Source organism: Roseateles albus (genome assembly GCF_028595345.1).
In the GTDB taxonomy this organism is placed as follows: Bacteria; Pseudomonadota; Gammaproteobacteria; order Burkholderiales; family Burkholderiaceae_C; genus Paucibacter_A; species Paucibacter_A albus.
This window is the reverse complement of the sequence record NZ_JAQQXT010000010.1, coordinates 1-225,984: the sequence shown is the minus strand read 5'-3', so window position 1 is coordinate 225,984 and position 225,984 is coordinate 1. Positions and strand designations below refer to the sequence as shown.

The following is a 225,984-nucleotide window of genomic DNA, read 5'->3' as shown; positions in this document are numbered from 1 at the left end:
TGAACCAGTTCGCGATCCTCTACGAAGATCGGTTCACGAAATCGAGCCCGTAAGATACTCAGCCAGCTTCACGAAATCAGTGAAGGTTCATTGAGCCTCACACACAGAAATTCGGACAGGCCCGCTTCAACTGAACTGATCTTTCACAACGCCAGATCACTACAGGGCCTGCGGGTCCGTTGAACCTGAGCTTTAGCGTCCACTACTGATCGTCCCTGCCCATCTTGGCTGTCCATGGCTCCGCAGTTATGGGACTAACCCCATGCTTTTTCGCGCTTGGCCTCAAAAAGCAGCTGCCACACTCCTTCCCTACAAACCGTCCCATTGCTGCCCAAGCTGCAGCGCAGGGCAGCTGCAGGAGAAGCTTTGAGAACACTGTGCATCGAAGGCTGGCGCGGAATAAATCACTCCATCGCCATGGTGAACCAGAACCAGATTTTGGAAATGGTCAAGCATTCGGGGTGGCGCATCTGCCACCGCGACGTTTCCTATTTCCTTCCTCACTGGAATAGCAACAAGCTCGATTCCGGTTTCTCGGCCGAGGAGAGCGCCATCATCGCCGGCCTGCCCGCACCTGGCGGCGAGCCCATCGACGTCTGTCTGCGCATTGCCTCCCCGGTTCGCTTAGGCGAGGCGGGCTCGGCGCGCCGCAACGTCACCTTCGTGGTCACCGAGTTCGGCCTCACGGGCAAGAGCTTCGAACCTGCCGAGCTGAGCCCAAATCGCCTCACGGTTGGCGACGATATCGTCATCACCCCCAGCCAATGGTCGTGTGCACGCCTGCTGGACTACGGCTTTGCGCCGGACAAGGTCAAGGTAGTGCCGCATGGCTTCAAGGCCGATACGTTTCATCCAATGACGTCCGAAGAGCGCGAGCAAGCCCGCCTCGCCTTGGGCGTCAAGCCGCATGAGACAGTGTTTTGCAATGTCGGCGTGGCGACCTGGAACAAGGGGCTGGATCTGCTGATCTTGGCCTTTGCCCAGTTGCGTCTGCTGGGCTTACCAGTGCGCCTGATCCTCAAGGACCACAAGGGACTTTACGGCCTGGGCGTGGAAAGCATCTTCGCCGAGCTGACCAGCCGCATGCCCCAGCTCAACAGCGCCCAAGTGCGCGACGGCATCTCAATCCTGTCGACCAGCCTCAATCTGAGCCAGATTCGTTCGCTTTACTGTCTGTCGGACGCCTATGTCTCGCCTTACCGCGCCGAGGGATTCAATCTGCCGGTGTTGGAGGCTATGGGCTGCGGCACGCATGTGATCGTCAGCGGCGGGGGCGCCACAGACGACTTCGTGTCGCCGGCGCTAAGCTACCAGCTAAGTACCCGCCCCGGCACCACGGCCGATCAACCTCAGGTGCACGGTCAGTTCGTGATGCCCGAGTTGGAAGACCTGATCCATGCAATGCGTCTTGTGGTCGATCGACAACTGCCCAACCCAGCGCTGCGCAAGCAGGCGCGAGAGCAACTCGCGCAGGAGTACTCCTGGGCCACCGTGACACACCAATTGATGGCCCTGCTTTGATCAAGACCCACAAACCTACTCTGGCGATTGCAATCGCCGACACTGATATGCATGTGCTGGCCCATCAGGCACTTCGACTCTGCTTGAGTGCCATGCATTTCGATCAGGTGTTGATCTATTCCGACCAGCCTGAGGCTTGGCCGGGTTTGGCCTTGATCGAGATACCACCGTTGCGTTCGATGGCTGAGTACAACAAACTGATCGTCAAGGACTTGGCTGTGCGCTTGGAATGTGACTTTGTGTTGGTCGTTCAGTACGATGGGTTCATCCTCAATGCCGACCAGTTCTCGCCGCATTTTTATCATTACGACTACATCGGCGCACCTTGGCCCAATTTCGAACAATACGAGGTGGGAAACGGCGGATTCTCATGGCGTTCCAAACGCCTAGTGCAGGCTGCAGCGGGATTGGACTATGCAGACGAGACAGAAGCAGAAGATCTATTCATTTGCCGCACGAAGCGCGACGAGCTCGAAAATCTAGGCTGCCGCTTCGCGCCCAAAGCAATTGCTGCGCACTTCTCGGTGGAATACCCAGCTGTGCCCTTCCCGACCTTTGGTTTTCATGGCATTTTTCACCTGCCCTCGGTCTACCGGAAAGTGCCGGACTTCCTGGTCGAGCACTTGTCGGATCGTGTTGTCAAGGCTCGCAGCAACTTCCTCCTCCCCGCCCTGCAGCAACTTGCACCGGCTTCGGCCTTGCGTCTCCAAGAACGTTTAGCTGGCTTGAGTTGAGCCCTACTAGGATACATTCGCGATGAAACAGATCATCATCCTGATTCCCCACGGTGTTCAGACCGGAGGCCCCGAAGCACTGCATCAGTTGTCCGACTCGCTTCTCCGACAGGGGCATGACGCGCGTGTTTGGTACGTCCTGCCCAGTGATCTGCCGGAGCTCGACGGACTTTTGCGCAACAATGGTCTGGGCGAGGGAATAGCACTTGGCATCCAGCCCAGACCTAATACTGTCGCTGACTACGCCAAGTACCGCACCCGATTGGCCGACCAGATTGTCATGGGACCCGACACCTGCGTCGTGCTGGCCGAGACCTATGTGCACTGGTTACGCTATTTCCATACCTGTAAACCGATGGTGTGGTGGCTCAGCGTAGACAACGCCTTCGAGTTTTTGTCGGTTCAGAAAGTCAACCTCAACAGCTTGCGTAGCGAGCGTGTGTTGCACGGCTACCAGTCCGGCTATGCACATCAGGTGATACAGGCCCTGGGCTTCAAACGCACGGTGCCTCTGTCCGACTACACACCAGGCACGGCGGAGCCTTTGCCAATGCCTAAGACCGGTATTGCGTTGAACGCCAATCACAAGGTTTTGTATGACGTCGGCTCCATCGCGGCGCAATTGGAGGCTCGCTGTCAGACGAAAGTGCACTTGATACGCGCCATGTCACGCGCTCAAGTCTATGAAGCTTTGAACAGCAGCAAGCTGTTCATTGATCTGGGTACGTTCCCTGGCAAGGATCGACTGGCACGCGAGGCGTTACTGCGCAACTGCTGCGTGTTTGCACTGGATGTAGGTGCAGCTCGCGACTACAAATTGCCTGAAGAGTGCTACTTCAAACCAGATCAAGTGGACCCGGTGCTCGCGGGAGCGCAGCAGCTGATGCAGCAATACGAACTGTATCTGGATCTGTCTCTACCTGCTCGCCAGGCAGTTCTGCGGGAGCGGATGATTTTCGAACGTGAGGTTGCAGGTCTGGCACATGCTTTTGAGGTAGTAGCCTGAGGCATTACCCGTCAGGCTTGATGCGTTACATTATTTGCCCATCGCAGCTGCGATGGTCTAGCTGCTTAAGCCGGCCAAGAAGTCACGGGCCGAATTCATAGCCTCGCGTATCGTCAAATCCATGTCCATGTAACGGTAGGTGCCCAGTCGACCGACGAAGGTCACTTTGGCAAGACCTTGCGCACGCGCCTTGTAGGACTGCACGAGATCATCCCCGTCGGTCAGGTGTACCGGGTAATAGGGAGTGTCCAGGTGACCGCAACTGCGACTGAACTCCCGGTAACACACCGATTGCTCATGTTCCTCCCACGGCGAGAAGTGCTTGTGCTCCGTAATTCGAGTGTAAGGCACACTTTCTTCGGTGTAGTTCATTACCGCGCAGCCCTGCAGGTCACCTCGCCCTTCGAATCGCTGAAAGTCAAGCGTCCGATAGGGCAGGCGCCCAAGGTCGTAACCAAAGAATCCGTCCATTGGTCCCGACCAGAACACGTGGTCGTATGCGTCGATATCATCAGCGTGCAACTCGGCATTGAGCGTCACCGTAATATTGGGATGGTCAAGGATGCGCTCGACCATTTTGGTGTAACCCTCTTCCGGCATGCCCTGGTGCTTGTGGAAGAAGTAGTTGTCGTTGTAATTGAAGCGCACAGGCAAGCGCTTCAGGATGGCAGCCGGCAGGCGGGTTGGATCCACCTCCCACTGCTTAAGCGTGTAGCCGCGAAAGAACGCTTCGTAGAGCGGCCGGCCGATGAAACGAAGCGCCTGTTCTTCAAAGCTTTGCGGCTCGATAATCGAGGTGTCAGCTTGTTCCTCGATGAATGCCTTGGCCTCCGCTGGATTCAGGGTCTTGCCAAAGAACTGGTTGATCGTGTGCAGATTGATCGGCAGCGAGTAGACCTGCCCACCGGTCGTCGCTTTGACACGATTCACGTAAGGCATGAACCGCATGTACTTATTGACAAAAGTCCATACCTCGTCATCGTCGGTATGGAATATGTGTGGCCCATAGACATGAACCATGACACCTGTGCCAACATCTCTCTCAGTATGACAATTGCCAGCCACATGAGCGCGACGATCAAACAGATTCAGTTGGTGCCCTTGCTCTGCCAGCTCTCGGGCGATCACCGCACACGATAAACCGGCGCCGGCCATGCCAATATTGAGATTCTTCTTGCTCATGTTTTTGCCTCGATTACGGGTTTCTTATTCATTCAACGCAGTGGTGTCAGCACCCCCCGCCCCATCGACCACATCAACGCGACTAGTTGCTGCGCATCGAATAGCGCATTCACATGGGCGACTCGCATCGAATAGTAGTCACCCTCGGCAGCCATCACGTCGAACAGAGAGCGGCGGCCCAGTTGCTGCCATTGCTGCAGCGTGGAGGCCCGCACCCTGTCGCTATTGCGCAGAATTTCCACGACTCGCCGCGCCCTGTCCAAGGCAGAGGTGGCGGTTTCGTAAGTCTCCAACAAGCGATATTGTTTGACCTCCACGGTTTCATCACGCTGCAAGCTGGCTGCATGATAGCGGCTCTTGGCGGCCTGCAAGCTCGCGTCTGCACCGGGTTGAATGAGTGGAATATTAACCGTCACGCCGCCAATCCAGTCGCTTGAGCGACCGACACCAGCCAGCGTCGTGCCGTTCATCAATAAACTGACGCTGGGGCGTTGACCAGCCAAGACAGATTCGGCATAACTGCGTTGTGCGCTTGCTTGCGCGGCAGCCTGCGCTACATCAGGGGCTTGCAAGATATCCGCTTGCAGTTCGGCCAAATCGGGCAGTTGCGCCAGCACTGTGCTCAGGCTTGCACTGACAGGGAGCTGGTCACCCACAAAGCGGCGCATTTTGATCTCGGTCTGACGCATCGCTGAAAGGGTTTGCTCATACTGCAAATCGGCCTGTTGCAGACTTTTTTGCGCCTGTACCAACTCGCTGGCGCGGCCCTTATCGGCTTTGGTGATGACCTCGAGCGATTCCACCAAACAGGCCATTTTTCGTACATATTGGGTGTAGACCTGAGCTTGCAAGCTGTAACGGCTACGGTCCAAAGCCAAGCTAACGGTCTGCAAGGCCACCTGCTCTTCGGCACTGCTTTGACCATATTTGGCCGCGTTGGCCAATTGAACCCGCCACTCGGTCAGTTTGGTGATTCGTCCAGCGTCATACAGCGGTGCTGTGACGCTGATGGTAGCACTGCCTTGCGACCCCGTGAGCGTGTTTGCCCCCGGTACCGCATGGCCCATGTAGCCGGCTCTGCCGAGCAAGTTCACCTGGGGTATGCGCGAGGCCTTGACTTCGGCCACGTCGGCCTCGGCGGCTTGGCTTAGCAATTTCAAGGCGCCAATCGAGCGGCTACGTTGCAAGGCTAATCCGACAAGTTCCTGCAACTGGATGCGCGGGTCCGTGACATTGGTTTCGACCATGGTGGCGTCGCGCCCTGCCCGCGATGGGCCTGCTTCGTCCTCGGCGCAACGACTCTGACTTTTGGCCTGCGCCTGCGCTGGCCCAGGCGTGACCGCAGCCCATAAGCCCAGACCCATTAGCAACGACAGCACAAGTGTTTTGGACATGATGGAAAAGTCACGGCAAAGAGGTTGTTCCCCGATACCGCTACTACATCACGTTTGGTGTCACACCGAAGTCTCGATTAGGGGCGGTTGCCGCCCCTTTATGAGGGAGTGACGAACTTTCCTATCGCTCGCGCAACGCTTCTTGGGATTTCATCATTGGGCGCACCAGGTAGCTCAGTACGCTGCGCTCACCTGTCTTGATCTCGACAGTTGCGGTCATGCCGGGAATCACAGGAAGGGTTTTACCTTTGAAGCGCAAGTTATTGCGCTCGGCGGCCACGGTGGCCCGGTAATAGCCGCCCTCTGCGCCCTTGTCCGTTTCACCCATGGCGTCAGGGCTGATGTACTGAATGCGGCCAGTCAGGCCACCATAGACGTTGTAGTCATAGCCCGAAAGTTTGACTTCGGCAAGCTGCCCGACCCGCACAAAGCCAATATCGCGTGGCTTGACGCGCGCTTCGATCAGCACCCGTGGCCCTATCGGCGAAATCTCCATGATGGGCGCACCGGCAGTGACCACCCCGCCTACGGTGCTGACGCGAATATTCTTGACCACGCCGTGCACCGGAGATTTGAAGACCGTTCTTGTCATGGCATCCTCGCGCACCACCATCTGCTCATCGAGTTGGGCTAACTCGTTTTGAATCCGCACCAATTCACCGCTGGCCTCTTGCCTGAAGCGACTGATGCGTTCGGCACGTTGCTGCTGTAGCTCATTGACTTGCCGGCTTAAGCGCATCACCTCCACGTCGGACATCAGCCCTTTGGCCGCCATGTCTTGCGCCATCTTTTGTTCGCGTGCCAGCAAGCCACTGCTGCGCGCAATGCTGCTGACTGCCTCGTCCATCAAGCGTCGGCGCGCCTCATAGGCCTCCATTTCGGCCTCGGCGATGCGTGGCACCGCCAGCACCTCGCGCGGGAAGACGAGTGGCTTGGCACTTGCCTCAGCAGTCAGCCGGGCTGCTTGCGCCTTCAGCGCGATGCGTTTGGCCTGACCTTCGTTTTGCTGCGCTTCGACGCGTGTCGGGTCAAGTCGTGCCAACTCCTCACCCTCCTCGACTTCCTCGCCCTCGCGCACATAGAGTTCGCGCAAGATGCCACTTTCCAGACTGGCGATGACTTGCTCACGGCCGTCGGGCACAATACGGCCATCACTGCGCGTAACTTCGTCCACGGTCGCCAGTGCCGACCATGTGATCGCGACGGTGACGGCGATCAACATCAGGTAGATCGCCCACATCGCATGAGGCAAGGGCTCCTCGATCTGGGCGTGGTTCAAGCCCGAGACAAACATGCCCTCTTCTCGGCTCAGGGCCATTCCGCCCGCCTTGTTTTTGATACTCATCGCTTATACCGATGCTGAGCGTTGCACCGGCTGGGCCGATGGGTGCATATGCAAATTGGCACCGGCTCCGTTGGAGCTTGCAGCTTCAGCAGTTGCGGCACTAGGTCGCACCCCCGACAAAGCGGCAAGGACTTGATCACGCGGTCCATCCAACACCACCCGCCCGTTGTCCACCACGACGATGCGGGCGACCAACTCCAGGACCGCCGGACGGTGGGTAACAACCACCAAGGTGCAAGTACCGGCGGCGTCGCGAAGTTGACGCAAAAAGGCCATCTCGGACTGGGCATCCATGGAACTGGTGGGTTCATCCATCAGCAATATTTGTGGCTTGGTGACCAGGCTGCGAGCCAGCGCCACCAGTTGACGCTGACCGCCTGAAAGAAGACCGCCCATTTCACCCACGGGCAAGTCCCAGCCCTTGGGATGACCGGCCACCACGCGGTCCAAGCCCGTCAGTCGGGCTACCTCGACCAGGCGCCCCGCGTCCAAGTGGGCGCGGCCCATCAAGACGTTATCGCGCAGCGTGCCGTGGAAGAGCCGCGGCTCTTGTGACACAAAGCCTACACGGGCACGGAACTCGGCCGGGTCGACCTGGCGCAAATCAATGCCGTCTACATCCACCATCCCCTCGGTGGGCTGATACAAGCCGGCCAGAAGGCGCAGGATGGTTGACTTGCCACTGCCGATACGGCCAAGCACAGCGACGCGTTCGCCGGCCTGCAAGCGTAGATTGACGGCCTTCAAAATCTTTGGAGCTTCGCCTTGGCCCACCATTGGGTAAGAGAAACCCACATCATGGAGCCCAAGCTTGCCACTGACCTGGGTCAGCGGCACATAGTTGCGGCTGCCGTCGCGCTCGGTCGGGGAGTTCATCATGCGGTCCAGCGATAGCATCGCAGCGCGAGCGCCTTGATAGCGCGTCGCCAAACTCACGAGACTACCCAGCGGCATGATGGCGCGTCCGGCAAACATCACCGCGCCGATCAAGGCGCCGGCAGTGATCAAGCCATCTTGGATCAGGTACACGCCCCAGACCAGCATGACCAAGTTGATGGACTGCTGCAGCGTCATCGTGATGTTGCTGCTCCAACTCGACATGTTTCTCGCCTGCAGCGAGGATTCGGCGGCAATGGAGGTGCTGGTTTCATAGCGGCGCAGGAACCGGCCCTCGGCGCCCGATGTCTTGACATCCTCAAGGCCCTCAATGGCTTCGACCAGCGTCCCTTGCAATTCGGCGGTTTCGGCCATATTGGTGCGCATGGCCTTGCGCAAATAGCCCTGAATTCCATAGGTCAAGGCCAGAATCAAGGGAATCGTGAGCACCAGCACCCAACCCAGAGGGCCACCGATCACAAAAGTCATGGCAACGAACAGAATAATGAAGGGCAAATCAGTCAAGGCCGACATCGTCGCCGAGGTGAAGAACTCGCGCACCACCTCAATCTGAGCCAGGTAATGCGCGTAGGAGCCGGCCGACTCGGGCTTGTGCTCCATGCGCACGCCCAGCGTCTGTCTGAACAGCTTGGCGCCGATGATCATGTCGGCTTTGCGGCCGGCCAAGTCAATCAAATGGCTGCGCAACTGGCGCGCAAACATATCGAATATCAAGGCTACGCCTGCCCCTACCGCGAGGGTCCAAAGCGTCACCAGCGCTTGATTGGGAATCACCTTGTCGTAGATCACCGAAGTGACCAGGCCCGACACAAGCATCAAAACATTGCTCAGCAGCGCTGCCAACATGGCCGAGCGGTAATAGGGGACGAAGCGCTTCAAAGTGCCCCACAGCCAGTGTTCACCGGCTACCCGCAGCAGCGGCTCGTCCCGGGTGTTGCGCGTGTGCGCTTGCGACTGTTCCTGCGGCGACGAAACCAGCACAAAGCCGCTGTACTCGGGCTCCAGTTCCGAAGTGAGTGCCGTGCAGCTGGCGGCTTCTGGCCCGGGGAACACTACTTCATAACGGCCGCCTGTAGGCTCTGTGCCGTCGTCCAATCGCTTGACCAGCACGCACGCATCACCCTCGTTGAGCAGCAGCACTGCCGGCATCAACAAGGGGTTGATATCGTCGATTGATTTGCGCAGCAGGCCGGCGTTGTATCCGGCCTCACGCATGACTCGCAGTGCTTGATCGGGCGCCAATGGCCCTTCAACCGGAGCGCCGGCCCGCAGTGACTCGGCCGAGCGAGGCCGGCCATGATGGCGCGTTACCCAAGCGAGTGCGGTCAGCAGTGGGTCGCCCATGGGCTGCTCAGCCAGACCTTGCAGCGGATCGGGAACCGAAGGCTCGCTGGCAACGGAGCTATCGGCGGCCAGCCTCAAGCCTTTGCCTGCTGCAGCAGCATTGCCGTCAAAAAAGGGATCGTGACGCTGCGACACGTTAATCCTTGCTGTAATTGGGGTACGCGTAAACAGAACTGCGCGAATTCATCATCCTCATGCGTGCAGTGTTTCACCCCGTCGCTGAGACAAAGCCATGCGTTCAAACTCATGCTCAAGATCGCGCACAACGGTGGGAATGTCAAACAATGCCGAGCTGCGGCCATGGTCACGCAAATAGCGCTTGTAGGATTCAATCCGGGCCGGGTTTTGACCCAGCTGAACCGCCCTGGACTCGTATTCGGCCAGGCTAAACGTAATCAAGTCAGGCAAACCAACGGCATTCAGCAAGCTGCCCGCCATACGCGAGATATAGCTGCGTCCTGAGCGGGTCAGGATGGGTGTTCCCATCCACAAACAGTCGCTCGCTGTAGTGCCGGCGTTATAGGGGAAGGTATCCAAGAATAGATCCGCCAAGGCAAACCGCGCCAAGTAGTCCGGCGGTGCCGCCCGAGGCGCAAAAATCAGTCGTTCTTCAAGCACATTGTGCTCGGCCGCCACACGCAACATATTGGCCTTGGCCCATTCGTTATCGGCCAATAGCCACATCACGCTGCCCGGAACTTGCTCCAGGATGCGCATCCAACTGCAGAACACTTCTTCGTTGAATTTGTGGTTGTTGTTGAATGAGCAGTAGACGAAAGCGCTCTCGGGCAGCCCGTATTGCGCACGGCTAGGGGCCGGCCCGACTTCGCGTTGCCGGTCACTGACTTGGTAGCAATTGGGCAGATAGATCGGGCGCTCGGTGCAATAGGGCAGGTACTCGGGCGGCATTGCGAAGCGGTCGGCAATGATCCAGTCCACGCCGGGCAAGGCCGATGTACCGGGCAAGCCCAAATAGCTAACCTGAATCGGGGCCGGACGGTAGGCCAGGATGTTAGGTCGAGCGCCGTTGGTCAGGCCTTGCAGGTCGACCAGGATGTCAATACCAGCTTCGGCGATCAAACGCGCGGCGGTCAGGTCATCGACACCGGCTAGACGCACATGGTGGTCCATCGCCTTCAAGATGCGCGCCCGCTGCTCTGAGCCGTCCTCACGACTCCAGCAAAAGGCATACACCTCGAAGCGTTCGCGGTCATGCAACTCGAACAATTCGGGCGTCAACAGGCCGACCGCATGCATGCACAAGTCGCCGGACAAGTAGCCGATCTTGATACGTCCATTTCGAGGCTGGCGTGCCGTCGCAAGCTCATGCAGCGGCCGATCTTTGTAAGGTAGCACCTTCTCGTGCACAAATCGCTGCGCCGCCATTAACTGAAGGGCAGGATCATCACTGGCGCTCAACATAGCCAAAAGCGATGTGCCCACCAGCAATTGATTGTGTGTCACAGCACCGATGGGCTGATAGACGGGCCAATCACATTGTTTCTGGCGGATGTGGACATAGTGCTGGATCACATCAGCTTGACCAGCCTTCAGCAAAAGGCTTTGTCGCATCAAGACTTGTGATTCCGCCAAGCGGCGCTGTGTCTCCAGCAGCCTTGCCGAATTGTTCAAAGCGTGCAGTATGAGTTCCAGCACGGCGGGATTGGCTCTGTCCAGTGCCTTGTCCTCGAACACCTTTCTCCACTCACCGAGCGCCTCTTCGATACGCCCCAGATGTTCCAACTGATGGCCCATGTTCAGGCGAGCCTGCGTGAATGTCGGACTCAGCGCAAGAGCGGTCGCGTAGACTTTTTCGGCTTCGGCATGTCGGTTCCTTGACCCCAGCAAGGTGCCCAAGTTGTAGCAAGCCACATGCAATAAGACAGATTTGGTATGGGTCGTCCAGTTTTGATAGAGCAAGATCGCAGCATCGATCAAGCCCTCCCGCTGCAACTTATCGGCCTTTTCCATCAACACACTGAGTTCCATCGCACCGGAGCGTGCCAGATCAAGCAATTGCTCAAGCTCCGGGCTGCTGGCGAGCGTGTTTTTTGTAGCGGGAGTGGTTTTGTCCATGGCGATAGGTCCGCAAAACGCGGCTCGTGAAGGCTTAAGCGATGTTAGAGCCCTGCCCCAAAACGGGCGGCTTGATTAGGCCGGGGAATTGGCGGCAATTCCTGGCTCCGCGGCAGCGAACTCTGCGGGCATACCCTTGACACAGGCGAAAAAGGCTGTCGGTACCGGCTATTTTTGTGCTTCAGTTCTAGCCCCGGCTGACGAAAATTCATGCAAGCCCTCTGGAGGGGGAGACGGCCGATACCGGTCGCTATAAGTAGAGCTAAAAATGCTGAATGCAATTCTGACTCGTTGGGCCAGGACACGCGTAGCGTCCTCGTCAGCAAACGCGCTCGGGGCCTCGCGCTTTTCGATTTCGGGGCGCAGCACCGAATGCCCGCCAAGCCGCCCAAGCGCTCAGGGCGCGGACTCCATTTGGCAGTCCCTCCTGCGTTTGATGCCGGGTGAGGCTGACCCTTTAGGCACTGCCCTGCCCTGCCAAAGCGTGCTCTTGCACAACGTGCCGAACGCACGCGCGGCCTTCGAGGCTTGCCTGAGTGGATTGCACAGCGGCGATATCGAAGAGTTGCAGCGCAGCATTCAACGCAGCCGAAGTCTGCGAGATCTGTGGCATCTGCGCACCTGGCTGTACACGGAGGTCGCCCGAGCCTTCTCGCAGGCCGAGGCCGAAGTGCGTCTGAGCCGACTCAATGCCCATTTCCAGTTTGGCGCCAGCTTTGGTTTCGGCAGCCAGAATCTCGGTGCATCGGGTCCAACACGAGTGGCCAAGCATTGATGAGCCTGCATCTGACCTTGCGCGACATTCCGCACTTTCCTCCGCCCTGGTCCTATGCCTGCGTAGGCCGGTCCAACGAGCGCCGGGGGCGCATCGCAACGCGTCGCGCTTTCGTTGAGCTCAAACTCGCATTCCTGCGCGTCGCGGCGGAAGTGCCGGGCGAGATGGGTCGCCACTTACAAACGCTGGTGCGTCACGCCAGCGAACCGATTGAGCTGTGGCTGTTGCATGCCAGCTTGCTCGCCGCTGTCCCCAAGGATCTGGAACCGGAACTTGGTCGAGCCCAGCAGCACCGCCTCAGCTTGATGGCGGCCTTGGCTCAAAACTATCCTGACAGAGCGCCCGGAGAATCCCGCTGAGCCTGCGGAAAGACGTCATCGCTAGCGCCAATTTATGACACTTGCTGCGAGCAAGGCAGAATGCGGCTCAAGTATGAACATCATCATCCTCGACGACTACCAAGACGCGGTGCGCAAATTGCGCTGTGCGGCCAAGCTAGAGCATCTCAATGCCAAGGTCTTCACCAATACGGTCAAGGGCATAGGCCAGTTATCGGTGCGTCTGCGCGACGCCGAAGTGCTGGTATTGATCCGCGAGCGCACCCAGTTCAGCCGGCAACTACTGGAAAAGCTGCCCAAGCTCAAGCTGATCGCTCAGACCGGCCGAGTCGGTGCCCATATCGACGTTGAGGCCTGCACCAAACTCGGTATCGCGGTTTGCGAAGGAGTCGGCGCGCCAACCGCGCCGGCCGAGCTGACTTGGGCCTTGATCATGGCCGCGATGCGCCGCTTGCCCCATTACATCAGCAATCTGAAGCATGGCGTGTGGCAGCAGTCGGGTTTGAAGGCGGCCTCAATGCCGCCAAATTTTGGGCTCGGCATGGTCTTGCGGGGCAAGACGCTCGGGATTTGGGGCTACGGCAAGATCGGCCAAATTGTCGCCGGCTATGGGCGAGCTTTCGGCATGCAGGTGCAGGTCTGGGGCAGCGAGGCCTCTCGTTTGCGCGCTGAAGCGGACGGGTACGTCGCTGTAACAAGCAGAGAGGCGCTGTTCGAGACCAGCGATGTGCTCACGGTCCATCTGCGCTTATGCGAGCAGACGCGGGGCTTGATCGGCCCCGAAGATTTGGCTCGCATGCGGCCCACCGCCCTCTTCGTCAACACTTCCAGAGCCGAACTGCTGACCGAGGGCGCTTTGGTCTCGGCATTGAATCGCGGCCGCCCCGGCATGGCCGCTATTGATGTGTTCGAGAGCGAACCCATCTTGCAGGGTCACCCCTTGCTGCGCCTGGAGAATGCGGTGTGCACGCCGCATATTGGCTATGTCGAACAAGATAGCTATGAGCTCTATCTCAATGCCGCTTTTGACAATGTGCTGAACTTCATCAAGTCCGAGCCGACGAATATCGTCAACCCGGAGGCCTTGCGGGTCATGCGGTGATGGCGAATGCCGGCCCTGCCTCGCTCTCCGAGCTGTTTTGGGCTTTCAATCGGCTGGCCTTGCAAGGCTTCGGCGGAGTGCTGGCAGTAGCGCAGCGCGAACTGGTTGAACGCCTGGGCTGGCTCAGCCGGGAAGAATTTTTGGACACCTTTGCGATTGCACAGGTGCTGCCCGGGCCGAATATCGTCAACATCTCATTGATGCTGGGCGACCGTTTCTTCGGCGCCAGGGGCGCTTTTGTAGCCTTGGCCGGGATGCTGGCGTTTCCTTCTCTGATCGTCATTGGCATGGCGGCGTTGTACGGCGAATTTGCCCATCTACCCTTGATCAGCAATGCCTTGCGCGGCATGGGGGCGGTCTCGGCCGGCTTGATCATGGCCACCGGCTGCAAGCTGTTGCCTAGCCTGAAAAAGAGCCCGCTAGGAAGACTGGCTGCACTGCTGCTGGCCTTGGCGACGATTGTGGCCGTGGTGGTGTTGCGCCTGCCCTTGCCGCAACTGCTGCTAAGTCTTGGGGGGCTGGGCATGGCGGTGGCTTGGTGGCGCCTGAGGCAAGCAGACAAGGCTGCAGCATGACGGCAGCTCAGCCCGATCTCTGGGCCTTGTTCTTGCACTTCTTGACGCTGTCGCTGCTGTCAATTGGTGGAGCCATCACCACTGCTCCAGAAATGCATCGTTACTTGGTCGGTGAGCAACATTGGCTCAGCGACACGCAGTTCACCGCCTCGATCGCCCTGGCGCAGGCTGCACCAGGCCCCAACGTTTTGTTCGTCGCGGTACTGGGCTGGAATGTCGCTGGGCTAGCGGGGGCTTTTGCCGCGATGGCCGGCATCATGCTGCCCTCCACCACCTTGGTGCTGGCCGCTACCCGCTGGGCGCGCAATAACCGGGACAGCATCGGTGTACGCGCCTTCACGGCCGGTATGGCTCCTATCACCTTGGGCCTGTTGCTGGCAACAGGCTGGCTATTGGCCCAGCCCTTCCTGACGACGCCTGAGCATCTCTGGAGCACCTTGGCGCTGATGGCTGCTACCTTGGCGCTGACCCTCAGGACAAAGATCAGCTTGGTCTGGATGGTATTGGGCGGTGGCGTGCTGGGGGCGCTGGGCTGGGTGTAAGCATCACCGATCAAAAGTTGGCTTACAAGATCGAAAGAGGGCTACTAGCCCTCTTTCGTCCCGAAGATCTTGTCGCCGGCGTCGCCTAGTCCCGGGATGATGTAACCCTGCTCATTCAAATGGCTGTCGATTGCGGCAGTCCAGCAGCGCACATCCGGATGCGCGGCGGTCAGCGCGGCCACGCCCTCGGGCGCGGCCACCAGCACCAAGGCCCGGATGTCTTTGCAACCGCGTTTCTTCAGCAAATCGATGGTGGCAATCATCGAGCCGCCAGTCGCCAGCATCGGGTCGACGATCAGTGCCGTGCGCTCATCCAACTGGCCGACGAAGCGCTCAAAATAGTGCACCGGCTGCAAGGTTTCGTGGTCGCGGGCCAAACCGACCACGCTGATCTTGGCGTTAGGGATCATGTCCAAGACGCCGTCCATCATCCCTAAGCCAGCCCGCAGAATTGGCACCACCGTGACCTTGCGGCCGGCGATCTGGTCCACCTCGGTTGGGCCGCTCCAGCAGTCAATGGTGGTTTTCTCGAGCGGGAAGTCGGCGGTCGCCTCATAGGCCAGCAAGCGCCCGACTTCGCCGGTCAACTCACGAAATTTCTTGGTCGAGATATCGGCCTCGCGCATCAAGCCGATTTTGTGTTTAACGAGCGGGTGTTGAACTTCGATGACGCTCATGGTTTTGGCTCTTTGTTTGAAGAAGAAGCTGTGCGCTGACGCAGCGCTTCGAACAAGCACACGCCCGCCGCCACGGACACATTCAGACTCTCCACCGAACCCTGCATCGGAATACGCACCAGCTCATCGCAAGTCTTGGCGGTCAGCTGACGCAGGCCATCCCCTTCCGCGCCCAGCACAAAGGCGATCGGGCGATTCAAGTCCAGGTCATAGATGGACTTCTCGGCCTGATCCGAGGTGCCTACGACCCAAATGTCATAGTCCTTCAGCTCCTTGAGTGAACGGGCTAGATTGGTCACCATCAGATAGGGCACGGTCTCGGCTGCGCCGCTGGCGACCTTGGCTACCGTCGCGTTAAGACCCACCGCATGGTCTTTGGGGGCCAGCACCGCATGCGCGCCGGCACCATCGGCCACGCGCAGGCAAGCGCCCAGGTTGTGCGGGTCGGTGACGCCATCCAGCACCAAGACCAGGGGCATGCCCTCAATGGTCTCGATCACATCGTCCAGGAACTGCGGCATTGCCAGCGCCTGCACCTTGGCTACCACGCCTTGGTGGCGGGTGGTGCCGGCGATCTTGGCCAAGCGTTCATCATCGCTTTCGATCAGCTTGGCGCCGCCGTCGCGGGCGCGGTCGACAAAGGCGCGCATGCGCTGGTCGCGCCGCGTGGTGTCGTAGTGGATTTCACTGATCGAGGTGGGGTGCGTCTTCAGGCGCACGGTGACGGCGTGAAAGCCGAAAAGAATTTTGTTGGAGCTCATCCTCGCATCGTAGCGGCAAGCTTGAGCAATCCGATCAAAACGGGCTGGTGAAGCATGTAGAAAGTCAGCGACCAGCGCCCCAACAAAGCCAGCGGCGCGAGCTTTGGCGAAATATCAGCCCGGCACCAAGACGCGCGGTGGATCAACAGCCATCTTCCCAGTGCAAACCCAAAAAACAGCACACCCAGCCAGGGCAGGATCGGGACATAGTCTTCAGCGATGGGCTTGTGGGTCACCAGCCCCAGCCAGTTGGTCCAGCGCGAGTCGAAGAATGGATGACTCAAGAGCTGCGGCGCCATCAAGGCGAATGCGCCCAAGGCGCAACAAGCCCATATTGGCAGGCGAGGCCCGGCAAAGCGCAGCAGCAAGAGCATCAAAGCCATGCCGTGCAGCACTCCGAAGCTGATGAAGCTGCGCGGATACATCATGTAGGAGCCGATAGACACGGCCACCGCACAAGCTACTATTTGTGCCCAGCGGCGCCAAAACCTGGGCCAACTCAAGCCTTGCTGCAGGGCCAGCGCCTGCCCCATGCCGGCACACAGCAAAAACAGGCTGACGATCAAGGTGCGCTGACCGGTCCAGAAAGCATCCCGGTAGAAGTCCTGGCTGATCCAGCCAAAATGATTCAAATCAAAGGCGAAATGAAAGGCTGCCATCCAGACGATGGCCGCACCGCGCAAGGCATCCAGCCTGGGATATCGAGCCGTCGGCCTGAACGAAGAAGTTGAAGAAGACGAGTGCACGAGCAGCGAAGTTTTAAATGAGCAGCGAGTGCGCAGTCTAAGCGGCGCGGGCAGTTCAACTCACAGCAGCGACGGTTCATTTCACTTCGACTTATGCGTGCAAGCCCTGTGTTACCGTCAGCGCTGCATGAACTCTGATTGGGCAGACAGGCGCAAAGCATGAGCCAAAGCCAACTTCCACCGCCAGCCGACAGGCCAGAAAGCTCCAGAATCGCCCTGATTCGTCGCGGCTTGGCCTATTGGCCAGCCTTGTTGGCTGCACTTGGTGGGCTTGGCTTGTCATTTGTGCTGCTGTGGGCGCGTCAGACCCAACAATTGGCCAACGAGCAGGCACAGCTCAATAGCGAATTGAGTGCCATCCGAACCCGTTTGGAGGCTGTGGCCCAAGCGACCTTCAGCCCCACTGTTGGCCTTGAGGCCATGATTCAGTTGGACGGCGGCATCTCCAACGCCCGGTTCGAGGCTCTCAACCGACGTGTCGTCAAGCTGCTGCCTCAGGTGCGCAGCATCGTCGCTGCGCCTGATGATGTCGCCCATTATGTCTACCCGCTGCAAGGTAACGAGGCGGTATTGAATCTGCGCTATCGCGAGGTTCCGCTGCAATACGCCCAGATACAACAGGCCCGGGCCCTGGGCCAGCCCTTGCTGGTCGGGCCCGTCAAACTGGTTCAAGGCGGCCAAGGCATCATCCAGCGCACGCCGGTGTTTCTGCCTGCGACCGGCTCATCGGCAGACGCAGGCACAGGTTCAGACCAAAGTGCCGGTCGCTATTGGGGGGTGATCTCGGTGGTGGCGGATTTGGACCTGTTCATGCGTGCGGCGGGATTGAACGACCACGCGAGCCTGCGCCTGGCGGTCTTTCAGCTGCAGGCGGATCGCCTCACGATTCGTGCCCCGATCTGGGGCGATCCGGCATTGGCGACAATGCCAACAGCCGTGCATCAATCGGTCCAATTGCCCGGCGCCACTTGGTCGATCTCAGCGGCTCCCGGCGCCACACAGGACTGGCGCGCCAAGGCCTATGGTCTGGAGTTTTTCGCCAGCCTGCTCGGCAGTGCGGCATTGAGTGGCGTGGCTGCGTTGGCGGTGTACAGGCGCCGTATGTTGCTGCAACAAAACCGCATGCTGGCGCAGCAGATCGAACAAAGCCTGCGTACCCAGACCGATTTGGAGGCCGCGCAGTCACGCTTTAAGAGCCTGACCGAGTTGTCCGCTGATTGGGTATGGGAGCAGGACGAGAACTTTCTATTCACCTTCACTTCACGCTCCACCGAAGAAGCCACCCAGGTTGGCAGCCCCCAGTTGCTCGGACTCAAACGCTGGGAGTCGCCGGCCTTAGCACCGGGCACCGATTGGTCCGGGCATATCGCATCGGTTGAGCGCCATCAGCCATTTCGAAATTTCGAATATGCCCAATATGCGGAGGACGGCACCCTGCGCTACGTCAGTATTTCTGGCCGTGCTTTTTTTGATGCACAGGGGCGCTTCAAAGGCTACCGCGGGACAGGTCGCAACATCACCGAAAGCAAGCTCGCGGAACGCGAATTGCGCGAATCAAAGGCGGCCTTGACCTTGGCGCTGGATCGTCTGCAGGCCGTGCTGAACGCCGCGCAGGAGTTTTCCATCATCGCCACCGATTTGGAGGGGCGAGTCAGCTTATTCAACCGCGGTGCCGAACACATGCTCGGCTACACGCAGGCGGAGATGGTGGGCCTGTCCCCTGCCCGCTTGCATCTTGCCAGCGAGGTCATGGCGCGCGGAGCCGAGTTGAGCGCAAGCTTGGGGCGCCCCATCCAGGGCTTTGATGTCTTTGTCGAAGTGGCGCGCAGCAGCGGCAGCGAGACGCGTGTATGGACCTATGTTCGCCAGGACGGCAGCCATTTGGAAGTGTCCTTGACCGTCAGCCTGGTGCGCTCCCAAACCGGTGAGCCCAGCGGTTTCTTGGGCATTGCCCGCGACATCACCGCGCAAAGACAGGCCCAGCGGCAGCTGGCGGATCTGAATGCGGAATTGGAGTCCAGGGTGGAAAGCCGGACAGCCGAGCTCAAACAGGCCCAGGCGGTGCTTAGCCAAGCGAAGGAAGAGCTGCTGCGATCGGAAAAGATGGCGGCTTTAGGTTCCTTGGTGGCCGGCATTGCGCATGAGCTGAATACGCCGCTAGGCAACTGCCTGACCACGGCCTCCACATTGGAGGAGTTGACCGCTCAAATCCGACGCAGCTTCGAGCATGGGCAGATGCGCCGCTCGGTACTGGAAGCCTATTTGAACGATGCCCAAACAGCCAGCAGCATCATGCTGCGCAGCATGGCCACCGCCAATGAGTTGGTCGCGCATTTCAAACAGATCTCGGTCGATCAGACTTCGGCGCAGCGGCGCCGCTTCAGCTTGCAATCGGTCGTCGAAGACGTGCTCAGTCTCTTGCGCACCCAGCTGCGTAAGGCTGGCGTTGAGGTCAAGGTCGAACTGAGCCTAACGCAAGAACTGGACAGCTTTCCAGGCCCGCTAGGTCAGGTCTTGACCAATCTGATTCTCAACGCCAATCTGCACGCTTTTGAAGCGAGACCGAGCGGGGCTTGCATCCACATTCGAGCGGTCGCGGTGGACGAGCGGAGCTTCACCCTGACGGTCGAAGACAACGGTTGCGGCATGCGGGCAGAGGTGCAGCGCCGCGCCTTTGATCCCTTCTTCACCACCAAGATGGGCTCGGGCGGCACCGGCCTGGGCCTAAACATCGTCTACAACATCGTCACCGGCATTCTGGGTGGCCAGATCGAGTTGCACAGCGAGCCAGGAATGGGCAGCCGCTTTGTGTTGCGGCTGCCTTTTGTGGCGCCTTTTGTGGCGCCCTGACCCTCTAGCCTTTAGGCGACCCAGCGGCGCGCATTGCGGAACATGCGCATCCAGGGGCTCAGTTCATTGACGTCGCCCGAAGTCCAGCTCATCTGCACATTGCGGAACACGCGCTCGGGGTGCGGCATCAAGACAGTGAAACGGCCGTCGGCGGTGGTCACAGATGTCAAACCGTCCGGGCTGCCATTGGGGTTGAGCGGATAGGTCTCGGTGGGCTGGCCGTGGTGGTCCACATAGCGCATGGCGCGTGCCACCTTGCTTGCATCACCGCGCTGCGAGAAGTCGGCAAAACCTTCGCCATGCGCCACGGCGATCGGCAGGCGCGAGCCTTCCATGCCCTTGAAGAACAAGCTCGGGCTGTCCAGCACTTCGACCATCGCCAACCTAGCTTCGAACTGCTCGCTCTTGTTGCGCGTGAACTTGGGCCAGTCTTGCGCGCCGGGAATGATGGGCGACAAGGCCGCCATCATCTGGCAGCCATTGCAAACGCCCAGCGCAAAGCTGTCCTGGCGGGCAAAGAAGGCCTTGAACTGCTCGGCTAAAACCGGGTTGAACATCACCGAGCGGGCCCAGCCTTCGCCGGCTCCCAAGGTGTCGCCGTAGCTGAAGCCGCCGCAGGCGACAAAGCCCTTGAACTGTTCCAAGGTCACGGCGCCGGACTGCAGATCGCTCATATGAACGTCGTAGGTGTCGAAGCCGGCCTTGGCCATCGCATAGCTCATCTCGACATGCGAATTGACGCCCTGCTCGCGAAGGATCGCCATTTTGGGTTTGGCGCCAACATTGATGAAGGGGGCGGCTACATCGTCTTGCGGGTCAAAGCTCAGATGCACATGGCGACCAGGGTCCCCAGCCAGGCCTGCTTGCGCATGTTCGCTGTCGGCGCAGGCCGGGTTGTCACGCAGCTGATTGATGCGCCAAGACACCTGATCCCAGGCCTGATGTAGCGTCGACAAGGGCGCACTGAACACCTTCTTGGCATCGCGCCAGACTTCCATACAGGCATTACCATTGGCCTTGCCGATCACGTGGCTGAGCTTGGACAGGCCATGTGTGCGCAAGACCTGTAGCGCCGCGTCGCGGTCTGCTGTGCGCACCTGCAAGACGACCCCCAACTCTTCGTTAAATAGGGCTTTGAGCGTCATCTCCTCGCGGCGGGCACCGACCTGCCCCGCCCAGTTCTTGGCGTCGCCGGTATCGGCGCGGCTGTCGCTGACGCCATCACCTTCGGTGATCAACATGTCCACATTCAGGCTGACGCCGACATGGCCGGCAAAAGCCATCTCGCACGCGGTCGCCCACAAGCCACCATCACCACGGTCGTGATAAGCCAACAACTTGCCGGCGGCGCGCAGCTCATTGACGGCGTTAACCAAACTCTTCAATTGCGCGGCGTCGTCCAGATCGGGCACGGCGCCGCCGAACTGATTCAGCGCCTGCGCCAGGATCGAGCCACCCATGCGGTGTTGGCCACCACCCAGGTCGACCAGGATCAGGCTGGTGTCGCCTGCATCGGTACGTAACTGCGGTGTCAGCGTGCCGCGCACATCAGCGATGGTCGCGAACGATGAAATGATCAAGGACACCGGCGCGGTGACCTGCTGAACGGCACCGTTAGCACCCGTCCAGCGCGTGCGCATCGACAGCGAATCCTTGCCGACCGGGATCGAGATGCCCAGCTCGGGGCACAAGTCCATGCCGACCGCTTTGACGGTGTCGAACAGCGCAGCGTCTTCGCCGGGTTCACCGCAAGCGGCCATCCAGTTGGCCGACAGCTTGACGCGCGGCAACTCGATCGGCGCAGCGAGCAAATTGGTGATGCTTTCGGCCACCGCCATACGGCCCGAGGCGGCGGCGTTAACGGCCGCCAGCGGCGTGCGCTCGCCCATAGCAAAGGCTTCGCCGGCAAAGCCCTTGAAGTCAGCCAGCGTGACCGCGCAATCAGCCACCGGCACCTGCCAAGGGCCAACCATCTGGTCGCGGGAATTCAGGCCACCGACCGTGCGGTCACCGATGGTGATCAAAAAGCGTTTCGATGCAACGGTCGGGTGGCGTAGCACATCCAGGGCCACCGTCGCCAGATCAACGCCGGTCAGCGCCAACACGCCGCCGTCGCGCTCGACGCGCGTGACATCGCGGTGCACCTTGGGCGGCTTGCCCAAGAGCACTTCCATCGGCATATCGATGGCGCGCTCGCCACCCTCACCGTCTTCCAGAATCAGCTCGCGCGCTTCGGTCGTCACGCCGACCACGCCGAACGGGCAGCGCTCGCGCTCGCACATGCTGCGGAACAGATCCAGGCTCTCGGGTGCGATCGCCAGCACATAGCGTTCCTGGCTCTCGTTGCACCAGATTTCCTTGGGCGCCAGGCCGGACTCTTCCAGCGGCACCTTGCTCAAGTCGAAGCGCGCGCCACGATGGGCGTCATTGACCAATTCCGGGAAAGCGTTCGAGATGCCGCCGGCGCCGACATCGTGAATCGCCAGAATCGGGTTCTTCTCGGCCAGACCCCAGCAATGGTTGATGACCTCTTGCACACGCCGCTCGATTTCGGGGTTACCGCGCTGGACCGAATCGAAGTCCAGGTCGGCCGTGTTGGTGCCGGCCGCCATCGAGCTGGCCGCGCTGCCGCCCATGCCGATGCGCATGCCGGGGCCGCCAAGCTGGATCAACAGCGAGCCGGCCGGGAATTCGATCTTGTGGGTCTGGTCGCTGCGAATCGCGCCCAGGCCGCCGGCAATCATGATGGGCTTGTGATAGCCGCGCTGCACGCCGTCGACTTCCTGCTCATAGACGCGGAAGTAACCAGCCAGAGCCGGGCGGCCGAACTCGTTATTGAAGGCGGCGCCACCGAGCGGCCCTTCGATCATGATTTGCAAGGCGCTGGCGATATGCGCCGGCTTGCCGACATTGGCCTGCTCCCAGGGCTCATTCAAGCCCGGCAAGCGCAGATTCGAGACCGAGAAACCGGTCAGCCCGGCCTTGGGCTTGGCGCCGCGCCCGGTCGCACCTTCGTCACGGATCTCACCACCGGCGCCGGTCGAGGCACCCGGAAACGGGGAAATTGCGGTCGGATGGTTGTGCGTCTCGACCTTCATCAAGACATGGGCGGTTTCCTCGCGTGCTTGGTACTGCGGCGCGCGCGCATCACCGGCCGGCATCCAGCGCTCGATCTGGTGGCCTTCCATGATGGACGAGTTGTCGGAGTAGGCAACGACGGTGTGCTGCGGGCTCAGCTTCTCGGTATTGCGGATCATGCCGAACAGGCTGAGCGGCTGATCGACGCCGTCAACGGTGAACTTGGCGTTGAAAATCTTGTGGCGGCAATGCTCGGAATTGGCCTGCGCAAACATCATCAGCTCGACATCGCTGGGGTTGCGCCCCAAAGTCTTGAAGGCCGCTTCGAGATAGTCGATCTCGTCCACCGACAGTGCCAGACCAAAGGTCGTGTTGGCCGACTCCAGCGCCGCCCTGCCCTGCCCCAGCACGTCTACATGTTCGAGCGGCTGTGCTTCCCGTTCGTCAAACAGATGGGCGGCGTCTTCGCGGGCCAAAAGCACGCTCTCGGTCATGCGGTCATGCAGCAGATCGGCACAGGCTTGAAGCTCAGCCGCGGTCAGCGTCTTCACGCCGCCCAGCAAGCCCGACTTCAGCGTGATGCGGAACTCGGTTACGCGCTCGACCCGGTGCAGCTCCAGCCCGCAGTTGTGGGCGATATCGGTGGCCTTGGACGCCCAAGGACTGACGGTACCCAGGCGCGGCGCGACCAAGACCAACTGACCCTCATTGCCACCCAAATAGGCATCACCATAGTTCAACAGCGCGGCCAGCTTGGCTTGCTCTTGGTCGTTGAGCTCGGCATCGCTCCAGACCCAGTGCACATGACGTGCCTGTATCCCGTTGATACGCTCATTGACGGATTGCAGCTGCGGCAGCAAGGCCTGGGCACGGAATGCGGAGAGTGCGTTGCCGCCTTCAAAAGAGAGCAGTTGCTTGGAGGTGGCCATGGAGTCCCGTAGCGTCGGCGCGCTGCAAGCGGCATTGGCCGAGTTTGCAGCGCTGGATTTGCGAATTGCTGGCGCGAACCGACAAGGTCCGGCCAAGAAAGTGCGCATTTTACCGATCTGCTGCGTCTGACCGGCGATAGACGCAAAACAACCGTTCAGGCATTCGCTCGCCCGTTCGTGACAAAGCGCACGGCTTGGTCAAGCCCACCGCAACATCTTGAAACAGTTGGCCGACACAGCCGCATGGGATCTCCCTAAAGTCGCCCCCATGGCTAAGGCCATACCCCACACAAGGTCCCCCCCGACCTACCCGCAGTAAACGCAGTAAAAGGTCCAAACCATGAACAAGCACTCGATCACTGGCTGGCAAAAAAGCCTAGGTTTAGGGATTTGCATCATCAGCGCCGCGGCGCTGATCGCCTGTGGCGGCGGCGGTGGCGCCGCTAGCCCCACGCCGGAGGTCACTCCGGCCGCGCCGCCCCCCACGACTACCAACGCGTCCACGCTGACGCTGATCGAAGGCACGATCACCGGCTTCGGCAGCGTCGTCATTGACGGCGTACGCTACTCGGATGCCGGCACCAAGGTCGAACTCGGCGACAACCCCGAGCTGAAGAAGCTGGCCACCCTCGGGGACTTGCGCACCGGCATGCGGGTGCAAGGCGAGATCAACAAGGACGGCGTGCTGCAAAACCTGTTGATCAACTTCGCCTTGGTCGGCACCGTGTCGGCGATCGACAATGCAGCCGGCAGCATCAGCGTCTTCGGCCAAACCATCAAAATCACCAGCGGTGGTCAATTGCCGACCGTATTTGACGGTTTCAACAGCCTGAGCCAATTGCAGATCGGCGACTTGCTCAAGGTGGCTGGCTCGGTCGCGGCCGATGGCGGCATCACCGCCACGCGGATCGAGCGCCGGCTCAAGGAAGGCGGCGAGCTCTATCGCCTGAGCGGCCCAGTGCAAACGCTGGATGCGAGCGCCAAGCGCTTTGCACTCGGCGGCAATAGCAGCGTGACAGTTGACTACTCAAAGGCCAAGGTCCTGCCTGAAGGTGCGGTGATCGAAAACGGCAAGCTAGTAAGCGTGGTCGCCACCGCCGCACCCGTTCAAAGCGGTGGCCAGACGGTGCTGACGGCCAGCGCGGTCGAGGTCAAGTCGCGTCAAACGCCCGATGCCAAGGAACTCAGCATTGGCGGGCAGATCAATGACTTCAAGAGCCTGGCTTCGCTGCGCATCGGCGATGTGCAGGTGGATGCCAGCAGTGCGGAACTGAAGGAAGGCACCGTCCTCGCCGATCTCGTCAACGGCGCACAGGCCTACGCCAAAGGCAGCTTGACGGCCGGTGTTTTGAAGGCCGCGAGCCTGAAGGTTTTCAAGCCCGAAACCGCCTTGAAGGCCATGCTGATCGGCCAGGTGACCGACTTTGTGTCGATCGCCAACTTCAAGCTGCGCGGCACCGATGTGGACGCCTCACAGGCCAGCTTCAGCAAAGGCAAGGCGGCCGATTTGGCCACCGGCGCCTGGGTCAGCATCAGCGGCCAGTTGACGGCCAGCGGCGTCTTGGCCAAGACGGTCGAGATCCTGCCACCACCGGCCGACAAGCCAGCAAGGCTAGAAGGCGCCATCAGCGGCGTTGATTTGGCAACAAAACGTTTCAGTCTGCTCGGCACCACCGTGCAATGGAGCGACACGACCAAGCTGAACCCGATCAATATGTCGCTCGCCAACTTGGCCAATGGCGTGGTCTTGGTGCTTGAGGGCAGTTACTCGGAGGCCAGCGGCCTGTTCACTGCGAGCAGTGTCAAGGTCATCGCCACCACCGGTGTGCTCAAGACCGTGGGCTTCTCGGGCATCGCCTTTGATGTAACGGACACCGGCTTCAAGGTCGGCAGCAACAGCGTCGTGTTGGGCCAAAGCATCAAGTTCGAGCCGTCCGGCACCAGCTTGGCCGACCTGAAGAACGGCGCAAAGATCAGCGTGCAAGCGACACTGAGCAACGTGGAGGGCAAGGCCACGCTGACCGCGACCAAGATCGAGGTGCAAAAGCCCGAGAAGGACGGCGAGGGTGTCGAGTATGTTTACCTGAGCGGTTTGATCGCGGACTTCGTCAGCAACGCCGACTTCAAGATCGGCAGCCAGAAGGTCAATGCCAGCGGCAGCGGCGTGGAGTTCATTGACGGCGATGCCGCCAAGTTGGCCAGCGGCTTGAAAGTCGAGATCAAGGGCAGCGTCGGCAAGGACGGCACTTTGATCGCCAAGCGCGTGCATTTCATGCCGGGCTGAGCGGCTCTAGGCACTGACTAAACGAAAGGGCCATGCCTCGCGGCATGGCCCTTTTCTATTTCAAGGCGGACAGTTTTACAGGCCGGCCTTCATCTGGCCGACGATGTGCTCGATGCGGTCCAGCACGCCGACCTGATCGACCGTGGTCAAGACCCGACCCTTGAGCACTTGGCGGCCACCGACCCAGACGTCGGAGACATGCTCGCGCCCGGCCACATAAACCAGTTGCGCCTCGGGGTTGTAGACCGGCCGGCATTCCAGCGCGTCCAGCGAAACTGCCACGACGTCGGCCAATTTACCCACTTCGAGCGAGCCCAGATCGCTAGCGCGGCCCATCGCCTTGGCAGCGCGGATGGTGGCCATCTCCAGCGCCGTGCGGGCCGACACCGTGGTCGAGTTGCAGGTCGAACCCTTGGCCAGCAAGGCCGCGGCACGGATCTCGCCGAACATGTCCTGGCGGTTGTTCGATGCCGCACCGTCGGTGCCCAGAATCACATTGACGCCGGCCGCCTCCAGCGCGGTGACCGGGCAGACGCCCGAGGCCAGCTTCATATTCGAGTTGGGGTTGTGCACCAGATGCACTTTTTGCGCCGCCAGCATCGCGATCTCGGCCTCGGTCAAATGCACCATGTGCACGGCCATCATCTTCTCGTTCAAGACCCCCAACTTGTTCAGGCGCTCAAGCGGACGCATGCCGTGCTGCTGCACGCTGGAGTCGACCTCGAACTGGGTCTCATGAATATGGCAATGCATCTGCATCTCATATTTTTCGGAAAGCTCCCGCAAGGCGACAAAGGTCTCGTCCGACACCGTGTAGGGTGCATGCGGGGCCGAGGTCCAGTCCAGCGAGGCCTCGCCTTTGAACTGCTCGTAGGCAGCCAGGCCGTTGGCGATGTATTCGGCCGCATTGGCCGCATAGCCGGTCGGGAAGTCGATCACATTGATGGACACACCGGCGCGGATGCCGCTGTCCAGCGCCGCCCGCGCCATCGCGGCGGGGAAGAAATACATATCGTTCAAGTAGGTGACGCCGCCGCGCAGTGCTTCGCAGGCCGACAGCATCGAACCCTGGTAGGTCCAGTCATCGCTGACCCACTTCTTCTCCAGCGGCCAGATATGGTTTTGCAGCCAATCCATCAAGGGCACATCGTCGGCGACGCCACGCAGCAAGGACATTGCCGAATGGGTGTGGCCGTTGATCAGGCCCGGGATCAAGACATGTTCGCCCAGTTCAACGCGCTCGGCGTCCGGGTACTGGGCCTCGGCCTCAGCCCAGGGCAGAACAGCAGCGATGCGCTCGCCGCTGATCACCAGGGCGTGATCGTTCAACACGCCGCTTCCGGGCGCCATGCTCAGCAGCCAGCGAGCTTTCAGAATGGTGGTTTTCATCTTTACTCCATGAGTTTTGGCGCGATGGCCATGACTGTAGCCTTTTGAGGCTTAAGCGACTTAGGCTGCGTCGAAAGCCTGATCGAAAATAGCCAGCACACGCTCGGCCTGCACCGCAATGCAAACCTGCTGCGCGGGGCAGCCGCTCCAAGGCGTTTGCGCGCCGCTGGGCTTGCGGAAGTCTTGGATGGTTTGGCCGCGCGCAATGCCCTCGGTCACCACACGCACCGGCCCAGCACGCAGCGTGAAGGCCTCCGGCTCGATGGCATAAACGATAGCGCTGGCGTCATGTGCGTAGACGCCCTTGATGCCGTCCACTGCATTGTAGAAATCCTGATAGTGGCGCGTGGCTTGCCAGAGGAAGTCGCCCACCTTCCCTCCACGCCCTTGGAGGCTGGACAAATAGGCCTCACTCATCACCGTTTCATGAGTAACGTCCAGACCGACAATGACGACCGGCCAATCGGCGCTGAAGACCAGATCTGCCGCTTCCGGGTCATTGATGATATTGGCCTCGGCAACCGGAGTCACATTGCCGCAGCGCGCTTGAGTACCAAAGGCGCCGCCCATCACGATCACGCGGTGTACCTTGCTCGCAATGCTGGGGTCATGCCGCAAAGCCAGTGCCAGATTGGTCAAGGGGCCGACGGCGATCAAGGTGATCGCACCGGGTTCGGCATTGACCATATCGCAAATCAGCTGGAAAGCGGGCCGTGCATCCAGGGGGCTAACTTCGACATTGATCATGCTAGCCACGCCGCCCAGACCATCGTCGCCATGCACATGGACGGAGAACTCACGCTCTGCATCCACATGCAAGGGCCCGGCGGCACCTTTGGCGACCGGCACCGCTTGCTCGAAAAACGCCGCCAGCAGTTGCCCGTTCCGGCTCGTCACCTCGACAGAGGCGTTACCAAAAACCGTCGTGATGGCTCGCAAATCCAGCGCCGGATGGCGCGCCAGCAGGTAAAGCGCCATCGCATCGTCGATACCAGGGTCGGTATCGAAAATCACCGGCATGGGGTGTATTTTTTTCATTGCAATATCTCGCAAAAATTGAATCTCGCAAATGAGATTCAGGCCAACTCGGCACGACGTGGCATCGCCGCCTGCACTCCACTGCGGCTGACCGCAATCGAAGCGGCCGCCTGGCCCAGGCGTACCGCGTCGGCAGCCGTCATGCCCTCGGCCAAGCCGGTGACCAGGCCGCCGACAAAAGTGTCGCCTGCCCCCACTGTGTCGATGGCTCGAACGGGCAACACCGGAAAATGCTGCATCGCTTCATTCGTGCACAGCAAGGCACCGTCGGCGCCCAGCGTGATCAGCACCTGCTTGACGCCGCTTTGCAACAACTGTGCCGCTGCCAGTCGGGCTTGCGCCAGCACATCGACCGGCTCGGCCAAGTCGGCCGTTTCAACATGAGGCCGCCCAGCGAGCTGATGGGCTTCGGTTTCATTCAACACCAACCAATCGGTCAGGCTCAACAATCCTGCCGGCAAGGCAAGCGCTGGAGCGGCGTTCAACACCGTGACAGCGCCACTCTTGCGAGCAAGCTCGAAAGCGGCTTGGATCGCCTCCAGCGGCACCTCGAGTTGCGCCACCACCACCGCCGCTGCCCGCACAGTCGCCGCTGCGGCCTGCACATCAGCAGCGCTCAGGTCCGCATTGCTGCCGGGCACATAGACGATGGAATTCTCGCCGTCGCTGCTGCCTACCATGATGACGGCAATGCCGGGCAAGGCCGCAGCGTCGCGCACCACCGCGTCGCAAGCGACGCCCTCGGCCGCCAAGGCTTGCAGCAGCTCGCCCCCATATTGGCGCATGCCGACGCGGGCCACAAAATCCACCTCAGCCTTCAGGCGGGCCGCCGCCACCGCTTGGTTGCCGCCCTTGCCGCCCGGCGCCATCACAAAAGCATCGCCGGTCAAGGTTTCACCGGGTGCCGGCAAGCGCGGGGCATGTGCCACCATATCCATATTGATACTACCGACCACGAGTACGCGGCCTGCTTTGTTCTTTGTCATTAGTTCAGTCATCCCTGCAAGCCCAGCTGCGGTGGCGCGGTGCTCTCGCGCAGCACCAATCGCGGCGTCAGCAGCACGTCTTTTATGGCGGCCGCTGGATTCTCGATGCGCGCAATGAGCACCCGCCCGGCCTCGGCACCCAGGCGCTTGACGCCGCAGCCGACGGTGGTCAAGGCCGGAAACACATAACGGCTCAATTCAATATCATCAAAACCGACGATGGACAGCTGCTGCGGCAGCTTCAGGCCCAACTCGGTCGCGGCTCTGAGTGCGCCGATTGCCATCATGTCGTTGCTTGCAAAAATGGCGGTGACTGGGTTTGAACTTGCCCCATCGGCTTGAGCGCGCAAGATGCGCCGAGCGGCTTCATAACCGCCGGGGCTGCTGAAGTCGCTCGCCGTGACCAAAGCTTCGTCGACCTCGATGCCGGCCTCACGCAGCGCATGGCGCCAGCCCTCCACGCGTTCACGGGCGACCTCGAATTCGGCGGGGCCGCTGATGCAGGCAATGCGACGGTGACCAAGGTCTATCAAATGCTTGACGGCGTTGCTGGCACCTTGGCTGTTGTCCACACTGACCCTGTCGGCGCGTGCACCGGCAACCAGTCGGTCCACCGTCACCGAGGGCACGCTGACCAGCTTGAAAATCCGCGCCAGCGCTTCGTCGTCACCGGCCGAAGACAGCAACAGCCCGTCGACGCGCTTTTCCAGCAAGGTGCGCATGTATTGCTGCTGGCGCTTGGGGTCGTTGTCAGAGTTGCACAGAAACACAGAGTAGCCGGCAAGGCGGCAACATTCTTCGACGCCGCAAACCAGCTCCGCAAAGAACGGGTTTTGCACATTCGGTACCAAGACGCCAATGATCTTGGTCTCGCTCTTGCGCAAGGAGCGCGCTACCGCGCTGGGCAAATAGCCGATTTCATCGACCGCCGCCAGCACGCGACGGCGTGCATCGGCGCTGACCGGCCGGGTGTCGTTCAAGACATGGGACACCGTGGTGAAGGACACGCCAGCCAAAGCAGCGACGTCTTTGATAGTGCTCAAGATTGAAAGCTCGGAATGATTGCGCTTTGAGTTGAGGCAAACGTTTGCCAATTTGCGCAAGCATAGCCCAAGCCGGGAGCTCTTTGCAGCGCTCGACGAAGATATTCGCAGATCGCACGCGCTTGGCGGAACTTTCGCTTGATCGCCAAGTCCTGCAACGAGCTTGGGGTGCGAAAAAAAACCTCGCGCCCCAAAAGGGCTGCGAGGTTTGCTTTCGCTGCTGTAGCCGAGCGCCCTTGCCGAGCGCAGTGCCGCTACTGCGCTCAGCGCTTGTTGATCGCCAGCACGTCGCGTGCGGTGGCACCGACGAACAACTGGCGTGGGCGGCCAATCTTGTACTCTGGATCGCCGATCATTTCATTCAACTGGGCGATCCAGCCGACCGTGCGAGCCAAGGCGAAGATCGCCGTGAACAAGCTGACGGGGATGCCAATGGCGCGCTGCACGATGCCGGAGTAGAAGTCGACATTCGGGTACAGCTTGCGCGACACGAAGTAGTCGTCTTCCAGCGCGATTTTCTCCAAAGCCATGGCGAGCTTGAACAGTGGATCGTCATGCAGACCCAGGGCCGTCAAGACCTCGTGGCAGGTTTCACGCATCAGCTTGGCGCGCGGGTCATAGTTCTTGTAGACCCGGTGACCGAAGCCCATCAGCTTGACGCCGGAGTTCTTGTCCTTGACCTGCTTGATGAACTCGCCGATCTTCTCGACGCCGCCATTGCGCTGGATTTCTTCCAGCATGGTCAGTGCCGCTTCGTTGGCGCCGCCGTGAGCCGGGCCCCACAAGCAAGCCACGCCGGCGGCGATGGCCGCAAACGGGTTGGTGCCGCTTGAGCCGCACAGGCGCACGGTCGAAGTCGACGCATTTTGCTCATGGTCGGCGTGCAAGATGAAGATGCGCTCCATGGCACGCACCAGCACTTCGTTCGGCTCGTACTTCTCGCAAGGTGTCGCGAACATCATGTGCATGAAATTGGCTGTGTAGCCCAGATCATTGCGCGGATAGATGAAGGGCTGGCCGATCGAGTACTTGTAAGCCATCGCGACCAGGGTCGGCATCTTGGCAATCAGGCGGATCGCGGCGATTTCGCGGTGCTCCGGATTGTTGATGTCGGTGCTGTCGTGATAGAAGGCCGACATGGCGCCGACCAGGCCGGTCATCACCGCCATCGGGTGCGCGTCACGGCGGAAGCCACGCAGGAAGAACTGCATCTGCTCGTTGACCATGGTGTGGTGTGTCACACGGTGATCAAAGTCGGCTTTTTGAGCCGCGTTTGGCAGCTCACCGTACAGCAGCAAGTGGCAGGTTTCCAGGAAATCGCAGTTGGTGGCCAACTGCTCGATCGGATAGCCGCGGTACAGCAACTCGCCCTTGTCACCGTCGATATAGGTGATGGTCGAATTGCACGAAGCAGTCGACAAGAAGCCGGGGTCGTAAGTGAACTTGCCCGTTTGCGCGTAGAGCTTGCGGATATCGATCACATCCGGGCCGACCGAGCCTTTGTAGATCGGCAGATCCATAGGAGGGCTGCCGTCCGAGAACGACAGGGTGGCTTTGACGTCTGACGGGGTCATGAGCTTGTCCTTTTGACTTCTGAAAACACTTAAATAGAAACTTTTAAGCAGTGGTGGTTCTGAGCATGCTCAGAACCTCTTGAACATCGGGTCTATCCAACTCGTCCGTCGCTTCCTTGCGGCGCAGCAGCAGGTCCAGCAAATCGTTATCGGCCAGATCCATCAATACACGCAGCCCCTCGGCCTGAGTTTCGGTCAAGCTGTCCGAATAGCTGTTGAAGAACCGCTCGATGAAGAGATCATTCTCCAGCAGGCCGCGCCGGCAACGCCAGCGCAGTTTGGAAAGCGCCCGCTCGTCGATCAATGCACCAGTGGGTGCGGCTTCGGGCTTCATTTCAACAGCAGGCTTCATCAATGGGCTTCAAGGGTTAGCAGACGAGGCGCATCAGACCGCGCGGCGAACCATCATTTCCTTGATCTTGCCGATCGCCTTTGTCGGGTTCAGGCCCTTGGGGCAAACGTCGACGCAATTCATGATGGTGTGGCAACGGAACAAGCGGTACGGGTCTTCCAGGTTATCCAGACGCTCGGCGGTCGCTTCATCGCGGCTATCGGCAATGAAGCGATAGGCTTGCAACAGACCGGCCGGGCCGACGAACTTGTCCGGGTTCCACCAGAAGCTTGGGCAAGAGGTCGAGCAACTGGCACACAAGATGCACTCATACAGGCCGTTGAGCTCGTCGCGCTCTTCGGGGTATTGCAGGCGCTCCTTGTCTGGCAGCGGCGTGTCGTTGATCAAATAAGGTTTGATCGAGTTGTACTGCTTGAAGAACTGCGTCATGTCGACGATCAAGTCGCGCACCACGGGCAGGCCAGGCAGCGGCTTCAAGACGATCACGCCCGGCAAGGTGCGCATATTGGTCAGGCAGGCCAGACCGTTCTTGCCGTTGATATTCATCGCGTCTGAACCGCACACGCCTTCGCGGCAGCTGCGGCGGAAGCTCAGAGTCGGGTCCAGCGCCTTCAACTTGCCCAGCGCGTCGAGCAACATGCGCTCGGTGCCGTCCAGCTCGACCTCCAAGGTCTGCATATAGGGCTTGGCATCCTTGTCCGGGTCGTAGCGATAAATCTGAAAGGTACGCTTGGTCATTGTGTTTTCCTTGACTTCTTGTCTGTGGCAATCGCGCGTTAGAACGTGCGGACCTTGGGCGGAATAGATTCCACCGTCAGCGGTTTCAGGTTCACTGGTTTGTAGTCCAGGCGATTGCCTTCCGAATACCACAGCGTGTGTTTCATCCACTCGGCGTCGTTACGGCCATTCGGATGCTCAGGGGTGTCAGCATAGTCGTCCACCGTGTGCGCACCACGGCTTTCGCGGCGAGCCGCTGCCGAGATCATGGTGGCCTTGGCCGCTTCCATAAGGTTCTCGACCTCCAGCGCTTCGATGCGGGCGGTGTTAAAGACTTTGGACTTGTCCTTCAGCGTGATGGACTTGGCGCGCTCGGCGATGGCGAGAATCTTGCCCACGCCTTCGTCCAGCGTCGCTTGGGTGCGGAACACACCGGCGTACTGTTGCATGGCGTTGCGCAAATCATTGGCCACGTCCTGCGCGTATTCGCCGGCGGCGCTTTCATCCAAACGCGCCACACGAGCGGCCGACTCGGCCCCCGCATCTTGCGGCAGCGGCTTGTGAATCTTGCTCTTCAGGCCCGACTCAACGATATGGTTGCCGGCTGCACGACCGAACACCAACAAGTCCAGCAGCGAGTTGGTGCCCAGACGGTTGGCGCCGTGCACGCTCACGCATGCGCATTCACCCACCGCATAGAGGCCGTTCACGACCGCATTCGGGTTGCCATCTTTGGGGACCACGACCTGACCGTAGATATTGGTCGGGATGCCGCCCATCTGGTAATGGATGGTCGGCACGACAGGAATCGATTCCTTGGTGATGTCGACGTTGGCAAAGTTGTGGCCAATCTCGAACACCGAAGGCAGACGCTTCATGATGGTGTCGCCGCCCAAGTGGGTCATATCGAGCTCGATATAGTCCTTGTTCGGACCGCAGCCACGACCTTCCTTGATCTCCTGGTCCATGCAGCGTGAGACGAAGTCACGTGGCGCCAAGTCCTTCAAGGTTGGCGCGTAGCGCTCCATGAAGCGCTCGCCATTGCAGTTGCGCAAAATCGCGCCTTCGCCACGGCAGCCTTCGGTCAGCAGCACGCCGGCCCCGGCCACGCCGGTCGGGTGGAACTGCCAGAACTCCATGTCTTCCAGCGGGATGCCGGCGCGCGCCGCCATGCCCAGGCCGTCACCGGTGTTGATGAAGGCATTGGTGGACGCCGCGAAGATGCGCCCTGCTCCGCCTGTGGCCAACAGCACGGTCTTGGCTTCCATGATGTGCAGCTCGCCGGTTTCCATTTCCAGCGCGGTCACACCGACCACGTCGCCGGCCTCGTCCTTGATCAGGTCCAAAGCCATCCACTCGACGAAGAACTGGGTTTTGGCCTTGACGTTTTGCTGATACAGCGTGTGCAGCATCGCGTGACCGGTACGGTCGGCTGCAGCGCAAGCGCGTTGCACCGGCTTTTCACCGTAGTTGGCGGTGTGGCCGCCGAAGGGGCGCTGGTAAATCGTGCCGTCGGCATTGCGGTCGAAAGGCATGCCGAAGTGCTCAAGCTCGTAAACGACCTTGGGCGCTTCGCGGCACATGAACTCGATGGCGTCTTGGTCACCCAGCCAGTCCGAACCCTTGACGGTATCGAAGAAGTGATAGTGCCAGTTATCCTCGGACATATTGCCCAATGAAGCGCTGACGCCGCCCTGAGCGGCCACTGTGTGCGAGCGCGTCGGGAAGACCTTGGACAGCACTGCCACATTCAGGCCCGCCAGGGACAGTTGCAAGGAGGCGCGCATGCCCGAGCCACCGGCTCCGACGATGACAACATCAAACTTACGCTTTGGAATCGACTTATTTGCCACCGTCATCACAGTCTCCACAACACTTGAATCGCCCAGCCGGCGCATCCCACCAACCACACCAAGGAGGCCACCTGCAAGAACAGGCGCACACCGACCGGCTTCACATAGTCCATCCAGATATCACGCACCCCAACCCAGGCGTGGAACGCCAGCGACAAGATCGTCACAAAGGTCAGAATCTTCATCCATTGCTGGGAAAAAATCGCCGCCCAATGGTCATAACCCAATTCACCGGGCATCAAAAACTGCACCAGCAAAGCGACCGTGAACAGGGCCATCAAAACCGCCGTGATGCGCTGAGCCAGCCAATCACGCAGTCCGTAATGCGCACCGACGACGATGCGCTTGGAACCAAAAGTACTCATGCTTGTGTTCTCCGAGTTCTATTCAATACAAGCCAAACAACTTGGCGCCGAGCAACACGGTCAAGACCACGCTGCTGACCAAGGTGAACACGGCCGAGTTATGCCCCTGTTCCTTGCTGACGCTGTGTGTCGCATCCATCCACAGATGGCGCACGCCGGCGATGAAATGGTGCAGATATGCCCACAGCAGACCCAAGACCACCAGTTTGACGAACCAGGCCGGCACGAAGCCGATGCCCGCTACGAAGGCATTGGTGAAGCTTTCATAGGAGATCTCCGAGGTCAGGCTGTTGTCAAACAGCCAGATCACGAAGGGCAGGAGCAAGAACATCATCACGCCGCTGACCCGGTGCAGGATCGACACGATGCCGGCCGGCGGCAAGCGATACGAAACGATCTGCGTGATATGAATATTGGTAAAAACCGGCCGTTTGGGCCTTGATCCGTTGGTGGTGTTCGTCATACCCAGCCTTTTGTTGTAATCAAATGAAACTCGCGCAGTTTATTGCAATGCAGCACGACCCATTGGCCGGACGTACCCGCCGCGCAACGCGAAAGGATTAGTTAAGCTCATTGCGATAGAAGTGCGAGGTGGTGCTATACAAGCCGCGGCGCAACTCTACCGCCTTGTCGCCATAGGTGAAGGACAGTCGCTCAACGCTGAGCAGCGGTGCGCCAACCGGCACCTGCAAGAGTTGCGCAGAGGCCTCATCGGCCGCAACGGCCCGAATTTTCTCTTCAGCCCGAATCATCTGCACGCCGAACTCACGCTCAAACAAACCGTAAAACGGCCCGCGGTGAAGATTCAGGCGCTCGGTGGTCAAGCCCTTGAATAAATCGCCCGGCAACCAGATATCGTCCAGCACCACCGGTACGCCTTTGCTACTCAGCAGGCGGCGCACTTCCACCATGGCGTCCCCGGTGCGCATTTGCAAGGCGCGGGCAATTGCTGTTGTAGCGCGCTGGCGCCGGCAGTCCAGCAGTTGCCGCTCTAGCGACTCCGAACCTTCGTCGGGCATCAGGCGCAAAAAACGGTATTGCACTTTTTGCTCGGCGTGGGTAGCCACAAAAGTGCCGCGCCCTTGCCGGCGCACCAGTAAATTTTCGGCCGCCATCTCGTCGATGGCCTTGCGCACCGTGCCCTGGCTGACGCCAAAACGCTTGGCCAAATCCAGCTCACTGGGGATCAAGTCGCCCGCCTTCCATTCCCCTGACTGCAATTTGGCAGTGATCAGAGCCTTGATTTGGGCATACAAGGGGCTGAATGAGGGCGAATCCGTCGCATCCGAGCGAGCAGGGACTTCAGCAATTGATCGAGGAGAGCTCGGCATGGTCGCCATTGCAGCACAAGCCGGCGAAGCTTGTCCATTGAATCATCACAAGAAAACCATTGACGTCTTATATAAGACATAAGACAGTTGGTTTTGCGCAAAAATGGCGATAATCGCGAAAGCAGCAGCGTCGCAGCGATGTCGGAACTAGGGGATAGCCCTGAGTCTGGCCTACACTTGCGGCGCACCCTTGGGCGAGGCTCAAGGGCAGACCGAATTTGTCCCCTTTTTCAACACTCTCGGAGCCATCACACATGAGCAAGAAACCCGTTCGCGTTGCCGTCACCGGCGCTGCAGGCCAAATCGGCTACGCCCTGCTGTTCCGCATTGCCTCCGGCGAAATGCTGGGCAAGGACCAGCCCGTCATCCTGCAGCTGCTGGAAGTTCCTGTCGAAGGCCCGCAAAAAGCGCTCAAGGGCGTGATGATGGAATTGGAAGACTGCGCATTCCCGCTGCTGGTCGGCATGGAAGCGCACAGCGACCCGATGACCGCCTTCAAGGACACCGACTACGCCTTGCTGGTGGGCTCGATGCCCCGCAAGGCCGGTATGGAGCGCGCCGAGTTGCTGGCCATCAACGGCCAAATCTTCACCGCGCAAGGCAAGGCTCTGAATGCTGTGGCTTCGCGCAACGTCAAGGTGCTGGTCGTCGGCAACCCCGCCAACACCAATGCCTATATCGCCATGAAGTCGGCACCGGATCTGCCGGCCAAGAACTTCACCGCCATGCTGCGCCTGGACCACAACCGCGCTGCATCGCAAATTGCTGCCAAGACCGGCAAACCGGTCGCTTCGATCGAGAAGCTGGCCGTGTGGGGCAACCACTCGCCAACCATGTACGCCGACTACCGCTTCGCCACGATTGACGGCGCTTCGGTGGCCGCCATGATCAACGACCAGGTCTGGAACAAAGACACCTTTTTGCCGACTGTAGGCAAGCGTGGCGCTGCCATCATCGAAGCGCGCGGCCTGTCCTCGGCCGCATCGGCCGCCAACGCCGCCATCGACCATATGCGCGACTGGGCGCTGGGCACCAATGGCAAGTGGGTGACGATGGGTATCCCGTCGAATGGCGAATACGGCATCCCCAAGGAAATCATGTTCGGCTTCCCGGTCACTTGCGAAGGTGGCGAGTACAAGATCGTCGCTGGTCTGGAGATCGATGCCTTCTCGCAAGAGTGCATCAACAAGACCCTGGCAGAGTTGCAAGGCGAGCAGGACGGCGTCAAGCATCTGCTGTGATGCCCTGGCCTCAACCCCAAGTTGAGGCGCGCAAAAGAGCTCAGTAAGCTAAGGGTTGGCGTGAAGACATGCCAACCCTTTTTTTCTGAATGATCCGCTCAGCCACGCTTTTGTCACCCTTTTGTCACTCTTTTGTCAGCCACGTCGTGAATCAAGTTGTGAGTCAAGCCCTGCATCCTAAATTGGCGCTGTTCGAGGACGGCGAAGTCGCCACCGCGCTGCCGGTGGTCGATCACTATTGCGGCATTGAGGTCCGCATGCGCAAAAGCCTTGAACTGCAGGCACAAATGGGGCCGGTGTTCGACATCACGCTGGATTGCGAGGACGGCGCGCCAATCGGCGGCGAAGCCGAACATATCGCCCTGGTGGCGGAGATGCTCAACAGTGCCAACAACGCCCATGGCCGCGTCGGCGCACGTGTGCACCCCTTGGGCAGTGCTAGCTTCGAGGCTGATGTCGATGGCCTGATCGCCCAGGCGGGTGAGCGCTTGGCCTATCTGATGGTGCCCAAGCCGCGCAGCGCTGCCGAGGTGGAAGCAGCTTGCCAGTTCATCGACGCCAGCCTGCAGCGCCATGGCATTGCCAAGCCTTTGCCGGTTCATGTCTTGATCGAAACCCATGGCGCTCTGCGCGATGTGCAGAAAATTGCCGCCCATCCCCGTATCGAGTCGCTGTCTTTTGGTTTGATGGACTTTGTTTCTGCGCATCGCGGGGCGATACCGCGTCACGCATTGAGCTCCGAAGGCCAGTTCAGCCATCCCCTGGTGACGCGCGCCAAGCTTGAAATTGCGGCGGCCGCTCATGCTTTCGCCAAGACGCCCTCGCATTGCGTGGTGACCGAGTTCAAACATGCCGCCGCCATCGAAGCCGCAGCGGCAAGGGCGGCGCGCGAATTCGGTTACACCCGCATGTGGAGCATTCACCCCAGCCAGATTCAGCCCATCATCGACGCCTTCGCGCCAAGCGTGGCCGAGATCGACGAGGCCATAGACATCATCCATGCGGCGATGGCTGCCGCGTGGGCCCCGATACAGCACCACGACGTGCTGCATGATCGCGCCAGCTACCGCTATTTTTGGCATGTGCTGGAGCGCGCGCATCGCACCGGCCAAGCATTGCCCATTGAAGTGGCACTGGAGTTTTTCGGCTCAGCCTGAACTCACAGGCCCGCTTGTTGCACCAAGAGACAAATTGCTGACTCAAGGCCAATCAAACGGGCACCTTCTGCACCGACAATCAAACCATTGCGACCTCGGAAATATCTTTTCATGCAAACGATCCGCCCATTATTCAAGTCTTCCGTCCTTGCCTGCGCCTTGGCGCTGGCGTCAGCACCTGCCTGGTCCGCCGTTGCAGACAGCAGCAAAGCCAAGAGCCGCCCAGCAGCCAAAGCAACGCCGGCTCCAAAAGCGCCCATCGCCGAGCCGGTAGACAACACGCCCTTGAACGAAGAGCAAATCGCCGTCGCACCACAGGTGCATGCCGGTGATGCCAACTGCGAGTTCAAGAACAAAGTGACGGTGACGCCGGATCCCGAAAATCCCGGTCGCTTCCGCCTTCAGTTCGGCAAGCTGGTCTACAACATGGTTCCGGAACCGACTACGACAGGCGCGGTGCGCCTGGAAGACAAAAAAGCCGGCGTGGTGTGGTTGCAGATTCCGACGAAGTCGATGTTGATGAACACCAAGGTAGGCCAGCGCATGGTGGACTACTGCATGCATTCCGCACAGGTTTCCGAGGCGCAATCGGCCGCGTTGTCCAGTGCGCAAGAAGAAAGCAACCCCAAGCCCAGCGGCGGCAGCAGCGCCTTGTCGAGCGGGGCTGCAGACAAGCGCTGAGTCAAAGCAAAACCCGCAGCAAGTGTTTTCACCGGGCCCACCCAGCTTCGGCGTAAAAACTTGCTGCGGTACGCTGAATTAAGTACGTATAATGAATGCATACTTTCTTCCTCAGGAGGTTCAGCATGGAAGCTACCGTTGCCGAACGCGGCCAAATCACCCTGCCCAAGGCCGTGCGTGACGCATTGGGCTTGAGCAAGGGCTCGACACTCAAGGTCGAGCTTGACGGTGCACGCATCATCTTGCGCAAGAATGTCGATGACGCCATCTCTCGGGCGCGTGGACGCTTCAAGCTGCCTGAGGGCACCAGCTCCGATGATGTGATGCGCGATCTGCGCGGCCGGGCTCCCGGCGACCCGATCTCGGAATGACGCGCACAAAGCTCCGCCATGATCGCCGTTGACACCTCCGTTTTGATCGATCTGCTGGGCGATGACGCCCGCGCCGACGCGGCCGAAGCTTGCCTTCGGCTGGCACTGAGCTCCGGTCCGGTGGTGGTGTGTGACGTGGTGGTGAGCGAAGTCACCGCGGGCCTCGGACATGGCTCCGAAGTGATGGATGTGCTGGAGGAAATGGGCCTACGCTTTTTGGCTCTGGACCAACGCGCCGCCATCCGCGCCGGCGAGATGCAACGCAAGTACAAGCAGCGGGCGCTCGCGGGGCCAAGCTCTGCCGCGTCTCAGCGTACGATTCCTGATTTCTTGGTGGGCGCACATGCCATGCTGCAGTGCGACGCCCTGCTCACCCGCGACGAAGGTTTTTTTCGCGACTATTTCAAGGGGCTGAAGGTCATCACGCCGACCCTGCCCTGATTTTTCCTGTCCCTTATCCAACCTCATAGCAAGCTCTGGAGAGAACGACCATGCTGCAAGCCTACCGCCAACATGTTGCCGAACGCGCCGCCCTCGGCATCCCGCCGCTGGCCCTCGACGCCAAGCAGACCGCCGAACTGATCGAGTTGATCAAGACCCCGCCCGCTGGCGAGGGCGAGTTCCTGATGGATCTGCTGACGCACCGCATTCCGCCCGGTGTCGATGATGCCGCCAAGGTCAAGGCCAGCTTCCTGGCTGCCGTGGCGCACGGTGACTTCGCCGTTAGCTTGATCTCCAAGACTCGCGCGACCGAATTGCTCGGCACCATGGTCGGCGGCTACAACGTCAAGCCGTTGATCGATCTGCTGGACGACGCGGAAGTCGCCGCCACGGCCGCAGCCGCGCTGAAGAAGACGCTGCTGATGTTCGACTTCTTCCATGACGTCGCTGAAAAAGCCAAGGCCGGCAATGTGCAGGCCAAGGACGTGATGCAGAGCTGGGCCCATGCCGAGTGGTTCACCACCCGCCCTGAAGTGGCGAAGAAAATCACCGTGACCGTCTTCAAGGTCACCGGCGAGACCAATACCGACGATCTGTCCCCTGCGCCCGATGCCTGGAGTCGCCCGGACATTCCGCTGCACTATCTGGCGATGCTGAAGAACGCCCGCCCCGGCATCACGCCCGAAGAAGACGGCAAGCGCGGCCCGATGAAATTCATCGAGGACCTCAAGTCCAAGGGCAACCTGGTCGCCTATGTCGGCGATGTGGTCGGCACCGGCTCAAGCCGCAAGTCGGCCACCAACAGCGTCATCTGGGCCACCGGCGAAGACATTCCCTTTGTGCCCAACAAGCGCTTTGGCGGCGTGACGCTGGGCGGCAAGATCGCACCTATCTTCTTCAACACCCAAGAAGATTCGGGCGCGCTGCCGATCGAGGTCGACGTTAGCGCCTTCAATATGGGCGATGTGATTGACATCTACCCCTACGAGGGCAAGATCGAGAAGGACGGAAAAATTGCAGCCTCCTTCAAGCTCAAGAGCGATGTCTTGTTCGACGAAGTGCGCGCCGGTGGCCGCATCAACTTGATCATTGGTCGCTCGCTGACCGCCAAGGCACGTGACTTCCTGGGCCTGCCTGCCGCCACCACTTTCCGTCTGCCGACCGCCCCGATCGCGACCAAGGCCGGCTTCACGCTGGCGCAGAAGATGGTCGGCCGCGCTGTTGGCCTGCCCGAGGGCCAAGGTGTTCGTCCAGGCACTTATTGCGAGCCACGCATGACGACGGTCGGCAGCCAGGACACCACCGGCCCTATGACCCGTGACGAGTTGAAGGACCTGGCCTGCCTGGGCTTCAGCGCCGATCTGGTGATGCAGTCCTTCTGCCATACGGCCGCCTATCCCAAGCCGGTCGACGTCAAGACCCACCGCGAACTGCCTGCCTTCATCAGCAGCCGGGGCGGCGTGGCGCTGCGTCCTGGCGACGGCGTGATCCACAGCTGGCTGAACCGTCTGCTGCTGCCCGACACCGTAGGCACCGGCGGCGACAGCCACACCCGTTTCCCGATCGGCATTTCCTTCCCCGCCGGCTCCGGTCTGGTGGCTTTCGGCGCCGCCACTGGTGTGATGCCGCTGGACATGCCCGAATCGGTCTTGGTGCGATTCAAGGGCCAGATGCAGCCCGGCATCACGCTGCGCGACCTGGTTCACGCCATCCCGCTGTACGCGATCAAGGCCGGTTTGCTGACCGTCGCCAAGGCCGGCAAGATCAATGAGTTCTCGGGCCGCATCCTAGAGATCGAAGGCCTGCCGGACCTGAAGGTTGAGCAAGCATTCGAGCTGAGCGATGCCTCCGCCGAGCGTTCCGCTGCAGGCTGCACCGTGCACCTGAACCCCGCGCCGATCAAGGAATATCTGACCAGCAATATCGTGCTGATGAAGAACATGATCGCCGACGGCTATCAGGACAAGCGCACGCTGGAGCGCCGCATCGCCGCCGTCGAAGCCTGGCTGGCCAACCCACAGCTGATGGCTGCCGACAAGGACGCCGAGTACGCCCATGTGATCGAGATCGATCTGGCCGACATCAAGGAACCTATCCTGTGCTGCCCGAACGACCCGGACGATGCTAAGTTCTTGAGCGAAGTGGCGGGCACCAAGATCGACGAAGTCTTCATCGGTTCTTGCATGACCAATATTGGTCACTTCCGTGCCGCTTCCAAGCTGCTCGAAGGCCGCCGCGATATCCCCGTCAAGCTGTGGGTCGCACCTCCGACCAAGATGGATGCGTCCGAGTTGACCAAAGAAGGTCATTACGGCACCTTCGGTGCGGCCGGCGCGCGCATGGAAATGCCGGGCTGCAGCCTGTGCATGGGCAACCAGGCGCAAGTGCGTGAAGGTGCGACGGTGGTGTCCACCAGCACACGCAACTTCCCGAACCGCTTGGGCAAGAACAGCAATGTCTACTTGGCCTCGGCCGAGTTGTCGGCGATCGCGTCCAAACTGGGCCGCATCCCAACTGTTGCTGAATACCACGCCGATATGGGTGTCATCAACAAGGACAGCAGCCAGATTTACAAGTACCTGAACTTCGATCAAATCGAGGAGTACTCGGACACCGCCAAGGGCGTGCAAGGCTGATAACGGGGTAGCTAAGCTGACATCGCGTCGGCTTGGCTCAGTTTGATGACAAAGAGGGCCCGCGGTTCAAATCGCGGGCCTTTTTCTATTAAGCGGACAAACCAGCTGATGCTCAGCGCCAGACGCCCTCGCGGTTTTCGTTTTGCGTGGCGTAGTAGGTGTAGAGGATCTCGTCCGTGACGTTCTCGGTTTTCAGCAGTCCCTTGCTCGCCATTTTGTGTGACCAAGTCCGATCTGCCCCGTAATGGCCGACCCAAGGTACTTGCAAGACCAGATCCCGTCGTATCGGGGTCAGGTGTTGCGGATTGCGGTAATAGCCTTCCGGCGCGTCGACCCAGACCTTGTTCTTGATGCTATAGAAAACCGACTTGAAAGGTCCGCCTTCGACACTGACCCGAGCCGAGAAACCGACACAGTCAACCCCAGTAAGCAGCGGGTAGATGGTGTCAACATAATGCTCAGAAATGACGTCATCATCGTCCACGAAATTGACATACTCGCCCTGGGCAATGTCAATCATGGCCTGTAGCTTGGGGCCATACTGGCGGCTGCGGTTGTCCTCCAGCACCAGCAACTCCACATCGGGATAGCGAGCGACTTGAGGCTCCAAGATATCCAGCAGCCGCTTGCGCAGCTCTCGCCTTGCCGGCAAGGTGGGCACAAGAATCGACCATTTGAACTTGCGGGCCTCGCCTGCCCCTGACGCTGCACCAGCCTGTAGTTTGATCAAGCGATGGGCGGCATCGACATCATCGCTGGGCAGACGGAGATCGGTCTGCTTGGTGCGCGCCGTTGTGCGTTCACGCAGCGAAGTCTCGACCTTGCGCAACAGCAGGCGAGAATAACGCGCCTGCTCGGGCTCGCAGTGCCTACCGTCAAGATCAAGCGGCTCGGCGCCCAGCAGCTCGAAGCGATGTTCGAACCAGTCCAAGGACCAAAAGAAGTCGCTGCAGGCCCGGCCTATGCATTCATGCAGCGCTTGCAGGGCGACGGACGCCGAACCGGTCTCGATCCCAAATGCGCCCGGTAACTCCAAATGCAATTCACCGCCCACTTGCAATAGGCGCAAAGCGTTGCTCAGCAAGGCTTGCAGCTTGCACTCGTCAAGGTCCAGCCGCCCGGCCTGTATGACATCTGCGCTAGTTTCGGCTAACTCCACCTGCCCCTGGTGCACTGTCTTGCTGCTGAGCGGGAAGTTGTGCGGCGCGCACAGGTCAAGCATCCAGTCGGGCTCGCTGGAGGCTTGCGCGTCGAGGTTGAGCCAGCCGGCCCGATACGCCGCCCCCGCCCCCAGACTGATGCAGTTGGGTGACCAGGCGCCTGCAGGGCGAGCTTGATGATGAGCTTGAGTCATTGCGCAAGCCGAGACCAGCACATCGGCATAGGCTTTGGCAGGGTCGCTCGCCTCGAAGCGCTGCAAAGCAAGTCGCGCTCGCTCGAAGAAAGTGGCGCTGCCAAACTGCTGCAGAAAAAAGGACTCAAGCTCCTCGTCCCTCAGCCAGAACACTGTCTCCTCGAACGGAGGAAGGACGTCGGTATGCGCCGCACGCTCCGAGATCACGGGCGTACCCAGCGACATGCAATGCGCCACGCGAGCTTGCTCGAACCGGCTGCTTTCGTAGAAATGCATATTGATCACGGCCTTGGCCTGCTTGATGAACTCGTCGCGCTCAGGGCCGTACAGCGGTCCGTCAAACACCGCCACGCTCAGACCCAGGGCTTCGATGCGCTCCAACCAGCCGCGCCGGCGCTCATTGATGCTGCCGAAAAACAGCAAGTCAATGGGCCTGTCTTCCAGGGGAATGGCGGACGCTGGCTTCAGGTAGGGCGCAAACCACAAGGGCAGCACCGGGATATCGTTTGGGATTGCCGCGTAGGCGCTGCGATTGCCGGCATGGTAGTCCACGACGCTATTGCTGGCCAGCAGTTGCAGGTACTCCGGCGAGACCGTGGCTCCACCCTCCCCTAACTGTTCCAAGTTGACGAATACGCAGGCGTGGCTTTGGGTCTGGCTGCCCTCAAAGCCCAGATGCGCGCCGAAGACGAAATTGATCGCGTCGTAGCGCAAGCGATTCTTGGACATGCTGACGCTGGCGCCCAGGCGGCGGAACTGGTATCGAAAATACCGGGCCTGATCCAAGAAACCCAGCGAATGCACATAGTTAGCGGGCTGCTGAATGCACAAATGGATATCGGGCGTCGAGCTCATGGAGGCTTCTTTCCGGGCTGAAATTCGGGCGAGTTTTGCCGTGGTGCCTTGGCGCATTTGGGCATTCAAGCCCAGATTCCACAAGGATATTGAGAACAAGCTGTGAACAAAGCACCGTGGAGCCAGGCAAATCGCGGGCAATTTGCACGAGGGATGGTTTTGGCACCTTCGTCTGACCAAAGCTTCGCGTTGAGCTTGCAATCCATGGCTACAATGCGCCCCGTCAGGAGAGAGTTCCCTCGCGGGAGCCGCCGAAGGCGCAGTGGCACTGGTGATCCCACGCTGCGAACGCTCAGGCAAAAGGACTGATAAAACGCCCGTTCACAAAACGTCGGGCGTCCTCACTGGAGAGAGACGGGTCTTTGAGCCCGTCCACTGAAGGGGCAAGCTGCGGGCAATACGCCGGCGGCCAATCTCTCAAGTAAAGCGGACAGCGAGGGCATCCCCCCTACTCCTTGGTTGGAGTAGGTCAGTTGACTGCCCTCGAAGGATTTCCGCCATGTCTAGCTCCGACAACTCCACCCCCTTGCTAAAGACCCCGCTGCACGCCTTGCACATTGAGCTAGGCGCCAAGATGGTGCCTTTCGGCGGTTACGACATGCCGGTTCAATACCCGATGGGCGTGATGGCCGAGCACAAACACACCCGCGCCGCGGCCGGCTTGTTTGACGTCTCGCACATGGGCCAGGTGCTGCTCAAGGGCGACGGCGCCAGCGCCGCTCTGGAAACCATCGTGCCGGTGGACGTGATCGACCTGGGCCTGTTCAAGCAGCGCTACGCGCTGTTCACCAATGAAACCGGCGGCATCTTGGATGACTTGATGATCGCGCGCCGCCCGGACGACCTGTTCGTCGTCGTCAACGCCGGCTGCAAGGTGCAAGACATCGCCCACATGCAGGCCAAGATTGGTGACAAGTGCCAGGTCTTACCCCTGCCCGAACAAGCGCTGTTGGCACTGCAAGGCCCGCAGGCGGTGATCGCCTTGTCGCGCCTGAATCCGGATGTGGCCAAGCTGACCTTCATGACCGGCGGTTTCTTCAATATAGACGGCATTGAGACCTTCCTGACCCGCTCCGGCTATACCGGCGAAGACGGTTTCGAGATCTCGGTCGCCGGCGATCAAGCCGAACTGCTGGCGCGCAAGCTGCTGGCCCAGCCCGAGGTCAAGCCGATCGGCTTGGGCGCGCGCGACTCGCTGCGCCTGGAAGCCGGCCTGTGCCTGTACGGCCATGACATCAACACCGAATCCACCCCGGTTGAAGCTTCGCTGACCTGGGCAATTCAGAAGGTTCGCCGCGCCGGTGGCGCGCGTGCCGGCGGTTACCCCGGTGCGGCCGTGGTGGACGCCCAACTCGCCAATGGCGCGGCGCGCAAACGTGTCGGTCTGGTCAGCTCGGAGCGCATGCCGGTGCGTGAAGGGGCGAAGTTGGTCAACGCAGACGGCCTTGAAGTCGGCGTTGTCACCAGCGGCACGCTGGGCCCCACGGTTGGTAAACCGGTCGCCTTGGCCTACCTGAGCAAAGAATTTTCGGCCATTGGCACCGAGGTCTTCGCCATCGTGCGCGACAAGCGCACGCCGATGACGGTCAGCAGCACGCCTTTCACACCTAACGGTTATTTCCGCGGTTAATTTCCTTTCGTCCCTTTCCAATCGCTACACGGAGCACAGCATGAGCAACATCAAGTACACGCACGACCACGAATGGGTCCAGATCGAAGCCGACGGCGTTGTCACCGTGGGCATCACCGTACACGCGCAAGACGCGCTGGGCGATGTGGTGTTTGTGGATCTGCCTTCGGTCGGCACCAGCTTTGCAGCCAAGGAAGTGGCCGGCGTGGTCGAGTCCGTCAAGGCCGCGGCCGATGTGTACATGCCTGTGGGCGGTGAGATCACCGAGGTCAATGAAGCACTGCGCGACGATCCGTCCTTGGCCAATACCGACCCGCTGAAGGCCGGCTGGTTCTTCAAGGTCAAGCTCAGCAATGCCGCCGAACTCGACGGTTTGATGGACAGCGCCGCCTACGACGAGTTGGTCAAGAACAGCTGATCGCTGCCTTGCCCGCGCCGGCCGGCATCCTGCTGACCGGTGCTTGAAGAGAATAAAGAAATGGGCTTGGCGGCACCACAAGTGCGGCCTGCCCCTCAAGGATTTGCCATGTTGATGTCTGCTAACAAGCCCCTGGTCGCGCTCGAGAACGCCGCCGAATTCCACGCTCGCCACATCGGCCCCGATGCCGCTGACGAGGCCGGCATGCTGTCGGTCATCGGCGCCGCCTCGCGCCGTGCGCTGATCGATGCAGTGGTGCCCGCCAACATCAAACGCAGCAATGCGATGAACTTGCCGGCGGTCGCCTCGGAAGCGCAGGCGCTGGCCGAGTTGAAGGCTATGGCCGCGCAGAACAAGGTCTTGAAAAGCTATATCGGCCAGGGCTATTACGACACCCTGACCCCCGGCGTCATCCTGCGCAACATCCTTGAGAACCCCGCCTGGTACACCGCTTACACGCCCTACCAGGCCGAAATTTCGCAAGGTCGCATGGAGGCCTTGGTCAACTTTCAGACCATGGTCACCGACCTGACCGGCATGGCCATCGCCAACGGCTCGATGCTGGATGAAGCCACGGCCGCCGCCGAGGCGATGACGCTCGCCTTGCGCGTGGGCAAGAGCAAGTCGCAAGTCTTCTTTGTCGCCGATGACGTGCTGCCGCAGACGCTGGAAGTGGTGCAGACCCGCGCCAAGCCGCTGGGCCTGACGGTGCAAGTGGGCCCCGCCGCAGACGCGGGCAAGAGCGAATGCTTCGCCGCCCTGCTGCAATACCCTGGCGTGCAAGGCGATGTGCGCAGCCTGCAGGCCGCCGCCGATGCGGTTCACGGCCAAGGCGCTTTGCTGATTGCCGCCGCCGATTTGCTGGCGCTGACCTTGATCAAGGCCCCGGCCGAGTTGGGCGCCGACATTGCCGTCGGCAATACCCAGCGCTTCGGCATGCCCATGGGCAATGGCGGCCCACACGCCGCCTATATGGCTTGCAAGGACGAATACAAGCGCAGCCTGCCCGGCCGCTTGGTGGGCGTCAGCATCGACGCGCATGGCGCGCCGGCTTACCGCCTCGCGCTGCAGACGCGCGAGCAGCATATCCGCCGCGAGAAGGCCACGTCCAACATCTGTACCGCACAGGTGTTGCCGGCCGTCGTCGCCAGCATGTACGCGGTTTATCACGGCCCTGTGGGCCTGAAGCGCATCGCTCAGCGCGTCGCCAGCTTCACGGCGGTGCTGGCGCAAAGCTTGCAGGGCCTGGGCTGGACGCTGGCCAACACCAGCGCCTTTGACACGCTGACCGTCAACACCGGCGGCAAGACCGATGGCATCCTGGCGGCGGCAGTCGCTGCCGGCATGAATCTGCGTCGCTCCGCAATCGACACCGTCAGCATCTCGTTGGACGAAACCACCACACGCGCCGATTTGCAGGCCTTGCTGGCGGTGTTCTCTGCCGGTAAAGCCGTCGCCGACTTCAGCGCGTTTGAAAAAGGTGTAGCCAGCCTGATCCCGGCCGAGCTGCAGCGCACGAGCGCCTATCTGACCCATCCGGTCTTCAACCGCTACCACTCCGAAACCGAAATGCTGCGTTACCTGCGCGGCTTGTCGGACAAAGACTTGGCGCTGGACCGCTCGATGATCCCGCTGGGTTCGTGCACGATGAAGTTGAACGCCACCAGCGAGATGATCCCGATCACCTGGCCGGAGTTCGCCAATATTCACCCGTTTGCACCACACGATCAACTCAAGGGTTATGCGCTGCTGAACGAGCAGCTGACCGCTTGGTTGTGCCAAGCGACCGGCTATGCTGGCATCTCCTTGCAGCCTAACGCCGGCTCGCAGGGCGAGTACGCTGGCCTGTTGGCGATCAAGGCTTTCCACGAGGCGCGCCAGGAAGGCCATCGCAAGATCTGCCTGATTCCTGAGTCGGCGCACGGCACCAACCCGGCTTCGGCGCAGATGGTGGGCATGACCGTCGTCGTCACCAAGTGCGACAAGGAAGGCAATATTGATCTGGTCGACCTGAAGGCCAAGTGCGAACAGCACAGCGCCAACCTGGCCGCCATCATGATCACCTACCCTTCCACTTATGGTGTGTTCGACACCCATGTGAAGGAGATCTGCGCGCTGGTGAAGAGCCATGGCGGACGCGTCTATGTGGACGGCGCAAACATGAACGCCTTGGTCGGTGTGGCCGCACCCGGCGAATTTGGCGGCGACGTGTCGCACCTAAATCTGCACAAGACCTTCTGCATCCCGCATGGTGGCGGCGGTCCAGGCGTTGGCCCGGTTTGCGTGGTGGCCGATCTGGTGCCTTATCTGCCGACACACCGCTCCGGCGGTTATGCCAGCGAGACTGCCATCGGTGCTGTTTCGGCTGCCCCGCTGGGCAATGCGGCCGTCTTGCCGATCAGCTGGATGTACTGCCGCATGATGGGCGCCGACGGCCTGCAAGCGGCCACCGAAGTCGCGATTCTGTCGGCCAACTATGTAGCGGCTCGCTTGGCAGACGCGTTTGACATTCACTTCAGCAGCAATGTGACCAGCCTCAAGGGCGGCGGCGTTGCGCATGAGTGCATCTTGGACATCCGTCCGCTGAAAGATGCGACCGGTGTTGGCGCCGAAGATGTGGCCAAGCGTTTGATCGACTACGGCTTCCATGCGCCGACGCTGTCCTTCCCGGTGGCCGGCACCTTGATGGTGGAGCCGACCGAGAGTGAGTCCAAGTTCGAGCTGGACCGTTTCTGCGACGCCATGCTCGCCATCCGAGCCGAGATCACCAAGGTGGCGGACGGCACTTGGAGCCGCGAAGACAACCCGTTGGTCAACGCGCCGCACACGGCCGAGGCCTTGCTGAAGGCTGAATGGAGCCATGGCTACAGCCGCGAAGAGGCGGCCTACCCAGTCGCCACGCTGCGCCGCCAGAAGTACTGGGTGCCAGTCGGCCGCGTCGACAACGTCTGGGGCGACCGCAACCTGTCTTGCTCCTGCCCTCCGATGAGCGACTACGAGGCTTGATCAGCCGCTAGCCACTCGAACCGACTGCGCGCACCACTGCCGCGCCGTCGGTTTTTTTTCGCAGACATTTTTTGATGGAGGCCCGCTATGGCCGTCTCAGTTTTCGACTTGTTCAAGATCGGTATCGGGCCATCGAGCTCGCACACGGTCGGCCCGATGCGCGCCGCGCGCTTGTTCGCGCTGCGCCTGCGCCACGAAGGACTGCTGGACAAAACCACCCGCGTGGTCTCGCAGATGTATGGCTCGCTGGGTGCTACCGGCAAGGGCCACGGCACCGACAAAGCGGTACTCTTGGGTCTGGCCGGCCATGAGCCGGACAGCGTCGATGTCGAGCAAGTATCGCTTTACCTAGACGGCATACGCGGCGGCAATTTGAGCCTACTGGGCGAACACCCGATCGCCTTCAACGAGGCCAAGGATCTGGTCTTCTTCCGCCGCCAAAGCCTGCCTTTCCATGCCAACGGCATGCGCTTTGTGGCCTATGACGCGAACGAGGTAGAGATTCAGGAGCGCACCTATTACTCCGTCGGCGGCGGCTTTATCGTCAGCGACGAGGTGGCGGCCGACGGCAGCAAGCAAAAGGTCATCGCGCCCGACTCGCAGGTGCTGCCCTACCCTTTCCACAGCGGCGACGATTTGCTGAAGATTTGCAAAGAACACGACATCAGCATCGCCGAGATCATGCGCCGCAACGAGTGCCACTGGCGCAGCGACGAAGAGACCCGCGCCGGCCTGCTGAAGATCTGGCAGACGATGCAGGACTGCGTGGTGCGCGGCTGCAAGACCGAAGGCGTGCTGCCGGGCGGCTTCAAGGTCAAACGTCGCGCAGCGCAACTGCACCGTGACCTGACAGCCAACCCCGAAGCTGCTTTGCGCGACCCGCTGCAGGTGATGGACTGGGTCAATCTCTACGCCTTGGCCGTCAACGAAGAAAACGCTGCCGGCGGCCGCGTGGTCACGGCGCCCACCAATGGCGCGGCCGGCATTGTGCCTGCGGTGCTGCATTACTACACACGCTTTTATCACGGTGCGAATGAAGACGGCGTGATCAACTTCTTGCTAACGGCCGCTGCCATCGGCATTCTGTACAAGGAAAACGCCTCGATCTCGGGCGCCGAGGTCGGCTGCCAGGGCGAGGTCGGCGTGGCCTGCTCGATGGCAGCCGGTGCGCTCTGCCAGGTGATGGGCGGCACGCCTGAGCAGGTCGAGAACGCGGCCGAGATCGGCATGGAACACCATCTGGGCCTGACTTGTGACCCAGTCGGCGGTCTGGTGCAGATCCCCTGCATCGAGCGCAATGCGATTGCATCCGTCAAGGCGATCAATGCAGCGCGCATGGCCTTGCGCGGCGACGGCACCCACTTCGTCAGCCTGGACAAGGTCATCAAGACCATGCGCGACACCGGCGCCGACATGATGACCAAGTACAAGGAAACCGCGCGCGGCGGGCTGGCGGTGAATATCGTCGAGTGCTGACGGCCGCCCTCAAACGCTCAAAGTTTGATGCCGATCGGTGGGTTGTCCTTGGGCAACCAGCGCCGATAGATTTTGAGAAAGCTGCCGTCACGCTTCATCTCGCGCAAATGCGCGACCCACGTGTTGACCGTCGCATCAGGGGTGTCAAGCGAAAAAGCGATATAGCCTTCCGAACTCGCGTAGCTGTAGACAATCTCCAGCGAGTCCTCCGCAATGCCGGCCTTGGCCAGAATGTCAGGCATCGACAGCCGTTCGGTCGCAAAGAAAGGTGCCCGCTTGGCCAACAGCATCTTGATCGCGGTGACCGGCTCACTCACGCTGACCAGGTTTTGAAAACCCAAGGTTTTCAATTCTTCGGCGGTAAACCAGTCGCGCACAACCAGCACCGCCGATGCTCGCTTGGCATCTTCCATGCTGCGTAGCCGCATGCCGTTTTGGGCCGGTGCATAGATCGAACTGTAGAAGGTCACGATCGGACCTACCCACTTGAACTGCTTTTCCCGCTCTGGTGTGCGAGCCATCGAAAACAGCCCGACCTCGCCCGCGCCCTTCGCCTCTCGAAAGCCCCTCGCCCAGGGCATGAATTCAATCGCCAAATCTGACCCTTGGCGGCGTTGAATCTCCTGCACGATCTCCACAGCCAAGCCACGCGGCAGGCCTTGTTCGGTGAAGTTGATCGGCGGAAATTCCTCACTCAAGAGCCGCAAGCTTGCGGCACAGGACGATACCAAGCATAAAGCGAAACCAAGCGTTGCAAGGCCTCGTTGAACAAGTTGACAGAGAGACAGCTGCTTGGTCATGAGAGCCCAAGGATAGCAGCGGGAGCTTGGCCGCCAAAAGGAAAGGGGCACCGAAGCGCCCCTTTTCCACAAGCAGCGCTTGCTCAATCAGTCATCGCCCCCCGGCGCCAGCGTCAAGCCGCCAAGCGATGCCTTCTCGGCCGCGCCAGACTTGAGCTTGGGCTTGCGCTCCCGCACCAGGTAGGAGTACAGCACCGGCACCACGATCAAGGTCAACAGCGTCGAAGTGATGACGCCGCCGATGATGGCGCGGCCCATCGGTGCTTGCACCTCGCCGCCCTGGTTGAAAGCCAGCGCCATCGGCAGCATGCCGAACACCATCGCCGCCGTCGTCATGATGATGGGCCGCATGCGCACCAGGCCGGCTTGCAGCAAGGCCTCTGGAATGGTCGCCCCGCCCTTGCGCGCTTGGTTGGCAAAGTCGATCAGCAAAATCGCGTTCTTGCTGACCAGACCCATCAGCATCACCAGGCCGATCATCGAGAACACATTCAGCGTCGAGCCGGTCAAGAGCAAGGCCAGCATCACGCCGATCAAGGCCAAGGGCAGCGAGGCCATGATGGCAATCGGCTGCACAAAGCTGCCGAATTGACTGGCCAGCACGATGTAGATGAAGATCACGGCCAGACCCATCGCCGCAAGCAGCCCCTTGAAGGCCTCGGCCTGCTGCTTGCCGGCGCCGTCCACATTGAAGCTCACACCGGGCGGCAATTGCATGGACTTGATCATCTTCTGCACGTCGGCATTGACGTCACCGGAGGCACGCCCCTCGGTGCCGGCAAACACGGCCTCGCGCCGCTGCAGGTTCTGACGACGGATCACCTCAGGGTTGAAGACCGACTCGATCGTGGCGACCTGATCCAGCGAGATCGGCGAGCCATCTTTGGCGAACGCGACCGGCAGCTTGAGCATTTGATCAACCCGCTGACGTTGCTCGACCGGCAGGCGCAAGAGCACCTCGACCTGGTTGCCATCCGGCGTGGTCCAGTAGGTGGCCACGTCGCCATTGACATAGGCGCGCAGCGAGGCGGCGAGTTGCGGCGCGGTCAGGCCCAGCTCACGCACGGCCGAGTCCTTCAGCTTGACGGCATAGGCCGGCAAACCTTGCTTGACGGTGGTTTCCACGTCCACCGCACCGGGTACCTTCTTGATCCTGGCGACCAGATCATTGGCCACCTCGGTCAAGACGGTCGGGTCGGAGCCCAGGATGGTGATCCAGATCGAGCGGTCGCCGCCGACGCTGGCGTCCACGCCGGGCAACTTGGCGATGTCGGCGCGGAAGGCGTCTTCCAACTGCTTCTGGCTGCGCTTGCGGTCTTTCTTGTCCACCAGGGCAATGCTCAAGGTAGCCTGATTGCGGCCGGTACTCATGCCCTCGCCGGTGCCGCCGACGCTGGTCGAGATGGTCTTGATTTCCTTGTATTGCGACAAGATCTCTTCGATCTGCGCGACCTTGGTATTGCTGCGCTCCAGGCTGGAGGCCGTCGGCATACGCAGATTGACCTGGATGAAGCTGTCATCGGTCTTGGGCGCGAACTCGCTGCCGACGAAGGCGCTCAACCCCAAGGCCACGACAAAGCTGGCCACGCCTATGGCCATCACCAAGCCGCGCGGCGTGATGGTGGCAAAACGCAGACGGCGTGGCTGGCTGCGATCACGCAGGCCCTCGGCGTCAAACGGGCGACCAAAGGCCGGAAGCGGCGGCACAAACACGCGGTAGCGCCGGCCCGAAAAGGCCCAGCGAATCGTGCGCTCATAGGCGATGTGCAAAAGGTCCATGCCCCGGTCGGTGGCGCGGATCAGGTGGCCGATCACCGGTACGCGTTTCAGATAGGTGCTCGGTGGGTCTTTCCAAATCGAGCTGAGCATGGGGTCCAGCGTAAAGCTGACGAACAAGCTCACCAGCACCGCCACCGCCACCGTGATACCGAAGGGGTAGAAGAACTTGCCGATGATGCCGCCCATGAAAGCGATGGGCACAAACACCGCGCAGATGGCAAACGTGGTGGCCATGACGGCCAAGCCAATTTCGTTGGTGCCGTCAAACGCGGCGGTGCGGTGGTCTTTGCCCATGCCGACATGGCGCACGATGTTCTCGCGCACCACGATGGCGTCATCGATCAGCAAGCCGATGCACAGGCTCAAGGCCATCATGGTCATGAAGTTCAGCGTGAAGCCAAGCGCATGCACGGCGATGAAGCTCGAGATCACCGCGATTGGCAGCGTCAGGCCGGTGATGATGGTCGAGCGCCAGCTGTGCAGGAACAAGAACACGATCGCCACCGTCAGCAAAGCGCCTTCGACCAGCGTGTGCTTGAGGCCTTCTAACGAGTTCTTGACGTTGTCGCTGGACGCATAGATCAGATTCAGCTCGACGTCCTTGGGCAGGTTCTTGCGCAGCTCTTCCATCGCCTCCTTGACGCCTTCGCCGGTGGTCACGATATTGGAGTCTTGCTGCTTGAAGACGCTGAAGGTCACTGCTTGCGCGCCATTGATGCGGGCCAGGCTGTCGGGCTCGCGCTCGCGCTCGACCAGGGTTCCCAAATCACCCAGAGTCAGCACCAGATTGCCGCGCCTGGCGACGACGATATTGGCGAACTGCTTGGGGTCTTTGACCCGGCCTTCAACGCGCAGGATTGCGTCGGCGGTCTTGTCGGAGATCAGCCCGACCGGTTGATCGGTATTGGCTTCGCGCAAGGCGGTCGAAATCTCCGCCGGCGTCACGCCATATGCACGCAGACGCAGCGGGTCCAGATCGATGCGCACCTCGCGCAGAACCATGCCGCTGACATCAACCCGCGCCACGCCGTCGACCCGGCCCAGACGCTTGGCAATGATCAGCTCGCTCATCATCGACAGCTCGCGCGCCGGCCGCGTCTTGCTCATCAAGGCCGCCAGCACGATGGGCTGGTTGTCCTCGATCTGCGCGCGCGCCACGGTTGGCGTCTTCACATCTTTAGGAAAGGCGGCCTGAGCGGCGGCGACGCGGTCGCGCACCTCCTGCATGGCGCGGCCCATATCGGTGTTGAGGCCAAACTCGACCTGCGCTTGCACACGGCCCTCGAAACTGCGCGACATCACCTTCTCGACGCCGGCAATGGTGTTCAGCGCCTCTTCCAGTGGCTTGGCCACTTCGCGCTCGACCGCCTCAGGCGAAGCGCCGGGGTAGCGCACATCCACCGAGGCGACGGGGATCGAGATATCGGGCATGTTTTCCACGCCCAGCTTGCTGTACGAAAAAATACCCAGCACGCACAGCGCCACCATCACCATGGTCGCGAAGACCGGGTTCTGGATCGAAACTTTGGTCATCCACATGATCTGGGCCTCAGTTCGACGCGGCGGCGGTGGACTTTGTGGCTTCGGCAACCTTGGTCTTGCTCACCACCACCGAGGCCTTGGCGCCTTCACGCAAATTGTCAAAGCGGGCCGCCAGCACCTGCGAGCCGGGGCTGAGACCTTGCAGCACCTCGACCCGGCCTTCGCGTGCATCACTGCGGCCGGTCGTGACGATGCGGCGCAGCAAAGCGCCGTTCTCGATCAGCCAAACGCCGTCTTGGCCGGCATTGCTGGTGACAGCAGCCACCGGCACGGTCAGGCGCTGCGCGTCATCCGGCAGCTCCACCTTGGCGACCGCATATTGGCCGGCGCGGAACTCTTCTTTGGGGTTGGCCAATTCCAGCGTCACGCCGATCGAGCGCGTGCCCGGCTCGGCCGCCGGGGCGATACGGCTGATGCGCGCCTCGACATTGCGGTCCGAGCCCTCAACGCGGATTTGCACCGGCATGCCGGGCTTCAAACGGCTGACTTCGTGCGTGCCAACCAGGCCGGCCAGCTCCAGGCGGCTCAAGTCAACAATGCTCAGAATCTGCTGCTCGGGCGACAACTTCTCACCCGGCAGCGCATGGCGTTTAGATACGACCCCGCTGATCGGAGCGACCAAGGCGGCTTGGCGCAGCGTCACTTGCATGGTGTCGAGCTGCGCCTTGGCCGTGGCCACTTGGGCGCGCGCGGTCTCCAAGCTGGCCCGCGAGGTATCTAGCGCGGTAGAGGCGATGAATTTCTGCTCGGCCAGGCCTTGGTTGGCCTTGAACTGGCGCTCGGCCTGATCCAGCTGTGCGTGGGCCGACTCGACGCTGGCGCTGCGCTCGGCGACCCGGTAGCGCAGCTCTTCCAGATCCAGCTGGCCCAAGGCTTGGCCAGCCTTGACGCGGCTGCCTTCGCTGACGCTCAGGTTCAGCAGCGTGCCGGTCGACTTGGCACGCACGATAACAGTGCCGGGTGCTACCAGGGGGCCGGAAAACTCGATCAAGGCCGGCATGCTGGTCAGGGTCGGCTTGATGACCTCGGCCGGCACAAACTCCAACGCCACGGCAGCCTTGTCTTCACCCGGCTTGGTCGGCTTGGCAGCCGGATCACCCTTGCTGGCAAATACCGCGACTGCCCCACCGACCAGCACTGCGGCGGTAATACCGCCGAAAAGCCATTGTTTGCGCATGGAGTCCCCTTATTCATCTATTGCCAAAGTGGCCGCAGTGTAGGGACTGGGCCAGGGCCCTGCGATGGTCATCGTGACGAGTTGCAGAATTCAGGGCACGATCTGCACTCGGCAGCGATCATCTGATGAATGCGTTCTGCCGTCTATCCCAGACCAAGCTGCGCCAACAGGAAACAGCGCTCGCCAAGGCCGCCACCGCCGCCACGCCGAACACCGCTGCATAGCCGGTGTAGGACACCAGCCAAGCGCCGGCCAAGCTGCCCAAAACGCCCGAGCAACCATAGCCCAGGACGGTGTACAAGGCTTGGCCGCGGCCGCGCAATTGGCCGGGGAAATAGCGCGTTACCAGGGCGATGCAGGCGGTGTGCTGGGCGGCGAAGGTGATCGCATGCAGACATTGGGCCAGGAACAAGACCCACAAGCTGCCGGCAAAAGCACCGGTCACGCCAAAGCGCAAGGCCGTCGCCAGCGCTGCCGCGATCAGCCAATGATGCAGGCTGCCACGTTCCATCACCCTGCCCTGCAAGGCAAACCAGGCAATCTCTACCACCACCGATGCGGCCCACAAGAGCCCAACGATCTGCTTGCCGTAGCCCAGCGAATCCAGGTAGAGGCTGAAGAAGGTGTAGAGCGCGGTGTGTGCCAGCACGGTCAAGAACACGCCGGCAAAGAACCAGCGCACCTCCGGGCGGCGCATCACCTCTGCAATAGGCGGACTGGGCGCATGCGCCGAATGAGGCTGCTCCGGCTGCTCGGGCAAGCGCCATGCCATCACCACCACCAGTCCCAGCAAGACCAAGGTGGTGATGGCGAAAGCCTGCATTCCGAAATGCTCAAACCACCAGCCGGCCAGCAAGACGGTGGCCAAGAAACCGACCGAACCCCAGACCCGTACCTGGCCATAACGGCGCGCATCCATGCCGCCCTCGGCCGTCATCAACTGCGCCGCGACCAAGGTTTCCATCAGCGGCACGATCGCCGCGTTGAAGGTGAACATCAGAAACGTGGCAGCGGCCAGCGTTGTCACCGAGGCCCAAGGCGCTGGCACAAGAAAACCCAAGCCCGCACAAAAGCTGGCCAAGGCGGCCCAACGGATGATCTTGGTACGCTGCCCATGCCGGTCGGCCAAAGCGCCCCAGGCATAGGGCGCAAACAGCCGCGTCCAACTCGCCAAGGACACCAACAAGCCGATCGCTACGACCGGCAGGCCCAGCTCCTTGTACCAGAGCGGTGCGTAGGGGTTGAAGCCGCCGATGGCCGCAAAGTAGGCGCAGGACAGCGCACTGCAGGCCGCCAGCGTGCGCTTGGACGCTGCGGCTTCAGGCATGGAGATGAGGGAGCATCAAGCTTGCGCGTTAGAAGCCGCGATGGCTTCGATCGGCAAGACCACATCGCCGCATTGCGCGCGGTGGCGCAGCACATGGTCCATCAAGACCAAAGCCAGCATCGCTTCGGCGATTGGCGTGGCGCGGATACCCACGCAAGGGTCGTGGCGGCCAAAGGTCTCGACCGATGCCACCTCACCGGCCCGGTTGATCGACGCTTTGGGCGTGCGAATCGAGCTAGTCGGCTTGATGGCGATGCTTGCTACGATGTCCTGGCCGGTCGAGATGCCGCCCAGCATGCCGCCGGAGTTGTTCGATGCAAAACCCAGCGGCGTCAGCTCATCGCCATGCTCGCTGCCGCGCTGTGCCACGACGCCAAAGCCGGCACCGATCTCGACGCCCTTGACCGCGTTAATGCCCATCAGCGCATAGGCGATGTCGGCATCAAGCTTGTCGAACAGCGGCTCGCCCAAGCCCACGGGCACGCCGGAGGCTTCGACCCGGATGCGCGCGCCGACCGAATCGCCGGACTTGCGCAGCGCGTCCATATAGGCTTCCAACTCTTCAATTTTGCTCGCATTGGCGGCAAAGAAGGGGTTGTTGCCCACATGCTGCCAGCCTTCGAACGGAATCTCCAGCTCACCCAGTTGAGTCATGCAGCCGCGGAACTCGCAGCCGTATTTTTCTTTCAGCCATTTACGTGCCACCGCACCGGCGCCGACCATGGGGGCGGTGAGTCGGGCCGAACTGCGGCCGCCGCCGCGCGGGTCACGCAGGCCATACTTGCGCCAGTAGCTGTAGTCGGCATGGCCGGGGCGGAAGGTGTCGAGGATATTGCCGTAGTCCTTGCTGCGCTGATCCTGGTTCTTGATCAAAAGGCAGATCGGCGTGCCGGTGGTCAGGCCTTCATAGACGCCGGACAAGATTTCGACCGCGTCGGGTTCATTGCGCTGGGTCACGTGGCGCGAGGTGCCTGGGCGGCGGCGATCCAGCTCGGGCTGGATATCGGCCTCGCTCAGAGGCAAGCCCGGTGGGCAACCGTCGATCACGCAGCCAATCGCGGGGCCATGGCTTTCGCCGAAATTGGTGACACGGAACAACTCGCCGAAAGTACTGCCTGACATGGGGAACCTGTTTAGCTGGGGGCGGATGGATTCTATCGGCCGCCAAACAAAAAGCGGCCCGAAGGCCGCTTCTTCAAGAATCTCAACGAATCACAACTTGGATTCGCCCGCGCTCTCGGGGTTGTCTTCGAGCGGCCAATCGCGGATATAGGCCTTGAGCATGCGGTTCTCGAAATCCTGGCCATCGACCACCGCTTTGGCGACGTCGTAAAACGAGATCACGCCTTGCAAGGTCTTGCCGTTCAAGACCGGCATATAGCGGGCATGGCGCCCCAGCATCATGCGGCGCACTTCGTCGATTTCGGTCTCGGGCGTGCAGGTCAAGGGATGGTCGTCCATCACCCCGCGCACCCGCAAGGTGCCGACCGAACCGCCGTTCTTGACGACTGCCGCGATGACCTCGCGGAAGGTCAGCATGCCGACCAGATCGCCATGCTCCATCACCACCAAGGAGCCCATATCGCGCTCGGCCATGGTGGTCACCGCCTGCGACAGAGCTTCCTCTGGCGTCACAGTGAACAGCGTGCCACCTTTGACCCGCAAAATATCGACGACTTTCATGCGCTGACTCCTGAATGAGTGGGTCGCCGATATGGCTCAAACCCAAATTTTTTACTGGCTAGAAACATAGCACACAATGCGCCCAACTAACACCTGGGAGACACCATGTCAGGCTATGCAGACCCTGCTTTTGACACCTTGGCGCTACACGCCGGGGCCGCACCCGACCCAAGCACCGGCGCACGCGTCACGCCGCTGCATCTAAGCACCTCGTTTGTGTTCGAGAACGCCGAGCATGCCGCCTCGCTGTTCAATATGGAGAGGGCCGGCCATGTCTATTCGCGTCTGTCGAACCCGACCACCGCCGTGTTCGAGGAACGCGTCGCCGCACTCGAGGGCGGCGTGGGCGCGATCGCCACGGCCAGCGGCCAAGCAGCGCTGCATCTGGCTATCGCCACGCTGGCGGGGGCTGGATCACACATCGTCTCGTCGGGCGCGCTCTACGGCGGCTCGCACAATCTGCTGCACTACACGCTGCGCCGCTTCGGCATCGAGACCACGTTTGTGCGGCCCGGTGATATTGCGGGCTGGCGCGCCGCGATCCGGCCCAATACCAAGCTGCTGTTCGGCGAGACGCTGGGCAACCCCGGCCTGGATGTGCTGGACATTCCGACCATCGCGTCAATTGCCCACGATGCCGGCCTGCCTTTGTTGGTCGACTCGACGCTGACCACGCCCTACCTGATGCGGCCTTTCGAGCATGGCGCCGATCTGGTTTATCACTCGGCGACCAAGTTTTTGTCGGGCCACGGCACTGTGGTGGGCGGCGTGCTGGTCGACAGCGGCGCCTTCGACTGGCAGGCCGCGCATGACAAGCATGGCCTGTTCCCCGAGTTGTGCGAACCCTACGCGGGCTTTCACGACATGGTGTTTGCCGAGGAAAGCACCGTCGGCGCATTTTTGCTGCGCGCGCGCCGCGAGGGTCTGCGCGACTTTGGCGCTTGCATGAGCCCGCACACGGCCTGGTTGATTCTGCAAGGCATCGAAACCCTGTCTCTTCGCATGCAGCGCCATGTGCAGAACGCACAGAAAATTGCCGAGTTCCTGAATGCTAACGAGATGGTCGAGCGGGTCGCCTATCCGGGTTTGCCTAGCCACGCCAGCCACGCCTTGGCGCAGCGTCTGCTGCCGCGCGGTTGCGGCTCGGTGTTCAGCTTTGATCTGAGGGGCACGCGTGCCCAGGGCCGCGCCTTCATCGAGGCGCTGCAGATCTTCTCCCACCTGGCCAATGTCGGCGATTGCCGCTCGCTGGTGATTCACCCGGCGTCCACCACGCACAGCCGCATGGATGACGCAGCCTTGGCGCTGGCCGGCATTGCGCCGGGCAGCATTCGCCTCTCGATTGGCTTGGAAGATGCTGACGATTTGATCGCCGACTTGAAGCGCGCGCTGAAAATCGCAGCCAAGGCCTAGGAGCAAGACAGCATGAAATTGATCGTCAATGGCTTTGAAGCCTATGCCCACACCGGCGGCAAGCCGCTGGACCCCGCCCTGCCCGCCATCGTCTTTATCCACGGTGCGCTCAATGACCACAGCGTCTGGACCTTGCTGGCACGCTGGTTCGCCCACCATGGGCATGCGGTGTTAGCGGTCGATCTGCCCGGCCATGGGCGCAGCGCCGGGCCGCCTCTGAACAGCATTGCCGACTTGGCCGATTGGGTCTGGGCCTTGCTTGACGCCGCTGGCGTTCAGCAACAGGCGGGACTGGTGGGCCACAGCATGGGCTCGCTGATTGCGCTGGAGGCGGCGGCCCGCCAGCCTGCGCGAGCCAGCCATCTGGCGCTGCTGGCCACGGCCTATCCGATGAAGGTCTCGGAAGCATTGCTGAACACGGCGGCAGCGCAGCCCGACAAGGCGATCGCCATGGTCAATCAATTCTCCTTCTCGAGCTGGGCTAGCAAGCCGTCTTACCCGGGGCCGGGCGCTTGGCTGCAAGGTGGCGAAATGGCACTCAAGCGCCGCATCCAGGGCCGGCAAACTGAGGTCAATCTGTTCGAGCAAGACTTCAGGCTTTGCGATGCCTACATCGGCGGCTTGGAAGCGGCAGCCAAAGTGAACGCACCCAGCACCTTGATCCTGGGCGCTCGCGACCAGATGACGGCGCCCAAGCAGAGCAAGACGCTGGCCGAGGCGCTACAGGGCGCCAAGACCGTCATGCTGCCCGCCGGCCACTCCTTGATGAGCGAAGTGCCGGATGCCCTGCTGGCGGCGCTGCGCGTCGCGCTGAGGGTTTAGTTAGGCCAGGCCCAGTATGGGGCGCAGCTCTTTGAGCATGTCGGTCGTCATCGCGCGCAGGTCGTACTTGAGCTGCCAGCCCCAGTCGCGAACGGCCTCACTGTCGTCGATGCGTTGCGGCCAGCTGGCGGCAATCGCTTGGCGGAAGTCCGGCGCATAGCTGATCTCGAAACCCGGAATTTGCAAGGCAATTTCGGCCGCAATCTCGGCCGGCGTGAAGCTGACGCCGGCCAGGTTGTAGCTGCCGCGCTGCTTGATCGACTCGGCCGGCGCTTCCATCAACTCGATCGTCGCCCGCAAGGCGTCGGCCATATACATCATCGGCAAGCCCTGACCCTGCTCAAGGAAACAGCTGTACTTGCCGGTCTTGAGCGCCGAGTGAAAGATCTCGATCGCGTAATCGGTGGTGCCGCCGCCGGGTGGGGTCTTGTAGCTGATCAGGCCGGGGTAGCGCAGGCTGCGCACATCGACGCCGTGATTCTTGTGATACCAGGCGCACCAGCGCTCACCTGCCAGCTTGGAGATGCCGTAGATGGTGGTCGGGTCCATCACCGTCGTCTGCGGTGTATCCAGCGTCGGGGTCGATGGGCCGAAGGCGGCGATCGAACTGGGCCAGAAGATGCGGTCGAGCTTTTGCGTGCGCGCCAGCTCCAACACATTCAAGAGGCCCTTCATGTTCAGGTCCCAGGCCCACATCGGGTGCTTCTCACCGGTGGCGGACAAAGCAGCGGCCAGGTGATAGATCTGCGTGATGCTGTGGCGCTTGACGACGGTGGCCAGCGCCGCCGCGTCGGTCACGTCCAACATCTCATGCGTCAACTGCGGCACGCGGCCCTCAGGCGCCAGATCGCTGGTGATGATGTTGGCATCGCCGTGGCGCAAGGCCAGCTCTTGGGCCAACTCGGAGCCGATTTGGCCGTTGGCGCCGATGATCAGAATCTTGGTGGTGCTCATTGAAATTGCTTATTCAGGCGGTTTTGATCAGACCCAGCTCAAGGCCGGCTTGCGTGAAGGCGGCAACCGCTTGCTCCAGCTGCTCGCGCGAATGCCCGGCCGACACCTGCACGCGGATGCGCGCCTGACCCTTGGGCACGACGGGGAAGAAGAAACCGACCGCGTAAATGCCTAACTCCAAGATCCGTGCACTGAGCTTTTGCGCCAGCACCGCGTCGTGAACCATGATGGGCACGATCGGATGGGTGCCCGGCTTGATCTCGAAACCGGCGGCCTGGATGGCCTCGCGGAAATAGGCGGTGTTGGCTTCGAGCTTGTCACGCAGCGCGGTCGAGCCTTCCAGCAGATCGAGCACGGCAATCGATGCGCCGACGATGCTGGGCGCCACCGTGTTGGAGAACAAGTAGGGGCGCGAACGCTGGCGCAACAACTCGATCACCTCGCGCCGGCCGGTGGTGAAGCCGCCCGAGGCGCCGCCCAAAGCCTTGCCCAGCGTGCCCGTGATGATGTCGATCTTGCCGAACACATCGCGGTACTCATGCGTACCGCGACCGGTCTTGCCGATGAAGCCGCTGGCATGGCATTCGTCGATGCCCAAGAGCGCACCGTAGCGGTCGGTTATTTCGCGGATCTTGTCGAGCTGGGCGATCGTGCCATCCATCGAGAACACGCCGTCGGTGAAGACCAGGGTGAAACGTGCCCCGGCTTCTTTGGCTTCGATCAGGCAGCGCTCGAGGTCGGCCATATCGTTGTGCTTGTAGCGAAAGCGTTTTGCCTTGCACAGGCGGATGCCGTCGATGATGGAGGCGTGGTTCAGCTCATCGCTGATGATGGCGTCTTGCTCGCCCAGCAGCGGCTCGAACAGGCCACCATTGGCGTCAAATGCGGCCGCGTAAAGGATGGTGTCCTCGGTGCCCAGGAAGCGCGCCAGGCGCTGCTCCAGGGTCTTATGGAGGTCTTGCGTGCCGCAGATGAAGCGCACCGACGAGAGGCCGTAGCCATGGGTGCGCAAGGCTTCGTGAGCGGCCTCAATCACCTGCGGATGAGAAGACAAGCCCAGATAGTTGTTGGCGCAGAGATTGATCACCTCGCGGCCATCTGCGGTGTGCACCAGCGAGCCCTGAGGGCCGGTGATGACGCGCTCGCTTTTGTACAGACCCGCCTCGCGAATGCCCTGCAACTCGGTGTTCAAGTGGGCGTAGAAGTCAGCGGCGTTGGTCATTGAGGGCTCCTGATGCACAATTCATTAAATTGGACGCTGTTCGATATATCGAACCGGCGTGCAGTATCCAAGATTAGCGATGCGAGGTCAAGCATGTCGGTGCCCAGTTTAGACAGTCTTGAACCCCCCAAGGTGGGGGCCACCTTGCAGGCCTTGCGGCAAACGCAAGGCCTGTCCTTGGACGAGTTGTCGCGACGCGCCGGGGTCAGCAAATCCATGCTGTCGCAGATTGAACGCAACCAGGCCAACCCGACAGTCGCCGTGGTCTGGCGACTGGCGAACGCCTTGCGCGTCGAGATGTCTGAGCTTTTGGGCGGCGAGCGACCGGCAGCTCCGGCGATTGAGCGGGTCGCCGCGCATTCGATTCCGAGCATGAGCAGCCCGGACGGGCTGTGCCAGCTTCGCATCCTGGGGCCAATCGATCTGGCGGGTCAGTTCGAGTGGTATCAGCTGACGATAGAGCCCGGCGGCGCCTTGGAATCGGCCGCCCATGAGCCGGGTTCGCGTGAACACTTAAGCATACTCAGCGGCAGCCTGGAGATCAGCGCCGGCGGCAGCAGCCAGAACTTGCTTTGCGGGGAAACTGCCCGTTATGCGGTGGACGGGCCACACTCGATTCGTAACAAATCAGCCAGCGAGGCGGCGGAGGCTTTGTTGGTGGTGCTACACCCCTAACAAGTGAGCCAGGCTGATCTTTTCCCAGTCGCTGCGCTGCCATAGCGGCGCCAAGGCGGTGGAACGCTGGGCCAGGCAGACATTCAACAAGGGTGCGGCCGGCGTTTGCTCCGGCACCACCAGCAAAACCAGGCGCTGCGTGCCACTTTCGTCGAGCCGTCCGATCAGGTCAAGATCGCCCAATTGGTCCAGCACCGGCTCCAGCTGAAGCGGGTCAATACGCAGCCTTTGCGCCAGCAACAAACTGCTGGCGCCGCCCTCTCCAAGCTGCTGACTCAAGCGCAATTCACGCAAGACACCCAAGCTCAGTTCAAGCGCCAAGCCCGGCACATCCGGACGGCGCAGCATGCCGCTGCTCAGGCTGGGCGCATTGGCCGCCAGCAAAGCACCGAGCAAGACGATCACCCAGCCCGCATAGAGCCAGACCAGAAAAATTGGCACGGTGGCAAAAGCGCCATAAAGGGTTGAAAAGGTGGGCACCGATTTGAAATACCAGGCCAGTACGCTCTTGGCGGCGTTGAAGCCCAGAGCCACAAACACGCCGCCGGCCAAGGCGTGGCGCCAACGTACCACCGTGTTGGGCACGTAGTGGAACAGCGCGGCCACGCCGCAGGCCATCACCAACAGCTCAATGGCATTGAACATCACACCCACACTGAAAGGCAGCGTGGTGAAGTAGTCATGCCCCGTAGTCACGGCATAACTGGTGAGTGCCAAGCTCCCGCCCAGCAGCAATGGCCCCAAGGTCAGGCTGGCCCAATAGACCAAAACGCGCTGCGCCATGGGCCGAGGCCGCTGCACGCGCCAGATCGAGTTCAAGGTGCGGTCTATGGTCAGCATCAAGGCCAAGGCTGAGAAGCCCAAGAAGACCAGGCCGACGGCACCGAGCCGGTTGGCCTTGGAGGCGAATTGAGTCAAGGCGCCGAGCACCGGTTTGGCAATATTGGCCGGAATCAAGCTCTTGACGAAATACTGCTCCAGCGCGGTTTGGAAGGAGGAAAAGATCGGGAAGGCGGTGAACAAGGCCAGCATCACCGTCAACAGCGGCACCAAGGAAATCAAGGTGGTGAAGGTCAAGCTGCCGGCGGTGAGGCCCAGATGTCCCTCCCGAAAACGCAGGCGCAGGCTTTGCACGGTCTGGCGCCAGGGCCAGCGATTGAGGGTCGAAATCAGCAGTCGAAGCCAGCTCTTCAGGTCGAGCTTTTCAGTGGAGAGATTGCGCATGCTGGCTATGATGCCAGCATGTCTGCCTCTCACTCCCAGAATCCGCCCTCCCCGGCTGAGCCGCTGCGCACCCAAGCCAGCTCGCGCGAAGCGTTTTCCCGCAACCTAGCACTCGCGGCCCTGATTGCCCTTTTTCTCTTGAGCCTGGCCTGGGAGCTTTGGTTGGCACCGACCGGCCGCGGCACCCTGGCCATCAAGGCCCTGCCTTTGCTGGTGCCCATGGCGGGTTTGTGGCGCTATAGGCTCTACACCTTCCGCTGGCTTAGCCTGATGATCTGGCTCTACTTTGCCGAGGGTGCGGTGCGCGCCGCCAGTGAAAGCGGCATTGGCATGTGGCTGGCCATTGCCGAGGTGTTCTTGAGCATATTGATCTTTGTCGCTTGCGCGATGCAGGTCAGGCTGCGCCTGGCTGCAGCCAAAGCCCACACCGCAGCGGCCGATGCTCAGCCAAGCTGAATTTCTGCAAGCGCTACGCGGCGTCCTTGGCGAGGCCGGTTTGCTGTGCGAGGGCGACCTCAGCAGTTTCGAGCAAGACTGGCGCCGCCGCTATGAAGGTCGCGCCCTGGCGATTGCCAGACCGGCCGACACGGCCCAAGTCGCCGCCGTCGTCAAGCTCTGCGCGGCCTACGGGGTCGGCCTGGTGCCGCAAGGCGGCAACACCGGCCTGGTCGGCGGCTCGACCCCCGATGCAACCGGCGAGCAACTGCTGCTCAGTTTGTGCCGCATGAAGCAGGTGCGGGCGATTGATGCGGCCAATCTGACCATGACGGTTGATGCCGGCTGCGTGTTGCAAGCGGTGCAGGACGCAGCCGCAGAACAAGGCCTGCTCTTCCCCTTGAGTCTGGCATCGGAGGGCTCCTGCACGATAGGCGGCAACCTCGCCAGCAACGCCGGGGGCACGCAGGTATTGCGTTACGGCAACGCACGTGATTTGTGCTTAGGGCTTGAAATGGTGACAGCCGACGGGGAAATCTGGAACGGTTTGTCGGGTCTGCGCAAAGACAATACCGGCTACGACCTGCGCCACCTTTTTGTCGGCAGCGAAGGCACGTTGGGCGTGATCACCGCCGCCACCCTGAAGCTCTACCCCAGCCCCAAGGCGCAAACGACGGCGCTGGCAGCTTGCGACTCATTGGACGCTGCCGTGAACTTGCTGGTCCTGGCGCAAAGCCGTGCCGGCGCAAGCCTGAGTGGCTTTGAAGTGATGAACGCGGTGTCGCTGGGCTTGGTGAAAAAACATTTTCCGCAATTGCAGCAAGCCTTGGCCCTCAGTCCCTGGACGGTCTTGCTGGAACTGTCAGACACCGAAAGTGAAGCCCATGCCAGCGCCATGTTTGAAAGCTTGCTGGAGGCCGCCTTGGAGGCCGGCGTGATCAGCGACGCGGCGGTGGCTGCCAGCCAGGCGCAATCGCAGGCGATGTGGCATTTGCGCGAGTCGATACCGCTCGCTCAGGCGCAAGAAGGGCTGAATGTCAAGCACGACATCGCGCTGCCCGTCTCGGCAATCCCGAGTTTTGTGACCGGCACCGACACGACCTTGAAGGCGGTTTTTGCCGGGGTTCGTCTGGTTAACTTTGGCCATCTCGGCGACGGCAATCTGCACTACAACGTGCAAGCGCCAGAGGGCGTGCCGGCCAAGGAATTTTTGAGCCAGCATGAAACGGCCATCAACCAAATCGTCTATGACGCAGTAGCCGCACATGGCGGCTCATTTTCGGCCGAACATGGCATCGGCCAATTGAAACGCGCAGAACTGGCCGCACGCAAAGACCCGGTCGCCTTGCACATGATGCGCGCCATCAAAAATGCCCTCGATCCTAAGGGCTTGATGAATCCGGGCCGTATGCTTTGAGCTAAGGCGATGCTCAGGGAGGCATGCCGATGTGTTGCTGCAAAAATCGCTCGACCCGGCCCCAGAAGTCCTTGTTTGTTTCCATCGCGCGCCAGCCATGGCGTTCCTCTGGATAGAGCACCCATTCGACGCTTTTGTGTCCGGCGGCCGCCAAAGCGTCGCGCATGCGCAGGCCATGCTCCATCGGCACACGGCGGTCCAAAGCACCATATGCCATCAGCAGCGGACGTTTGAGGCGGGCGGCTTGCTTCAGCGGCGAGGTGGCATCCAAGCGCTCGCTGTCCGCGTCCGGGTGTCCGATCAAATTGACCAAGTCATAACTGCGGCCGAGTTCGCTGGCATCGCTATTGAGCGAGCTGAATAGCAGCTTCAAATCCGACACGCCGACCCAGTTAATGCCGCAGCGGAACAACTCGGGCTGTTTGATCAAGCCCATCATGGCCGCATAACCGCCATAGCTGGCGCCGGCAATGCAAATGCGATTGGGATCAGCCGATCCGCTCTTGATCGCCCACTGCACCGCATCGGCCAAGTCATCCTGCATGGCCAGGCCCCATTGCTTCCATCCGGCCCGACTATGGGCAGTCCCATAGCCGCTGCTGCCGCGGAAATCGGGCTCTATCACCAAGTAGCCACGCGAGGCCAGGAACTGCGCCTCGGCACTCCATTCCCAATGATTGCCTCGCACATAGGGGCCGCCATGCACGAGCAGCACGGTCGGCAGCATCGCCTTGCTATTGGTGCCGGTAGGCATGCTCTTCGGGCGAGTCACAACCAGGGGCAGACTCAAACCATCGCGTGCGCTGATGCGCATAGGCTCACGCCTGGCCATCTCCTGCGGCTTGATCCAAGGGCGGGCGGACAGCAAGGGCTTGAGGGTCAAGCTGTCGGGCTGGAAGCTGCTGAAGATAGTCGGCTGACGGTCGGAGCTGGACTTGACCAAGACCAGCTTGGCGTTCAGGCAGTCGCGGCAGTCGATTTGGTTGACGGTGGCGGGCAGCGCCTTGTCGACTGCGGCCTGCAGCGCCTTCATCTGCTCATCAAACCAGACGCTGTCCCTAGACTCCCCTTCATAGTGAATCCCCAGCAGGCGGCCGGTCTTTTCATCAAACACCAGCTCACCGCTGAAGTCATAGCCCTTGATGTTCATCACATCCTGCAGCGCCGCCTCGGGCTTGGCCGTATCCATGCGCAGCAAGGCTTGGGTGCCTGTGGGCTGGCTAGGGTTGCCGACCAGGTAGAGCTGGCCGCGTGGGCCGGCCTCGTACCAGCTGGGCAGACTGCTGTTGAACCGTTCGTCCTCTCGCCACAGAGTCCAGCTGCGAGCATCGGCCGAGGGCAGGTACATCGCGTAGCGATCCTTGTCAATCGCCGTGGCTGCCACCGGGCGGCCGGTCTTGTCGACCAGCCATGTGTAGACATGGGGCGGCGCGTTATCCAACACCGAACTCTTGCGGCCGTTGCGTGTATCCAGCCGTGCCAACACGGCCGAGGTGAATTCGCCCAGCCCGTTGTAGCGACTCTCTTCAATGATGACATCATCACTGCCATCCTCCAGCACTCGGTGCAGATGCCAAGTCCAAGGCAGCAACTCCTCGCGGCGCTCCTTGAACAGCGAGTTCTTCAGCGCCGCGATACCGTCCGCATTGACGCTGGGGCGGCTGCTCTCGGCGTTGACCAGTTGCTTGAGGTTTTCGCCGTCCACATCGATGGCCCACAGACCTTGGGCGACCGGCTTTTCGCTCGCCTCCTGCAACTGCGCAACGTCAAACACCAGGCGCTTGTTATTGACCCAGAAGACACGGTTGATGTCGGTATCCCCGAGGCCGATCACGGCCTTGGAGGCCGAGAAATCCTGCAAATTGACAACAGCCAGTTGGGTGCGGCGCCCCTCGGGCGAGGTGACGATGGCCATCAAACGGCCGTCCGGCGAGAGCACCCCGCCGCGGTACATGGGTAGACGAAAGAAATCCTCTATGGCCGGCAAGCCCTGGCTCGGATTGGCTCCGGCCAGGCCACAGGCCACCCATAGCGAAGCCATCGCCAGCACGCGCTGGCCGATTCTGAAAAGGCTCATTCTTATCGTCCTCCCGAGCTGTGATCGCTCAATGTGGGGCGGACTGTAAGCGGATCAGAACCGGCATCACCCTGGGGCAAGCCCTAGGACAAAGCCCTTGGCGGCTTGGCTACTTGTTGCCCAAGCGAAGCTTTCGCCGCCGCTTTGACGGGCTTGCGGCGAATCAGCGCCACCAGCTTGCCCAGCATGCGCCAAACAAAGCGCACAAACATCAGCGTCAGGATGGCCTCGACAAAAGTCATCACAAACGCGACCAAGCCATTCCAGCGCGCCGATCTGCGCTGGAATTTCGCAAACATGCGGTCGCGTGCGATTTCGATGCTGTCGTAGAAGGTCGGGATCACCAGCAAGGTGAGCAAGGTCGAGGTGATGGTGCCGCCAATGATGGCTACTGCCATAGGCCGGTAGAACTCGCTGCCCTCGCCCAGGCCAATCGCGACCGGCAACATGCCGGCAATCAGGGCAAAGGTGGTCATCAGAATCGGCCGCAGGCGCTTGCGGCCTGCGGTCATCAAGGCATCTTCGCGGTCCATGCCCTCGGACTCCAACTGACGCGCGGCGTCCAGCAGCAAAATCGCATTCTTGGCCACCAAGCCCATCAGCATGATGACGCCGATGAAACTCATCAAATTCAAGGTGCTCTTGCTCAGCAGCAAGGCCAAGACCACACCGATCAGCGACAGCGGCAGCGACAACATCACCGCCAGAGGCGCGGTGAAACTTCCGAACTGCATCACCAGCACCAGATACATCAGGCCAATGCCCGACACCAAAGCAATGCCCATCTCGGTGAACACCACTTCTTGCTGGCGCGAGTCGCCTTCCAGTTCCAGGCCGTAGCCGGGCGGGAAGTTGATCGCCTTGGCAATTTTGACGGCATCTGCCGTCACTTCGCCGGGTGAGCGGCCCTGCACATTGGCGGCCACCGCGATCGTGCGCTTGCCGTCGGCATGCTGGATCTTGCTCGGGCCCTTGCCCATGGTGACCTTGGCGATTTGTTCGAGGGGCACCATCACATTGCTGCCGCTGACGGCAATCGGCAAGCGCTCGATATTGCTAGCGTCAACTCGGTCGTCCGGGTGCAGACGCACCGCCACATCGCGGGTCTCCCCGGCCGGGTCAACCCAGTCACCCACCTCAACGCCGGCAAAGGAGACTCGCAATGCCTGCGCCGCATCGGTTACCGAGATACCCAGCGTGTTGGCCAAACCACGGTTCAACTCGATCTGCAATTCGTCTTGCGGGTCCTGCTCAGACAGCCCCACATCGACCGCGCCCTTGATGCCACGCATCTGTTCCATGAAAGCATTGGTGATGTCCAGCAGTTTGCGCGAGTCGGTGCCGGTAAAACGGATCTGCACCGGCTTACGTCCGCCACCATTCAGGTCATCGGACACGGCATACTCCGCGCCAACCAGGCTCTTGACCTTTTCGCGCAGCTCGTTGGCCACCTCGGTGGCTGAACGCTTGCGCTGGTTGCTCTTGCCGATGTCCACATAGATGCGGCCACCGCCGACGTTGACATTGGAGTTGGTCGCGACCGTCTCGGGCATAGCCCGCGCCAATTGGGCCGCAGCCTCCAGCTTCAGACGCGAATACTCCAGGCTGGCGCTCGCGGGCGTGCGCACCTCAACCGCCACCATACCGGAGTCGGTGACGGGCAAGAAACTGGAACCACCGAATTTGACTTGCAGCGCCAAGGCTCCGACCAAGCTCAGCACCGCAAACACGGCCATCCAGATGCGGTGATGCAAAGCCCAGGCAATCACATGGCCATAACGCTCGGTTTGATGATCAAACCAGTCATTGAAGCGAGCCAGTAAGCGGCCAAGCGCGTTCTTAGGCGCCAAATGATGGTTCGGTGGGTCACCCCAGTAGGCCGACATCATCGGGTCGAGCGTGAATGAGATGAACAAGCTGACCATCACCGACGCGACTACGGTCAAGGCAAAGGGCCGGAACCATTCGCCCGACACGCCCGGCATAAAGGCCACGGGGATGAACACCGCAACGATGGCGAAGGTGGTCGACGCGACGGCCAAGCCAATCTCGGCTGTGCCCTCAAGTGCAGCGGTGCGCCGGTCCGAGCCGCGCTCCATATGGCGCACGATGTTCTCGCGCACCACGATGGCATCATCAATCAAGACCCCGATGGCCAGCGACAAGCCCAGCAAACTCATGAAGTTCAGGGTGAAGCCGGCCAGCCAAACCGCGATGAAGGCAGCGATCACCGAGGTCGGCAGCGCCAAGGCGGTGATCAGCGTCGAGCGCCACGAATTCAAGAAAACATAGACGACGAAAATCGTCAGGCCCGCCCCCAAGACCAGAGACTCGATCACGTTGTTGAGGCTGTTCTGCGCGTCCTTGCCGCCGTCCTGCGTGACCTCGAGCTTGGCGCCTTCGGGCAGGGTTTTGTTGATCTCCTCAACCAGCTTGCGAACCTTGTTGGCCACCGTGACCGTGGAGGCATCTTTCGAGCGGGTCACCGCGATGCCGACATTGGGGTTGCCATTGCGCAGACTGACGCGGCTGATTTCGGCAAAGCCGTCCTCGATGCTGGCGACCTGCGACAGGCGCACCAACTCATTGCCGCGGCGCTTGACCACGATTTGCTTGAAGTCGGCCGGCGACTCGAGGCGGCCCAGCAAACGAATACTCTGGTCCTCTAGCGTGCCACGCACCTTGCCGACAGGGGCGGTGCTGTTTTGGCTGCGCAGCGCGGCCACCACATCGGTCACGGAGACATTGTTCTCGCGCAGCTTCTCGGCGTGCAGCAGTACGCTGAGCTCACGCTTGAGGCCGCCGTTGACAGTCACGACGGCCACACCGGGAATGCCGCGGAACTTGTCGGCCAACTGGTCTTCGGCGATGCGTGAAATTTCCGCGTGACTTTGCTTGCTGCTGGACAAAGCCAGCTGCATGATGGGCTCAGCCGCCGGGTCATTGCGCTCCACCACCGGTTCGCGGATTTCGGTCGGCAGCTTGTAGCGCACGGTATCGATCGCGTTACGCACCTCGTCTGAGGCTTCGATCAAGTTCTTGTTGAAGTTAAAGATCAGGACGATCTGGGCATAACCTTCAGACGCTGTAGAGCGCACGCGATCAACACCCGAGATGCTCTGCATTGATTTCTCAATGCGGTTGATCACCTCACGCTCGACCGTCTCGGGCGAGGCACCTGGATAGGCGATGCCGACAACCAGCACCGGCTCTTGCACGTCCGGGATCTGGTTGACCTTCAGCTTCTTGAGTGCCAGCAGTCCCAGGCACATCAGCGAGATGATGATGACGATCGTGGCGATCGGCTTCTTGATGCTGAAATCGGAAAGAAACATGGCTTACTTCCCTGCTGAGGCGGCGCGCGCGGCACTTGCGGCACCGGCTGGAATGCTGGCCTGGGGCGAAGCCACCTGTTTGATCATCTGCCCGTCTTGTAAATTGGAGCCGGGCTTGCGCAAGATGCGCTCACCTGCCTTCAAGCCACTCAGAACAACAAACTCGCCGCGCCTGGCATCGCGCTCGCCGAGCTTGATAGGCGTCTTCTTCAACACCTCGCCATTGATCACCCAAACGAAGGCCTCGTCACCCGCGCGCAACAACGCGCTATCGGGCAACATCAGGCTGCTGACGCTGCCTGTTTCGACGCGGCCTTCTGCATACAAGCCGGCCACTTTGGGCGCACTGCCGGGCGCGAAATCCACCAGCACTTCCAACTGCCGAGTGGTTGCATTGGCGGCCGCCTCGATGCGGCGGATCTTGCCGCTGAAGTTCTTTTCGTCCAGTCCGTTGACGCTGAAACTGACCGTTTGACCTGGCTTCAAATCGCTCATGCGGTCGGCCGATACCAGCCCTTCAAAACGCATACTGCGCGGGTCTATGACCTTGAATAACTCCTTGCCCACCAGGGCCGTGTCACCGGCCGAAACCTTGCGCTCACTGAGAATGCCGTCAAACGGCGCGCGCACTTCGGTGCGCTGCAATTGCTGGCGCGCCTGCGCCGCCCTGGCTTTGGCCGCGACCTGATCACCCTGAGCGTTATTGCGCCGCTGCTCTGCATCTTCTGTGGCTTGGAGTGAACTCATGCCCTGGGCTTGCAAGGTCTTCAAGCGCTGATACTGGCGCTCGGCCTGCTCGAAGGACTGTGCGGCCACCCGGGCGGATTCATCGGCCGAGGTGAGTTGCTCGCGAATAGAGCTGTCGTCCAGGCGCGCGAGAAGATCTCCTCGCTTGACCAATTCACCATTTTCCTTGAGCACCTGCAGCACCACGGCCGAAACCTCGGCGCGCAGATCGGCACGCTTCTCGGGCTGAATGGAACCGGTGATCACCGGGCCGGAAGAAAAATCTGCCAAGCTCATGGTGATCTGATCTTCCGGGGCCAGCAGCAAGGCAATGCTTGACTTGCCGGCGTCTGCGGAGCTGTCCTTCTTGCCGCTGTCTTTACCGCAAGCGCTGAGGCCCAGTGCAAGGACAAGGGTGAGCAAGGCAGGCAAGGCACGCAAGGCGTTCTGGAATGGACGCGTCATCTGACGGACTCCGAAAAGATATGTTGATTGAAATCAAGGAAAGCAGCGCGCCAGCATAAACGACAACTTGGACGCATCCGTTCGTCATGGACAGAAAGCCCGCCCTACAGCCTAGCGGCTGATTACTGAATCGGGCCTTTCAAGGCCGCCGGTAGCAACAGGGGCATGACAGCGATGCCCTCCTCGACCAATTCGGCCACCTCAGTGGCGCTGGCTTGCCCACGGATGCCATGGGCTTCGGTCTCGCCGTAATGGATACGGCGCGCTTCTTCAACGAAGCGATCTCCAACATCTTCGGTGTTGGCGAGCACTGCGGCGACGGCTGAGAGTAGATGGTCGTGCATGCGCGCGTTCACATGGCCAGGCAACTCGGGCTTGGCCACGCCGGCCGGTGCAGCCGAAGCTTGTGCCGTGCTGGGCTCGGCCGGTCCGCCCCGCAAGTGCGAGACATTGAGATGTGGTGCGCTGGGCATGCGCGAAATATGGATGTCAGCGCAAATCGGGCAACTGATCAAGCCGCGCTGCAGTTGTGACTCAAAGTCCGAAGCCGAGGCGAACCAACCTTCGAAGCCATGATGATGGCCACATCTGAGGTTCAGAACCAACATTGCGAACTAAACACCCGCTTGCGCAGGCCGCCAATCAAGCGCCCACTGACCGCTCTGCCAGCGCGTTAGCCACAGCAGGCCAATCAGGGTTTTGGCGTCAGTCATAGAGCCAGACGCGGCGAAGGCGTCGAGCTCTGCCGTGCTGTGCGTGACGATGTCCAAGAACTCGCCAACATCCAGCGAACGCTGGCCGGCCGTCAGGCCTTTTGCAAAGAAAATCTCAATGCCCTCGTCCGAGTAAGCGATCGCGTTGTGCAAGACCCCGGCGTGTGCCCATTCGCGAGCGCTATAGCCGGTCTCTTCCAATAGCTCACGCTGCGCGCAATGCAGCGCAGCTTCCCCCGCGTCCAGCTTGCCGGCGGGGAACTCCAGCATGACGCGGCCCATCGGGTAGCGGTACTGGCGTTCAAGCAGCAAGCGACCATCATCCAGAATCGGCACGATCATCACCGCGCCAGGGTGGACGATGTATTCTCGACTTGCCTCTGCACCGTCGGGCAGGCGCACGATATCGCGCTTGACCTTGAGGAAACTGCCCTCGTAGACCGCAGCAGATTGCAGGCAATGTTCGCGCAGATGTGCGTCTGCGCTACTGCCGCTCTCAGGCTTCATGCCGACCTCGGCGCAGATAGCACCAGACAAAGCCGGGAAAGCCCAGCGTGATAAAAAGGCAGATTGCGGCGCCGTAAAACTCCCAACCCTGCGGGTGGCGCTGACCAATCCTGGCCTCCAGGGCAAAGCCCAGCGCCAAGGTCAGACAAGCCAAAATCGCCAACTCGGCCAGCCGCCAGCCGACGGCCTTGGGCCGTCGCACAGGCCCCACCAACAACAGTCGGTGGCTGAAATAGGGCAAATTGGCCGCGACGGCGGCGGTGAGCAAGACCAGCCAGACGGCTGCTTCTGAATCCATTGTGCGTCTGCGTCGCGAACTCAGGTCGCCAAGGTTTTGACGATTGCGGTGGCACAAAGCGCCATCAAGCCGCCCGGCAAAATACCAAAAACCAGCACGGCGGCACCGTTCAAAGACATCACCATGCGTACATCGCTTGGGGCAGTCAGGGGTGCGCTATCGGTGGGCTCATCGAAGAACATCACCTTGATCACTCGCAGATAATAGTAAGCACCGATCAAGGAGACGGCGACCGCAACCACGGCCAAGGCCGTGTAGCCCATCACATTGGTGCCGACCAAGGCCTGCAGTACCGCAAATTTGGCATAGAACCCTGCGGTAGGCGGCACACCGGCGAGCGACAGCATGAAGATCGTCATCACGGTGGCGTACCAAGGGCTGCGCTTGGCCAGACCGGCCAAATCGCTGATCTCCTCGGCTTCATGGCCTTGCCGCGAGAGCAGCAAGATCATGCCGAAAGTGCCCAGCGTGGTCATTGCATAAACGATGACGTAATACATGGCCGAGCTGTAGGCATTGGCTGCCGACAAGGTGTTGTCGTTGACGACCCCGGACGCGAGGCCCAGCAACATAAAGCCCATTTGAGCGATGGTCGAATAAGCCAGCATGCGCTTGAGGTTGGTCTGCGCAATGGCAACGAAGTTACCGACGAAGAGTGAGGTCAGGGCCAGGACGATCAACATTTGCTGCCAATCAACAGCCAGGCCCATCATGCCTTCCACCAGTAGACGGATGGTGATGGCGAATGCCGCCAGCTTGGGCGCCGCAGCGATGAGCAGCGTGACCGCCGTGGGTGAGCCTTGATAGACGTCGGGGACCCACATATGGAACGGTGCGGCGCCAAGTTTGAAGGCCAGACCGGCGACAACAAATACGGTGCCGAAGATCAAGACTGACTTGTTAGGCACACCGGTGCTGATCACATCGAAGACCTGCGGGATAGACAGCGAGCCGGTCGCGCCATACATCATCGACAAACCGTAGAGCAAGAAGCCGCTGGCCAAGGCGCCCAGCACGAAGTACTTCATCGCAGCTTCTGTCGAGAGCAAATGGTCGCGACGCAGAGCCACCAGCGCGTAAAGCGACAGACTCATCAGCTCCAGGCCCAAATAGATGACCAGGAAATTATTGGCCGACAGCATCACGCAGATGCCCAGCAGCGAGAACAAGCTCAGGCTGAACAACTCGCCCTTGAGCAACTCCCGGGAGGCCGCATAGGGCCGGGCATAGACCAGCGTCACGATGGTCGCAATGCAGGCGAAGAAGGCCAGCAAATGCCCCATCGGATCGGACACCACCATGCCTTGCATGGCGTAGACGGTTTGACCGTCCTGGAAGTAGACCCAATGCACACCGGCCACAACAGCCAGGGTCAGCTGCGTCAACCAGTAGGTCGGACGGCGGGCAGGATCCTTCACAAACAAGTCCAGCATGGCGATGGCACAAGCCATCAGCAGCAGTGCAATTTCGGGATAAACCGCGAGCCAGTTCATATTAGTCATTTGTCAGTGGCCCTAAGAATCAACCGGGGATCAGCTTGGAAGTTGCCACATGCTTGAGCAACTCGGTCACTGATACCTGCATCACATCGGTAAATGGTTTTGGATAGAGACCCATCCACAGCACGGCAATGGCCAGCACCGCCATCATCAGGAACTCACGTGCATTGAGGTCTTGCAGGTTCTTGACGTTGTCGTTGGTGACAGGGCCGAAATACACGCGCTTGTACATCCACAGCGAGTAGGCTGCGCCAAAAATCAAGGCAGTGGCGGCGATGGCGCCAATCCAGAAGCTGTATTGCACCGCGCCCAGAATCACCATCCATTCGCCGACGAAACCGGCCGTGGCAGGCAAGCCGCAGTTGGCCATGGCGAAGAACAACGCAAAAGCGGCGAACTTGGGCATGGTGTTCACGACACCGCCATAACTGGAGATTTCGCGGGAATGAACACGGTCGTAAAGCACGCCGATCGACAAGAACATGGCGCCCGATACGAAACCGTGCGAGATCATCTGCACCAAGCCACCGGCCACGCCAAGTTGGTTAAAGATGAAGAAGCCCAGGGTCACAAAGCCCATGTGCGCGATCGAGGAATAGGCGACCAGCTTTTTCATGTCTTGCTGCACCAGCGCGACCAAGCCGATATAGACGACGCCGATCAGCGACATCGCGATAATCAACCACGACCATTGGTGAGCCGCATCCGGAGCGATAGGCATAGACAGACGCAAGAAGCCGTAGGCACCGAGCTTGAGCATGATGGCGGCCAGCACCACCGAGCCGCCGGTGGGCGCCTCGACGTGGGCGTCGGGCAACCAGGTGTGCACCGGCCACATCGGCACTTTGACCGAGAAGGCGGCCAAGAAGGCAAAGAACAACAGCGTTTGCGCGCCGCCGGTCAGCGGCAACTTGTGCCAGGTCAGGATGTCGAACGAGCCGCCCGACTGGAAGTACAAATACAGCAGCGCGATCAGCATCAGCAAGGAGCCGGCCAGCGTGTACAAGAAGAACTTGAAGGCCGCGTAAACGCGCTTCGGGCCGCCCCAGACGCCGATGATGATGTACATCGGGATCAGCGTTGCTTCAAAGAACACATAGAACAGCAGGCCGTCCAATGCAGCGAACACGCCAATCATCAGGCCCGACAGAATCAGGAAGGAGCCCATGTATTGATTGACGCGTGACTCGATGACTTCCCAAGCCGCAATCACCACGATGACGGTGATGAAAGCCGTGAGTGGCACAAACCACATCGAGATACCGTCCACGCCCAGGTGGTAGCGCACATTGAAGCGCTCGATCCAGGGCTGGTTTTCGACAAACTGCATCGCAGCGGTCGTATTGTCAAAGCCGCTGATCAAAGGCAGCGTGACGGCAAAGCAAGCCAGGGCGGCGAGCAAGGCGAACCAACGCACCATCTTGACTTGGTCGTCGCGACCCAGGGCGAGCAATAGCAGGCCGCTGGCGATGGGTAGAAAAATGGCAAGACTAAGCAACATAAGATCTCCGCCCTTGATCAAAGACCAGCCAGGGTCTTGAATTGGGGCCATATAAACGGCCACAGCTGCCACGTCATCAAGCCGAGCACGCCCAGAATCATCACCAAGGCATACCAGTACAAATGACCGGTCTGCACCAAACGAACCACAGCTGCGAGCCGACCCACCGTGCGGGCCGAGCCGTTGATCAACACACCATCAATCAACGCGCCATCGCCGCCCTTCCAGAAGGCCAAGCCCAAACCGCGCGCGGCCTTGGCCAGCACGTTCTCATTGAACCAGTCGAGGTAGTACTTGTTCTCCAGCACATTGACGGCCGGTGACAAAACGCGGCCAATCGTCTTCGGTATGCCGGGTGCAACCATATAGAACACATAGGCTGTGACGACACCGCCCAGAGCCAGCCAGAACGGCAAGGTACTCAGGCCATGCATGGCCATCGCTGCCGCACCATGGAATTCGTGAGCCAGCTCTTCCATCGCGTGATGAATCTCGTGGTTGACGAAGATCGCATCCTTGAAGAAATCACCGAACAACATGGGCTGTATCGCCAAATAGCCGATCACCACCGAAGGGATCGCCAGCAAGACTAACGGCGCAGTCACCACCCATGGCGACTCGTGTGGGACATGCGGTTCATGGTGACCGTGGTCATCATGGTGATCATGCTCGCCTGGGAAAGGCTTGTGGCGGAAGTTTTCCTTGCCGTGGAAGACCAGGAAGTACATGCGGAATGAGTAGAAGGCGGTTACGAACACCCCGATGATGACGGCCGCATAGGCGTAAGGTGCGGCTGGCAGATGGCTGGCGTGCACCGCCTCGATGATGCTGTCCTTGGAGTAGAAACCGGCGAACAGCGGCGTGCCGATCAGCGCCAAGGAGCCCAGCAAGGACGTGATCCAGGTGATAGGCATGTACTTGCGCAGCCCACCCATATTGCGGATGTCCTGGTCGTGGTGCATACCGATGATCACTGAGCCGGCGCCGAGAAATAGCAGCGCCTTGAAGAAGGCATGGGTCATCAAGTGGAAGACCGCCACCGAATAGGCCGAGGCACCCAAAGCCACCGTCATATAGCCCAGCTGCGACAACGTCGAGTAAGCGACCACGCGCTTGATGTCATTCTGAATGATGCCCAGGAAGCCCATGAACAAGGCCGTGATGGCGCCGATGATCAGCACGAAATTCAAAGCAGTGTCGGACAACTCGAACAGCGGGCTCATGCGCGCCACCATAAAGATACCGGCCGTCACCATCGTGGCGGCATGGATCAGCGCGGAAATTGGCGTCGGGCCTTCCATCGAATCAGGCAGCCAGACATGCAGCGGGAACTGCGCGCTCTTGCCCATCGCGCCGATGAACAAGCAGATGCAGGCGACCGACAACATCATCCAGTCGCTGCCCCACAAAGGCGCGTTGAAGCCGATTTTGGCCAAATCATCCGCCTTGGCGAACACTTCACCGTAGTTCAAGGAACCGCTGTGCGCGACCAGCAAGCCAATGCCCAGAATGAAGCCGAAGTCACCGACTCGGTTGACCAAAAAGGCCTTCATATTGGCAAAGATCGCTGTCGGCTTGGTGTACCAGAAGCCGATCAACAAGTAACTGACCAGACCCACGGCCTCCCAGCCGAAGAAAAGCTGCAGCATGTTGTTGCTCATCACCAGCATCAACATGCTGAAGGTGAACAAGGAGATGTAGCTGAAGAAGCGCTGATAGCCCGGGTCTTCCGACATATAGCCGATGGTGTAGATGTGCACCATCAGCGACACAAAGGTCACCACGCACATCATCATCGCGGTCAGGCCGTCAACCAGGAAGCCGACCTCCATCTTCAGCCCGCCTATCACCATCCACTCGTATATGGTCTGGTTAAAGCGCGCGCCTTCGTTGACCACCGCATTCAGGGTCATCACCGAAAGGATGAAGGCGATCAAGACGCCCAGAATGGTGACGGTGTGAGCGCCGGCTCGGCCGACCTGTTTGCCGAAAAGGCCCGCGACCACGGCACCGGCCAGGGGCGCCAGTGGCACCGCCAGCAGCATGTTCTGTGAGAGTTGTGCAGACATATGGCGGTCAGCCCTTCAGCGCGTCGAGCTCTTCGACATTGATGGTGGCGCGATTGCGGAACAGCACGACGAGAATGGCCAAACCAATGGCCGACTCGGCTGCCGCCACGGTCAGAATGAAGAACACAAAGACCTGACCCGCGATATCACCGAGGTAGTGAGAAAAGGCCACAAAGTTCATATTCACCGCCAAGAGCATCAGCTCGATCGCCATCAGGAGCACGATCAGGTTCTTGCGGTTCATGAAGATGCCCACGACGGCGATGGCGAACAACATCGCCCCCAGCGTCAGAAAATGGCCCAGCGTCAATGTCATCATGATTTGGCTCCTTGCTCGGCCGCCGCTTCGACGGGTGCCGCCACCACGTCAACCGTGGGGGCAACCTTGATGATGCGCAGTCGGTCCGCCTTCTTGACCTTGACTTGTTCTGACGGAATCTGCGTGCGTGCGTCCTTACGGCTGCGCAATGTCAGGGCGATGGCCGCAATGATGGCAACCAACAGCAGCACGGCCGCGATTTCAAGCGGGTACAGATACTGCGAGTAGATCGCGATGCCGAGCACCTTGGTGTTGCCCATCTGCAATTCAGCCGCGCTCAACTCTGGCGCGCTGCTCAAACGGAAGCCCCCCATCAGGATCGCAGCCATCTCCAGCGCGATCACCGCGCCGACAAAGCCGCCCAGTGGCAAATGCTTCCAAAAGCCGTTGCGCACACCGTCCGAATTGATGTCCAACATCATCACAACGAACAAGAACAGCACCATGACCGCGCCGATATAGACCAGCACCAGCGCAATGGCGAGGAACTCGGCTTTCAGCAGCATCCAAATACAAGAAGCAGTGAAAAAGGCCAAGATCAAAAACAAGGCAGCGTGCACGGTGCTGCGCGCCGTGATCACACGGAACGAAGCGCCGAGCAAGACGGCCGAGAAGAGATAAAACAATACGGTTGTGATGTCCATGCGTATTCCTGCAAGCAGGCTTCGCGAGTCAGGCTAGACCGGTCCGGTCAAGCCCGCTTCGTTCAGCGGTACTTGGCATCGGCCTCCTTTTGGGCAGCGATCTCGGGCTCGAAACGATCGCCGACGGCCAAGAGCATGTCCTTGGTGAAGTACAGATCGCCACGTTTTTCGCCGTGGTATTCAAAAATGCTGGTTTCGACAATCGAGTCGACCGGGCAACTCTCTTCGCAGAAGCCGCAGAAGATGCACTTGGTCAGGTCAATGTCGTAACGGCTGGTACGGCGCGAGCCGTCGTCCCTAACTTCCGACTCGATCGTGATCGCCATGGCCGGGCAGACCGCTTCGCAGAGCTTGCAAGCGATGCAGCGCTCTTCGCCATTCTCATAGCGGCGCAGCGCGTGCAAGCCACGGAAGCGAGGCGACAGCGGCGTCTTTTCCTCCGGGAACTGAACCGTGATATTGCGTGATAGGAAATGCCGGCCGGTCAGGGCCAGGCCCTTGAACAGCTCGATGAGCATAAAGCTCTTGATGAAGCTAACTGCAGACATGGGGCGGCCTCATCACTTCCAAATGTTGTAAGGCGACTGAATCCAGAAGCCGACAACGAGCAGCCAGACCAGAGTCACGGGAATAAAGATCTTCCAGCCCAAGCGCATGATCTGGTCATAGCGATAGCGCGGGAAGCTGGCACGAATCCACAAGAACATGGTGACGACCGCAAAAGTCTTGGCGCCCAGCCAGATCCAGCCTGGAATGAAGTCAAGCGCAGCAATCGGCGACAGCCAACCGCCCAGGAACAGTGTGACGGTCAGGATAGACACCAGCCACATATTGGCGTACTCGGCCAAGAAGAACATCGCGAACGACATGCCCGAGTACTCGACCATATGGCCGGCAACGATTTCGGATTCGCCCTCAACCACGTCAAACGGGTGGCGATTGGTTTCGGCCAGACCGGAGATGAAGTACACCAAGAAGATCGGCAGCAAGGGCAGCCAGTTCCAGGACAGGAATGACAGGCCCATTTCGGCAAACTGACCCTTGCCCTGCCCCATCACGATATCGCTCATATTCAGGCTGCCACTGACCATCAACACGACGACCAAGGCAAAGCCCATCGGGATTTCATAGCTGACCATCTGTGCCGATGCACGCAGCGCGCCGAGGAAGGCGTACTTCGAGTTCGAGGCCCAACCGGCGATGATGACACCGTAGACTTCCAGTGAAGTAATGGCCATCAGGAACAGCAAGCCGGCATTGATGTTAGCCAGCGCCACATCAGGGCCGAAGGGAATCACCACCCAGGCGGCCAGCGCCGGCATGATGGTCATGATGGGGCCCAAGAAGAACAAGCCCTTGTTAGCCGCCGTCGGAACGATGATTTCCTTGAAAATCAATTTGACCGCGTCGGCAATCGGAGTCAGCAAGCCGTAGGGGCCGACCCGGTTCGGACCAGGGCGGATCTGGGTCCAGCCGATCGCCTTACGCTCCCACAGCGTCAGATAGGCGACGCAAATCATCAACGGCGCTACCACCGCGATGATCTTGATCAGATTCCACAGCACCGGCCAGATCAGCGGGGAAATACCGCCGAACAGCTGCGCGCCGCTTTGGTAGAAGGTTTCAATCATTGCTGTTCTCGCCTCAAACCTTGCTGACGTTCAAGCCGCCAAAGATAGAACCCAAGGCCGCTGTTTCAGGCAAGCCGCTAGGTACACGCAGCACATTGGCCGGCAATTTCGCATCCAACTTGGCCGGCAATTGCACCGCGCCTGCGCCCTCCTGGCTGATGCGCACCGTATCCCCGTCATTCAGGCCCAATTGCGTCCAAACAGCGGACGGCAAATGGGCCACCGCGGCTTGCCGCGCGTCATTGCTCAGCTGCAGCGAGCTGGCAAAACGAACCAAGGCATCTGCCGCATAGATCGGCAGCTCGGCCAGTCGCTCTATTGCAGCTGGCGTTGCGCTCTGCAACCCGGCCGAACCAGCATTGCTCAAACGCGCACCAAGGTTCACATCGACGCCCAGCGCCTCGGTGCGGACTTGCTCAGAGCTGTCCTGGCTGAAGCCGTCCAGTGCCAGCAAATTGCCCAGCACGCGAAGAATCTTCCAGCCCGGCCGCGTGTCACCCTGCGGTTTGACGACACCGACAAAGCTTTGCGCCAGGCCTTCGGCATTGACGAATGTGCCCGAGGTCTCGGTGAACGGCGCAGTTGGCAGCAACACATCGGCGTAGTCGAGGCCGGTTTTGAACGGGCTCATCACGACGACCATTTCGGCTGAGGCCAAGGCCTTGGCTGCAGCGGCCGCGTTGGATGAATCCAGCACCGGGTCGGTATTCAAAAGCAGCAAGGCCTTCAGACCTGCATCGCCCAGCATCTGGCCGGCGTTCAAGCCGCCCTGCTGAGGTAAGGCGTTAACCAGCTGTGCGCCGACCGTGTTGGCGGCAGCTGTCAGATAGCCAACGCTGGCACCGGTTTGCTCGGCAATCCAGTTGGCCAGGCTCAACAGGCTAGCGGCTTGCGGATGTTCTGCCGCGGCATTGCCGAGCAGCACGGCCTTGTGCTGACCCGACAGCAAGGCATTGGCAATCGCCTGAGCGGCCTCCGTTGCCGTACCGGCCGCAGGGGCAGTGACGCCATTGGCTGCGGCAACCGCAGTCGCCACATCGGCCAAGGCCTGAACCCAACTGCTTGGCGCCACCGTGATGCGGGCAGCGACCGGCATCAGCCAGTCATCTTCGCTGGCATGGATGCTCATGATCTGCGCGCCATGGCGTGCCGCATGACGCAAACGCAAGGCGAACAGCGGATGGTCCTTGCGCAAGAAGGAACCCACCACCAGCGCACGGTCAAGCTGGCTCAGCCCGGCAATCGGCATACCCAGCCAATGCGCTTGGCCGGCAACGGCGCTATTGCCAAAGTCGCTGTGACGCAGGCGATAGTCGACGTTTTGACTGCCCAAGCCGCGCACCAGTTTGGCCAGCAAATGCAATTCTTCGACGGTGCTGTGAGCCGAACCCAAAGCGCCGATGGCCGCCGGGCCGTGTTCGGCGCGAATCAGCTTGAGGCCGTTCGCCACATACTCGAGCGCGGTACTCCAGTCGACCGTCTTCCAGGCGCCGCCCTGCTTGATCATCGGCTGCGTCAGGCGCTGATCGCTGTTCAAGGCTTCATAGGAGAAGCGGTCACGGTCGGCGATCCAGCATTCATTGACGGCGTCGTTCTCCAGCGGAACGACGCGCATGACCTGATTGCCCTTGACCTGCACGACCAAATTGGCGCCGGTGCTGTCATGCGGGCTGATGCTCTTGCGGCGCGACAACTCCCAGGTGCGGGCGCTGTAGCGGAAAGGCTTGCTAGTGAGCGCGCCGACCGGGCAGATGTCGATCATATTGCCCGACAACTCGGAGTCGATCGTACGGCCGACAAAGGTCTGGATCTCGGCATGCTCGCCGCGATGCGCCATGCCCAGTTCCATCACGCCGGCAATTTCTTGGCCGAAGCGAACGCAGCGCGTGCAGTGGATGCAGCGGCTCATCTCCTGCATCGAAATCAGCGGGCCGACGTTCTTCTGGAACACGACGCGCTTTTCTTCGGTGTAGCGCGACTTGCCGGCGCCATAACCGACGGCCAGGTCTTGCAACTGGCACTCGCCGCCCTGGTCGCAGATCGGGCAATCCAGCGGATGGTTGATCAGCAAGAACTCCATCACGCCTTGCTGGGCCTTCAGCGCCTTGTCGCTCTTGGTGCGGACAATCATGCCCTGCGTGACCGGCGTGGCGCAAGCCGGCATCGGCTTGGGTGCCTTCTCCACATCGACCAAGCACATGCGGCAATTGGCGGCGATGGAGAGCTTCTTGTGATAGCAAAAATGCGGGATGTAGGTGCCGGCTTGCTCGGCAGCATGCATCACCATGCTGCCGGCCGGGACCGTTAGCTTTTGACCGTCGAGTTCGATTTCAATCATGTCGTGTCCTGTCCTGCCTCAGCTTGAGGCCGGCACCAGAGCCGTTTTGTGTTCGATCAGATGAACGAACTCGTTTCTGAAATTCTTGATCATCGCGCGCACTGGCATCGCCGCCGCGTCACCCAAGGCGCAAATCGTGCGGCCCTGGATGTTGTCGGCGACCGAGTTCAGCAAATCAATGTCTTCCGGTTTGCCATGTCCATTGGCAATACGCTCGACCACGCGATGCATCCAGCCCGTGCCTTCGCGGCAAGGCGTGCACTGGCCGCAAGACTCATGCGCGTAGAAGTAAGACAGACGCAGCAGGCTCTTGACCATGCAGCGCGAATCATCCAAGACGATGACGGCGCCCGAGCCCAGCATCGAACCGGCCTTGGCGATGGAGTCATAGTCCATCGTGCATTCCATCATCACGTCTGCGGTCAACACCGGTGACGAGGAGCCGCCAGGAATCACGGCCTTGAGCTTGCGCCCCTTGCGCACGCCACCGGCCAACTCCAAGAGTTTGGCGAACGAGGTGCCGAGCGGGATCTCGTAATTTCCGGGCTTTTCCACATCGCCGGAGACCGAGAAAATCTTGGTGCCGCCGTTGTTAGGCTTGCCAATCTCGAGGTAAGGCTGGCCACCATTGCGGATGATCCATGGCACCGCGGCGAAGGTCTCGGTGTTGTTGATCGTGGTCGGCCGGCCGTACAAACCAAAGCTGGCTGGGAACGGCGGCTTGAAGCGGGGCTGGCCCTTCTTGCCTTCGAGCGACTCGAGCAAGGCGGTTTCTTCACCGCAGATATAAGCGCCAAAACCATGGAAGGCATGGAGCTGAAAACTGAAGTCCGAACCCAGGATGTTGTCACCCAGGAAGCCGGCCGCGCGCGCCTCTTCCAGTGCGGCTTCGAAGCGCTCATAGACCTCGAAGATTTCGCCGTGGATGTAGTTGTAGCCGGTCTTGATGCCCATCGCGAAGGCGGCAATCGCCATACCTTCGATGACGATGTGCGGGTTGAACATCAAGATGTCGCGGTCTTTGCAGGTGCCGGGCTCGCCCTCGTCGGAATTGCAGACCAGATACTTGGCGCCCGGAAACTGGCGCGGCATGAAGCTCCACTTCAGACCGGTCGGGAAGCCCGCACCGCCGCGGCCACGCAGGCCCGAAGCCTTGACCTCGGCGATCACCTGATCTTGCGTCAGCGGCGTGCCCTCGGGAGCGCCCTCGCCTTTGAGGATCTTGCGCAAGGCGGCATAACCACCACGAGCGACGTAGTCCTGCAGGCCCCAATTCTTGCCATTCAGGCCGTCATAGATTTGCGCGCCGAGGTGGCGATCATGGAAACAGGTTTCAGTACCCTGACTTTGAAACTTGGAGAGGTCCAGCATGCTTCTTTCCTCTTCCTCAGTTCTTTACAGCCGACTGTGCAGCGGCATGCGCCTTGAGCACATCGACAAGTTCGTCAAGCCGCGCGTTGCTCATGAAGCTGCACATCTGGCGGTCATTCACCAGCATCACCGGCGAGTCGGCGCAAGCGCCCAGGCATTCGCTTTTCTGCACGGTGAAGAGGCCGTCGGCGGTGGTGCCACCCTCTTCCACGCCGAGCTTTTCGCACAGGTGGTTCAGGGCTTTTTGGCCGTCGCGCAACTGGCAAGGCAGGTTGGTGCAGACGTTCAACTTGAACTGACCCAACTTGCGCTGGTTGTACATGTTGTAGAAGGTCGTCACTTCGTACACGGCGATCGGCGGCATGGCCAGGTAGGCGGCAATGGCATCCTCGCTGGCGCGCGAGACAAAGCCGATTTCGTCTTGCACGATGGACAAGCAGGCCATCACGGCCGAAACCTTTTGGTCCGCAGGGTACTTGGCCACTTCGCGCGCAAAACGGGCCGCCGTGGCTTCACTCAGAATGTATTCTTCAGTGCTCATCATCGAATTACTCACCGGTCGATCTCACCAAACACGATGTCCATCGTGCCGATGATGGCCACCGCGTCGGCCAGCATATGGCCCCGCGCCATTTCATCCAGCGCAGCCAGATGCGCGAATCCAGGCGCCCGAATCTTCAGACGATAAGGCTTGTTGGCGCCATCGCTGACGATGTAGATGCCAAACTCGCCCTTGGGGTGCTCCACCGCCGCATAGGCCTCACCCTCGGGCACTTGAAAGCCTTCGGTGAAGAGTTTGAAGTGATGGATCAACTCTTCCATATTCGACTTCATGTCGACGCGGGAAGGCGGTGCAATTTTGTGGTTGTCTGTAATCACCGGGCCGGGGTTGGCGCGCAGCCAAGCCACGCATTGCTGGATGATGCGATTGCTCTGGCGCATTTCTTCGACACGCACCACATAGCGGTCGTAGGTATCACCTTCGGTGCCGACCGGCACGTCAAAGTCCAGCTTCGCATAGGCGTCGTAAGGCTGGCTCTTGCGCAGATCCCAGGGGATGCCACAGCCGCGCAACATCGGGCCGGTGAAGCCCATATTCAAAGCGCGCTCGGGCGTCACCACGCCGATGCCAACGGTGCGCTGCTTCCAGATCCGGTTGTCGGTCAACAGCGTTTCGTAGTCGTCGACATTGCCGGGGAAGCGATTGCAGAAGTCCTCGATGAAGTCCAGCAACGTGCCGCTGCGGTTCTCGTTCATCTTGGCCAAGGTTTTGGCATTCTTGATCTTGGAAACGCGGTACTGCGGCATCGTGTCTGGCAGATCACGATAAACACCGCCAGGACGGAAATAGGCTGCATGCATGCGCGCGCCAGACACCGCTTCGTACATATCGAACAGATCTTCACGCTCACGGAAAGCGTAAATCAGCACATTCATTGCGCCGCAGTCGAGGCCGTGGGCGCCCAACCACATCAGGTGATTCAGCAAGCGCGTGATTTCGGCGAACATCACGCGGATGTATTGCGCGCGCTCGGGCACGGCCACGCCCAACATCTTCTCGATCGCCAGGCAGTAGGCCTGCTCATTGGCCATCATCGACACATAGTCGAGTCGGTCCATATAGGGCAAGGACTGGATATAAGTCTTGCTCTCGGCCAACTTCTCGGTGGCACGGTGCAGCAGGCCGATATGCGGATCGGCGCGCTGGATGACTTCGCCGTCCAATTCCAGAACCAAGCGCAGCACGCCGTGGGCGGCCGGGTGCTGGGGCCCGAAGTTCAGGGTGTAATTTTTGATGTCGGCCATCTTCAGATTCCGCCGTAATTGTTTTCGCGGATGATGCGCGGCGTGATTTCACGCGGCTCAATCGTCACCGGCTGGTAGACGACGCGCTTTTGCTCGGCGTCATAGCGCATTTCGACATTGCCCATGGTGGGGAAGTCTTTGCGCATTGGATGGCCAATGAAGCCATAGTCGGTCAGTATGCGGCGCAGGTCGTCATGACCTTCAAAGATGATGCCGAACAGATCGAAGGCTTCGCGTTCAAACCAGTTGGCGGAATTCCAGATCGGCGTCAAAGCGTCGACGCGCGGGAAGTCATCCTCGGCGCAAAAAACTTTCAGACGCAATCGCCAGTTGTTCTTGACCGACAACAGGTGCGTCGACACAGCGAAACGCTTGCCGCTGTAGTCTCCGTTGTTGTAGCCGCTGTAGTCCAGACCACACAGATCAATCAGTTGCTCGAAGGCCAGCTCCGGATGGTCACGCAAGGCAGTCGCCACTACCAAGTAATCAGCAGGTGCTACTTGGATGGTGATTTCACCGAACTGGCTTTTGAGGTGCTGAATTTTTTCGCCAAAGACGGATACAAGGACCGTCTGCAGAGTGTCAAGTTTGCTCATCTGTGCTCAATCTTTCAGCGCGCGATCGTGTTTTCGCGGCGAATCTTGGCCTGCAATTGAAGGATGCCGTAGAGCAGCGCTTCGGCTGTGGGCGGGCAACCGGGGACATAGACATCAACAGGCACAATCCGGTCGCAACCCCGCACGACCGAATAGCTGTAGTGGTAGTAGCCACCGCCATTGGCGCAGGAACCCATCGACAAGACCCAACGCGGCTCGGCCATCTGGTCGTAAACCTTGCGCAGAGCAGGCGCCATCTTGTTGCACAGCGTGCCGGCCACAATCATCAAATCAGACTGCCGTGGGCTGGGCCGAAACAACATGCCGAAACGATCAATGTCATAACGGGCAGCACCCGCGTGCATCATTTCCACCGCGCAGCAGGCGAGCCCAAAGGTCATCGGCCACAAGGAACCGGTCTTGGACCAGTTGATCAGCTTGTCCACCGAGGTGGTGACAAAGCCTTCTTTCAAAACGCCTTCGATACCCATTGCAAGCTTTCTAACGTCATAGCCATCAAGGCCGAGCGTCGGGTCGCATTCATTCCGACCCGCCTGTCAGCCGCTAGGCTGGCATCCCCAAGGGGATCATCCAAGGCAAGCCTTGAACGAGGGGCTTTATATCACTCCCAGTCCAAAGCACCCTTGATCCACTCGTAGGCGAAGCCCACAACCAGAATGCTCAAGAAACTAATCATCGCCCAGAAACCAGTCGGCCCAATTTCCCGCAGCGCAACCGCCCAAGGGAAAAGAAACGCAATTTCCAGGTCAAACAAAATAAACAAAATCGCCACGAGGTAATAGCGCACATCGAATTTCATGCGCGCGTCTTCAAAGGCCTCGAAGCCGCATTCATAGGGGGAATTTTTGGCCGCATCGGGCCGATTCGGGCCCAGCAGATAGCCGAGCACTTGAGGCGCCACGCCGACGCCGGCGCCGACCAGGATGAAGAGGATGACGGGTAAGTACTGATCCAAGTTCATGGGTGACGCTCTTTAAAAACCGCCGTACGCCTCCAGGCCCCGGCCATGTTTCAGAAGTAATTCAGAAGAAAAAACTACGGGCGCGACGCCGGCGATTTCTCGCCTACGAACTACGCCCGTTTTGCACGACCAACTCGCTTTACCCAATCACTTTGGGATTCGGCTTGCGATGATGCTCAAGGGCAAATATCTCACGGCTCCAACCCCAAGATACTAACCGATGATTTGGTGCCGTCGGCGAGACTCGAACTCGCACAGCTTTCGCCACTACCCCCTCAAGATAGCGTGTCTACCAATTTCACCACGACGGCTATAACTAATTTCTTTGACTATTTTTTGACAGCAGGAGGAGTTGCTATCTAGTCAGCCTCGAATTCTATACTGAAAATTTATCGCTCCAGCCAAGCTGGTGAGAAATTATCAATCTTTAATCGAGGCCAGCACCATCACTTTGGCGCAACTTCCGATGCGGCGCCCGCAACCGGCGCGACCGGAGCGCCTGGAATAGCAGCTGCACCCGAGGCTGCAATGGCGACCGGCGTTGCTTTGTCGAGAATGGTGTCCTTGCTACCGGCGCCCGAGCGGTGGTTGGCCAGATAGGCCATTGCCAAGGTGCTCACGAAGAACACCGTCGCGCAAACCGCCGTGCTGCGCGACAAAAAGTTAGAGCTGCCGGTAGCACCGAACAAGCTGCCCGAGGCACCGCTGCCAAAAGAGGCCCCCATATCGGCTCCCTTGCCATGCTGAACCAAGACCAAGCCGATCATCACCAAGGCACTCAGCAACTGCAACACCAATACCAAATTCATCCAAAACTGCATTTCAAACACTCCAAAGGTTCTTCAACATGCCAGGCCTAAGCGGCCGGGCTGTGGGGAAAAAATTACATTGCAGCCCGACAAATGACCGCAAAGTCGGCTGCCTTCAAGGCTGCGCCGCCAATCAAGCCGCCATCAATATCGGGCTGAGCGAACAACTGCGCAGCGTTGTCTGGCTTGACGCTGCCGCCATAGAGAATGCGCATGCTGGCGGACTTTTGCGTCGCCGCATGCAACTGCATACGCAGCACCGCATGCACCGCCTGCGCCTGCTCAGGGCTGGCCGTCAGGCCTGTGCCGATCGCCCAGACCGGCTCATAGGCCAAGACGATTTCACCGATGCAATGCGTCAAGGTGTGAATCACCGCCGCGAGTTGGCGCTTGACCACCAACTCGGTCTGGCCCGCCTCGCGTTCGGCCAAGGTCTCGCCGACGCAAACAATCGGCGTCACGCCATGCGCCAAGGCAGCCTTGGCCTTGTCTGCCACCAATTGATCACTCTCATGATGAAAGGCCCGGCGCTCGGAATGACCGACGATCACATAGCGGCAACCCAGATCAGACAGCATCAGGGAGGACACTTCGCCCGTAAAGGCGCCCTGCTCATGCGCCGAGCAATCCTGAGCACCCAACAAGATTGCCTGACCGGTCAAAGCCAAAGCGGTTTCCGCCAAATAGGGAAATGGCACGCAGACCGCCACATCGGCGCTCCATGGGCCCGCCTCTTTAAGCGCACTCAACAAGGCCGCATTGGCAGCGCGGCTGCCATGCATCTTCCAGTTGCCGACGACTAGTTTTTTGCGCATTGCCAACTCTCCTGTCTCACCAACTCAAAACGATTTTGCCGACATGCTGGCCGGACTCCATCAAGGCATGCGCCATGGCGATTTGATCGGCCGCAAAGCTGCGATAAATCACCGGCTTGATGACCGTGCGAGCAGCAAGTAATGGCCAGACGCGTTCGCGCAAGGCCGCCGCGATCCCGGACTTGAAAGCCAAGGAACGCGGCCGCAGGGTCGAGCCGCTGATCGTCAGCCGACGACGCAACACGGCCCCCGCATCGATATGAGCGTCGGTGCCACCCTGCACCGCAATGATCACCAGACGACCGTCATTGGCGAGGCATTGAACACCACGCTCGATATAGCCACCCGCCACCATATCCAGAATCACATTGACGCCGGCGCCGCCGGTCGCGGCCTTCACCTCAGCGACGAAATCTTGCTCTTTGTAATCGATGGCCAGATCAGCGCCCAGCGCCAGGCAAGCCTTGGCCTTGGATGCACTGCCAACCGTGACAAAGACGCGCGCGCCCATCGCCTTGGCGATCTGAATCGCAGCCACACCGATGCCGCTGCTGCCGCCATGCACCAACAGGCTTTCGCCCGGCCGCAAGGCTGCCCGCTCAAACACATTCGACCAAACGGTGAAGAAGGTCTCGGGCAGACTGGCTGCCTCGAGCATGCTCCAACCAGCCGGAACCGGCAGGCAATGCCCGATCGGCGCAACGCAGACTTGCGCGTATCCGCCACCCGGCGTCAAGGCGCAGACTGCGTCACCCAACTTGAAGCCGGCCGCCGCCAATTCCTGCGCGTCGCCGCCAACAATTCGCCCAGCCACTTCAAGCCCAGGCAACTCACTCGCTCCGGGCGGAGGCGGGTACGCCCCTTTGCGCTGCAAGACGTCGGGACGGTTGACGCCAAAGGCCTCAACCGCGATCAACAGCTCCCCTGCCCCGGCTTGCGGGTCGGGGGAGTCGATCAATTGCAGCATTTCCGGGCCGCCCGCTTGGGCGATGCGAATTGCTTTCATGTCAGTGGCTAGGCTAGCTGCGCCGCTCTTTACTGAGCTTCGCCCACGACCGGCGCAGGCGCCGCATCACGGTCGACCAAGACTTTCATCGACAGCTTGATACGGCCCTTCTCGTCGGTTTCCATGACCTTGACCTTGACGATCTGGCCTTCCTTGAGGAAGTCGGTCACCTTCTCGACGCGCTGGTGAGCGATCTGGCTGATGTGCAGCAGACCATCCTTGCCAGGCAGCAGGTTGACGAGCGCGCCGAAGTCCAGGATCTTGGTGATCGGGCCTTCGTAGATCTTGCCGATTTCAACTTCGGCGGTGATCTCTTCAATGCGCTTCTTGGCGTATGCGGCCTTTTCGGCATCGGTCGACGCGATGGTGATCGTGCCGTCTTCGGTGATGTCGATGGTGGTGCCGGTTTCTTCGGTCAGCGCACGGATGGTCGCACCACCCTTGCCGATCACGTCACGGATTTTTTCCGGATTGATCTTCATCGTGTACAGACGCGGCGCAAACTGCGACACCTCGGTATTGGCAACACCCATGGCCTCAACCATCTTGCCCAGGATGTGCAGACGAGCTTCCTTGGCTTGTGCCAAAGCGACCTGCATGATTTCCTTGGTGATGCCCTGGATCTTGATGTCCATCTGCAGCGCGGTGATGCCGCCTGTCGTGCCGGCAACCTTGAAGTCCATATCGCCCAGATGATCTTCATCACCCAGAATGTCGGTCAGCACAGCGAAACGGTTGCCGTCCTTGATCAAGCCCATGGCGATGCCGGCCACGTGCGCCTTCATCGGCACACCGGCGTCCATCAAAGCCAGGCAGCCGCCGCAGACCGAAGCCATCGACGAGGAGCCGTTCGACTCGGTGATTTCAGACACCACGCGCATCGAGTACGGGAAATCTTCCTTGCTTGGCAGAGCGGCGATCAGCGCGCGCTTGGCGAGACGGCCGTGGCCGATTTCACGACGCTTCGGGCTACCGACGCGACCGGTTTCGCCGGTGGCGAACGGAGGCATGTTGTAGTGCATCATGAACGTGTCTTCGAACTCGCCGGCCAGCGCGTCGATGCGCTGAGCGTCACGGTTAGTACCCAAAGTCGCCACCACCAGCGCCTGCGTTTCACCGCGGGTGAACAGGGCCGAGCCGTGGGTGCGCGGCAGGATGGAATTGCGGATCTCGATCGGGCGCACGGTGCGCGTGTCGCGGCCGTCAATGCGGGGCTCGCCGGCCAAGATCTGGCCGCGCACGATGCGGGCTTCGATTTCGAACAGCAGGCTTTCGACTTCGACCTTATCGAACTCGATGCCGTCAGCCTTCAGGCCGGCCATCACATTGGCAGTGACGGTGCGGCAAGCTTGCGTACGCGCTTGCTTGTTGCGGATTTGATAGGCAGCAGCCAGGCCTTCTTCGGCCAATGCGCCAACCTTGGCGATCAGCGGCTCATTCTTAGCTGGGGCAACCCAGTTCCAGCTTGGCTTGCCGGCATCGCGCACCAACTCGTCGATCGCGGCGATCGCGATATTGCCTTGCTGGTGACCGAACACCACGGCGCCCAACATGATTTCTTCGCTCAGGCCATCGGCCTCGGACTCAACCATCAAGACCGCAGCCTGCGTACCCGCAACCACCAGGTCCATCTTGCTATTGGCCAGCTGGGTCTTGCCCGGGTTCAGCACATACTCGCCGTTGACATAACCCACGCGCGCTGCGCCGATCGGGCCATTGAACGGAATGCCGGAGATTGCCAGCGCTGCGCTCGAAGCGATCAGTGCGGCGATGTCGGCCTGCACTTCAGGGTTCAAGGACAGCACGTGCACAACCACTTGCACTTCGTTGTAGAAGCCTTCGGGGAACAGCGGGCGGATCGGACGATCGATCAAACGGCTGGTCAAGGTCTCCAGCTCGCTGGGGCGGCCTTCGCGCTTGAAGAAGCTGCCGGGGATCTTGCCGGCGGCATAGGTTTTCTCAAGATAGTCAACGGTCAGCGGGAAGAAATCTTGGCCGGCCTTGGCATCGGTCTTCGCGACGACAGTGGCCAAAACCACGGTGTCGTCGATATTGACGATCACGGCACCGCTGGACTGGCGAGCTACTTCGCCGGTTTCCATCGTGACGGTGTGCTGACCCCATTGGAAGGTCTTGGTGACTTTATTGAACAAACTCATTGTGTCTCTCCTTTATGCCGCAAGAGCAGGCACTACAGGCCCGCTATTTGGCTGGTTTGAAGCGGCTTGCGGCGCCGCAACTGGACCGAGAGTGAGTCTGGGTTTGGCGGGATGCCATTCCAAAACATCGCCAGCAAAGACTTCAAAAGAAGCTCGGTGCAAGGTATTGGAATGACACAGCAGCGCCACGTCAGCTCAACTCAAAACGATTTTCTAAAAGACAAAGAGCCTGTGCTGGACATAGACCCAGACAGGCTCCTTGATCTCGCTCTCAAATTACTTGCGCAGACCCAACTTCTGGATCAGAGCAAGGTAACGCGAAGCGTCCTTGGTCTTCAGGTAAGACAACAAGCTCTTGCGCGAGTTGACCATCTTCAGCAAACCGCGACGACCGTGGTGGTCCTTCTTGTTGGCCTTGAAGTGGGGGGTCAGCGCATTGATGCGTGCTGTCAGCAGAGCGACTTGGACTTCAGGCGAACCTGTGTCATTTGCGCTGCGTGCGTTCGCTTGAACGACTTCTGCCTTGTTGAAACTTTCGACTGCCATGATGCGTTCCTAGATGCCGGAAGCCGCTGGCAAGCCAGGTAATTTGCCCTGGCGCACAGACGGTTTCCATTGTTTCACTTGCGGTCACGGGTGAAACCGACCCGAGCCGTGCCTTTGTCAGCTGCCTTTCATCAAGCCGCTTGAAATTCAAGCTTCCCGAGTTCCAGGCAACAAAACTCTCTGATTATAGACCAGGATTGCCAACTCAGCCGCAAGAGCCGCAGTGCATGACTGCCTGGTGGTTCGCTGGCCATGTGCCGACCTTGTGCGGCAGCAGCAAAAAAACAACCGCAAGCATCACCCCCGAACCACCGATTCCGAGCGACCAAGCGCGGCGAGATGGAGCCAAAGCCGCGCTTTCCAAGAGCCCGAAAACTGTATTTTCCGCAGCTCTTGAATCAACAGATTTCGCGCCAAACTTCGATGCCATGGGGGCTGCGGCGCTTTGACATCTCAAGGCGTTGGATGCAACTCTCTCCAGGAGCTAACCATGTTTGTGATTCCCGTGAGCCGTCATTCCGCTGAATTTACCCGCCAGATCGAGCGTCTTTTGGCCAAGCCAGAGCGCGACGCCGTGGCGCTGCGCACCCCGCCGCTGGATGTCAGCGAGACCGACCAAGCCTTTATCTTGCAGCTTGACCTGCCCGGCATCGCCAAGGAAGCCGTCAAGATCACCATCGAGGGCCGTCGCATCAGCATTGACGCTGTGCAGGCAACCGCGGCTGCGCCGCAAGATGCCAGCGCCCCGGCAGAGCGCCCGCTGCACCGCGAACGCTCGTTGACACGTTTCTCGCGCAGTGTCGTGTTGCCCACCGAAGTCAGTCAATCGGACTCCAAGGCCACACTGGAAAGCGGCGTGTTGACGCTGACCCTGGTCAAGCGCCAGCCCGTCGGCGCCAGTCATCTGACCGTCAACTGAGCAGGCTCAGGCGCTGCCCAGGGTCCAGCGCGGCCTGACGGCAAAGCCGCCATCGTTTTGCAAGTCGGCCATGCCGCGCTGCAAACGCATGGCGGCAGCCATCGCGATCATCGCGCCGTTGTCGGTGCACAGACTGAGTTCGGGGTAATGCACGCGAATGCCGCGTTTGCCGCAGGCCGCATTCAATTGCTCGCGCAGCATGGTGTTCGCCCCAACGCCACCGGCGACGACCAGGCGCTTGAGCCCAGTCTCCTTCAGCGCGAGCAGTGACTTGCGCACCAGCACCTCGACAATCGCCGCCTGCGTAGCCGCCGCCAAATCAGCGCGCTGCTGCTCGGTCGGGGTCTCACCCAGGCGTTTGACTTGCGTCAGCACCGCCGTCTTCAAGCCAGCAAAACTGAAGTCCGGCTTGCCGCTGCGCAGCATCGGGCGCGGCAGATCAAAAGCCTTGGCATTGCCACTCAACGCCAAGCGAGCCAGATGCGGCCCACCGGGATAGGGCAAGCCCAAGAGCTTGGCGCTCTTGTCGAACGCTTCGCCGGCGGCGTCATCGATGGTTTCGCCCAGCATTTCATAGCTGCCGACATCATTGACCCGCATCAGCTGCGTGTGGCCGCCCGACACCAGCAAGGCCACGAACGGAAATTCTGGCGCATCGGTCGATAAAAACGGCGACAGCAGATGACCTTCCAGGTGATGAATGCCCAGCGTCGGCTTACCCAAAGCTGCGGCCATCGCGACCGCCACGCCGGCCCCCACCAACAAAGCGCCAGCCAGGCCCGGCCCTTGCGTATAGGCAATCACATCGACCTGCGCCAAGGGCACGGCAGCTTCGGCCAGCACCTCGCGCGTCAGCGGCAGCACCCGGCGAATATGGTCGCGCGAGGCCAACTCGGGCACCACGCCGCCGTAAGCCTGGTGCATGCTGATCTGGCTGAACAAGGCCTGCGCGAGCAAGCGCGGCGCGCCTTGCGAGCGATCGCTCGGCACCTCGATCAAGGCGACGCCGGTTTCGTCACAAGACGACTCAAATCCCAGTACCAACATAGCCGTGATCAGTGATTTTCTTTGGCGTGATTGATCGAGTATTTGGGAATCTCTATCGTCACATCCTTCTGACCCAGGATGGCCTGACAGCTCAGGCGTGAATCGGGCTCCAAGCCCCAGGCGCGGTCCAGCATATCTTCCTCGCCCTCCTCCATTTCGGACAGCGTACGCATGCCTTCGCGCACGATCACATGGCAGGTGGTGCAGGCGCAGACCATGTCGCAGGCATGTTCGATGGCGACGCCGTTCTCAAGCAAGGCCTCGCAGATCGAGGTCCCGGCGGGCGCGCTTACCGACTTGCCCTCGGGGCAATACTCGGCATGGGGAAGAATTTTGATGACTGGCATGACGATCCTTGGGCGAATTGCTTAGAGCTGTTCGATATTGCGGCCGGTCAAGGCGCGCTGAATGCCGCGATTCATGCGCGCGGCGGCAAAGGCTTCGGTGCCCTTGGCCAGAGCCTCGACGGCAGCATCGATGGCATTGCCGTCCTCACCCTGGGCCGACAGCTGCAAGGCTTGCAGCAAGGCGGCAATCTCATCGCGCTCGACTTGCTCGAGCAAGTCGGCATCGGCCGCCAGCGCCGAATGCGTCGCCAGCGTCATGCGCTCGGCCTCGACCCGCGCTTCGCGCAGTTTGCGTGCGGCCATATCGGCTTCGGCGCTGGCAAAACCGTCTTTGAGCATGCCGGCAATCTGCTCATCACTCAGGCCATAACTCGGCTTGACGACGATGGCCGTCTCCACGCCCGAGCCCAACTCCTTGGCCGAGACGCTCAGCAAGCCGTCGGCATCAACTTGGAAGGTGACGCGGATGCGCGCTGCGCCCGCCACCATCGGCGGAATACCGCGCAGCTCGAAACGCGCCAGAGAGCGGCATTCACTGACCAGCTCGCGCTCGCCCTGCAGCACATGCAGCGCCATTGCGGTCTGGCCGTCCTTGAAGGTGGTGAAGTCTTGCGCTTGCGCTACCGGAATGGTCGCGTTGCGCTCGATGATGCGCTCGACCAAGCCGCCCATGGTCTCCAGACCCAGCGACAGCGGGATCACGTCGAGCAACAAAATATCGCCGTCGGCCGCATTGCCGGCGAGTTGATTGGCTTGAATGGCCGCGCCCAGCGCCACCACTTCGTCGGGATTCAGATTGGTCAACACCTCGCGGCCGAACAAGTCGCCCACGACTCTGCGCACGCAAGGCATGCGAGTGGAGCCGCCGACCATCACGACACCGGCGACTTCGTCCGCCTTGACCTTGGCGTCGCGCAGCACACGCCGCACCGATGCCAGGGTTCGATCAAGCAAGGCTTGGCTCAATGATTCGAATTGCGCGCGCGTCACCAAGGCGTTCAAATCACCGCCATCCAGCTTGGCCTGCAAGACCACGCTATCGGCGCCGGACAGCGCTTCTTTGGCCTCCCGCGCCGCCACCAAGATCGCGCGTTTGTCGTGGGCGGTGTCGGCGCTGAGCCCGGCTTGCGCCAAGGCCCAATCGGCCAGCAAACGATCAAAATCATCGCCGCCCAGCGCGGCATCGCCGCCGGTGGCGACCACCTCGAACACACCCCGGCTCAGACGCAACAAGGAAATATCAAAAGTGCCACCGCCCAGGTCGTAGACGGCGTAAAGACCTTCACTGCCGTTGTCCAGGCCATAGGCAATCGCCGCGGCCGTGGGCTCATTGATCAGGCGCAGCACATTGAGGCCGGCGAGTTGGGCCGCGTCCTTTGTTGCCTGGCGCTGGGCGTCGTCAAAATAAGCCGGCACGGTGATCACCGCGCCAAACACATCATCGGCAAAACTGTCTTCGGCCCGGAAGCGCAGCGTCGCCAAAATTTCTGCTGAGACCTCGACCGGCGATTTACTGCCTTCGCGCGTGCGCAGCGACACCATGCCGGGCGTGTCCTCGAATTGATAAGGCAGCTGTTCCCGATTGCCGATATCGGCCAGCGCGCGGCCCATCAATCGCTTGACGGACACGATGGTGTTGACCGGATCTTCGGCCTGCGCCGCCAGCGCCAGGGCGCCGATCTGACGCCGCCCATCTTCGAGGTAACGCACGGCCGACGGCAAGATCACTTGGCCGGCTTCATCCGGCAGGCATTCGGCCACGCCGCTGCGCACGGCCGCCACCAGGGAATGCGTGGTGCCCAGATCGATGCCTACCGCGATGCGGCGCTGATGCGGGTTGGGCGACTGCCCGGGTTCGGAGATTTGCAGCAATGCCATTGTTATTGTCCTAAGGCGTCCAAGCGCCGGTCGATATCGGAGCGAAATTTGGCGATGAACATCAAGGCCCTGACCTGCTCGGCGGCGGCCTCGGTGCGCTGCTGTTCATCCAACAAAAGCTGCACATCCGCCAGCACTTCGTCTTCGCGCTGCGCCAACTCGGCATCCAGCTTTTGCACATCGGCAGCGCCGGCCGCTTCATCCAAGGCCTCACGCCAGGCCATTTGCTCCATCAGGAAGGCCGTGGGCATGCGGGTGTTCTCGTTCAAGCGCAGCGGCGCGCCGCGCAACTCGCACAAATAGGCGGCGCGCTTGAGCGGGTCGCGCAGCCGTTGATGGGCCTCGTTGACCCGCACCGCCCATTGCATCGCAATGCGCTGCGCTGCCGCGCCCTCGGTCGCAAACTTGTCCGGGTGGACCTTTGCCTGCAATTCCTTCCAGCGCGCATCAATCTCGGCGCGCATTTGCGCCTGCCGTGGCGGCAAACCAAACAGACTGAAATCGTCGTCGTCGAGTTTCATCAGCAATACATTTCAGCGCTCAAGCGCTTCACCAGGGTCCGGCGCCAAGAAAAAAGGCGCGGCAAGCGGCCGCGCCCTAAAGATTGGGCGTGCACTTTACACGCGGAAGGACTCGCCGCAACCGCAGCGGTCTTTCTCACGCGGATTGCGGAACTTGAAGCCCTCGTTCAGGCCTTCGCGCACGAAGTCCAGCTCGGTCCCTTCTAGATAGGGCAGGCTCTTGGGGTCGATCAAAATCTTGATGCCATGGCCCTCAAAGACGATGTCCTCGGGCGCCACTTCGTCGGCATATTCGAGCTTGTAGGCCAAGCCCGAGCAGCCGGTCGTCTTGACGCCCAAGCGCACGCCCACGCCCCGGCCACGCTTGGTGATGTAGCGCGTCACATGGCGCGCGGCGGCTTCTGTCATCGTCACGGACATGCGGGCAACCCTCGCTTACTGTGCTGCCGGCGCTGCATGCTTGGCGCGGTAGTCATCCACCGCTGCCTTGATCGCATCTTCGGCCAGGATCGAGCAATGGATCTTCACCGGCGGCAGCGCCAGCTCTTCGGCGATATGGGTGTTCTTGATGTCGAGTGCCTGGTCGAGCGACTTGCCCTTGACCCACTCGGTCACCAGCGAGCTCGACGCGATCGCCGAGCCGCAGCCATAGGTCTTGAACTTGGCGTCTTCGATCAAGCCGGTGGCCGGGTTGACCTTGATTTGCAACTTCATCACGTCGCCGCAGGCCGGTGCGCCGACCATGCCGGTGCCGACCGAGTCATCGCCCTTTTCAAAGGCGCCGACATTGCGGGGATTTTCGTAGTGATCAACGACCTTATCGCTATATGCCATGGTGTTCTCCTGTCTGTTTGTCGGTCCTATCTCGTCCGAGATAGGTTGGGGCTCAATGTGCTGCCCACTGAATCGTGCTGATGTCGATGCCGTCTTTGTACATATCCCAAAGCGGCGACAACTCGCGCAACTTGGCGACCCGGTGCCTCAGCGTCGTGATCGCATAATCAATTTCCTCGACGGTGGTGAAGCGGCCAATCGTCATGCGCAGCGAGGAATGCGCCAGCTCATCGCTGCGGCCCAAGGCGCGCAAGACATAGCTGGGCTCCAGGCTGGCCGAGGTGCAGGCCGAACCCGACGACACCGCCAAGCCCTTGACGCCCATGATCAGCGACTCGCCTTCCACATAGTTGAAGGAGATGTTCAGGTTGTGCGGCACGCGGCGCTCCAGATCGCCGTTGACGAAGACCTGTTCGATATCGCTCAGGCCGTCCAGCAAACGCTTGTGCAGCATGCGGATGCGCTCGCCTTCGACGGCCATCTCTTCGCCCGCCAAACGGAATGCTGTGCCCATGCCGACGATCTGGTGCGTGGCCAGCGTGCCCGAGCGCATGCCGCGCTCTTGCCCGCCGCCATGCATCTGCGCTTCCAGCCGAATGCGCGGCTTGCGGCGCACATACAAGGCGCCGATACCCTTGGGGCCATAAGTCTTGTGCGACGCCAGGCTCATCAGGTCCACCGGCAATTCGGCCAGATTGATGGCGATCTTGCCGGTCGCTTGCGCGGCATCGACGTGAAAGATGATGCCGTGCTCACGGCACAAAGCGCCGATCGCCGGGATGTCTTGAATCACGCCGATCTCGTTACTGACGTAGAGGACCGAGGCCAGGATGGTGTCGGGGCGGATCGCCGCCTTGAATCGTTCCAGATCGAGCAGGCCGTTGGCTTCGACCTCGAGGTAAGTCACCTCAAAGCCTTGGCGCTCCAACTCACGGCAGGTGTCGAGCACCGCCTTGTGCTCGGTCTTGAGCGTGATGATGTGCTTGCCGCGGGTCTTGTAGAAATGCGCCGCACCCTTGATCGCCAAGTTAATCGACTCGGTGGCACCCGAGGTCCAGACGATTTCGCGCGGGTCGGCGCCAATCAGCCCGGCCACTTCTTCGCGTGACTTCTCGACGATCGCTTCTGCTTCCCAACCCCAGGCATGGCTGCGGGATGCGGGGTTGCCGAAATGCTCGCTCAGCCAAGGCACCATGGCGGCCACGACACGGGGGTCCACAGGCGTGGTGGCGCCGTAATCCATATAGATCGGGAAATGCGGGGTCATGTCCATGTTCAGGTTTGCTTGTTCAGTGATGCTTATTTGGTGAAGGAATTGCCGAGGGCAAAGACCGAATTCGGTGCGGTGATGCGGATGGGTTTGAGCACCGGCTGCGAGGAAATCGCCCGCTTCAGCGGCGACTCTTCAATCGTCACACCCTTGGCCAATTGATCCTCAACCAGCTTGCGCAGCGAGACCGAGCTGAGGTATTCGATCATCTTGGCGTTCAAGCTGGTCCACAACTCATGCGTGATGCAGCGGCCGGTATTCTCGCCCATGCAGTTCTCATGCCCACCGCAGCCGGTCGCGTCGAGCGGTTCATCCACGGCGACGATAATGTCGGCCACGGTGATATCGCTGGACTTACGTCCGAGCGAGTAGCCGCCGCCGGGGCCGCGCGTGCTTTCAACCAATTCATGCCGGCGCAGCTTGCCGAACAGCTGCTCCAGATAGGACAAAGAAATCTGCTGCCGCTGGCTGATGGCGGCCAGCGCTACCGGCCCGCCGTTTTCACGCAGGGCCAAATCAATCATCGCGGTAACGGCAAAACGACCTTTGGTGGTAAGACGCATAAACCCTCCTTTTGGTCCACATGAACACAAGTCGGCAGCAGCTGAGCCGCCCGATCCCGAGTAAACCTGCAAAACGGGTTTACCCTTGATCAATTCCGACTATTTTACTCAATTATTACCAAACTTGCTGGAGTGGTAAAAAAACCAGGTCCTTGAAGGGCTATAGATGGTCGTGCACGACCGCGCCGAACGCCTGCTCGCGCAGTTGGGCCAGTTGATCGCGCACCCGCGCCGCCTTCTCGAACTCGAGGTTGCGCGCATGCTCCAGCATCTGCTTCTCCAGCAAGCCCATGCGTTTACTCAGATCTTTCTCGCTCATTTGCTCGACAGCCGCTACCTGCAGCAGCTTTTGATCATCGCGGCCGCTCTTCTCGGAGTAGACGCCGTCAATCATGTCCTTGATGCGCTTGTTGATGCTGCGCGGCGTAATGCCGTTGGCCTCATTGAAGGCCAATTGCTTGGTGCGCCTGCGCTCGGTTTCGCCCATCGCCTTTTTCATTGACTCGGTGATGCTGTCGGCATACAGAATTGCCTTGCCGCGCAGATTGCGCGCCGCCCGACCAATGGTCTGAATCAAGCTGCGCTCGGAACGCAAAAAGCCTTCCTTGTCGGCGTCCAGAATCGCCACCAGCGAGACCTCAGGAATGTCCAGACCTTCGCGCAGCAAGTTGATGCCGACCAGCACGTCAAACACGCCCAGGCGCAGGTCGCGAAGAATTTCCACCCGCTCGACCGTGTCAACGTCCGAGTGCAAGTAGCGCACCTTGCAGCCGTTGTCGCTCAAGTAATCGGTCAGTTGTTCGGCCATCCGTTTGGTCAAGGTCGTGATCAAGACCCGCTCATTCACCTCGACCCGCTCACGGATTTCTTGCAGCACATCATCAACCTGATGGGTGGCGGGACGCACCTCCACCAGCGGGTCGACCAGGCCGGTGGGGCGCACTACCTGCTCCACCACCTGACCGGAGTTCTCCTGCTCATAAGCGGCCGGCGTGGCCGACACAAACACCGCTTGGCGCATCTTGCGTTCGAACTCGGCGAACTTGAGCGGCCGATTGTCCAGCGCCGAGGGCAGGCGAAAGCCATATTCGACCAAGGTCGACTTGCGCGCGCGGTCGCCGTTGTACATGCCGCCGAACTGACCGATCAGCACATGGCTTTCATCCAGGAACATCAAGGCATCTTTGGCCAAATAGTCGACCAAGGTCGGCGGCGCTTCGCCGGGCTGAGCGCCGGAGATATGGCGGGTGTAGTTCTCGATGCCCTTGCAGTGGCCGACCTCATTGAGCATTTCCAAGTCAAAGCGAGTGCGCTGCTCCAGGCGCTGCGCCTCGACCAATTTGCCGTCCTTGATGAACTCCCCCAGGCGCTGACGCAACTCCTCCTTGATGCCGTCCATCGCGGCCAGCACGCGCTCGCGCGGCGTCACGTAATGGCTGCTCGGGTAGACCGTGAAGCGCGGGATCTTCTGGCGGATCTTGCCGGTCAGCGGATCAAAGAGTTGCAAGGTTTCGACTTCATCGTCAAACAGCTCGATGCGCAGCGCCAACTCCGAATGCTCGGCCGGGAACACATCAATGGTGTCGCCGCGCACCCGGAACGCACCGCGGCTGAACTCGACCTCGTTGCGGGTGTACTGCATGCGGATCAACTGGGCGATCACGTCCCGCTGGCCCATCTTGTCGCCGGTACGTAGCGTCATCACCATCTGGTGATAGTCAACCGGGTTGCCGATACCGTAGATCGCCGACACCGAGGCCACGATCACCACATCACGCCGCTCCATCAAGCTCTTGGTCGCGGAAAGGCGCAGCTGCTCGATATGCTCGTTGATCGCACTGTCCTTTTCGATGAACAGGTCGCGCTGCGGCACATAGGCTTCGGGCTGGTAGTAGTCGTAATAGCTGACGAAATACTCGACCGCGTTGTTCGGAAAGAAATCGCGAAACTCGCCGTACAACTGCGCCGCCAAGGTCTTGTTGGGCGCAAAGATGATGGCCGGGCGGCCCAAGCGCGCGATCACATTGGCCATCGTGAAGGTCTTGCCCGAGCCGGTCACGCCCAAAAGCGTCTGAAAACTCAGCCCGTCATTGATGCCTTCGACCAGCTTGTCGATCGCTGCAGGCTGATCGCCGGCGGGCGGAAAAGGCTGAAACAACTGGAATGGCGAGCCCTCGAAAGACACGAACTCCCCTTTCGGAGCGTCGTCCGGCGCATCCGCTTGCGCAGCGTTTTTGTCTATGAGGCGATCTGAATCTTGCATCGGGTATTCCCTGGAATTTGGCGCCCACCCGCCTTGAGGAGGCAGCATGCGCAACCCGACAGATTAGCGCAGACGCGGCCAGCGCGTCACCCACGAGGGCTCTTGATGCTGCCACCGTATTGTCAGCAGCCGAGTCTTTACAGGGTTATTCGACCGAAAGCGCGGGCGGCACACCGCCATAATTCCGGCACCGCTCTCGAACCGCTTCCTACGCGTTTACGCCGGTTTCGGTATTTCTCCCTGCTGCTGAGTCGAGCAATTGCAAGCGCAGCGCAAGCGAATTGATCATAAAATGCTGCAGCGCACAAAATGTGGCAATATCAGGCACACGACGCTTGCGACGGCCAGCCGCCAACACCTCACTTGAACCCAAGGGCAAAACATGCTGTATCAGCTTTTTGAAACTCAACGCGCTTTGATGAGCCCGTTTGCGGAGTTCTCCAGCGCCTCAGCCAAGCTCTATAACCACCCTCTGTCGCCGTTCTCGCATTCGCCGATTTCGCAACGGGTGTCGGCAGGTCTGGATCTGATGCATCGCTTGGCTAAGGACTACGAAAAGCCGGAATTTGGGATCCGCGGCGTCAACGTGGACGGCGTGGAAGTGGCAGTTCAGGAACTGGTGCCGCTGACCAAGCCGTTTTGCCGCCTGCTGCGCTTCAAGCGCTACACCGACGATTTGGCCGTTCTGTCCAAGATGAAGGATCAGCCCACTGTGTTGGTGGTGGCGCCGCTGTCCGGCCACCACAGCACGCTCTTGCGTGACACCGTACGCCAATTGCTGAAGGACCACAAGGTCTTCATCACCGACTGGACCGATGCACGCATGGTGCCCAAGGAAGTCGGCCCATTTCACCTGGACGACTACATCGCCTACGTGCAGGAATTCATCCGACTGGTGGGCCCGGACTGCCATGTGATTTCGGTCTGCCAGCCCACCGTGCCGGTACTGGCTGCCATTTCTCTGATGGCCTCCAGCGGCGAACAAACACCGCGCAGCATGACCATGATGGGTGGCCCGATCGATGCGCGCAAGAGCCCCACCGCCGTCAACAATCTAGCCATGAACAAGCCCTACAGCTGGTTCGAAAACAATGTGATTTACCGCGTACCGACCAACTTCCCGGGCTCGGGCCGGGCGGTTTACCCAGGCTTTTTGCAGCACACCGGTTTCGTCGCGATGAACCCGAACGTGCATATGAGCTCGCATTACGATTACTTCCTCGACCTGATGCGCGGCGATGACGAAAGCGCCGATTCGCACCGCCAGTTCTATGACGAGTACAACGCCGTTCTCGACATGCCGGCCGAGTACTACCTTGACACCATCAAGACCGTGTTCCAGGACTTTGCCCTGGTCAACGGCACCTGGATGGTCAAGGGTCAGTTGGTGCGCCCGCAGGACATCACCACCACCGCCTTGCTGACAGTGGAAGGCGAACGCGATGACATCTCCGGTGCCGGCCAGACCCGCGCCGCGCATGAGCTGTGCTCTGGGGTTTCAAGCGTTCACCAATACCATTACGACGCCGTGGGCGCTGGCCATTACGGCATCTTCTCGGGCCGACGCTGGCGCGAGAATGTCTACCCCGAGGTGCAAGCCTTCATCAGCAAGTATGACCGTCCGGACGCCGTGCTTGCTGGCCACAGGCCTGCAGCTAGCCCGGTCCAAACGCCTGCGGCCAGCCCGGCACCGACCTCCGAGCCGGCCCGTAAGACCAAAAGCAAATCAAGCACTTGACGAGAGTAGCTTCAACTGCAGTCGAACTGCAGCGTTTGGTCGGGGAGATTGACGCGGCATTGCCGCAGACCCAATGCACACGCTGCGGCTTTCCGGACTGTCACGCCTATGCGGTGGCGGTGGCGAACGGTGAGGCGGGCATCAACCAATGCCCGCCCGGTGGCGCCGAGGGCATCGAGCGCTTGGCCGCGATTACCGGGCGCGCTGCCCTGCCTTTGAGCGCGGCGCATGGCCAAGAAGGCCCGTTGAAACTGGCTGTTATTGATGAGGCTTGGTGCATAGGCTGCACCATGTGCATCAAGGCCTGCCCAGTAGACTGCATCGTCGGCGCGCCCAAACAAATGCATGTGGTCGTCAACGATCAATGCACAGGCTGCGAGTTATGCGTGCCGGCCTGCCCGGTCGACTGCATCTCGTTGCTGAGTCTCAAACCCGAGCTCAGCGGCTGGGACGCCTGGGGCGAGAGTCAAGCGGATGCCGCCCGCGAGCGTTATCGCTTTCATCAACTCAAATTGGTCCGTGGCGAGCAAGAAAACAGCGCTCGCCTGGTCGCCAAGGCCGAGGCCAAGCTGGTCGATCTGGCGGCGGCTTCCAAACTCACCGAAGCCACGGCACTGGACGCAAAACGTGCCGTCATCGAAGCGGCACTGGCGCGCGCTCGCGCCAAGCGCCTGGGCTAAGCGACAGCCCGTCCAGCATCAAGGCCTGTCGATAGGCTCGTCACATCACGAGCTCTGCCAACTCCAGCTCATCAGGCGTCTCATCGATCAGGCGGTCAAAGTCGGCCGCAGCAAACTGACCCTTGGGAATCAGCGGCTTGTCCAGCGGACGGTAAACCCGGCTGTGCAGACGGTTGAGTAACTCGGAATGCTCCATCGCCGACACCACCTCCTCCGGGTTGAGCAGCATGGCGAAAGGGCTGTACAAGGCGCTTGCAAATTGGGTGCTCAACATGGTGATGCTCCGTTAGGTTCGACTTACGTTTCAAGATGTAAGTAACTTTAGGGAGCGGGAGCAGTTCGGCATAGTCGGGGCCGCGCCAATATGCGTGTCAGGCAAACTCCTAGGAGGCTGTCGGGCCAAGGCCGGTGCGGCCCCGGCACGGCACTTGCAATCAGTTGCCCGACTTGGCCATCAGCTTGAGCAGCTTGGCCTTCAATTCATCCCTGCCGGCAGTACCGGCAAAGTCAGCCGCTGTGAGGCCTTGATCATTGCGAATATGGACATCGGCACCGGCCTTCAGCAGTGCTGCCGGCAGATCTATCGCGCCATAGCGCGCCGCCATCATCAGAGGCGTGCTGCCATTGGGCGAGCGGGCATTGATGTCGGCGCCCTGACTCAGCAACCAGACGGCCACACCGTTGTCCGGCCCGCTGCAGGCGTAATGCAGCGGTGTCCAGCCGGCGGTGTTGACGGGCGCGCCTTTTTTGACGATCTTCTGCACCCAGTCCAGCTTGCCCTTGATGGCCGCCAGCATCAGCGCAGATTCGCCGTTCGCATTGACGGCCAGAATGTCCAGCTGCGGGTGGGCCAGCAAACTGTCCAAGGCCTTGTCCGAATCCTCACGCAGCGCAATATTCATTGCATAACGGCCACGTGCATCGGGCTTATTGGGATCCGTGCCGCGCTGCAAAATCTTTGACACGGTGTAGCCATCATTCAATTCGGCCGCCAAAACCAAATCATCAATCGGCGCCGCCAAGCTAGCGCCGGTGATGGCCATACCGAGCGCCAACAACACCCCTATGCTGCGAGTCTTCATCGCTTGCCCTTTTTTTCTTCAATTCAAGCCAAACAAGCGCCGGCAGTTGGCCGAGGTTTGCGCCGCCAACTCTGCAATCGACACACCTTTCACCGCCGCCAGCGCCGCACCGACATGCGGCACATAAGCCGGGCTGTTGGTGCGACCCCGATAAGGCACGGGCGCAAGGTAGGGGCTGTCGGTTTCGATCAGCAATCGCTCCAGCGGCAGCGCCGCAGCCACATCACGCAAGTCTTGTGCGCTCTTGAAGCTCAGGATGCCGGAGAAGGACACGTAATAGCCGCGCTCGACGGCCGCCAGGGCCACGTCGACGCTTTCGGCAAAGCAATGGAATACCCCGCCCGCCTGCTCGCCGCCCTCCTCGTCCAACAAGCGCAAGGTGTCTGCGGCGCTGCTGCGGGTGTGGATGACCAGGGGTTTGGCGGCCTGCTTCGCAGCGCGGATATGGGTGCGAAAGCGCTCGCGCTGCCACGCCATATCGACCTCGATGCTGCGGCCGTTGAGGCGGTAATAGTCGAGGCCAGTTTCGCCTATCGCCACCACCTTAGGGTCGGCCGCACCCGCCACCAACTCCTCGACGCTGGGCTCATGCACATCCTCGTTGTCCGGGTGCACACCCACGGTCGCCCAGAGCTGAGGGTACTGATGCGCCAAACTGCGCACGAGCGGGAATTCTTCCATCGTGGTGCAGATACAGACCGCCTGCTCGACTTGTGCGACGGCCATTTCGGCCAGAATTTCCGGCAAGCGTGCGTGCAGTTCGGGAAAGCTCAGATGGCAGTGGGAATCAATGAACATAGAGGCCAAAAGATGGGGGAACATTGCCAAGCGTGCCAGGACGCAAGGCTAAAAGCGGCAGGACTCAAATTGTCTGAGTCGGCTTGGACGAAGAAATTTGCGTGCCCAAAATCTCCTCGATCTTGAGCTTGACCAAACGGCTCTTTTCATCGGAAGGAAAGCGCACGCCGATACCCTGCGTGCGTCCGCCGGAAGCATTGGCCGGCGTCAGCCAGGCAATCTTGCCCGCCACCGGATAACGCTGATTGTCATCGGGCAAGGCCAGCAGCAGGTAGACGTCTTCACCCAGGCGATAGTCACGCGTTGTCGGCACAAACAAGCCGCCGTCGATAAAAACCGGCATATAGGCCGCGTAAAGCGCGCCCTTTTCCTTGAAGGCCAACTGAATCACGCTGGGCCGCGCACCCACTGCGGCCACAGCGCCTACAGCGGCCGCTTGACCGGCGGGAGGCGAGCCCGTAGCTGGTTTTGAAGGCGAATCACTCATGAAGCCGAGTGTAGCGAAAGCCTTGCCTTGCCATCGATCGAAAAACGCGGCTCATCAGCGGCGCGGCGACGCTTCCATCAGCGCTTGTCGACCTTGAGCAAACAGTGACTCCATTAACAAGCCGGCATTCAAAGGGTGCTCGGCATGACGGGCTGCGCGGCGCAGTGCTGCATCCCAGCCGAGCAGCGGTCCGGCGAGCTTGGGCGCGGGCAAAAACTCGGCCGCAAAATAACTCGGCGGTGCACCGTGGCAGCGCCGCAGCAGATCATGGCTGAGGCGCTGCAAGGCGTCGATCGCACGCGGCACGGGCCAGTCGGCCAAGGCGGCCGCCTCGCCGCGCGCCAGGCGCTGGGGCAACTGCTGCCAAACACTCGCCCGCAGGCCGGCCTCGAACCAGTCCTTGGCTTCTTGCGGGCGGCCGCCAGCGGCCATCAGCAAGACGTCTGCAGCACCCTCTACCCCTTGCTCGCTCAGCCATTGCAGCGCAGGCTTTTGCGCCGGCAGGCCCAGCGGCAAGGGTTGGCAGCGGCTGCGAATGGTCGGCAACAAACCCTCGGGCGAGTTGCTGGCCAAGACAAAACGCAGCATGCCGCCGGGTTCTTCCAGGGTCTTGAGCAAGGCATTGGCCGCCACATTGTTCAAGGCCTCGGCCGGGTAAACCACCACCACCTTGGCGCGGCCGCGTGCCGAGGTCACCTGCGTGAAGCCCAGCATCGCCCGCACGGCATCGATCTTGATCTCGCGGCTGGGCTTGGTTTTGGACGCCTTGGGCTCACCGTCCTTGCCGGTTTCGCTGTCCTGCGCCCAGCCCAGCGTCTCACGCAGGGCGTCGGGCAGCAGCAACTGGAAGTCCGGATGAGTATGGGACTGAAATAACAAGCAACTTGCGCAGTGCCCGCAGGCCGGGCCGTGGCTGGTCTGTTTGCCTGCCCCATGCGCTTCACACAACCAGGCCTGCGCCAAGAGCAAAGCCAAATCAAATTGACCCACGCCCGCGGGCCCTTGCACCAGCAAGGCGTGCGAGCGGGCCGTCGCCAGCGCTTGGCTCAAGGGCTGCTTCAACCAGGGCAGCACTTGCTGCTGGGTGCCGGCTACCACCCGCGCGACTCCATCACAGCGCTGATCTGCGCCGCCACCTCGGCTACCGAAACGCTCGCATCGATGCGCGCGAAACGCTGCGGCGCGCCAGCGGCTCGCGCCGCATAACCCGCACGTACGCGCTCAAAAAATTCCAAATCCTGCTGCTCAAAGCGGTCGGCCTCGCGCGCCGCCGCACGGCGCGCCGCCGCCATCTCGGCCGGTAGGTCGAACCACAGAGTCAGGTCAGGCTGGCGACCGTTTTGCACCCATTGCTCCAGCGTCGTCAACACGGCCAGGTCCATGCCCCGACCGGCGCCCTGATAGGCAAAACTAGCGTCGGTATAACGGTCACAGACCACGGTCTGGCCGGCCGCCAAGGCCGGCTCGATCACCCGCTGCAAATGATCGCGCCGACCCGCAAAGACCAGCAAGGCCTCGGTCAGGCTGTCCATGCCGCTGTGCAGGAACAGGCCACGCAGGGTCTCGGCAAGCTCGGTGCCGCCGGGCTCGCGCGTGTTGACGACCACGGCGCCGCGCGCACTCAAGCGCTCGGTCAGGGCCGCAATATGGGTCGACTTGCCGGCCCCGTCTATGCCTTCAAAGGTGATGAATCTGGCTGTCACTTGCTTCAATCTAGATTACTTGCCGCGCTGGAATTTATTGACCGCGCGATTATGCGCGGCCAGATCGTCACTGAACTCGCTGGAGCCGTCGCCGCGAGCCACAAAATACAGCGCCCGACTGCGCGCCGGGTGCAGCGCGGCCAGCAGCGAGGCATTGCCCGGCATCGCAATCGGCGTTGGCGGCAAGCCGCCTCGCGTGTAGGTGTTGAAGGGCGTGTCGGTCTGCAAATCACGCTTGCGCAGATTGCCGTCAAAGGCCGCGCCTAGGCCATAGATCACCGTCGGATCGGTTTGCAAAGGCATGCCCAGGCGCAGGCGATTGATGAAGACGGCAGCCACCATGCCCCGGTCGGCGGCAGCGCCGGTTTCCTTTTCCACGATGGAGGCGAGGATCAAGGCCTGGTCTTGGTTCTTCAAGGGCAGACCCTCGCTGCGACCCGCCCAAGCGGCGTCCAGACGCTTTTGCATCGCTTTGTGCGCGCGTTTCAGCACGGTCAAATCGCTCACCCCCCGGCTATAGGCATAGGTATCCGGGAAGAAGCGTCCTTCCGCCGCCTGCTCGGGCGCGCCCAGCAGCGCCATCAACTGCGCCTCGTTCAGTCCTGCCGTGCTTTGCTTGAGCGCTGGCGCCTTGGCCAGCGCGGCGCGCACCTGGGCAAAGGTCCAGCCTTCGATCAAGCGCAGCTGCTCCAGCACCTCGTCACCGCGCACCATCTTGGCGAGCAAATCTCGCGGTGTCACCCCTTGATGAATTTCGTAGCTGCCGGCACGTATCAAGCGCGCTTGGCCCGACCAGCGAAACCATTCATACAGCAAGCGCCCATCGGCCTGCACACCGGCATTGACCCAGGCCTGCGCCACCTCCCGGGGCGAGGCGCCGGCCTCGATCGACAACTCCACCGAAGGCGCGGCCAAACTCAGCGGCGCTTGCAACCACCACCAAATCGCCCCGCCCATGAGTGCTGCAAGCAAAAACAGGGTCGCCAGCAATTTGCTTAAAAATTTCATTCCCAATACCCTTTTGCCCACGCCCTGATTCGGGGGCTGATGATAATCGCGCCATGACTATATTCAGCACCAACATCGGCGGGGCCGCTCGCTTGACGCAATGGGGCGTGATCCGCGCCCAAGGCGAGGAAGCGGCCAAGTTTTTGCACGGCCAACTGACGCAGGACTTTGCCCTCTTGGGCCTCTATGAAGCGCGTTTGGCTGGCTTTTGCTCCGCAAAGGGGCGTTTGCTCGCAACATTGATAGGCTGGAAAACGAGCGAGAGCGAAGTGCTGCTGGCTCTGCCGGCGGAGCTGCTGCCGGCAGTCCTGAAGCGTTTGTCAATGTTTGTGATGCGTGCGAAATGCAAGCTCAGCGATGCCAGCGCCGAGATTGGACTCTGGGGCTTGAGCGGCGCCGAAGCGCAGGCTTGGCTGGGCGAGGCGGCGCCGGCGCAACGTTGGGCCTGTGCCGACATTGCTGGGGCCCGGGTGATTCGATTGCCTGGCCTGGCAAGCCAAGCTCGCTTCTTGCTGGCACAAGACGCCCAGGCAGCCGCGCCTGCCCTCCCCGTCATCAGCGAGGCCGACTGGCATTGGCTGGAGTTACTCAGCGGCCAGCCTTGGGTGCTGAGTGCCACCAGCGAACAATTCGTGCCGCAGATGTTGAACCTGGAGTTGCTGGGCGGCGTCAACTTCCAAAAAGGCTGCTACCCCGGCCAAGAGGTGGTGGCGCGGATGCAGTACCGCGGCACGCTCAAGCGTCGCACCTTCCTGTTCGAGACCGAGGCGGGTTTGGGTCTTGAAGTCTTGCCCGGCCAAGAGATTTTCCATAGCGAAGACCCCGGTCAACCGGCCGGGCTGGTGGCCAATGTTGCCACCAAGGATGGCCGGGCCTTGCTGCTGGCCGAGACCAAGATCGCCGCACTCGCCAGTGGCAGCTTGCACCTGGGCTCGATAGACGGCCACCTGCTGCGTCCGGTCGCCCTGCCCTATGAGCTGACAGAGCCGCAATGAGCGTTGAGATTTACGTCTACTACAAGGTGCTGGACGCAAATCTTGATGCGGCCCTGCGGGCCTTTGAGCAAGCCTTGCTTGGCCTAAGCGGGCCATGCCCAAGGTTGTTGCGTCGTGAAGGCAATGCGGCCGGTGAGCAAACCTGGATGGAGATTCATGGTGGCGCCAACGCTCAAGCTGACGAGCAGCGGCTGGCTGTCGCCATGAGCCCTTACCTCAGCGGCATCCGCCATACCGAGCGTTTCATGCCCTTGCGCTGAGAGTCAAATGCCCGCCAGGAGCGGGCTCGCTCAACCGTCAAGCCTCAAATGCCTGACGCAGCGCAAGGCCGCAGGCCTCAAGCGCGGTCAAGGCTTCGGGGATGGCGCGGCCCATCTTGATGAAGTCGTGCGTCACGCCCCGGAACAGCTCCAACTGAACCTGCCCCCCGTTGGCTCTCAGGAGATCGGCATAGGCAATGCCTTCATCAACCAAGGGGTCGCATTCGGCCAGCAACACACAAGCCGGGGCCAAGTCGCTATGGTCCTCGGCTTCAAGCGGCGCAAAACGCCAGTCACGCTTGTGATGGTGGGAAATGTAATGGTTGAAAAACCAATCAATGGACGCCGCGTCGAGCAAGAAGCCATTGGCAAACAGCTTGTGCGAGGCGGTGTCGGCATGCGCCGTGGTGCCGGGCGTGATCAGCAGCTGCAGGGCGAGCTTGAGACCGATATCGCGCGCGTGCAGCGCGCAGACCGCAGCCAGCGTGCCGCCGGCACTGTCGCCGCCAACAGCAAGGCGTGAGCCGTCCAGCCCCAAGCTCGGGGCCGCTTTGGCCAGCCAAGTCATGACCGCCCAGCAATCATCGACAGCCGCCGGGAAGCGGTTCTCGGGCGCCAGCCGGTAGTTGAGCGACAAGACCGCCGCTCCGCTGCGCAGTGCCAATTGCCGGCATAGGCTGTCATGGGTATCCAGGCTGCCAATCGTGAAGCCGCCGCCATGCAAATAAAGCAAGACGGGCAAACATGCGTCACTGGGGGCATAGAGCCGAGCGGCCAGCGGCCCCTCGGCCCCGGGCACCTGAAAGTTCTCGACCCGAGCCAGCGGCGCACGGGGCAAATCCAGAATCTCGGCACCCATCAGATAGCCAATCCGCGCCTGCTTCGGGCTAAGGCTGTGAAAGGCCGGCCGATTCGCGCGGTAAATGCGGCTCAAAACGCCGGCCATCTTCGGTGTCAACAAGGTGCTACTCAAACAGTACTCCAGGGCTTAGGCTAGGGGCCAATCCGCGATTTTCCCATCAGCCCAGGACTCCACATGGCCTTGATTCAATATCTGACCCAAATTCACATCGATTTCGGTGCGGTCGCCATGCTGCCGCAGGTCTGCGAGCAGGCCGGCATCCATCGCCCCTTGGTCATCACCGACATCGGCGTACGCTCTGCAGGCGTGCTTGCACAGGCGCTGGCACCTTGGGGCGCCTACCCACCGCCGGTGTTTGACCAAACGCCTGCCAATCCGACCGAGGCCGCCGTGCGCTGGGCCGTGCAGTTATGCCATCACGGCTTTTGTGACGGTCTGATTGCGATTGGCGGCGGCTCCAGCATGGACTTGGCCAAAGGCGTGGCGATCGCCGCCACACACCAAGGCGCCTTGAAAAACTACGCCACCATTGAGGGCGGCAGCCTGCAAATCACCGCTGCGGTCTTGCCCGTGATCGCCGTGCCCACCACTGCCGGCACCGGCAGCGAGGTTGCGCGCGGGGCAATTTTGATTGTGGACGATGGCCGCAAACTCGGTTTTCACAACTGGGTCTTGATGCCCAAGGTCGCCCTGTGCGACCCTGAGTTGACGCTGAGCCTGCCGCCGCGCCTGACGGCCGCCACTGGCATGGACGCAATCGCGCATTGCATGGAGACCTTTATGTCGGACGCCATCAACCCGCCGGCCGACGGCATTGCGCTGGATGGCCTGCGGCGCGGCTGGGCCCATATTGAACGGGCCACGCTGAACGGGCAAGACCGGGAGGCGCGCTGGCAAATGATGAGTTGCAGCATGCAGGGCGCCCTGGCCTTTCAAAAAGGCCTGGGCTGCGTGCATTCGCTCAGCCACGCGCTGGGCGCGGCCGACCCGCGCCTGCATCACGGCACACTCAATGCGGTGTTTCTGCCGGCGGTGATTCGCTTCAATGCCGCTGCACCCGGCATGCAGCGCGAACAGCGGCTGCAACGAATGGCGCAAGCCATGGGCTTGGCGGGCGAAGCTGCCGCTGGTGACGGCGTGGCCCTGGCCCGAGCCGTCAGCGCGATGAACGCCAGGCTGGGCTTGCCGGCTGGCTTGGCCGAGTTGGGCGTTGACCCGCAATTGTTCGTCGCGGTGATCAAAGCCGCCCTGCTCGATCATTGTCACAAAACCAACCCGCGCGAGGCCAGTGCAGCTGACTATCTGGAGATGCTGCACGCATCTCTTTGACGCGCAGCGCCGCAAGGTCGAAGCGATTTTTGGGCTTGAAGAATTGAAAAAGGCCCGGCGACTGCCGGGCCTTTTGCTACTCAAGTGAGTTCGCTTGCGTTGATCAGCTGATCAGTTGATCAACCATGCTTGGCGTCGAAGAACTGCTCATCTTCGGTCGAACCCTTCAAGGCAGCGGTGGAGGCCTCGCGTTCGATTGTCGTGGTGACGGCGTCGAAGTAGCCGGTGCCGACTTCGCGCTGATGCTTGACGGCGGTGAAGCCGCGCTCAGCCGCCGCGAATTCCTTCTCCTGCAACTCGACGAAGGCGCTCATATTGTTGCGGGCGTAGCCGTAGGCCAGCTCAAACATCGAGTGGTTCAGGCTGTGGAAGCCGGCCAGCGTGATGAACTGGAACTTGTAGCCCATCGCGCCCAACTCGCGCTGGAACTTGGCAATCGTCGCGTCGTCGAGGTTCTTCTTCCAGTTGAAGGAAGGCGAGCAGTTGTAGGCCAGCAGCTTGCCGGGGAACTTGGCATGGATGGCGTCAGCGAACTGCTTGGCGAATGCCAGGTCAGGCTTGCCGGTCTCGCACCAGATCATGTCGGCGTAAGGGGCATACGCCAAGCCACGGCTGATCGCCTGCTCGATGCCGTTGTTGGTGCGATAGAAGCCTTCGACCGTGCGCTCACCGGTGCAGAACGGCTTGTCGTTGTCATCGATGTCGCTGGTGACCAGGTCGCCGGCTTCAGCATCGGTGCGGGCCAGCAACACGGTAGGCGTGCCCATCACGTCAGCGGCCAAACGTGCGGCAACCAGCTTGGAAACGGCTTCACGAGTTGGCACCAAGACCTTGCCGCCCATATGGCCGCATTTCTTGGCAGCGGCCAATTGGTCTTCAAAGTGAACGCCGGCGGCACCGGCTTCGATCATCGCCTTCATCAGCTCGAACGCATTCAGCACGCCGCCGAAACCGGCTTCGGCATCGGCAACGATGGGTGCGAAGTAGTCGATGTCGTTCTTGCCTTCGGACCATTGGATCTGGTCGGCACGGGCGAAGGTGGCGTTGATCTTCTTGACGACCTTGGGCACCGAGTCGACCGAGTACAGCGACTGATCGGGGTACATCTCGCCATTGCTGTTGGCGTCACCGGCAACCTGCCAGCCGGACAGATAGATCGCCTTCAGGCCGGCCTTGACCTGCTGCATCGCTTGGTTGCCGGTCAGGGCGCCGAGCGAGTTGACGAAGGGCTCGGTGTTGATCAGACCCCAGAGCTTGTTGGCGCCGCGCTTGGCCAAGGTGTGCTCGACTTGCAGCGAGCCCCGCAGACGCACGACGTCGGCGGCGCTGTAGCCACGGGTGATGCCCTTCCAACGTGGGTTCTCGGCCCAGTCTTTTTCGAGGGCGGCAATTTGCTGGTCACGGGTCAAAGTCGTCATGAGTAACTCCTGCTTGGCTAAGGGAAGAAAAAAACCGTCTTGCTGGATCTAAATTTAGTCCTCTTCGGCCCGCAGTGGAAGACTTATGTCTTATATAAGACCAAATACTTAAACCTTATAAAACAACAACTTACAATCAACATTTCTGATTATGAAAAGACTTTCCCCATGATGAGAAAAAATGCGGCAGTGCAGCATGACATCAATTCACGATGCGCAAGCGGGATTTCACATCATGGGAAATAGGCCTGCGCCTAGAACCCGCTCAAGCAGTTGGGGTCGGAGCAGCCTCTGGGTACAGAGTCAGGTCCAACCCACAAATCCCTATAAACCGCCCACGAAATAGCGCTTCAACCCCGCCAGCACCATCTCAACCGCAATCGCGGTCAGTACCAGGCCCATCAGCTTTTCAATCGCCGAGATGACCGAGTCGCCGAGCAGGCGGCGGATGCGGTCGGCCATCAGCAGGGTCAGACCCGACACCCACATCGCCGCCAGCAAGGCGCCGATCCAGTCCCAAATACGGTCGGGTTGACGGGAAGACAGCAGCAGCACCGTTGCCATCGCAGACGGCCCGGCCAGCAGCGGCACGGCCAGCGGAAAGATGAAAGGCTCTTTGCCCGGCTCCAGGCCATAGGCCGATTCGCCGGCGGCGCCGAAAATCATCTTGATCGCAATGATTAACAAAATCACCCCGCCTGCCACTTCCAGCGATCGCTCGGACAGGTGCATCACCCGCAAGAACACATCGCCAAAGAACATAAAGGCAAGCAGCGCGATGGAGGCGATACCGACCTCACGGCCGGCCACCCGCGCGCGCCGCTCCTTGGGCACGGACTTCATGATGGAGACAAAAATGGGTAGGCTGCCGAGCGGGTCCAAAACCAGCAAAAGCAGAATGAAGGCGGAGAGAAAGCTATGGTCCATGGCACGATTGTCGCCGCCACCGAGCCGCTCGGGCAGCTATCCTTCGGCCGAAATCCTTCCGTTGAAGAAAATCAATGATGACCGCCATGACCACAGAAAAGCTAGACGCCATCGACCGCAAGATTATTGAAGTGCTGCAGCGCGATGGACGGGCCTCCAATGTGGAGTTGGCGGCACAAATTCATTTGTCGGCGCCACAATGCTTTCGGCGGGTCAAGTCACTGGAGGAGCGCGGCGTGCTGCGCGGCTACCGCGCCTTGGTCGCCCCGCAAACGCTGGGTCTGGGCGTAACGGCTTATGTGAGCCTGAACATCGCCGGCGAGGCCTTTGACCGCGTCCGCGAGGTCGAAACCTTGATCCGGGACTTCCCGGAAATCCTCGAATGTCATACGGTCTCGGGCGACTGCGACTATCTGCTCAAGGTGGTCGCGCAAGACCTGAAGTCACTGTCGCAGTTCTTGACCGACAGGCTGATGCAAATCAAGGGCGTCGATGATGTGCGCTCGATGATTTGCCTCGAGGAAATCAAGCCGCCCTCGCCGCTGCCGGTACGGGACTGAATTCGAGTTCAACCCCGCGGGTGATGTTGGGCGTGAATGGCTTTGAGCCGCTCACGCGCCACATGGGTGTAGATCTGTGTGGTGGATAAATCGGCATGACCCAAGAGCAATTGCACCGCGCGCAAGTCGGCACCGTGGTTGAGCAAATGGGTGGCGAATGCATGCCGCAAAGTGTGCGGTGACAAGGGGCTGGTGATGCCGGCCGCTATGGCGTATTTCTTCACCAGCGTCCAGAACATCTGCCGGGTCATGCCGGTGCCGCGCACGGTCACGAAGAGTTCATCGCAGCGCAGCCCTTTGAGCAAATTGGACCTGGCTTCTTGCAAATAGCGCATCAGCCAGCCATGCGCCTCCTCGCCGAAAGGCACCAAGCGCTCTTTCGAGCCCTTGCCTGTGATGCGCAGTGCCGCCTCTTTGAAACCGACATGCACGCTCTTGAGTGTCACCAACTCGGTCACCCGCAGGCCGCTGGCATACATCAGCTCCAGCATCGCGCGGTCGCGTAGTCCCAGCGCTGTAGCCGTATCGGGCGCGGCCAGCAGCAGCTCGACTTGCTGTTGGCTCAAAAGCTTGGGAACACGCAGCGCTTGGCGGGCATTTTGCAAGCGCAGCGTCGGGTCGGCCTGAATTCGCTGTTCGCGCAAGGCCCAGCGGAAATAGCGTTTGAACACACTCAGGCGCCGGTTTGAACTGGTGGCCCGGCTGCCCGCGTGACGGGCGCTGGCATAGGCCAGCAGGTCCGGCTCCCGGCATTGATCTAAAGACTTTGCGTCCGGCTGCGCCAACAGCCAGTCGGCCAACAGGTTCAGGTCGCGCCGGTAGGCCTCCAAGGTATTGGCGGCCAAGCCGTCCTCCAGCCACAAGGCCTCAACAAAGCCATTGATCGCTTGTTGGCTGGCGGCAGCCTTGGAAGCTGGCGTCGTCACTCCAGCTTGAGCTTTTGCTGGGCCACCACGGACTTGTAGACCTCAAACTCGGCCTTGATCTGAGCGGCAAATTGCTCGGGTGTGTTGGCCAAAATGATGGAGCCGGTGTCCTCGATACGCTTTTTCACGTCCGGCAACTCCACGGTCTTCTTGACCGCCGCATGGACCTTGTCAACCACCTCTTTGGACAGGCCCTTGGGGCCGTAGATCCCGTAATAAGCCATTCGGTTGACCGGCTCCAGGCCCACTTCCTTGAAAGTCGGCACATTGGGCAGCTGGCTCAGGCGCTGCGGCGCGGCGACGACGATGGGGATCAAGCGGCCGTCTTTGATGAAGGGCAAGGCCGAGGGCAGATTGTCAAAAATCATAGGCACTTGGCCGGCCACCGTGTCGTTGAGCGCCGGGCCGGCGCCACGGTAGGGAATATGGATGACATAAACACCGGCCAAACTCTTGTAAAGCTCCATTTGCAAATGCCCGATACCGCCGGTGCCGCTGCTGGAGAAGCTGTACTTACCAGGGTTGGCTTTCAGCTCGGCCAAGAAGCCTTTGTAATCCCGTGCCGGAAACGAGGGATGCACGGCGATCACATTGGGCGTGGCCGCCACATTGATGATGGGCGTGAAATCGGTGATGGGGTTGTAGGCGATCTTTGGATTGATGGCCGGGTTGGCGGCCGTCGTCGACACCGTGGCCATGCCCAAGGAGTAGCCATCGGGTGCGGCCTTGACGGTCTCACCGGCACCGATCGTGCCGCCACCACCGGCCTTGTTTTCCACCACCACGGTCTGACCCAAGGCCAGATGAAGTTTCTCTGCCACCACGCGGGCCACGATGTCGGTCGTTCCTCCTGGCGCAAAAGGAACGACCAAGCGCACCGGCTTGTTCGGATAGGTCTGCGCCAAGGCTGGCGGCAGGCCGGCCAGGCTCAAAACCAAGAGACTTGTACCCGACACCCAATTGCGACGATTCATGCTTGACTCCGGTTGAGGCTTACGCTGCGCTACGTTTGCGGCACCAAGCATGCCACAAGCTGCGTCAACTGTTTGCCGCCAAGGCCCAGTCAATATGTTCAATCACCAGCTCGCCGGCGCCGGCGCGAGCTTGTAGCAAGGCCGCGCGCATCTCGCCATGCTCCTGCGCACGCAAAGCATTGCCCATCGCCACGGCCAAATTGCGCTGCCAGCGCTCATAGCCGATGCGGCGGATGGCCGAGCCCTCGGTGCGGCTCAAAAACTCTGCCTCGCTCCAGGCCCAGAGCTGCAGCAGGCCGGGTGCTGCCAAGGCCTCGCGCGCATCAAAATCGGCCAGCGAAGTTTTTTGGGCGAACTTGTTCCAAGGGCAGATCAGTTGACAGTCATCGCAGCCGTAGATGCGGTTGCCGATCAAGGGCCGCAACTCCAGAGGGATCGCACCGGCATGCTCGATGGTCAGATATGAAATGCAGCGCCGCGCATCGACCCGGTAAGGCGCCACGATGGCCTGGGTCGGGCACACATCGATGCAGGCCGTGCATTGCCCACAGTGGGCCGTAACCGCCTCGCTCAGCGGCAGCGGCAAATCGACATAGATCTCGCCCAGAAAGAACATCGACCCGGCCTCGCGGTGCAGGGTCAGCGTGTGCTTGCCGCGCCAACCCAGGCCGGATCGCGAGGCCAGCTCGACCTCCAGCACCGGCGCCGAATCGGTGAACGCGCGGTGGCCAAAAGGGCCGATCAGACCGGCCAGCTGGGTCGCCAACTGTTGCAAGCGGTTGCGCAAGACCTTGTGATAGTCGCGCCCTCGGGCATAGATCGACAACTGCGCGCGCTGCGGGTCGGCCAGCCCCGCCCACTCGATAGCCTGCCAATCTGGCGGCGTGTCGCGCGGCAAATAGTCCATCCTTGCCGTCAGCACCCGCACCGTGCCCGGCACCAGCTCGGCTGGCCTGGCGCGCTTGAGCCCATGCGCCTGCATATAGTGCATCTGGCCATGAAAGCCGGCCTCCAGCCAAGCCAGCAAACCGGGCTCGGCCGAGCTCAAATCAATATCGGCCACGCCGATCTGGGAGAATCCGAGCTCAAGCGCCCAGCCGCGCAGCTGCTCCAGCAGTTCGGCCAAGGTCTTTGCATCGATCCCGTCATTCATCTTCTGTGGAGCTTGCGTCATTTGCGCATTCTAGAAACTCAGTCATTGCTTTGGCCCAATGAGGCCGCCTGCGAGGCTTTTGCGCTGTCTTTTGCAATCGCCCTAAGCGCCGGCACCGAGTCGATCAACGCCAGCATCGAGTTGCACGGCCAGCTCGGCGCTGGCAAGACCAGCCTGGTGCGGCATCTGCTGCGCGCCTTAGGTGTGGAGGGCCGCATCAAAAGCCCCAGCTACGCGGTGATGGAAAGTTACGACTTGAGCAGCACAGCACCGCGGGTCGGCGAAGTTAGCCACTTTGATTTCTATCGTTTCAACGACCCGCGCGAATGGGAAGACGCCGGCTTTCGCGACATCTTTGCCGCGCCTGGACTGAAGCTCAGTGAATGGCCCGAGAAGGCCAGTGGTGTGTTGCCCCCGGCCGATTTGCAGATCTGGCTCGATGTCGGGGCCGACGACAGCCGCAGCGTGCGCCTCATCGCCGGCAGCGCTTGGGGGCAGCAGATGCTGCAAGCTTTAAGGACAAGCCCATGAGCGCGCGACGCACCGCCCTACGGGCCATGGGCGCGCTGGCTTTGGCTCTGCGCTTGCCTGCGACAGCGACGGCAGCTGGCAGCTTCAGCAGCATCATCGCCGTGCGTGTCTGGCCCGCCAGCGACTACAGCCGGGTCACGCTGGAGTCCGACAAGCCGCTGCAGGCTAAACATTTTCTGGTCGAGAACCCCGACCGCCTGGTGATAGACATCGAGGGCCTGGAGCTGAACGCCGGCCTGCGCGAGCTGCTGGGCAAGGTGCGCGCCGACGACCCGTTTATCGGCGGCGTCAGAGTCGGCCAGAACACCCCAAGGGTGGTGCGACTGGTGCTTGATTTGAAACAGCCGGTCGCGCCGCAAATTTTTACCCTGGCGCCGGTCGCCTCCTACCAGCACCGGCTGGTGTTCGACCTCTACCCCCAACAGGCCGCCGACCCCTTGCTGGCCCTGATTCGCGAAAAGGAGCAGGCCGAGCAAGCTGCGGCGCAGTCGGTGCAAGACGCCTTGGGCGAGTTGATAGGCCGCATCGACAAACCCAGCTCTACAAGGCTGCCGCCCGTGCCGCCGCCCTTGGTCGTGCAAACGCCGGTGCCGCTGCCGCCCTTCCCTGCGGCCTCGGCGGCGAGCGCCAAAACGGATCCGCTGCCCGGCTTTAGCCAGGCCAAACTGGACCGCCTGATCGTGATTGCACTGGACCCCGGCCATGGCGGCGAGGACCCCGGCGCCATCGGACCCACAGGCTTACGCGAAAAAGATGTGGTGCTGGCAGTGGGCTTGAAGCTGCGCGACCGGCTCAACAGCAACCCGAATATTCGCGTCATGATGACCCGCGACGCCGACTTCTTTGTGCCCCTGCATGAGCGGGTCAACAAGGCGCGCCGTGTGCAGGCCGATCTGTTCGTGTCGCTGCATGCCGATGCGTTTTTCACCCCGCAAGCGCGCGGCGCCTCGGTGTTCGTGCTGAGCGACGGCGCCGCCAGCAGCCAGGCCGCCAAATGGATAGCCAACAAAGAAAATGCAGCCGACTTGGTCGGCGGCGTGAATGCCGGCGCGGTCAAGGATGCCGGTGTGTTGAAGGCCATGTTGGACATGAGCACCACCGCGCAGATCAAGGACAGCCTCAAGCTGGGCCACGAGGTGCTGGGCCAGATCGGCCGTGTCGGCAATCTGCACAAGCGCAAGGTCGAGCAGGCCGGATTTGCCGTGCTGAAGGCGCCGGATGTGCCATCCATCCTGGTTGAAACGGCCTTTATTTCCAACCCTGAAGAAGAAGCCAAGCTACGCGACCCGGCCTACCAGGGCGAATTGGTCGAGGCCCTGGCCACCGGTATTGCGCGTTACTTTGCCAAAAACCCGCCGCTGGCACGGCATAGGGCGCTGACTTAAGCGGAGCAAAGTCGCTTGCCCGCTTCAAATCTCGCCAAGCTGCCTAAGTGGGCCGAGTGGGCCAACTGGGCCATTCAGGCAATCAAGCGGCCTTGACCTTTTCTGCCTTGCGCGCCTTCCAGCCCCCGTAAATCGCGATCAGCCCCGGGATGATGATCATGGCCCAGATGATCTTGCTCAGATTCGTCTGCACCCAGGCCAGATTGCCGAACCAATAGCCTGCCAGCGTTATGCCGAGCACCCAGATCAGCGCGCCGATGACGTTATAGAGCGTAAATTTGGCCCGGTCCATCTCGGCCACACCCGCGACGAAAGGCGCGAAGGTGCGCACAAAAGGCATGAAGCGCGCAATGATGATGGTGACCGCGCCATTGCGCTCGTAAAACTCATGCGCGGCGTCGAATGCCCTGCGGTTGAAAAAGCGCGATTGCTCCCACTTGAACACCTTGGGACCGATAAAGCGCCCGATCGAGTAATTGCATTGATCACCCAGAATCGCTGCCACCAACAATATCGCCAGCACCAGGGGCAAATTAACCAAGCCAGCACCGCATAGAGCGCCGACCACGAAGAGCAAGGAGTCGCCCGGCAAAAACGGCATCACCACCAAGCCGGTTTCAACAAAAATAATCAAGAACAACAAACCATAGATCCATGCGCCATAGTGAGCTACAAAAGACGCCAGATGGCGATCAACGTGGACAATGAAGTCGATCAGGGTGCTAATAAGTTCCATGGCGCGGGATTATGCGGCAAGCTTGTGACAGTCAAGGAAGCGCCCGGGTCTATCGAAGAGCCGCACTCAGTCCTTCGGGCGGCGCAGTTTCAGCAGCAATTCGACCAGCCTATTGATATCAAAAGGCTTGCCCATATGCTCGTTCATGCCGGCGGCCAAGCAGGCCGCGCGGTCGCTGTCCAGGGCATTGGCCGTCAAGGCAATGATGGGCAAGGCCGTCAGGCCCAGATCGGCCCGAATGTGGTGGGTAGCCGTGAAGCCGTCCATCACCGGCATTTGCAGATCCATCAGCACCAGATCGAATGAATCGCGGCCTGCGGCCAATTTTTCCAGCGCTTCCTGCCCATCGTTGGCGACCTGCACGCGGGCACCCTCGTCTTCCAACAACTCCAGCGCGATCTGCTGATTGTTGAGGTTATCTTCAACCAGCAGCAAGCGCATGGCGGCCAAGCGCCGCCGCGGCGCAGCCGTGTCCACAGCGACGCTCGGCGCTATGGGGGCAGGCACCGGCGTGGCGGCCGGCGGCGCCACGACACTGCTCTTAGGCGCCGGCGCCGTCGGCTTCAATCCTTGCAACGCTGCCGACAGCGCCTCCAGCGCGGCCGCACCTGCGGCGCTTTGGGTGGCGAACTCGGCCAGCCAAGCTTCATCAGGCGCCAGGTTTTGTTTGAGCTGCGCCTCGCCGGCCGCTGCCAGCTTGGCCAGGGCGTCGCCGCCCAGCGTGGCCACCAAGCCCTTGAAGCTGTGCACCGCAATCGTGGCCGCCGCATAGTCTTCGGCCTGCAGCAGCGCGCGCAGTTGCTCGGGCAATTGCACGGCGCTGGCTGCCAGCGAAGCGGCCATGCGCTGAAACAGCCCGACCTTGCCCATCATTCGGTCCATCGCACTTTGCACATCAAAGCCCTGGGCGGCGGCCGTTGCGCGCAAATCGGCCGGCACCGCCAAGGTCGGAAACACGCGTTCAGCCGGGGCTGCCGTCGGGGCAGATGGTACGGACTGGCTGGGGGCAGGTGCCTGAGTAGGCGCGAGCGACGCAGCAGCGGCTGCCTTGGCCTGGGCCGGCGGCGCAATCACGCGGCCCGCTTGCTTGGCCAGCCTGCCTGCGTCCAGTTGCAAGAGCATGGCAAGGAGCTTGTCGACATCAAAGGGCTTGGCAATGTGCTCGTTCATGCCGGCAGCCAGGCAATCGCGCCGGTCGGAAGCCAGGGCATTGGCCGTCATCGCCACAATCGGCAAATCGGTAAGGCCCAAATCATTGCGAATGATCAGGCAGGCCGTCACACCGTCCATCACCGGCATCAACATGTCCATCAGCACGACCCGGTAGGCCTGCGGGTCGGCGCGCAGCATATCGACCGCCTGTTGACCATCACCAGCCACATCGACCCGTGCGCCCGCATCTTCAAGCAACTCCTTGGCCAGTTGCTGGTTGTTCAAATTGTCATCGACCACCAGCAGGCGCATGCCCCCCAAGGCTTGCGGATCGGTCGCAAGTCGCGCTTTGTCCAACTGCGGCGCGGCACCTGGCGTCAGGTGCGCCAGACTATGCTCATGCGCCAGTAAAGCGCGACGCAAGGTGGCGGCGGTCAGCGGCTTGAGCAGCACCAAATCAATGCCGGCCTGCTCTTGCGCGCTGTGCTTGGACATCAATTCCTGATCCAGCGCCGTCACCAGGGCGGCAATCGGCAAGGCTTGCTGTTGATGTGAGCTGATCTCCCGCAAGCGCTGCAGCGCGCTCCAGCCGGCTTGCTCGCTGGCTGCCGCGCCGCTGCGCCAATCCAGCAAGACGGCGCGGCATTTGCGCGCCCCCGCCTGCAGTTCGCCCAAGACCGTCAGGCCCTGCTCCAAATTGGCCGCCACAATGTGCGCCCACTGCATTCCGGTCAACATGCGGGCCAGCACCGCGCGAGCGCCGGCGTTCTCTTCGATGATCAAGATGGGCTGGCTTGATGGGGTTTGCAGGTCAAGCAGTGCCGCCTCAGCCCCTGGCCCAGGCTCCACCAAATTTGACGCAGCGTCGGGCAAGGCCGCCGCAGGATTTGGCAGGGCGTCGGGCAAGGCCGCCGCAGAGCTTTGTACAGCGTCGGGCAAGGCCGCCGCCAAAGGCAGCGTCAAGCTGAATGAAAAACAGCTGCCCTGCCCCAAGCTGCTTTGCAGCCTCAGCTCACCACCCATCAGCGCGACCAGGCGCTGGCTGATGGCCACCCCCAAGCCGGTGCCACCAAAGCGGCGTGAGGTCGAAGCCTCGGCCTGCGAGAAGCCGCTGAAGATGCGCGCATGGTTTTCCGGCGCGATGCCAATGCCGGAGTCCCTGACCGCAATATCCAGCGTCACCGAATTGGCGTCTCTTGAGAGCAGCGTCGCCGCCAGCACCACCTCGCCGGCCGCCGTGAACTTGATGGCATTGCCGCACAGATTGATCAGCACCTGCTGCAAGCGCATCGCGTCGCCGAGCAATTGATCCGGCAACTCGCTGTCGATATCGAACAACAGCTCAACCGGCTTATCGCCCAAATTGGCAGACAAAATGACCGCCAAGTCGGCCAAGAGCTGCTCCATGCTGAACGCCTGCACGTCCAGACTCATCTTGCCGGCCTCGACCTTGGAGAAGTCCAGGATTTCATTCAGCAGGCCCAGGAGCGAACGCGCAGCCCCCTCGGTCTTGGCTGCGTAGTCGGCCTGGCGGGGCGTCAGGTCGGTGCGCCGCAACAAGGTCAGCATGCCCAGAATGGCGTTCATCGGTGTGCGGATTTCGTGGCTCATATTGGCCACGAAATTGCTCTTGTACTGCGAGGCCTCCTGGGCCGCTTCGGTCGCCGACACCAATTCGGTCACGTCCAGGCGCAGACCCACGATATGGCCGTCGGCCATGCGGCGCTCCACATTGCGTACGCTGCGCCCGTCGGCCAGGCGCTGCACCAAGCTGCTGTTGCCGGTGCGATGCAGGGCCACGCGCTCGGCCACCCATTCTTCAACCCGGCCTAGGGCGTCGGGAAACTTGCCGCTCTCTGCTCCCACCCGCATCATGGTCTCGAAGCTCACACCGGGTACGATCAGACCGGGCGCGTAGTCGAACAGCTGCACAAAACTCTGGTTGCACAGCACCATCTTGTCGTCCGGGTCGAACAAGACAAAAGAGCCGTCCAGCGCCTCGATCGAGCCACGCAGCAGCTCGGTGCTACGTATCAACTCGGCATCAATCCGGCGCCGCACGCTGATGTCTTGCAGGGTGCCGACCAGGCGAGAGGGGCCATGGTCATTGAACTCCACCTCACCCACCGCACGCACCCAGGTGGCGCGCCCCTTGAAGGTGGTGAAGGGCAGTTCGAGATCGAAGCCCGCGCCGTTTGCAATACCGGCTTTGAGGGCTTGGTCTAACAACAAACGCGAAGCCTGCGAGAACGGCCTCTGACTGTCGGCATAGCTGGGCCGGTAGCCGGGCTCCACTTCATGAATCAAGCAGGTCTGGTCCGACCACTGCACCTCTTGCGTCAGTAAGTCCAGCGCCCAGCCGCCCATGCCGCTGATTCTGGCCGTACGGTCCAAGAAGGTGCGGCTGTCATGCAGCTCGGCTTCAGCCAATTTGCGAGCGGTGATGTCAATCAGGGTGCCGGCCATCCAGCGCGGCCGGCCGTCCTCGCTGCGGCTGAAGAGCTTGCCCCTGGACTGCGCCCAGATCCAGCTGCCGTTCTTGTGCCGCATGCGACCTTCAAACTCATAAGCCGGCGTCTGGTCATCAAAATGCTTACCCAGCAACACGGCCGAGCGAGTGATGTCGTCCGGATGGTTGAAGCTGCTCCAAGTCTCTATCGTGGTGGCGCCCAATTCTTCCAGCGAGTAGCCGACGATTTCGGCCCAGCGGTGGTTGAACTTGGTCTCGCCGGTCTCGACATTCCACTCCCAGGTGCCCGCATGGGTGCCATCGATGATGTTTCTCAGCGCCAGGCGCTCGCGCCCGAGTTCGCGTGCCGCCATCGCGGCTGCCGTCACATCGGTGCGTATGGAGATGTAGCGCTGCACCTTGCCTTCAGGCCCCATGACGGGTGATATCAAGGTGTCGACCCAGTACAGCCCGCCGTTTTTGTTGCGGTTGCAGATTTCACCGCGCCAGGCCGTACCGGCGGCGATCTGGCGCCAGACCTCGGCCCAAAAGCCCGGTGGCTGATGGCCCGAATTGACGATGCGGTGGTCTTGCCCCAGCAGTTCCGCCTGGCTATAGCCACTGATGCGGCAAAACTGCTCATTGGCCATGATGATGCGACCGGACGCATCGGCAATGGACACGATCGAGTGCTGATTGAGCGCGGCGAACAGTTCGTCCCGCCCATCCGGGGCCTCATCGAACCAATGAAGCTCGGGCGTGGTCATGCCGCCAAATCCCCGGCTGCACGCGCTGACAAACCTTTGTCTCGATCCATCACTGTAAAGCTGAGGCTGCGCATAGATGATCCAAGCGGGCTGATTGATCTGCTTCGAACGTTTTTATCATGGCCTGTTTTGTTTTGCTTTGCTCTTTCAGGGCAGGCACAGCACATTGACACCCCAGGGTGCAGCAACAGTCATCTTCCTGCTATCGGCGCGGCACGCCGCAGCTTGAGTGCGAACATTGCTTGGGCGCTTTATCTGGCGCCCAAGCCAGGGCAAGCCTGACCAAGGTAAAATTCGGCATGGATTTGTCCCTTCCCGCCTCGCCTGTGCCTGCACCGCAGCATCTGGCCGCCGCGCCCACGCGGCGCAGCATCCGCGAACTCCCCGATGAACTGATCAGCCAAATCGCCGCCGGCGAGGTGGTGGAGCGGCCTGCATCGGTCGTGCGCGAGTTGGTCGACAACGCGCTGGACGCCGGCGCAACGCAAATTCAGGTCAAGCTGATGGCCGGCGGCGTGCGTGCCATCGTGATCGAAGACGACGGCCTGGGCATCCCGGTGGACGAGCTACCGCTGGCGCTCAAACGCCATGCCACCAGCAAGATCCGCTCGCTCGATGACCTCGAGTCGGTCGCCACCATGGGCTTTCGCGGTGAAGCCTTGGCCGCGATCTCCTCGGTCGCCGAGATGGCGCTCTTGAGCCGCTGCGAAGGTGCCGCCCATGCCCACCGGCTCGACGCTCGCTCGGGCGAGTTGGCCCCGGCGGCGCGTTCGCGTGGCACCAGCATCGAGGTGCGCGAGCTGTTCTTCAGCACCCCGGCGCGACGAAAATTCTTGAAGACCGACGCGACCGAGTTGGCGCATTGCATGGAGGCGGTGCGCCGCCACGCGCTGGCCCGGCCCGATGTGGGCTTCACCGTTTGGCATGAGGGCAAGCTGGTCGAGCAGTGGCGTATTGCCTCGTCGGAGCAGCGCTTGAGCGATGTCTTGGGGGCGGAGTTCCTCGCCGTCAGCCGGGCGGTGTTTTCCGAGCGCGGCCCCTTGCGCGTCTATGGCCGCGCCGGTCTGCCCGAAGCGGCGCGCAGCCGTGCCGACATGCAATATGTCTACGTCAACGGCCGCTTTGTGCGCGACAAGCTGATCGCCCACGGCATCCGCTCGGCCTATGAAGATGTGTTGCACGGCCACCGCCAGCCCAGCTATGTGCTCTTCATCGAAATTGCACCGGACCGGGTCGACGTCAATGTGCACCCGACCAAGATTGAAGTGCGCTTTCGTGACGGCCGAGAAATCCATCAGCAGGTGCGCTACGCGGTGCAGGATGCGCTGGCGCTGTCACGCTCAGCCGCTGCGGAGAACCTCGAGCCCAGCCCGGCCGAGCAAGCGCAACAGGCGATTGCCGCTGCGGCCAGCGTGCCGGGCTACCGGCCCTCGCCCGGCAATCCGCCGGCCTGGTTTGCGCAGACGCCCTCCGCACAGGCCAATGAGCCGGCAGCAGGCTATGCCAATCCGCCCTCTGCCAATAGTTGGCGCCCACCGATTGGCCAGGGCGCGCAGGCTTCGCTGGGGCTGGCCGAGGTGGCCACACTCTACGGCCAGGCCGAGTTCAATCCGCAGGCAAGACCTGACCCTGCAGTGCCTTTGCAGCAAGCCTTGCCCCAGCATGACTGGCCGCTGGGTCGCGCCATCGCGCAGATCCAGGGTGTCTATGTGCTGGCCGAGAACGCGCAGGGGCTGATCATTGTCGATATGCATGCGGCCCATGAGCGCGTGGTTTATGAGCGCCTCAAGGCCAGCTTGGGCGCTGCGGCGATCGAGTCGCAACCGCTGCTGATCCCGATCACTTTTGCCGCGACGGCGCAAGAGATTGCGGCCGCCGAGGCACATGCAGCGACGCTGGAGCGGCTCGGCATGGATGTGGCGCCGCTATCGGCCAAGGTCTTGGCGGTGCGCGCTCGACCGGCGGCGCTGGCCGGCGGCGATGTGGTGGACTTGGTGCGCAGCGTGTTGGCCGAGTTGGCGCAGTTCGATGCCAGCCACGCCATTGAGCGCGCTCAGCATGAGATTCTCGCCACCATGGCCTGCCATGGTGCGGTGCGCGCCAACCGCCAGCTGACGCTGGAAGAAATGAATGGCCTCTTGCGCGATATGGAACGCACCGAACGTGCCGATCAGTGCAATCATGGCCGGCCGACATGGCGGCAATTGACTATGCGCGAACTCGATGCCTTGTTTTTGCGCGGGCGCTGAAGTTCATGCTTGTTGCATGACGAATTCAGCGACTGCTTTTTGTGATGGAGCCCTTTATGGCCACTTTGAAATTGAATAAAAAGAATAAAACTGGCCCAAGTGGTTCCAGTCGACCTGACGGCGAACGCCGCCCTCCGGTGCGCGGCAAGGGTGTCTCACGCCCACGCCAAAGCCTGGAGCGCGCGCAAGCCGAGCGGCAGGAGCGGCAAGCGCAATATGAGCAGCGCCAAGGTGGTTTCAATGCGGAGCGGCCCGCCTTCGCCGGCTCACGCGACGAACGCGCAAGACCGCCGGCCGGCCCCCGCCACGGTGGGCCTGATCAGCGTGGTGGCTATCAAGGCGGACATCAAGGCGGCCCGCGCCGAGACGCGGGCCCACGGCGTGACGAGGGGCCTCGCTACGAGGAGCGTCGCCCGCAAGCGGGCTACGGGCGCCCACATGAATATGACTCACGCGACTCGCGTGATTCGCGCGGCCCACGCGATGAAGGCCCGCGTTATGAAGACAGGCGCCCCGGCGGCTACCAAGGTCAGCGCCCGAACGAGCGGCCGCCAATGCGGGATTCTCGCGATGCTCGCGAGCAAACGCCTCGTTTCGACGACCGGCGTCCGCAATACGACCGGCCGCGCCAGGATCAACAAGGGTTTAACGAGCAGCGCCCACGTCAGCAATTCCAGGGCGGCGGCAGTGGCGGTGGCAATGGTGGTTATGGCGCGCCGCGCGAGCAAGGTGCTTACCGGCAAGGTCCGCGCGATCAGCAGCAATACCAGCAGCAGCGTCCGCGCTATGAGGACCGTGGCCAAGGCGGCTATCGTGGGCAAGGCGATCAAGGGGGCCAAGGCGGCTTCAATCAACAGCAGCGCGAAGAGCCGGGACAAAGCAATTTCACCCGCCAGGATCAGCGTCGCGCCAGCGGCCCCAGGCCAGCTCCACGGGGCCCGGATCAGTCTTCAAAATATTCCCAAGCCGCTGCCCGCCAGCTGCCAGAGCATCTGCGCGCTGCGGCCGCTCAGCTGAGCCGTCAGCTCGGCGATGACGACGAAGATGAAGATTATGTGGACTCGCGCGATGAAGGCGTGCGCCTGTCCAAGCATATGGGCGTGCTGGGCATGGCCTCGCGCCGTGAAGCGGACGAGTGGATCGCGGCCGGCTGGGTGCGCGTCGACGGCAAGATGGCCGTGCTGGGCCAGCGCGTGCTGCCAGGCGTGAAGATCGAGGTCGATCAACTCGCCAACAAAGAGCAGGCCAAGCGCGTCACCATCCTCTTGCACAAGCCGATCGGCTGGGTCTCGGGTCAGGCCGAAGACGGCTATGAGAACGCGTCAACGCTGATCAAGTCCGACACCCATTGGACCGAAGACACCTCCGGCATCAAATACCACCTCGGCCACAGCCGCGGTTTGGCGCCGGCAGGCCGTTTGGACATCGACTCGACCGGCTTGCTGGTGCTGACCCAAGACGGCCGCATCGCCAAGCTCTTGATCGGCGAAGACTCCAAGATCGAGAAAGAGTATTTGGTGCGGGTGGAGTACCACGGCCGCGACGGCGTCAAGAGCGCCGACGGCAGCTTCCCCGCCGCCGATATGGCCTTGCTGAATCATGGCCTGGAATTGGACGGCGTTCAGCTGAAGCCGGCCAAGGTCAGCTGGGCCAATGAGGACCAGCTGCGCTTTGTCCTGCGCGAAGGCCGCAAGCGCCAGATTCGCCGCATGTGCGAGCAGGTTGGCCTGAAAGTTGTGGGCCTCAAGCGCGTGCGCATCGGGCGCATCAACCTCGGCAATCTGCCGGTCGGCCAGTGGCGGTTCCTCACACCGTGGGAGCGCTTCGATTGATGGCGCGAACAAGCCAAATGGGAGCAGGATGGGGCCAAATTAAATGAACCTGACCCCATTTAACGGGCCGGTTTGCTTGGCGGGGCCCACGGGCACGGGCAAGACGGCGTTTGCGCTGGAGATCGCGCAGGTCTTGCCGGTGGAGATCATCAGCGTCGATTCGGCCCTGGTCTACCGCGGCATGGACATTGGCACGGCCAAGCCAAGTGCTGCCGAGCAGGCTGCCGTGCCGCACCATTTGATCGACCTGATCGACCCGCTGGACGCGTTCTCGGCCGGGCAATTCGTGACGGCGGCCAAGCGCATCGCAGCCGAGGTCTTGGAGCGCGGCCGCTTGCCGCTCTTGGTCGGCGGCACCATGCTGTACTTCAACGCGCTGCACCAGGGCTTGAGCGAGATGCCGCTGGCCGACCCGGCGCTGCGCGCCGAGCTGGATGCCCGCGCGGCCGAGCTGGGTTGGCCGGCCCTGCATGCCGAGCTGGCAAGACTTGACCCCATCACGGCCGCCCGGCTGGCGCCAAACGATTCGCAGCGCATCCAACGCGCGCTCGAGGTCTGCCAGTTGGCCGGCCGACCTATGAGCGAGTTGCACGTACAACGCAACGGTGCGGTCGATTGGCCCATGATTTCGCTGGAACCGAATGACCGCGCCTGGCTGCATAGGCGCTTGGCAGAGCGCTTTGAGCTGATGCTCAAACAAGGCCTGCTCGACGAAGTGCGCGCCTTGCGCGCGCGCGGCGACCTGCATGCCGATCTGCCCTCGATGCGCTGCGTTGGCTACCGCCAAGCCTGGGCCGCGTTGGAGACCAATAACTTCAAGGACTTGGCCGAACAAGGCACGATCGCCACCCGCCAACTGGCCAAGCGCCAGCTGACTTGGCTGCGCTCCAGCCCGCAGCGCCATGTGATCGCCTGTGATGACCCTCAGGCCAAGCTGCATCTATTGGCTTGCCTGCAACGCTTGCTGAGTGCCCCTTATGCCGGTGCTTGAGGCCCGTGGTCTGGCCAAAAGCTATGGCGCCACACCCGTCTTTACCGGCATTGATTTGCGCCTGCAAGCCGGCGAATTGGTGGCGCTGCTGGGTGAGTCCGGCTCGGGCAAGTCCACACTCTTGAACTGCCTGGCCGGCCTGGATGAGCCCAGTGCCGGGACGGTGCATCTGGCCGGCGCAGAGTTGGGCAGCCTGCGCGAAAGTCAGCGCGCCTTGCTGCGCCGCCAACACCTGGGTTTTGTATTCCAGGCCTTTCATGTGCTGCCGCATCTGAGCGTGGCGGCCAATGTCGGCCTGCCCTTGCTGCTCTTGAAGCGAGCCGACCCTCAGCGCGTGCAAGAGATGTTGGAGGCCGTGGGCCTGGGCGATCTGGGGGCTCGCAGCCCGCGCCAGCTGTCCGGCGGCCAGTTGCAAAGAGTGGCGATTGCGCGCGCGCTGGTGCACCGCCCGGCGCTGGTCCTGGCGGACGAGCCGACCGGCAATCTCGATGCCCGCAATGCGTCCGCCGTGCTGGATCTGCTGCTGGAGCAAGTCCATGCGCAAGGCTCGGCCTGCTTGCTCGTCACACATTCCGAGCGTGCGGCGGCGCGTGCCGACCGTTGCCTGCGGATCAGCGAGCAGGGCATCACGACGCAGGACCTTCAAACGCAGGCGCTCGCTTGAGCTGGGCCTGGCTGACCCAGCTGTCTTGGCCCGCCCTGCGCCATCAGGCGGGCCGGCAACTCTTGGCCCTGCTGTCCATCACGCTGGGTGTGGCACTGGCCTTTGCGGTGCATCTGCTCAATAGCAGCGCCCTGAATGAGTTCTCCAAGGCCGCCGCCAGCCTGAATGGCGCACCCGATCTGGTGCTGCGCGGCACACAAGGCCCACTGAGCGAGAGCAGCTATGCGGCGGTTGCCAAGCTGCCGGGCTTGAGTCTGGTGGCCCCGGTGCTGGAGGGGCAAGCGCAGGCGGTAGGCGCCGACGGCAAACGTTTCAACTTGCGTGTGATCGGGTTGGACGTCCTGCAGTCTGGCCCGCTCGGCCCCGAGCTGATGCCCAGCGAGCTGAAATCCATCTCCTCATTGCTCGACCCGGCCACGGTTTTCCTCAATCCGGCCGCCATCGCGCGCCTGGGCGGCAAGGCCGAGCGCCTGAGCCTGCGAGCCGCACAAGGCACGGGTGCGGCCCACAGCCAAGACTTTGCCGTCGGCCCGGCGATTGCCGCGACCGGCTCAGCGCTGGCGGTGCTGGACATCTCCGGCGCTCAACTTTTGCTCGGCCGCCTGGGCGAGCTCGACCGCATCGACCTGCGCCTGGAGGCCGGGCAGAACGTTTCGACATGGCTGGCCAATAACGCTTTACCCCAGGGGCTGACGGCCGCACCGCCGCCCGACGAAGGCGCGCGCCTAAGCGCCATGACGCGCGCCTACCGCGTCAATCTGGGCGTTTTGTCTTTGATGGCCTTGTTCACCGGCAGCTTTTTGGTTTTTGCGGTGATGTCCTTGTCGGTAGCGCAACGCCAGCCCCAGCTCGCCTTGTTGGGCGTGCTGGGCATGACGGCCAAGGAGCGCGCCGCCTTGATCATGGCCGAGGGCCTGGCCCTGGGTCTGCTCGGCAGCGCCGCTGGGCTGCTGCTGGGTTATGCCTTGGCCAGCGTGGGCCAGCAAGTCTTGGGCGCCGGTCTCGGCTTTGCCGTCGGCAAAGCGGGCGGCAAAGGCTTCGGGCTGGCGCTGAGCGCCGCCCAAATCGGCGCTGCGGCCATCTTCGGCGTCATTGGCGTGCTGATCAGCCTGGCGGCCTGCGCCCTGCCCGCTTGGAGCGTGCGGCGCATGCCGGTCGCCTTGGTCTTGCGCGGCCTGGGCAATGAGTTGGAACCTGCGCCTCCCAGCTGGCTGGGGCCGGGCTTGTTGTTGGCAGGCCTGGTTTTGGCTTTTGTGCCTCCGCTGCCCGCCTGGCCGGACGTGCCGCTGGCCGCCTACGCGGCGATGTTTCTCTTGCTGCTAGGCGGCATCGCCTGCGTGCCCGCCTTGCTGCGACTGACACTCGGCCTGCTGAGTGTCTTGCCAAAGGCCATGAGCGGCTCTGCCCTGCTTGCTTTGGTGCGCGAACGCGCTCGCGACCAAGCCGGCGAAGCCAGCCGCTCTTTGGCCGGCGTCTTGGTGGCGTTGAGCCTGTCGGTGGCGATGCTGGTGATGGTGGGCAGCTTTCGTGACTCCTTGACTCAGTGGTTAGATCAAATGCTGCCGGCAGATTTTTATGTGCGCTCCAGCCTGCGCATGCAAGCCGGCCAAGGCGCTGCCTTGCCGCCTGACTATGCCCCGGCCTTGTGCGCCAGCGGCCTGGCCAAGACCGTGACCGGCCAGCGCAGCAGCAGCGTTTGGCTGGATGAGCACGCCGAAGCGATCGACTTGATGGCGCGCGAGTTCAAAGTGGATCAGCTGCCCCTTGTTAGGCCCCTTGTCGGGCCACTCGCCGGGCCGATTGTTGAGCCTCTTGCCGGGGCATCGACTGCCCTGCCCGTCTACATCAACGAGCATTTGCGCGACCAGCTGCAGCTGCGCCCGGGCCAAAGCCTCACACTGCGTTTGACGCCGGGCGGCGCGAGGCAGGAGGCCTATGTGCGCGGCGTCTGGCGCGACTACGCACGCCAGAGCGGCGCGTTGATGCTGCAGCTGAGCGACTACCAGCGCTGGAGCGGCGATATGCAGCTGACCGAGCTCTACATCTGGCTCAAACCGGGGCTGGCCTCGGCCGAAGCAGGACCTCAGCTCAAGGCCTTGCAGCCCAACAATCCGGACGATCTAGAGTTTGCTGCCGTTGGTGAGTTGAAGGCCATGTCGCTGAGCATTTTTGAGCGCAGCTTTGCGGTCACCCATTGGCTGCAGGCGGTGGCTTTGGGCATAGGGTTGTTCGGCATCGCCGCCAGCCAGTCGGCGCAGGTCTTGGCGCGGCGGCGTGAATTTGGTCTGCTGCGCCATCTGGGGCTGACGCGCGCCGATGTGCTGCGGCTCCTGGCCATCGAGGCGGCGCTGCTCAGCGGCGTTGGCGCGCTGGCCGGCCTGGGCCTGGGGCTGGCGCTGAGCGGGGTGCTGGTCTGGGTCGTCAACCCGCAGAGTTTCCACTGGAGCATGGACATGAGCCTGCCTTGGCCGCGCCTGCTGGCCTTGCTGGGCGCCGTATTTCTGGCCGGCCTGTCGGCCTCGATGCTGGCTGCTTGGCGCGCCACCGGTGATGCCGTGGTGCAGGCGGTCAAGGAGGACTGGTGATGATGATGAACATGGTCACCGCCCTGCGCCGGCGCCGACTCTTGCAGGCGTTGGGTCTCACCTCGCTGCCAGGCTTGGCGCAATCTGAAGGCAAGGTCCCAAGCCTGCAGTTCCCGCGCGACTTCGGCGCCCATCCGGCACAGAGCCTGGAATGGTGGTACCTGACCGGCGTGTTGGGCGACGTTTTCAGCGAGCGGGAGCTTGGCCCCCCTCGCTTAGGCTATCAGCTGACCTTTTTCCGTGTGCGCGGCCCGGCGCCGCCAGACCACCCGAGCCGCTTCGCCGCCCGGCAATTGCTGCTGGCGCATGCCGCCGTGACCGATCTGGCGGGCGGCAAATTGCAGCACGATCAGCGCCTGGCTCGCGCCGGATTCGGTATCGCCGAGGCCAGCGAAAGCGATTGCGATGTCCATTTACGCGACTGGTTTTTGAGAAGAAACGAGGCAGGCTACCGCGCCGGCTTCGCCAGCAAGACAGGCGGCTTCGCGCTAGAGCTGCGCTTGCAAACCACGCAGCCGCCCTTGCTGCAAGGCCAGCAAGGGCTGTCACGCAAGGGCCCCGACCCCGCTCAGTTCAGCCACTACTACAGCCAGGTGCAGTTGCAGACCGAAGCGCAGCTGCAGCTCGGCGGCAAGACTCGCCAACTCAGCGGGCGCTCCTGGCTCGACCATGAATGGAGCGACAACCTGCTCGGAGCCCAAGGCGGAGAACAAGCGGTCGGCTGGGACTGGGCCGGCATCAATTTGAGCGACGGCGGCGCGCTGACCGTCTTCAGGCTGCGCCGGGCCGACGGCACGCAGCTCTGGGCCGGCGGCAGCTGGCGCAAGCCCGGCGGCGCTAGCCAGGATTTTGCGCCTGCACAGATCAGCATGGCGCCGCTGAGGCATTGGCGCAGCCCGGCCAGTGGCGCCAACTATCCGGTCGCCTGGCGCATCACCACACCGCTGGGGCAGCTGGAGCTGCGCACGCTGCTCGACGCGCAAGAAGTCGACGCACGGGCCAGCACGGGCATGCGTTACTGGGAAGGCGCTGCGGAGTTGCTGAGCCTAGACGGCCAGCGCCTCGGTCTGGGCTACCTGGAGTTAACCGGCTATGCCGACGGCATGGCGCTGCTGCGGTCGCAAGGGCCAGGCAAAAAACTCAAGCCCTGAGCTCGGCCGCCCGGCCCGGCATCAAGCCATCGCCCACCCGCACACAGTTGCGGCCATCCGCCTTGGCCATGTGCAGGGCGTCTTCGGCTGCGTTGACGAATTGATCCAGGCTGTGGTGGTCGGCCTGCAGCGCCGCCACACCCAGGCTGACGCTGACCGGGATGACGTGGCCGTTCCAACAAAAATCAAGCCGCTCGACCCGTTCACGAATCCGCTCCGCCACATCGAGCGCACCGAGCGGGTCGGTGTGGGGTAAAAAAAGCCCGAATTCTTCGCCGCCAAAGCGAGCCAGCACATCGCCCTGACGCAAGGTCTCGCTGCTGGCCTCGGCAATCTGGCGCAGCAGCATGTCACCGCAGCGGTGGCCAAAGTTCTCGTTGATGCGCTTGAAATGGTCGAGGTCTATCATCACCATCGCACAAGTCGTTTCATAGCGCCGGGCCAAGGCCCATTCGCGCTCGATCAAGCCGAGAAAGGCACGCCGGTTGACGATGCCGGTCAACATATCGGTGCTTGAAAAGCGCTTGAGCTGCAGCGTCGACTGTTCGAGCTGCGCCAGCAGGCCCAGCAACACGCGCCCGAGCAGCGCAGCCAGCAAGAGCGCGCTGAGCCCGGCACAGAGGGCGGCGGCGACACGGTCGCCAAAACCCAGCAATGAAATCAAAAGCTGTGAAACAGCTACCGCAGCCAGCAAAGCCGCTGCCAGCAGCAGCGCCAGGGCCTTAGCCGGCCCGAGGACCTCGGTCCATTGTCTCAACAAGGCCAACCACCTGGGCGGCTCCAAATTTTTCAACATGTGCGAATAGTGAAGCGAATGTGCGAGCAGCATTTCAACACAGACCTACAGACCGCAAGAATCATTGAGCCGCCGTGTTGCCGAGCCCGACCGATGCACGCGCGTCACAATCTTGTCGTAAATCAAAATGGCCAGCCGCAGGCTGCAGCAAACTGAAGCGATGACCAACAAGCTCGCGGCAATGACCGCGAGGCATGGAGACAAGACATGAACAAGCACGCCGCCGCCGCATGGCTGAACAGCATTGAAGCTACCGTGGACCAGATCCTGCAGCGCGTGCAGGGCGAGATCGTGATGGCCATACCGCTGGGCCTGGGCAAACCCAACCCCCTGGTTAACGCGCTATATCGACGCATTGCGGCCAGCCCCGAGCGCCGGCTCAAACTGTTCACCGCCCTGTCCCTGGAAAAACCCCAGGGCAAGTCCTCGCTGGAGGCGCATTTTCTGGAGCCGCTGGTCGAGCGCGTGTTTGGCGACTACCCCGACATGGACTATGTCAAGGCGCTGCGCGCCGGCACGCTGCCGCCCAATATCGAGGTCCATGAGTTCTTCATGAAGACCGGCGACTACCTCGGCAATGATGGCGCGCAGCAGGCCTTTGTCTGCACCAATTACAGCTTCGCGGTGCGCGACATGATGTCGCATGGCGTCAATGTGCTTGCGCAGGCGGTGGCGAGCCGCACCGGGGCCGACGGGCGCACCGAGTTTTCTCTGTCCTGCAACCCTGATCTGAGTTTTGATTTGATCGAGCGCATGCAAGCGCAGGGGCGGCCACTGCTGGCGGTGGCCATGGTCAACCATGAACTGCCCTTTATGCCCGGCAACGCGGTGGCCTCGCCTGACTTGTTTGGCCTGGTGCTGGATGGCCCGGGCTGCAGCCACACCATCTTCGCGCCGCCCAATGCGGCCATCAGCTGGGCCGACTACGCCATCGGCCTGCACGCGGCCAGCCTGGTGCCCGACGGCGGCACGCTGCAGATCGGCATTGGCTCGCTGGGCGACGCCATCGCGCAGGCCTTGATCGTGCGCGATGGAAATAGCGAGCATTTCAAGACCATCCTGAGCCCGCTTTGCCATGGCGAGCTGCAAGGGCGCGAGCTCGATAAGTTCGAGCAAGGCCTGTACGGCTGCTCGGAAATGTTCGTCAACGGCTTTATGCGTTTGATCGAGGCCGGCCTGATTCGCCGCCGCGTTTTCAGTGATCTGGATCTGCAAGAGTTGGCGCTGCAGGGGCGCATGCCGGCCAAGCCCAGCCTGCAGGTGCTGCAAGACCTGCTGCAGCGCGGGCGCATCAGCTCGCCGCTGCGCGAGGCCGACCTCGCCTTTCTGAGCCGGCACGGCATCCTCAAGGCCGGCGTGAACTGCAGCGCGGATCAGTTGCAGCTGGGCGAGCAGTCGATTCGCAATGATCTTCGGGATCCTGCCGCCCTGGCTGCCATCGAGGCTTGTTTGCTGGGGCCAAGCTGGCTGGGAGCGACCATCATGCATGGCGGTTTCTTCCTCGGGCCGCGCGACTTCTATCAGCGCCTGCGCGAGATGCCCGAGGAGCAGCTGGCCCTGATTGACATGACACGCATTGGCTTCATCAATGAACTCTACGGCGACTCCCTGGGCAGCGAAGCGCTCAAACGTGCGCAGCGCGTCAAGGCCCGCCTGATGAACACGACGATGAAGGTGACGCTGCTGGGGGCTGCGTCCTCGGACGGTATGGAGTCGGGGCAGATGGTGTCGGGCGTCGGCGGTCAGTACAACTTCGTCGCCATGGGCCATGCGCTGCCCGATGCGCGCGGTATTCTGATGTTGCGCTCTACCCATGACAACGCCGACGGGCTGCGCAGCAATATCGTCTGGAGCTATGCCAACTGCACCATTCCTCGCCATCTGCGCGACATCGTGATCACCGAATACGGCGTCGCTGACCTGCGCGGCTGCACCGATTCGGAATGCGTGAAACGCTTGCTCAATATTGCCGATTCGCGCTTCCAGACCGCGCTCTTGCACGAAGCGATTGCCCATGGCAAGTTAGAGGCGGACTACGAGATTCCCGCCGCCGCCCAGCGCAACAGCCCCGAGATGCTGCGCGAACATTTGCGCCCCTGGCGCAACAGCGGCGTGCTGCCGGACTTCCCCTTTGGCACCGACCTGACGGCGGACGAGCTGACCATCGTGCGCGCACTCAAGAAGCTCAAACACGCCAGCCACCATCCGCTTGAATTGGTCGGCATGATTTTGCAAAGCCTGAGCGGCGAGAAGCCCGTGCCGCCCGCCTACCTGGAACGCCTGGGCTTGGCCGACGCCAAGAGTTTCAAAGATTTGTTTGTGCGCAGACTGTTTGCCAGCAATCTTTAAGCCTCAGCCGGATGGCATTTTGAGCCGCCGCATACACTGCGGCCATGCCCAAAAACCCAGACCTCGCCACACCAAAAACCGGCAATCCACGCTCGCTCAGTGGTTTGCTGCCATTCTTGCAACCTTACCGTGGCCCCATTTTGGGCGCCTTGCTCTTCTTGGTGCTGGCCGCCATGGCCACCCTGGCCTTCCCGCTGGCTCTGCGCGGCCTGGTCGATCAAGGCATGGGAGGCAGCTCCACCAAGGGCACCCTCCAAAGCGGCGAGCGCTTGATGGCGATGCGCGAGCATTTCCTCGCCTTGTTCGCAGTTGGCGCCGCGCTGGGCGTGTTTTCGGCGGCACGTTTTTACGCCGTCACCTGGCTGGGTGAGCGCGTCACCGCCGACCTGCGCAATGCGGTCTATGGCCATGTGCTCAAGCAAAGCCCGGAATTCTTTGAAACCACCCAAACCGGCGAGGTCTTGAGCCGCATCACCACCGACACCACGGTGGTGCAAACCGTCGTCGGCTCCAGCTTCTCGATGGGCTTGCGCAGCCTGGTCATGGGCGTGGGGGCGATGGCCATGCTGATCGCCACCAATCCGCTGGTGATGACGCAGGTGCTGGGCATCTTGATCTTTGTGCTGCTGCCGGCCATCTACTTTGGCCGGCGGGTGCGCAAACTCAGCCGCTCGGCGCAAGACCGCGTCGCCGACACCAGCGCGATCGCCGCCGAGGTCTTGAACGCGGTGCCGGTGGTGCAAAGCTATACACAAGAAGCCGCTGAGGCCAGTCGTTTTGCGCAAGCCAGCGAAAACGCCTTCGAGACCGCCCGCAAGCGGGCCTTGGTGCGATCGGGGCTGGTGGCCTTCATCATCACCGCCACCTTCGCCGCGCTGCTGTGGGGCTTGTACCAGGGCACGCAGGCGGTCTTGGCGGGCAAGATTTCGGCAGGCCATCTGGGCCAGACCATTGTCTATGTGATTTTGCTGGTCAGCAGCGTGGCCGTGCTGGCCGAGGTCTACGGCGATGTGCTGCGCGCGGCCGGCGCCACCGAGCGATTGATGGAGTTGCTGGCCAGCCGCTCGCCGGTGGGTGAGCCTGCCCGGCCACAGGCGCTGCCGGTCATGCCGGGCGGCAGCGCGCTGCGCCTGGAGCAGGTGAGCTTCAACTACCCATCCCGCCCCAAGCAAGCTGCCTTGCAGGACTTTGCGCTCGACATCCAGCCCGGCGAAACCATCGCGCTGGTGGGCCCCAGCGGTGCTGGCAAGAGCACCGTGTTTCAGCTGCTCTTGCGCTTTTACGATGCTCAGAGCGGCCGCATCTTGCTGAACGAGGTGCCCACCGATCAGCTCAGCCTGGCGACGCTGCGGGCCGGCATTGGCCTGGTGCCCCAAGACAGCGTGATCTTCTCGACCAGCGCCATGGAAAACATCCGTTACGGGCGCCCCGGTGCCAGCGACGCCGAAGTCATCAAGGCGGCCGAGGCTGCGTTTGCCGATGACTTTATCCGCCGCCTGCCCGAGGGCTATGCGACGTTTCTGGGCGAGCGCGGCGTGAGGTTGTCGGGCGGCCAGCGACAACGCATCAGCATTGCACGCGCGATGCTGAAAAACCCACCGCTGCTGCTGCTGGACGAAGCCACCAGCGCGCTGGATGCCGAAAGCGAGAGGATGGTTCAAGCCGCACTTGAAGCGGCGATGCAGGACCGCACGACGCTGGTGATTGCGCACCGTCTGGCCACCGTGCAGCGCGCCGATCGCATCGTTGTAATGGAGCATGGCCGCATTGTGGATATCGGCAGCCATGCCGAGCTGAGCGCGCGCGGTGGGCTCTACGCCAGGCTGGCCGCGCTGCAATTTGATTTGCAGCCGGCTGCCGAGGCTTAAGCCGAGTCCTGAAGCCAGCGCTGTCTGTCGATGATTGACAGCCGCCGGTGCTTGCTCATTTTTTGATCTTCTTGGCGGCTGAGGCTGGGCTGGCCGGCGCTGAAGCGGCATGCTCCACGCTGACTGCCGATGCCTCAACCATGGCGACCCGCACCTCATCACCGACCTTCAACTTCTTGATGTCGACGCTCTCGGGCACGGGCACGGTGAAGGTGCGGTGCACGCCGCGCAAGGTCGCGGTATTGGCCTTGGCATCAAGTGCCTTGATGATGACCAGCATTTCCACGGTGCTGGACTCCGTGCGACCGGGCAGGCCGCCCACATCCGTTGTCGCCGAGGCGCTGGACTCCACCCGCTCGCGAATGCCACTTGAGCCGGCCTTGCTTCTAGGCTCCAGGCTGACCGCGATTGCGCTGGCATAACGAATCACCAGCTCGTCACCAACCTGCACCTTGTCCAGATTGTTAACGCTGGCCGGTACATCCATCTTGGTCAGCTTGCCCTTGGGATCACGCACCACGGCGGTCCGCTTGGCCAGGTCCAGCTCCACCACGCGCGCCCTGAATTCCAGCTCGCTGCCCTTCATCCGGGCCAGTTCGGTCTTGCCGGATACGGTTGATGTGACCAGGCCTTGCGCTTGAGCCGCATGGCCCAGGGCCAAGGCCATTGCGAATGAGAGCGAACCGAGAGTGAATAGCTTCATGAAAAATCCGTTCAGGTAGGGCGGTAGATCTTGCTCACTATTGGAGCACCGTTTAGTTTGATTCCATCAAGTCCAGCGCAGCAAGGGGGCGCAGCAGCAGATTTGCGCCCGAGTTAAAGGGCTGACCTTGTCGGTCCAATTGACGCAAACTGAGCTCGGCCGTCTGAGCTGTTTGGGCTTGAATCAGAAAATAGTTGCTCTGCTGCTGCTCATTCAGCAATTTCAGATGAAAGTAGCCTGGGCCTGGGCTTGAGCCGGCTTGGCTGACGCTCCATCGGCCCTGCTGCAGCAGCGGCAGCCCCGGCTTGCCCAGATAGCTTTGACGCATTCGGTAGACCCCGTCAGGCAGCAGGGTCAGCGTATGGGCGATGCCGGCACAGTCGGCGCAGGGCAAGACGCCGGCAAAACTTTGCGGCAAGCTCAGACCGGCCATGCCAGAGGCCTGGCGGGCGGGTTCCTGCCCCACCGAACTGCGCGCCACTGCCTGCAGCTGCAGCTCCAAAGGCTGGGCCGGCGCAGCATTCAGCACCGGGTAATGCTGGATGCTGGTAAACCGCAGTTGGCCGTCCACATGGATGGTGGCGCGCAGCGCGTAGCGATGCCTTGGATCGACCTGCGCCTTGGGCACCGTCAGCTTGAAGTCCAGCGCTGCTTGGCTACGCCCCAGCGGCCTGCTCAGCTCGGCCATCAGCTTGGCCGGCGCGTCGGCCAGCGACACATCTTCGATACGCACGGTGAAGACCGCCTGCGGCGGCAGCGCGATCCGCTCCCGATAGCTGGCTCGGCCCTGCACTTCAAACATCGCGCCCTCCCCGGCGGACGCGGCGCCGGAAGGTGCAGCGGCAATGGCCAAGCCCGGCCCGAAAGCGAGTGCGGCCAGCACGGCCGCGGCGCGCGTAAAAAATGCAAGTGCTGATCTATATTTCATGCGTCACCCGTCGGGCCGGCACAGCCCCGTGTATATCCTAACGGCTGAAGCGCTCAGCTTGGTAACGAGCTGCCGTTATAGTGGCCAAGCATACGTGGCCTTGCCCAGCCTTTTCGAGAAAAAGGGGCTGGCCCGGCTTCTTGAATTGGCAACAAAGAAAGACGCAACACCATGCGCAAGAACCTCGGCTTGACCAAGAGCGTCGCCCTATCCCTGCTGCTGGCCTTGCCGCTGGCGATGTTGATGAGCGCTTGCGAGAAGAAGGCGCCTCCCGCAGCGCCCAAACCGCCCCCGGCCGAGGTCAGGGTCGTGACTTCCCGCTCAGAGACCGTGCCGGTGGTGAACGAATATGTGGGCCGAGTGGCTGCGTTTCGCTCGGTCGAGGTGCGCGCCCGGGTCGAAGGCATTCTGGAGCAGCGCCATTTCGTCGAAGGCAGCGAGGTCAAGAAGGGGCAACTGCTGTACACGATTGACCCCACCCCTTACCGCATCGCTTTGAATGATGCGCTAGCCGATCAGGCCCGCTCCAGCGCCAATCTGGCGAGTGCGCGCTCAAAGGAAAAACGCCTGGCGCCGCTGGTCAAAGAGAACGCGATCAGCCAGCAAGACTATGAGGACGCGGTCACGGCGGTCAAGCAGACCGAGGCACAGCTGGCGGTTTCCGCCGCTAACGTCGAGCGCGCGCAGACCAATCTGGGCTACACCAAGGTCTTGGCGACCGAGTCGGGCAAGATAGGCGCCGCCTTGGTGCCCGAGGGCCGCCTGGTCGGGCGCGGTGAATCGACCCACCTGACCACGGTCGATCGGCTCGATCAGGTGTATGTCAATTTCAACGTCGCCGACCGTGACGCCTTGATCCTGCGCCGGGAGCTGAGTACGGGCCGCGTCAAAGAAGGCGCAGGCAGCGCCCAGGCGCGCATCTTCTTGCCCGACGGCAGTGAGTTCGAGCGCACCGGCAAGCTGGACTTTTCCGAGTCGCAGGTCAACCCCAGCACCGGCACCATCACCTTGCGCGTGGTGATGCCCAACCCCAAACAAAAGCTCCTGCCCGGCATGTATGTACGGGTGGTCTACACCTCGGGCGAGCGGCCAAACACCATTTTGATCCCGCAAAAAGCCGTCACCAAGACACCAACCGGCCATGTGGCCTGGGTGGTCGGGCCTGAGAACAAGGTCGAGCGCCGCGATCTGGTGGTGGGCGAATGGTTGAAGAGCGACTGGATCATCGAGAAGGGCCTGGGTGCGGGCGAAACCGTCGTGGTCGAAGGCCTGCAGCGCCTGCAGCAAGGCGCGGTGGTCAAGCCGACACCTTGGGTGCCCGGTGCTGCGCCCAGTGCGCCGGCCTCAGTCATCTCGGCAGCCTCCGCCGCCTCGCGATAAACCGGAGGCCTGATCATGGGATTTTTTGTCAAGCGCCCGGTCATGGCGACCGTCATCGCCTTGCTGTTCATGCTGATCGGCATTCTGGCCAGCACCCAGCTTGCGGTGGAGCAATACCCTAACGTCGCACCTCCCCAGGTGCAAATCACCGCCGTCTACCCCGGCGCCAGCCCAGAGACCCTGGAAACGACGGTCGCCGCGCCGCTGGAGCGCGAGATGAACGGCATCAGCGGCCTGCTCTATATGCAGAGCACCAGCTCGGCCAGCGGCTCGATGCAGCTGCAGATCTTCTTCCAGCCCGGCACCGATCTGGACCTGGCGGCGGTGGAAGTGAACAACCGCGCCAAGCGGGTCGAGTCGCTGCTGCCGCAAGAAGTCTTGCGCAATGGCCTGCGGGTGGACAAGACCAATCCGCAGATCCTGCAAGTGATCGTGATGCAGTCGGATGACCCGCGCTTTGATCGCACCTATATCGCCAATCTGGCCAATAGCCAGGTCATCAATGAGCTCAAGCGCCTGCCCGGCGCCGGCGATGTGACGCTGTTTGCCGCGCCCTATGCGATGCGCTTGTGGCTGGACCCGGACCGGCTCTCCAAATACCGCCTGACCGCCGCCGATGTCGGCAATGCGGTGCGCGAGCAAAACCAGAACTTCGCCGTCGGCGAGATCGGGCAGTCGCCCGCCGACAGCGGCCAAACCCTGACCTTCCCGGTTCAAACAGCCGGCGGTCTGACCGATGTCGAGCAGTTCAAGAACATCGTCATCCGTGCGCAGGCCGATGGCTCGGTGGTGCGCGTGCGCGACATCGCCCGGGTTGAGCTGGGAGCGGACGACTATCTGTTCGAGTCGCGCCTGAACGGCAAGCCGGCCGTCGCCATCGGCGTGTATCTGAGCCCGGGCGGCAATGCGCTGGAACTGTCCAAGGCCTTAAGGGTAAAGATGGATCAGCTGACGGCCTCCTTCCCACGCGAAATCAAATGGTCGGTCAGCTACGACACGACCAAATTCGTCACCGCCTCGGTGGAGCTGGTGGTGCATACCTTTATCGAGGCCTTCATCCTGGTGCTGGTGGTGGTCTATCTGTTCTTGGGCAGCATGCGCGCCACTATCATCCCGCTGCTGGCGATTCCGGTCTCCATCGTCGGCACCATGGCCGGCCTGCTGCTCGCCGGCTTCTCGATCAATATGCTGACGCTGTTCGGCCTGGTGCTGGCGATCGGCATCGTCGTGGACGACGCCATCGTCGTCGTCGAGGCGGTCGAGAAGATCATGCATGACGAGCATCTTGACGCCACCAGCGCGGCCATCAAGGCCATGCAAGGCATTGGCGGCGCCATCGTCGGCGTGACGGCGGTGATCTGTGCGGTGTTTGTGCCGATCGCTTTTCTGGGCGGCGTCACCGGCACGCTCTACAAGCAGTTCGCTATCACCATCACCTTCGCCACCCTGCTGTCGGCCATCACCGCGCTGACGCTAACGCCGGCCTTGTGCGCACTGATCCTCAAGCCCGGCATGACCAAGCTCAAGCCGATCCAGGTCTTCGACCGCTTTTTCGAGCGCGTCACCGGCGGCTATGTCAAGGGTGTCAAGCTGCTGCTGGCCCGCAAGCTGCTGGCCTGGGGCCTCTACGGCGGCATGATCGCCGGCGTGGTGTTCTTGTTCGGTGCGATTCCCGGCGGCTTTGTGCCCGAGGAAGACAAGGGCTCGATCTATGTGGCGGTTGACCTCCCGGCCGGCGCCTCGCCCGAGCGCACCCGCGAGGCCTTGATCAAGGCCGAGAAGATTCTGGCGAGCGAAGACTCGGTCCAGGACGCCACCGCGATTCTGGGTTTCTCGATCTTCTACCGCTATGCCAACCAGGCTTTCATCTTCGTCACGCTCAAGCCCTGGGCCGAGCGCAACACGCCGGAGACGCAGGTGGCCGGCTTGCTCAAGCGTCTGAACCGCAAGTTCTCGACCATTACCGAGGCGCGCGTGTTCGCCTTGAATGAGCCGCCGATCTCGGGCATGGGCAATGTGGCCGGTTTTGACTTGCGCCTGATCTCGCTCGACGGCGACCGTGCCAAGCTCAATGCAGCCACGCAGGCCTTGGTCGCCGCAGCCGCCAAAGACGAGCGCCTGGTCGGCACCCGCAGCGTCGCCGCACCCGATGTGCAGACGCTGTTCCTCGATGTGGACCGCAACAAGGCCAAGTCGCTGGGCGTGTCGGTGCCTGACCTGTACGCGACGGTGGGCACCTTGATGGGCTCCAACTTCATCAACCAGTTCACCGCCTTTGGTACCAATCTGAAGGTCAAGATGCAGGCCGAGCAGGCTTTCCGTTCGGACCCGGCCGCGCTGGAGCGCTTCCAACTGCGCAACGCCTCTGGCGAGTTGGTGCCCTTGGCGGCGCTGATGCGCACCGAGTGGCGCTCCGCGCCTATCGCCTTGACGCGCTACAACGGCTACCCCTCGATTCAAATCAACGGCGGGCCCGCACCCGGCCGCAGCTCGGGCGAGGCACTGGACGCGATGGAAGAGCTGGCCGCCCAGCATCTGCCCGAGGGCGTGGCTTTCGAGTGGTCGGGGCAATCCTTGCAGGAGCGCGTCGGCGGCTCGCAGTCGGCCGGCATTTTTGCGCTCTCACTGGTCTTTGTGTTCCTGTTCCTGGCCGCACTTTATGAGAGCTGGTCGCTGCCCGTTGCGGTGTTCCTGATCGTGCCTATCGCTATTCTGGGCGCGCTGCTGGCCCTGCTGCTGCGCGGCTCGCCCAATGATGTGTTCTTCCAGGTCAGTTTGATCACGCTGGTCGGTCTGGCGGGCAAGAACGGCATTCTGATCGTCGAATTTGCCAAGCAGCAATATGAAGCCGGCATGTCGGTGATGGACGCAGCCGTCGAAGCCGGCCGCCAGCGCCTGCGCCCGATTGTGATGACCTCGCTGGCCTTTATCCTGGGCGTGCTGCCCCTGGTCAAGGCCTCGGGCGCGGGTGCTGCCACGCAGCATTCGGTCGGTACCGGCATCTTGGGCGGCATGCTGGCCGCCACGCTGGTGGGGGTGTTTTTCACACCGCTGTTCTATGTGGCGATGATGAGTCTGTTCAAGCCCAAGACTGAAACAAAGCCCAAGCCTGGGCCCGAGCAAGCTGCGGAGGTGCAGCCATGAGACCCCATCGTCTGAACGGGCTCGCCCTGGCCGCCGCCCTGCTCTGCAGCGCCTGCGCCGCGCCCACCGCTGAGCTCGCCGGCTACGCGCCCCAGCCGGTGCAAATGCCCGGCCAATGGAACACCCCGACCAACGCCGCCAGCAGCCTGGCCGAGCGGCCGTTCGGTAGCCTGTTTAAGGATGCCGAGTTGGAAGCCTTGATCAAGGAGGCACTGAGCAATAACCGCGATATCCGCATCGCCGCCCAGCGCGTCGAGCTGGCGCGCGCGCAATACGGCCTGCAACGTTCTGCTGGCCTGCCCAACCTGGGCGCAGACGCCAGCGCCACCCGCAGTCAAGCGCCCAGCGGCCTGAGTGCGACCGAGAACCTGACATCCAGCAGCTACCGCTTGGGCCTGGCGATGCCGGCTTGGGAAATCGATTTGTGGGGCCGTATTGCTTCGCTGTCAGACGCGGCCTTGAACAATGTGCGCGCCAGTGAGGCGCTGCGGCATTTCGTAGAGGTCGGACTGGTGTCTCAGGTAGCGGCCGGCTGGCTGAACTTGCTGGAATACGACCAGTCGCTGCTGATCGCCGAGCGCACCCGGGTCTCGCGCGTCGAGTCGCTGCGCATCGTCACACTGCGCTTCAATGCCGGCGTGGTCTCCAAGGTCGATGTGACACAGGCCGAAACCTCGCTGGCCCAGGCGCAGGCTGCCTATGCCCAGCTGCAGCAAAAGCGCGGTTTGCAAGAGAACGCCTTGTCGCAGCTCGCCGGGCGCAACCCCGGCCCCTTGCGGGTCAGCAAGCCGCTGGAGCGGCATGAATTGCCGCAGGCGCTGCCGGCCGGCATTCCGTCCGATTTGCTGACACGCCGCCCCGATGTGCGCGCCGCCGAACTGAGCCTGGCTGCCACGCAGGCCAATGTGGAGGCTGCGCGCAAGGCCTTCCTGCCCAGCATCTCGCTGACTGGCTTTTTGGGCTTTATCAGCCCGCAGCTGAGTCAGCTGATTGATGGCGACCGGCAGGCTTACACCATCTCGCCCGCCGTCACCCTGCCGCTATTCACCGGCGGGCGGCTGAGCAGCAATTTGCAGGCAGCCGAGGCTCAGCAGCGGATTGCGACCGAGGACTACGCACGCACCACGCAAGGCGCTTTGCGCGAAGTTGAAGACGCTTTGGTGCGCTTTCAACGCCTGCGCGAGCAGCAGGCCGCCATGCAAACCATCGTGAAAGCCAGCCAGGAGCGGCTGCGCCTGGTGGACCTGCGCTACGTCAACGGTATATCGAGTTACTTCGAGGTGCTGGACTCGCAGCGCCAGTTGTTCGACGCCGAGCTGCAGCTGACCCAGCTGACCAGCGGCGCCTATGCAGCGGTGATCGAGCTGTACCGGGCCTTGGGCGGCGGCTGGACGCCACAGGGCTAAGCCGCGCCCAGAAACCAGCGCCGGTTCACTCCTGAACCGGCCCGGTCAAGCCCCATTGCCCGCTGGGCTGCTTGCAAAAGCGGAACACGCCCTCGTCGCGCTGGTTGCCCCAGCTGTTTTGGATGCGCAGATTGCGGCAGTCCATATCGCGGAACCTGCCGCGCGCCAAGGGCGTGACGACGCCCTTGGCACGGCTCTTGTCGCTCTTCCACTCAAAGCTCTGCCCTTCGGTCTCGGCTACCACCGCCTTGTCGATCTGCGCCCGCATCAACGCCTGATCGGCCGCGCTGAAGCGGGAAAAGGCCGAGTTGTTCATGGCGCGCAGATTGCTATTGGCCTGCGCTGGTGCAATGAAAACCGCCGTTAGGCTCAGAAGTAGAAGTAAGGCTTTGATGATGACACCTGTGCTGGCTGTGGGACTGCCCGACAGAATACTGCATCCCATAGAATTCGCCCCCATGAACAGCCCAAGCTCCAGCCCCATCCTCAGCCATTCAGCGCGCCCGGTCCGCAGCCAGTACGAGGACTTCATGCGCCATGTCTTCAAGCATGGTGCGGCCAAGACCGACCGCACCGGCACCGGCACGCGCAGCGTGTTTGGCCAGCAGCTGCGCTTTGACCTGAACGAAGGCTTCCCGCTGGTGACGACCAAGAAAGTCCACCTGAAGTCCATCATTCTGGAGCTGTTGTGGTTTTTGCGCGGTGACTCCAACGTGAAATGGCTGCAAGAGCGCGGCTGCACGATCTGGAACGAATGGGCCCGCGAGGACGGCGACCTTGGGCCCGTCTACGGCGTGCAGTGGCGCAACTGGCCCAAGCCCACTCCTGACGATCCTTGTGGCCACATCGACCAGATCGCCGAAGTCGTCAAACAGCTCAAGACCAACCCCGATTCGCGCCGCATCATCGTCAGCGCCTGGAATGTGGCTGACCTGGATCAGATGGCGCTGATGCCTTGCCACGCCTTCTTCCAGTTCTATGTCGCCGACGGCAAGCTGTCCTGCCAGCTTTACCAGCGCAGCGCTGATATCTTTCTGGGCGTGCCCTTCAATATCGCCAGTTATGCCCTCTTGACCCAAATGCTGGCGCAGCAATGCGATCTGGCCCTGGGCGATTTCATCTGGACCGGCGGCGACTGCCATATCTACAGCAACCATTTCGAGCAGGTGCAGACGCAGCTCGCCCGCGAGCCGCGCGCTTATCCGACTATGACGATCAAGCGCCGGCCGGCCTCGATCTTCGACTACGAATTCGATGACTTCGAGCTGAGCGGCTACGACCCGCACCCCGCCATCAAGGGCGCGGTGGCGGTATGAGGCGGCCGGAAATCAGCTTGATCGCAGGCGTGGCCCAAGACGGCGCGATCGGCCGGGGCAATGAGTTGCTTTGGCGTTTGCCGGCCGATCTGGCCCGCTTCAAGGCGCTGACACTGGGCCACGCCGTCATCATGGGGCGCAAAACCTGGGACTCGTTGCCGGCCAAGTTCAGGCCGCTGCCCGCCAGGCGCAATTTGGTGCTGACGCGCAAGCTAGACGCAGCACTTGACGGTGCCGAAGTCTGCACAAGCTTGGACGCTGCCCTGGCCGCCTGTGCGGGCCAAGAGCGCGTGTTCGTCATCGGCGGCGCCGAGATCTATGCGCTGGCCCTGCCGCTGGCGGACCGGCTGGAGCTGACCGAGGTGGGACAGGCCTATCCGGATGCGGACAGCTTCTTCCCGCTCTGGGACAAAGCGACCTTCAGCGAAGTGGCACGCGAGCCAGGCCAGAGCCCGGACGGTTTGCGCTACGACTTCGTCAGCTATCAAAAACACATCTGATTCAAAAAAAGAGGGAACACGCTATGTCAGGACACGGCTTTCACGTTCACGGCCCGCATGACCATGAGGTCGAACATGCGGCCCAGCATGAACCCAAGGGCATGGCCGGCAAACTGGCGGTCGTGACCGCCATCTTGGCCACCATCGGTGCCAGCTTCTCCTATATGGGCGGGGCGACCCAGGCCAATGCCGGGCTTTACAAAAACGAGGCCGCGATCAAGAAGACCGAGGCCGCCAACCAATGGGCCTTCTACCAGGCCAAGAGCAGCAAGCAGAATCTGGCCGAGTTGGCGGTAGAGATCGTCGGCGAGGACAAAAAAGCCCGCTACCGCGAAGACATCGAACGCTACAAGAAAGAAAAGGCCGAGATCAAGGACAAGGCCGAGAAGTTGGAGGCTGAGTCCAGCGACTGGAACCATCAAAGCGATGAGCAAATCCATTTGCATCACCGTTGGGCGCAGGCCACGACGGTCTTGCAGGTCTCGATCGCGATGGCCGCGATTGCGCTGCTGACCAAAAACCGCTGGATGACGGCCGTCACCCTGGTGCTGGGCACGGCGGGCATTGTGCTGGGCGCCCTGGCCTGGCTGCATATTTGAGCAGCGCTGACTCAGGGCACAAGCCTAGTTGCTAGTGCCTGATTTGAGCGGCGCATCTAAATCGGTCGGTATTTACCCTTGAGTTGAGGCAAGGGGATGGAGAAGTCTTGCCGACAGACTCATACTGTTCGCTGACCCCCCGCTCTTTCCATGACTTCCGACCACAAATCCACCCAGACCAAGGCCGAGAACGCAGTCCCAGCGGCTCCGGCAGCACCTGCTTTGGCCGCTATGGGCGCTCCGGTGGCTGTGTCCCTGCCAAGCAGCGCGGCGGCCGATGCCAGGCCTGCGCTGGCCATCGTGGGCATTGGCGCCTCAGCCGGCGGCCTGGAGGCCTTCGAGGCCTTTTTCAAGGCCTGCCCGGGCGACACCGGCCTGGGCTTTGTGCTGGTGCCGCATCTGGACCCCGACCACGAGAGCTTGCTGGTCGAGATCCTGCAGCGCAGCACCGCCATGCCGGTGCTGCAGGCGCTGGACGAAACCTTTGTTGCGGCCAATCACGTCTACATCATTCCGCCCAACCGCGATATGGCCATCCTGGGCGGCGAGTTGCAGCTGACGCTGCCGGAGGTGGCGCGCGGCAAGCGCATGCCGATCGACGGTTTCATGCGTTCGCTGGCGGCTGATCAGCGCGGGCGCGCCATAGGCATCGTCTTGTCGGGTACCGCCAGTGACGGCACGCAGGGGCTGGCCGCCATCCTCGACGTCGGCGGCACCAGCCTGGTGCAAGACCCCGGCAGCGCGCGCTATGACGGTATGCCGCAAAGTGCGATCAAGGCCGGGGTAGCGAAGCAGGTCTTGCTGCCAGAGCAAATGCCGGCCCAGTTGATGCGCTTGCTCAAGCAAATTGCTGCCGCGCCCCGGCTGACGGCGCTGGCGGCGACAGTGCCGGTCAGAACGCTCAACGCGCTCAACAAGATCTTGCTGCAGTTGCGCGCCAGCACGGGACATGATTTTTCGCTCTACAAAAAGAGCACCATAGGCCGGCGCATCCAGCGCCGCATGACCTTGCATCAAATCGACGACGACCTCGTCTATGCGCGCTACCTGAAGGAAAACCCGGGCGAGGCACAGCTCTTGTTCCGCGAGTTGCTGATCAATGTGACCAGCTTCTTCCGCGACCCTGAGGCCTTTGTGATGCTCAAGCAGACCCTGCTGCCGCCGCTGCTGGAGGGCAAGCCGGCGCACAGCGTCTTCCGGGTCTGGGTGGCCGGCTGCTCCACCGGCGAAGAAGCCTATTCCATCGCCATGATCATGCATGAGCTGCAAAGCGAGCTCTTGTCCAGCAACGCGCAAGGCCTGACCCTGCAGATCTACGCCACCGATCTGGATGATGAGGCGATCGCTGTGGCACGAGCCGGCCGCTACCCCAGCAGCATCGCGCTGGACGTGTCGCCCGAGCGCCTGCGCCGTTTCTTCACCAAGGAGGCTGATGGCAGCTACAAGGTCAAAAAAGAAATTCGCGACTCGGTCGTGTTTGCGGTGCAAAACGTCATCAAGGACCCGCCCTTCACCCGGCTGGATCTGCTGAGCTGCCGCAATCTGATGATCTACCTGGAACCCGAGTTGCAGCAGCGGCTGATCAACACCTTTCATTACGCGCTGCGGCCCAATGGTTTGTTGTTCTTGTCCACCTCGGAGAGCATCACCAATCAGCCCGAGCTGTTTTCGCCGCTTGATCGCAAATGGAAGTTCTACCAAGCCCGGCATGACGGGCGCGCGCAGCGCGAGCACGGGCGTGTGCCCATAGGCCCTATCTCTATGCTTGCCGCGCCCCCGCAAGCCGGCATCACAGGAGGCGATTTGAATCCGAAAGAAACCCTAGCCACAAGCACCGGCAAGTTGAGCGCCCAGATTGCCGACATCAGCAACCGCTCGCTCTTGCAGGCCTTTGCACCTGCCTCGGTCACCACCGACAGTGACGGCAACATCCTCTACATCCACGGCGACACCGGCCGCTACCTGCGCCCGGCCCCCGGCCCGGCCAGCTTCAATGTGCTGCAGATGGCGCGCGAGGGCCTGCAAGGTGGCTTGCGCACGGCCCTCTTGCAGGCGGCAGCGGGCGCTGCAGGTGCGGCGAGTGGGCTTGCTGGTGGAACAGGCTTGCCGCAGGGCGCGCTGTCCTGGCCCAGCGAGCTGGCCATGGTCAAGACCAATGGCGGTTTTTCGCCGGTTCGCTTCAGCGTGCGTGCACTGCCCCGACTGGCCAACCAGCCGGCGATGCTGCTGGTCAGCTTCGAGGAAGCGCCCGAGGCGCCCGAGCCGAGCACGCTCAGCGTGGCATGCGACGGCAGCGTCGAACAGGCGCGCATCAAGGAGCTGGAGTTAAAGCTCAACTACGCCAACGAGACGCTGCAAACCACCCATGAGGAGCAGCAGGCCTTCAACGAGGAACTCAAATCCACCAATGAGGAGCTGCAGTCCACCAACGAAGAGCTGCAATCCTCCAATGAGGAGCTGGAAACCTCCAAGGAGGAGTTGCAGTCGCTCAACGAGGAAACCATCACCGTCAACGCCGAGCTGAACAGCCGCATCGAGCAGCTGACCAGCGTGCAAAACGATATGAAGAATCTGCTGGACAGCATAGGCTCCGGCACCCTCTTCCTCGATCACAGCTTGTGCATTCGCCGCTTCACGCCGGCCACGCTAAAGATCTACCGCCTGATCCCCAGCGATGTGGGCCGCCCTTTGAGCGACATCACTTGCAATCTCGATGCCGCCCAGCACCAAGCCATGCAGGCCGACCTGCAAAGCGTGCTGGACAGCCTGATACCGATCGAGCGCGAAGTCAGCACCGCCGATGGCACCTGGCACCTGAGTCGTATCCAGCCCTACCGCACGCTGGACAATGTGATCGAGGGTGTGGTGCTGACCTTCACCGATGTGAGCGAATTCAAGCGCGCCCATATGGCCGCAGCCCAGGCTGCCGTCGAGCTGACTGCAGCCAAGCAAGCGGCCACTCAACTAACGCTGCAGCTGAGCGTGCAATTGGCGCGCGAGCTGGCCGAAGGCATTGTCAACACCGTCAGCGAGCCGCTGCTGGTGCTGGACGCGGCGCTGCAAGTGGTGTCGGCCAGCCGCAGCTTTTACGCGTATTTCAAGGTCGAGGCCGCCGACACGGTCGGGCGCAAGCTCTTCGAGCTTGGCAATGGCCAATGGGCGATCCCTGCGCTGCGCGATTTGCTGGAAAACATCTTGCCCAAGAACCGCACGCTGGACGGCTATGAGGTCAAGCACGACTTCCCCGGTCTCGGGCCGCGCCGCATGGTTTTGAATGCGCGCCGCATCGTCACCTCGGCCGGTGACACCGAGCTGATCTTGCTGGCGATGGTCGCCATCGAGACGATGGCCGCCGGCTGACTTTATTTACCAACCCTGATGCAGCCCGCCGCCCCAAGCCCAGATCCAGACGGGGACTCCGGCCACAGCGCGCTGCGCGCGGTGGCCGAGGCGGCTTGGGCTGCGACCGGCCAGCAGAGTGCCTCGCCCGCGCCCCAGCTCGACAGCAGCCAGCTCTTGCATGAGCTGGAGGAGTACAAAATCGACCTGGAGATGCAGAACGAGGCCTTGCGCGAGGCGCAGTGGGAGCTGCAGAACTCACGCGACCAATTTGCCGAGCTGTATGAATTCGCCCCGTCTGGCTACCTCTTGCTGGGGCCGAACGAGCAAATCGAGCAGGCCAATCTGACAGCGGTCAAGCTGCTCGGGCAGGAGCGCGCACAGCTGCTGGGGCGCAACTTCGTCGGCTGGGTGGCGGCGACGCAGCAAAAGGCCTGGCGCCAGCTGTGCCTGCGCTTGAGCCAGGCAGGCGCTCAGCCACGGTCCGAGCCGCTTGAGCAGATCGAGTTGCTGTTGCGGCGCAGCGACGGCAGCGAGTTTTTGGCCCATCTGGAATGCAGCCCAAGGATGCAGCCGGGCGCCGCTGCCCAAGCCGGGGCTGGGGCCAGTGGATTTCGCCTGTTGATCAGCGATGTGTCGGCACTGCGCGCCAGCGAGGCCCGGCTGCGCCTGAGCGATGCCGCACTCGGCGCCATCAGCGAGGGAGTACATATCACCAGCCCCGAAGGTCTGCTGACCTCGGTCAACGCCGGCTTCGAGGCCATCACCGGCTATAGCGCCGCCGAAGCCATCGGCCGCAAACCAAGCTTTATGCAAGGCCCGGGCAGCGACCCCGTCACGGTAAAGGCCATCCGTACGGCGCTGCGTGAGCGGCGCCAATTTGCCGGTGAAATACTCAATTACCGCAAGGATGGCCAAGCTTTCTGGAGCGAGCTGACCATCTCGCCGCTGCTGGATGAACAAGGCATGCTGACCCATTGGGTCGGAATCTCGCGCGACATCAGCGCCGCTAAACGGGATGCTGCCGAGATCCACAGATTGGCGTTTCACGACAGCCTGACTCAGTTGCCGAATCGGCGCTTGCTGCATATGAGACTGGAGCAGGCACTGGCGGCCAGTGAGAGCAGCGGCCAGTATGGTGCGCTGTTCTTCATCGACCTGGATAAATTCAAAGAGCTGAACGACTCGCATGGCCACGATATGGGTGACCTGCTCTTGACGCAGGTGGCGCACAGGCTGCGCGAGGCCTTGCGCCATCAGGACACGGTGTCACGCCAGGGTGGCGATGAGTTTGTGCTGCTGGTGCTGGAGCTGGGCGCCACGCAAGAGTTGGCGGCTAAGGCGGCCGCTCAGATCGGCAATTCCTTGCGTGAATTGCTGGCGCCGCCCTTTGATCTCATGGGTTTTGAATACCCTTGCAAGGCCAGCATAGGAGCGGCGCTGTTTCGCGCGCCCGACAGCGTGGCCGAGCTGCTCAAGCATGCCGATTTGGCGCTTTATGAGGCCAAGGGCACGGGCCGTGACCGAATGCGGTTTTTCGACCCCGCCATGCAGTTGGCGCAGGACCAGCGCATGCGCTTGCTGAGCGAGTTGCGGCTGGCAACCGAGCTGGGACAGTGGCGGCTGTACTACCAGCCGCAGGTCGACGCGACGCGGCGCATGATAGGCGTGGAGGCCTTGTTGCGCTGGCAGCATCCGCGTCTGGGCCTCTTGCTGCCGGATGATTTCATCGGACTGGCCGAAGACAGTGGCCTGATCCTGCCCATTGGCTTGTGGGTCTTGCAGACCGCCTGTGCCCAGCTCAAACAATGGGAAGCCGACCCGCACAGCGCCGGCCTGCCAATCGCGGTCAATGTCAGCGCCAGGCAGTTCAGGCAGCCCGACTTTGTGGCGCAGATCGTCGCGCTGCTGGCGGCCAGCGAGTGCCGCCCGGAGCTGCTGAAACTGGAGCTGACCGAGAGCCTGGTGCTGGATGACATCAGCAACACCATAGACACCATGCTGGCCTTGAAGGTCTTGGGCCTGCAATTTTCGATGGATGACTTTGGCACCGGCCACGCATCCCTAAGCTACTTGGCCCAGCTGCCGCTGGATCAACTCAAGATCGACAAATCCTTTGTCGCCAAACTGCCCGGCCTGGCCAAGGATGAAACCATTGCACGCGCCATCATCACCATGGGTTTAGGCCTTAATATGAGGGTGATTGCCGAGGGCGTGGAAACCGAGGCGCAGCGCGATTTTCTGGGCACCCAGGGTTGCGCCGAATGCCAAGGTTTTTTGTTCAGCCGCCCACTGCCCATCGATGCCTTGCAAGACTATCTGGATAAAAAGGCGCAGCCCGCAGCGACAGCATGAAGGACCAGCATTCGCAAGCCCAAGCATCGTCGCCGAGCATCGCTGTGCCCGGACCTGTACCTGAGCCTGGCTCGGATGCGGGGGCCCTTGAGCACAGTCAGCCGCTGCTCGAGCAACAGCGCCGCCTGCTGCACGAGTTGCATGTACACCAACTCGAACTGGAGATGCAGAACGAGCAGCTGCGGGCGGCACGCCAAGAGTTGGAAGAATCGCGCGACCGTTATGTCGAGTTGTATGAGTTCGCGCCGATCGGCTATTTGACGCTGGACGCAGACGGCTTGATCGAGCAGATCAACCTGTGCGCGATCAAACTGCTAGGCCAGGAGCGCAAACGGCTATTGGGCAGAAGTTTCACCCATCTGGTCATTGATCAAGACCGTCCGCGTTGGCGGGAGTTGACTATTCGCCTGCGCAACAGTCCGCAGGCCATCGAGTCGCAGACCAATTTCGAGCTGGGCTTGCGGCGCGGCGACGGCCGCCCGCTTGCGGTGAGCCTGCATTGCGCCGGGCCGGCACACGGCTTGCCCGGCGACAAGCTGCGGGTCGCGATCACCGACATCAGCGAGCGGCGCCAGGCCGAGCTGGCCCTGCAAGAAAGCAAATTCCGTTTTCACCAAGCGCTGCGCAGCATCACCACCGTGGCGGTGCAGGGCTACCGCATGGACGGGCGTGTGAGCTACTGGAGCCCAGCCTCGGAGAGGCTCTACGGCTACAGCGCCGAGGAGGCCTTGGGGCGCAATCTGCTTGATCTGATCATCCCGCCCGAGATGCACGACACGGTGACCGAAGCGATGCGGCAAATGGCCGCCACCGGCCAGCCGATTCCCGGCGGCGAGTTGACTTTACGGCGCAAGGATGGCAGCCGAGTGGCGGTAATCTCCAGCCGCGCACTGATGCAGGCTGAAGGTCAGGAAGGCGAGCTATTCTGCGTGGATATCGACATCAGCGAGCGCCTGGCGGCCGAAGAGGCGCTGCGCCGGAGCGACCAGATCTTGCGCAGCATCTTGCAAGCGACGCTGGACGCCTATTGGCATGTCGACCGGCAATGCCGGCTGCTCGATGTCAACCAGCGTTATTGCGAGTTATCGGGTTACACGCGCGAGCAGTTGCTGGGCAGGCCGGCACAAGATTTTGATATCTTGGCGGACGACGCCGAATCGGCCGCGCGCATTCAGCGGGTGCTGGACCAAGGCAGCGCCCAGTTCGAGACCATCCACCGGCGGCGCGATGGCTCGGAATGGCCGGTCGAGGTCAGCGTGACCCTGCAAAACTCGCAGGATGGCGGCTTCGTGGTGTTCTTGCGCGATATTTCGGCGCGCCGAGCAGCCGCCGCCTCACTGCGCGAGCGGGAGTTGTTCGGCCAAGCCATCGGCGAGAACTTCCCCGGCATGCTGATCTACCTGGACCATGAACTGGTGACCCGCTACGCCAACCAGCAGGCCTTGGATTGGTTCGGCTTCGGGCGCGTGCAGCAGACAAGCGTGCAGGAGGTCCTCGGGCCGGAGCGCTATGCACAGCTCGAACCGGCTTTTCGCGCCGCACTGGCCGGCGAGCCGCAGCAGTTCGAGAGTCGGCGCAAAAAGAGAAATGGCGAAGTCGGCTGTTTCTGGACCCAATTGGTGCCGCACCGCATTGACGGCCGGGTTTGCGGTGTGTTCGTGATGGCCACCGACATCGGTGCCCTGCGCGCCAGCCAGGTTCGCCAGCGCCTCAATGACGCGGCGCTAACTTCTGTTTCTGACGGCATACGGATCAGCGACGCGGATGGGCGCATGGTTGCGGTCAACGCGGCTTTTGTGGCGATCACCGGTTATAGCGAGGCGGAGCTGCTGGGCCGCAGCGGGCGCATGCTGCAAGGCCCGGGCACCGACCCGCAAACGGCCGCCGACATCCAGACGGCCTTCCTGAGCCAAAGCGAATATGCCGGCGAGATCCTCAATTACCGCAAGGACGGCACACCGTTCTGGAACGCCTTGACGATCTCGCCGGTCAAGGACGAGCAAGGGCAGTTGACCCATTTTGTCGGGGTCAGCCGCGATGTCACGCTGCGCCGGCAAGCCGACGCGGCGCTGCAGAGCACGCTCAAGGACAAGGAAGCGCTGCTCAAGGAAGTGCATCACCGGGTCAAAAACAATTTACAGGTCATCACCAGCCTCTTGCGCCTGGAGGCGGGGCGCAGCGCGGTGGCCGACACCAAGACCGTGCTGCAGGCGATGCAGGGCCGCATCAGGGCGATGGCACAGCTGCATGAAACGCTCTACCGCTCGGGCACTTTTGCTGCGGTCGATCTGGGTGCTTATCTGGGGCAAGTGGCGACCCAGGCCTTTCGCGCACAGGTGCTGGACCTCGCAGGGGTGCGCTTGACGCTGGACATGTCAGCCTTGCCAACGAGCATGGACCAGGCCGCTGCCTTTGGCTTGCTGGTCAACGAGTTGATCTCCAACAGCCTCAAGCATGGGTTTGCCCAGCCTCATCCATTGGGAGCGGGCGAGATCAAGCTCAGTCTGCAGGCTGTTGATGCCGCGAGTTCGCTATGGCGCTTGCGGCTTGCCGACAACGGCCCCGGCCTGGCGGACGACTTCGAGGCCAGGCGCCAGAGTTCGCTGGGCCTGCAATTGGTGGGAGACCTGTGCCGCCAGGTCAAGGGGGCTTTGAGCATCAGCTCGAAGCCGGGCCAAGGCGTGGCGTTCAGCATTGACTTCAAGGCAGTGGCGCCGAGTGCGCTGGTGATGCCGCCATGAAGCAGCCATGCCGAATACTGGTGGTCGAAGATGAAGCGATCATCGCCCGCGACATCATGCTGCAGCTGCGGGATCTGGGCTATACCGCGCTGGGCCCGGCCGCCAGCGGTGAGCAGGCGATAGACATGCTGGCCGAACTGTCAGCCGATTCGCGGCCCGAACTGGTCTTGATGGACGTACATCTGGACGGCGCCATGGACGGCATCAGCACGGCACAGCTGATTCGCCAGCGCTTCGCCTTGCGCAGCTTGTTTTTGAGCGCCTTCGACGGCCCGGACAGCCTGCAGCGCGCCAAACTTTGTGAGCCGGCCGGTTTTCTGGTCAAGCCCTTCGAGGAGCACGACTTGCGGCAGGCCTTGACGAATGCCTTTGCGGGGTCAGCCTAATTCAGGTCTGCGGCTGGCACCGGCCGGCCGAAGAAATAACCCTGAAACGCATCGCAACCAATCGCAGCCAGGAAGTCGCGCTGCTCGGCCGATTCGACCCCTTCGGCAATCACCCGCAAGTCAAGGTTATGGGCCAGCGCCACAATGGTGCGGGCAATCACCGCATCATTCGGGTCGACCAGGATGTCGCGCACAAAGCTCTGGTCGATCTTGAGTTGTTGCAGCGGCAAGCGCTTGAGGATGGACAGCGAGGAGTAGCCGGTGCCAAAGTCATCCAGCGAGAAGGCCACGCCATAGCCCTTGATGGCCTTCATCTTGGCGACCACGCCCTCGATATCGTCGACCAACATGCTCTCGGTCAACTCCAGCTTCAGCTGCGTTGGCTTGGCACCGGTCTTTTGCAGCGCCTGCCCGACATGTTCGACAAAGTCGATTTGCGCGAACTGCAGCGCGCTGACGTTGACGGCCATGGTCCAGTGCGCACGCTGCGGGTCCTGACTCCAGGCGACCAGCTGCGCGCAGGCCGTCTCCAGCACCCATTGGCCGAGCGGCAATATCAGGCCATTGGCTTCGGCAATCGGGATGAACTGGACAGGCGGCACCATCTCCGTGCCGCCGCGACGCCAGCGCAGCAAGGCCTCTACCCCGGTGACCGCGCCGACCGAGTTGACCTGCACCTGGTAATGCAGCTCGAACTCCTGGCGCTCCAGACCGTGGCGCAGGTCAAGCTCGAAGGCGATGAAAGCACTGGCGATGGCTTGCAGCGCGGGGTCAAAAAAGCGCATGGTGTTGCGCCCGGCGGACTTGGCCTGGTACATCGCCACATCGGCCCGCTTGAGTAACTCGTCACTGCTATGGGTCTCCTGCGTCAGCACGACGACACCGATGCTGGGCGTGCCCTGGTAGCTCTTGTCGCGCAGCAAATAGGGTTCGCGCAAGCTCTCCAGGATCTTGCCCGCGAACGACTCGGCCTGGGTCGCCGCTTCATGATCCAGGCTGCTCAAGCCCTCCAGCAAGACCACGAACTCGTCGCCGCCCAGGCGTGCAATCAAACCTTCCGGGTGCACGTCGAGTGCCGGGGCCAAATGAGCACCCGCGTGCGCGGCTGCATGGACCACGTCCTGCAGCCGCTGGGTCACTTGCAGCAGCAACTCGTCGCCGACGCCGTGGCCCTGCGTGTCATTGAGCTGTTTGAAATGATCCAGGTCCAAGAGCATTAGCGCGCCATGGCGCCCGCTGCGGGCGGCCACCTGCATCGCATGCTGCAGGCGCTCGGTCAGCAAACGCCGGTTCGGTAAGCCGGTCAAACTGTCGTAGTAGGCAAGCCGGTGCAGCTCTTCGATATGCTGGCGGTTCGGCGTGATGTCGCGCAGCAGGCCGATATAGCTGCGCGGCTCAGCACCGACAATTTCAGACACCAGCAGGCTGATCGGCAGCAGATGGCCGTCACGGTGGCGCGCCTCGACCTCGCGCGCCTTGCCAATCACGCGTTTTTCGCCGCCCTCGCGGTAATGTTGCAGATAACGGTCATGTTGGGCGGCATGCGGCTCGGGCATCAACAGCCGGACATTGCGGCCCAACAATTCTTCGGCGGCATAGCCAAACAACTTGCACGCGGCGCTATTGCAGCTCAGCATCTGGCCATAGGCGTCGATGGTGACGACCCCATCCAGCATATTGTCCAGAATGGTCTGGCTATGCAGTGCCGAGGCACGCAGGCGGGCTTCGGCGCCATGCTTGTACAGCGCCATCTCCAGCACGGTGCGCAGCTCACGCTCGGAAAAAGGCTTCAGGATGTAGCCGAAGGGCTCGGTCAGCTTGGCCCGGGCCAAGGTCTCGTCGGCAGCAAAGGCGGTCAAAAACACCACCGGCAACGCAAAGCGGTCACGAATGATTTGCGCAGCGCAAACGCCGTCCATGCCCTCGCCCAGCTGGATGTCCATCAGCACCAGATCCGGCTTGGCGCTGCCGGCCAGCTCGACTGCGTCCTCACCGCGGGTGACGTGGCCGACCGTCTGATAGCCCAGCAAGTCGAGCTGCTGCAGCAAGTCGCGCGCGACGATGGCCTCGTCTTCGACGACCAGGATCCGGGGTTTGAGTGCGCTGCTCTGCATGATGGTTTGCGCGCCTCAGTCCTGTTCGTCTTGCTGCATCTGGGTGATGATGGGCAGCAGACCATCGACAAAATTGGCCTTGCTGACGAAGCTGGACCCCAGCCCATGTGCGGCTATATGGTAGCCACTGCTGTCATGCATGGACAAGAACACCATGCGGGGCGGATCGGGCTGTTCGCGCAGGCGCGCCGCCATCTCCAGGCCGTTCATTTCCGGCATGGCAATGTCCAGCAGCACCAAATCGGGCCGGTGTTGCGCTATTTGCGCCAAACCCTGTTGGCCATTCGCTGCATGAGCGACCACCTCAACCTCGGGCAGGCGCGCCAGGAAAGCGCTGACGGCCGCCACAAAGGTCGGGTTGTCGTCAACCAGCAAGATCTTGATTGCCATCTCTTCCTCGCCCGCGGCCCAATGTCTGATCATTGCTTGCCACTGTATGCATGGAGCAGATGCTGGCCTATCGGCAAGACACCTGAACTGCGGGCGGGAATTGCCCGAGTGGGTTGAAGCCTTAGCTGTCGACCGAGATCAGGCCGCAGCGCAGCGCGTAGCGCACCAGGCCGGTGACCTCGTGAATATCGAGTTGGCGCATCAGCTGACTGCGATGGGTGTCGACCGTCTTGACCGACAGATCCAGCCGCCGCGCAATCTCCTTGCTGCTATTGCCCTCGGCAATCAGCTGCAGCACCTCGCGCTGGCGCGGCGTCAGCTGCGAGCCACTGGGCTCATCAAAGCGCAGGCGCTTCACATAGTCGCTCATCACGCCCTTGGACACCGCCGCGCTCAGATAGGTTTCACCGCGCATCACAGCGCGCAAGCCCGCTTCCAACTCGGTCGGCGCCGCATCCTTGAGCAAATAGGCGGCCGCACCTTGGCGCAGCGCCTGGCGCACATAGTCTTCGTTTTGATGCATGGACAGAATAAGCACCTTGCTGTCGGGCTGGCTCAGCTTCAGTCGGGCGGTCGCATCAAGGCCATTGAGCCCCGGCATCGCCACATCCATCACCACCACATCCGGGCGCAGCTGTTCGGCAAGACTCAACACCTCCGTGCCGTCACAGGCCTCGCCCACCACCTCCACGCCAGGCAGTGACTCCAGCAGCTTGCGCAAACCTGCGCGCACCAGCGTGTGGTCATCGGCCAGCAAGACCCTGCAACTCATCTGGGCACCTCGGGCGCAAACAGCGGGCAGCTCAGCAGCACCATGCAGCCGCGCCCTGGGCTGGACTCGATAAGCAAGCTGGCGCCTATCAGCATCGCACGCTCTTGCATGCCCAGCAGGCCCAAACTGGCGCCAGCGACGGCCAAGCCCCGCGAGGCTTGTGGCTCGAAGCCACGGCCGTTGTCATTGATGCTCATCACCAAATCCTCATCACTTTGTTGCAACACCACTTCGAGCTGGCTCGCCTGCGCATGGCGGGCCACATTGGTCAGCGCCTCTTGGGCGATGCGGAAAAACGTCGTCTCGATCTCGGGCGGCAAGCGTACCGTCGGCGTCAGCGCCTGAAACTGCAGTTCATAGCCGCTGCGCGCAGCCGCCTGCTCGGTCAACCAGCGCAGCGCCGGCGCTAGGCCCAAATCATCCAGCATCGACGGGCGCAGCGCCATCGCCAAGCGCCGCACCTGCTGCAAGGCGTCATCGACGATGCGAATATTCTCCAAGCCCAATGCCTCGGGCGAGGTGGTCCGAAAACGCGCCTGCGATTGCAGATTGATTTTGATCGCCGTCAGCGATTGGCCCAACTCGTCATGCAACTCCAGCGCCAGGCGGCGGCGCTCGGTTTCCTGCACCTCGAGCACCCGGCGTGACAGGGCGCGCAGTTGCGCCGCACCTTCGGCCAGGCCTTGCTCGGCCTTGTGCTTGTACAGCGCCATCTCCAGCACCGTGCGCAGTTCGCGCTCGGTGAAGGGCTTGAGGATGTAGCCATAGGGCTCGGTCAGCTTGGCGCGCGCCAACACCTCGTCGGCGGCGAAAGCAGTCAAAAACACCACCGGCAAGGCCAGATGCGCGCGGATTTGCCGCGCCGCCTCGATGCCGTCCAGCTCGCTATTGAGTTGGATGTCCATCAGCACCAGGTCGGGGCGCAGCTCGGCCGCCATGGCCAAGCCCTGCTCGCCGCTGGTGGCGTGTCCGATCGGGCTGTAAGCGAGGTCAAGCAATTGCTGCTGCAGGTCGCGGGCGACGATGTGCTCGTCTTCAACAATCAATATTCTGGGCGACGGCAGCTCGGTCATGGGCAAGAGTCACAGGCTGGAGGGGGCATCGACGGGCCTGAAGCGGCGCTCAGGAATGGTCATTGTCTATGATCAATTCCAGCATGGCTTTTGCCTGCGCAAATTCGAACTGGCTGATCAGGTTTTCAAGCGCGTCGAAGGAGTCACCCAGCGCGCTGCGCAGCAGCACCGCATGGTCTTCCAACAAGACAACGGCGGCGATATCGCCGTCCGCCAGCAAGGCGTCGAGCTGGCGTAAAACCGCCCCGCGCCCGCTGGCCTGCGCGGCCAGACCTGCGGCATCGCCCTCCTCCGCCATCGCCTTGGTCAGGCTCTGTAGCTCCGCATCCAGCCGCGCAATGTCGGGGCCGAACGCTGCCAGCAGATCAGCGCCATAGCCTTCTGAAGCAGCGGCACCTTGGGCTTCCATATCGCGCAAGCTATCCTCAATCGCGGCGGCAATTTCGGCCAGCCGCAGCGCGCCCAAGGCCGCCGCAGTGCCCCTCAAGGTATGCACGATTTGCCGGGCAGCGCCCGTATGAGCGCCCGCCAACTGCGTTGTCAGGGCTGCCGCGCAATGCGCATTGGACTGCAGCAAACGGGTCAGCAGATTCAGGTACTTCTCGCTATTGCCTCGCAGCGCCGCCAAGCCTTTGCTCAGATTCAAGCCCGGCAACAGGGCCAAACGGTTCAAGCGCGCAGCATTGGCCGGCGCTACGCTGGGGCTCGCGGCCGGCTGAGGCGCAAGCCCCAGCGCGGCTTCCGGGTTACCTCGCTGCTGGGTGGCCGGCAGCCATTTCAGCAAGGCCCGGTAGAGCTGCAAGGGTTCGATCGGCTTGGAGATGAAATCGTTCATGCCCGCTTCGTCACAAGCGCGGTGGTCCTCATCGAAGGCATTGGCGGTCAAGGCCAGCACCGGCACCGAGCCGCCCACAGTCAAAGCGCGGATGCGCCGGCAGGCTTGCAAGCCGTCCATCACCGGCATCTGCATATCCATCAACACCAGATCAAAAGGCTGGCTCTGCGCCATCTGCTCGACCAAGGCCAGCGCTGCGGCACCGTCGGTGGCGGTGCTCACTTGCAGGCCCAGCCGGTGCAGCATGTCCAGCCCCACTTCCAGATTGACCTCGTTGTCATCCACCAGCAGCACATGCGCGCCGCCATGCAGGCGCCGCACTTGCACCTCCAGGCCCAGCACATCGACGGCATCCTCGAAGCCCGGCAGCGAAGCGAAGTCAGGCTTGTGCGCCTGGCCCGCGCGCAACTCGGCAGTGAACCAAAAGCAGCTGCCCTCGCCCAGGCGGCTGCTGACCCCCGCCTCGCCGCCCATCAGATGCGCCAGGCGCTGCGTGATCGCGAGCCCCAGGCCGGTGCCACCATGCTTGCGGGTGGTGGACGCATCGGCCTGCTCGAAGATCTGGAACAGCCGCCCGACCGCCTCTTCGCTCAAGCCCGCGCCGCTGTCCTCGACTTCAAAGCGCAGTCGCAGCGTCGCCTCGGCCGAGCTGGGCAGGCGCGGCAGGAGGCTCACCCGCAGAGTCACACCGCCCTGCTCGGTGAACTTGACCGCATTGCCGGCATAGTTGAGCAGCGCTTGACGCAGGCGCGTCGGGTCGCCGTTCAACCAGCTCGGCACGCCATCGCTGAGCAGCTTGATCTTGAGGCCTTTGCGCAGCGCCGTCTCGGCGATCATCGCCTCGACCTGATCGAGCAGCGCCCCCAGATGGAAGTCAATGCGCTCGAGCTGCACCCGGCCGGCCTCGATTTTGGAGAGGTCAAGAATGTCATTGATCAGGCTCAGCAAATGCTGGCCGGCCCCGGCAATGCGGTCCAGGCGCGGCACCTGCGCGGGCAACGGATCATCGCGGCGCAGCAAGTAATTCAGCCCCAGAATGGCATTCATCGGGGTGCGAATTTCATGGCTCATATTGGCCAGAAATGCACTCTTGGCCAGGCTGGCCTCCTCGGCTTGCTCGCGCGCCACCGCCAGCTCCTGGGTGCGCCGCCCGACCAACTCCTCCAGATGGAAGCGGTGTTTGTCTAACTCGCGGCCCATGCGGGTGCGCTCGGTGACATCCTCCATGACCGCGACATAGTGGCTGATCTGCCCATCGGGCTGGCGCAAGGGGCTGATGATGGCGAAGTCAATGCGGTCCGCCTCTGTATCGGCTTGAATCAGGCCGCGCCAGGTATCGCCGCCTTGCAAGGCGGCGCGTATGGCCGGCAATGGCGCCGTGCTGTTGGCAAACAGCGCCGGTGTGCTGCCCAGCAACTGCGCGCGCGTCTGGCCGCATGAGGCCATATAAGACTCGTTCACATACTCGATGCACTCGTTCACATCGGTGATGAAAATGGCTTCGCTGCTTTGCTCCACTGCGAGCGACAGCTTGCGCAGCTGCGCCTGCGCTTGCTTGCGCTCGGTGATGTCACGGATCAGCACATGCACGGCCAACTCATCATCAAAGGGGATCGTGGTGCCCACGACCTCCACATCGATTTCGCGCCCGTCAAGCCGAATAAAGCGCTGCTCAGCCAACGCGGATCTTGCACCCGGCACGCTCACCGCCGCCAGGCTGGCCCGCGCCGTGTCATGCTGCTCGGGATGGAGCAGCTCCAGTGCGCGGCGGCCCAAGAGATCCTGGGCCGAACGCGCGCCCAACAGCTCGACCGCCGCCGGGTTGGCAAAGATCAGCCGGCCACGGCGATGCACGACCAAGGCCTCGGGTGACCATTCGACCAGGGCGCGGTAGCGCGCCTCGCTGTCGCGCAACTGGGCCTGGCTCTTGGACTTGTACAGCGCCATTTCAAGCACGGTCCGCAATTCCCGCTCCGAAAACGGCTTCAAGATGTAGCCAAAAGGCTCGGTCAATTTGGCCCGCGCCAACACATCATCGGCCGCAAAGGCGGTCAGGAACACCACCGGTAGCCCGCATTGATCGCGTATCGCCTGCGCCGCGCTGATGCCGTCAAGCGAGCCGGCCAATTGAATGTCCATCAAGACCAGATCGGGCCGCAACTCATGGGCCAAGCGAATGGCTTCTTCGCCGCGGCCTGTTTGAGCCACCGGCAGATAGCCGAGCTGGCGCAATTGCTGCTCGATATCGCGCGCCACCAGAACCTCGTCTTCGACAACCAATATGCGCTGGCCTGACGTGGAATTGGGCATAGGGCTTCAGTTCAAAGGGGCCGGGCGGGTGGATATATGAGGGCTGCGAGGAGCATCGTACACAAACAGCAACTCGAAAATAGCCAGAGGTGCCGGGCCAATACTCAATGTGGCGCCAAGCTGACGCGCCAGATCAAACACCAGTTGCATTCCCAGCGAGCGCGCACAACGCGCCTCGAATTCGGCCGCGTCGCCCAAGCCCACGCCGTTATCGCTGACCCGCAGGCACCACTGCCGCTCGGCCTCATCCAAGGCTTGCAGCTCGATCTTGAGCTCGCCCCCGCGCCCGGCCGGGAAAGCATGTTTGAAGCTGTTTGAGATCAGCTCATTGACCAGCAGGCCAATCGGTGCGGCCTGATCTAGGCTCATCGTCAGCGGGCGCAGCTGCAAGGTCAATTTCACCGCGACATCGCCGACCTGCGCTCGCACCGCCTGCGTTGCCAGCAGCTGCAAATAACTCGCCAGATCAACGGAGGCAAAGATCCCGCTGCGGTAGAGCGACTCATGCAAGAGTGCCATCGAGCGAATGCGCGCCTGCATCTCGCCCAAGACCGCGCGGGTTTCGAGCTGTTCGCTGCGCGTGGCCTCAAGGCGCAACAAGCTGGTGATGACTTGCAGATTGTTCTTGACCCGGTGGTGCACCTCATTGAGCAGGCCGACCTTCTCCTGCAAGGACAGCTCCAGCTCACGCTTGGCCTGGTGACTCTCGCTGATGTCCTGAATCGTGCCGATCAATTTCAGCGTAATGCCGTTTTCACGCACGGCCGAGCCTTGTGTGCGCACCCATTTGGGCGTTCCCTGCGCGCCTATCCATGGCAGTTCCATGTCGTAAGGCGTACCGCTGTCGATGGCAGCCTGCAAGGCCGCCTCGATCAAGGGCCGGGCCTCGGGCGCAAACAGGTGGATGCCGTCGGCCAGCGGCGGCTCCAGCGCGTCCGACAACTCGGCGATGCGAAAGGTCTCGCGCGTCCAGCTCAGCTTCATCGTGGCCAACTCAAGCTGCCAGCCGCCGACCTTGGCCAGCGCACCGGTGCGCTCCAGCAACTCGGCGCTGATGGCCAAGCTCGCTTGCACCCGGTAGGCCTCGCTGACATCGCTGAACACCAGCACCATGCCTTGCAGTTGGCCGGCGGCATCGCGAATCGGCGCGGCGCTGTCAGCGATTTGATACTCCGCCCCGCCTCGCGCCAGCAAGCTGGTGTGATTGGCCAAGCCCATGGCCAGGCCGCTGGCCAATACCCGCTGCGCGGGGTCCTCACGTGGCTGGCGGCTGCCGGTATCGATGATGCAAAACACCTCCGGCAGCGTCCGCCCCAAGGCCTCGGCCAAGGTCCAGCCGGTCAGGCGCTCGGCCACTGGGTTCATGCGGGTGATCAGGCCGGCCGCGTCGGTGGCGATCACCGCGTCGCCGATCGAGTGCAGCGTGATGCTCAAGCTCTCTTCGCTGCGCTTGAGCAGCTGCTGGCCGTGGGCGAGTTCGGCCACGGCTTGCCTGACTTGGCGGCGCAACAAGATCACAAAGGCTGTGGCGAGAAGCAAGGCCAAGCCAAGCAAAAGCAGCAGATATTTGGCCAGATCAGGCCAGGCGATGTCATGCATGATGGTCAGGGGCAGCATGCGTCAGCGTGGCAAGAAGCTGACGCTGAATTCCGCCGCCGGCCCAGCACCGACTTCAAGCTGACCGCCGATTTGATGCGCCAGGTCGGACACCAGTTGCAGGCCCAAGGAGCGCTCGCGCCTGGCCTCAAAGTCCGCCGGCAGGCCGGCACCGGTGTCGCTGACCGTCAAGCGCCAGCGGGGGCCACCGGCCAGCGGCTGCAAGCTGACGCGAACTTCCCCTTCACTGAGTGCGCCACCTTGCGCCGCCTCATCTGCGCCGCTCGCAAAGCCATGCTTGAAGCAGTTGCTGACCAGCTCATTGAGCAAGAGCCCGCAAGGCGTGGCCAGGTCCAGGCCGACCTTGAGCGGCGCCAGGTCCAGCGTCAGGCGCACCCGGCCACTGGCCGACAGGCGAAACACCTGCGTGGCGACCTGCGCCAAATAGACCGACAGATCGGAACCCGCAAAGACACCCGAGCGATACAGCGTCTCATGCAGCAAGGCCATCGAGCGGATGCGACCCTGCATCGCGTCCAGCACCGACTTGGTTTGCGGCAGGCTGCTGCGGCCCGCCTCCAGGCGCAAGAGGCTGGTGATCACCTGCAAATTGTTCTTGACTCGGTGATGCACCTCCCTGAGCAAGGCTTCCTTGTCCTGCAAGCTCTGACGCAAAGCTTCCTCGCTCTGCTTGCGCGCCGTGATGTCACGCGACAAGACCACGAAGCGAGACTGCTCGGATGCCGCATCTACCTTGCGCACCACCGAAAGCTCGAACCACATCGGGCCTTGCGCCAGATCGAGCCGCATCTGCTGACCGATCGAGAAGCCTTCCCGATCAGCTTGCTCCAGGCTGGCCATCACCACGGCCGCAGCAGCGGACGGCAAGATATCGCTGACCAACTTGCCCAGAAATACCTCGGCGGGTGCGGCCAGTAGATCGCTGCGGGCGGAGTGGTAGTCGTGATAGCGCCCCTGCAGGTCGAGCTCAAACAGCAGGTCGGGCACGGCATCCAAGGTTGCCCGCAGACTGGCCTGGCTGGCATGCAACTGCCTGGCCAGATTGGTCTGCTGCAAGGCCGTGGCCACGCGCCATTTAAGCAGCTTGAGATAACCGCGCTGTGGGTCCTTCAACATATAGTCGTGCACGCCCAACTCGAGCGCGCGCACCGCGATTTGCTCCTCGCCCATGCCCGCCACCAACAGCACCAGCTGCGCGCCAAACGCATCGATCAAATCAAAGCAAGTGCCGTCGCCCAGGTTGTAGTCGGACAGGATGATGTCGAAAGCTTGCCCGGCCAGCTCGCTGCGCGCCTGCGCGACCGAGCGCGCAACGCGAACACGGTAAGGCAGGCCTTGCTCCTTGACCGCCTTCAAAAAGGCCATTTCGTCGACCAGATCGTCTTCGATCAACAGCAAACTGACGACGCTGGCAGCATTGAATGCGGGCAAGTTCGCCGCGTTCAATTGGGTGCCCCTTCACTGGTCGACCAATAGTCGCGAATCACTTGCATGGTGCGCACAAACTGCGGGTAGTCGACCGGCTTGAGCATATAGCCCGAGACATTTTGATCAAAGCTGGCCATGCGGTCGGTCTCTTCTTGAGATGTGGTCAGCACCACCACCGGAATGCGCTTGAGCAGAGGGTCTTGCTTGAGCACGGCCAAGAATTCGATCCCATTCATGCGGGGCATATTGAGGTCAAGCAGGATCAAGCCCGGCCTGGGCTTGGCCGGATCGCGCAAAAACGCCAAGCCCGCTTCACCATCGCTGACCTGATCGAGCGGATATTCCACACCCAAATCTCTGAGTGAGCGGCGCACCGTCATCACATCGACCTCATCGTCTTCGATCAGCAATATATGTTGCTGTGCTTGCATGATGATCTGGCCCTCGCTGGCTACTGATTGCACTGCTGCCGATGATTTTGCGTCAGGCTTTGCAGCGGACTTCTTCTTTGCACAATGCCGAGACGCAACGCTACACGATTTCGGCCGGCAGCGTGAAATGAAAAGCAGCACCTTCTCCGGGCGTGGATTCGACCCAAACGCGCCCCCCCTCGAGCTCGACGATCTTCTTCACCAAGGCCAGGCCAACGCCGGTGCTCTCGACCTTGTCACGCGGGCTCAGGGTTTGAAACAGCTGGAATATCTTGTCGAAAAATCTGGCCTCAATGCCGGGGCCGTTATCGGCCACCGTGAACTGCCACATCGGCCCGATCACCGCGCAGCTCACCGTCACCCGGCCGGCCGCTTTGTCCATGTATTTGATTGCGTTGGAGAGCAGGTTTTGAAACAGCTGCTGAGCTTTGAAGGGGTCTATTTGCACGCTCGGCAAGGTTCCGTTCAGCTCAATCATTAGGTGCGGCGGCGGGGCCAATAACTCGATGCTATTGCGCACCAGCGCATCCAAATTGACCAAGCGGCGCTCCTCCCGCCCGCGACCGGCGCGCGAGTAGGCCAAGATGCCGTCAACCAAGGCGCCCAGGCGCTTGACGCGGTTGTCAATCAGGCCGAGCTGCTGCGCACCTTCGGCGCCTAGTTTGTCGGCGTAGTCGCTCATCAACCAGCTCGCCAGGCTGCTGATGCCGCGCAGCGGAGCCTTCAAGTCATGCGAGACGATGTAGGCGAAGTCATTCAACTCACGGTTGGCTGCCTGCAACTCCAAGAGCATTTCTTCGTTGTGTTGCTCCAGCAATTTACGCGCCGTGATCTCGGCGCGGATCGCCACATATTGGGCCGGGCTCCCATCCGCGCCCAGAAAAGGCACGATGGTGGTCTCGACCCAATAGATGCTGCCGTCCTTGGCCAGGTTCTTCAATTCGCCCTTCCAGACCCGGCCGCTGCTTATCGTCTCCCACAGCTCGCGGATAAAGGCCTTGGGGTGGTGACCGGAATTGATGATGCGGTGATCACTGCCTATCAATTCCTCGCGCGACCATTTTGAAATCGCGCAGAACTTGTCGTTCACATAGCAGATGCTGCCGCGCGCATCGGTGATCGCGACGATGGCATGCTCGTCCAAAGCTCGTTTATAGGCCTCGAGCTCACTCAGCTGAGCGGGCGGGCTTGGGGGCGAAGCAGCGGGTTCATGACTCATCTTTTGGGGCCTCGGTTGGGGGCGAGGTTGAGAGCGAGTTTTGGGGCGCGGTTTGCGCCGTGGTTTGCGCCGTGGTTTGTGGCATGAAGCGCAACTCGAAAGCAGCCAGCGGCAGCGGGCCAACCGTCAAGACGCCGCCGATCTGACGGGCCAAATCGCCCACCAGTTGCAGGCCTAGCGAGGACGTGCCGGCCAGCGTGAAGTCTTGCGGCAAGCCGATGCCATCATCCTGCACGCGCAGGCACCATTGCCGAGCTGTATCGGTTTGCTCGCTGCCAGCCTGCGGCTGCAAGCTCAGCTTCAGCACGCCCGCTCGGCCGCCGACAAAGCCATGCTTATAGGCATTGGTGATCAGCTCATTGACCAGCAAGCCGCAGGGTGTGGCTTGGTCCAGGCTCACTTGCAGGCATCCCATATCCAAATGCAGCCGAACCGCTGGGCTGCCTTGGCTGCGGCAGGCCTGCACGGCCACATCCTTCAGATAAGCGCCCAGATTCACGCTGGCAAAAAGGCCGCTGCGATAAAGCGACTCATGCAGCATGCCCATTGCGCGCAGGCGCCCTTGCATATCTGTCAAGACCTGTCGAGTGCGGTCCTCGGCGCCGCGCGCCGCCTCCAGCCGCATCAGGCTGCTGACCACCTGCAGATTGTTTTTCACCCGGTGATGAACTTCGTTCAGCAGCACCGTCTTCTCCTGCAAGGCCGCCTGCAGCGCGAGCCGGCTTTGCTTGCGCTCGGTGATGTCGTGCACCAGCGCCAAATTGGCAGGCGCGCCGTCAAACTCGATCATGGCGCCCTGCACTTCGACGTCGATGACGCTGCCGTCCAGCTTCAGATAGCGCGATTCCAACGGGATCAAACGCAGCCCACCTTCGGCCACCTGCGCCACTCTGGCCAGTACCTGCGAATGCTCATCGGGGTGGATGAATTTCAGCACCGGTTGGCCGACCAGGTCCTGGGCCGATTGCCCGCCCAATAACTTGACCAAGGCCGGGTTGGCAAAGAGCAAGCGGCCCGCCCGGTGCACGGCGATGGGCTCGGGTGACTGCTCGATCATGGCCCGGTAGCGTGCCTCGCTGTCGGCCAGTGCGAGTTCGCGCTCGCCGAGTTCGGCCAAGAGCAGATTGAAACCCGCGATCAGCAGGCCGATTTCATCGGGCCGTTTGATTGGCAAAGGCTGCATAGGCAAACCGGTACTTGATGTGGCCGCCGCGACAGCCAGGTGTTTGGCCGCTTGCACCAGCGGCGCGAGCTGATGTTGCAGCAGCCACCACATCAGACCCGCAGCCAGCAAACTCAAGCCCAAGGCGGCCCACAACATACGCCGCTGCATGGCGTGCAGCGGCGCAAAAGCTTCTTCGGTCGGCAAGGATGCCGCCACCGCCCAACCCGCCAGCGGCACGGTCGTCAGCGACACCAGCGCCTCTTGCCCGGCCGGGTTGGTGTAAACCAAGCTGCTGTGTTGCCCTGCGAGGAGTCGGTCCAGAGCCGGGTCTTCACCGAGCGGCGCCAGAGTTTGCATGACGCGACCGGGGTCGCTGGACGTGATGCTCAGGCGATGCTTGATTGACACCAAAAAGAAATGCCCGGTTTGGCCAAAACCATGGGCCGTGATGCGGTCCAAAAAACTCGGCTTGGCCATATTGATCAGGCCGACCAGGACGCCCTGCACCTGACCGCCCCCATCACGCACGGCCACGATCAGGCCGAACACGGGGGTCTTCAAGATCCGCCCCATCACCGCGCGCCCGACGCGGGAGCGGCCATCATTCAGGCAGTCAGCGACATCGGTGTTGCGCAAATAGTTGCTGCCCACCCGGCCGGGCAGCGGCGGCGCATCGGCAATCGCCCGCCCATCCTTGGCGATGAACACCACCCCGCCGTTGAAGAGGGACAGCAAGACCGGCCGCTGATCCAGCAGGCTTTGAGCTTCTACGGGGTCTGCATCCCTCGCACCGCCGGCCTCTCTTGCGACCGCCTCAAGTGCAGCGAAGCGCGTTCCCAGCTGATCATTGATCTCGGCCGCCAACAGACCCACACTGCGATATTGCTGCTCGCTCAGCAAGGCCTGCACATCGTCATGCACGATGCGACCGACGTAGATCGCCAGCGTCCAAATGCTCAACACTACCAAGGCCAGGGTAACCAGCGTCAGGCGGGCATTGAGCGTGCGCAAAGGCAGGAAACCGGGCCTTGACAAATGACTCTCCAACACGATGAAGCCAAAAGGAAAGACACCCGCCCGTCAAGGCAAGGCGTTTGACTTTGAGCGGCCAATATTCAGCACGATCAAGCTCAGGCCTATGCGCCAGCTCAACCAGGTGATCAGCATGACAAAGGCCAAGCCAAGGGCCAAACTATGACGCAGCATGGCCTCGGCGTCTGCAAAAAGTTCGGCCTGCGGCAGCCCGGCGAGCAAGCGCCAATCCGTCCCCGCAATGCTCACAACATGGTTCAGGCGCGGCCCCTCATCCGGCGCCAAGGGGGCGCTGAACTCGCCTTCTCGGAATCCTTGCCGCCCCAGCAAGTCACGCAGGGCATCGGCCGAGACATTGACCCGACCAATGAAGGCGGCTGCATCGCTTGAACGGGCCACAATGGTCTGCTGCCGACTCAACACCTCCACGACCGCATGGCTGGGCAGGCCCTCGCGCAGGCGCTCACTCATCTGCAAGAGGTCCAGTTGCAGGTTCAAGGAACCCAGGCGCTGACCCGAGCTGTCGAACAGCGGCTGCGTCAGCCAGGTCAGCCAACGACCTGCACTGTGCAAGGACAGGCTTGCATTTTGCAAGCTCGCCGGGCTTGGCGGCAGCCGCCCATGCGGGCTTACCAGCTCGCAGATCAGCTCGCCATGCAGATCTCTAACGCTTAAATTGACCAGCACCTGGTCCAGCCGGACAAGAGCGCTGGAAAAGCGCGCGCAACGAGCCGCATCGGCGTCTTGCCTGGCCGCTTCCCGGGCCAGGTTTTTCAGCAAGACTAGATCGCGGCCGAGTTGCTGCTGCAGGCTTGTTGCCGCAGCCGTCGCCACGGCTTTGACGCGGGCATGTGCTTGCTCCCGGGCAAGCTGCATATGCTGCAGGCTGGACCCGATCAGCTCAAAAGCGATCAACAACGTGATGGGCAGGGCGATCAAATAGCACAACAAGGCAAAGCGCCGCGAAGTCTGGGCCACCGCAAGCTCGGGCGCCTCCATCTCGTCGCCGCTCGGTGGGCCTGCTTGCCTGATTTCCAAATCGCTCCCCTCCACTGCGGCGCGCGGCTTTACTCCAATGTGGCTTGCTTGGAGCCTTGCACACTTCTAAAGCGCCGATCGATTGAAGGCGCATGCAATTCATGCGCCGAATTTCAAGGCACTGTAGGCAGGTCGGCCTTGCAGCGCCATCGGCTCAATACCTGAAGTTTGGGGGGAATATTCCTGAGTACCCTCAGGCAATCAGTCCGCGCAAACCCTTGGTCACCAACAAAAGACCAAAAATAAGCAACATCACGGCCATCACCAGGGCATTGTGTTTGACCAAGGCCAGCTGCCAAACCTTCAGCACCGCCTTCGCCGCGCTGCCGCCCATCAAAAAATAGCACAAGGGTATGAAAACACCCAAACTGGCAAACACAACAAACAAGAGAATCAATAAGGCGGCATCCGGCCGCGACAAACCCGCATGCGTTATTGATATCCCGGCAGCCACGATCAATACGGTATTTTTGGGGTTGGTAAAGCCGGAAAGTAAAAAACCAGCCAAGCCGGCTTTGCGCGGCGAAAATGATTCGATGGCCGCCATCCATTTAGGCGTGCTAGGGGCCAGTTGTCGCTTTTGCCACTGCCGCCAAGCTGCCAACAACAAGACGGCACCCAACAAGGTTCGCCCAACAGACTCCAGCAGCGATGGGCTCAGCGCATAGGCCTCCTCGCCCGCTTCGATCAAGACCACGGCTGCGCCACAAATCAGCCCCAATCCAAGCACCCAACCGGCCAAGAAGGCCGGCCCATTTTGGCGCGCCCTGCGCGAAAACAGATTCAAAATAATAGCGACCAAGGATATCGGACTCAAGGCAATCAACAGGGCGTAAGGCAGAATTTCCGCCAAAGAAGCTGCAAAACTTGTATTCATATCACCTTTTTTTCGCACGCCTGATCAATGACAAAAGACCAGCCAATCAATATCCAAATCATTATGAAAATTTAGATATACATCAAGAATCCCCAATCAATGATGCCATATCGCCAGGATGAAATACTGCGGCAAATTTCAGCCATGCTAGACTGAAGCACAACCTCAGTGGGTGCGTCTAGGCAAAAACATTTGCTGCCGGATTATCTTCACCGCTTCACTTATTCACAGGGAGTCAGCCAGATGTTGAAGAATAAAGTTGCCGTCGTCACCGGTTCGACCAGTGGTATTGGCCTGGGGCTGGCGCGTCAGCTGGCGGCGGCCGGCGCCGATCTGATGATCAACGGTTTCGGCGACGCCGCCGAGATCGAAGCCTTGCGCCAAGAACTCGCCAGCACTTACGGCGTGCGCGTAGCCTATAACGAGGCCGATTTGTCGATTGCGGCAAAGGCGACCGGTTTGATCGAAAGCACCTTGCGCGAACTCGGCAGCGTCGACATCTTGGTCAACAACGCCGGCATTCAATATGTATCGCCAGTGCATGAGTTTCCGCTGGAGCGCTGGGATGCCGTGATTGCGATCAACTTGACCGCCGTCTTCCTGACCACCCGCGCCGCCCTGCCCGGCATGAAGGAGCGCGGCTGGGGACGCATCATCAATATCGCCTCGGTACATGGCCTAGTCGCCTCGGCCGACAAGGCGGCCTATGTGGCGTCCAAGCATGGCGTAGTTGGCCTGACCAAGACGGTGGCCTTGGAAACCGCCACGAGCGGCATCACCTGCAACGCCATCTGCCCGGGCTGGGTATTGACGCCGCTGGTGCAAAAACAAATTGATGCCCTGGCCGCCAAAGAAAACATCAGCACAGACGAAGCGAAAACCAAGCTGCTGAGTGAAAAGCAGCCTTCGCTGCAATTTGCTTCGCCGGAACAACTGGGCGGCCTGGCCGTCTTCTTGTGTTCCGACGCCGCCGCGCAAATGACCGGCATATCGCTGCCGGTCGACGGCGGTTGGGTGGCGCGCTAGAGCCCTACCCTCACTTTGCCGCTTTTGCAGCGGCAGCCGGAGTTGCCAGCACCTGGATCCGGCCCACCATGCCGGCTTGGTAATGCCCGGCGATCAGGCAAGCGAAGTCGAAGTCCCCGGCGCGGTTGAAGGTCCAGACAATCTGGCCCTTGCCGCCGGGCTGCACATGAGCCATATAGGGCTCATCGTGCTGCATATTCGGAAACTTCAGCATCATCGCCGCATGCTCGGCCAGGGAATCCTTGCTGCCGATGACGAACTCGTGCATCACCTTGCCCTCGTTTTTGATGACGAATTTGATGGTCTCGCCTTGCTTGACCTCAATCAGGGCAGGCGTGAAGCGCATCGCATCCGACATGCTGACCTGGACGGTCCGATTGACTGCTTTGGCCTCGCCGGCGATGCCAAAAGTCATCTGCTCCTTGTTGACAGTGCCTGCTTTCGCCGCATGCCCTTCCACGCCATGCGCGCGGGCCGGTGCGTTGAAGCTCAGGGCCAGTGCGGCTGACAAGATGGCGACGCTGACTACGTTGTTCTGTATCGATTTCATTTTTAGCGCTTGAAGCAGAGTGTCTGTGGAGGCCGCTTGGTTGCGGGTTCGATGCACGATCCGCTCGGGACCGGTGCGCAGTTTGCGCGAAGTTCCATCATAGAGTCTCAGGCCGAAAAGCGTTTGCGGCCCCCGCTCATGCACAATGCCGAGGCCTATCAACGCATAAGAAAAACCGATGAAACTTGCCACCTGGAACGTCAATTCGCTCAATGTGCGCCTGCCGCAAATGCTGGACTGGCTGCAGGCCAACCCGGTTGACGTTTTGGTGCTGCAAGAAACCAAGCTCACCGACGACAAGTTCCCCGCCGCCGAGATCGAGGCCGCCGGCTATCAGGTGCAATGGTTTGGTCAAAAAACCTATAACGGCGTGGCCCTGCTAAGCCGCGGCGAGGCCGCCACCGACGTCATCAAAAACCTACCCGGCTTTGACGACCCGCAAGCACGGGTGATTGCCGGCACGGTCAAGGGCGTGCGCTGCATAGGGGCCTACTTCCCCAACGGGCAGGCGCCGGACAGCGACAAATTTGTCTACAAAATGGCTTGGCTGGAGGCACTGCAGCGCTTTGTGGCCGCCGAATTGCAGAGCCACGAAAAGCTGGTGTTGATGGGTGACTTCAATATCGCGCCGACCGATGCCGATGTGTACGACCCCATCGCCTGGGCCGGCCAGATCCACTGCACGCCGCAGGAGCGCGCGCATTTTCAGGCGCTGCAGGCGCAAGGCCTGAGTGACGCCTTCCGGCTGTTCGAGCAAGCTCCCAAGAGCTGGAGTTGGTGGGATTACCGCAATCTTGCGTTCAGAAAAAACCAAGGCCTGCGCATCGACCATATCTTGGTCAGCCAGGCCTTGAAGAACGACGTGAGGGCTTGTGTGATCGACAAGCTGCCGCGCAAGAACGAGCGACCCAGCGACCACGCGCCGGTGATTATTGAACTCGCCTGAGATTTAATTGCCGGACGGGCCTGCCCCGCCCGAGGCCTGCGACACGTAGCGCGCCAGGGCTTTGATCTCGGCTTCACCGAGGGTCTTGAAGGCCGGCATATTGCCCAGCCCATTGCGCAAGGCCTTGCTCACACGATCGGCATCGGGCTTGATTTCATCCAGCACCGGGCCCACAGCACCTTCGGAGCCCGCATCCCTCAGGGTATGGCATAGCGCACAAGCCGGCACGGCTGTTTTGGTGAACAGGCGCTTGCCCAACTCGAACTCGGCCTCCTGAGCTTGCTTGGCCGTGACGCCGTCGGTGCCGGCGTTCACGGACCCAAACGCCAGCAAGCCGCAGACCAAGGCGAAGATCAAGCCGAACAGGCGCTGTTGAACCATCACGCCAGTGTCACCGTCACCGCGTGGTCCAGCACGCTGTTGTTGTTATAGCCGCCGACGTTCTCGAGTCGCTGCTCGGGCTGCGCATTGCCGGCCGTATCGATGGCCCGGCTCATCAAGGTGTGCGTGCCGGCGGGCAGCTTGGCCGCCAACACGAACTGTCGCCACGCGTATTTGCCCAGATCCGGGCCGACCAGCCGCGCCTCTTTCCAGGTCTTGCCGGCGTCGACCGACACCTCTACCCGCTTGACCGCCCGCTGCCCACCAAAGGCCAGCCCTTGAATCTGCACTTGGCCAGCGGCCGCCGCACGCTCGGGCAAAGGCGAAGTGATCCAACTCTTGACATTCATCTCCAGCACCGAGGGCTGACTCGGGTCGGCCTTGGCGCCGGGTGGGGAGATGCGGTAGCCATGGGCCATGATCTTGGCGTCGGATTCTTGCGCCGTGAAGGCCAGCCGCTTGACGTATTTGATCTGATTGACACCTTGGTAGCCCGGCACGATCAAGCGCAAAGGGCCACCATGAGCCAGCGGAATTGGCACGCCGTTCATCTCCCAGGCCAAGAGCGCATCCGCCATGGCCTTGGCCGGCACCGAACGCTCGACCATGATGGATTTGGGATCCAGCCCCTCCGGCAATAGCTCGCCGCCGGTGCCGGTCATGAAGTCCATACCGGCCATGGTGCCGCCCAAGCTCTCCACCAGTTGCCGCACCGACACCCCGGTCCACACCACGCAGCCGGCTGCGCCAACAGTCCAGGGCGTGCCGCTGGGCTTGTTGGGGAAGAAGCCGCGGCCATTGCCCGAACATTGCAAGACCATGGGGGTAGTTTCCAAACCCATGGTCTTGAGTTCCCGCAGGCTCAAGACGCGCGGCTGCTTGACGCCTTCGATGCTGATTTCCCAGGCATCGCGGTTTTCCAGAATGCTGGCGCTGGGCGCCGGCAGGTTGTTGCGCACATAGAGCTGTTCGGCCGGTGTGATCAAACCATTGCCAAAGGCCTGGCGCTTGGTTTCTATGGTGCTGCTGGAGTGAATGATGACGGCGCCTGCGTCCTTCCAGGCCGCATAGGCAGGTAGCGGCGGCTTGGCAGGTGCGACCGGGAGCGCCGGCGCGGAGGCAGCGGACTGTGCTTGTGCATGTGCTTGGCCATTGGCGGCACCCAAACCCATGGTCGCCAGCGCCCCGGCACTGCCGGCCAGCCATTGACGCCGACCCAGGCTTGTCGCTGCGTCCTGTTTCGATTTGCTGCTCATGAAAACTCCTCTGCTGCTCATTTCACCCAAACCGATGGTAGGGCTTATTCGCCTGCGATTCTCTTAGGGATTTACAGCAAACTCGAATTGAATGCCCTGCTGCATGCCAACAATATCGCGACCGGCACCAAAATTGAGACAAGGCTATTGACTGTCACGACCCTGTCAACACAAGATAGTTCAGCCCGGCGTGTATTTAGGCACTGCTCGGCGTGAGAGCATGTCATTACAATTGGTATCAAAGTGGATTTGTATTTGAACTAAGCAGCCCCGACCGAACAAATCAGCCCTCAAGGAGTGATCTTGCAGAACACACCGTGCCTCAGCGCCCACGCCACCACGTCCCACGCAAATTCGCGCACCAAGGGCCAGAGTGGCTTTACCTTGATGGAGTTGATGGTCGCCGTCATCGTGGTGGGGATTTTGGCCGCCGTGGCCATCCCCTCCTACACCAGCTATATCAACAAGAGCCGCGCCAAGAGCGCCAGCGCCGATCTCGCTGCACTGGCCTTGAATATGGAGAACCGCTATCAGCTGCAGCTGACGTATCCGGTCTACGCAGCCAACACGGCGGCTACGAACACGATCTTCAGCGCTTGGTCACCCACGCAGGCCAGTTACTTCAACTACACCATGGTCAGCACCGCCAGCAGCTACACGCTGACGGCCACCGGCAAGGGCAGCTCCGCCGGCTGCACGATCAGCTTGGACAACCTCAATACCCGAACCGCAAGCAGCAGTTGCGGCTTCACTTCATGGTGAAGTCCCAAGCCGGACTGTCGATGATCGAGTTGATGGTGACGATCGCCGTCATGATGTTGTTGGCCATGGCCGTGGCCCCTTTCTCGGTGGCTTGGGGCAACCAAGCGGCCGTTCGGCAAACCCAGAGTCTGTTGAATCAAGCAATGAGCCAGTTGAAATCCACCGCTCTGCGCAACCCTTCAGCCGCCAGTGCTACGGCGGCCGCCGTGCTCATCAGCATCCCGGGCAAGCTCTGCGTGCGCGAGGGTTTGCCCGGCGCCTTGGACTGCAGCGCTTTCAATTGGTCGGCGGTGCCGCCTGCGGCCATTCAACTGAACGCCGCCGCCAGCCAATGCATTGCACTGGATAGCGCCGGCATGAGCTTAAGCGCAACAGTGGGCGGCGTGGCCTGTGGCACCGTGATGAGCTTCAGCATCAGCAAGGGCTCGGAGAGCAGCAATGGCACGCTCAACTAAGTCCACATTCATGCGCAAGCCAAGGCAGCAACGCGGTGACGCCCTGATCGAGGCCATGGTGGCCATGGTTTTGCTCGGCGTTATTGGTCTTGGATTGGTATATGCCGTCAGCCGCGCGATGGTGGCGCAGAAGTTTCAAAAAGGCCAAAGCTTGGCGATTCAAGCAATACGGGCCGATTTGCAAGGCAATGGCGTGGCCAATAGCTGCCCGGTCAGCGGCAACGCCACCGTCACCAGTGATTTGACGTTGGGCACCAATTTGCAACTGACGGGTTTGCAAAAAACCTGCACCGTCACCCCCGTCACGGTGACGATCAACGGCGTTGCCAAGAGCACCAACTTGCCCATCGTGCGCTTTGCAGTGGATGCCAATACTTTGCTCGGTCCGGGCACCTTGACTGTGACCAACTGATGAAGCCGCACGCTCGACACCCTGGCCGCAGTCAGGCTGGTTTGAGCCTGGTGAGCCTGATGGTGGGCATGGCCATATCAATGTTTGCCGTCTTGGGCGCATTGGCGCTGTACCGCAGCACGACCCAAACGGTGTTTGGCGGCGGTGGCTTGGTACGCAACTCCTTGCAAGATGGCCAACTGGCCTCGGGCCTGCTGAGCGCCCAAATTGCATTGCAAGGCGCAGGCTACGGCATCAGCTCGCCGGTCACCGGCACCCATTTGCTGCTGCTTTCGAACGCCTCTTTAAACCCCAACACCCTGATTCTGAGCGGTACGGTGGTGGCGGTCGGCGCGGCGGCCAGTTCCGGCAACGCGCTGGTCTGGATCGCCAACCCGGGCCTCTCGGCCAGCAGCGCTGACTATCGCTGCCTGGGCCTGGTGTCTGACCCCAGCACCAAGGCGCTCTACATGATTCAGTCCAGCGGTGCCTGTTCGCCTTTGACGACGCAATGGAGCACCATCACCTGGTTGCGCCGCACCTTGGTTGACGCCAATGTGCAGGCACAAGCCGTCACCATGTCGGTGCAAAACGCCAGCAATTGCTGGCCCTATGGCGCGGTGCCCAAGACCATCAGCAGCTATGACCCCCCAGCCGCCTCTGTTCAGGTCAAATTCGGCTACAGCGGCAGCGTGACCGGGTCCAGCAACACCTACACCAGTTGTCTGGCCAACCTGAGCTCTTGATCATGGCATTCACTCAAGGACATATTTGCGCGCGGCGTCGCCAACGCGGCATCTCCTCGGTGCTGTTCATGCTCTTGAGCGGTTTGTCGCTCGGCGCCATGGTGTTTGGCGCGATCTACTATGTGCGCGGCCTGCAATCGCAGTCAGTCACCGTGCATGCGCAGACGCAGGCGCAGCTCAAGGCCTGGAGCGGCGTCGAAGCGCTGCGCCAGCATCTATATCAATTGGGCGCCACCGAGGCGGCCAAGCTGAGCGTGAACCAGGTGGTGACGTTCTCCGCCTTGAGCGGCATCAGCGCGACCGTGGTGGATGTCCTGGCGGCTGACTCGGTCAACTGCGGCGGCGGCACCCGGGTCGGCTTCAATATCACCGGCAGCAGCGGCGGCGCCAACTCGCTGTTGGCTGCGACCTTTTGTGCCAAGGGCAATGGCGGCACACCTGGTGCGACAGGGAAAGTGCCGGCCGTCAATATCAAGGGAAATCTTCAGCTCGGCGGCGATCTGAAGGTGCAAGGCGATGCGCAGACCAAGGTGGTTGTTGACGGCACGGTCAATGGCTCGGGCAGCTTGACCGGCATCTCCAATCTCTATGCGACCGGCGACATCACCTTGGGCGGCTCGGTCGGTTTTGACCTCTTGTTTTCCGAAGGCAATATCAACCTTTCCGGCAGCGCGCTGTACAGCAGCGTGCAGTCGATGAAGAACGTTAGCCTGAGCGGCGGCGTCAGCGTTGCCAGCCTGACCGCCAACGGTACCGTCACGATGTCAAGCAACTCTGTGACCGCTTTGAATTCGATCGGCAATGTCACCACAGGCAGCGCCACCATCGGCACCTTGAAAACCAAGGGCAGCGTCGTCGGCAGCAATTTGACGGTCAGCGGTGACGCACAAGTGGCGGGCAATTACACCGAGTCGTCTAATGGCAGCGTAGGCAGCGGCAACTATGGCGGCAGCCTCTCCACCCAAACCTGGAATACAAAGGTCAACATGACGCGGGTGGCCAACTTGGCCGTCAACATCACGCCCCTGACCTCCAGCACGGTGACCACGCCTGCGTTTGACGCCGGTCCTTACAAGGCGCTGGCGAACTATGTGTTCGAGTGGGACGGCAGCGACATCAAGGTCACAGTCAACAACGTCAACTCCATCCCCAATGGAATCTACTTTCTAGAGGGCTCTGGCCAAACGCGGGACTATCTGTGCAAGACCAACAGCTATAACGCCGCTACTTGCTTGGCAAAAATTTGCTCAGGCTATTCGACCAGCAACACTTGTTTTGCCTATGACAATGCCAAGAAAAAGTGGACCATCGCAGGTACGACCATGGCCCCCGGCGTGCTTTGGTTCGAAGGCGATGTCGAAGCCGGCTCCGGCACCTACTACAACACATGGATCGCCAGTGGCAGCATCAACACTGCCGGCACCAACTCGACCTACGCCGTCAATTACGCAGGTTATGCCAACACCTGCACCAACACCGCCTTCCCGACGCTGGTGCCGACCAATTTTTGCAAAGCCAGTGACACCAGCAAATTGCAGCCGGTGTCGGCCGGCAATATCGCCTATGGCGCCGGAGGACTGGTCGGCACGGTCTACAAGGGCGGCAAGATCAATCTTTCGGCCTCCAACGACGTCTATGGCTCGGTCTTGGCCGGCGATGACTTGACCACCTCGGGCAGCACGGTCGTGCATGGCTACGTCTCCGCCGCCAACCTGGCCTCAATACCGACCGGCAGCAGCTTAGGGGCCAGCACGTCGATCGACCTGCGCAATCTGCCCAGCGGTTTCGATCCCAGCAACACAGCGGCCACTTCCAGCGCGCCTATGTCGGCCACGCTGCTGTGGTCACGTTACCGCTGAAGCAAGGGCTGCAGCGGCTGCGGCCGCTTCACGTAATTTGTCTTTCTTGCTTTTTCGCAAGCCCTTGACGCCGCCGGTGGGCGAAGGTGCCGAGTCCAGATCGGTCGGCTCAAACCCGGCAATTTGCTCCCGCGCAACCCGCTGGGCTTGACGCTTTTCAATCAAGCGGAAATGCGCCTCGCCATTGCTGCTGTGGCCGCTGACGAAGCTGATGGCGACGCCACTCTCACCCGCCCGGCCGGTGCGGCCGATGCGGTGGGTGTAATCCGACGCCGAGCGCGGCAGGTCGTAGTTCAAGACCACCGGCAGGTCAGGAATATCCAGCCCGCGCGCCGCCACATCGGTGGCCACCAGCACCTGGATCTCGGAATTTTTCAGCGCCGCCAGCACCTTGGTGCGACCGCCCTGGCTCAACTCTCCGTGCAAGGCGGCCGCCTTGATGCCTTGCTTCCAGAGCTTGTCCGAGACATGTTCGGTCGCGTACTTGGTCGCCACAAACACCAGCACGCGCGTCCAGCCTTCAGTCTCTAGCAAATGCCGCAGCAAGGGCGTGCGCCGGCTCTCATCAACCTGAATCGAGCGTTGGTGAATCGCCGCCGTGCGCTCGGGCTCGGTGGCAATCGTGATCCTTTCGGGCTGATGCAGCAGGCCATCGGCGAGCGCCTGCACGGCCGGCGCAAAAGTGGCCGAGAAAAACAGGTTCTGGCGCGCCTTCGGGCACAAGGCCAGCACGCGCTGCAACTCATCCGCGAAGCCCATATCAAGCAGGCGATCGGCCTCATCCAGCACCAACATGCTGACGGCCGACAGGCGCAAGGCATTGTTGTCGAGCAAATCCAGCAGGCGCCCTGGCGTGGCTACCACGATGTCGGCGCCGCCGCGCAAGGCCATCATCTGCGGGTTGATGGATACACCACCAAAGACAGTGGCGACCTTGATCGCGATGGGCAAGTCCTGGGCCAAGGCCTGCAATGCTTCACCAATTTGTGCCGCCAGTTCCCGCGTGGGCACCAGCACCAAGGCGCGGGTCTGGCGCACACCGGCGCCGCGCTGTTGCAGCAGATTCTGGAGCAGCGGCAAGGCGAAGGCGGCGGTCTTGCCGGAGCCGGTTTGCGCCAAGCCCAGGACGTCCTGGCCGCGCAAGATGACAGGAATCGCAGCGGCCTGAATGGCGGTCGGGGCGTGGTAGCCCTGCTCGCGCACGGCGCGGATGAGGGCGGGCGAAAGGCCCAGCGTTGCAAAAGACATGAAGTGGGCCTTGGGCGAAAACAAGGGCTGATTTTAAGGCCCGCCAACGAGCTTTCGGCCCAGTTCGCCAGAGAACTAAAACAAAGCGCCCTGCTCGGCTGCCATTTGACCCGCGGCGGCGGCCTCGATCGCCAGCAGCTTCAGCTTGGTTTGCGCGCCGCCATGAGCCGAAAACCCTCCGCTGGCGCCCTTGGCGCCCAAGACCCGGTGGCAAGGCACGATGGGCGCAAAGGGGTTGTCCCCTTCGGCCCGGCCGACCGCACGCGCAGCGCCGGGCTGGCCCAGCATCAGTGCAATTTCGCCGTAAGTCAGGGTCTGGCCGAGTGGTATTTGCCTTGTGATCGCGTGCACACGTTGATTGAACTCGGCCACCTCGCTTTGGTCAAGTGCGAGCTCCAGCAAGTCGGCATGCGCAGTCGGGTCACCAGCCAGCAAACGCTGAATCGCATCAATGGCCCGCAAGACTTGAGCGTTAGGCGCTGCCTCACTGGCCGTACGAAAACGCACCCGCATGCGCTCGCGAGTCAGCCCAGCGTTCTCTTCCGGCAATTGCGAGCCCTTGATGCCCTGCTCGCTCCAGGCAATGCCGCAGCAGCCCAGAGCGGTATCAAAGCAGCTGAATTGCAGCATGTTCAGGCAGCGGCAGCGGCCTGCCGCAAGGCCTCGGTCTGCGCCTGATGTTCGGCCACATGCGCCGCTATGCCGGTGCGCGACTGCGTGGCCAAGGCAGCCACCGCCGCAGCATCCATCGCCTTGTACTGATGGTCGGACCAGATTTGCCGCCAGCGCCGTGAACCGGCCTGGCCGTTCCACAAACCCAGGGCGTGGCGCATCGCCTGCGTCCAGGGCCGGCCGCTCGCTACTTGGGCTTCGAGGTACTTCAGCCATTCGACCTCGACCTGCTCGCGACCGTTCTCGTGGTTTCGGGCCGGCCCCGCCGTGCCGAAAAAGCGCTGGTCCCAGGCCGCCATTTGCCAAGGCTCGTGATAGGCCTGGCGGCCCACCATCACGCCGTCCACATGTAGCAGTTGCTCGGCGATCTGCTCGTCGGTCTTCACGCCACCGTTCAACACGATGGTCAGCCCAGGGAACTCGCGTTTGAGTTGATGCACCAACTCATAGCGCAAGGGCGGCAGCTCGCGGTTTTCTTTCGGAGAGATGCCCTGCAGCCATGCATTTCGGGCATGCACGATGAAGACCGTGCAACCCACATCGGCAATCGCCCCGACAAAATCTCGCACGAATTCGTAGCTCTCCAAGCGGTCTATGCCGATGCGGTGCTTGATCGTCACCGGGATGCTCACCGCATCCAACATCGCCTTGATGCCATCGGCCACCAGGGCCGGTTCGGCCATCAAGCAGGCACCAAAAGCCCCACGTTGCACCCGCTCGCTGGGGCAGCCGCAGTTCAGATTGACTTCGTCATAACCCCATTGCTCGGCCAGCTTGGCGCAGGCGGCCAGATCGGCCGGCTCCGAACCGCCGAGTTGCAGGGCGACCGGATGTTCCTCTTGATTGAAATCGAGGTGGCGCGGCTGATCACCATGCAGCAAGGCGCCAGTGGTCACCATTTCGGTGTAGAGCCGGGTCTTTTGGGTCAGCAGGCGATGAAAGTAGCGACAGTGTTTGTCGGTCCAATCGAGCATGGGGGCGACCGAGAGCCGCCAAGGGTTGTTGATTTTTTCTTGCACCTTCGGATTATCCCAGGCTCAGAAGCCAGACTCGGCAGAATGGGCCGGAGCACTCAGAACAAGCCTGAAATGCGCCCGGCATCATCCACATCAATCCGCTCGGCCGAGGGGACCTTGGGCAGACCGGGCATGGTCATGATGTCGCCGCAGATTGCCACGACAAACTCCGCCCCAGCGTTCAAGCGCAACTCGCGCACATGCAAAGTGTGGCCGACCGGCGCGCCACGCAGCGTCGGATCGGCACTGAAGGAGTACTGGGTCTTGGCGATGCAGACCGGGAAGTGGCCATACCCGCCCGCCTGCCATTCCTGCAGTTGCGCCAAGGCCTTGGGCGTAAACACAACGTCGCCGGCCCGGTAGATTTTGGTGGCGACGGCGCGGATCTTGTCGGCCAGCGGCTCGGCATCGGCATAGAGAGCGGCCGCTGGAGCCGATGAAGCCGATGAACCGGACAAAGCCGCGCTTCGCTCGCAAGCCCGTACCACCGCACGGGCCAGATCGGCCGCGCCAGCGCCGCCATCGGCCCAGTGCGTCGCCAGCACGCAGGGCACGTCCAGCTCGGTGCAACAGCGCTCAATCATGGCCATTTCTTCAATCAAGTCGCTGTCGAAACGGTTGATAGACACAATCACAGGCAGACCGTAATGGCGCTGGATATTCTCGACATGGCGGCGCAAATTGGCCAGCCCGTCGGCGAGCGCTTGCGGGCCGTCACTGCCGGGCTTTTTGGCATCGGCGCCGCCGTGATATTTGAGCGCACGCACGGTTGCGACCAAGACCGCGCATGCCGGCTTCAAGCCGCCTTTGCGGCACTTGATGTCAATGAACTTTTCGGCCCCTAGATCGGCGCCAAAGCCGGCCTCGGTGACCACATAGTCGGCCAGTTTCAGAGCCGTCTGCGTTGCGATCAAGGAGTTGCAGCCATGCGCGATATTGGCAAAGGGACCGCCATGGACAAAGGCCAGATTGCCCTCCAGGGTCTGCACCAGATTCGGCGCCAACGCGTCTTTCAGCAAAGCAGCCATAGCGCCATCGGCCTTCAATTCCCGCGCGGTGACCGGCTGCTTGGTGGCCGTGTAGCCGACCACGATATTGCCCAATCGGCGCTTCAGATCGGCCAGCGAAGTGGACAGGCAAACGATCGCCATCACCTCGGACGCGACCACGATGTCAAAGCCGTCTTGCCGAGGGTAGCCATTGCCGGGCCCGCCCAGCGCCACGGTGATGTCGCGCAAGGCACGGTCATTCATGTCGATGACACGACGCCAGGTGATGCGGCGCACATCCAACCGCAGCGCATTGCCATGGTGGATGTGGTTATCGATCAGTGCGGCTAACAAGTTATGAGCCAGGCCAATGGCGTGGAAGTCACCTGTGAAATGCAGATTGATGTCTTCCATCGGCACGACCTGCGCGTGGCCTCCGCCGGCCGCACCGCCTTTCATGCCAAAGCATGGGCCTAAAGAGGGCTCGCGCAAACAAATCATCGTTTGCTTGCCAATGTGGTTCAAGCCGTCACCCAGGCCGACGGTCGTGGTCGTCTTGCCTTCCCCCGGCGGTGTGGGTGAGATCGCGGTCACCAGAATCAGATGCCCGTCCTTGCGACCGCTCAGGCGCTGTACCTCTTCCAGGCTCAGTTTAGCTTTGTAGTGGCCGAAAGGGCTGAGTGAGTCCTCCTGAATATCCAAGCGGCGGCTGGCCAAAGGGAGAATTTTTTGCAGCGAAGCGGCTTGGGCGATTTCGATGTCGGTAGGCATCAGGGCATCCTTGGAGTCGGGGGTAGGTCCAGAACGAAAAAGCGGCAAGGTCCGGTAAGACCTTGCCGCAATTATGAAGCTGGATTTGCGCTGAATTCGGCGCTCAGCTCAGCGCACGCAATGGGTGTTGCTCGGGCGCCCAAGGGCTGTCGAAAAACGCCAACACCTGCTCGCGACTGACATCTTCAATCCGCGCCGGCAACCAACAGGGATGATGATCCTTGTCGATAGCCAGGGCCCGGATGCCTTCGACGGTTTCACTGCGCGCGCCGGACCTGAGGTGAAAGCAATGATGAACGATGTCGCGCTCCATGCGCAAATCTTCGGCTAGGCTCATGCTGCGCGCACGGCGTAATTGCTCCAGCGTGACGGCCAACATCAGGGGCGAGCGTTTGCGCAAAACAGCCAAGGTCTGCAAGGCCCATTCGTCGCCGGCAGCCTCTAGCGAAGCCATGATGGCGGCAACATCGCTCAAGCCAAAATGTTGATCAATGCGGCCGCGCAGGGTCTTGGGGTCGACTGCTGGAGCCAAGTCGACATGCTCCATCACCGTCGCCACCACATGTTCGGCACTGCTTTGCTCGCCCTGCCTGAAGGCTTCGATCAGCGCCGGCATCGCCGCACTTCGCACATAAACATCACCCAAACCGAGCTCGATGGCGTCGCCGGCACCGATTGCATGGCCGGTGAGCGCCAGCCATTCACCCACATGGCCGGGGCATTGGCTCAGAAAGTAACCCCCACCCACATCGGGGAAGAGACCGATATGGGTTTCGGGCATGGCCAGCTTGGAACCCTCGGTCAGCACACGCAACTTGGCGCCTTGACTGATACCCATGCCGCCGCCCATCACCACACCGTCCATCAAGGCGATATAGGGCTTGGCAAAGTTGTGAATCAGGTGATTGAGCGCATATTCCTCGGTGAAAAAATCATCCAGGGCAGACTCCCCTGCCAGGGCCGCACTGTGAAAGAAGCGGATATCGCCGCCGGCGCAAAAAGCGGGCGATTTGCCCATTCGTGCGGCGCCGAGGATGACGACGGCCTCGATGGCGGGATCAAGAGCCCAGGCCTTCAACAAGGACGACAAGTCGCGGATCATGGCCAGCGACAAGGCGTTCAGCGCCTCCGGGCGATTCAGCGTGATCAGGCCCAGGCAACCATTGATTTCGGCCAGCACCTGGCCATTGGATTGAAGTGCGGGTAATTGCGCCGGCATCGTTATGCCTCTCTCCGAAAATGTGTAGGGTTTGATTCGTTAGCTTGTTGCAGGCTTGCATTCGCATCAAGTGCTTGACGCCCAGCCAATAGCTCGTTCGCCAGCAAAGCCAGCAGCACCATAGCACCACCGAGCAGGGTTGCGGCCGTTGGGCTTTCTCCCGCCCAAAGCCAGGCCCACAGCACGCCCAGCACCAACTCCAATTGGCCCAGCAACGCCAACTCTGGCCCAGTCAGCACGCGACTAAGTTTCACCACCAACAAACAGGGGATGGCAAGCTGGAAGATGCCCAATCCCGCCAAGAGAGTCAGGTCATGCGGGCTCGCCTGCATGGGCCAGGCCAAGGGCAGCATCGCCAACGTGGAAATCAGTGCGCCGAGCAAGACCGCCAGGGGCATATCTTCAAGTGCATCGCTTGCTTTGCTGCCATGGCCGACATGCTGCAACACGCACCAGTTGATTGCCGCGGCGAACGGCACACCCATTGCAACCAGCATGCCTAACACGCCTTGACCGGTAGCAGATGCACCGACCTCGGCCCCCTGCCCCAATTCATGGCCGAACATCCAGGCGATACCGGCGCTGGCCAGTGCAATGGCCCACCAAGTGCGGGTCGGCAGTCGCTTCTTCAGGACGAGGCGCGACAACAGCGCAGTCAACAACGGCCCCAAGGCCATGGTGACCAAGACATTGGCCACGCTGGTCAAACTCAAAGCCACCATGAAGGCGGTGAACATCACCGCCCAACACAAGCCCGAGAGCCAGACCAAACGGGGTGCGGCCCGCAATTGCGCCCACAAGGCCGGGCCGCACAGCCAGCGCAGGCCAATCACCAGAGCGATCGCATTGAAGCCGCTGCGCCAAAACGTCAGCTCAAAGCCGCGCGCCGCCTCCAGATGCCGTGTGACCACCCCGGCTGTGCTCCACAGCAGGGTGACCAACAACATCAGGTAGACGGCGCGACGGTGAGTCATGGCTCAGCGGCAAAGGGCAAGGTCAGACTTGCCCTGGGCTCCCTGGACTATTAGCCACGCGAATTGCGCTTGCGCTCGTTCTCGGTCAAGTAGCGCTTGCGCAGACGCACGCTCTTGGGCGTGATTTCGACCAACTCGTCGTCCTCGATGAATTCCACGCCGTACTCCAGCGTGCAATCAATCGGAGGTGTGATCTTGATCGCATCTTCCTTGCCGCTGACACGGAAATTGGTCAGCTGCTTGGTGCGGGTGGCGTTGACGACCAGATCGTTCTCGCGGCTGTGGATGCCGACGATCATGCCTTCATAGACGGGATCGTTTGGCTTGACGAACATGCGGCCACGGTCGTCCAGCTTGCCCAGGGCGTAAGTGAAGATTTCACCGGCGTCCATCGAGATCAGCACGCCGTTCTTGCGGCCAGCGATCTCACCCTTGTGCGGCTCATAGCCGTCAAAGATGTTGGAGATCAAGCCCGAGCCACGCGTCAAGTTCAGGAACTCGTTGGTGAAGCCGATCAGACCGCGCGCTGGGATGCGATATTCCAAGCGCACGCGACCACGGCCGTCCGGCTCCATATTGACCAGCTCGCCCTTGCGCTCGCCCAGGGCTTGCATCACGCCGCCCTGATGAGTCTCTTCGACGTCGGCAGTCACCAACTCGATAGGCTCATGCTTTTCACCGTTGATGGTCTGGAACACCACGCGCGGCTTGGACACCGCCAGCTCATAGCCTTCACGGCGCATGTTTTCCAACAAGATGGTCAGGTGCAATTCGCCCCGGCCCATCACTTCAAAGATACCGTCTTCGTCGGTTTCAGAAACGCGCAGCGCCACATTGCTTTGCAGTTCTTTTTGCAGGCGATCCCAGATCTGACGGCTGGTCACGTACTTGCCTTCACGACCGGCCAAAGGGCTGGTGTTGACGCAGAAGTTCATTGTCAAAGTGGGCTCGTCCACCTTCAACATTGGCAGCGGTGCTGGGTCGGTGACGCTGGTCACGGTCACGCCAATGCTGATGTCATCAATACCGTTGATCAACACGATGTCGCCGGGGCCGGCCTCAAGGGTTTGAACCCGGTCCAGGCCTTGGAAGGTCAAGACATTGTTGACACGGCCTTTGACGGACTTGCCGTCCGGGCCTTCCATCACCAACACGTCCATCGAAGGCTTCAAAGTGCCCTGGCTGATGCGACCCACGCCGATACGGCCCACGAAGGTGGAGTAGTCCAGCGCCGAAATCTGCAGCTGCAGCGGTGCAGCCGGGTCGCCCTTTTGGGCTGGCACATGCTTCAGCACGGTATTGAACAGGGCCGACATATCGGGGCCCCACTGCTCGCCCGGTTTGCCTTCTTCCAAGGAGGTCCAGCCGTTGATGCCCGAGGCATAAACCACGGGGAAGTCCAACTGCTCGTCGGTTGCGCCCAGCTTGTCGAACAGGTCGAATGCGGCGTTGATCACGGCGTCGGGCTTGGCACCTGGCTTGTCGACCTTGTTGACGACCACGATAGGCTTCAGACCCAAGGCCAAGGCCTTCTTGGTCACGAAGCGGGTTTGCGGCATCGGGCCTTCTTGCGCATCGATCAGCAGCACCACACCGTCAACCATCGACAAGGCGCGCTCGACTTCACCGCCGAAGTCCGCGTGACCGGGGGTATCAACGATATTGATGTGCGTGCCTTCCCAGCTCACGGCACAGTTCTTGGCCAGAATCGTGATGCCGCGCTCGCGCTCGATGGCGTTGTTGTCCATCACCGTGTCAACGACTTTTTCGTGCTCGGCGAAGGTGCCGCTTTGACGCAGCAATTGGTCAACCATGGTGGTTTTGCCATGGTCAACGTGGGCGATGATGGCGATATTACGGATTTGCTTACTCATACGACACTTTCTAAAAATCTGTTACTGCTCGCGGTACTCAGGAGGCCTTCTACCTCTTGGGGACTCAACAATCGGTCGGCGATCAATTCGCCGTCGGTGATGTGGGCGCTGCCAAGAAATTCATGTGCTGCGGGCCCGTAGACCCTCACATGCGCACTGTCTTGCTCGGCAACTCGGCGCCGCAAACCGGTTGAAAAACGGGCCGCCTCTGCGCTATCCAAACGCAGCTCGGGCCAGTCCGCCAACAAAGAGTCCGGCGGGCGCAACAAAGCCTCCCGCTCGATCTCGGTCAAAGCCGCCAACGCATCCAGGCTGATCGCCTGAGCCACGTTGAGCGGGCCAGATCCGGTCCTGCGCAGCGCGCTCAGCGAGGCGCCACAGCCCAACACCCGACCGATGTCTTCGGCCAAGGTTCGGATATAGGTGCCCTTGCTGCAGCGCACGGCAATCGTCAACTGCTCAGCTTGCCAGTCAACGATGTCAATCGAATGAATCGTGACGCGCCGCGACGGCCGCTCGATCACAATGCCGGCACGCGCGTATTCGTACAGCGGCCGACCTTCATGCTTGAGCGCCGAATACATCGGCGGGACCTGATCGATCGCACCGGTAAACTGCGCGCAAGCCGCTTCAATTTGTTCGCGCGTCACCGCGCGTGCGGCCGCCTCACTGCGGTCCAGCACTTCGCCTTCGGCGTCGCCGGTGGTCGTCGTCAAACCCAGAAAAAGCGTGGCCTCGTAGGCCTTGTCGGCATCCAGGCTGACCTGGCTGAATTTGGTACCCGCACCAAAGCACAGCGGCAGCAAACCGGTGGCCAAGGGATCCAGCGTGCCGGTATGGCCGGCCTTTTCCGCCCGCAACAGCCATTTGGCTTTTTGCAGCGCGTCGTTGCTGGACAGACCCAGCGGCTTGTCCAAGAGCAACACACCGTGCACGGCACGGCGCGGCGTCTTGACTCGCTGGGGTGGGCTATTCGTCATCAAAAGACTTCTTATTCGCCCGACTCGGTCTTGGCCGGTGGCACATCTGTGGCGGCATCGGCAGCGTCGGCGGGCACAGCCTCGTCATCCAAGGCGCGCGTCGCATTGGCCTTGTTAATCAAGGCGCTCAGCTCGGCCGCGCGCTCGATGGTGCGGTCGTAATGAAAGTGCAAGCTCGGCACGGTGTGAATTTGCAGACGCTTGAACAAGCCGTTACGCAAAAAGCCCGCCGCTTCATTGAGTGCCTCACCGGTCTCGACCGGGTCACCGACCAGCACCGAAAAGAACACCTTGGCATGCGCATAGTCGGGCGTTACCTCGACGGCGTTGACCGTGGCCATGCCGATGCGCGGGTCTTTCAACTCACGAATCAATTCGGCCAGATCGCGCTGAATCTGGTCCGCCACGCGGAAGGACCGATTCGGTATCACTCGTTTATGTCGCATGCTCTACTCCTTGCCTGACGCTGCAGCTTGTTTGCCCGACCCATCAAAAACAAACCCCGCCACTCTTTGGAGGGCGGGGTTTGCGCTGGTGAGGGCAAATCCGCCTTAGAGCGTTCGGGCCACTTCCTTGACCTCGAAGAATTCCAGCTGATCGCCCTCGGCGATGTCGCTGTAGTTCTTCAGCTTGATACCGCACTCGAAGCCTTCGCGGACTTCGCGCACATCGTCCTTCATGCGCTTCAGAGTGTCGATTTCGCCGGTATAGATCACCACGTTCTCGCGCAGCAAGCGGAAACGAGCCGAGCGGTTGACGACACCCGAGGTGACCATACAACCGGCAATGGTGCCGATCTTGGTCGCCACAAAGACGGTGCGGATCTCGGCCAGGCCGATCACTTCTTCGCGCTGCTCTGGTGCCAACATGCCGGTCATCGCGGCCTTCACTTCATCGACGGCGTCGTAAATGATGTTGTAGTAGCGCAGATCAACCGCATTACCTTCGGCCAGCTTGCGGGCGCCGGCATCGGCACGCACATTGAAGCCGATGATGACGGCCTTGGAGGCGATCGCCAAGTTGACGTCCGACTCGCTGATACCGCCCACCGCAGCGTGCACGATCTGCACCTTGACTTCGGGCGTAGACAGCTTGAGCAGCGAAGAAGCCAAGGCTTCTTGCGAACCCTGCACATCGCTCTTGATGATGATGCCCAAGGTCTGCACATCGCCGGCGCCCATGTTCTCGAACATGTTTTCCAGCTTGGAAGCCTGCTGACGCGACAACTTCACATCACGGTACTTGCCCGAACGGAAGGTGGCGATTTCACGTGCCCGACGCTCGTCGCTCAGAACCATGAACTCATCACCGGCGCGCGGCACTTCGGTCAGACCCTGAATCTCGACCGGGATCGATGGGCCGGCCTCGGCACAAGCCTTGCCGTCTTCGTCCAGCATGGCGCGCACGCGGCCATAGGTCGAACCCGCCAGCACGACGTCGCCGCGCTTCAGGGTACCGGACTGCACCAGGATGGTGGCAACCGGGCCACGACCCTTGTCCAGACGCGCTTCGATCACCAGGCCCTTGGCCATGGAACCGACAGGCGCCTTCAATTCCAGCACTTCGGCCTGCAGCAAGACTTGCTCCAGCAAGCTGTCGATGCCTTCGCCGGTCTTGGCCGACACGCCCACAAACGGGGTGTCGCCGCCAAACTCTTCCGGCACGACGCCCTCGGCCACCAACTCGCCCTTCAGGCGTTCCAGGTTGGCACCTTGCTTGTCGATCTTGTTCATCGCCACAACCAACGGCACACCGGCCGCCTTGGCGTGGTGAATCGCTTCCTTGGTCTGCGGCATCACGCCGTCGTCCGCCGCCACCACGAGGATGACGATGTCGGTCGCCGTGGCGCCACGAGCACGCATGGCAGTAAACGCCGCGTGACCCGGGGTGTCCAGGAAGGTGATCATGCCGCGCGGCGTTTCGACGTGATAAGCGCCGATGTGCTGCGTAATGCCACCCGCTTCGCCGGCAGCAACGCGGGCACGGCGGATGTAGTCCAAGAGCGAAGTCTTGCCGTGGTCAACGTGACCCATGACGGTAACAACCGGCGCGCGAGTCGTTGACTCATGCGCTTGCTCGGAGGTCGTGCCCTCTTCTTCCAGGAATGCGTCTGGATCGTCCAGCTTGGCTGCGAAAGCCTTGTGGCCCATTTCTTCGACCAAAATCATGGCCGTTTCTTGGTCCAACTGCTGGTTGATCGTGCACATTTGGCCGAGCTTCATCAAATGCTTGATGACCTCGGAAGCCTTGATGGACATCTTGTGCGCCAGATCGGCCACCGAGATGGTCTCAGGGATATGCACTTCTTGCACTTGCATTTCTGCAGGTGCGACAAAGGTCGACGGACCACCACGGCGATCGGCGTTGCGATCAGGTGCGCCACGACGGCCACCCGCACCACCACGGCTTGGCGCGCGCCATGCACCGGCGGCCGGACGAGATCCACCGGGAGCGGCTGGGCCGGCAGGCTTGACGCCGCCACGCTTTTTGTCATCGGACCAGGTCGAGGACAATTTTTCCGACTTGACGGATTTCTTGTCGCCCGGCTTGGCGGCGCCCGGCGCAACCGGAGCACCCGGCACGACCGGCTTCTTGTGGATGGTGCCCTTGATGGCATCCTTGGGCGGCTCGACCGGCTTGGGCTCTTCCTTCTTCGCGATCATGACCTTTTTAGGGGCATTCATCATCGCGCGGATGGCTGCGGCTTCCGACTCGGCGGCTTGACGGCGACGCGCCAAATCAAGCTGCTTTTGTTTCTCTTCGACCACCACATCAACCGCCTTGACCACGCGCAATGCGGGTTTGGCAGCTTCTGAAGGCGCAGCCGGAGCGGCGGGCGCACCTGCTGCAGCAGGCTTGGTCGGCGCTGCGCTTGCAGCTGTGGTCGCGGCACTGGCGGCTTCAGCCACCACAGCCGGCGTCACAACAACCGCAGGCGCCGGCGCTGCTGGAGCAGGCGAGCGTGCAGCAGCAGCCGCCTTGTTGATGGCAGCAGCTTCCTTCGCCACCGACTCAGCAGTCGGCCGTGGCGCTTTGGGCGCCTTGGCAGCGGACTTCGCGGCGGCGGCTTCAGCAGCAGCGCGAGCTGCCGCTTCTTCAGCGGCACGCGCTTCGGCCGCAGCCTTTTCCTGACGACGCAATTCGTCTGCTTCGCGGGCAAGGCGGTCCGCCTCTTCACGCTCACGCACACGAGCTGCCAACTCTTCTTCTTGCTTGCGCAAAGAGGCGGCCTGAGCCTGAGCCTCTTCTTCGCGACGATGCAGTTCGGCATCTTCTGCTGCAGCGGCGCCAGCGTCTTCCGCGCCAGTGCTGCCGTCGAGCTTGACGAAGGTCCGCTTCTTGCGTGTTTCCACAGGGATGACGCGCGACTTGCCGCTGGCATCGGCCTGCTTGATTTCGCTGGTTGTCTTGCGAGTCAGCGTGATCTTCTTGCGGTCGGCGCCGCCAGTACCATGCGCTGTGCGCAGGTGGTCAAGCAGACGTTCTTTGTCAGCTTCATTCAAAACGTCTTCGGTAGACGCCAACTTGACGCCCGCAGCGTGGAGCTGCTCAAGCAGTGTGTCTGCAGGCTTTTGAAGCTCTACAGCAAACTGGGCGACGGTAGTCACAGCCATTGTTAAATCCTTAACTTATGCGTTCGGTGCTGGGCGAGTATTGAATCGGGCAAAAGCCACCAGGGCTTAGGCCGTGAACCAATGCTCGCGAGCCTTCATGATCATGGTGCGGGCCAAGCCCTCATCCATGCCAGCGAGTTCAACGAGTTCGTCGACGGCCAAATCGGCCAAATCGTCGCGGGTATGAATGTCGCCAGCGGAGAGTTTTGCAACCAATTCAGGCGTCATGCCTTCCAGGTCACGCAGGTCTTGGGACACGTCCTCGACCTTCTCTTCACGGGCAATCTCCATGGTCAACAAGGCATCCTTCGCTCGGGTGCGCAATTCGTTGACCGTGTCCTCGTCGAAGGCCTCGACTTCCAGCATTTCCTGCATAGGCACGTAGGCCACTTCTTCCAGGCTGGTAAAACCTTCGGCGATCAAGATGTCGGCGACTTCGGCATCCACATCGAGTTTCTCGATGAAGAGCTTGCGCACCGACTCTGATTCCTGCTCATGCTTCACGGCCGATTCCTCGGCCGACATGATGTTGATGCGCCAGCCCGTCAATTCCGAGGCCAAACGCACATTCTGACCACCGCGACCGATGGCGATGGCGAGGTTTTCCTCGTCCACCACTACATCCATCGCGTGGCGCTCTTCGTCAACCACAATCGACTGCACATTGGCCGGAGCCAAGGCGCCGATGACAAACTGGGCCGGGTCTTCGGACCACAGCACAATGTCCACACGCTCGCCGGCCAACTCATTCGTCACGCCATTGACGCGCGATCCACGCACGCCGACACAAGTGCCGATCGGGTCAACCCGCTTGTCATGCGACAACACAGCCAACTTGGCACGCGAACCGGCATCACGAGCGCAGCTCTTGATCTCGAGCAGACCCTGCTCGATCTCGGGCACTTCTTGCGAGAACAACTCCGTCATGAAGGACGGGGCATTGCGCGACAACATGATTTGCGGGCCGCGCTGGGTAGGGTCGATACCCAGAATCACCGCACGAACCCTGTCACCGGTGCGCAGATTTTCCTTGGGGATCATCTCGCTGCGCTTGAGGCGCCCTTCAATCCGACCGGATTCGGCAATGACGTCGCCCTTATCCAGGCGCTTGACGGTGCCAACAAAAATTTGCTCGCCGCGGGCCAGGAAGTCATTCAGCAACTGCTCACGTTCGGCGTCGCGAATCTTCTGCAGAATCACCTGCTTGGCCGCTTGCGCGCCGATGCGGCCGATAGGCACCGAATCAATCGGCTCTTCGATGTGATCTTCAACTTCGATGTCGGCAATTTGCTCTTGCGCTTCAAACAGCAAGATTTCCGCATCCGGATTCTGCAGACCCGCTTCATTGGGCACCACATGCCAGCGACGGAAGGTCTCGTAGGCGCCTGACTCCCGGTCTACCGAGACGCGAATATCAGCCTCGCCACCGCATAGCTTCTTGGTAGCCGAAGCCAATGCCGCCTCGACAGCACCAAACACCACGTCGAGCTCGACGCTTTTCTCGCGAGAAATCGCGTCCACCAACATCAACAGTTCGCGGTTCATTGATCAGGACCTCCGTCTACTTTGTCATCTTTGCTCTCGGCCTTGGCCCGCTTCGGCTTCTTGGCCGGCTCGGGCTTCACGCCGCGGCCCTTGAAACTCACCACCGGCACCAAGCGGGCCTCGCGGAGTTCTTCAAGAGCAAAATCCAAGGCCTGATCGGCCTTGCCATCATTAAAAACTATGCGCCAAGTTTCAGCGGCGGCCGACTCAGCGGCAACGCCCTCGACTTCAGGCTTGGCAGCCTCGGCAGCCGGCACTGCACCCAGTACACCCTGGTACTTCTTGCGCCCCTGAAAGGGCATACGCAGCGTGATCTCGATTTCCTCACCCACAAAGCGGGCATAGTCTGCCGACTTCTTCAGCGGACGGTCCAGACCCGGCGAGGAAACCTCAAGCCGCTCGTAAGGACAAGCCTCAACTTCAAGCAAGTACTGCAACTGACGCGTCACGCGCTCGCAATCATCAACATCAATCAAACCACCGGCCAAGGCAACTTCAGGCAACTTGTCAATGTACACACGCACCAGACCTGCTGGAGTGCGCTCGCAATCCACCAAGTCGTAACCCAATCCGGTTACCGTTTTTTCAACAGCCTCTTGCCAATTCATGCGCGGTATGTTTTCTTGTTTCTAATGAGCAGTACGAGATGAGCGTGATGTTTCAAATTTTAATCAACAGAACGTTCAAGCAAAAAAAATGGGCTGGATGAATCCGCCCAACTTCCCCACTCGAGATTCCATTCGGTCTTCAAACCCACCCCGAAGGGATTTGACCTGAAGCAAACCCAAGTGCCGCAAGAGACTTGAGTCTTTTCGCTAACCCCGACCTAAGCCAAGTCAGCGAAGCCGGGATTGTACTATGTATGCGGAGCACCGACAAGTACAAGGCTTGCTAATACGCGAAGCCATGCGAAAATCATCGATTGTTTCAAATCAAAGGAGCCACTATGGGATTTCTGGCAGGCAAGCGATTGCTGATCACGGGCCTTCTGTCCAACCGATCCATCGCCTACGGCATTGCAAAAGCTTGCCACCGCGAAGGTGCCGAGTTGGCATTTAGCTATCAAGGCGCGCGCTTCAAGGATCGCATCACCGAATTTGCCGCCGAGTTTGACTCCACGCTTATTTTTGACTGCGACGTGTCCGATGACGCGCAGATGGAAGCACTGTTCACCGATCTGGGTGCAGCCTGGCCAGAGTTTGACGGTTTCGTCCATTCGATTGGCTTCGCGCCACGAGATGCCATCGCAGGCGACTTCCTGGACGGGCTGACGCGTGAGAACTTCCGCATCGCCCATGACATCTCGGCTTACAGCTTCCCCGCCATGGCCAAATTGGCTGCACCGCGCCTGCGAGCCGGCGCTGCGCTGCTGACCCTGTCCTATCTGGGCGCTGCACGCTATGTGCCGAACTACAACACCATGGGCTTGGCCAAGGCCTCGCTGGAAGCCAGTGTGCGCTATCTGGCGCAATCGATGGGTAAGCGCGGCATCCGGGTCAACGGCCTGTCGGCCGGCCCGATTAAAACCCTGGCAGCTTCGGGCATCAAGGATTTTGGCAAGCTCTTGACGCAATTCGCTGCGAACACACCAATTCGCCGCAACATCACGATCGAGGATGTCGGCAACGTCGCCGCATTCTTGTTGTCCGATTTGGCAGCCGGCATCAGCGCCGAGATCACCTATGTGGACGGCGGCTACAGCCAAGTCGCCCTGACCGACGAAGAATAAGCCAACAGGCGCCATGCAAAACGGGACCCGAGGGTCCCGTTTTTTTATGCATCGTCGCGATTAATCGTCGGCCTGCACACAGTCAACAAAGTAGCTTGAGCGCCCATCTTCGCCCTTCACCTCGACCAAGCCATGGACGTCGGTCGAGAAGCCCGGGAATTGAGCATTGAAGTCGCGCGTGAATCTCAAATACTCAACAATTTTCTTGTTGAATCGCTCGCCCGGGATCAGCAAAGGAATGCCGGGCGGATAAGGCGTCAGCAACACCGTCGTGACGCGCCCTTCCAATGCGTCGATAGGCACCCGCTCGGTACGGCGATGCGCGATGTATGAGTAGGCATCGCTAGGCTTCATGGCCGGCTGCAGGTCGGACAAATACACCTCGGTGGTCAAGCGCGCAATATCGCCCTTGGCATACATCTCGTGAATGTTCTGACACAGATCGCGCAAGCCCAAGCGCTCGTAGCGCGGATGCGCTGCCGCGAACTCCGGCAAGATGCGCCAAATCGGCGCGTTCCTGTCGTAGTCATCCTTGAACTGCTGCAAGGCAGTCAACAAGGTATTCCAGCGCCCCTTGGTGATGCCGATGGTGAACAAGATGAAGAAGGAGTACAGACCCGTCTTCTCAACCACCACACCATGCTCGGCCAGGAACTTGGTCACGATGGAGGCCGGGATGCCGGTCTCGGCGAACTTGCCGCTCATGTCCATGCCGGGCGTGATGATGGTGGACTTGATCGGGTCCAGCATATTGAAGCCCGCAGCAATCTTGCCGAAGCCATGCCACTTCTCGTTTGCCTTGAGCATCCAATCGGCCGGCTTGCCGAAGCCATCTTCGGTCAACTTGTCCGGGCCCCAGACCTTGAACCACCAGTCCTTGCCATATTCAGCATCGACCTTGCGCATCGCGCGGCGGAAGTCCAAGGCCTCGGAAATGCTTTCCTCCACCAAGGCAGTGCCGCCGGGTGGCTCCATCATGGCCGCAGCCACATCGCAACTCGCAATGATCGAGTACTGAGGGCTGGTCGAGGTATGCATCAGATAGGCCTCATTGAACAAATGCTTGTCCAACTTGACGTCCTGCGAGTCCTGCACCAGCACTTGCGAGGCTTGACTCAAACCAGCCAGCAACTTGTGCGTTGACTGCGTGGCGTAGACCATCGCGGTCTTCGGGCGCGGACGGTTCTTGCCCATTGCATGGTAGGAGCCATAGAAGTTATGGAAGGCCGCATGCGGCAACCAAGCCTCATCGAAATGCAGCGTGTCGATCCAGCCATCCAGCTTCTTCTTGATCGTCTCGGTGTTGTAGAGCACGCCGTCATAGGTGGATTGCGTCAAGGTCATGATGCGCGGCTTGACCGTCTTGACGTCCACACCCTTGAGCAGCGGGTTCTTGGCGATCTTCTTGCGAATGGCCTCGGGCGAGAACTCGCTCTCCGGGATCGGGCCGATGATGCCGTAGTGGTTGCGCGTAGGCGTCATGAAGACCGGCACTGCGCCGGTCATGATGATGGCGTGCAAGATGCTCTTGTGGCAGTTGCGATCCACCACCACCACATCGCCAGGCGCCACCGTGTGGTGCCAGACCATCTTGTTGGAGGTCGAAGTGCCGTTGGTCACGAAGAAGCAATGATCGGCATTGAAGATGCGAGCCGCATTTTTCTCCGAGGCCGCCACCGGGCCGGTATGGTCCAGCAGCTGACCCAGCTCCTCGACCGCATTGCAAACATCGGCCCGCAACATATTCTCGCCAAAGAACTGGTGGAACATTTGGCCGACCGGGCTCTTCAGGAACGCCACACCGCCACCGTGGCCGGGGCAATGCCAGGAATAAGAGCCGTCTTGGGCATAGTCCATCAGCGCCTTGAAGAAGGGCGGAGCGAGTCCATCGAGGTAGCTCTTGGCTTCACGGATGATGTGCCGCGCGACGAACTCGGGCGTGTCCTCGAACATATGAATGAAGCCATGCAGCTCACGCAAGATGTCGTTGGGCAGATGCTGGGAGGTACGCGTCTCGCCGTAGATATAGATCGGGATGTCGGCGTTCTTGAAGCGGATTTCTTCAATGAATTTACGCAGTGACAGCACCGCAGGATCCAGCTCCGGCCCAGGCGTGAACTCCTCATCGTCGATCGACAAGATGAAGGCACTGGCGCGGCTTTGCTGCTGCGCGAACTGGCTCAGGTCCCCGTAACTGGTCGCCCCCAGCACTTCGAAACCTTCTTTTTGGATCGCATCGGCCAGCGCGCGAATACCCAAACCCGAAGTGTTCTCGGAGCGATAGTCCTCGTCGATGATGACGATGGGGAAACGAAAACGAAGCATCGTGAGCCTCCAGGGGCTAGGCAGTTAAAAAAAGAAAGGCGCGAAGTGTAGACCCTCAGCTCTTCTACTAGGCATCGACTTGAAATTAATCATCAAAAACACCGCAAGCGCAGCAAAAACCGGGGGCGATACACTCGTTCTGGATCTTGAACCGAAAGAGGTGACATGGCGATGAATATAGCCAACGCATGGTGGATCGCCTGCGGCATTTTGATTGCCGTGGAACTCTGCACCGGCACTTTCTACCTGTTGATGCTAGCCCTCGGATGTGCAGCCGGGGCAGGCGCGGCGCATCTGGGCCTGGGCGGGGAGCAGCAGGTATTGACCGCTGCTGTCGTTGGGGGCGCGGCTGTTGCTGCCTGCTATCTAGCCAGGCGCAACAGCCATCAAGTCGTACCCGCCGGCGAGAACGCCGACGTCAATATGGACATCGGCCAGACGGTGGAGGTCGATAGCTGGCAAAGCGACGGATCCACGCGCGTCAAATACCGGGGCGCTGCCTGGCAAGCCCGCTGCATCAGCAACACCGTGCCAGTGCCGGGACGCTATGTCATACGCGCCGTCGAGGGCAGCTGCCTATTGCTCGACCACTGAACATTCACATCAATAAGAAGTAAACAAGAGGGACTCTCCATGGAATTCGCAGTTGTTTTGCTGGTCGTAGCGATCGTCTTCATCGTCCAGTCCATCAAGGTCGTGCCGCAGCAAAACGCCTGGGTGGTCGAGCGGCTCGGCAAGTACCACGGCACCTTGACGCCGGGCCTGAACTTCCTCTGGCCCTTTGTTGACCGACTGGCTTACCGACATTCGCTGAAAGAAATCCCGCTCGACGTGCCCAGCCAAGTCTGCATCACCAAAGACAACACCCAACTGACGGTCGACGGCATCCTCTACTTCCAAGTCACCGACGCGATGCGAGCCAGCTACGGCTCCAGCAACTTCATTGTCGCCATCACTCAGTTGGCCCAAACCACGCTGCGCTCGGTGATTGGCCGTATGGAGTTAGACCGCACATTCGAGGAGCGGGACGTCATCAACAGCTCGGTCGTGCAAGCGCTGGATGAGGCGGCGCTGAACTGGGGTGTCAAGGTGCTGCGCTATGAGATCAAAGACCTGACGCCGCCCGCCGTCATCCTGCACGCGATGCAGGCGCAAATCACCGCGGAGCGTGAAAAGCGCGCCTTGATTGCCGCGTCCGAAGGCCGCCGCCAAGAGCAAATCAATATCGCCACAGGCGCCCGCGAAGCGGCCATAGCCCGCTCCGAAGGCGACAAGCAAGCCGAGATCAACAAAGCTGTCGGCGAAGCCGCAGCCATCACCGCCGTGGCCGACGCCACTGCCGATGCGATTCGCAAGATAGCCGCAGCCATTCAAGCGCCGGGTGGCGAACAGGCCGTGCAACTCAAAGTCGCTGAAAAAGCGGTGGATGCCTACGCTCAATTGGCCAAGGCCAACAACACCATGATCGTGCCGGGCAATATGAGCGAAGTGTCCGGTTTGATTGGCACGGCTATGGCCTTGATGAAGGGAACCGGCTCAGCGCCATGAGCACGATCTCCGGGCTTTTGCTGAGCAAATAGGTCAGCTGCCATGACAAACTCAGCAAACAAGAAGTACAGGCTCAAAAGTGCGCTATGATGGAGGGCTTCGGAGAGGTGGATGAGCGGTTTAAGTCGCACGCCTGGAAAGCGTGTGTGGGTTTATCCCCACCGCGGGTTCGAATCCCGCCCTCTCCGCCAGTGGATTAAAAGCCCTGAAATGCTAGTCAAATCAACGACATAGCGCTTCAGGGCTTTTTCAATTGCCTGAACAGGTTTGCCGCGCGCGACAAGTCGGCCATCCAGCTTCGCTCTGTCACTTCATCTCAAACGACAGCTCAAGCAGCTGTCAGTGGCCGCCATAATCAGCGCTTCTTGTTTGCCGACGCTTGAACAGCGCGCACAGTCCTTGAAGAAATTGCTGATTTATGCGGCTGCGGCCTTGGCTCTAGCACTGATGCTGCTGGGGGTGGCCGCCGTCTTGGTCTACCCCACCCTGCCCGACATTGCAGAGCTGACGGACTACCAACCCAAACAGCCACTGCGGGTATTCACCGCCGACGGCATCCAGATCGGAGAGTTCGGGGCCGAACGGCGTGACTTTCAAACCCTTGATCAAATCCCCCAACTGATGCAAGACGCGCTGCTGGCGGTCGAGGATCACAAGTTTTACGAGCATGGCGGCCTGTACTACACCGGCATCGCGCGCGCCGTGTTGGCCAATACCTTGCAGCCACGCAGCCAGGGCGGCTCCACCATCACCCAGCAGTTGGCCCGAACCTTTTATCTAACCAAGAAGAAGATCTACTCCCGCAAATTCGTCGAGGTCTTGCTGGCGCTGAAGATGGAAAGCCAGCTCAGCAAGCACCAGATCCTTGAGATTTATATGAACCAGATCTATCTGGGTCAGCGGGCCTACGGCTTCGAGGCCGCCTCAGCGGCCTATTTCGGCAAGCCCTTGAAGGCCTTGACGCTCGCAGAAACCGCGATGCTGGCGGGCTTGCCGCCAAACCCGGCCTATGCCAACCCCATCGTCAACTTCGAGCGCGCCCGCCGACGCCAGCATGTGGTCCTGGCGCGCATGCAAGAACTCGGCGTCATCAGCCCAGGGCAAGCCCAGGCCGCCAAGGCCGAGCCCCTGCATATTCGCAGCGCCCAAGACCCGCGCCTGCATGCCGAAGCTGCCGCTGAAATGGCACGACAGGCCGTGCACGCCCAATATGGCGACGAGGCCTACACCCTGGGCTTGAAGGTCTACACAACGCTGATTTCAACCGAGCAGGCTGTCGCCTACTGGGCGCTGCGCCGCAGCCTCTTGGATCTGGAGCGACGCAAGCCCTACCGTGGGCCGGAAGGGTTTGTGATGCTGCCCAAGGAGGCCGACAAGCAAGATGCCGCCATCGCGCAAGCACTGGCCGAACACCCGGATAACGATGAGTTGCGCGCAGCTGTGGTCACTGCAGTCAGCGCTGGCCGGGTAGCGGCCAGTCTGCAAAGCGGCGAAGACCTGATCGTGACAGGGGATGGCTTGCGGGGCCTGCAGGCCGCGCTCTCCGACAAAGCCAAAGAAGGTTTGAAGATTCGTCCAGGAGCCATCGTGCGCGTGTTGCGCGGCCCGCCGACCAAGGCCGAGCCCAAGGGGCCATGGGCCATTGTTCAGTCGCCTGAGGCCGAGGGCGCGTTTGTGTCGCTGGAGCCCGCGACCGGCCGCTTGCATGCGCTGGTTGGCGGCTTTGACTTCGCCAAGAACCAGTTCAACCACGCAACGCAAGCCTGGCGCCAACCGGGCTCGAGCTTCAAGCCTTTTGTCTACTCGGCCGCATTCGAGCAAGGCGTCACACCGGCCACTATCGTCAATGACTCGCCGCTCGTCTTCGGCGACTGGGCGCCGAAGAATTACGACGGCACTTTTGATGGTTTGATGACGGTGCGCCAAGCCCTGGCCAGATCTAAGAACATGGTCACCATCCGTTTGATGGAACTCGTCGGCCCGGCCAAGGCCCGCGAATGGGCGAACCGCTTTGGCCTGGACCCGGAGCGCCAGCCCGACAACCTGACCCTGGCGCTGGGCTCGGGCAGCGTGACACCGATGCAGATGGCCAGTGCTTATGCGGTGTTTGCCAACGGCGGACATAAATTGGCGCCGGTCTTGATCCACAAGATCACCGACAGCAGGGGCAAGCTGCTGTTTCAGGCCACTGAAGTGCCTCTGAGCGAGGAGAACCGTGCCATCTCCGAGCGCAATGCGTTTTTGACCAGCAGCTTGCTGCAAGAAGTCGCGCGCAGCGGCACCGCCGCGCGCGCACAAGCGCAGTTGCGCCGCCCCGATCTCTATGGCAAGACCGGCACCACCAATGAGGCGGTCGATGCCTGGTTCGCGGGCTTCCAACCCGGGCTGGCGGCCGTGGTGTGGATTGGCTATGACCAGCCGCGCGGCCTGGGCGAGCGCGAAACCGGCGGCGGCTTGGCGCTGCCGGTCTGGATCGAATACATGGCTGTTGCCCTGAAGAACCAAGCGGTGCGCGAAATCGCCCCGGTCGACGGTCTTGTTCACAGCAATGGCGACTGGAGTTTTGATGAATTTGCCGGCGAGGCCGGCATCAAAACCCTGGGGCTGGAGCCTGTGTTACCCACCATCCCGGCGGCAGCTTCAGCGGCTTCAGCGCCACTCAGCCCATGAGCTGTTTTTAACGCTTTCGCACCACCACACTGCCGACCGAGTAGCCAGCGCCGAAGGAGCAGATCACCCCGAGATCACCGGTCTTCAAGTCGGCCCGGTGCTCATGGAACGCGATGATGGAGCCGGCCGAAGCCGTGTTGGCATAGGTATCCAGGATCAGCGGCGCTACATCCGAGCCCGCTGTGGCGCCTGTTTCACCGATCAGCTTTTTGATCACCAGCTGATTCATGCCCAAATTGGCCTGATGCAACCAGTAACGCCTGACGTCGGCGGGCACCGCTGGGACGCTGGCCAGATGGGCTTCGATATGCGCGGCGGCAATCGGCACCACTTCCTTGAAGACCTTGCGTCCCTCTTGCCGGAAGGTCTTGTCACGCGCCAGCGGGTCGCTGTCTTCGGCCCGGTTCATGAAACCGAAATTGTTGCGGATATTGTTGGAGAACTGCGTCGCCAGCTTGGTGCTGACGATCTCCCATTGGTCGGCCGAACTGGCCAGATCGGCCCGCTCAATCAGAATCGCGGTGCAGACATCGCCGAAGATGAAATGACAGTCACGGTCGCGCCATTCGAGATGCGCAGATGTGATTTCGGGGTTGACCACCAGCACGCATTTGCTCGCACCCGAGCGCACCGCGTTGACCGCCTGTTCGAGCGCAAAAGTGGCCGAGGAGCAGGCCACATTCATATCAAAGCCATAGCCTCCGGCGCCCAAGGCGGCCTGGATTTCGACCGCCATCGCCGGGTAGGCGCGTTGCATATTGGCGCTGGCACAAAAGATCGCGTCGACGTCGCTGGCCTGCCGGCCCGCCGCAGCCAAGGCCTTCTTGCACGCGTCCACACCGATTTCAGCCATCAGCGACAACTCGTCGTCGGGCCGTTCGGTGAAGCGCGGGTACATGCGGGTCGGGTCCAGCACGCCGGCCTTCTCGATCACATAACGCTGTTTGATGCCGGAAGCTTTTTCGATGAACTCGACGCTGGAATGCGTCAAAGCCACCCGCTCACCGGCATTGATCGCCTCTGCATGCTGGGCGTTTTGCAGATCGGCATAAGCATTGAAGGCCTCAACCAGTTCGGCATTGCTGATGATGTGCGGGGGCTGATACAGGCCGGTAGCGCTGATGACGGCTGAATACATATGAAATTTCCTGGCACCGACGGCGGCGCAAATGGCGGATGGGGCGGATGGGGCAAGCTCATGGCCTGCGCCCGGCTTGTAGTGGGTCTAATTTTAAGGTGCGGCGCCTGTGCTCAAGAACAAGTCGAGCGCAACTGGCGCAGCGCGACATTGTCGGCCGGTAAATTGGCCGAAATTTCGTCCGCAAAGTAGCGCTGGCCATGCTGCAGCTCATTGCTGCCCGCCGCAGGCCAACCCCTAACGGCCACCACCCCCGGCACCAGGTCGGCCAAATTGATTCGACCCTGCTCGACGTCCCGCTGGCAAACCAGCAACACACCATTGGCCGCCACCACCCGCTGGCGCACATTGCTCAAGGCCGCCTGCGCGCCCTGCCCCAGTGCAGCCGTCTCTGGCGGCAAGGACAGCAGGAAAAAGCGCCGCCCACCCGGATTTTGAGACATCGCGCGTTTGGCCGCCGTTGTGAAGCTGAAGCCGGCGCCGGCGATGTAGAGCCCGCCTTGCGCAGGCGCGGCTTGCACGGACCAACTGGCCGCTACCCAGCCCAGGGCTATCGTTCTAAGCAGCTTGGGCAACAAAGAACCACGGGTAAAAGCGCGCATAGGCCAACTCCTCAAATAGTGGGAAAACTGCGCTGAATGCTAAATCATTGGCGGGCCTACACCGGCTCGCATCTAGACCGCGAAAAACCCCTTCGCGGCCAGAACTCGGCTCGTATACTGAATGCCGCCCAAGGCCGGCGCAAATCCTATTCGCTTGCTTTGCGTTAAGTTAAATCGTTACTACCTTGACCTTTTTGGAGTTCACCGATGACACGAATCGCTTACAGCTCGACAGCGGCAGTTTTGCTTGCCCTCGCATTCAGCCACAGCGCCGTTGAAGCGCAGTCACGCGTTCAGTACGGTCGCATCACCAACGTGACCGCCACCCAAGTTAACAGTGGCTCGGCACAAACCGTCGGCACTCTGGTCGGTGGTGGGGTCGGTCTGGCCAGCGGCAGCGGCCAGTCTGGTAGCAACCGAGCGCTTCGTACGGTCGGTGGTGCCGCTGCCGGCCGAGGCATTGGCAATTTGGCCGGCCGCACGCAGGCGTTTGAATACACGGTACTGATCGGCGGCACCAGCACCGTACGTATTGTTTCAGACCAGGTCGGCAAGCGGGTCGGCGACTGTGTCGCCATCGAGCAAGGCCAGTTCAGCAATATCCGCTTGGTGGACGATGCCCGCTGCAACCCGCCACCTGCCCGCACTGTGGCGCCAGCGCCTCATCCTGCGCGCGAAGCCGCACAACCTGTGACGCCAGTAACCGTGACGCCTGCCGCGGTTGAATCAGCTAGTGCTTGCGATCAGGCCAAGGACATGCTGCTCAGAGCCGAAACCGACGAAGCCTTTACGCTGGCCGAGCGTCGCATGCGTTTGCTGTGCGGTGAGTAAATAGCGCGGCGCCTACACGCGCAAGCGAGCGGAGCAGCGGCGCATCTGCTGCTCCGCTCAAGCCTGATTCTTAAACGCTGTACCGTAGCCGTCAGCTAGCCATGGCATGCTGCGTTTGCCATGAAAATTGCTCTCATCACCGATATACACGCCAACGCCCAAGCCTTCTCCGCCGTGCTCGAGCATGCGCAGACGCAGGGCGTTACGGATTACGCCCTGCTCGGCGACTTTGTGGGCTACGGCGGCGACCCCGGCTGGGTGCTCGACAAGGTGCGGGAACTCGTCTCACGCGGCGCCGTCGCGGTCTTGGGTAACCATGACGCGGCCGTTGCCAAGGGCGAGGCCCCGACCATGCGGGACGAAGCGCAGGCGGCCGTGGTCTGGACGCACGCACGCTTGAGCACCGAACAACTGGCCTTTCTGGCGCAGTTGCCGCTGAGCATCACTGTCGAGGATCGCCTCTTCGTCCACGCCAACGGCTTCGACCCAGGCGGCTGGGCCTATGTGCAGGGGCGCTTAGAGGCGATGCGCAGCCTGCATGCAACAAGCTGCCGGTTTACCTTTTGCGGCCATATGCACGAGCCCATGCTTTACCACCTGTCCGGTACCGGCAAGGCGGGCGAGTTCACACCGACCCCCGGCGTGACCATTCCGCTCTTGCCGAACCGCCAATGGTTGGTGATCCCTGGCTCTTGTGGCCAGCCCCGAGACGGCAATCCGGCTGCTTGCTACGCAATTTTTGACGCTGTAAGCGGCAACTTGAATTTCCAGCGTGTGCCTTATGACGTCGAAGGCGCCGCCGCCAGCATCCGCGCCGCCGGCCTGCCGGAGCGCTTGGCCGAACGTCTGCTAACGGGTCAATAGCATGCCCAATACCGCCAAAGAATCCAGTTTCGGCGCTGCCCCTTCCCAGTTCCCGCCGCTGCCGCCGATCAGCGTGCTGGAGCCCGGTCTGGTGCTGGACGGCTTCTTGCTGAATGAGCGCCTGCATCAAGGCGGTATGGCCAATTTGTGGAGCGTGACGCGGGTCACGCCGCTGGCGGGCGAAGACTTCCCGCTGATCATGAAGGTGCCTCGCATCAAGGGCGGTGAAGACCCGGCCACAATCGTCGGCTTCGAAACCGAGCAGATGCTGATGCCGGCCTTGAAGGGCCCGCATGTACCGAAATTCATCGCGCGCGGCGACTGGACCCGTCAGGCCTATATCGTGATGGAGCGCATTGACGGAGCCTCCTTGCGGCCGCGTTTTGATGCGGCTCCGCTGCCCTTGGACGAAGTCATAGACATCGGCATCAAGGTCGCCTTGGCGCTGCAAGACTTGCACCTGCAGCATGTCGTGCATCTGGACATCAAGCCTAGCAACATCATGTTCAGGCCCGATGGGGCGGCTGTGCTGGTGGACTTTGGCCTGTCGCGTCACGATCATCTGCCCGACTTGCTGGAAGAAGAGTTCTCGCTGCCCATGGGCACCGGGCCCTATATGTCGCCGGAGCAGGTGCAATTTGTGCGCAACGACCCGCGCAGCGACCTGTTCGCGCTGGGCGTGATGCTGTATCACCTGGCCACCGGCGAGCGGCCTTTCGGCCAGCCGTCCTCGGTGCGCGGCCTGCGCCGGCGCTTGTATGTCGAGCCGGTGCCGCCGCGTGCCATCGACCCCGAATTGCCGCCCTGGTTTCAAGAAATCGTGCTGCATTGCCTAGAGGTCAAGGCCGAGCGCCGCTACCAAAGCGCGGCGCAGTTGGCGCTCGATTTGCAGCACCCCGAGGGCGTGCCGCTGACCAAGCGCAGCGAGAAGATCAGCAGCAGCGGCATGTTGAAGCGTTTGAAGCGCTGGTTTTTTGCCCTCGGCGCCGAGCCCTCGGCCCAGGTCAGCGTGGCCGCGCATCTGGCCCGCAGCCCCATCATCATGGCGGCCGTCGATATTCAACACGCCACACCCGCCCTGCTGGAAAAGCTCGGCGAAACCGTGCGCCGCATCGTACAAGCCGAGCCGGGCGCACGACTGGCCTGCGTCAGCGTGATGAAGACGCAGCGCATCGGCATGGATGAGTTGACCGACAAGGAAGGCAAGAGCGTGCATGTCAAGCAGCTGATCGGGCTCAAGCATTGGGCGCGACCGATCAGCCGGGCCTTGGAGTTAGGCGATGGACGGCTGACCTTTCATGTCCTGGAAGCGCCCGATGCCGCCGCTGCCATCCTCGAGTTTGCGGCCAAAAGCGGCTGCGATCACATCGTCATGGGCGCCCGCCGTGCCTCGGCACTGCGGCGCTACCTGGGCAGCGTCTCGGCCCAGGTGGTGACACAGGCATCATGCAGCGTGACCGTGGTGCGTGAAGCTGCGGGCGCAAGCTGAAACGCCGGCCAGGTGTCCACTTGAGCGTCGCCCCGACCCTCAACCCCTGCCTCAGCTGCGGTGCTTGCTGCGCGAGCTTTCGTGTCGACTTTGCCGTGGAAGAGTTGCAAAGCGAGGGCGGCTGCGTGCCAGACGGCCTCACGGTTGAAGTGAATGCGCGGCTGTGCAGGATGCGGGGCACCGATCATGCGGCGCCGCGCTGCGCCGCCTTGGTCGGAACGGTTGGCCAGCAGGCCGGTTGCGGCATTTATGAATGGCGCCCTGCCCCTTGCCGCGAGTTCGGCCTGCGCGCGCCGCTGGGGATTGGCGACGAGGCTTGCGCCCGCGCTCGCGCCAGGCACGGGCTTGCTCCGCTATAGGCTCACTGCAGCAGAGAGAAGACCGGGCGGCGCGGTTTGAGCAAATCAAGCTTGCTGGTGTAGAGCTGCCGGTCCTGCGGCGTCGTGCTGTTTTCCACCGCCAGGCCCAGCTCTTGCCGCGCCGCGACGATATCCCCCAGTCCATAGTTGGCCAAGGCCATCCAAAAGTGGAATTCATGGAAATAGGCCGAGCGCTCAATCTCTTTGCCAAACAAGTCCCGGGCTTTTTTGTAGTCGCCCGCCCGCATCGCGGCCAGTCCCAAATCAAAGAACTTGTATGGGGGATAGGGCTGCAACTGTGCCAAGGTTTGCGCCCATTGAGCCGCTTCTTCATGCCGGCCAAGGTCGCCCAGAAGCAGGCTCAGATTGGACATGGCCTGTGTATTGGCCGGCTCTTGAGCCAGCACATGGCGCAGCGGTGCTTCGGCCAGCGCCAAATCGCCATGACGGCGATAGACGACGCCAAGCGTGTTGTAGGCCGCCAGCATTTTGGGATCGGCATTCAGCGCCGCCCGCACCCACCAATAGGCGGCGTCAATCTGACCGGCCTGCAGGTTCTCGGCGGCGCGGTTGTTCATGAACATGGCCACGATGGTGTGCTCCTCGATCACCTGCATGCGCTGCCGGCTGCCAGGCGGGTGGCGCACAAAGTCCACGGTCAACATGCTGCCATCGTCGACTCGCTCACGGCCCTCCGCCAAGCTGCGCCCAAGGCTTAAATTGACATGGCCGCTGAGAAAATACAAATCCCCGCTGCGGCTCCAAATCTCATCCACATAGACGCTTTGATAGCGCACCGGCAGGCCGAGCTGCTTGGCAAAAGCCGCCGTCATGATGACCAGCGACAGGCAATTGCCTTTTCTGTCGGAAAACGCTTGGGCGGCGTCGCGGGTATCGCCCGAGTCATATTCCAGTTGCAATGAGCTGCGGTTGTAGAGCGCGTCAAGCAGGCCTTGGCGGCTACCCTTGCTGCGCAACTGCGCGCGCATGCCGAAATCCAGATACTCCTGCATCGCCGGGCTGAAGGCAAACACCCGCTCGGCGTTGATGTCCTGCTCGGTGGGCTTGAACAAGGCGTCGTGAAACAACTGTGGTGGCGGTGGCTGCAGCGGCGCTACGCTGGCACAGCCAAGCAAGGAAAAACTCAAGGTGAAAGTGATAAGAGCGCGGCTGCAGGACTTCATGGCGGCTCCTTGGCTCAAGGGTGGGCAGAAATTTTCGAGTCGGCAGCGACCCGCTTTGATCCTACTGCTGGCGCGGCACCGACGCCACGACCCTGATCCCCACAAAACCGCCGTTGATCCCAAGGCGCTGCTTTTTTTGACCGCCCTGCACCAAATGTGAGCCCAAAACTTGGCCTTGGCTCGGTTACGCTTCGCCCCATGATTTCACCGCCCACGACAACGACGACAAAGCAAACGGCTCCTGGCGCGATGGCGCCCCCGGCCGATTTTGGCCGCCCCCTGCAAGGCTGGCGTCTGCGGGCCTACACGATTATTTTTGAAGCCGATACCCGGGCCGGCCGCCTGTTTGACTTGAGTCTGATGGTGGCCGTGCTCTTGAGCTTGTTGCTGGTGATGCTGGAGAGCGTGGCCAGTTTCCGGCTCCAACATGCGGCCTGGCTGAGTTGGGCCGAGTACACTTTCACGGCCTTGTTCACGCTCGAGTATGTGCTGCGCCTGGCCTGCGTGCGCCGGCCACTACGCTACGCGAGCAGTTTTTTTGGCATTGTCGATTTGTTGGCGGTGTTGCCCATCTACCTGGCCTTTTTCTTCCCCGAGCTGTATGCCTTGGTTGACATCCGGGTGCTGCGCTTGCTGCGGGTATTCAGGATACTCAAACTCAACAACTACGTGACCGCCTACCTCGGCCTGGGCCGAGCCTTGCGTGCAAGTGCGAGCAAGATCTTGGTCTTCTTGTCGGCGGTGCTGATGATTGTGTTGATCATGGGCACCATCATGTATGTGGTGGAAGGCCCCGAAAACGGCTACACCAGCATCCCAGTCAGCGTGTACTGGGCGATCTCCACCGTCACCACCGTCGGCTTTGGCGACATCACGCCCAAGACCGACCTAGGCCGTGCGATTGCCTCGGTGATGATGCTCTTGGGCTGGGGCGTGCTCGCCGTGCCCACCGGCATCATGACGGCCGAGATGGCAGCGCAGCGCATCAGCGAAACTCCCGCCCCCACCACCCGCACCTGCCATGAATGCCTGCGCGAAGGGCTGCAGGCCGACTCACATTTTTGCCGCCATTGCGGCGCCCCGCTGCCCGAATATCAGCGCGACTAAGACGCTTCCAACGTACAACTAGCCCCAAGATGCATAGACTCCAGACGCCGCGCAGCCAGCAATATGGCTGGATATTTTTTTGGATCGCCCTGAGCGTGGCCGCTTTCAGTGGTTTTTGGCTGATGGCCAAAAAGATGAGCCCGACACCGCCGAAATCGCTGCAGATGGCCACCGGTGTCGAAGACGGCGCATATCACCAGTTCGGCCTCAAGTACCAGGCCTTGCTCAAGCAGCACGGCATCAACCTGATCTTGCAGACCTCCAGCGGCTCGGTAGAGAACTTGACCAAGCTCAATGAAGGCCGGGTCGATGTCGGCTTTGTGCAAGGCGGCCTGGGGCCGCTGGCCAGCGCCGCGCATACGCGGGCCGCCAATTTTGATGCCCAAGATGAGGACGCGGCGCAGGCCACGCCCCTGCGCTCGCTGGCCACCACCGGACATGAAGCCGTGTGGATCTTCTCGCGTGAGTTGAATCTATCGCCGGGCTTGGGCGCACTGAAAGGCCGGCGGGTTGCGGTGGGGGTCGCCGGCAGCGGCAATCAGACCATTGCGCTGGAGTTGCTGGGCAACTACGGCTTGCTGGGAGAGCAGTTGGCGCCATTGGCTGGCACCGAGTTGCTCACCATCGGAGGCTTGGCAGCCGCCCAGAAGTTGATCGACAAGGAAATCGATGCCTTCATCTTGGTCGCCTCGGTGAACGCGCCAGCCGCCCAAAAACTGCTGAACACCGATGGCCTGCGTCTGGCCTCGTTGGCGCAGGCCGAAGGTCTGGCGCGGCGACTGCCTTACTTCCAGACCGTCACGCTCAAACGCGGCTCGGTCAGCCCGCAGCTGGACCGCCCGAGCGAAGACATCCGCTTGCTGTCCACCACCACCAATTTGGTCGTGCAAGAGGATTTGCACCCAGCCTTGGCTTATCTGCTGCTGGAAGCGGCGCGTCAGGTGCACCGCATGCCAAATTTGCTGAGCCGAGCGGGGGAATTCCCCAGCGCCCAAGGCACAGACTTCCCCTTGGCCGATGAGTCGACGCGTTACTTCAAGAACGGGCGACCATTTTTGCAGACCTATCTGCCCTTTTGGCTGGCCAACCTGGTCCAACGCATGGCCTTGCTGATGCTGCCCTTGTTGGCGCTGATGCTGCCGCTTGTGCGCCTACTGCCTTGGCTGCGTACCTGGCGCCAAAGTCGGCGTCTGTACCGGCACTACGGTGAGCTGAAGTTCCTCGAGCAAGAACTGCTGACGCGGCAACTGAGCAGCACTGAGAGCGCGCAGGCGCAGCAGCGCTTGATTCGCATCGAGCAAGACATCCGCAACACCCGCTTCCCGCTCGACTTCAGCGACCGCGTTTACACCTTGCGCCAGCATGTGGAACTGGTGCGCAGCAAGCTGGCAACACCTGCCACCTAAATAGGTCTACCCCCTATTGCGAGGGCGGCGATAGCTGCGCATCATGCCAGAATGGGCTCACATAGGCCCTGCAAGGTGGGAGTTATGACACGCTGGGATGCCGACCTCAGAAGCGCCTCGGGGCGCCGAGCCAAAAGTCTCATCCGCCGGGCTTGGCTGAGCATGGCTTTTCTGCTTTGCCTATCGGACCAGGGTTCGGCCAGCGCAGCCGAGCCCTTGCGCTTGGCGGTATCGATGACGCCCTTGTCGCTGCCGATTTTTGTGGCCGAGCAGCAGGGTTTTTTCGCCGAGGCCGGGCTGCAGCTGCGCTTGCAAGAAGTGGTGGGCGGGCACCGTGCGATGCAATTGCTGCAGGAGGGCAAGGCCGATCTGGCTACCGCCTCGGACGTGGTGATGATGTTCAGCAGCTTCAAAGAGCCTTCGTTCTCGCTACTGGCCAGTTTCGTCAGCAGCAGCAGCGACAGCAAGCTGGTGCTGCGCCCCCAGACGGGCATCAAACAAGTTCGCGAGCTGAGCGGCAAGCGCGTGGGCACCGTCATAGGCACGGCCAGCCACTACATGCTGGACACCACCTTGCTGGCCAGCGGCGTAGACCCCAAAAGCGTGCACATCATCTCCTTGCAGCCCGAGGCGATGGCCGATCTGCTCAAGAGCGGCGAGCTTGATGCAGTGGCGATCTGGGAGCCCCTGCCCTTCAAGATTTTGCAGTCGGTGCCGGGCAGCGAAATCTTGCCCACACCCGGCAGCTACCGGCTGAGTTTCAATCTGCTTGGCGCCAAAGCCTTGCTGGGCCCGCGCGACGAAGAGTTGCAAAAGGTGTTGGCAGCCCTTGAGCGCGCGCAACGCCATATCGAGCGCAAGCCTGATCAGGCCCAGGCTTTGTTACGCGAGCGGCTCAAGCTGGACCAGGCTTTTATCGACTGGATATGGCCCATCAATCACTACCGGCTGGCACTTGATCAATCGCTGCTGTCCAGCTTGGAGGCCGAAGCTCGTTGGGCCCGCCAGGGCGGCCACCTCAAGGACGTCAAGCCCCTCGACCCCACGCCCAATTATCTGGATCTGATCTACGCCAAGCCGCTGCGCCGGGTGCTGCCGGCCAGCGTCACCTTGATCGACTGAAGCGATGCGCGTCCGCAGCCTGCTGTTTGTATTCATGGGCGGCGCCTTGGCTTTGACCCTGGCGCTGGGCCTTGCCATGGGGCGGCTCGCCAGCGAGAGCGCCGAGTTGGCACGCGCCGAGCAGCAGGCCCGCAAGATGGCCCAACAAGTGTCCGGCCTGCTGGTCCTGGCGCAGGAATACGCGCTACACGGCGAAGCCCGCTCGGCCCAGCAATGGCGCAGCTTGCATGCCCAGGTTCTCAAGGCCTTGAAAGCGGAGCAGCCGCCGCATGAGTCACTGGCCAGCGCCGAACTCTTGGGGTCGATCTTTGCCCAGCTTCTGGACGCCAGCGAGCCGCCGGCTGGCGCCCAGCAAGACGGCACAACGCATGAACTGCAACAGCGCCGCAACAACTTGCTGCTGAATCAGCTCTTGCTGAACTCTCAAATTTTTACCGAGTCCTTGCAGCGCCAGGGCCTGGAAGCCGACCAGAAGCGGCGCCAACTCGAACAAAGCACGCGCCACATGGCGATAGCGATCCCGCTGATGATGCTGCTGATCTGGGCCTGGCTGGCACTGCTGTTGCACCGGCGGATTCTCAAGCCCCTGCAACATCTGAACCAAGCGGTCGCGGCTATTTCGCAAGGCGATCTGACGCAGCGCAGCGCCACCCGCACGCCGGATGAATTCGGCGAGTTGTCGGCCAATTTCGATGCGATGGCGGTCGATCTGGTGAGCGAGCTGCGGCGCGAGGTGGCGGTGCGCAAGCAGGCCGAGGCGCAGCTCCAGCTCGCAGCCAGCGTCTTCTCCCATGCGCTCGAAGGCATCATGATCACCGACCCGGACGGCAGCATCATCGACGTCAATGAAACCTTCTGCCTGATCACCGGCTACAGCCGGGCCGAGGTGCTGGGCCAAAACCCGCGCCTGCTCGGCTCGGGCCGCCATGACCGGGCGTTTTTCGTCGAGTTCTGGAACACTCTGCTCAGCCAGGGCATGTGGACCGGCGAGCTCTGGAACCGCCGCAAGAACGGTGAACTCTATGCCCAGATGCAGACCATCAGCGCCGTGCACGACGAGCAGGGTCAGGTCAAGCAATACGTGACCCTGTTCTCCGACGTCACGGCAATCAAAGAATATGAATCGCAGCTGGAAAACATCGCCTACCACGATGCCTTGACGGGCTTACCCAACCGGCTTTTGCTCAATGACAGGCTGCAGCACGCGATGCTGCAAAGCCGGCGGCGCAAGGACATGTTGGCCCTCGTCTACCTGGATCTGGACGGTTTCAAGGCCGTCAATGATCGCTACGGGCATGCCGTAGGCGACACCTTGCTCATAGGTATTGCAAAGAATATCAAACAGGTTTTGCGTGAAGGTGACACCCTCGCCCGCCTGGGCGGCGACGAGTTCATCGTCTTGCTGGTTGACCTGGCTTCCCGCGATGACTGCCAAGCCTTGCTGGCGCGCCTGTTGACGGCGGCAGCCTTGCCGATCGACTGCCCAGGCGCAGGCAAGAAACTGCAAATTTCGGCCAGCCTGGGTGTGGCCTACTACCCGCAAGCGACCGAATTGGATGCGGCGCAACTGCTGCAACAAGCCGATGAAGCCATGTATGAAGCCAAGCATGGCGGCAAAAACCGCTTTCGCATCAGCGGGCTGGGGGAATTGGACTGAGCTCGCCAAAGGCTGGCTGCAAGCCCTCAGGGCTCAAGGCCACGGCCAACGTCAGGGAAGCAGCTCATTGAGCCGCGCCGAACTGCGCGCATTGATCACCACCGTGTGGGCCGTCTTGTCCTGAATCGCCTGGCGGTTGCTGTCCCAAATCAGCTGCACAAAGCCGGTGCCGCCGGTGGCCAGGCCCGCCGCATAGCCGCCGAAGCGCTTGAACAGGATCAAGGGCGTGAGATGCTTGCCCGTCAACTCAATCACTTGCAAGCCCATGATCCGCTTACCCGGGGTCTGACCCGGCCAGACAATCGGCAGCAAGGTGAAATACACCGCCGCCCAAAAATAACTCAGGCCAATCTTGTCGGCCCAATAGTTGAGTTCGTCCTGCACCGCATAAAAGGCCGGCGCGCGGGCACGTTCGAGTTGGGCTTCCAAGCGCTCGATGCGCTCGGTCTGCGCTTTTTTCAGGGCCTCCAGCTTTGCATGCTGCTTGGCATCATGTTGAGCGCTCGGCCCCGCCTCGTCCAAGTCTTGCGGTCCAGAGGCAGCCGCGCTCAGACTGTGCGCTGTCCAGTCTTGCGGCTCTTCCAGCTGGCCCGCGCTTTGCCAAGCCTGCACCAGCCCACCCACAGCAAACACGGCCACCAGGGCCCAGGCCCAGGGGCTCGCCTGCTGCGCTGTCTTGCGGCCAAACCAACGCGACCGGCCAAACACTTCCGGTCTATGCCGACGCACCCACAGCCACAGCGCCAAGCCGGCCGCCAGCAGCAGCCAAAAATTCCCCAGCTTGTTGGCCATGGCGAGCAAGGCCATGTCCGCAGCCATGGCAAACAGGCGCTGACGCGGCTTGGCCAGTGGCAGCCCGAGCAAGGCCGGCGCGACGTTCAAATCATCCGGCGTCACCCAGGCTCGCGGGTCAAATTTCGGGGCGGCATTTGCGGTTGCGGGCATAGCGGAGGCGCTGCTCTGATCACTCGTCGGATGGTTTAAAAGGCTTGAAACTAGCGGCCTCAAGCCGTGCCATCTTAGCGACAAGAACGTAACGCCCAAGGTCAACGACATACCCCGAAAGCCCCCCGACAAGTGCATACTGAGATCAAACGCCTTCCAACTCAGGCGATGGAGTCCTCAACCATGACCCCACCACGCAACGCTGCTGTCAAGAAGAGCGCCCGGCCCCCTGCCATTTTGTCCAGGCCAATCAACCTGGCGCTGCAAGGCGGCGGCTCGCACGGCGCCTTCACCTGGGGCGTGCTGGATGCTTTGCTGGAAGATGGTCGCCTGCAATTTGAGGCGATCAGCGCCACCAGTGCGGGCAGCTTGAATGCGGTGGCCCTGGCGGATGGACTGCGCAGGGGCGGTGTCGATGGGGCGCGCCAGGCTTTGACAGAACTGTGGCGTGCGGTCGCAGACGCCGGACGGATCAGCCACCTGCAGCCGCCCTGGTTGGACGCCTTCATGCAAGGGGTGCAGCATTCGGCCAAGCTGGAATGGTCGCCCCCGCATCTTTGGGCCACCGCGATGTTGCAGATGTTTTCGCCCTATCAGCTCAACCCGCTGAACTTGAACCCCTTGCGGCAGATTGTGCAGGCCCAAGTCGACTTCGAGGCCTTGCAGCAGGCCTCTCCCATCAAGCTATTCCTGAGCGCAACCAATGTCGAGACGGGCAAGATCCGCGTTTTCAGCGGCGCCGAGATCAGCTTGGATGCAGTGTTAGCCAGTGCCTGCTTGCCGACCCTGTTCCAGGCCGTGGAGATTGGCGGCGAGCATTTCTGGGACGGCGGCTATATGGGCAACCCGGCGATCTTTCCGCTCATCTATGAAAGCGTGGCGGCCGATGTCTTGATCGTCCATGTCAACCCCATCTTGCGCCGGGGCGTGCCGCGCAGCTCGGCCGAGATTGCCAACCGGGTCAATGAGATCAGCTTTAATTCCTCGCTGATGCGCGAGATGCGCGCGATCGCCTTTGTTACCAGCCTGATCGACCGTGGCAAGCTCAAACCCGAGGACGCACGCCGCATGCGCATCCATTCGATACGCTGCGACGAATTGATGGCATCTCAAGCGGTGGAAAGCAAGATCGACACCGCCTGGCCCTTTCTGACCGAGCTGCGCGACGCCGGTCGGCAGCAGGCCTTGGCTTGGCTGGATGAGCAGGGTGCCAAGGTCGGCGTCGAATCCTCGGTCGATATCAGGCAAGAGTTTTTGTAAGCGACTGACAGCTAGTGAAGCTCCTCAACGGAGCGTCGATCAACCACAGCTCACCTGCGACTCAGCACTGCGGAATTGAATAGGTTCCCACCGCATGCGCGACCGGCTCGGCCTCGCCTTCGGAGAACAAATCCACTTCGCCGACCGCCAGAGTACGGCCAACCTTCTTCATCCGGCAGACCCCAATGATGTCTTTGTCAGCGGCCGGTTTACGCAGGAAATTGATGTTGAGGCTGGTGGTGACGGCCAGCGGTTTGATGCCGATTTGCCCCAATAAGGCAACATACAAGGCCACGTCTGCCACCGTCATCAGCACCGGGCCCGATACCGTACCGCCGGGGCGCAATTCAGCGCTGCCGACGGGGTGGCGGACGGTGGCCGTACCTGCTGATGAAACAGTCTCGGCCGTGCATTTGGTCTGCGGAAAGTTCGCAGCCAAAAAGGCGGCTAATTCGTCGGACCTGCAAAATTCGTTTTGCCGAAGCAAGCAACTGAAGCAGTTCCTGGTGAGGCTTGCCGTTATGGTGCGAATTGATGTCGCCAAGCCTTCTGGTGTGCCATCGGGCCGCCCAGCAGC

Annotated in this window: 190 protein-coding genes, 2 tRNA genes and 2 riboswitches; of the genes, 74 read left to right on the top strand and 118 right to left on the bottom strand. The window is 61.4% G+C overall.

Annotated elements, in window-relative coordinates; genetic code table 11:
- Nucleotides 1-366 precede the first annotated feature (366 nt).
- Genes PRZ03_RS16820 through PRZ03_RS16810 form a run of 3 tightly spaced genes read left to right on the top strand, consistent with a single transcriptional unit; the run spans nucleotide 367 to nucleotide 3,261 of the window.
- A complete protein-coding gene (locus PRZ03_RS16820; protein WP_273601417.1) occupies nucleotides 367-1,521 on the top strand; it encodes a glycosyltransferase family 4 protein in 1,155 nt (384 codons plus the stop codon).
- Nucleotides 1,518-2,255 carry a DUF5672 family protein gene (locus tag PRZ03_RS16815; RefSeq protein WP_273601415.1) on the top strand — a complete coding sequence of 246 codons (738 nt, stop codon included), beginning with the start codon at nucleotides 1,518-1,520 and terminating at the stop codon, nucleotides 2,253-2,255. The genes PRZ03_RS16820 and PRZ03_RS16815 overlap by 4 nt, the downstream gene beginning before the upstream one ends.
- A gap of 22 nt (nucleotides 2,256-2,277) precedes the next feature.
- Nucleotides 2,278-3,261, top strand: a complete 984-nt coding sequence (locus tag PRZ03_RS16810; RefSeq protein ID WP_273601414.1) for a hypothetical protein — start codon at nucleotides 2,278-2,280, stop codon at nucleotides 3,259-3,261.
- A gap of 57 nt (nucleotides 3,262-3,318) precedes the next feature.
- Here PRZ03_RS16810 and PRZ03_RS16805 read toward each other — a convergent pair whose 3' ends face one another.
- From PRZ03_RS16805 to PRZ03_RS16785, 5 genes are all read right to left on the bottom strand, one after another.
- Nucleotides 3,319-4,443: a UDP-galactopyranose/dTDP-fucopyranose mutase family protein gene (locus PRZ03_RS16805; protein WP_273601412.1), complete on the bottom strand. Its 1,125-nt coding sequence runs from the start codon at nucleotides 4,441-4,443 to the stop codon at nucleotides 3,319-3,321.
- 32 nt (nucleotides 4,444-4,475) lie between these two features.
- Complete coding sequence (locus tag PRZ03_RS16800; protein ID WP_273601411.1) at nucleotides 4,476-5,837, bottom strand: TolC family protein; 1,362 nt, start codon at nucleotides 5,835-5,837, stop codon at nucleotides 4,476-4,478.
- A gap of 121 nt (nucleotides 5,838-5,958) precedes the next feature.
- Entirely contained in the window at nucleotides 5,959-7,182 is a 1,224-nt protein-coding gene (locus PRZ03_RS16795; RefSeq protein WP_273601410.1) for an HlyD family type I secretion periplasmic adaptor subunit, read from the bottom strand.
- Between the two features lie 3 nt (nucleotides 7,183-7,185).
- A complete protein-coding gene (locus PRZ03_RS16790; protein ID WP_273601409.1) occupies nucleotides 7,186-9,558 on the bottom strand; it encodes a type I secretion system permease/ATPase in 2,373 nt (790 codons plus the stop codon).
- Nucleotides 9,559-9,615: 57 nt separating this feature from the next.
- Nucleotides 9,616-11,499 carry an O-linked N-acetylglucosamine transferase, SPINDLY family protein gene (locus PRZ03_RS16785; RefSeq protein WP_273601408.1) on the bottom strand — a complete coding sequence of 628 codons (1,884 nt, stop codon included), beginning with the start codon at nucleotides 11,497-11,499 and terminating at the stop codon, nucleotides 9,616-9,618.
- Nucleotides 11,500-11,983: 484 nt separating this feature from the next.
- On the opposite strand from PRZ03_RS16785, the gene PRZ03_RS16780 reads away from it, so the two are divergent.
- The 5 genes from PRZ03_RS16780 to PRZ03_RS16760 all read left to right on the top strand — a co-directional run bounded on the left by PRZ03_RS16780 (nucleotide 11,984) and on the right by PRZ03_RS16760 (nucleotide 14,831).
- Nucleotides 11,984-12,274: a hypothetical protein gene (locus PRZ03_RS16780; RefSeq protein WP_273601406.1), complete on the top strand. Its 291-nt coding sequence runs from the start codon at nucleotides 11,984-11,986 to the stop codon at nucleotides 12,272-12,274.
- A complete protein-coding gene (locus tag PRZ03_RS16775; RefSeq protein ID WP_273601405.1) occupies nucleotides 12,274-12,633 on the top strand; it encodes a hypothetical protein in 360 nt (119 codons plus the stop codon). Before PRZ03_RS16780 ends, PRZ03_RS16775 begins: the two co-directional genes overlap by 1 nt.
- Before the next feature lie 73 nt (nucleotides 12,634-12,706).
- On the top strand, nucleotides 12,707-13,714 hold the full coding sequence (locus PRZ03_RS16770; protein ID WP_273601403.1) for a D-2-hydroxyacid dehydrogenase family protein: 1,008 nt from the start codon (nucleotides 12,707-12,709) through the stop codon (nucleotides 13,712-13,714).
- Entirely contained in the window at nucleotides 13,714-14,289 is a 576-nt protein-coding gene (locus PRZ03_RS16765; protein WP_273601401.1) for a chromate transporter, read from the top strand. The genes PRZ03_RS16770 and PRZ03_RS16765 overlap by 1 nt, the downstream gene beginning before the upstream one ends.
- Complete coding sequence (locus PRZ03_RS16760; RefSeq protein WP_273601399.1) at nucleotides 14,286-14,831, top strand: chromate transporter; 546 nt, start codon at nucleotides 14,286-14,288, stop codon at nucleotides 14,829-14,831. The genes PRZ03_RS16765 and PRZ03_RS16760 overlap by 4 nt, the downstream gene beginning before the upstream one ends.
- 44 nt (nucleotides 14,832-14,875) lie before the next feature.
- On the opposite strand, the gene upp is transcribed toward PRZ03_RS16760, so the two are convergent.
- From upp to PRZ03_RS16745, 3 genes are read right to left on the bottom strand one after another with little or no spacing between them, the layout of a single operon-like run.
- On the bottom strand, nucleotides 14,876-15,508 hold the full coding sequence (gene upp / locus PRZ03_RS16755) for a uracil phosphoribosyltransferase (RefSeq protein WP_263535092.1): 633 nt from the start codon (nucleotides 15,506-15,508) through the stop codon (nucleotides 14,876-14,878).
- Complete coding sequence (gene rlmB / locus PRZ03_RS16750) at nucleotides 15,505-16,269, bottom strand: 23S rRNA (guanosine(2251)-2'-O)-methyltransferase RlmB (RefSeq protein WP_273601397.1); 765 nt, start codon at nucleotides 16,267-16,269, stop codon at nucleotides 15,505-15,507. The genes upp and rlmB overlap by 4 nt, the downstream gene beginning before the upstream one ends.
- Nucleotides 16,266-17,015 carry a DUF1624 domain-containing protein gene (locus tag PRZ03_RS16745; protein ID WP_273601396.1) on the bottom strand — a complete coding sequence of 250 codons (750 nt, stop codon included), beginning with the start codon at nucleotides 17,013-17,015 and terminating at the stop codon, nucleotides 16,266-16,268. Before PRZ03_RS16745 ends, rlmB begins: the two co-directional genes overlap by 4 nt.
- Before the next feature lie 159 nt (nucleotides 17,016-17,174).
- Between PRZ03_RS16745 and PRZ03_RS16740 the strand changes: the two genes are divergently transcribed.
- Nucleotides 17,175-19,865 (top strand): PAS domain S-box protein, encoded by a 2,691-nt coding sequence (locus tag PRZ03_RS16740; protein ID WP_273601395.1) that lies wholly within the window; start codon nucleotides 17,175-17,177, stop codon nucleotides 19,863-19,865.
- 11 nt (nucleotides 19,866-19,876) lie between these two features.
- On the opposite strand, the gene purL is transcribed toward PRZ03_RS16740, so the two are convergent.
- Nucleotides 19,877-23,872 (bottom strand): phosphoribosylformylglycinamidine synthase, encoded by a 3,996-nt coding sequence (purL, locus tag PRZ03_RS16735; RefSeq protein ID WP_273601393.1) that lies wholly within the window; start codon nucleotides 23,870-23,872, stop codon nucleotides 19,877-19,879.
- 340 nt (nucleotides 23,873-24,212) lie between these two features.
- On the opposite strand from purL, the gene PRZ03_RS16730 reads away from it, so the two are divergent.
- Nucleotides 24,213-26,156: a DUF5666 domain-containing protein gene (locus PRZ03_RS16730; protein WP_273601392.1), complete on the top strand. Its 1,944-nt coding sequence runs from the start codon at nucleotides 24,213-24,215 to the stop codon at nucleotides 26,154-26,156.
- Between the two features lie 75 nt (nucleotides 26,157-26,231).
- Here the strand turns inward: PRZ03_RS16730 and PRZ03_RS16725 are convergent, their stop codons facing one another.
- The 11 genes from PRZ03_RS16725 to PRZ03_RS16675 form a co-directional block, all read right to left on the bottom strand.
- Nucleotides 26,232-27,545 carry a TRZ/ATZ family hydrolase gene (locus PRZ03_RS16725; protein ID WP_273601391.1) on the bottom strand — a complete coding sequence of 438 codons (1,314 nt, stop codon included), beginning with the start codon at nucleotides 27,543-27,545 and terminating at the stop codon, nucleotides 26,232-26,234.
- Nucleotides 27,546-27,605: 60 nt separating this feature from the next.
- On the bottom strand, nucleotides 27,606-28,583 hold the full coding sequence (locus PRZ03_RS16720) for a nucleoside hydrolase (protein WP_273601389.1): 978 nt from the start codon (nucleotides 28,581-28,583) through the stop codon (nucleotides 27,606-27,608).
- 38 nt (nucleotides 28,584-28,621) lie between these two features.
- Nucleotides 28,622-29,569 (bottom strand): ribokinase, encoded by a 948-nt coding sequence (locus PRZ03_RS16715; protein ID WP_273601388.1) that lies wholly within the window; start codon nucleotides 29,567-29,569, stop codon nucleotides 28,622-28,624.
- Between the two features lie 8 nt (nucleotides 29,570-29,577).
- Complete coding sequence (locus PRZ03_RS16710) at nucleotides 29,578-30,612, bottom strand: LacI family DNA-binding transcriptional regulator (protein WP_273601387.1); 1,035 nt, start codon at nucleotides 30,610-30,612, stop codon at nucleotides 29,578-29,580.
- A gap of 263 nt (nucleotides 30,613-30,875) precedes the next feature.
- The gene (gene gltA / locus PRZ03_RS16705) at nucleotides 30,876-32,186 is read right to left on the bottom strand and encodes a citrate synthase (protein ID WP_263535102.1); all 1,311 of its coding nucleotides are present in this window, start codon (nucleotides 32,184-32,186) and stop codon (nucleotides 30,876-30,878) included.
- A gap of 43 nt (nucleotides 32,187-32,229) precedes the next feature.
- On the bottom strand, nucleotides 32,230-32,538 hold the full coding sequence (locus PRZ03_RS16700; RefSeq protein WP_263535103.1) for an FAD assembly factor SdhE: 309 nt from the start codon (nucleotides 32,536-32,538) through the stop codon (nucleotides 32,230-32,232).
- 33 nt (nucleotides 32,539-32,571) lie between these two features.
- A complete protein-coding gene (locus PRZ03_RS16695; protein WP_263535104.1) occupies nucleotides 32,572-33,276 on the bottom strand; it encodes a succinate dehydrogenase iron-sulfur subunit in 705 nt (234 codons plus the stop codon).
- Nucleotides 33,277-33,314: 38 nt separating this feature from the next.
- Nucleotides 33,315-35,114: a succinate dehydrogenase flavoprotein subunit gene (gene sdhA, locus PRZ03_RS16690; protein WP_263535105.1), complete on the bottom strand. Its 1,800-nt coding sequence runs from the start codon at nucleotides 35,112-35,114 to the stop codon at nucleotides 33,315-33,317.
- A complete protein-coding gene (gene sdhD / locus PRZ03_RS16685; protein WP_273601385.1) occupies nucleotides 35,114-35,473 on the bottom strand; it encodes a succinate dehydrogenase, hydrophobic membrane anchor protein in 360 nt (119 codons plus the stop codon). Before sdhD ends, sdhA begins: the two co-directional genes overlap by 1 nt.
- 22 nt (nucleotides 35,474-35,495) lie before the next feature.
- Nucleotides 35,496-35,936 (bottom strand): succinate dehydrogenase, cytochrome b556 subunit, encoded by a 441-nt coding sequence (sdhC, locus tag PRZ03_RS16680; protein WP_263535107.1) that lies wholly within the window; start codon nucleotides 35,934-35,936, stop codon nucleotides 35,496-35,498.
- A 97-nt stretch (nucleotides 35,937-36,033) separates the two neighbouring features.
- Nucleotides 36,034-36,804 (bottom strand): GntR family transcriptional regulator, encoded by a 771-nt coding sequence (locus PRZ03_RS16675; RefSeq protein WP_273601384.1) that lies wholly within the window; start codon nucleotides 36,802-36,804, stop codon nucleotides 36,034-36,036.
- A 254-nt stretch (nucleotides 36,805-37,058) separates the two neighbouring features.
- On the opposite strand from PRZ03_RS16675, the gene PRZ03_RS16670 reads away from it, so the two are divergent.
- The 6 genes from PRZ03_RS16670 (at nucleotide 37,059) to acnB (ending at nucleotide 43,331) form a co-directional block, all read left to right on the top strand.
- Nucleotides 37,059-38,045 carry a malate dehydrogenase gene (locus PRZ03_RS16670; RefSeq protein ID WP_263535109.1) on the top strand — a complete coding sequence of 329 codons (987 nt, stop codon included), beginning with the start codon at nucleotides 37,059-37,061 and terminating at the stop codon, nucleotides 38,043-38,045.
- Between the two features lie 158 nt (nucleotides 38,046-38,203).
- Nucleotides 38,204-39,202: an HpcH/HpaI aldolase/citrate lyase family protein gene (locus PRZ03_RS16665; RefSeq protein WP_273601383.1), complete on the top strand. Its 999-nt coding sequence runs from the start codon at nucleotides 38,204-38,206 to the stop codon at nucleotides 39,200-39,202.
- Nucleotides 39,203-39,313: 111 nt separating this feature from the next.
- The gene (locus PRZ03_RS16660; RefSeq protein WP_273601382.1) at nucleotides 39,314-39,883 is read left to right on the top strand and encodes a hypothetical protein; all 570 of its coding nucleotides are present in this window, start codon (nucleotides 39,314-39,316) and stop codon (nucleotides 39,881-39,883) included.
- 125 nt (nucleotides 39,884-40,008) lie between these two features.
- Nucleotides 40,009-40,254, top strand: a complete 246-nt coding sequence (locus PRZ03_RS16655; RefSeq protein ID WP_263535112.1) for an AbrB/MazE/SpoVT family DNA-binding domain-containing protein — start codon at nucleotides 40,009-40,011, stop codon at nucleotides 40,252-40,254.
- Nucleotides 40,255-40,272: 18 nt separating this feature from the next.
- Entirely contained in the window at nucleotides 40,273-40,695 is a 423-nt protein-coding gene (locus PRZ03_RS16650) for a type II toxin-antitoxin system VapC family toxin (RefSeq protein WP_263535113.1), read from the top strand.
- A 50-nt stretch (nucleotides 40,696-40,745) separates the two neighbouring features.
- Nucleotides 40,746-43,331 carry a bifunctional aconitate hydratase 2/2-methylisocitrate dehydratase gene (gene acnB / locus PRZ03_RS16645; protein ID WP_273601381.1) on the top strand — a complete coding sequence of 862 codons (2,586 nt, stop codon included), beginning with the start codon at nucleotides 40,746-40,748 and terminating at the stop codon, nucleotides 43,329-43,331.
- 112 nt (nucleotides 43,332-43,443) lie between these two features.
- On the opposite strand, the gene PRZ03_RS16640 is transcribed toward acnB, so the two are convergent.
- Nucleotides 43,444-45,540, bottom strand: a complete 2,097-nt coding sequence (locus tag PRZ03_RS16640) for a hypothetical protein (RefSeq protein ID WP_273601380.1) — start codon at nucleotides 45,538-45,540, stop codon at nucleotides 43,444-43,446.
- Nucleotides 45,541-45,754: 214 nt separating this feature from the next.
- A riboswitch (glycine riboswitch) is annotated at nucleotides 45,755-45,858 on the top strand.
- 16 nt (nucleotides 45,859-45,874) lie between these two features.
- Nucleotides 45,875-45,984: riboswitch (glycine riboswitch) on the top strand.
- A 55-nt stretch (nucleotides 45,985-46,039) separates the two neighbouring features.
- Between PRZ03_RS16640 and gcvT the strand changes: the two genes are divergently transcribed.
- The 4 genes from gcvT (at nucleotide 46,040) to PRZ03_RS16620 (ending at nucleotide 52,070) form a co-directional block, all read left to right on the top strand.
- Nucleotides 46,040-47,170, top strand: coding sequence for a glycine cleavage system aminomethyltransferase GcvT (gcvT, locus tag PRZ03_RS16635; RefSeq protein WP_273601379.1), 1,131 nt, complete (start codon nucleotides 46,040-46,042; stop codon nucleotides 47,168-47,170).
- Between the two features lie 40 nt (nucleotides 47,171-47,210).
- Nucleotides 47,211-47,588, top strand: a complete 378-nt coding sequence (gene gcvH, locus PRZ03_RS16630; protein ID WP_263558339.1) for a glycine cleavage system protein GcvH — start codon at nucleotides 47,211-47,213, stop codon at nucleotides 47,586-47,588.
- Between the two features lie 108 nt (nucleotides 47,589-47,696).
- A complete protein-coding gene (gcvP, locus tag PRZ03_RS16625; protein ID WP_273601378.1) occupies nucleotides 47,697-50,594 on the top strand; it encodes an aminomethyl-transferring glycine dehydrogenase in 2,898 nt (965 codons plus the stop codon).
- A gap of 87 nt (nucleotides 50,595-50,681) precedes the next feature.
- Nucleotides 50,682-52,070, top strand: a complete 1,389-nt coding sequence (locus PRZ03_RS16620; RefSeq protein WP_273601377.1) for an L-serine ammonia-lyase — start codon at nucleotides 50,682-50,684, stop codon at nucleotides 52,068-52,070.
- A gap of 17 nt (nucleotides 52,071-52,087) precedes the next feature.
- Here PRZ03_RS16620 and PRZ03_RS16615 read toward each other — a convergent pair whose 3' ends face one another.
- The 6 genes from PRZ03_RS16615 to PRZ03_RS16590 all read right to left on the bottom strand — a co-directional run bounded on the left by PRZ03_RS16615 (nucleotide 52,088) and on the right by PRZ03_RS16590 (nucleotide 60,378).
- Nucleotides 52,088-52,768 carry a substrate-binding periplasmic protein gene (locus PRZ03_RS16615; RefSeq protein WP_273601376.1) on the bottom strand — a complete coding sequence of 227 codons (681 nt, stop codon included), beginning with the start codon at nucleotides 52,766-52,768 and terminating at the stop codon, nucleotides 52,088-52,090.
- Between the two features lie 189 nt (nucleotides 52,769-52,957).
- On the bottom strand, nucleotides 52,958-56,188 hold the full coding sequence (locus PRZ03_RS16610) for an efflux RND transporter permease subunit (protein ID WP_273601375.1): 3,231 nt from the start codon (nucleotides 56,186-56,188) through the stop codon (nucleotides 52,958-52,960).
- Between the two features lie 10 nt (nucleotides 56,189-56,198).
- On the bottom strand, nucleotides 56,199-57,368 hold the full coding sequence (locus PRZ03_RS16605; RefSeq protein WP_273601374.1) for an efflux RND transporter periplasmic adaptor subunit: 1,170 nt from the start codon (nucleotides 57,366-57,368) through the stop codon (nucleotides 56,199-56,201).
- A gap of 118 nt (nucleotides 57,369-57,486) precedes the next feature.
- Complete coding sequence (locus PRZ03_RS16600; protein WP_273601373.1) at nucleotides 57,487-58,695, bottom strand: MFS transporter; 1,209 nt, start codon at nucleotides 58,693-58,695, stop codon at nucleotides 57,487-57,489.
- A gap of 15 nt (nucleotides 58,696-58,710) precedes the next feature.
- Nucleotides 58,711-59,817 carry a chorismate synthase gene (gene aroC / locus PRZ03_RS16595; RefSeq protein ID WP_273601372.1) on the bottom strand — a complete coding sequence of 369 codons (1,107 nt, stop codon included), beginning with the start codon at nucleotides 59,815-59,817 and terminating at the stop codon, nucleotides 58,711-58,713.
- A 90-nt stretch (nucleotides 59,818-59,907) separates the two neighbouring features.
- Nucleotides 59,908-60,378, bottom strand: a complete 471-nt coding sequence (locus tag PRZ03_RS16590) for a CBS domain-containing protein (RefSeq protein ID WP_263535125.1) — start codon at nucleotides 60,376-60,378, stop codon at nucleotides 59,908-59,910.
- A 105-nt stretch (nucleotides 60,379-60,483) separates the two neighbouring features.
- Between PRZ03_RS16590 and PRZ03_RS16585 the strand changes: the two genes are divergently transcribed.
- Nucleotides 60,484-61,791, top strand: coding sequence for an O-acetylhomoserine aminocarboxypropyltransferase (locus PRZ03_RS16585; protein ID WP_273601371.1), 1,308 nt, complete (start codon nucleotides 60,484-60,486; stop codon nucleotides 61,789-61,791).
- Between the two features lie 12 nt (nucleotides 61,792-61,803).
- The gene (locus PRZ03_RS16580) at nucleotides 61,804-62,613 is read left to right on the top strand and encodes an alpha/beta fold hydrolase (protein WP_273601370.1); all 810 of its coding nucleotides are present in this window, start codon (nucleotides 61,804-61,806) and stop codon (nucleotides 62,611-62,613) included.
- Here PRZ03_RS16580 and PRZ03_RS16575 read toward each other — a convergent pair whose 3' ends face one another.
- Together PRZ03_RS16575 and kbl are read right to left on the bottom strand one after the other, a co-directional pair.
- Entirely contained in the window at nucleotides 62,614-63,567 is a 954-nt protein-coding gene (locus PRZ03_RS16575) for an NAD-dependent epimerase/dehydratase family protein (RefSeq protein WP_273601369.1), read from the bottom strand. It lies immediately after the preceding gene.
- 13 nt (nucleotides 63,568-63,580) lie between these two features.
- Complete coding sequence (gene kbl / locus PRZ03_RS16570; RefSeq protein WP_273601368.1) at nucleotides 63,581-64,789, bottom strand: glycine C-acetyltransferase; 1,209 nt, start codon at nucleotides 64,787-64,789, stop codon at nucleotides 63,581-63,583.
- Between the two features lie 93 nt (nucleotides 64,790-64,882).
- Here kbl and PRZ03_RS16565 point away from each other — a divergent pair, with 93 nt between their 5' ends.
- Nucleotides 64,883-65,464 (top strand): helix-turn-helix domain-containing protein, encoded by a 582-nt coding sequence (locus tag PRZ03_RS16565; RefSeq protein ID WP_273601367.1) that lies wholly within the window; start codon nucleotides 64,883-64,885, stop codon nucleotides 65,462-65,464.
- Here the strand turns inward: PRZ03_RS16565 and PRZ03_RS16560 are convergent.
- On the bottom strand, nucleotides 65,453-66,688 hold the full coding sequence (locus tag PRZ03_RS16560; RefSeq protein WP_273601366.1) for a YihY family inner membrane protein: 1,236 nt from the start codon (nucleotides 66,686-66,688) through the stop codon (nucleotides 65,453-65,455). The two genes, PRZ03_RS16565 and PRZ03_RS16560, sit on opposite strands and share 12 nt — an antisense overlap.
- A gap of 18 nt (nucleotides 66,689-66,706) precedes the next feature.
- On the opposite strand from PRZ03_RS16560, the gene PRZ03_RS16555 reads away from it, so the two are divergent.
- Together PRZ03_RS16555 and PRZ03_RS16550 are read left to right on the top strand one after the other, a co-directional pair.
- Entirely contained in the window at nucleotides 66,707-67,144 is a 438-nt protein-coding gene (locus PRZ03_RS16555; protein ID WP_273601364.1) for a DUF2069 domain-containing protein, read from the top strand.
- Complete coding sequence (locus tag PRZ03_RS16550; RefSeq protein ID WP_273601363.1) at nucleotides 67,128-68,540, top strand: FAD-binding oxidoreductase; 1,413 nt, start codon at nucleotides 67,128-67,130, stop codon at nucleotides 68,538-68,540. The genes PRZ03_RS16555 and PRZ03_RS16550 overlap by 17 nt, the downstream gene beginning before the upstream one ends.
- A 13-nt stretch (nucleotides 68,541-68,553) precedes the next feature.
- Here PRZ03_RS16550 and PRZ03_RS16545 read toward each other — a convergent pair whose 3' ends face one another.
- The 26 genes from PRZ03_RS16545 to rpsO all read right to left on the bottom strand — a co-directional run bounded on the left by PRZ03_RS16545 (nucleotide 68,554) and on the right by rpsO (nucleotide 96,752).
- On the bottom strand, nucleotides 68,554-70,617 hold the full coding sequence (locus PRZ03_RS16545) for an alpha/beta hydrolase family protein (RefSeq protein WP_273601362.1): 2,064 nt from the start codon (nucleotides 70,615-70,617) through the stop codon (nucleotides 68,554-68,556).
- A gap of 83 nt (nucleotides 70,618-70,700) precedes the next feature.
- Complete coding sequence (locus tag PRZ03_RS16540; protein WP_273601361.1) at nucleotides 70,701-73,952, bottom strand: efflux RND transporter permease subunit; 3,252 nt, start codon at nucleotides 73,950-73,952, stop codon at nucleotides 70,701-70,703.
- 3 nt (nucleotides 73,953-73,955) lie between these two features.
- Nucleotides 73,956-75,143, bottom strand: coding sequence for an efflux RND transporter periplasmic adaptor subunit (locus tag PRZ03_RS16535; RefSeq protein ID WP_273601359.1), 1,188 nt, complete (start codon nucleotides 75,141-75,143; stop codon nucleotides 73,956-73,958).
- 122 nt (nucleotides 75,144-75,265) lie between these two features.
- Nucleotides 75,266-75,751: a DUF1178 family protein gene (locus tag PRZ03_RS16530; protein ID WP_273601358.1), complete on the bottom strand. Its 486-nt coding sequence runs from the start codon at nucleotides 75,749-75,751 to the stop codon at nucleotides 75,266-75,268.
- A 6-nt stretch (nucleotides 75,752-75,757) separates the two neighbouring features.
- Complete coding sequence (locus PRZ03_RS16525) at nucleotides 75,758-76,363, bottom strand: NUDIX domain-containing protein (protein WP_273601357.1); 606 nt, start codon at nucleotides 76,361-76,363, stop codon at nucleotides 75,758-75,760.
- Complete coding sequence (locus PRZ03_RS16520) at nucleotides 76,353-76,661, bottom strand: DUF2818 family protein (protein WP_263535139.1); 309 nt, start codon at nucleotides 76,659-76,661, stop codon at nucleotides 76,353-76,355. Before PRZ03_RS16520 ends, PRZ03_RS16525 begins: the two co-directional genes overlap by 11 nt.
- 20 nt (nucleotides 76,662-76,681) lie before the next feature.
- Entirely contained in the window at nucleotides 76,682-78,163 is a 1,482-nt protein-coding gene (gene nuoN, locus PRZ03_RS16515; RefSeq protein WP_273601356.1) for an NADH-quinone oxidoreductase subunit NuoN, read from the bottom strand.
- A 19-nt stretch (nucleotides 78,164-78,182) separates the two neighbouring features.
- A complete protein-coding gene (locus tag PRZ03_RS16510; RefSeq protein ID WP_273601355.1) occupies nucleotides 78,183-79,661 on the bottom strand; it encodes an NADH-quinone oxidoreductase subunit M in 1,479 nt (492 codons plus the stop codon).
- Between the two features lie 17 nt (nucleotides 79,662-79,678).
- A complete protein-coding gene (nuoL, locus tag PRZ03_RS16505; protein ID WP_273601354.1) occupies nucleotides 79,679-81,730 on the bottom strand; it encodes an NADH-quinone oxidoreductase subunit L in 2,052 nt (683 codons plus the stop codon).
- A gap of 7 nt (nucleotides 81,731-81,737) precedes the next feature.
- Nucleotides 81,738-82,046: an NADH-quinone oxidoreductase subunit NuoK gene (gene nuoK / locus PRZ03_RS16500; protein ID WP_263535337.1), complete on the bottom strand. Its 309-nt coding sequence runs from the start codon at nucleotides 82,044-82,046 to the stop codon at nucleotides 81,738-81,740.
- The gene (locus PRZ03_RS16495; protein WP_263535143.1) at nucleotides 82,046-82,693 is read right to left on the bottom strand and encodes an NADH-quinone oxidoreductase subunit J; all 648 of its coding nucleotides are present in this window, start codon (nucleotides 82,691-82,693) and stop codon (nucleotides 82,046-82,048) included. Before PRZ03_RS16495 ends, nuoK begins: the two co-directional genes overlap by 1 nt.
- A 62-nt stretch (nucleotides 82,694-82,755) precedes the next feature.
- Nucleotides 82,756-83,241 carry an NADH-quinone oxidoreductase subunit NuoI gene (nuoI, locus tag PRZ03_RS16490; RefSeq protein WP_263535144.1) on the bottom strand — a complete coding sequence of 162 codons (486 nt, stop codon included), beginning with the start codon at nucleotides 83,239-83,241 and terminating at the stop codon, nucleotides 82,756-82,758.
- A gap of 12 nt (nucleotides 83,242-83,253) precedes the next feature.
- Nucleotides 83,254-84,324, bottom strand: coding sequence for an NADH-quinone oxidoreductase subunit NuoH (nuoH, locus tag PRZ03_RS16485; protein ID WP_273601352.1), 1,071 nt, complete (start codon nucleotides 84,322-84,324; stop codon nucleotides 83,254-83,256).
- A gap of 13 nt (nucleotides 84,325-84,337) precedes the next feature.
- A complete protein-coding gene (nuoG, locus tag PRZ03_RS16480; RefSeq protein ID WP_273601351.1) occupies nucleotides 84,338-86,662 on the bottom strand; it encodes an NADH-quinone oxidoreductase subunit NuoG in 2,325 nt (774 codons plus the stop codon).
- An 18-nt stretch (nucleotides 86,663-86,680) separates the two neighbouring features.
- Nucleotides 86,681-88,033: an NADH-quinone oxidoreductase subunit NuoF gene (nuoF, locus tag PRZ03_RS16475; protein WP_273601349.1), complete on the bottom strand. Its 1,353-nt coding sequence runs from the start codon at nucleotides 88,031-88,033 to the stop codon at nucleotides 86,681-86,683.
- Between the two features lie 16 nt (nucleotides 88,034-88,049).
- Nucleotides 88,050-88,577: an NADH-quinone oxidoreductase subunit NuoE family protein gene (locus PRZ03_RS16470; protein ID WP_273601348.1), complete on the bottom strand. Its 528-nt coding sequence runs from the start codon at nucleotides 88,575-88,577 to the stop codon at nucleotides 88,050-88,052.
- Nucleotides 88,578-88,585: 8 nt separating this feature from the next.
- Nucleotides 88,586-89,839: an NADH-quinone oxidoreductase subunit D gene (locus PRZ03_RS16465; RefSeq protein WP_273601347.1), complete on the bottom strand. Its 1,254-nt coding sequence runs from the start codon at nucleotides 89,837-89,839 to the stop codon at nucleotides 88,586-88,588.
- A 2-nt stretch (nucleotides 89,840-89,841) separates the two neighbouring features.
- Nucleotides 89,842-90,435 (bottom strand): NADH-quinone oxidoreductase subunit C, encoded by a 594-nt coding sequence (locus PRZ03_RS16460; RefSeq protein ID WP_273601346.1) that lies wholly within the window; start codon nucleotides 90,433-90,435, stop codon nucleotides 89,842-89,844.
- Nucleotides 90,436-90,449: 14 nt separating this feature from the next.
- Nucleotides 90,450-90,926 (bottom strand): NuoB/complex I 20 kDa subunit family protein, encoded by a 477-nt coding sequence (locus PRZ03_RS16455; RefSeq protein ID WP_046113908.1) that lies wholly within the window; start codon nucleotides 90,924-90,926, stop codon nucleotides 90,450-90,452.
- Between the two features lie 131 nt (nucleotides 90,927-91,057).
- On the bottom strand, nucleotides 91,058-91,417 hold the full coding sequence (locus PRZ03_RS16450) for an NADH-quinone oxidoreductase subunit A (protein WP_273601345.1): 360 nt from the start codon (nucleotides 91,415-91,417) through the stop codon (nucleotides 91,058-91,060).
- A gap of 226 nt (nucleotides 91,418-91,643) precedes the next feature.
- Nucleotides 91,644-91,728: transfer RNA gene (locus tag PRZ03_RS16445), tRNA-Leu, on the bottom strand.
- Nucleotides 91,729-91,863: 135 nt separating this feature from the next.
- Nucleotides 91,864-92,238 (bottom strand): preprotein translocase subunit SecG, encoded by a 375-nt coding sequence (gene secG, locus PRZ03_RS16440; protein WP_263535152.1) that lies wholly within the window; start codon nucleotides 92,236-92,238, stop codon nucleotides 91,864-91,866.
- A gap of 62 nt (nucleotides 92,239-92,300) precedes the next feature.
- Nucleotides 92,301-93,041 (bottom strand): triose-phosphate isomerase, encoded by a 741-nt coding sequence (gene tpiA, locus PRZ03_RS16435; protein ID WP_273601344.1) that lies wholly within the window; start codon nucleotides 93,039-93,041, stop codon nucleotides 92,301-92,303.
- A gap of 16 nt (nucleotides 93,042-93,057) precedes the next feature.
- The gene (locus tag PRZ03_RS16430; protein ID WP_273601343.1) at nucleotides 93,058-94,047 is read right to left on the bottom strand and encodes an NAD(P)H-quinone oxidoreductase; all 990 of its coding nucleotides are present in this window, start codon (nucleotides 94,045-94,047) and stop codon (nucleotides 93,058-93,060) included.
- Nucleotides 94,048-94,076: 29 nt separating this feature from the next.
- Nucleotides 94,077-96,206, bottom strand: a complete 2,130-nt coding sequence (gene pnp / locus PRZ03_RS16425; protein WP_273601342.1) for a polyribonucleotide nucleotidyltransferase — start codon at nucleotides 96,204-96,206, stop codon at nucleotides 94,077-94,079.
- 276 nt (nucleotides 96,207-96,482) lie between these two features.
- On the bottom strand, nucleotides 96,483-96,752 hold the full coding sequence (gene rpsO / locus PRZ03_RS16420; protein WP_263558305.1) for a 30S ribosomal protein S15: 270 nt from the start codon (nucleotides 96,750-96,752) through the stop codon (nucleotides 96,483-96,485).
- Nucleotides 96,753-96,892: 140 nt separating this feature from the next.
- Here rpsO and PRZ03_RS16415 point away from each other — a divergent pair, with 140 nt between their 5' ends.
- Nucleotides 96,893-97,201 (top strand): hypothetical protein, encoded by a 309-nt coding sequence (locus tag PRZ03_RS16415; protein ID WP_273601341.1) that lies wholly within the window; start codon nucleotides 96,893-96,895, stop codon nucleotides 97,199-97,201.
- A gap of 41 nt (nucleotides 97,202-97,242) precedes the next feature.
- A complete protein-coding gene (locus PRZ03_RS16410; RefSeq protein WP_273601340.1) occupies nucleotides 97,243-97,671 on the top strand; it encodes an Hsp20/alpha crystallin family protein in 429 nt (142 codons plus the stop codon).
- Nucleotides 97,672-97,677: 6 nt separating this feature from the next.
- Here PRZ03_RS16410 and tsaD read toward each other — a convergent pair whose 3' ends face one another.
- The 10 genes from tsaD to PRZ03_RS16360 form a co-directional block, all read right to left on the bottom strand.
- The gene (gene tsaD / locus PRZ03_RS16405) at nucleotides 97,678-98,718 is read right to left on the bottom strand and encodes a tRNA (adenosine(37)-N6)-threonylcarbamoyltransferase complex transferase subunit TsaD (protein ID WP_273601339.1); all 1,041 of its coding nucleotides are present in this window, start codon (nucleotides 98,716-98,718) and stop codon (nucleotides 97,678-97,680) included.
- Between the two features lie 8 nt (nucleotides 98,719-98,726).
- Entirely contained in the window at nucleotides 98,727-99,065 is a 339-nt protein-coding gene (gene fdx / locus PRZ03_RS16400; RefSeq protein WP_273601338.1) for an ISC system 2Fe-2S type ferredoxin, read from the bottom strand.
- A gap of 21 nt (nucleotides 99,066-99,086) precedes the next feature.
- Entirely contained in the window at nucleotides 99,087-100,943 is a 1,857-nt protein-coding gene (gene hscA / locus PRZ03_RS16395; RefSeq protein WP_273601337.1) for a Fe-S protein assembly chaperone HscA, read from the bottom strand.
- Between the two features lie 2 nt (nucleotides 100,944-100,945).
- Nucleotides 100,946-101,464 (bottom strand): Fe-S protein assembly co-chaperone HscB, encoded by a 519-nt coding sequence (hscB, locus tag PRZ03_RS16390; protein ID WP_273601336.1) that lies wholly within the window; start codon nucleotides 101,462-101,464, stop codon nucleotides 100,946-100,948.
- 96 nt (nucleotides 101,465-101,560) lie between these two features.
- Nucleotides 101,561-101,884 (bottom strand): iron-sulfur cluster assembly protein IscA, encoded by a 324-nt coding sequence (iscA, locus tag PRZ03_RS16385; RefSeq protein WP_263535162.1) that lies wholly within the window; start codon nucleotides 101,882-101,884, stop codon nucleotides 101,561-101,563.
- Between the two features lie 15 nt (nucleotides 101,885-101,899).
- Nucleotides 101,900-102,298, bottom strand: coding sequence for a Fe-S cluster assembly scaffold IscU (iscU, locus tag PRZ03_RS16380; protein WP_273601335.1), 399 nt, complete (start codon nucleotides 102,296-102,298; stop codon nucleotides 101,900-101,902).
- Nucleotides 102,299-102,350: 52 nt separating this feature from the next.
- Complete coding sequence (locus tag PRZ03_RS16375; protein WP_263558298.1) at nucleotides 102,351-103,571, bottom strand: IscS subfamily cysteine desulfurase; 1,221 nt, start codon at nucleotides 103,569-103,571, stop codon at nucleotides 102,351-102,353.
- A 26-nt stretch (nucleotides 103,572-103,597) separates the two neighbouring features.
- Complete coding sequence (locus PRZ03_RS16370; protein WP_263535165.1) at nucleotides 103,598-104,131, bottom strand: Fe-S cluster assembly transcription factor; 534 nt, start codon at nucleotides 104,129-104,131, stop codon at nucleotides 103,598-103,600.
- Nucleotides 104,132-104,291: 160 nt separating this feature from the next.
- Nucleotides 104,292-106,394, bottom strand: a complete 2,103-nt coding sequence (uvrB, locus tag PRZ03_RS16365) for an excinuclease ABC subunit UvrB (RefSeq protein WP_273601334.1) — start codon at nucleotides 106,392-106,394, stop codon at nucleotides 104,292-104,294.
- A gap of 208 nt (nucleotides 106,395-106,602) precedes the next feature.
- A complete protein-coding gene (locus PRZ03_RS16360) occupies nucleotides 106,603-106,803 on the bottom strand; it encodes a hypothetical protein (RefSeq protein WP_273601423.1) in 201 nt (66 codons plus the stop codon).
- Between PRZ03_RS16360 and PRZ03_RS16355 the strand changes: the two genes are divergently transcribed.
- On the top strand, nucleotides 106,777-108,132 hold the full coding sequence (locus PRZ03_RS16355; protein ID WP_273601333.1) for a polyhydroxyalkanoate depolymerase: 1,356 nt from the start codon (nucleotides 106,777-106,779) through the stop codon (nucleotides 108,130-108,132). The two genes, PRZ03_RS16360 and PRZ03_RS16355, sit on opposite strands and share 27 nt — an antisense overlap.
- A complete protein-coding gene (rsxB, locus tag PRZ03_RS16350) occupies nucleotides 108,129-108,812 on the top strand; it encodes an electron transport complex subunit RsxB (protein ID WP_273601332.1) in 684 nt (227 codons plus the stop codon). The genes PRZ03_RS16355 and rsxB overlap by 4 nt, the downstream gene beginning before the upstream one ends.
- Before the next feature lie 40 nt (nucleotides 108,813-108,852).
- On the opposite strand, the gene PRZ03_RS16345 is transcribed toward rsxB, so the two are convergent.
- The 7 genes from PRZ03_RS16345 to mltG form a co-directional block, all read right to left on the bottom strand.
- Entirely contained in the window at nucleotides 108,853-109,086 is a 234-nt protein-coding gene (locus PRZ03_RS16345) for a hypothetical protein (protein WP_263535169.1), read from the bottom strand.
- Between the two features lie 160 nt (nucleotides 109,087-109,246).
- Complete coding sequence (locus PRZ03_RS16340) at nucleotides 109,247-109,894, bottom strand: ankyrin repeat domain-containing protein (protein ID WP_273601331.1); 648 nt, start codon at nucleotides 109,892-109,894, stop codon at nucleotides 109,247-109,249.
- 18 nt (nucleotides 109,895-109,912) lie between these two features.
- Nucleotides 109,913-110,692 (bottom strand): TatD family hydrolase, encoded by a 780-nt coding sequence (locus tag PRZ03_RS16335; protein WP_273601330.1) that lies wholly within the window; start codon nucleotides 110,690-110,692, stop codon nucleotides 109,913-109,915.
- A 64-nt stretch (nucleotides 110,693-110,756) separates the two neighbouring features.
- Nucleotides 110,757-111,179, bottom strand: coding sequence for a PilZ domain-containing protein (locus PRZ03_RS16330; RefSeq protein WP_263535172.1), 423 nt, complete (start codon nucleotides 111,177-111,179; stop codon nucleotides 110,757-110,759).
- Nucleotides 111,180-111,233: 54 nt separating this feature from the next.
- The gene (locus tag PRZ03_RS16325; protein WP_273601329.1) at nucleotides 111,234-112,277 is read right to left on the bottom strand and encodes a DNA polymerase III subunit delta'; all 1,044 of its coding nucleotides are present in this window, start codon (nucleotides 112,275-112,277) and stop codon (nucleotides 111,234-111,236) included.
- A complete protein-coding gene (gene tmk, locus PRZ03_RS16320) occupies nucleotides 112,271-112,882 on the bottom strand; it encodes a dTMP kinase (protein WP_273601328.1) in 612 nt (203 codons plus the stop codon). Before tmk ends, PRZ03_RS16325 begins: the two co-directional genes overlap by 7 nt.
- A 15-nt stretch (nucleotides 112,883-112,897) precedes the next feature.
- Nucleotides 112,898-113,890, bottom strand: a complete 993-nt coding sequence (mltG, locus tag PRZ03_RS16315; RefSeq protein ID WP_273601327.1) for an endolytic transglycosylase MltG — start codon at nucleotides 113,888-113,890, stop codon at nucleotides 112,898-112,900.
- Between the two features lie 53 nt (nucleotides 113,891-113,943).
- On the opposite strand from mltG, the gene ygfZ reads away from it, so the two are divergent.
- Together ygfZ and PRZ03_RS16305 are read left to right on the top strand one after the other, a co-directional pair.
- A complete protein-coding gene (ygfZ, locus tag PRZ03_RS16310; protein ID WP_273601326.1) occupies nucleotides 113,944-114,885 on the top strand; it encodes a CAF17-like 4Fe-4S cluster assembly/insertion protein YgfZ in 942 nt (313 codons plus the stop codon).
- Complete coding sequence (locus PRZ03_RS16305; RefSeq protein WP_273601325.1) at nucleotides 114,882-115,145, top strand: DUF4936 family protein; 264 nt, start codon at nucleotides 114,882-114,884, stop codon at nucleotides 115,143-115,145. The genes ygfZ and PRZ03_RS16305 overlap by 4 nt, the downstream gene beginning before the upstream one ends.
- Before the next feature lie 37 nt (nucleotides 115,146-115,182).
- Here PRZ03_RS16305 and PRZ03_RS16300 read toward each other — a convergent pair whose 3' ends face one another.
- Complete coding sequence (locus PRZ03_RS16300) at nucleotides 115,183-116,091, bottom strand: alpha/beta hydrolase (RefSeq protein ID WP_273601422.1); 909 nt, start codon at nucleotides 116,089-116,091, stop codon at nucleotides 115,183-115,185.
- 90 nt (nucleotides 116,092-116,181) lie between these two features.
- Between PRZ03_RS16300 and PRZ03_RS16295 the strand changes: the two genes are divergently transcribed.
- Nucleotides 116,182-117,336: an iron-containing alcohol dehydrogenase gene (locus tag PRZ03_RS16295; protein ID WP_273601324.1), complete on the top strand. Its 1,155-nt coding sequence runs from the start codon at nucleotides 116,182-116,184 to the stop codon at nucleotides 117,334-117,336.
- 119 nt (nucleotides 117,337-117,455) lie between these two features.
- On the opposite strand, the gene aceA is transcribed toward PRZ03_RS16295, so the two are convergent.
- The gene (aceA, locus tag PRZ03_RS16290; RefSeq protein WP_409993970.1) at nucleotides 117,456-118,754 is read right to left on the bottom strand and encodes an isocitrate lyase; all 1,299 of its coding nucleotides are present in this window, start codon (nucleotides 118,752-118,754) and stop codon (nucleotides 117,456-117,458) included.
- A 324-nt stretch (nucleotides 118,755-119,078) separates the two neighbouring features.
- Nucleotides 119,079-119,681, bottom strand: a complete 603-nt coding sequence (locus tag PRZ03_RS16285; RefSeq protein WP_263535179.1) for a MarC family protein — start codon at nucleotides 119,679-119,681, stop codon at nucleotides 119,079-119,081.
- Nucleotides 119,682-119,767: 86 nt separating this feature from the next.
- On the opposite strand from PRZ03_RS16285, the gene PRZ03_RS16280 reads away from it, so the two are divergent.
- On the top strand, nucleotides 119,768-120,241 hold the full coding sequence (locus tag PRZ03_RS16280) for an Lrp/AsnC family transcriptional regulator (protein ID WP_263535180.1): 474 nt from the start codon (nucleotides 119,768-119,770) through the stop codon (nucleotides 120,239-120,241).
- A gap of 8 nt (nucleotides 120,242-120,249) precedes the next feature.
- Here the strand turns inward: PRZ03_RS16280 and xerD are convergent, their stop codons facing one another.
- The 3 genes from xerD to queG all read right to left on the bottom strand — a co-directional run bounded on the left by xerD (nucleotide 120,250) and on the right by queG (nucleotide 123,315).
- Nucleotides 120,250-121,167: a site-specific tyrosine recombinase XerD gene (gene xerD, locus PRZ03_RS16275; protein WP_273601323.1), complete on the bottom strand. Its 918-nt coding sequence runs from the start codon at nucleotides 121,165-121,167 to the stop codon at nucleotides 120,250-120,252.
- Nucleotides 121,164-122,141: a tripartite tricarboxylate transporter substrate binding protein BugE gene (locus PRZ03_RS16270; RefSeq protein WP_273601322.1), complete on the bottom strand. Its 978-nt coding sequence runs from the start codon at nucleotides 122,139-122,141 to the stop codon at nucleotides 121,164-121,166. The genes xerD and PRZ03_RS16270 overlap by 4 nt, the downstream gene beginning before the upstream one ends.
- A gap of 64 nt (nucleotides 122,142-122,205) precedes the next feature.
- The gene (gene queG, locus PRZ03_RS16265) at nucleotides 122,206-123,315 is read right to left on the bottom strand and encodes a tRNA epoxyqueuosine(34) reductase QueG (RefSeq protein WP_273601321.1); all 1,110 of its coding nucleotides are present in this window, start codon (nucleotides 123,313-123,315) and stop codon (nucleotides 122,206-122,208) included.
- Between the two features lie 24 nt (nucleotides 123,316-123,339).
- Here queG and tsaE point away from each other — a divergent pair, with 24 nt between their 5' ends.
- A complete protein-coding gene (gene tsaE / locus PRZ03_RS16260; RefSeq protein WP_273601320.1) occupies nucleotides 123,340-123,825 on the top strand; it encodes a tRNA (adenosine(37)-N6)-threonylcarbamoyltransferase complex ATPase subunit type 1 TsaE in 486 nt (161 codons plus the stop codon).
- Nucleotides 123,822-125,210 carry an N-acetylmuramoyl-L-alanine amidase gene (locus PRZ03_RS16255; protein ID WP_273601319.1) on the top strand — a complete coding sequence of 463 codons (1,389 nt, stop codon included), beginning with the start codon at nucleotides 123,822-123,824 and terminating at the stop codon, nucleotides 125,208-125,210. Before tsaE ends, PRZ03_RS16255 begins: the two co-directional genes overlap by 4 nt.
- A gap of 82 nt (nucleotides 125,211-125,292) precedes the next feature.
- On the opposite strand, the gene PRZ03_RS16250 is transcribed toward PRZ03_RS16255, so the two are convergent.
- Both PRZ03_RS16250 and PRZ03_RS16245 read right to left on the bottom strand, forming a co-directional pair.
- The gene (locus PRZ03_RS16250; RefSeq protein WP_263535186.1) at nucleotides 125,293-125,946 is read right to left on the bottom strand and encodes a DedA family protein; all 654 of its coding nucleotides are present in this window, start codon (nucleotides 125,944-125,946) and stop codon (nucleotides 125,293-125,295) included.
- Between the two features lie 66 nt (nucleotides 125,947-126,012).
- Nucleotides 126,013-130,314, bottom strand: coding sequence for a response regulator (locus PRZ03_RS16245; protein ID WP_273601318.1), 4,302 nt, complete (start codon nucleotides 130,312-130,314; stop codon nucleotides 126,013-126,015).
- A 299-nt stretch (nucleotides 130,315-130,613) separates the two neighbouring features.
- On the opposite strand from PRZ03_RS16245, the gene mutL reads away from it, so the two are divergent.
- Genes mutL through PRZ03_RS16215 form a run of 6 tightly spaced genes read left to right on the top strand, consistent with a single transcriptional unit; the run spans nucleotide 130,614 to nucleotide 139,786 of the window.
- Entirely contained in the window at nucleotides 130,614-132,563 is a 1,950-nt protein-coding gene (gene mutL, locus PRZ03_RS16240) for a DNA mismatch repair endonuclease MutL (protein WP_273601317.1), read from the top strand.
- A 56-nt stretch (nucleotides 132,564-132,619) separates the two neighbouring features.
- Nucleotides 132,620-134,395, top strand: coding sequence for a pseudouridine synthase (locus tag PRZ03_RS16235; protein WP_273601316.1), 1,776 nt, complete (start codon nucleotides 132,620-132,622; stop codon nucleotides 134,393-134,395).
- 43 nt (nucleotides 134,396-134,438) lie between these two features.
- On the top strand, nucleotides 134,439-135,386 hold the full coding sequence (miaA, locus tag PRZ03_RS16230) for a tRNA (adenosine(37)-N6)-dimethylallyltransferase MiaA (protein ID WP_273601315.1): 948 nt from the start codon (nucleotides 134,439-134,441) through the stop codon (nucleotides 135,384-135,386).
- On the top strand, nucleotides 135,373-136,050 hold the full coding sequence (locus PRZ03_RS16225; RefSeq protein ID WP_273601314.1) for an ABC transporter ATP-binding protein: 678 nt from the start codon (nucleotides 135,373-135,375) through the stop codon (nucleotides 136,048-136,050). Before miaA ends, PRZ03_RS16225 begins: the two co-directional genes overlap by 14 nt.
- Nucleotides 136,047-138,635 carry an FtsX-like permease family protein gene (locus PRZ03_RS16220; protein WP_273601313.1) on the top strand — a complete coding sequence of 863 codons (2,589 nt, stop codon included), beginning with the start codon at nucleotides 136,047-136,049 and terminating at the stop codon, nucleotides 138,633-138,635. The genes PRZ03_RS16225 and PRZ03_RS16220 overlap by 4 nt, the downstream gene beginning before the upstream one ends.
- Nucleotides 138,635-139,786, top strand: a complete 1,152-nt coding sequence (locus tag PRZ03_RS16215; RefSeq protein WP_273601312.1) for a lipocalin-like domain-containing protein — start codon at nucleotides 138,635-138,637, stop codon at nucleotides 139,784-139,786. The genes PRZ03_RS16220 and PRZ03_RS16215 overlap by 1 nt, the downstream gene beginning before the upstream one ends.
- Here PRZ03_RS16215 and PRZ03_RS16210 read toward each other — a convergent pair.
- Nucleotides 139,776-140,582 (bottom strand): GGDEF domain-containing protein, encoded by an 807-nt coding sequence (locus PRZ03_RS16210; RefSeq protein ID WP_273601311.1) that lies wholly within the window; start codon nucleotides 140,580-140,582, stop codon nucleotides 139,776-139,778. The genes PRZ03_RS16215 and PRZ03_RS16210 overlap by 11 nt on opposite strands.
- A 207-nt stretch (nucleotides 140,583-140,789) precedes the next feature.
- Here PRZ03_RS16210 and PRZ03_RS16205 point away from each other — a divergent pair, with 207 nt between their 5' ends.
- Together PRZ03_RS16205 and PRZ03_RS16200 are read left to right on the top strand one after the other, a co-directional pair.
- Entirely contained in the window at nucleotides 140,790-142,931 is a 2,142-nt protein-coding gene (locus tag PRZ03_RS16205; RefSeq protein WP_273601310.1) for an acetyl-CoA hydrolase/transferase C-terminal domain-containing protein, read from the top strand.
- A gap of 44 nt (nucleotides 142,932-142,975) precedes the next feature.
- Complete coding sequence (locus PRZ03_RS16200) at nucleotides 142,976-144,799, top strand: ABC transporter transmembrane domain-containing protein (protein WP_273601308.1); 1,824 nt, start codon at nucleotides 142,976-142,978, stop codon at nucleotides 144,797-144,799.
- A gap of 55 nt (nucleotides 144,800-144,854) precedes the next feature.
- On the opposite strand, the gene PRZ03_RS16195 is transcribed toward PRZ03_RS16200, so the two are convergent.
- Nucleotides 144,855-145,502, bottom strand: a complete 648-nt coding sequence (locus tag PRZ03_RS16195; RefSeq protein ID WP_263535197.1) for a hypothetical protein — start codon at nucleotides 145,500-145,502, stop codon at nucleotides 144,855-144,857.
- A gap of 52 nt (nucleotides 145,503-145,554) precedes the next feature.
- A complete protein-coding gene (locus PRZ03_RS16190; protein WP_273601307.1) occupies nucleotides 145,555-146,430 on the bottom strand; it encodes a YbaY family lipoprotein in 876 nt (291 codons plus the stop codon).
- A gap of 171 nt (nucleotides 146,431-146,601) precedes the next feature.
- On the opposite strand from PRZ03_RS16190, the gene PRZ03_RS16185 reads away from it, so the two are divergent.
- Genes PRZ03_RS16185 through PRZ03_RS16175 form a run of 3 tightly spaced genes read left to right on the top strand, consistent with a single transcriptional unit; the run spans nucleotide 146,602 to nucleotide 152,360 of the window.
- The gene (locus PRZ03_RS16185) at nucleotides 146,602-147,810 is read left to right on the top strand and encodes an efflux RND transporter periplasmic adaptor subunit (RefSeq protein WP_273601306.1); all 1,209 of its coding nucleotides are present in this window, start codon (nucleotides 146,602-146,604) and stop codon (nucleotides 147,808-147,810) included.
- A 15-nt stretch (nucleotides 147,811-147,825) separates the two neighbouring features.
- Complete coding sequence (locus PRZ03_RS16180) at nucleotides 147,826-150,954, top strand: multidrug efflux RND transporter permease subunit (RefSeq protein ID WP_273601305.1); 3,129 nt, start codon at nucleotides 147,826-147,828, stop codon at nucleotides 150,952-150,954.
- On the top strand, nucleotides 150,951-152,360 hold the full coding sequence (locus tag PRZ03_RS16175) for an efflux transporter outer membrane subunit (protein WP_273601304.1): 1,410 nt from the start codon (nucleotides 150,951-150,953) through the stop codon (nucleotides 152,358-152,360). The genes PRZ03_RS16180 and PRZ03_RS16175 overlap by 4 nt, the downstream gene beginning before the upstream one ends.
- A gap of 25 nt (nucleotides 152,361-152,385) precedes the next feature.
- Here the strand turns inward: PRZ03_RS16175 and PRZ03_RS16170 are convergent, their stop codons facing one another.
- Nucleotides 152,386-152,805, bottom strand: a complete 420-nt coding sequence (locus PRZ03_RS16170; protein WP_273601303.1) for an RT0821/Lpp0805 family surface protein — start codon at nucleotides 152,803-152,805, stop codon at nucleotides 152,386-152,388.
- Between the two features lie 13 nt (nucleotides 152,806-152,818).
- Here PRZ03_RS16170 and PRZ03_RS16165 point away from each other — a divergent pair, with 13 nt between their 5' ends.
- The 7 genes from PRZ03_RS16165 (at nucleotide 152,819) to PRZ03_RS16135 (ending at nucleotide 163,596) form a co-directional block, all read left to right on the top strand.
- Nucleotides 152,819-153,676, top strand: coding sequence for a thymidylate synthase (locus tag PRZ03_RS16165; protein ID WP_263535203.1), 858 nt, complete (start codon nucleotides 152,819-152,821; stop codon nucleotides 153,674-153,676).
- A complete protein-coding gene (locus PRZ03_RS16160; RefSeq protein ID WP_273601302.1) occupies nucleotides 153,673-154,176 on the top strand; it encodes a dihydrofolate reductase in 504 nt (167 codons plus the stop codon). The genes PRZ03_RS16165 and PRZ03_RS16160 overlap by 4 nt, the downstream gene beginning before the upstream one ends.
- Before the next feature lie 23 nt (nucleotides 154,177-154,199).
- Nucleotides 154,200-154,775 carry a DUF4337 domain-containing protein gene (locus PRZ03_RS16155; RefSeq protein WP_263535205.1) on the top strand — a complete coding sequence of 192 codons (576 nt, stop codon included), beginning with the start codon at nucleotides 154,200-154,202 and terminating at the stop codon, nucleotides 154,773-154,775.
- Between the two features lie 150 nt (nucleotides 154,776-154,925).
- Nucleotides 154,926-158,135 carry a CheR family methyltransferase gene (locus PRZ03_RS16150; protein WP_273601301.1) on the top strand — a complete coding sequence of 1,070 codons (3,210 nt, stop codon included), beginning with the start codon at nucleotides 154,926-154,928 and terminating at the stop codon, nucleotides 158,133-158,135.
- Nucleotides 158,136-158,153: 18 nt separating this feature from the next.
- Nucleotides 158,154-160,469, top strand: coding sequence for a putative bifunctional diguanylate cyclase/phosphodiesterase (locus PRZ03_RS16145; protein WP_273601300.1), 2,316 nt, complete (start codon nucleotides 158,154-158,156; stop codon nucleotides 160,467-160,469).
- Nucleotides 160,466-163,210, top strand: coding sequence for a PAS domain S-box protein (locus PRZ03_RS16140; RefSeq protein WP_273601299.1), 2,745 nt, complete (start codon nucleotides 160,466-160,468; stop codon nucleotides 163,208-163,210). The genes PRZ03_RS16145 and PRZ03_RS16140 overlap by 4 nt, the downstream gene beginning before the upstream one ends.
- A complete protein-coding gene (locus tag PRZ03_RS16135; RefSeq protein WP_273601298.1) occupies nucleotides 163,207-163,596 on the top strand; it encodes a response regulator in 390 nt (129 codons plus the stop codon). Before PRZ03_RS16140 ends, PRZ03_RS16135 begins: the two co-directional genes overlap by 4 nt.
- Here PRZ03_RS16135 and PRZ03_RS16130 read toward each other — a convergent pair.
- The 12 genes from PRZ03_RS16130 to PRZ03_RS16075 form a co-directional block, all read right to left on the bottom strand.
- On the bottom strand, nucleotides 163,593-165,710 hold the full coding sequence (locus tag PRZ03_RS16130; protein ID WP_273601297.1) for a putative bifunctional diguanylate cyclase/phosphodiesterase: 2,118 nt from the start codon (nucleotides 165,708-165,710) through the stop codon (nucleotides 163,593-163,595). The genes PRZ03_RS16135 and PRZ03_RS16130 overlap by 4 nt on opposite strands.
- Nucleotides 165,711-165,725: 15 nt before the next feature.
- On the bottom strand, nucleotides 165,726-166,100 hold the full coding sequence (locus PRZ03_RS16125) for a LytR/AlgR family response regulator transcription factor (RefSeq protein ID WP_273601296.1): 375 nt from the start codon (nucleotides 166,098-166,100) through the stop codon (nucleotides 165,726-165,728).
- A gap of 121 nt (nucleotides 166,101-166,221) precedes the next feature.
- Nucleotides 166,222-166,872: a response regulator gene (locus PRZ03_RS16120; protein ID WP_273601295.1), complete on the bottom strand. Its 651-nt coding sequence runs from the start codon at nucleotides 166,870-166,872 to the stop codon at nucleotides 166,222-166,224.
- A complete protein-coding gene (locus PRZ03_RS16115) occupies nucleotides 166,869-167,945 on the bottom strand; it encodes a response regulator (protein ID WP_273601294.1) in 1,077 nt (358 codons plus the stop codon). The genes PRZ03_RS16120 and PRZ03_RS16115 overlap by 4 nt, the downstream gene beginning before the upstream one ends.
- Before the next feature lie 49 nt (nucleotides 167,946-167,994).
- Nucleotides 167,995-171,090, bottom strand: coding sequence for a response regulator (locus PRZ03_RS16110; protein WP_273601293.1), 3,096 nt, complete (start codon nucleotides 171,088-171,090; stop codon nucleotides 167,995-167,997).
- A gap of 6 nt (nucleotides 171,091-171,096) precedes the next feature.
- Nucleotides 171,097-172,707: a sensor histidine kinase gene (locus PRZ03_RS16105; protein WP_273601292.1), complete on the bottom strand. Its 1,611-nt coding sequence runs from the start codon at nucleotides 172,705-172,707 to the stop codon at nucleotides 171,097-171,099.
- 3 nt (nucleotides 172,708-172,710) lie between these two features.
- Nucleotides 172,711-174,138, bottom strand: coding sequence for a sensor histidine kinase (locus tag PRZ03_RS16100; RefSeq protein ID WP_273601291.1), 1,428 nt, complete (start codon nucleotides 174,136-174,138; stop codon nucleotides 172,711-172,713).
- 11 nt (nucleotides 174,139-174,149) lie between these two features.
- Nucleotides 174,150-174,566 (bottom strand): response regulator, encoded by a 417-nt coding sequence (locus PRZ03_RS16095; protein ID WP_273601290.1) that lies wholly within the window; start codon nucleotides 174,564-174,566, stop codon nucleotides 174,150-174,152.
- Between the two features lie 100 nt (nucleotides 174,567-174,666).
- Nucleotides 174,667-175,785, bottom strand: coding sequence for an ATP-binding protein (locus PRZ03_RS16090; RefSeq protein WP_273601288.1), 1,119 nt, complete (start codon nucleotides 175,783-175,785; stop codon nucleotides 174,667-174,669).
- Nucleotides 175,775-177,985 (bottom strand): sensor histidine kinase, encoded by a 2,211-nt coding sequence (locus PRZ03_RS16085; protein WP_273601287.1) that lies wholly within the window; start codon nucleotides 177,983-177,985, stop codon nucleotides 175,775-175,777. Before PRZ03_RS16085 ends, PRZ03_RS16090 begins: the two co-directional genes overlap by 11 nt.
- 45 nt (nucleotides 177,986-178,030) lie before the next feature.
- The gene (locus PRZ03_RS16080; RefSeq protein WP_273601286.1) at nucleotides 178,031-179,020 is read right to left on the bottom strand and encodes a PDC sensor domain-containing protein; all 990 of its coding nucleotides are present in this window, start codon (nucleotides 179,018-179,020) and stop codon (nucleotides 178,031-178,033) included.
- Nucleotides 179,021-179,213: 193 nt separating this feature from the next.
- Nucleotides 179,214-179,897 carry a GAP family protein gene (locus PRZ03_RS16075; RefSeq protein WP_273601285.1) on the bottom strand — a complete coding sequence of 228 codons (684 nt, stop codon included), beginning with the start codon at nucleotides 179,895-179,897 and terminating at the stop codon, nucleotides 179,214-179,216.
- A gap of 243 nt (nucleotides 179,898-180,140) precedes the next feature.
- Between PRZ03_RS16075 and PRZ03_RS16070 the strand changes: the two genes are divergently transcribed.
- Nucleotides 180,141-180,923: a 3-hydroxybutyrate dehydrogenase gene (locus tag PRZ03_RS16070; RefSeq protein WP_273601284.1), complete on the top strand. Its 783-nt coding sequence runs from the start codon at nucleotides 180,141-180,143 to the stop codon at nucleotides 180,921-180,923.
- Between the two features lie 10 nt (nucleotides 180,924-180,933).
- On the opposite strand, the gene PRZ03_RS16065 is transcribed toward PRZ03_RS16070, so the two are convergent.
- A complete protein-coding gene (locus tag PRZ03_RS16065) occupies nucleotides 180,934-181,473 on the bottom strand; it encodes a cupredoxin domain-containing protein (RefSeq protein ID WP_273601283.1) in 540 nt (179 codons plus the stop codon).
- A gap of 178 nt (nucleotides 181,474-181,651) precedes the next feature.
- Here PRZ03_RS16065 and xth point away from each other — a divergent pair, with 178 nt between their 5' ends.
- Nucleotides 181,652-182,419, top strand: coding sequence for an exodeoxyribonuclease III (xth, locus tag PRZ03_RS16060; protein ID WP_273601282.1), 768 nt, complete (start codon nucleotides 181,652-181,654; stop codon nucleotides 182,417-182,419).
- Between the two features lie 3 nt (nucleotides 182,420-182,422).
- On the opposite strand, the gene sorU is transcribed toward xth, so the two are convergent.
- Entirely contained in the window at nucleotides 182,423-182,800 is a 378-nt protein-coding gene (gene sorU / locus PRZ03_RS16055; protein ID WP_273601281.1) for a SorU family sulfite dehydrogenase c-type cytochrome subunit, read from the bottom strand.
- Entirely contained in the window at nucleotides 182,800-184,056 is a 1,257-nt protein-coding gene (sorT, locus tag PRZ03_RS16050) for a SorT family sulfite dehydrogenase catalytic subunit (protein WP_273601280.1), read from the bottom strand. The genes sorU and sorT overlap by 1 nt, the downstream gene beginning before the upstream one ends.
- 303 nt (nucleotides 184,057-184,359) lie before the next feature.
- On the opposite strand from sorT, the gene PRZ03_RS16045 reads away from it, so the two are divergent.
- The 5 genes from PRZ03_RS16045 to PRZ03_RS16025 are packed head-to-tail and all read left to right on the top strand — an operon-like array spanning nucleotide 184,360 to nucleotide 188,269.
- A complete protein-coding gene (locus PRZ03_RS16045) occupies nucleotides 184,360-184,818 on the top strand; it encodes a type IV pilin protein (protein ID WP_273601279.1) in 459 nt (152 codons plus the stop codon).
- The gene (locus tag PRZ03_RS16040) at nucleotides 184,812-185,273 is read left to right on the top strand and encodes a type II secretion system protein (RefSeq protein ID WP_263535228.1); all 462 of its coding nucleotides are present in this window, start codon (nucleotides 184,812-184,814) and stop codon (nucleotides 185,271-185,273) included. The genes PRZ03_RS16045 and PRZ03_RS16040 overlap by 7 nt, the downstream gene beginning before the upstream one ends.
- Before the next feature lie 10 nt (nucleotides 185,274-185,283).
- The gene (locus PRZ03_RS16035) at nucleotides 185,284-185,685 is read left to right on the top strand and encodes a type IV pilus modification PilV family protein (protein WP_273601278.1); all 402 of its coding nucleotides are present in this window, start codon (nucleotides 185,284-185,286) and stop codon (nucleotides 185,683-185,685) included.
- On the top strand, nucleotides 185,685-186,410 hold the full coding sequence (locus PRZ03_RS16030; protein WP_273601276.1) for a PilW family protein: 726 nt from the start codon (nucleotides 185,685-185,687) through the stop codon (nucleotides 186,408-186,410). Before PRZ03_RS16035 ends, PRZ03_RS16030 begins: the two co-directional genes overlap by 1 nt.
- A 2-nt stretch (nucleotides 186,411-186,412) precedes the next feature.
- Nucleotides 186,413-188,269 (top strand): hypothetical protein, encoded by a 1,857-nt coding sequence (locus PRZ03_RS16025; RefSeq protein WP_273601275.1) that lies wholly within the window; start codon nucleotides 186,413-186,415, stop codon nucleotides 188,267-188,269.
- Here PRZ03_RS16025 and PRZ03_RS16020 read toward each other — a convergent pair.
- The 12 genes from PRZ03_RS16020 to rimP all read right to left on the bottom strand — a co-directional run bounded on the left by PRZ03_RS16020 (nucleotide 188,255) and on the right by rimP (nucleotide 203,779).
- Nucleotides 188,255-189,517 (bottom strand): DEAD/DEAH box helicase, encoded by a 1,263-nt coding sequence (locus tag PRZ03_RS16020; RefSeq protein ID WP_273601274.1) that lies wholly within the window; start codon nucleotides 189,515-189,517, stop codon nucleotides 188,255-188,257. The two genes, PRZ03_RS16025 and PRZ03_RS16020, sit on opposite strands and share 15 nt — an antisense overlap.
- Before the next feature lie 75 nt (nucleotides 189,518-189,592).
- Nucleotides 189,593-190,147 (bottom strand): methylated-DNA--[protein]-cysteine S-methyltransferase, encoded by a 555-nt coding sequence (locus tag PRZ03_RS16015; protein ID WP_273601273.1) that lies wholly within the window; start codon nucleotides 190,145-190,147, stop codon nucleotides 189,593-189,595.
- Between the two features lie 2 nt (nucleotides 190,148-190,149).
- The gene (gene dusA / locus PRZ03_RS16010) at nucleotides 190,150-191,163 is read right to left on the bottom strand and encodes a tRNA dihydrouridine(20/20a) synthase DusA (protein ID WP_409993972.1); all 1,014 of its coding nucleotides are present in this window, start codon (nucleotides 191,161-191,163) and stop codon (nucleotides 190,150-190,152) included.
- Between the two features lie 98 nt (nucleotides 191,164-191,261).
- Nucleotides 191,262-192,965, bottom strand: a complete 1,704-nt coding sequence (locus PRZ03_RS16005) for a formate--tetrahydrofolate ligase (RefSeq protein WP_273601270.1) — start codon at nucleotides 192,963-192,965, stop codon at nucleotides 191,262-191,264.
- A gap of 103 nt (nucleotides 192,966-193,068) precedes the next feature.
- Nucleotides 193,069-194,184, bottom strand: coding sequence for an enoyl-CoA hydratase/isomerase family protein (locus PRZ03_RS16000; RefSeq protein WP_273601268.1), 1,116 nt, complete (start codon nucleotides 194,182-194,184; stop codon nucleotides 193,069-193,071).
- Between the two features lie 2 nt (nucleotides 194,185-194,186).
- Nucleotides 194,187-195,158: a DMT family transporter gene (locus tag PRZ03_RS15995; RefSeq protein ID WP_273601267.1), complete on the bottom strand. Its 972-nt coding sequence runs from the start codon at nucleotides 195,156-195,158 to the stop codon at nucleotides 194,187-194,189.
- A 50-nt stretch (nucleotides 195,159-195,208) separates the two neighbouring features.
- Nucleotides 195,209-197,032: a translational GTPase TypA gene (typA, locus tag PRZ03_RS15990; RefSeq protein ID WP_263535237.1), complete on the bottom strand. Its 1,824-nt coding sequence runs from the start codon at nucleotides 197,030-197,032 to the stop codon at nucleotides 195,209-195,211.
- Entirely contained in the window at nucleotides 197,029-198,012 is a 984-nt protein-coding gene (gene truB / locus PRZ03_RS15985; RefSeq protein ID WP_273601266.1) for a tRNA pseudouridine(55) synthase TruB, read from the bottom strand. The genes typA and truB overlap by 4 nt, the downstream gene beginning before the upstream one ends.
- 11 nt (nucleotides 198,013-198,023) lie before the next feature.
- Nucleotides 198,024-198,458 carry a 30S ribosome-binding factor RbfA gene (gene rbfA, locus PRZ03_RS15980; RefSeq protein ID WP_263558228.1) on the bottom strand — a complete coding sequence of 145 codons (435 nt, stop codon included), beginning with the start codon at nucleotides 198,456-198,458 and terminating at the stop codon, nucleotides 198,024-198,026.
- A gap of 105 nt (nucleotides 198,459-198,563) precedes the next feature.
- A complete protein-coding gene (gene infB, locus PRZ03_RS15975; protein ID WP_273601265.1) occupies nucleotides 198,564-201,626 on the bottom strand; it encodes a translation initiation factor IF-2 in 3,063 nt (1,020 codons plus the stop codon).
- A gap of 66 nt (nucleotides 201,627-201,692) precedes the next feature.
- On the bottom strand, nucleotides 201,693-203,171 hold the full coding sequence (nusA, locus tag PRZ03_RS15970; protein ID WP_263535241.1) for a transcription termination factor NusA: 1,479 nt from the start codon (nucleotides 203,169-203,171) through the stop codon (nucleotides 201,693-201,695).
- Entirely contained in the window at nucleotides 203,168-203,779 is a 612-nt protein-coding gene (rimP, locus tag PRZ03_RS15965) for a ribosome maturation factor RimP (protein ID WP_273601264.1), read from the bottom strand. The genes nusA and rimP overlap by 4 nt, the downstream gene beginning before the upstream one ends.
- Nucleotides 203,780-204,117: 338 nt before the next feature.
- Here rimP and fabI point away from each other — a divergent pair, with 338 nt between their 5' ends.
- Nucleotides 204,118-204,900, top strand: coding sequence for an enoyl-ACP reductase FabI (gene fabI, locus PRZ03_RS15960; RefSeq protein ID WP_263535243.1), 783 nt, complete (start codon nucleotides 204,118-204,120; stop codon nucleotides 204,898-204,900).
- A 60-nt stretch (nucleotides 204,901-204,960) separates the two neighbouring features.
- Here fabI and PRZ03_RS15955 read toward each other — a convergent pair whose 3' ends face one another.
- Complete coding sequence (locus PRZ03_RS15955) at nucleotides 204,961-207,225, bottom strand: arginine/lysine/ornithine decarboxylase (RefSeq protein WP_263535244.1); 2,265 nt, start codon at nucleotides 207,223-207,225, stop codon at nucleotides 204,961-204,963.
- 165 nt (nucleotides 207,226-207,390) lie between these two features.
- On the opposite strand from PRZ03_RS15955, the gene PRZ03_RS15950 reads away from it, so the two are divergent.
- From PRZ03_RS15950 to PRZ03_RS15935, 4 genes are all read left to right on the top strand, one after another.
- A complete protein-coding gene (locus PRZ03_RS15950) occupies nucleotides 207,391-207,819 on the top strand; it encodes an NfeD family protein (protein ID WP_273601263.1) in 429 nt (142 codons plus the stop codon).
- A 39-nt stretch (nucleotides 207,820-207,858) separates the two neighbouring features.
- Entirely contained in the window at nucleotides 207,859-208,773 is a 915-nt protein-coding gene (locus tag PRZ03_RS15945; protein WP_273601262.1) for an SPFH domain-containing protein, read from the top strand.
- 101 nt (nucleotides 208,774-208,874) lie between these two features.
- Nucleotides 208,875-208,964 (top strand) — tRNA-Ser (locus PRZ03_RS15940).
- A 151-nt stretch (nucleotides 208,965-209,115) separates the two neighbouring features.
- Nucleotides 209,116-211,443: a penicillin-binding protein 1A gene (locus PRZ03_RS15935; protein ID WP_273601261.1), complete on the top strand. Its 2,328-nt coding sequence runs from the start codon at nucleotides 209,116-209,118 to the stop codon at nucleotides 211,441-211,443.
- Nucleotides 211,444-211,450: 7 nt separating this feature from the next.
- Here the strand turns inward: PRZ03_RS15935 and PRZ03_RS15930 are convergent, their stop codons facing one another.
- Together PRZ03_RS15930 and PRZ03_RS15925 are read right to left on the bottom strand one after the other, a co-directional pair.
- Complete coding sequence (locus PRZ03_RS15930) at nucleotides 211,451-212,581, bottom strand: beta-ketoacyl-ACP synthase III (protein WP_273601260.1); 1,131 nt, start codon at nucleotides 212,579-212,581, stop codon at nucleotides 211,451-211,453.
- 113 nt (nucleotides 212,582-212,694) lie between these two features.
- Entirely contained in the window at nucleotides 212,695-213,183 is a 489-nt protein-coding gene (locus PRZ03_RS15925) for a hypothetical protein (protein ID WP_273601259.1), read from the bottom strand.
- Between the two features lie 207 nt (nucleotides 213,184-213,390).
- Between PRZ03_RS15925 and PRZ03_RS15920 the strand changes: the two genes are divergently transcribed.
- The 4 genes from PRZ03_RS15920 to PRZ03_RS15905 all read left to right on the top strand — a co-directional run bounded on the left by PRZ03_RS15920 (nucleotide 213,391) and on the right by PRZ03_RS15905 (nucleotide 216,726).
- Nucleotides 213,391-214,014 carry a hypothetical protein gene (locus tag PRZ03_RS15920; protein WP_273601258.1) on the top strand — a complete coding sequence of 208 codons (624 nt, stop codon included), beginning with the start codon at nucleotides 213,391-213,393 and terminating at the stop codon, nucleotides 214,012-214,014.
- A 120-nt stretch (nucleotides 214,015-214,134) separates the two neighbouring features.
- Nucleotides 214,135-214,878, top strand: a complete 744-nt coding sequence (locus PRZ03_RS15915; RefSeq protein WP_273601257.1) for a metallophosphoesterase family protein — start codon at nucleotides 214,135-214,137, stop codon at nucleotides 214,876-214,878.
- Nucleotide 214,879: 1 nt separating this feature from the next.
- Nucleotides 214,880-216,367 carry a bifunctional serine/threonine-protein kinase/universal stress protein gene (locus PRZ03_RS15910; RefSeq protein WP_273601256.1) on the top strand — a complete coding sequence of 496 codons (1,488 nt, stop codon included), beginning with the start codon at nucleotides 214,880-214,882 and terminating at the stop codon, nucleotides 216,365-216,367.
- 20 nt (nucleotides 216,368-216,387) lie between these two features.
- Nucleotides 216,388-216,726, top strand: a complete 339-nt coding sequence (locus PRZ03_RS15905; protein ID WP_273601255.1) for a YkgJ family cysteine cluster protein — start codon at nucleotides 216,388-216,390, stop codon at nucleotides 216,724-216,726.
- A gap of 2 nt (nucleotides 216,727-216,728) precedes the next feature.
- On the opposite strand, the gene PRZ03_RS15900 is transcribed toward PRZ03_RS15905, so the two are convergent.
- A complete protein-coding gene (locus tag PRZ03_RS15900; RefSeq protein WP_273601254.1) occupies nucleotides 216,729-217,910 on the bottom strand; it encodes a tetratricopeptide repeat protein in 1,182 nt (393 codons plus the stop codon).
- Nucleotides 217,911-218,108: 198 nt separating this feature from the next.
- Here PRZ03_RS15900 and PRZ03_RS15895 point away from each other — a divergent pair, with 198 nt between their 5' ends.
- The 4 genes from PRZ03_RS15895 (at nucleotide 218,109) to PRZ03_RS15880 (ending at nucleotide 223,202) form a co-directional block, all read left to right on the top strand.
- Entirely contained in the window at nucleotides 218,109-219,017 is a 909-nt protein-coding gene (locus tag PRZ03_RS15895; RefSeq protein ID WP_409993969.1) for an ion transporter, read from the top strand.
- 29 nt (nucleotides 219,018-219,046) lie between these two features.
- On the top strand, nucleotides 219,047-220,423 hold the full coding sequence (locus PRZ03_RS15890; protein ID WP_273601253.1) for a TAXI family TRAP transporter solute-binding subunit: 1,377 nt from the start codon (nucleotides 219,047-219,049) through the stop codon (nucleotides 220,421-220,423).
- A gap of 162 nt (nucleotides 220,424-220,585) precedes the next feature.
- Nucleotides 220,586-221,545 carry an ABC transporter substrate-binding protein gene (locus tag PRZ03_RS15885; protein ID WP_273601251.1) on the top strand — a complete coding sequence of 320 codons (960 nt, stop codon included), beginning with the start codon at nucleotides 220,586-220,588 and terminating at the stop codon, nucleotides 221,543-221,545.
- Nucleotides 221,546-221,549: 4 nt separating this feature from the next.
- A complete protein-coding gene (locus tag PRZ03_RS15880) occupies nucleotides 221,550-223,202 on the top strand; it encodes a diguanylate cyclase domain-containing protein (protein WP_273601250.1) in 1,653 nt (550 codons plus the stop codon).
- Nucleotides 223,203-223,253: 51 nt separating this feature from the next.
- On the opposite strand, the gene PRZ03_RS15875 is transcribed toward PRZ03_RS15880, so the two are convergent.
- Nucleotides 223,254-224,147 carry an RDD family protein gene (locus PRZ03_RS15875; protein WP_273601249.1) on the bottom strand — a complete coding sequence of 298 codons (894 nt, stop codon included), beginning with the start codon at nucleotides 224,145-224,147 and terminating at the stop codon, nucleotides 223,254-223,256.
- Nucleotides 224,148-224,330: 183 nt separating this feature from the next.
- On the opposite strand from PRZ03_RS15875, the gene PRZ03_RS15870 reads away from it, so the two are divergent.
- Complete coding sequence (locus tag PRZ03_RS15870; RefSeq protein WP_273601248.1) at nucleotides 224,331-225,407, top strand: patatin-like phospholipase family protein; 1,077 nt, start codon at nucleotides 224,331-224,333, stop codon at nucleotides 225,405-225,407.
- A gap of 61 nt (nucleotides 225,408-225,468) precedes the next feature.
- On the opposite strand, the gene PRZ03_RS15865 is transcribed toward PRZ03_RS15870, so the two are convergent.
- Nucleotides 225,469-225,984 (bottom strand): PaaI family thioesterase (locus PRZ03_RS15865; protein WP_273601247.1); only part of this gene is annotated, 516 nt, incomplete at its 5' end.

Excerpts from the sequence above, each read along its gene's own strand:
- PRZ03_RS16810 (WP_273601414.1), top strand. The coding sequence starts at position 2,278 with ATGAAACAGATCATCATCCTGATTCCCCACGGTGTTCAGACCGGAGGC.
- PRZ03_RS16805 (WP_273601412.1), bottom strand. The coding sequence starts at position 4,443 with ATGAGCAAGAAGAATCTCAATATTGGCATGGCCGGCGCCGGTTTATCG.
- PRZ03_RS16800 (WP_273601411.1), bottom strand. The coding sequence starts at position 5,837 with ATGTCCAAAACACTTGTGCTGTCGTTGCTAATGGGTCTGGGCTTATGG.
- PRZ03_RS16795 (WP_273601410.1), bottom strand. The coding sequence starts at position 7,182 with ATGAGTATCAAAAACAAGGCGGGCGGAATGGCCCTGAGCCGAGAAGAG.
- PRZ03_RS16785 (WP_273601408.1), bottom strand. The coding sequence starts at position 11,499 with ATGGACAAAACCACTCCCGCTACAAAAAACACGCTCGCCAGCAGCCCG.
- PRZ03_RS16775 (WP_273601405.1), top strand. The coding sequence starts at position 12,274 with ATGAGCCTGCATCTGACCTTGCGCGACATTCCGCACTTTCCTCCGCCC.
- PRZ03_RS16770 (WP_273601403.1), top strand. The coding sequence starts at position 12,707 with ATGAACATCATCATCCTCGACGACTACCAAGACGCGGTGCGCAAATTG.
- PRZ03_RS16765 (WP_273601401.1), top strand. The coding sequence starts at position 13,714 with ATGGCGAATGCCGGCCCTGCCTCGCTCTCCGAGCTGTTTTGGGCTTTC.
- PRZ03_RS16760 (WP_273601399.1), top strand. The coding sequence starts at position 14,286 with ATGACGGCAGCTCAGCCCGATCTCTGGGCCTTGTTCTTGCACTTCTTG.
- upp (WP_263535092.1), bottom strand. The coding sequence starts at position 15,508 with ATGAGCGTCATCGAAGTTCAACACCCGCTCGTTAAACACAAAATCGGC.
- rlmB (WP_273601397.1), bottom strand. The coding sequence starts at position 16,269 with ATGAGCTCCAACAAAATTCTTTTCGGCTTTCACGCCGTCACCGTGCGC.
- PRZ03_RS16740 (WP_273601395.1), top strand. The coding sequence starts at position 17,175 with ATGAGCCAAAGCCAACTTCCACCGCCAGCCGACAGGCCAGAAAGCTCC.
- purL (WP_273601393.1), bottom strand. The coding sequence starts at position 23,872 with ATGGCCACCTCCAAGCAACTGCTCTCTTTTGAAGGCGGCAACGCACTC.
- PRZ03_RS16730 (WP_273601392.1), top strand. The coding sequence starts at position 24,213 with ATGAACAAGCACTCGATCACTGGCTGGCAAAAAAGCCTAGGTTTAGGG.
- PRZ03_RS16725 (WP_273601391.1), bottom strand. The coding sequence starts at position 27,545 with ATGAAAACCACCATTCTGAAAGCTCGCTGGCTGCTGAGCATGGCGCCC.
- PRZ03_RS16720 (WP_273601389.1), bottom strand. The coding sequence starts at position 28,583 with ATGAAAAAAATACACCCCATGCCGGTGATTTTCGATACCGACCCTGGT.
- PRZ03_RS16715 (WP_273601388.1), bottom strand. The coding sequence starts at position 29,569 with ATGACAAAGAACAAAGCAGGCCGCGTACTCGTGGTCGGTAGTATCAAT.
- gltA (WP_263535102.1), bottom strand. The coding sequence starts at position 32,186 with ATGACCCCGTCAGACGTCAAAGCCACCCTGTCGTTCTCGGACGGCAGC.
- PRZ03_RS16700 (WP_263535103.1), bottom strand. The coding sequence starts at position 32,538 with ATGAAGCCTGCTGTTGAAATGAAGCCCGAAGCCGCACCCACTGGTGCA.
- PRZ03_RS16695 (WP_263535104.1), bottom strand. The coding sequence starts at position 33,276 with ATGACCAAGCGTACCTTTCAGATTTATCGCTACGACCCGGACAAGGAT.
- sdhA (WP_263535105.1), bottom strand. The coding sequence starts at position 35,114 with ATGACGGTGGCAAATAAGTCGATTCCAAAGCGTAAGTTTGATGTTGTC.
- sdhD (WP_273601385.1), bottom strand. The coding sequence starts at position 35,473 with ATGAGTACTTTTGGTTCCAAGCGCATCGTCGTCGGTGCGCATTACGGA.
- sdhC (WP_263535107.1), bottom strand. The coding sequence starts at position 35,936 with ATGACGAACACCACCAACGGATCAAGGCCCAAACGGCCGGTTTTTACC.
- PRZ03_RS16675 (WP_273601384.1), bottom strand. The coding sequence starts at position 36,804 with ATGCCGAGCTCTCCTCGATCAATTGCTGAAGTCCCTGCTCGCTCGGAT.
- PRZ03_RS16670 (WP_263535109.1), top strand. The coding sequence starts at position 37,059 with ATGAGCAAGAAACCCGTTCGCGTTGCCGTCACCGGCGCTGCAGGCCAA.
- PRZ03_RS16660 (WP_273601382.1), top strand. The coding sequence starts at position 39,314 with ATGCAAACGATCCGCCCATTATTCAAGTCTTCCGTCCTTGCCTGCGCC.
- PRZ03_RS16655 (WP_263535112.1), top strand. The coding sequence starts at position 40,009 with ATGGAAGCTACCGTTGCCGAACGCGGCCAAATCACCCTGCCCAAGGCC.
- PRZ03_RS16650 (WP_263535113.1), top strand. The coding sequence starts at position 40,273 with ATGATCGCCGTTGACACCTCCGTTTTGATCGATCTGCTGGGCGATGAC.
- acnB (WP_273601381.1), top strand. The coding sequence starts at position 40,746 with ATGCTGCAAGCCTACCGCCAACATGTTGCCGAACGCGCCGCCCTCGGC.
- PRZ03_RS16640 (WP_273601380.1), bottom strand. The coding sequence starts at position 45,540 with ATGAGCTCGACGCCCGATATCCATTTGTGCATTCAGCAGCCCGCTAAC.
- gcvT (WP_273601379.1), top strand. The coding sequence starts at position 46,040 with ATGTCTAGCTCCGACAACTCCACCCCCTTGCTAAAGACCCCGCTGCAC.
- gcvH (WP_263558339.1), top strand. The coding sequence starts at position 47,211 with ATGAGCAACATCAAGTACACGCACGACCACGAATGGGTCCAGATCGAA.
- gcvP (WP_273601378.1), top strand. The coding sequence starts at position 47,697 with ATGTTGATGTCTGCTAACAAGCCCCTGGTCGCGCTCGAGAACGCCGCC.
- PRZ03_RS16620 (WP_273601377.1), top strand. The coding sequence starts at position 50,682 with ATGGCCGTCTCAGTTTTCGACTTGTTCAAGATCGGTATCGGGCCATCG.
- PRZ03_RS16610 (WP_273601375.1), bottom strand. The coding sequence starts at position 56,188 with ATGTGGATGACCAAAGTTTCGATCCAGAACCCGGTCTTCGCGACCATG.
- PRZ03_RS16605 (WP_273601374.1), bottom strand. The coding sequence starts at position 57,368 with ATGCGCAAACAATGGCTTTTCGGCGGTATTACCGCCGCAGTGCTGGTC.
- PRZ03_RS16600 (WP_273601373.1), bottom strand. The coding sequence starts at position 58,695 with ATGCCTGAAGCCGCAGCGTCCAAGCGCACGCTGGCGGCCTGCAGTGCG.
- aroC (WP_273601372.1), bottom strand. The coding sequence starts at position 59,817 with ATGTCAGGCAGTACTTTCGGCGAGTTGTTCCGTGTCACCAATTTCGGC.
- PRZ03_RS16590 (WP_263535125.1), bottom strand. The coding sequence starts at position 60,378 with ATGAAAGTCGTCGATATTTTGCGGGTCAAAGGTGGCACGCTGTTCACT.
- PRZ03_RS16585 (WP_273601371.1), top strand. The coding sequence starts at position 60,484 with ATGTCAGGCTATGCAGACCCTGCTTTTGACACCTTGGCGCTACACGCC.
- PRZ03_RS16580 (WP_273601370.1), top strand. The coding sequence starts at position 61,804 with ATGAAATTGATCGTCAATGGCTTTGAAGCCTATGCCCACACCGGCGGC.
- PRZ03_RS16575 (WP_273601369.1), bottom strand. The coding sequence starts at position 63,567 with ATGAGCACCACCAAGATTCTGATCATCGGCGCCAACGGCCAAATCGGC.
- kbl (WP_273601368.1), bottom strand. The coding sequence starts at position 64,789 with ATGACCAACGCCGCTGACTTCTACGCCCACTTGAACACCGAGTTGCAG.
- PRZ03_RS16565 (WP_273601367.1), top strand. The coding sequence starts at position 64,883 with ATGTCGGTGCCCAGTTTAGACAGTCTTGAACCCCCCAAGGTGGGGGCC.
- PRZ03_RS16560 (WP_273601366.1), bottom strand. The coding sequence starts at position 66,688 with ATGCGCAATCTCTCCACTGAAAAGCTCGACCTGAAGAGCTGGCTTCGA.
- PRZ03_RS16555 (WP_273601364.1), top strand. The coding sequence starts at position 66,707 with ATGTCTGCCTCTCACTCCCAGAATCCGCCCTCCCCGGCTGAGCCGCTG.
- PRZ03_RS16550 (WP_273601363.1), top strand. The coding sequence starts at position 67,128 with ATGCTCAGCCAAGCTGAATTTCTGCAAGCGCTACGCGGCGTCCTTGGC.
- PRZ03_RS16545 (WP_273601362.1), bottom strand. The coding sequence starts at position 70,617 with ATGAGCCTTTTCAGAATCGGCCAGCGCGTGCTGGCGATGGCTTCGCTA.
- PRZ03_RS16540 (WP_273601361.1), bottom strand. The coding sequence starts at position 73,952 with ATGTTTCTTTCCGATTTCAGCATCAAGAAGCCGATCGCCACGATCGTC.
- PRZ03_RS16535 (WP_273601359.1), bottom strand. The coding sequence starts at position 75,143 with ATGACGCGTCCATTCCAGAACGCCTTGCGTGCCTTGCCTGCCTTGCTC.
- PRZ03_RS16530 (WP_273601358.1), bottom strand. The coding sequence starts at position 75,751 with ATGTTGGTTCTGAACCTCAGATGTGGCCATCATCATGGCTTCGAAGGT.
- PRZ03_RS16525 (WP_273601357.1), bottom strand. The coding sequence starts at position 76,363 with ATGAAGCCTGAGAGCGGCAGTAGCGCAGACGCACATCTGCGCGAACAT.
- PRZ03_RS16520 (WP_263535139.1), bottom strand. The coding sequence starts at position 76,661 with ATGGATTCAGAAGCAGCCGTCTGGCTGGTCTTGCTCACCGCCGCCGTC.
- nuoN (WP_273601356.1), bottom strand. The coding sequence starts at position 78,163 with ATGACTAATATGAACTGGCTCGCGGTTTATCCCGAAATTGCACTGCTG.
- PRZ03_RS16510 (WP_273601355.1), bottom strand. The coding sequence starts at position 79,661 with ATGTTGCTTAGTCTTGCCATTTTTCTACCCATCGCCAGCGGCCTGCTA.
- nuoL (WP_273601354.1), bottom strand. The coding sequence starts at position 81,730 with ATGTCTGCACAACTCTCACAGAACATGCTGCTGGCGGTGCCACTGGCG.
- nuoK (WP_263535337.1), bottom strand. The coding sequence starts at position 82,046 with ATGACATTGACGCTGGGCCATTTTCTGACGCTGGGGGCGATGTTGTTC.
- PRZ03_RS16495 (WP_263535143.1), bottom strand. The coding sequence starts at position 82,693 with ATGGACATCACAACCGTATTGTTTTATCTCTTCTCGGCCGTCTTGCTC.
- nuoI (WP_263535144.1), bottom strand. The coding sequence starts at position 83,241 with ATGTCTGCAGTTAGCTTCATCAAGAGCTTTATGCTCATCGAGCTGTTC.
- nuoH (WP_273601352.1), bottom strand. The coding sequence starts at position 84,324 with ATGATTGAAACCTTCTACCAAAGCGGCGCGCAGCTGTTCGGCGGTATT.
- nuoG (WP_273601351.1), bottom strand. The coding sequence starts at position 86,662 with ATGATTGAAATCGAACTCGACGGTCAAAAGCTAACGGTCCCGGCCGGC.
- nuoF (WP_273601349.1), bottom strand. The coding sequence starts at position 88,033 with ATGCTGGACCTCTCCAAGTTTCAAAGTCAGGGTACTGAAACCTGTTTC.
- PRZ03_RS16470 (WP_273601348.1), bottom strand. The coding sequence starts at position 88,577 with ATGATGAGCACTGAAGAATACATTCTGAGTGAAGCCACGGCGGCCCGT.
- PRZ03_RS16465 (WP_273601347.1), bottom strand. The coding sequence starts at position 89,839 with ATGGCCGACATCAAAAATTACACCCTGAACTTCGGGCCCCAGCACCCG.
- PRZ03_RS16460 (WP_273601346.1), bottom strand. The coding sequence starts at position 90,435 with ATGAGCAAACTTGACACTCTGCAGACGGTCCTTGTATCCGTCTTTGGC.
- PRZ03_RS16455 (WP_046113908.1), bottom strand. The coding sequence starts at position 90,926 with ATGGGTATCGAAGGCGTTTTGAAAGAAGGCTTTGTCACCACCTCGGTG.
- PRZ03_RS16450 (WP_273601345.1), bottom strand. The coding sequence starts at position 91,417 with ATGAACTTGGATCAGTACTTACCCGTCATCCTCTTCATCCTGGTCGGC.
- secG (WP_263535152.1), bottom strand. The coding sequence starts at position 92,238 with ATGCAGTTTTGGATGAATTTGGTATTGGTGTTGCAGTTGCTGAGTGCC.
- tpiA (WP_273601344.1), bottom strand. The coding sequence starts at position 93,041 with ATGCGCAAAAAACTAGTCGTCGGCAACTGGAAGATGCATGGCAGCCGC.
- PRZ03_RS16430 (WP_273601343.1), bottom strand. The coding sequence starts at position 94,047 with ATGAAAGCAATTCGCATCGCCCAAGCGGGCGGCCCGGAAATGCTGCAA.
- pnp (WP_273601342.1), bottom strand. The coding sequence starts at position 96,206 with ATGAGTTTGTTCAATAAAGTCACCAAGACCTTCCAATGGGGTCAGCAC.
- rpsO (WP_263558305.1), bottom strand. The coding sequence starts at position 96,752 with ATGGCAGTCGAAAGTTTCAACAAGGCAGAAGTCGTTCAAGCGAACGCA.
- PRZ03_RS16410 (WP_273601340.1), top strand. The coding sequence starts at position 97,243 with ATGTTTGTGATTCCCGTGAGCCGTCATTCCGCTGAATTTACCCGCCAG.
- tsaD (WP_273601339.1), bottom strand. The coding sequence starts at position 98,718 with ATGTTGGTACTGGGATTTGAGTCGTCTTGTGACGAAACCGGCGTCGCC.
- fdx (WP_273601338.1), bottom strand. The coding sequence starts at position 99,065 with ATGCCAGTCATCAAAATTCTTCCCCATGCCGAGTATTGCCCCGAGGGC.
- hscA (WP_273601337.1), bottom strand. The coding sequence starts at position 100,943 with ATGGCATTGCTGCAAATCTCCGAACCCGGGCAGTCGCCCAACCCGCAT.
- hscB (WP_273601336.1), bottom strand. The coding sequence starts at position 101,464 with ATGAAACTCGACGACGACGATTTCAGTCTGTTTGGTTTGCCGCCACGG.
- iscA (WP_263535162.1), bottom strand. The coding sequence starts at position 101,884 with ATGTCCGTGACGATGACAGAAGCCGCCGCGCGCCATGTGACGCGCTAC.
- iscU (WP_273601335.1), bottom strand. The coding sequence starts at position 102,298 with ATGGCATATAGCGATAAGGTCGTTGATCACTACGAAAATCCCCGCAAT.
- PRZ03_RS16375 (WP_263558298.1), bottom strand. The coding sequence starts at position 103,571 with ATGGACATGACCCCGCATTTCCCGATCTATATGGATTACGGCGCCACC.
- PRZ03_RS16370 (WP_263535165.1), bottom strand. The coding sequence starts at position 104,131 with ATGCGTCTTACCACCAAAGGTCGTTTTGCCGTTACCGCGATGATTGAT.
- uvrB (WP_273601334.1), bottom strand. The coding sequence starts at position 106,394 with ATGCAAGATTCAGATCGCCTCATAGACAAAAACGCTGCGCAAGCGGAT.
- PRZ03_RS16355 (WP_273601333.1), top strand. The coding sequence starts at position 106,777 with ATGCTGTATCAGCTTTTTGAAACTCAACGCGCTTTGATGAGCCCGTTT.
- PRZ03_RS16345 (WP_263535169.1), bottom strand. The coding sequence starts at position 109,086 with ATGTTGAGCACCCAATTTGCAAGCGCCTTGTACAGCCCTTTCGCCATG.
- PRZ03_RS16340 (WP_273601331.1), bottom strand. The coding sequence starts at position 109,894 with ATGAAGACTCGCAGCATAGGGGTGTTGTTGGCGCTCGGTATGGCCATC.
- PRZ03_RS16335 (WP_273601330.1), bottom strand. The coding sequence starts at position 110,692 with ATGTTCATTGATTCCCACTGCCATCTGAGCTTTCCCGAACTGCACGCA.
- PRZ03_RS16330 (WP_263535172.1), bottom strand. The coding sequence starts at position 111,179 with ATGAGTGATTCGCCTTCAAAACCAGCTACGGGCTCGCCTCCCGCCGGT.
- mltG (WP_273601327.1), bottom strand. The coding sequence starts at position 113,890 with ATGAAATTTTTAAGCAAATTGCTGGCGACCCTGTTTTTGCTTGCAGCA.
- ygfZ (WP_273601326.1), top strand. The coding sequence starts at position 113,944 with ATGACTATATTCAGCACCAACATCGGCGGGGCCGCTCGCTTGACGCAA.
- PRZ03_RS16305 (WP_273601325.1), top strand. The coding sequence starts at position 114,882 with ATGAGCGTTGAGATTTACGTCTACTACAAGGTGCTGGACGCAAATCTT.
- PRZ03_RS16300 (WP_273601422.1), bottom strand. The coding sequence starts at position 116,091 with ATGGCCGGCGTTTTGAGCCGCATTTACCGCGCGAATCGGCCGGCCTTT.
- PRZ03_RS16295 (WP_273601324.1), top strand. The coding sequence starts at position 116,182 with ATGGCCTTGATTCAATATCTGACCCAAATTCACATCGATTTCGGTGCG.
- aceA (WP_409993970.1), bottom strand. The coding sequence starts at position 118,754 with ATGACGACTTTGACCCGTGACCAGCAAATTGCCGCCCTCGAAAAAGAC.
- PRZ03_RS16285 (WP_263535179.1), bottom strand. The coding sequence starts at position 119,681 with ATGGACCATAGCTTTCTCTCCGCCTTCATTCTGCTTTTGCTGGTTTTG.
- PRZ03_RS16280 (WP_263535180.1), top strand. The coding sequence starts at position 119,768 with ATGACCACAGAAAAGCTAGACGCCATCGACCGCAAGATTATTGAAGTG.
- PRZ03_RS16270 (WP_273601322.1), bottom strand. The coding sequence starts at position 122,141 with ATGAATCGTCGCAATTGGGTGTCGGGTACAAGTCTCTTGGTTTTGAGC.
- queG (WP_273601321.1), bottom strand. The coding sequence starts at position 123,315 with ATGACGCAAGCTCCACAGAAGATGAATGACGGGATCGATGCAAAGACC.
- PRZ03_RS16255 (WP_273601319.1), top strand. The coding sequence starts at position 123,822 with ATGAGCGCGCGACGCACCGCCCTACGGGCCATGGGCGCGCTGGCTTTG.
- PRZ03_RS16250 (WP_263535186.1), bottom strand. The coding sequence starts at position 125,946 with ATGGAACTTATTAGCACCCTGATCGACTTCATTGTCCACGTTGATCGC.
- PRZ03_RS16245 (WP_273601318.1), bottom strand. The coding sequence starts at position 130,314 with ATGACCACGCCCGAGCTTCATTGGTTCGATGAGGCCCCGGATGGGCGG.
- mutL (WP_273601317.1), top strand. The coding sequence starts at position 130,614 with ATGGATTTGTCCCTTCCCGCCTCGCCTGTGCCTGCACCGCAGCATCTG.
- PRZ03_RS16235 (WP_273601316.1), top strand. The coding sequence starts at position 132,620 with ATGGCCACTTTGAAATTGAATAAAAAGAATAAAACTGGCCCAAGTGGT.
- miaA (WP_273601315.1), top strand. The coding sequence starts at position 134,439 with ATGAACCTGACCCCATTTAACGGGCCGGTTTGCTTGGCGGGGCCCACG.
- PRZ03_RS16225 (WP_273601314.1), top strand. The coding sequence starts at position 135,373 with ATGCCGGTGCTTGAGGCCCGTGGTCTGGCCAAAAGCTATGGCGCCACA.
- PRZ03_RS16215 (WP_273601312.1), top strand. The coding sequence starts at position 138,635 with ATGATGATGAACATGGTCACCGCCCTGCGCCGGCGCCGACTCTTGCAG.
- PRZ03_RS16210 (WP_273601311.1), bottom strand. The coding sequence starts at position 140,582 with ATGTTGAAAAATTTGGAGCCGCCCAGGTGGTTGGCCTTGTTGAGACAA.
- PRZ03_RS16205 (WP_273601310.1), top strand. The coding sequence starts at position 140,790 with ATGAACAAGCACGCCGCCGCCGCATGGCTGAACAGCATTGAAGCTACC.
- PRZ03_RS16200 (WP_273601308.1), top strand. The coding sequence starts at position 142,976 with ATGCCCAAAAACCCAGACCTCGCCACACCAAAAACCGGCAATCCACGC.
- PRZ03_RS16195 (WP_263535197.1), bottom strand. The coding sequence starts at position 145,502 with ATGAAGCTATTCACTCTCGGTTCGCTCTCATTCGCAATGGCCTTGGCC.
- PRZ03_RS16190 (WP_273601307.1), bottom strand. The coding sequence starts at position 146,430 with ATGAAATATAGATCAGCACTTGCATTTTTTACGCGCGCCGCGGCCGTG.
- PRZ03_RS16185 (WP_273601306.1), top strand. The coding sequence starts at position 146,602 with ATGCGCAAGAACCTCGGCTTGACCAAGAGCGTCGCCCTATCCCTGCTG.
- PRZ03_RS16180 (WP_273601305.1), top strand. The coding sequence starts at position 147,826 with ATGGGATTTTTTGTCAAGCGCCCGGTCATGGCGACCGTCATCGCCTTG.
- PRZ03_RS16175 (WP_273601304.1), top strand. The coding sequence starts at position 150,951 with ATGAGACCCCATCGTCTGAACGGGCTCGCCCTGGCCGCCGCCCTGCTC.
- PRZ03_RS16170 (WP_273601303.1), bottom strand. The coding sequence starts at position 152,805 with ATGGGATGCAGTATTCTGTCGGGCAGTCCCACAGCCAGCACAGGTGTC.
- PRZ03_RS16165 (WP_263535203.1), top strand. The coding sequence starts at position 152,819 with ATGAACAGCCCAAGCTCCAGCCCCATCCTCAGCCATTCAGCGCGCCCG.
- PRZ03_RS16160 (WP_273601302.1), top strand. The coding sequence starts at position 153,673 with ATGAGGCGGCCGGAAATCAGCTTGATCGCAGGCGTGGCCCAAGACGGC.
- PRZ03_RS16155 (WP_263535205.1), top strand. The coding sequence starts at position 154,200 with ATGTCAGGACACGGCTTTCACGTTCACGGCCCGCATGACCATGAGGTC.
- PRZ03_RS16150 (WP_273601301.1), top strand. The coding sequence starts at position 154,926 with ATGACTTCCGACCACAAATCCACCCAGACCAAGGCCGAGAACGCAGTC.
- PRZ03_RS16145 (WP_273601300.1), top strand. The coding sequence starts at position 158,154 with ATGCAGCCCGCCGCCCCAAGCCCAGATCCAGACGGGGACTCCGGCCAC.
- PRZ03_RS16140 (WP_273601299.1), top strand. The coding sequence starts at position 160,466 with ATGAAGGACCAGCATTCGCAAGCCCAAGCATCGTCGCCGAGCATCGCT.
- PRZ03_RS16135 (WP_273601298.1), top strand. The coding sequence starts at position 163,207 with ATGAAGCAGCCATGCCGAATACTGGTGGTCGAAGATGAAGCGATCATC.
- PRZ03_RS16130 (WP_273601297.1), bottom strand. The coding sequence starts at position 165,710 with ATGCAGAGCAGCGCACTCAAACCCCGGATCCTGGTCGTCGAAGACGAG.
- PRZ03_RS16125 (WP_273601296.1), bottom strand. The coding sequence starts at position 166,100 with ATGGCAATCAAGATCTTGCTGGTTGACGACAACCCGACCTTTGTGGCG.
- PRZ03_RS16120 (WP_273601295.1), bottom strand. The coding sequence starts at position 166,872 with ATGAGTTGCAGGGTCTTGCTGGCCGATGACCACACGCTGGTGCGCGCA.
- PRZ03_RS16115 (WP_273601294.1), bottom strand. The coding sequence starts at position 167,945 with ATGACCGAGCTGCCGTCGCCCAGAATATTGATTGTTGAAGACGAGCAC.
- PRZ03_RS16110 (WP_273601293.1), bottom strand. The coding sequence starts at position 171,090 with ATGCCCAATTCCACGTCAGGCCAGCGCATATTGGTTGTCGAAGACGAG.
- PRZ03_RS16105 (WP_273601292.1), bottom strand. The coding sequence starts at position 172,707 with ATGCTGCCCCTGACCATCATGCATGACATCGCCTGGCCTGATCTGGCC.
- PRZ03_RS16095 (WP_273601290.1), bottom strand. The coding sequence starts at position 174,566 with ATGCAAGCACAGCAACATATATTGCTGATCGAAGACGATGAGGTCGAT.
- PRZ03_RS16090 (WP_273601288.1), bottom strand. The coding sequence starts at position 175,785 with ATGAGTCATGAACCCGCTGCTTCGCCCCCAAGCCCGCCCGCTCAGCTG.
- PRZ03_RS16075 (WP_273601285.1), bottom strand. The coding sequence starts at position 179,897 with ATGAATACAAGTTTTGCAGCTTCTTTGGCGGAAATTCTGCCTTACGCC.
- PRZ03_RS16070 (WP_273601284.1), top strand. The coding sequence starts at position 180,141 with ATGTTGAAGAATAAAGTTGCCGTCGTCACCGGTTCGACCAGTGGTATT.
- PRZ03_RS16065 (WP_273601283.1), bottom strand. The coding sequence starts at position 181,473 with ATGAAATCGATACAGAACAACGTAGTCAGCGTCGCCATCTTGTCAGCC.
- xth (WP_273601282.1), top strand. The coding sequence starts at position 181,652 with ATGAAACTTGCCACCTGGAACGTCAATTCGCTCAATGTGCGCCTGCCG.
- sorU (WP_273601281.1), bottom strand. The coding sequence starts at position 182,800 with ATGGTTCAACAGCGCCTGTTCGGCTTGATCTTCGCCTTGGTCTGCGGC.
- sorT (WP_273601280.1), bottom strand. The coding sequence starts at position 184,056 with ATGAGCAGCAAATCGAAACAGGACGCAGCGACAAGCCTGGGTCGGCGT.
- PRZ03_RS16040 (WP_263535228.1), top strand. The coding sequence starts at position 184,812 with ATGGTGAAGTCCCAAGCCGGACTGTCGATGATCGAGTTGATGGTGACG.
- PRZ03_RS16035 (WP_273601278.1), top strand. The coding sequence starts at position 185,284 with ATGCGCAAGCCAAGGCAGCAACGCGGTGACGCCCTGATCGAGGCCATG.
- PRZ03_RS16030 (WP_273601276.1), top strand. The coding sequence starts at position 185,685 with ATGAAGCCGCACGCTCGACACCCTGGCCGCAGTCAGGCTGGTTTGAGC.
- PRZ03_RS16025 (WP_273601275.1), top strand. The coding sequence starts at position 186,413 with ATGGCATTCACTCAAGGACATATTTGCGCGCGGCGTCGCCAACGCGGC.
- PRZ03_RS16020 (WP_273601274.1), bottom strand. The coding sequence starts at position 189,517 with ATGTCTTTTGCAACGCTGGGCCTTTCGCCCGCCCTCATCCGCGCCGTG.
- PRZ03_RS16015 (WP_273601273.1), bottom strand. The coding sequence starts at position 190,147 with ATGCTGCAATTCAGCTGCTTTGATACCGCTCTGGGCTGCTGCGGCATT.
- dusA (WP_409993972.1), bottom strand. The coding sequence starts at position 191,163 with ATGCTCGATTGGACCGACAAACACTGTCGCTACTTTCATCGCCTGCTG.
- PRZ03_RS16005 (WP_273601270.1), bottom strand. The coding sequence starts at position 192,965 with ATGCCTACCGACATCGAAATCGCCCAAGCCGCTTCGCTGCAAAAAATT.
- PRZ03_RS16000 (WP_273601268.1), bottom strand. The coding sequence starts at position 194,184 with ATGCCGGCGCAATTACCCGCACTTCAATCCAATGGCCAGGTGCTGGCC.
- PRZ03_RS15995 (WP_273601267.1), bottom strand. The coding sequence starts at position 195,158 with ATGACTCACCGTCGCGCCGTCTACCTGATGTTGTTGGTCACCCTGCTG.
- typA (WP_263535237.1), bottom strand. The coding sequence starts at position 197,032 with ATGAGTAAGCAAATCCGTAATATCGCCATCATCGCCCACGTTGACCAT.
- truB (WP_273601266.1), bottom strand. The coding sequence starts at position 198,012 with ATGACGAATAGCCCACCCCAGCGAGTCAAGACGCCGCGCCGTGCCGTG.
- rbfA (WP_263558228.1), bottom strand. The coding sequence starts at position 198,458 with ATGCGACATAAACGAGTGATACCGAATCGGTCCTTCCGCGTGGCGGAC.
- infB (WP_273601265.1), bottom strand. The coding sequence starts at position 201,626 with ATGGCTGTGACTACCGTCGCCCAGTTTGCTGTAGAGCTTCAAAAGCCT.
- nusA (WP_263535241.1), bottom strand. The coding sequence starts at position 203,171 with ATGAACCGCGAACTGTTGATGTTGGTGGACGCGATTTCTCGCGAGAAA.
- rimP (WP_273601264.1), bottom strand. The coding sequence starts at position 203,779 with ATGAATTGGCAAGAGGCTGTTGAAAAAACGGTAACCGGATTGGGTTAC.
- fabI (WP_263535243.1), top strand. The coding sequence starts at position 204,118 with ATGGGATTTCTGGCAGGCAAGCGATTGCTGATCACGGGCCTTCTGTCC.
- PRZ03_RS15955 (WP_263535244.1), bottom strand. The coding sequence starts at position 207,225 with ATGCTTCGTTTTCGTTTCCCCATCGTCATCATCGACGAGGACTATCGC.
- PRZ03_RS15950 (WP_273601263.1), top strand. The coding sequence starts at position 207,391 with ATGGCGATGAATATAGCCAACGCATGGTGGATCGCCTGCGGCATTTTG.
- PRZ03_RS15945 (WP_273601262.1), top strand. The coding sequence starts at position 207,859 with ATGGAATTCGCAGTTGTTTTGCTGGTCGTAGCGATCGTCTTCATCGTC.
- PRZ03_RS15930 (WP_273601260.1), bottom strand. The coding sequence starts at position 212,581 with ATGTATTCAGCCGTCATCAGCGCTACCGGCCTGTATCAGCCCCCGCAC.
- PRZ03_RS15925 (WP_273601259.1), bottom strand. The coding sequence starts at position 213,183 with ATGCGCGCTTTTACCCGTGGTTCTTTGTTGCCCAAGCTGCTTAGAACG.
- PRZ03_RS15920 (WP_273601258.1), top strand. The coding sequence starts at position 213,391 with ATGACACGAATCGCTTACAGCTCGACAGCGGCAGTTTTGCTTGCCCTC.
- PRZ03_RS15915 (WP_273601257.1), top strand. The coding sequence starts at position 214,135 with ATGAAAATTGCTCTCATCACCGATATACACGCCAACGCCCAAGCCTTC.
- PRZ03_RS15910 (WP_273601256.1), top strand. The coding sequence starts at position 214,880 with ATGCCCAATACCGCCAAAGAATCCAGTTTCGGCGCTGCCCCTTCCCAG.
- PRZ03_RS15900 (WP_273601254.1), bottom strand. The coding sequence starts at position 217,910 with ATGAAGTCCTGCAGCCGCGCTCTTATCACTTTCACCTTGAGTTTTTCC.
- PRZ03_RS15895 (WP_409993969.1), top strand. The coding sequence starts at position 218,109 with ATGATTTCACCGCCCACGACAACGACGACAAAGCAAACGGCTCCTGGC.
- PRZ03_RS15890 (WP_273601253.1), top strand. The coding sequence starts at position 219,047 with ATGCATAGACTCCAGACGCCGCGCAGCCAGCAATATGGCTGGATATTT.
- PRZ03_RS15885 (WP_273601251.1), top strand. The coding sequence starts at position 220,586 with ATGGCTTTTCTGCTTTGCCTATCGGACCAGGGTTCGGCCAGCGCAGCC.
- PRZ03_RS15880 (WP_273601250.1), top strand. The coding sequence starts at position 221,550 with ATGCGCGTCCGCAGCCTGCTGTTTGTATTCATGGGCGGCGCCTTGGCT.
- PRZ03_RS15875 (WP_273601249.1), bottom strand. The coding sequence starts at position 224,147 with ATGCCCGCAACCGCAAATGCCGCCCCGAAATTTGACCCGCGAGCCTGG.
- PRZ03_RS15870 (WP_273601248.1), top strand. The coding sequence starts at position 224,331 with ATGACCCCACCACGCAACGCTGCTGTCAAGAAGAGCGCCCGGCCCCCT.